We start from the raw sequence: 218,599 nt of genomic DNA on the forward strand, positions 1-218,599 counted from the left end.
CATCACGAGAGCGGAACCACCGGAGGAATAATCCGATGGTTCACAGCGTCCTCGCTGTGTTTTTCAAAGGAACCTCGCCCCGGCTGATGCCGGAGACGGGGTATCAACATATCTGGCGTTGACTTTTGGCACGCTGTTGAGTTCTCAAGGAACGGACGCTTCCTTTGTACTCACCCGAGATTCCCTCTCGCGGCTTTCCTCCGGGCGCTTCCCTTCGGTCTTGCGTTTCCGACTCTATCAGATCTTTTCTCGACCCGATTTCCTCGGTGCTTTCAAGGTACTCGCTTCCGCGTTTCCCTTTCCGGCGCTTCCGACTTTATCAGAGACTCTGAGTCGGAATTCCCGCCCCGCTCCGGAGAGTGTCTCCGGCGCACGGAGTGGCCGGGTTCCCGGGGGAGCGAGCCGTAAACGTACTGGAGCGGGGCGCCCCGATGCAAATCGAGGCGCCCCGCTCCAAGTCCGCGCATACGAAGGGGTCGTACGCCGGTCAGACCTCCACGACCACTGGCAGGATCATCGGCCTGCGGCGGTAGGTGTCGGAGACCCACTTGCCCAGCGTGCGGCGGATCAGCTGCTGCAACTGGTGGGGCTCCACGACGCCGTCCTGGGCGGAGCGCTCCAGGACTTCGGTGATCTTCGGGAGGACGTCGACGAAGGCCGAGTCGTCGATGCCGGAGCCACGGGCCTGGACGTGCGGGCCACCCGTGATCTTGCCGGTGGACGAGTCCACGACGACGAAGACCGAGATGATGCCCTCCTCACCGAGGATCTTGCGGTCCTTCAGCGCGGGCTCGCCGACGTCGCCGACGGACAGGCCGTCGACGTAGACGTAGCCGGCCTGGACCTTGCCGGAGATCTTCGCCTTGCCCTCGACGAGGTCGACGGCGACGCCGTCCTCGGCGATCACGATGCGGTCGTGCGGGACGCCGGTGAGGGCGCCCAACTCGGCGTTCGCACGCAGGTGGCGCCATTCGCCGTGGACCGGCATCAGGTTGCGCGGCCTGCAGATGTTGTAGAAGTACAGGAGCTCGCCCGCCGACGCGTGGCCGGAGACGTGCACCTTGGCGTTGCCCTTGTGGACGACGTTGGCGCCCCAGCGGGTCAGGCCGTTGATCACGCGGTAGACCGCGTTCTCGTTGCCGGGGATCAGGGACGACGCCAGGATCACCGTGTCGCCGTCGACGATCCGGATCTGGTGGTCCCGGTTGGCCATGCGCGAGAGCGCGGCCATCGGTTCACCCTGCGATCCCGTGCAGACGAGGACCACCTCGCTGTCCGGGAGGTCGTCCAGCGTCTTGACGTCGACCACGAGGCCCGGCGGGACCCTCAGGTATCCGAGGTCCCTGGCGATGCCCATGTTGCGGACCATGGAGCGGCCGACGAAGGCGACCCTGCGGCCGTACTCGTGGGCGGCGTCCAGGATCTGCTGGATGCGGTGGACGTGGCTGGCGAAGCTCGCCACGATGATCCGCTTGCGGGCGGACCCGAAGACCTGGCGGAGGACGTTGGAGATGTCGCGCTCGGGCGGTACGAAGCCCGGGACCTCGGCGTTCGTCGAGTCCGAGAGGAGAAGGTCGATGCCCTCTTCGCTCAGGCGTGCGAACGCGTGCAGGTCCGTGAGGCGGCCGTCCAGCGGGAGCTGGTCCATCTTGAAGTCGCCGGTGTGCACGACCATGCCGGCGGGCGTGCGGATGGCGACCGCGAGCGCGTCCGGAATGGAGTGGTTGACCGCGACGAACTCGCAGTCGAAGGGGCCGACGCGCTCGCGGTGGCCCTCGGCGACCTCGAGCGTGTAGGGGCGGATGCGGTGTTCCTGGAGCTTGGCCTCGATCAGGGCGAGGGTCAGCTTGGAGCCGATCAGTGGAATGTCCGGCTTCTCGCGGAGCAGGAAGGGGACACCGCCGATGTGGTCCTCGTGGCCATGCGTGAGGACGATGCCCTCGATGTCGTCGAGGCGGTCCCGGATGGACGAGAAGTCCGGCAGGATCAGGTCGATTCCGGGCTGTTCCTCCTCGGGGAAGAGCACTCCGCAGTCGACGATCAGCAGGCGGCCGCCGTACTCGAAGACCGTCATGTTGCGGCCGATCTCGCCGAGGCCGCCGAGCGGGGTGACCCGCAGGCCGCCTTCGGGGAGCGGCGGGGGCGAGCCGAGTTCAGGATGCGGATGACTCAAAAGACTCTCCTCACCACACGCGCCACGTACCGGTGGGGCACGTGGCGCGCGTGACGTTCGTGCAGAAGCAGTTGTCGTTGTGGGGCGCGGGCACCGGTGGCCCGCCTATTCAGTTGTGAAGTCCCTACGCGCCCGTTCGGGGCGAAGTCTGTTGTCAGAGCTGTACCCCGCCGGCAGCAAGATCGATCTTGAGTTGCTCGATCTCCTGAGGCGTGAGCTCGACCATGGGCGGCCGCAGGGGGCCGCCGGGCAGTCCCTGGAGGGCCAGCGCGGCCTTGGTGGTCATGACGCCCTGCGTGCGGAACATGCCGGTGTAGACCGGGAGCAGCTTCTGGTGGATCTCCGTCGCCTTCTGGACGTCCCCGCTGGTGTACGCCTCGACCAGCTCGCGCAGCTCGGGGGTGACCACGTGGCCGACGACGGAGACGAAGCCGACGGCGCCCACGGAGAGCAGCGGCAGGTTGAGCATGTCGTCGCCGGAGTACCAGGCGAGGCCGGAGCGGGCGATGGCCCAGCTGGCGCGGCCGAGGTCGCCCTTGGCGTCCTTGTTGGCGACGATCCGCGGGTGCTCGGCGAGCCTGACCAGCGTCTCCGTGTTGATCGGGACGCCGCTGCGGCCGGGGATGTCGTAGAGCATGACTGGCAGCCCGGCGGCGTCGGCGACAGCGGCGAAGTGCCGGTACAGCCCCTCCTGCGGGGGCTTGTTGTAGTACGGCGTCACGACCAGCAGGCCGTGTGCGCCGGTGCGCTCCGCCGCGCGCGCCAGCTCGATGCTGTGGTGCGTGTCGTTCGTGCCGACGCCGGCGACGACGTGGGCGCGGTCGCCCACGGCCTCCAGGACGGCTCGTACGAGGTCCGCTTTCTCCGCGTCGCTGGTGGTCGGGGACTCGCCGGTGGTGCCGTTGATGATCAGGCCGTCGTTGCCTGCGTCCACCAGGTGCCTGGCGAGCCGCTGCGCGCCGTCGAGGTCAAGTGCGCCGTCCGCCGTGAAGGGCGTGACCATGGCGGTAAGGACCCGCCCGAAGGGGGTCTGCGGAGTGGAGGTCGGAGCCATGGGTTACACGCTACTCGTTGCTCAGGGCGCGGTCTTCCCTCGGGGGGCGGGAAAAGTCCGGACAAATATGGAGCCCGGCACTGCCTGCTCGGGGGTTCAAGCAGTGCCGGGTCCGTTTGATCAGGCTAGATGAACTTCTCTAAATGCCGCAATACGGACACTTCGCCTGACTGACCCGCACATCTGTGCTGCCTGGGAAACAGGCGTGCGTTACGGCGCCACCCGGCCGTTGGCATTGAAGGCGGCGTACGTGAGCGGCATGAGCCTGGCCCACTCCGCCTCCATCTTCTCGCCGACCATCTCGATCTCGCGCTGCGGGAAGGACGGGACCTGGGCGAGTTCGTGCTGGGTGCGCAGCCCGAGGAAGTGCATCAGCGAGCGGGCGTTGCACGTGGCGTACATCGAGGAGAACAGGCCGACCGGGAGCACCGCGCGGGCCACCTCACGGGCGACGCCTGCGGCGAGCATCTCCTGGTAGGCCTCGTAGGCCTGGCGGTACGAGTCCTCCATGACGCGGCCGACCAGCTCCTGCTGGGCCCGGGTGCCCTCGACGAAGCGGTACTTGCCGGGGCGGCCCTCCTGGACCAGCTTGCGGGACTCGTCGGGGACGTAGAAGACCGGCTGGAGCTCGCGGTACCGGCCCGACTCCTCGTTGTAGGACCAGCCCACGCGGTGGCGCATGAACTCGCGGAAGACGAAGATCGGGGCGCTGATGAGGAAGGTCATCGAGTTGTGCTCGAAGGGGCTGCCGTGCCGGTCCCGCATCAGGTAGTTGATGAGGCCCTTGGAGCGCTCGGGGTCCTTGCTCAGTTCGTCCAGGGACTGCTCACCGCGGGTCGAGACGCGGGCGGCGAAGAGCACGTCGGCGTCCGCGGCGGTGTGCTTCACCAGCTCGACGGTGACATCGCTACGGAAGCTCGGCTTGACGTCCGGAGCGTCCTGGGCTGCGTCGGCGGGGGTGTCGGTCACGGCTTGGAGGGTCCCTTCCATCACTTCTCTGGGGCGGCGCCCACTCTACGGCCCGGCACCGACATCGGGGCGTTCGGTGCCGGGCCGCGACATCTTCGGTGACCTCGGCGAAAGTTCCGCCAATCCGGCATAACCGGGCACCTTTTGCGGCACCCGCTCGTCTGTGTTGGTGACAGCGATTCGTTCGAGTCCAGAGAGGAGCAGGACCCCCGATGTTCCGTCGGCGCGAGCCCGTACCCTTCGCCTTCCTCGCCGAAGCAGAGCGGTTCCGCAGCAATGTCACTCCCCCGCCCCGCGAGCGTGCCTCCCTCGGGGAGATGGCCGGGCGCTGGCTGATGGGGCTCACCATCGTGGCCGGGCTCGCCGGCTCCCTGATCATCGGGACCCCGGCGCTGGAGCAGGACCACTTGTCCACGCCGACGCAGCAGTCCCAGGCGGCCGACGGCCGCTGAGCGTGCTCCTGACTCGGACGGACCCCCGAGGGTGGTGAGGGGCGGCACGGGTCGATAGCCTCACCGGGCACAGCCCATGCATGGATGAGTGAGGACCCAGCCGTGCCCCTGCCCTTTCTGACGGCCGACAGCGACTTCGACACAGCGGACGATGCCGCGCTGCCGTTCGACGACCGCGACCGCTGGCGGCGGCCCTACCGCCCCGGCCCCTGGCGGGTGGGCATGGCCGCGGTCTGGCTGCTGCTCGCCTCGTACGTGCTGTTCGCGGCCGTGATCATCGCCCTGACCGACTCGCTGTCGGCCTCCGCCGTGGTCTTCGGCCTCGCCCTGGTGGTCATCGCCATCGCCCTGCGGCTGCTGCGCATGGGCGTGTGGGTGAGCGCGCACGGCCTGCGGCAGGTGCGCCTGCTGCACACCCGGACGATGCCGTGGGACCGGGTCGCGGCGGTGCGGACGGTGCAGCAGCCTGTGCGCTGGCTGGGGCTGCCGCGCACGGTGCAGGGTCAGGCGCTGGTCCTCGTACGCAAGGGCCGCTCGGCGGACGACGCGCCGTACCTGCTGACCACGCACAACGCCGACTTCCTGGCACGTTCGGGGGCGTTCGACCGGGCGGCGGACGCCGTGGAGGCGTGGGCCGCGGAGTACCGGCAGGGCTGAGCACCCTCCCCCGGTCAGCGCCGGGCGTCAGGCCTGGACGGGCCTGCCGTCGTGGAGGGCGATGGCTCGCTGCATCGCCTTGCGGGCCCGTGGGGTGTCGCGGGCGTCCTGATAGGCGACGGCCAGGCGGAACCAGGTGCGCCAGTCGTCCGGCGCCGCTTCCGTCTCGGCCTTGCGCCGGGTGAAGACCTCGTCGGCCGAGTCACGGTCGATACGGCCGCTGGGCAGCCGCTTGAGCTCGTCGACCGGCAGGCCGCCCTCGGCGTCGAGTTCGGCGGCGAGCCGGTTGGCCCGGCGGACGAACTGGGTGTTCTTCCACAGGAACCACAGGCCGATGACCGGCAGGATCAGCACGGCCACACCGAAGGTGACGGCGAGGAGCGTGCCGGTCTTGATGAGCAGCACGCCACGGCTGCCGACCAGGACGAAGTAGAAGACCAGGACGGCGGCCGTGACGAGGTAGGAGAGCTTCGCGCGCATGAGGGTCCGGTTCAGTCCAGGTCCAGGAAGTGTTCCAGGCCGAAGGTGAGCCCTGGGGTGCTCACCACGCGGCGGGCGCCCAGCAGGATGCCCGGCATGAAGCTGCTGTGGTGCAGCGAGTCGTGTCGCACGGTGAGGGTCTCGCCCTCACCGCCGAGCAGCACCTCCTGGTGCGCGAGCAGACCGCGCAGGCGCACCGCGTGCACGGGCACGCCGTCCACGTCGGCACCGCGCGCCCCCTCCAGGGCCGTGACCGTGGCGTCCGGCGCGGGCGCCGAGCCCGCCTTGGCGCGGGCCTCGGCGATGAGCTGGGCGGTGCGGGTCGCGGTGCCGCTGGGGGCGTCGGCCTTGCCCGGGTGGTGCAGCTCGACGACCTCGACGGACTCGAAGTACGGCGCGGCGATCTGCGCGAACTTCATCGTGAGGACGGCTCCGATGGAGAAGTTGGGTGCGATCAGCACGCCCGTCTCCGGGGACTGGTCCAGCCAGCCGCGCAGCTGCGCGAGGCGCTCGTCGGTCCAGCCCGTGGTGCCGACCACGGCGTGGATGCCGTGCCGTACGCAGAAGTCGAGGTTGCCCATCACCGAGGCGGGGGTGGTGAGTTCGACGGCTACCTGGGCGCCGGTCTCGGCCAGTGTCTCCAGCTTGTCACCACGGGAGAGGGCGGCGACCAGCTCCATGTCCTCCGCGGCCTCGATGGCCCGTACCGCCTCGGAACCGATGCGGCCCTTGGCGCCGAGTACCGCCACGCGCAGCTTGCTCATGTTCATGCTTCCTTACCGACTTACCGATGACGGGTACGGGGTCAGGCGACGGCGTCGTGCAGACGCGCTGCCTGCTTTTCCTTCAGCGGGCCGATGACCGAGAGCGAGGGCCGCTGTCCGAGGATGTCGCGCGCGACGGCGCGGACCTCGTCCGGGGTCACCGCCGCTATCCGCGCCAGCATGTCGTCGACGGACATCTGCTCGCCCCAGCACAGCTCGCTCTTGCCGATACGGTTCATCAGTGCGCCGGTGTCTTCCAGGCCGAGCACCGTGGAGCCGCGGAGCTGGCCGACGGCGCGCTCGATCTCGTCGTCGGCCAGGCCGTGCCCGGCGACGCGGTCGAGTTCGTCGCGGCAGATCTTCAGCACGTCGTGCACCTGCGACGGCCGGCAACCGGCGTACACGCCGAAGAGGCCGCAGTCGGCGAAGCCGGAGGTGTACGAGTAGACGCTGTAGGCGAGGCCGCGCTTCTCCCGTACCTCCTGGAAGAGCCGTGACGACATCCCGCCGCCGAGGGCGGTGTTCAGCACGCCGAGGGCCCAGCGGCGGTCGTCGGTGCGGGCCAGACCCGGCATGCCCAGCACAAGGTGAGCCTGCTCGGTCTTGCGGCCGATCAGCTCCACGCGGCCGGTGGCGCGGATGGCGCGGCGGCCGTCACGCGGGGCGATGGGCTGGGCGGCGGGGTCCTTGAGGGCGCCGGCCTTCTCGAAGGCCGCGCGGACCAGTCGTACGACCTTGTTGTGGTCGACGTTGCCGGCGCAGGCGACCACGAGGTGGGTCGGGTCGTAGTGCTTCTTGTAGAACCGGCGGATGCGGTCGGCGGTGAGGGCGTTGACCGTGTCGACCGTGCCGAGTACCGGGCGGCCGAGCGCGTTGTCGCCGAACATCGTGTGCGCGAACAGGTCGTGCACGCAGTCGCTCGGGTCGTCCTCGGTCATCGCGATCTCTTCGAGGATCGCGCCGCGCTCGACGTTGACGTCCTCTTCGAGGATGAGCGAGCCGGTCAGCATGTCGCAGACGACGTCGATGGCGAGCGGCAGGTCGGCGTCGAGCACCCGTGCGTAGTAGCAGGTGTACTCCTTCGCCGTGAACGCGTTCATCTCGCCGCCGACCGCGTCGAGCGCGGAGGAGATGTCCAGGGCACTTCTGCGCTGCGTGCCCTTGAAGAGCAGATGCTCCAGGTAGTGCGTGGCGCCGTTCAGGGCGGGCGTCTCGTCACGGGAGCCGACGTGCGCCCAGATGCCGAAGGTGGCCGAGCGCACGGAGGGCAGGGTCTCGGTGACGATGCGCAGGCCACCGGGCAGGGTGGTCTTGCGTACGGTGCCGATGCCGGCCGTGCCCGGGATGAGGGTTTGGGTACGGGCGACGGCCCGCGCCTCCGAGGAGGGGCGGGCCGTCACCTTGGAGCCACGGGACGTCACTGGTCGGCGTCGTCCTTCTTGTCGGCGTCGGAGCCTTCCTCGCCCTCGATGACCGGGATGAGGGAGAGCTTGCCGCGGGAGTCGATCTCGGCGATCTCGACCTGGACCTTGTGGCCCACGCCGAGCACGTCCTCGACGTTCTCCACGCGCTTGCCGCCGGCCAGCTTGCGGATCTGCGAGATGTGCAGCAGGCCGTCCTTGCCGGGCAGCAGGGAGACGAACGCGCCGAAGGTGGTCGTCTTCACGACGGTGCCCAGGTAGCGCTCGCCGACCTCGGGCATCGTCGGGTTGGCGATGCCGTTGATCGTGGCGCGGGCGGCCTCGGCGGACGGGCCGTCGGCGGCACCGATGTAGATCGTGCCGTCGTCCTCGATGGTGATCTCGGCGCCCGTGTCCTCCTGGATCTGGTTGATCATCTTGCCCTTGGGGCCGATGACCTCACCGATCTTGTCGACCGGGATCTTCACGGTGATGATCCGCGGCGCGTTCGGGGACATCTCGTCGGGCCGGTCGATGGCCTCCATCATCACGTCGAGGATGTGGAGACGCGCGTCCCGGGCCTGCTTCAGGGCGGCGGCGAGCACGGAGGCCGGGATGCCGTCCAGCTTGGTGTCGAGCTGGAGGGCGGTCACGAACTCCTTGGTGCCGGCGACCTTGAAGTCCATGTCGCCGAAGGCGTCCTCCGCACCGAGGATGTCGGTGAGGGTGACGTAGTGCGTCTCGCCCTCGATCTCCTGGGAGATCAGGCCCATCGCGATACCGGCGACCGGGGCCTTCAGCGGCACACCGGCGTTCAGCAGCGACATGGTGGAGGCGCAGACCGAGCCCATGGACGTCGAGCCGTTGGAGCCGAGGGCCTCGGACACCTGACGGATCGCGTACGGGAACTCCTCGCGCGTGGGCAGCACCGGCACCAGGGCACGCTCGGCGAGGGCGCCGTGACCGATCTCGCGGCGCTTCGGGGAACCGACGCGGCCGGTCTCACCGGTGGAGTACGGCGGGAAGTTGTAGTTGTGCATGTAGCGCTTGCGGGTCACCGGGGAAAGGGTGTCCAGCTGCTGCTCCATGCGGAGCATGTTCAGGGTGGTGACGCCCAGGATCTGGGTCTCGCCACGCTCGAACAGCGCGGAGCCGTGGACCCGCGGGATGGCCTCGACCTCGGCGGCGAGCGTACGGATGTCCGTCACGCCACGGCCGTCGATGCGCTTCTTCTCCTTGATGACGCGCTCACGGACCAGGGACTTGGTCAGCGAGCGGTACGCGGCGGAGATCTCCTTCTCGCGGCCCTCGAACTCCGGCAGGAGCTTCTCGGCGGCGAGGGTCTTCACACGGTCCAGCTCGGACTCGCGCTCCTGCTTGCCGGCGATGGTGAGCGCCTGGGCGAGCTCGGGCCTGACGGCGGCGGTGAGCGCCTCCAGGACGTCGTCCTGGTAGTCCAGGAAGATCGGGAACTCACCGGTCGGCTTGGCGGCCTTGGCGGCGAGGTCCGACTGTGCCTTGCACAGGACCTTGATGAAGGGCTTCGCGGCGTCCAGACCGGCGGCGACGACCTCCTCGGTCGGCGCCTCGGAGCCGCCCTCGACCAGCTTGATGGTCTTATCGGTGGCCTCGGCCTCGACCATCATGATCGCGACGTCGCCGTCCTCCAGGACGCGGCCCGCGACGACCATGTCGAAGACGGCGTCCTCGAGCTCGGTGTGCGTCGGGAAGGCCACCCACTGGCCGCGGATCAGCGCGACGCGGACGCCGCCGATCGGGCCGGAGAAGGGCAGACCGGCCAGCTGCGTGGACGCGGAGGCGGCGTTGATCGCCACGACGTCGTACAGGTGGTCGGGGTTGAGCGCCATGATCGTGGCGACCACCTGGATCTCGTTGCGCAGGCCCTTCTTGAAGGACGGGCGCAGCGGGCGGTCGATGAGGCGGCAGGTGAGGATCGCGTCCTCGCTGGGCCGGCCCTCACGGCGGAAGAAACTGCCGGGGATCTTGCCGGCGGCGTACATCCGCTCCTCGACGTCCACCGTGAGCGGGAAGAAGTCGAGCTGGTCCTTGGGCTGCTTGGAGGCGGTGGTGGCCGACAGCACCATCGTGTCGTCGTCCAGGTACGCCACGGCGGAACCGGCGGCCTGCTTGGCCAGGCGGCCCGTCTCGAAGCGGATGGTGCGGGTGCCGAAGGCGCCGTTGTCGATCACGGCTTCGGCGTAGTGGGTCTCGTTCTCCACTAGCGATTTCTCCTCGTCTTCGTCCCTCTCGCCCGTGTTGACGGGGGGACGGTGGCGGAGAAGCGCTCCGTCTGGTGCGGGCCGGTCTTCGATCGAAGCACCCGGGTCTCTTTCCCCCGGGGGCCACTACCGAGGACCGGCGGCGGCGAGGTGCGCTCCTCCTCGTTCGTCTTGTGATCCCGCCTACCCCGATGGCCGGGCGGGATCACGCGGTGTCGTGCGTACTGCGTCTTGCTTACTGCGTCTTGCTTACTGCGTCTTGCTTACTGCGTCTTGCTTACTGCGTTGTGCTACCACACTACAAAGGGGTGGTGACACTCCGCACGTACAGCAAAGGGAGCGGCCCCCTCGAAGTGGGAACCGCTCCCTCCACGGCGTCCTACTTGGCGCCCGCCGCACCGCGGCGGATGCCGAGGCGGTCGACCAGCGCACGGAAGCGCTGGATGTCCTTCTTGGCGAGGTACTGCAGCAGCCGGCGGCGCTGACCGACCAGGATCAGCAGACCACGGCGGGAGTGGTGGTCGTGCTTGTGGGTCTTGAGGTGCTCCGTCAGGTCGGAGATCCGACGGGACAGCAGAGCGACCTGGACCTCGGGGGAGCCGGTGTCACCCTCCTTGGTACCGAACTCGGAGATGATCTGCTTCTTCACTGCGGCGTCGAGCGACACTCGTACTCCTCATAGTCTGTGATGGCCACCGAGTGCCCCCGGTCTGCGTCTCGGGGGAGCTTCCATGACTCGGAAGGCGGGGATCCGCTGGGCGCGGCCTCCAGGGCCTGGGGCTCCGGGGGCGCGTACACATACGGCCGTCAGCCAGGGTACCAGCAGGTGGGGACCGCTCCGCCCACGGTCTTCGAAGCACCCCGCCGGCGGCCTGGCGGCCACTAGGGTGAGCGGTCGGATCGTCATCGGTACGTGCACGTCGGGAAGGGGTCGCTGCTCAATGGCGGAGACGGAAGCGGAGATGAAGGCGCGCAAGGAGCGCGAGCGGGACGAGCTGTACGCGCTCGACATCTCGGGCGTCGAGTGGCACAGCGCGCCGGGCACCGAGGAGCACGAGGAGCGGGTCGAGATCGCCTACCTGCCGGACGGCGCCGTGGCCATGCGGTCGTCGCTCGACCCCGGGACCGTGCTGCGGTACACGGAGGCGGAGTGGCGGGCGTTCGTGCTGGGGGCGCGGGACGGGGAGTTCGATCTGGAGGCGGCGCCGGGGGGCGGGGAGCAGTAGGCGGGTTCCTGTGCGGCGGCCCGTACATCGGCCGCCGCGTCGCCTGGGTCACGGGCTCTTGCGCGCGTTGCTCTCGATGCCGAGGGCGAGGTAGATCCAGGCCTTCCCGGTGGTGGGGCCGTCGACCCTCTTGACCCCGAAGAAGAGGCGCCCGTTCTGGACGACGATGTGGTTGTGCTCCGTCGTCGCCATCAGACGGGCCTCGTACGGGAGCTCGAAGTAGAAGTAGGGCGTCTCCTTGCCGGTCCTGGCGTCGAGACTCACGAGCGCGTTGGGTGCGATGTGATCGTCGGTCTCGCGCAGGGCGAGCAGCCGGTCGCCGCTCATCCGCAACGGGTAGAGCAGCGATCCGGGACCCGAGTCGAACTTCGTCGTGGTCCGGCCGGTCGCCAGGTCGAAACCGATCACCCAGTTGGAGTTGGCCGTCTCGCCCGATTCCTTGCTGCGCAGGAAGACCTGATCGTCACCGACGGCGATGGTCGGGCAGTCGTCGACGACCAGATAGTCGTCGAACGCGCACTCTCCCCGATACGTGCCGCCCTGGAGGCGGATCGTGGCGCGGCTGTTTCCCTTGTCGTCGAGGGAGAGCAACTCGGAGATCCCGATCTCCCCGGCCTCGACGGCGAGGACGGGCGGGTCCGCGGAGGGAATGGCCAGTCCCCCGATGCCCTTGGCGGCGGAGTAGGTCCACAGGACCTCACCCGTCCGCGGATCGACTTTGCGTGCCTTGTAGGTGGTGCGCCCCTCGGGCAGGCTCGCGTGATCGCCCCAGCACTGCTGACGGACGAGCAGTGCGCGACCGCCGGCCGCGCCCATGTCCTGGCAGGCACCGGTGGAGGTCGTGCGCCAGCGGCGCTCACCGGTGTCCATGGCGTACGCGTCGGTGCCACCGCCCCAGGTCACCACGACCGCGCCCTGGGCGAGGGTCACGCTCGGGGTGGCCTGGTACTGGCCGCTGTCGGGCTGCTCGGGATGGTCGCCGGAGGCGGAGACGGAGAAGTCGCTCTCCCAGACCTTGCGGCCGTCGTCGAGGTCGAAGAACGCCACGCGGTCGCAGAACGCGTCCTCTTGTTCGCTCTCCCGGAAGAGAACTGCCGTGCGGTTCTCGACTGTGACGTGGCGGGTGTAGCCGCAAATCGGACCGTCGAGGGGGAGCTTCCACTTCTCGTCGCCGGGTGCGGTGTCCGTGCCTATGGCCAGGCCGACGAGAGTCTTGTTGATGCCCTTGGCGAGGATCTTGTCGGTGGCCCACATGCCCGGCATCTCGTAGTGCTCACCGGGGCTCATGTCGTCCACGGAGAAGCGGAACGCCATCTTGCCGACGGTGCTCGCGGGCCGCTTCTCCACGGTCTCGCGGACATCGAGGCGGCTCTGTCCCGTGGCCTCCGCCCCGGTCCCTGAGCCACCGCTGTCGCCGCCCCAGAGAAGCCAGCCGCCGGTACCGAGGGCCACGACGAGTACGACGGCCAGCGGCCACACCAGCAGCTTCCGGCGGCGCTCGGCGCGGGCGGCCTGCGCGGATCTCGCGGACTGCGTGTATACGGACGGTGGCGGACCGAAACTCAACGCTCGGGGTTCCTTTCAGTGCCGTGTGGATGGCTCGTCGCCTGCTTGTCCTGCGGCGATCAGCTCGTCATCGCCCGGGCAGCCGCGTACACGTCGAAGACGGCCAGCGCCAACGGCACCAGGGTCAGCAGGACGAAGCCCTCGGCGATCTCCGTGAAGCGGCCCCAGAAGGGGGTGACGCCGCTCCGCGATGCGGTCAGGCCGATCGCGGTGACGATGGCGGCGACCGCCGCGATCGCCGCGACGAGCCAGATCGTGCGGATGTCGAGGTCGGTGCGGTCACCCGTGAGGGCGTCGCGGACCGCCGGCAGAGGCGGGTTGAGCGCCAGGCCGATGCCGAGCAGTACGAGGGATCCGAGGCCGGCGGCCAGGAGGGGGGCGACCTGGGCGGTGTACCGGAAGAGCTGGGCACGCATCAGCAGGGCGACGCCCACGGCGAGCGCGAGCAGCTGGGCCCAGACGCCGTCGGAGAAGCCGAGGACGGCGCAGGAGCCGACCGCGATCAGCGCGCAGCCGCCGACGAGGCCGACCAGGAGTTCGTGGCCGCGGCGGGCCTGGGCGGTGATCCGCTCGACGTCGACCGGCTCCTGGGGGGCCGCATCGGTGCCGTAAGCGCTGCGCGGCATGGAGGCCTGGGCGTCGAAGCCGATCGGGATCCGGGCGAAGCGCACGGACAGGCCGGGCAGGAAGGCCAGGGCGCCCACCGCGACGGGGGCGCTCAGAGCGGCGACCTCCGTAGGGGTCCAGTGCGCGAGGATTCCCGCGAGCACGGCGGCCAGGGTCACACCGGAAGCGACGGCACACGCGACGAACGCGCCGTCCCCGCCCGGCGAGCACAGGGTGAGCAACACCGCGGCGAGCAGCACCGCCGCGCAGGCCAGGAGGAACTGGAGCTTGCCGATGCCCAGTCCGTCGGCGAGCGGCAGGAGCCCGGAGCCCGCCGCCCCGATGTTCGGCAGTGCGCCGAGGCCCAGGGCGACGGCGGTGGACCGGTCGTCGTACACACGAGCCCGTACACAGGCGAGGGCGACCAGGAGGACGCCGGCGACGGCGGCGAGGACTCCGGGCAGCCCGTGCATGTCGTGGCGCGGGTCGCCCGACCAGGCCACGAAGGCGAGCAGGGCAGGCAGGACTGCGCCGCCGACGAGGCCCGCGGCGCGGGTCAGGTCCGCGCCCCACAGGGTGTGCTCGCGGGTCACGGCCGCGGCGACCGCCTCGGACACGTCGTCGTAGACGGCGGGGGGCAGCGAGTCGGAGAAGGGTCGCAGCGACAGGAGTTCGCCGTCGAGAATGTGCTGCGCGGCGAACGAGCGCGAGCCGTCGAGGACCCTGCCGTCCCGGCGTACGAGGTGGTAGCCGACCGGCGCGCCCTCGGCGGGGCGCTGGCGGGAGAGCCTGAGGATCTCGGGGTAGAGGTCGACGACCGGTACGTCGTCGGGCAGGGCCACATCGATCCTGCTGTCGGGCGCGACGATGGTGACCCGGCAGAAGCCGAGCCCGTTTCCGGGCGCGGCTCCTGCCCCCGGTCCTCCCGCGGTGGTTGCCCCGGAGGCCGTCATGCTCACCTGCTGCTCCCCCCTGAGTGATGGTTCCGAGCCGGCGGCGTGAAGAACGTGCGCCGGTTCGCGCGCCGCGCGACCAGCAGGTCCGGCCGGGCGGCCGAACGGCCGCCGTCGGGCACCGAACCGCGCGGAATGTCCGGTCTCCCGGGACCCGCGCCGCATGTGCTCACGCGAACATCCGGCACCTTACCGCCCTCTCGTCGCCGCAGAAGTCAGTAGGATCACGCGGCGGCCTGCGTCCGCCTGACACGGGGTGGCGGACGGTACTTACCGGGGCCGGCAAGGGAATTGGTGAGCAGTGAGCCACATCGTCGTCAAGCGCCCTCCTCGGTCGCTGCCGTCCGAGGTGCCCACGGGCGAGATCGCCGTGCAGCCTCCGCCCGAGCTGCCACGGGGGTATCAGGAGAGCGTGCTGCTGCAACTGCTGCCGACGCTCGGCATGGGCGGATCGGTGGTCTTCTTCTTCACGAGCGGGCAGCCGTTCATGAGGATCATGGGCATCGTCATGATCGCCTCGACCATCGCCATGTCCATCGCGATGGTGGTCCGCTTCCGCCGGGGTACCCAGGGGCAGTTGGCCGACCTGCGCCGCGACTACCTGGGCTACCTGGCCCAGATCCGCGGCACCACGCTCGCCACCGCACGGGCGCAGCGGGACGCGCAGTACTACCTCCATCCCTCCCCCGAACAGTTGTGGGCGCTGGTCGCCGAGGGCAGCCGAGTGTGGGAACGACGGCCGGGCGACGAGGACTTCGCCCAGGTACGCATCGGGCTCGGCCCCCAGGCGCTCGCCACCGCGCTCATCGCCCCGGAGACCGGGCCCGCCGAGCAGCTGGAGCCACTGACGGCGGGTGCCCTGCGGCGCTTCCTCGCCGCCCACAGCACCCTGGACGACCTTCCGATGGCCGTCTCCCTGCGTGCCTTCTACCACATGACGATCAGCGGCGAGCCGCAGTCGGTACGGTCCTCCGCCCGGGCCCTGGCCGGTTCGCTGGCCGCCCTGCACTCCCCCGAGGACCTGGTCGTCGTCGTCGCCACGGGCCGGGACGAGCTCGCGCACTGGGAGTGGGCCAAGTGGCTCCCGCACGTCCAGGCGCCGGACGCCGTGGACGGCGCGGGCAGCCGTCGACTCATCGGCACCGACGCGCGGGAACTGGAGAACCTGATCGCGTCCCGGCTCAGCGGCCGCCCCCGCTTCCATCCGAACGCCACGCACCTGCCGGACGAGCCCCACATCCTCGTAGTCCTCGACGGCGTTTCGCTGCCGCCGGACTCGCTTCTCGCCAACCCCGAGGGTCTGCAGGGAGTTTCGGTCCTCGAAGTGGCCCCCGGCGAGCCTGCCGGATCCGGTGGCCAACTCTCCATCGTGGTGGGGCCGGGCACGCTGCGTCTGGAGTCGGTCCACGGTGCCGTCTACGAGGGGAAACCCGATGTCCTGTCGTACGAGTCCGCGGAAGTCCTCGCGCGCCAACTGGCCCCGCTGCGGATGGCGTCCGGCGGTGACGACGACGAACCACTGCTGGCCAACCTGGAGTTCACCGATCTGCTGAACCTCGGCGACGCGGCGTCCGTCGACACCCGGGTCACCTGGCGGCAGCGTTCGCTCGCCGAGCGGCTGCGGGTGCCGATCGGCGTCGGCGAGGACGGCCGCCCCGTGATGCTCGACCTCAAGGAGGCGGCACAGGAGGGAATGGGCCCGCACGGCCTGTGCGTCGGCGCGACCGGCTCCGGCAAGTCCGAACTGCTCCGCACACTGGTACTGGGCCTTGCGGTCACCCACTCCTCAAAGACGCTGAACTTCGTCCTCGCGGACTTCAAGGGCGGCGCCACCTTCGCCGGAATGGCGCAGATGCCGCACGTCGCGGCCGTGATCACCAACCTCGCGGACGACCTGACCCTGGTCGACCGCATGGGTGACTCCATCCGCGGCGAGCTCAACCGCCGGCAGGAGATGCTGCGGGACGCGGGTAACTACGCCAACATCCACGACTACGAGAAGGCCCGGGCGGCTGGCGCGGCCCTGCAGCCCCTCCCCTCCCTGGTGCTGGTGATCGACGAGTTCAGCGAACTGCTGACGGCGAAGCCGGACTTCATCGAAATGTTCGTGCAGATCGGCCGTATCGGGCGCTCACTCGGCGTGCACCTGTTGCTGGCGTCGCAGCGCCTGGAGGAGGGCCGGCTGCGCGGGCTGGAGACGTACCTGTCGTACCGCATCGGTCTGCGCACCTTCTCGGCTGCGGAGTCGCGCGCGGCGCTGGGCGTGCCGGACGCGTACCAACTGCCGAACGTGCCGGGTTCCGGCTTCCTGAAGTTCGGCACGGACGAAATGGTGCGATTCAAAGCCGCGTACGTCTCCGGGGTCTACCGGTCGGGCGGGCAGCCGGCGTCGCCGGCCGGCGGTCCGCTGCCGGTGGACCGGCGGCCGGTGCTGTTCACGGCGGCGGAGGTGCCGGTGCGGTACGCGCAGGTGCCCCAGCAGAGGTCCGGCGGAGACGAGCCGGAGGTCGACGAGGCGCTCGCGGACACGGTGCTCGACGTGATCGTGCGGCGGCTGGAGGCGCAGGGTCCGGCGGCCCACCAGGTGTGGCTGCCGCCGCTGGACAGCCCGCCCTCGCTCGACGCACTCCTGCCCGGGCTCACCGCGGTGCCCGACCGGGGCCTCACCCAGCCGGGCTACGAGGGCGCGGGCCGCCTCGTCGTGCCGGTCGCCCTGGTGGACAAACCGTACGAGCAGCGCCGCGACGCTCTCCGGGTGGACTTCTCCGGCGCGGCCGGCCACATGCAGATCCTCGGCGGCCCGCAGTCCGGCAAGTCGACCCTGCTGCGTGCGCTGATCTGCTCCTTCGCCCTCACCCACACGCCCTACGAGGTCCAGTTCTACGGCCTCGACTTCGGCGGTGGCGGCATGGCGGCGGTGGCCGGTCTGCCGCACGTCGGCGGGGTGGCCTCGCGGCTCGATCCGGAGCGGGTGCGGCGCACGGTGGCCGAGGTGTACGGCGTGCTGACCCGCCGCGAGGAGTACTTCCGCTCGGCCGGGATCTCGTCGATGGCGGACTTCCGGACCCGCCGCGCCCGGGGCGAGATCTCGGTCACGGACCAGCCGTGGGGAGATGTCTTCCTGGTCGTCGACGGCTGGGGCAACTTCAAGTCGGACTACGAGGCGCTGGAACCGATCGTCCTGGAGATGGCGGCGCGTGGCCTCGGCTACGGCGTCCACGTCGTCCTGACGGCGTCGCGGTCGATGGAGGTCCGGGCGAACCTCAAGGACCACCTGATGAACCGCCTCGAACTGCGGCTCGGTGACACGATGGACTCCGAGCTGGACCGCAAGGTGGCCGCCAACGTGCCGGTGGGCGTACCCGGCCGCGGTCAGTCACCGCAGAAGATGCACTTCATGGCGGCGGTGCCGCGCATCGACGGACTCACTTCGGACACGGACCTCGCCGACGCCACGCAGGCGCTCGCCGCCGAGGTCTCCCGGCACTGGCAGGCGACGCCCGCTCCCGAAGTACGTCTCCTCCCGCGCGAGTTCCCGGCCACCGGGCTACCTCCGGGCAACCGCCTCCCGAAGCGCGGCATCGCCTTCGCCCTGGACGAGGACAATCTCGAGCCCGTCTTCGTCGACTTCGAGCAGGACCCGTTCTTCCTCGTCTTCGGCGAGAGCGAGTCGGGCAAGTCGAACCTGCTGCGGCTGCTGATCAAGCAGCTGACGGAACGCTACTCGGGCGACGAGTGCAAGCTGTTCGTGGTGGACAACCGGCGCTCGCTGCTGAGCGTGACTCCGGACTCGCACCTTGCCGAGTACATTCCCATGTCCAACGCCATGGACCACCACATGGCGGCCCTGGCCGACCTGATGAAACGCCGATCGCCCTCGGGCGACGTGACCGCACGGCAGTTGCGGGACCGGAGCTGGTGGCAGGGGCCGACGGTGTACGTCGTCGTCGACGACTACGACCTGGTGTCGACGTCGAGCGGAAACCCGCTGTCCGGACTGACGGAACTGCTGCCCTTCGCCCGCGACGTCGGTGTCCGCTTCATCATCGCCCGCTCGACGGCCGGCGCGGGGCGCGCCTCGTACGAGGCGTTCATGCAGCGGATCAAGGAGCTGGGGGCGCAGGGGGTGGTGCTGGCGGGCGACCCGAGCGAAGGCGACCTGCTGGGCGGGGTGCGGCCGCGGCCGATGCCTGCGGGGCGGGGGGTCTTCGTGTCGCGGCGGCGGGGGAAGCCGTTGGTGCAGGTGGGGCTGGTGGCGGAGACGGGTAGTGAAGGAGCGTGAACGAACATGCGGGTTAGGGTGCTTCGGCGTCCCCAACGATGAACTGCTTTACTGCTTTGTCCCGTTTGTGGAATCGACACGGGGATACGGGGAGGAGACCACGCATGGCGTGGGAAGAGTGGGAACAACTCAAGAGCGCGGCGGAGCAGCATTCCGCACAGATGCAACTGAACCAGGTACCGGTCGAACCGGGCGGCAGTGGCTCAGGCACGCTCGTGTCGAACAAACCGGCCTGGTCCAAAGCCGGTCAGGACGTCGACTCACTCCGTGATGACGTGAGCAGGGCCATGAGGAAGCTGGCAGAGGGCCAGAAGGGCGTCGGCAACGACGTCGGCTGTCTGACCGCGGGCGCTCAGACAGCCGTCTACGAATCATGGGAGCGCTATATCAAAAGCGTCAGCGGTCGCTGCAGCAAGATCTCTGCGCTTCTGGAGAAAGTGGGGAGTGACCAACTGAAGACCGACGAGGCTATCGAAGCCGAGATCGCCAGTCTCGCGGTTGCGTACGCGGACACTCCGGCCGTCGGCGGCCAAGCAACGGGGCGGTGACGAGACGTCATGGACCTCGCCACGCTGAAAGCGCTCAGGCCGACCGAGTATTCGGAAGCCGCGGACGGGTACCGCAGAACCTCTGACATGGCGTGCGCGGCCAAGGACCGCTTGGAGAACCAGATTGTCGTGGCCATGAGAATCTCCCTGAAGGGCGAGTCCGCAAGCGCCGCGGTCAAGCAACTGGGCGAATTGGCCCACAACTTCCACTACATGCAAGTCGAATGTGGCCTCGTGAGTTCGGCTTTGGAAGCCTTTTCCTACGAGATCGGAGCGGCAAAGAGCAAGCTGGACGCCGCCCTTGAAGGCGCGAGAACCGCAAAACTTACCGCAAACGCCGATGGTTCGATCACCTATCCGCCTGGAGGACAGAAGGGCGAGGACGGCAAGATCCCCCTGGGCGGTACCGTGAGCGGCTTCACCGATGCCACGGCCTCCGCCGTGGGTCGTCAGGCGGCAATTTTCGACCCCAATCCCCATCACCGGCTCGCGCAGACCTATGCGGACCAGATCGCCGTAGCTCTCAAGGAGGCCACAGAGGCCGACGAGAAGTGGGCGCCGAAGCTGCGTGCGCTGAAAGCTGACGACGACCTCACCGTCTCCGATAAGGATTGGGCCGACGCTTCCTTTGACACCAGCGGTGTACGTGACGCGGGCGAGAAGTACCTTGACTCACTCCCCCAGCCTCCCAAGGACGGTAGCCCTGAGCGCAACGCCACGTGGTGGAAGGGATTGTCCGCGGAGGAGCAGGCCGCTTGGATCTCCATGCAGCCGGCTGCAGTGGGCGCGCTCGACGGGCTGCCCGCACCCGTCCGGGACGAGGCCAATCGCATTGTGCTGGACGAGGCGCGGGGCAGGATGCAGATGGAGCTCAACTCCATCCCAAAGCCGCCGCTCAATGAGTGGACCTGGATTTCTGCCGGGGGCTACCCGTCCAAGGTTCACAGCGATGAGTGGATGCAGTGGCACAGCAAGTACGGCGACCAGTACGACCAGCTCACTCGCTCCCTCAAAGGGGTGCAGGCCATCCAGTCCCGCTTCGATGCGACGGGCACTAACGGACTCCCCGAGCCATACCTGTTGGGATTCAGCACCGAGGGTGACGGCCGCGCGATCATCGCCAACGGCAACCCGGACACCGCGGCTCATCGGGCGGTCTATGTGCCGGGTACGACGGCGGATCTGGACAGTATCGAAGGCGACATCAACCGGATGGTCAATGTATGGCACAGGGCCACTGAAGAGGCAGACGGAAAGCCTGTTTCCACTATCACCTGGCTGGGCTACGAAGCGCCGGACAAGGTCGCCACAGATGCCCCGTTCGAGCACTACGCCTACGACGGCGCACCAGCATTCCGGAATTTCATGGACGGAATCGAGGCATCACATTCAGGCACCGCCCCGTCGCACACGACCGTGATCGCGCATTCTTACGGAACCACCCTCGTGGGCGCCGCCGCAGAAACAGGGCATCTCCAGGCCGATGAAGTCATCTTCGCCGGCAGTCCCGGGGTCAAGGTCTCCCATGCGGAGGAGATGGATGTCCCCGAGGGACATGTGTGGAACGAAGAGGCCGAAGGGGACGTCGTGCCGGACCTTGGCCGATGGGGTCACGGGGGAGACGGTTTCATCATCCCTAGTGACCACGAATTCGGCGCCAACCAGATGACGACCGATACCGAAGGGCACAGCGATTACTGGAAAGGAGGCACCACGAGCTTGAGGAATCAGGCCCTAGTCATCGTCGGAAAGGGTGATGACGTGACGCTGGAGCCACCGCCTGACCCGTGGGCGCATGTGAAGTAGGCCAACACACATTTCCGGTTCGACAATCGTAAGGCTCTTGGCGTGAAGTCCAAACTGAGCGCGCTCTTGCTCGCCGCACCTCTTGCTCTCACTACGATCACGGGATGCAATTTGTCTGACGACACTTCCGATGAAATCCCATCCGCCGGCACGAGCACCTCGCGAGATGCCTCCGACGCGACGGAAAGGGTGTCCAGCGAGATCTACGAACTGATTGGCGTCAAGGGAAAGGCGTCCGACAGTCGCCCGACAGTCATGGACTGCCCAAAAAGGGACAGCAAGGAATACTTCCGCATCCTTCACTCCTGGAGTTTCTATCCCGCCGCGGCAAGCGACCTTGCAGTGGCCATGGAGCGACTCAAGACGGAACTGCCGAAAAATGGGTGGGAGATCGTCGAGTATGGGCCGGACACCAGCAAGAACCGGAATATCGCGTTGACCGCAGACAACGACAGGAACAAGGCTGGCGTTCACATCGTTCAGATGTCGAAGAACGATCCTCCGAAGCTGAGCCTGGATGTCGTATCGGGTTGCTACAAGGTCCCAGGTGGCGAGGAAGTCGAACGCTTCTGAGAGCCGTTCTCAAACTGACGCAATACGGCACCGGGGTGGGCGCCTCCCGTGCGCACCCACCCCGGCGCTGTGAAATTCCCTGCTGCTACATGAAGTAGCTCGCGCCCTTCAGGTCGCCGCCGCGGTAGTCGCCGCCGGCGCTGTGCACGCGCTGCGAGATCTGTACCAGCGCCGTGTGGATGCCTTGGGTGTGCTCGGCCCACTCCTTGGACTTCTTCTGGAACTCGTCGAACGCGTCACCTCCCCAGCCCGCCGAGACGTCGAGCACTGCCTTCCTCAGGGCCTCGAGGTCTTCCTCGAGCTTCTTGGCCTGGTTACCAAGCTCGGTGGCGAGCGCGTCCATGGTGCCGTAGGTGACGGCAAGTTCGTCGTAATGCGCTCCGGACATGATTCCCTCGTTTCTGTGACGCTGTCAGCCGGGCTGCGAGACCCGGGCGATCGGGCGGGCTGAGTGCCGACTGCGGTTCGTCAGTAGCTGTTGAATGCCGATGTCTTGCCGCCGAGGTCCTCGACCGAGATCTTGCGCATGTCCGCCTCGATCTGGTCTTCGAGGTTGCGCTTGTCGGTCTTGTTCATATGAATGCCCTCGAGGAAGTCGTCGAGCATCTTGCCGATCGCGACCATGTGGCCGTTGATCTCGGTCTGCTTCACGTTGAACGCGTGGGCTCCCTGGCCCCTCCATGCCTTCTCGATCATGTCGATCGTTCCCTGCAACTTCGCCAGCGACTGCCGGATGTTGTCGTAGCGATCGATGACCTCCGTCTGAAGCCGCTGAACGTCGCCTTCATTTAGCTTGCGGTCGACCATGTCGGCACTCCGTTTCGTTAGAGTTGGTGCTCGTTGCTGTGTGCGCTTGCCTGCGGCTGGTGCCCCCCCCGCCTGGAGTCGTCAGGCTCTGCGTCGCGACCGTGCCATGGCGTATGCGCCGCCCCCGATGACCAGAACAGCTCCTGCCGCCCCCAGCGCGACCCACATGCTGTCGGACGACTCCGAGCTTGATCCTGCCGCCGACGTCTCGCCGCCGGGGGTGCGGTCAGGGGCCTGGGCCGAGGCGGCCTCGGAGGGAGAAGCAGGGCTGTTTTCGGTGATACCCGTCACGTTCTCCTTGGCGAGCGGGTCGGTGCCGGCGGGGCCTGGGTCGAAGTCGGCGTTCTCCAGCACCTTGCGGGGGCGGATCAGGCCGTATCCGAGGTAGGTGCTCGGGTCGTCTCTGGCCCAGTCACGTCCGGCGGTGTCGATCAGGCTGGCGAGCACCTGGTATGCCGTCCAGTCGGGGTGGGCGGACCAGATGAGGGCGGCGGAGGCGGAGGCGATGGCGGTTGCCTGGCTGGTGCCTCTTCTTGTGCAGTACGAGCGGAACGTCGCGTCACACCATGCCGGCACATTGAGTCCGGGGGCAGCCAGGTCAACGTAGTTTCCGCGCTCCGAAAACACCCCGGCCGTACCCTCTTCATCTGAGGCTGCGACGCCGACGACATACGGATATGCGGCCGGATATCCGACGAGGTTCTTGGTCTCTCCGTCGTTGCCGACACCAGCAAACATCAGTTTCCCTTTAGATTGGGCATACTTGATAGCTGCGGCCTCCGCCGGATAATCCGTAGGGGCACCGAAGGACATGTTGATGATCTTGGCGTCACTGTCCGCAGCAGCCCTGATCGCCTGTGCGGTGTTCGGTGCCTTCTTCGCTGCGGCCTCGTCCTTCAGATCAGGGAATGCGAGTCGGTAGGGTACAACCTTCGCCTCAGGGGCCAGGCCTTTAAGACCGCCACCAGAACCAGTACCAACGATCAGTTCGGCCATGCTCGTCCCGTGGCCGTTGTAATCCTCAGTCGCCTTGTAGCCAACGCCCTCCGGCACCTCCGCGGCGAGCACCTGACCCTTCAGTGAGGGGGTATCAGGGTTGACGCCTGAGTCGATGACGGCGACCTTGACCCCCTTGCCCGTACTCACCTTCCACATCTCGTCGGCCTTCATCGCGGACAGGTACCACTGATGGGCTTGTGCGTCCGCGGCCGTCGCACTAGGAGCCAGGCCTGCGGACAGGATGGCCAAGGTGCCAAGCGCTGAACAGAGGGCAACAGTTCGTCTCCGATGCCGTCTGGTGAAAGTCGCGCTTCGCCCGCTGCGCCGGCTGATCCCTGTGCCCATCTGTCCTCGCTCTTTCCGGTCAGTCGGTCGACGACGCCCCGTCGCGCCGCTCATCACGGCGCGTCCGCGTATCGCCGGACCGCTCGTCGGTCTTTAGGCCACGGGTTGCAGCGTTGATGCCGGGTGGGTGCCCGCTGCCCCTGGCTGCGAGGGCTGGTTCCGTCGGCGCTCCGACAACGCCGCTGGCGCTGCCCACAGAGCGGCGAGGGATCTCCTCCGCGCCCGCCGACGAGTTCCGCGCCCCGATCACTCCACGCTGCCCAGGCCGCTCGCCCGTGCCCCGCGAGGCAGGTGCGCTCTGACGGCCGACGACCGTGCCCCGCGGCTCACTGGAGCCGGTGGCGCCCCGGCTGGTACCGGTGACGGACCTACCTCCGACGACGCCATCCGAGTCACGGCTGACGACGGAGCGGCCCGTGCCGGTTCGCCCAGGATTTGTGACGCCCGTTCCGGTGGCAGGACCGCGCGGGACGCCGACTGCCTGACCGACCGCCGAGCTGACGGGCCTGGGCACCCCGCCGATGATTCCCCGCCCAATGGGGACGCCAGTCCCACGACTGCCTGCCGGCCCTGGCGTGGCGGCACGTCCCACCGGTGCCATAGGGCCGGTTGATGTACGTCCTGCCGGGGTTCCGGTCGGCGTGCCACCGGCTCGCCCCGGCGCCTGGCCAGTCCTGGGGGCGGGCCCACCACCGAAGTTTGAGGTGCGTCCGGCCGGACCTCGCGAAACTGGAGTTGTTGCAACGAAAGTCACCGGAGCCGGTGTTCCCACAGCGGTTACGTGGGGGCCTGTCGTCGGAGGCGATGCGACGGGCGTCGGCTTCAGGGTGTCCTGTGGAGGCAGGGTAACGACGCTGTCGATCTCCGTACCGACGTGCCGTGGCCCGACAGAGTCGTCCAAGCCGTATTGGGACGACCGCTGATCCTGCCCGCGACGGCCCACAACCGCTGGGTCCGCAAGTTCACGGACCGCACCGGAGTCACTAGCGGCTGCGAGAGTCCCTTGCCCTGAACGAGCCTCAATCGGAGTTCCTGGGTCTTCGATGATCGGTGCTGGCGTCGGCACCCCCACATCCGGCATCTTCGGAAACACCGGCTCCTCGGCCTTCTGCATCATCCCGCCCGACACCGTGTAGAACGACGCCAGCCGATACATCTGGTTGATGGCTTCCTGGCGGTGCTTCTCCGCCTGTACCGCCGCCATGTATGCGTCGTTGCTCTCGACCCGCTTGGCCTCGGGAATGTCCTCGACGGTCTTGGGGTCCGTGCGGGTGTCGCGCGGGGGCATGGACCTGCGTACGGAGGCGAGGCCCGAGCTGGCCGCGAAGACCTGGGTGCCCACCACGTCGGCGTAGATGGCCAGTTGGCGAGCCGTGGTGGCCAGGTCGTTGCCCCATTTGTGGACCGCGCTACGGGCTTCGCCCTCCCAGTCGACGTCGCCCAGGTTCAGGCCGAGTTCCTCGGCCGCCGCGTTGATGGCGTTCCGTGCGTTGATGATGGCGTCGCCCGCGGCGTCCAGCAGTTCGGGGTTCGCGGACTCGACGATGTCGATCATCTTGTTGAGGCCGTAGCCCTCGAAGCTGGTCCTGCCGAAGTGGAAACCCTTGACGGGCCCCAGGGGGCTGAGGTTGACCACGTCGGTCATACTCATGACCGCGTCGAGGCTGCCGTTCTGCTGGGCGGCCTCCTGGTGTTCCGCCTCGTGGAGGTTCGGCTGCGTTTTGTCCCTATCGCCGCTCATCAGTACCCCGCGTCCGTGCGCTCGGCGTCGTTCTTACGCTTGATCTGCTCGTGCAGCATCTCGTCGCGCTGCTGGTTGACCTCGGCCCGGATCTCGTGGAACCGATAGCGGGCCTCCTCCTCGAGATTGTCGAAGGTCACGTCCACGCCGTGCACAGCGATCATCATCGCCTCCAGTTGGAGGCCGAGCGACTTGGACAGGGACGAGATACGCTCGTGAACGCGCTCGTATTCCAGGTGGAGCGCCTTCGCTTCCGGGAAGTCACCCATGCCGAAAGCGCCTTGTGACAGGCTGTGAGCCGCTACCTTCGACGGGCCGCCCGCCGAGTCCTCGAAGTCCCGGAGCAGGTCGTCCACGCGTTGCTTGAACTTCGACAATGCCATCAGGCCACGCCGAACGTCGGCGGCCCCGCCCAAGTCTGCAGGAAGCACGAAGCCTTCCCTCCCCGTTTTGTTTCGTTGCCCGTCCTGAGCAGCCGGCGCCTCTCAAGTGTTCATGACCGCAACCTGAACCACTCTAGTGACTATCACTGACAGCCCCAACTGCCATTTGCGGCAACCCTGGTGCGGCTGATGTGAGCTTCACCGGTGCTTCGCGACAAGCCGTCACTCCCACCGAGCCGACCGGCGACGAGCCGAGCCAGCCGCTGGGTGCGTACGGTGCCTGCGGGCCGACCTCCATGCCCAACTCGGCGACGGCCAGGGCACAGTTTGACTCCTCCGGGTGCAGGGCGAGCAGCTCGTGGATTTCGCCGACGAGGCGGGCCACGAGGTGGGGGTCGGTGGTCGTGCGGTAGTCGTCGACGGCCGCGTCACGGTCGTCGAACTCGTCCGGCATGTCCTGGGAGAACCAAGCCGGCGAGGAACTGACCGAGCTCAGGAAGGCGGGTGTGCCACTCCCAGCGGGTGACAGGCGTGGCCGACGGCGGGCCTCGCCTTCTCGTCCGCCCCCGGTCATTCCGCCCCCACAACCCGCCGCGCCCGCCGTCGCGCGTCCCGGATCGCCACCGCCGTGCCGCCGAGGCCCGCGGCCAGGACCGCCGCGGCCACGGCCACGTACGTGGCGAGGCGGGCGTTGCGTTCGTCGGGGGTCTCGCCGAGCTGGAACTTCGCGGGTGTGGGGGCCTCGGCCCGGGTCAGGCCCTCCCGCGGCCTGGGGGACTCGATCGGGTGATCGTCCTCCGTGAGCGCGCGGACGGGGTCCACCACACCCCAGCCGACCAGACGGTCGTGGCCGGCGATCGTGCGTTCGGCGGTCTGCTCGATCTGGGCGACGATCTGCTGGGCGGTCCAGTCCGGGTGCTTCGACCTGACCAGCGCCACCACACCCGCGACGTACGGCGCCGCGAAGCTCGTACCGCTGTCGGAGCAGTGGCCGCCCTTGGGCACGGTCGAGATCATGTCGACACCGGGGGCCGCCACGTCGACGAAGTCGCCGGACTGGGAGAAGGAGGCGCGTTCGTTGTTGCGGTCGGAAGCGGCGACCGCGAGGACGCCGGCATAGGACGCCGGGTAGGTCCTCTTGACGTTGCCGCCGACGCCGTCGTTACCGGCCGAGGCGACGACGACGATGTCCCGGTCGATGGCCTCGTTGATCGCCCGTTCCAGGTCGGGATCGGGCTTCGCCGCGTCCGAGGTGTCCTGGGAGATGTTGATGACCCCGGCCTTGGCCTCGATCGCGTGCCGGATCGCGGTGGCCAGGGTCCCGGTGTCGCCGTGGCCCTCCGCGTCGTTCTGCTGGATCGGGATGATCGTCGCGTCAGGCGCCAGGCCGACGAAGCCGGTGCCGGTCGCGGGGCGGGCCGCGATGATGCCGGCGACCTTGGTGCCGTGGCCGACGGCGTCCGAAGTGCCGTTCTCCTTGCCCCGTTCGATCGGGTCGCCGTTCTCGTCCTTCAGGTTCTTCGGCAGGACGTTGATGCCGGCTTTCGCGTCGACCGCGTCCCTGAGCTGCGGGTTCGTCACGTCCACGCCCGTGTCGACGACGGCCACCCGCACGCCCTCGCCGGTGGACCGGCTCCACAGTTCGTCCAGCAGGACCCGTTGCAGGGACCACGGGCGGCCCGGGTACTGGCCGTTGGGGAATTCACACTGGTCCGAGTACGGCAGCTTCTCCGCGGCCACCGCCGGGGGCGCGAGGCCCGTGGTCGCCGTGAGCAGGGTGGCGGCGGCCGCCACCAGCGTCGTACGCAGCACCGTCGTCCTCCTCGTCACGAGCCCTGCGGCTGACGTGCCGCGGCCGTCGACAGCCGCGGTCCGGTGGGGAGGAACTTGGACCATGCGGCGGGAACGGGAGCCGGGTCGACGTCCTTGTAGCCCAACAGGGTCTGGGCCTGCATCGCCTCCCGCTGTTGCTGCTGACGCTGCTCGGCGGTCATACCGATGCGGGCGTCGTCCGTGGCGCTGTCCCCGTTGGACTGCAGGACGTAGCGCAGGCCTGTGTCAGTGACCAGGAACACGGGGCCGGTCTTCGTCGCCTCGCCCTGGAACTGACGGTAGAGCTGGCCGGAGCCCGGCGTGACGTAGGCACTGGAAGCGCCTACGGGGAGTTTCTGCGGGAAGTCCGTGCCCGCCCAGGTGCTCAGGGTGGTGGCGCCGGTGCCTGCGTGCACCCCGCGCAGGACGTTGCAGATGGTGCTGCGGCTCCCCTCCTCCGACGCCTCGTTGACGGGGGTGGGGTCTCCGGTCGGCCAGCGGCGTTCGGTGCCGAACGGCTTGCCCGGCACGATGTCGCCGGGGCTCACGGCCTGGGCCTGGCCTGCCTGGTCCAGCGCGACCAGCTCCGCGCTGAACAGCAGGAGCTGGGCAACGAACGCGGAGACAGGGGCGACTCGGCCGGGCAGCACCACGTAGTACTGGGGCGCGTTGTTGTCCATGGCCCTCAGGACCATGCCGACCTTGTTGGTCGCCTCGTCCAGCTGGCCCGGGGCGTCGGCAGCCGCACCCGGCTGTCCGGTGATGCCCGGGAAGGTGATCGGGTCGCCCTGGTGCAGGGTCGCGAGCCACTGCGCGGACACCCGCTGGGGCTGCCGGTCCGAGCCGACCACCGCGCGCAGCAGCAGTTCGTCCGCCTTGTCGACGGGGTACGCCGTCCCACCCGCGTCGATGACGTAGTGCTTGCCGTCCGGGGCGGAGACGTACAGCAGTTGGCCACCACGGAGCCTGCCCTTGCCGTCGGTCGCCGCCATGTCGCGGGATGACAGGACCAGTGCGGCCTTCTGCACGGAGCCGCCGCCGGCGCCCGGCCGCTCGCAGACCACCCAGCGCTTCGCGGTGCCGGCTTCCTCCGCCGAGGGCAACCGGTCCGGGGCGTAGGGGATGCCGATGGTGGCGCCGTGCGGGATCTTGCCGCTGTCGAGAACGGACTCGGCGACGGTGACGACGTCGCCCTGCCCGGCCTCCAGGAGCAGCTTCGCGGAGGCCATGTTGAGGACCGGGTGGAGCTGGGCCTGGCCGTCGGTCCTCAGCACGACGTAGCGAGTGGTCGACTTGCTGGCAACGATCACCTTGGCGTTCGGCTCGTCCCAGCCCTTCGGTGCCGTCGGCTTGAACATGCCCCACGCCCCGAAGACCGCCATGACGATCACCCCGACGATGACGCCGGGCAGGACCGCGCGCAGCGGTCGCGGCGCTCTCTCCTCCGAACCGTCGGGCGACGACTGCAGGAAGGCCGCGAGCATGCGGCGCTTCGCGAAGGTGTAGGCATTGAGCTGGTCCCGCCGAGATGCCATCTGTGCCTGCCTCTCCCCGTGATTCGCTGTAGCCGTCCGGCGGATGGCACGCTTCCCCGCCTGCGTTGTCGGACCGGCCCCCTACTATGCCTGGTATCTCGGGGGACCTGAGGAGACGGGTAGTGTGTCCGGGCCTTCGCGGGCCTTGGACAGTGCACAATTGCCGGCGAGTTGTGAGCAAATCGGGGGGATGGAGTGATGGCTGCCGGAACACGTGAACGGTCCCGTGGCCGATCGCGACCGGAGGGCTCCGCGGCGCCTCGGCAGGCGTCGGCGCAGCGTCCTGCCACGCCGGGGGCGCTTCATCTCAGATCGCGTGCGATGCAGACCGGGTCATTCCGGTTGCAGCGCGTGGTCATGCTGGAGGTCGCCGCCGCCGCGCTGCTCGTCGGATGGGTTGTCGGTCCGGTGGCCCTGGTGGTCGCGGCTGTGATCGCCCTCTGCTTGGTGCTGGTCTCCTTCGTACGCCGCCGGGGCCGGTCCCTGCCCGAATGGCTCGCCACGGCACAGGCGTTGCGGGCACGGCAGCGTCGTGCCGCGAGCACTCCGGTGCCCCCGGGCACGGAGCCGGGCCTAGCGCCCGCGTTGGAGTGCGACCCAAGTCTGCGGACCTACACGTTCACCGGACGTGATCGTCCCCCCGTCGGCATCATCGGTGACGGCACGTTCGTCACCGCCGTCCTGCAGGTCGAGGCCGACGCCACCGCGCTGCGCGCCGACCGGAACAGGCACCCCCTGCCGCTGAGTCTCGTCCACGGCGCCCTGGACGTGGACGGGATCCGGCTGGAGTCGGCGCAGGTCGTGCTGCACACCCAGCCGGCACCCGCGCTCCATCTGCCACGGCAGTCCGTTGCCGTCGCCAACTACGCGCCGCTCCAGGAGCGGACGGGCGCGCCTGCCGTGCGCCTCACCTGGATCGCGCTCAAACTCGATCCGGAGCTGTGCCCGGAGGCCGTGGCGGCTCGCGGTGGTGGCCTGGTGGGCGCACAGAAGTGCGTCGTGCGTTGCGCCGATCACCTCGCGAGCCGGTTGACCGGAGCCGGCTTCCGAGCCGCCCTCCTCGACGAGGAGGAGTTGATCGCCGCCGTCGCCACTTCGGCCTGCGCCAATCCGCTGGTGACGGCGGAGGCCGGCCGCACGGAGGCACGGGAGCGGCGGACCGAGGAGTCGGGCCGGAGCTGGCGCTGCGACAATCGCAGGCACACCACGTACTGGATCCGCCGATGGCCCTCGCTGGGTGGCCATCGAGCGCCCTCTCTGCCACAGGTCATCGCCCTGATCACGGCTGTACCCGCGCTCGCGACCACCTTCAGCCTCACCCTGTCGCGCGGGGAGAAACACGAGGTGTCCATGTGCGGGCATCTGCGGGTGACAGGGCGCAGTGACAACGAACTCGTCGCCGCGCGGCGGGCGTTGCAGGCGGCGGCGCGCCACACGGGCACCGGGCTGGCCCGCCTCGACCGGGAACAGGTACCCGGCATGCTTGCGACTATGCCCCTGGGAGGTGCCCGGTGATGGCCACGACCACGCGAGCGGGACACCCGGCCGGCCGCGGTGAGGATCTGACCACCACTTCCCAGCGGGCCCGGGACCTGCTGCGCAGGGGCTTCGGCCTGATCGGCCCTCGGCACGCGCGGCACTCCGTGTCCGCGAGCCAGTTGGAGGCGCTCACGCTGCCCATCGGCGACGACGGTGTCGTCATCGGTGTGGACGCGGAGAACCGGGCCGCGGTGCTCGGTGTCAACCGCCCGACGGCGTACGACGTCGTTCTCATCGGCGGTCTGTGGACCGCGCAGGTCATCGCCCTCAGAGCGGCAGCGACCGGTGCGCGCGTCGCCGTGGAGACCGGGCGCCCGCAGGCCTGGATGCAGATGGTGCATGCCATGGGCGGCGGTCAGAACGGCCTGGCCGTGTACGAAGTCGGTCGGGTACCCCCACAGGGCAGCTCGGCGGGGACGCCCGTGCTGGTGGTGCGGGACTGCGGGATGCGCCCGCCGCGCGGCCGGGTCGTCTCGGGGCCCTGGCAGTCGGTGCTGACCGTGCTGCCGTATCTCAGCCCCGTGGCTCCCCGGCTGGTACGGCAGGCGCGGCTCGTCGGGGTGCAGCGCGTCTCCCCGGACGAGGCGGCGGAGCTCGGCCGCACCATGGCACTACTGCGAACAGATGTGGACGCTCTGCCCACCCTGCCCGACGGCCTCACGCTCTGGTGCACCGACCGTGACCGGCAGTATGTGATGACGCAGCCGACCGACGCCGAAATCGGGTTGCTGGGTTCGCCGCGAAGGATGGACTGAATCAGCCATCGCCTGAGGCGAATTGCACTTTCAGCGGAATTTGCCCCGTTCTCCCCTTGTTCCAACCTCCGCTATAGGGCGGTTTGTTCACTGGAGGGGGCGACTCGCAGGCTGCCTGCGGGCCGAACGTGACACCGCGGACCGACCGTGATGGAGTGGACGGGCCTGCCGATGTGGGCGGCGTGGTGATTAGGCTGGTACCGGGCGCGACGCCAGTACCCACGGACCAGGTGCCGCCCCCGAGGGGGAGAGCCCGTGGATCGGACGACCTCGATTCGACCAAGCCCTACAGGTATTGGCCGCCCCCGCACGGCATGAGGGTGCTCGACCACACCAGGAGGAATTGTGAGCAGCGATCGGGACGGGATCCGCGGGGGCTGGGCGACGCCCGGCGATGATCAGCCCGACGCGGAGGCTGCCGTCGAGATGACGGGCGAGTTCACCATCGACTACGCGCCGCCTGCCTGGTACACGCAGAGCGCGTCCGGGGACTCGGGGAACTCGGGTGAATCGAGGTCCGATTCGTCCCAAGACTCCGGTTCCGGGCACTCCGGCGCTGCGGCCTCTCCGACCCCTCCGGCTCCCGTACCCGTCCCCCCGACCCCTCCGGCTCCCGTACCCGTCCCCCCGACCCCTCCGGCTCCGGCCCCCGCGCCCGCGCCCGCGCCCGCGCCCGCCGCAACCTCCACCCCTGCGTCGCCGCCGACCCCGGAGTCCGGGTCCGGGCCGACTCCGCCCGCGCACACCGCTGCGCCGGCGCCCTTTGTGCCGCCCCCGCCCGTGCCGATGCCTGGCGTGCCGTTCGCGCCGCCTCCGCCTGCTCCCGCGCCGGGAGTCGCGTTTCCGCCCGCCGCGCCGTCGGCCGGGGAGCACGGTGGGGTACCCAAGTTGCCTGAGGGGAGTGGGTTCGAGCCGCATCCGCCGGTCGCCCCCGTCCCGGACGCGGCGCCGGCGCCTCACGTGCCTCAGATCCATCAACCCCCGCAGGCGCCTCAGGCCCCTGAGCCCGCTCCTGCCCCGCAGGCACACGAGGAGGCCGAGGCCGGGAACGGGGACCTGGAGAGCGGTGCCACCATGCGCTTCTCGGCGGCCTCCCTGAAGCAGGAGATCGCTGACCGCGAGGCCGCCGTAGAGGCTGAGACGAAGGCCGGGACCGACGGCGAGGCCGACGCCGAGCCCGACGCCGATGCCGAGTCTCGTGAGCCGTCCGAAGGCGGCTCCCCGGGGGCGCCGGAGGACGCCGGTGTCGTCGAGGACACCGACGGTGGCACGCCGGCCGACGACAGCGACGCCGACGCGCCCACCGACGCAGCCGAGCCCAAGCTCGCCGACGGCACCGACGACGACGCTCCCGCCACCCCCGAGTCAGGCGAGGCCGTCGAGCCCACCGACGCCGACGCGACGACCCCGCAGGGCGACGCCGCCCAGGACAACGCCGCAGCCGCGCCGGCGGCACCCGACGCGCCCTCGGCCTGGACTCCCCCGCCCGCCCCGAACAGTGGCGTGCCACCCCTGCCGCCCACGTACCAGCCGGCGGCCCCGGCCCCCGCCGCCCAGTGGCCGGCACAGCCGCAGGCCCAGCCTCAGCAGCCGTACCCCAGCGCGCCCACGCCACCGTCGGAGCCGCAGCCCACGGCTGCCCAGGGCCGGCCGCCCCTGCCTCCGCAGCAGCCGCCCGTTCCGCCTCAGCAGCACCCCGCCTGGCCGCCGACCCATGCACCGGCTCCGCAGGGCCCCGACGTCCCACAGCAGCCCACACCCGAGTCCCAGGCCGAACCGGGCTACGGCTTCCCCCACCCGGGCACCCCCAACGCCCAGCAGGGCTACGGCTTCCCCCACCCCGGCACCCCCAACGCCCAGCAGGGCTACGGCTTCCCCCACCCCGGCACCCCCAACGCCCAGCAGGGCCACGGCTTCCCCCACCCCGGCACCCCCAACGCCCAGCAGGGCTACGGCTTCCCCAACCCGAGCGCACCCAACCCGCAGCAGGGCTACGGCTTCCCCCAGCCCCCGGCGCAGCATCAGGGGTCCGCCCAACCCGGTGTGCCCCAGCCCGGCGTGCCCGCGCAACCGGCGCAGCCCAACACCCCGCACCCTCAGCAGCCCCCCGCGGACGCCGCGCAGGGCCAGGCCCAAGTCCCGCACCAAGGCCACGGCCTGCCCCAGCCCCAGGCCCCGGCGCAGCAGCACCCACAAGCGCCTCACGTTCCCCAGCAACACCCGCAGCACCCGCACCAGCCGCAGCCTCAGCCTCCGGCCCCACCCACCGACCCCCGCCTCGGCACCGCCTGGCCGCAGCCGCTCCAGCACGACCAGCGTCAGCCCACCAACCCCGGTGCGGCGCCGCTCGGTTACACCGCGGCTGTCGAGCTGTCCTCCGACCGGCTGCTCAACAACAAGAGGCAGAAGGCGAAGAGCGGGCGTCCGGCCGCCGCCGTGTCGCGGTTCAAGCTGGGCGCCAAGAAGGAGGAGGCGGAGCGGCAGCAGAAGCTGCAGCTGATCCGGACGCCGGTGCTGTCCTGCTACCGCATCGCCGTGATCAGCCTCAAGGGCGGCGTCGGCAAGACCACGACCACCACCGCCCTCGGCTCGACCCTCGCCATCGAGCGTCAGGACAAGATCCTCGCGATCGACGCCAACCCGGACGCCGGCACGCTCGGCCGGCGGGTGCGCCGGGAGACCGGGGCCACCATCCGTGACCTCGTCCAGGCGATCCCGTACCTCAACTCGTACATGGACATCCGGCGGTTCACCTCGCAGGCCCCCTCCGGGCTGGAGATCATCGCCAACGACGTCGACCCGGCCGTCTCGACCACCTTCAACGACGAGGACTACCGGCGCGCGATCGACGTGCTCGGCAAGCAGTACCCGGTCATCCTCACCGACTCGGGAACCGGCCTGCTCTACAGCGCCATGCGCGGTGTGCTCGACCTCGCCGACCAGCTCATCATCATCTCGACGCCGTCCGTGGACGGTGCGAGCAGCGCCAGTACGACGCTGGACTGGCTGTCCGCGCACGGCTACGCCGACCTGGTCTCACGCTCGATCACCGTCATCTCGGGTGTGCGCGAGACCGGAAAGATGATCAAGGTCGAGGACATCGTGTCCCACTTCGAGACGCGGTGCCGGGGCGTCATCGTCGTCCCGTTCGACGAGCATCTCGCCGCCGGCGCCGAGGTCGACCTCGACATGATGCGTCCCAAGGTGCGGGAGGCGTACTTCAACCTCGCGGCGATGGTCGCCGAGGACTTCGTACGTCACCAGCAGATGCACGGCCTGTGGACCAGCGACGGCAACCCGCCCCCGGTCGCCGCCCCGCCGATGCCGGGCCAGCACTACCCCGCTCAGCCGATGCCCGGCCAGCCGGCACCGGAACACCCGATGCCCGGCCAGCCCATGCCCGGTCAGTACGCCGCCCCCGACCAGCCGTATCCGCCCCAGCCGGGCCACCCGGCGTACCCGGGCCACCCGACGCAGCCCGGCCAGCCCGCTCCCCCGCACCAGCAGGCCCAGCACCCCCAGCACCCCCAGCACCCCCAGCACCCGGGTTACGGTTACCCGCAGCCCGGCCGGCCCGAGGGGCCGCCCTCCCAGCAGTGACGGACGGCTGCCACGAGACGGAGAGACGATGAAAGGCGGCCGGTGCACACAAGCACCGGCCGCCCTTCATGGCGTCACGACAAGGGCGCCGTCTACGACCCCGAACCCTCCGCCGCCGCGATCAGCTCCCGGCACTGCTTCACGTCCTCCGCCATCCGCTCCAGCAGAGCCTCAAGCGTGTCGAACTTCGCCTGCCCGCGCACGAACGCCAGGAAGTCGACGGCGACATGCAGCCCGTAGAGATCCAGCCCCACGCGGTCGATGGCGTACGCCTCGACCGTGCGCTCGGTTCCGTCGAACTGTGGGTTGGTGCCCACGGAGATCGCGGCCGGCATGGCCTCGCCCGCCGCCTCAAGCCACCCGGCGTACACCCCGTCGGCGGGGATCGCGGTGTGCGGCAGCGTCTCGACGTTGGCCGTGGGGAAGCCCAGTTCGCGGCCGCGCTGAGCGCCCCTTACGACGACGCCCTCGACGCGGTGCGGGCGGCCGAGGATCTCCGCGGCGCCCGCCACGTCCCCTGCCGCGACCAGCCTGCGCGTCAGCGTCGACGAGAACGGCTCGCCGCCGCCCGCATCGCCCGACACGAACAGGTCGATCACCTCGACATCGAAGTCGTAGACCTTGCCCTGTTCGGCCAGGAACTCCACGTTTCCGGCGGCGCGGTGGCCGAAGCGGAAGTTGGGGCCCTCGACGACCGCCTTGGCGTGCAGCTTGTCGACCAGGACCTTGACCACGAAGTCGGCGGGCGACAGCTTCGAGAACTCCGCCGTGAAGGGCAGGATCAGCAGCGCGTCCACGCCGAGGCCGGCCATCAGCTCGGCGCGCCGGTGGTGCGGGGCGAGCAGCGGCGGGTGGCTGCCGGGGCGGACGACCTCGCTGGGGTGCGGGTCGAAGGTGACGACGACGGCCGGGATGCCCAGCTCGCGGGCGCGTTCCACGGCGTGCCGGATGATCAGCTGGTGCCCGCGGTGGACACCGTCGTAGGAGCCGATGGTGACGACGCTGCGCCCCCAGTCCTCGGGGATGTCCTCCAAGCCACGCCAGCGCTGCACTGTGACCGCTCCTCGAACCCGTGTCCGTCTATGCCTCTTACGCAGGTCTAAGGGTGCCATGCCGAAGGGGTCCGGCCCGCACCGGCATGGGGGCTGTGACCTGACGCACGTGCTCCTCGGCATACCGGAAGCCTTACGCCGGCCAGACTCTCGATCATCCGACGGGTGCTGGGGCCGACCACCGCGGCCCACTCCTGTGGAGCGTCGTTCAGCCAGTACGCGACGCGGGCGGCGAAGCCGGGAAGCTCGCGGCCGAGGTCGAGGAGCGCGCGGTCGAAGCGGGTGGCTCCCGCCGGAGTGCGGACGAGGAGCATGCCCGTGCGATGGACCAGGGCACGCAGTCCGTCCCCACCGTGCCGGGCGGCGGCACGCAGCAGGGCTTCCAGGACGGGCGGGGCCTCCTCGTGGACGAGGAGGAAGTCGCACAGCTCGCGGCGCAGGGCGCGGGAGACGGTGGCACCCGGTGCGCCGAGAACGCCGGCGAGCGCCACCCTCAGCTGCTCGGGCCCCCCGTCCAGCAAGCCTGCGACCAGGGCGAACAGCACGTCCTTGGCATCACGGCACCGGTCGGCGCGCCCGACATCCGCACCGCGGCACCGGTCTGCGCGCTCGACATCGACACCGCGACACCCGTCGCCGCCGCCCCACCCGCCGCCGCCGCGGCCACCACTCCCCCGGTCCTCCCGCCCATCCCACTGGTCCCACTCGTCCCGCTCGTCCCGCTCGTCCCGCCCGGAACCGACCACGCCCCGCCCCTCCGAGCACCCGCAACCAGCGTCCAGCCGCCCATCGACGTACGCGGCCACCGGCGCCGCCCAGCCCACCCGCAGCGCCACGGCCTCCCGGACCACCTCGGCGACTCTCCGCGCCGTCACCGGACGCCGCGCCCCGCCGACCGCGAACAGCGCATCGGCGAGAGCGGACAGCGCCTCCCCCGTGTCCCCCTGCCGCAGCCGGGCCCGGAAGGCGCCGAGTACCGGCTCCGGGTGGGTCGCCAGGGCGGTCACCAGCGCGCTCGCCGGCAGCTGCGGATCGCCCGCCGCGAAGTGCTCGACGGCCCGGGGCAGATACCTGGCCCGGGTGTGCGGATCGCGTACGAGAAGGGCGAGCGCCCCGCCGTGCAGCGCGACGTCGGCGGGGCGTGCCAGCAGGGTGAGCGCGGCGTAGCGCAGCAGCTCGCGGTCGGTCTCGTCCCGTGTGTGCGGCGCGGCGCGCAGCCCGTACACCATGGCAGAGCCCCGCCACCGCGACCGCTCGTCGTACGCCCACCGTTCCACGGCCCGGCACACGGCGGAGGGCTCCTCCTCCGCGAGTACGCCGAGCAGTTCGTCGCCCCGTCGGTGCGCGCTGCCGGCCAGCGCCTCCATGAGGTCGTCCGGCGCCCGGTGCCGGTGCGTGTGCAGCAGCGCCTGCGCGGCCGTCGCCACGGTCGCGTGCGGCGCCGCCGGGAGCGCCCGTTCGTCGTCGAACCAGCGGGTGAGGTGCCGCTGCACGGCCTTCGGGTCGGCGGCGAGCAACTGTGCGGCGGCGTCGAGGTACCGGTCCCCGCCGACCGGTCCGGTGTCGGCGAGGACCAGGCGGCGCAGCAGGTCGAGGCGCTCGGCGCCGGCAAGGGCCGGCTCCCTCCAGAAGGCGGGCCCGAACTCCGCCGGAACGGCCCGTCCCTGCCGCCGCCAGTCGACGATCGTCTCGGCGAGCAGCCGCAACACCCGCAGATACGGCGTGGCGTCCGGCACCCGGCGCAGCGTCTCGCCGAGCAGCCGTGCCGCCCACCAGGAGCGCGGGTCGTCGTCCAGGGCGTGGAGCAGCTCCTCCAGGCGAACGGAGAGCCGGTGTGCGCCGTGCTGCCGCGCGAGCAGCAACAGCGCCTCGACGACCGGGCCGATGCGATGGTGCGGGACGGGGTCCGGGTGCTCGGCGTCCGAGGCGGGGTGGTGAACCAGCGCACGCAGTGCCTCGTCCAGATCGAGGTGGGTGCCCTGGATCCAGTCGGCGAATTCCTCGTGGGCGAAGCGGTAGCCGGTACCGGCGGGGACGAGAAGGCCCTCGGTCAGGACCGCGGACGCCCAGCCGGTGCCGCCGCCGAGCCGGGCCGGGGCCGGGCCCCACGGAAAGAGCTCCTCGAACGCGCCGCGGGCGAGCTCGCCCTGTCCGGACCCCAGACTGCGCCGGGCGGCCTCGTGCACCTGTCCGGCGACCCTTGCCGCCAGCCGCCGTACGGCGCTGCCGTGCAGGCCGTTCCCGGCGGCGAGCCGCAGGGCCGTGCGCAGGCACATCAGGTCCAGGTGGGCGGCGAGGACGTCGTGCCGGTCCAGCGGTCCGGTCCACAGGGCGTCCGGGACGGCGTCCAGGACCTCGGCGAGGAGCCGGAGGGTGAGCGGATGACGGGCGTCGGGGCCGGCGAGGGCTCCTTCGGGGAGGCCGTGGCGGACACGGGCGCGTCGGGCCTCGCCCTCGTCGAGGCCGCCCAGGGGGACGCAGGGCGGCAGACCGGCGGGACCGGCGCCGGGGTGCAGGCATTCCTCGGGGAATTCGGCCCCCGCCCGCTCCCAGTACTCCGCACGGCACGCCACGACCAGACGCACCCCCTCCTCCCGCAGCCACCGCACGGTCCCCTCCGTCCATGCGGGCAGAGCGCGGGCCGCCTCGGGTGGCATCTCCTCCGGAGAGTCGAGCAGCAGGAGCAGCGGGCGGCCCGCGGCCCGGGCGACGGCGGCGAGGCGTTCCGGGCCGGTGTCACCGAGAGGCGCGCGGCCGCTCCCGCCGGGAAGGGCCACGGCGCCGAACCCCTCGGGGCAGCCACCGCCGGTCCCCACCCCGTCATGCCGGGCCACCCCCACCAGACGTCCGGACCACTCGCCTTCGACCACCGCCCCTCCTGGAACTACCCCGCCCCCAGCCACCACCCCTCCCGGAACAACCCCGCCCCCAGCCACCACCACACCCCGCGCCGCCCGGCTCAGCACGCGCCGTACCGCGTCCGCCACCGACTCGTCCCCGTCCCGCAGATCGGCTCCCCGCAGCCGTACCGTCGGTGCCGGGCGCGCACCCCGGCCGCGCCGGGCGGCGAGCGCCGCGAGTTCCGTCGTACGACCGCTGCCCGGCGCCCCGACGAGCGCGAGGACGAGGGCCTGCCCGTCGGCGAAGGCCGCGAACTCCCGGATGACGGCGGCCCGTTCGACGGGTTCGACAGGTTCGCCGGTCTGCTCGCGCAGGGAGACGAGCCCCTCCTGCCCGGCGGGCGCCGCAGCCGCAGTCGCCGCCGTCAGTTCGAGCACGCCGCCGAGATTGAGATCGGCTCCGTAGGCGGGCACCGCCGCCGCGTTGGCGGCGAGCACGGCGGCCAGCGGGCCGCTCTCGGCCGGCCGCAGCGGCACGGCGAAGCCGCAGTCGCGGTGACCGGTGTGCAGCGCGGTCCCGAGCAGGGCGACGACGGCACCGGTGGCGGCGTCGACGACCGGACCCCCGGCCGCCCCACCGCCCAGCCGCAGCGCGTCCCGCCCGGCCGTGCCGATCGCCAGTTCCAGTACGTCGTCGAGCTGACGGAAGCGGTCCGTGGCCGTGTACGTCACCCCCGACACCGCTCCCAGCACCCGCGCCTCACGCCAGCCGCCCGCGGCGATCCGCACATACGTGCCGGTCGCGACCCGGTCCCGCACAGTGATCGGCAGGGGCCGCACGCCGAGCCCCTCGGCGTGCACGAGGGCCAGGTTCCGCTCCGGCAGGGGGGTGACCGCCCCGGCGGGCACCACACAGCTGCGGGTTCCCGCGCACAGCACCAGACGGCTCAGTCCGTCGACGGCCTCGTGGCTGGTCAGGACGGTGCCGTGATGGTCGGCGACGAAGCCGGTGCCGCGCGGGCGCCCGGCGAGGTCGTGGATGCGGACGAGGCCGCCGTCGCCGGGGCCGGGGCCGGGCGCGCCCTCCTGCGGTGCGGTCCTCCGGTCCGGTACCGCCATGGTCGAACCTCCCCGCCGTACCGCCGTACCTCTGTGCTCCGAGGTCGACGGTAGGGGCGAGATGATCAGGGAAACAGCACGCCAGGCGAACGCGCCCCCCTGCACACCCCTGGTTCACTCCGAGCGCCCGCCTGGGCGGGTGAACGGACCGGGGTCGCTGGATACACCCTAGGGGTGGGGGAACCGATGGGGGGACCGTGGAGCGGCGGGAGTGCAGGACCCCGTGACCGCCGCTCCACGGGCAGACGAAGGTGAGCCGTCAGCCGAAGACGGCGAGGCTCTTGGCCTTGCCCCGCTGCGCCTCCACGAGTGCGAGGAAGCGGCCCTCGGGATCGAACACGGCCACCGGCCCGGCCCCCGCGTACTCGTCGGGCATGTCGAGGCGTACGCCGTTCAGAAGCAGCCGGGCCCGTCTGCCGTCCACGTCCCAGCGCCGGAACGCGGCGGTCGCCGCCTCGGCGATCGGCATCACCGTCAGCTCCTTTTGGAGCTGGTCCAGGGTGCGGGCCGAGTCGAGCTTGTACGGGCCGACGCGCGTGCGGCGCAACGCGGTGAGGTGCCCGCCGACGCCCAGGTCGCCGCCCAGGTCACGGGCGAGGGCACGGATGTAGGTGCCGGAGGAGCACACCACCGAGACGACCAGGTCGAGCACGGGGGTGCCGTCCTCTGCGACGGCCTCCCGGACGTCGTACACGCCGAACGACGAGACGGTGACGGGCCTGGCCGGGATGTCGAAGTCCTCGCCCTCCCGGGCCCGCTTGTACGAGCGCACCCCGTCGATCTTGATGGCGCTGACCTTGGACGGCACCTGCATGATGTCACCGGTCAGCTTGGCCACCCCCGCGTCGACGGCTTCCCGGGTGACCTCCGAGGCGTCCACCGACCCCGTGATCTCGCCCTCGGCGTCGTCCGTGACGGTGGTCTGGCCCAGGCGGATCGTGCCCAGGTACTCCTTCTCGGTCAGCGCGAGGTGCCCGAGGAGCTTGGTCGCCCGCTCGACGCCGAGGACGAGGACGCCCGTCGCCATCGGGTCGAGGGTGCCGGCGTGGCCGACGCGGCGCGTCCTGGCGATGCCCCGCATCTTGGCGACCACGTCGTGCGAAGTGAAGCCCGACGGCTTGTCGACGATGACAAGGCCGTCGGGCGTGGAGTGCTTCTGGGTCATGCGCTGGCGTCGTCCTCGTCCTCACCCGGCTTCTTGTACGGGTCGGCGTCACCGGCGTAGGCGGCGCCCGCCGACGCCTCGCGCACCTTCTCGTCGGACTGGCGGGCCTTGTCGAGGAGGTCCTCGATGGTCCTGGCGGTGTCCGGGAGCGCGTCGGCCACGAAGGTGAGCGTCGGCGTGAACTTCACGCCGGCCGCCTTGCCGACCTCGGAGCGCAGGATGCCCTTGGCGCTCTCCAGACCGGCGGCCGCGGCCGTCCGCTCCTCCTCGTCCCCGTACACGGTGTAGAAGACGGTCGCCTCCCGCAGATCGCCCGTCACCCGGGTGTCCGTGATGGTGACGTGCGAGCCGAGCCGCGGGTCCTTGATCCCGCGCTGCAGCTTCTGGGCCACCACCTCTCGGATGAGGTCCGCCAGCCTCTTGGCGCGCGCGTTGTCGGCCACTGGTCCGTCTCCCGTTCTTTCCTGATCTACGTTCTCTGGTCAGTCGTCGTCGCCGTGGAAGCGGCGTCTCACCGACAGCAGTTCCACCTCGGGGCGCCCGGCGACCAGGCGCTCGCACCGGTCGAGCACGTCGCTGATGTGCCCGGCGTCGCCGGACACCACCGCAAGCCCGATCCGGGCCCTGCGATGGAGGTCCATGTGGTCCACCTCGGCCGCGCTCACCGCGTACTTCCGCTGGAGTTCCGCGACGATCGGGCGGACGACGGAGCGCTTCTCCTTCAGCGACCGTACGTCGCCGAGGAGGAGGTCGAAGGACAGCGTCCCCACATACATGTGTGCAACCGGTTCACCCGCCGGTCCGGGATCGACGGCCCCGCCGGCTGGAACGGGCGGGGACATCAAGAACGGTACCGCGCCCTTGCCGGGGGCTCGACCGGGTTTTGCCCGGGGTTGCCGGGCAGCGGCGACCCCGTGGCAAACACGGTGGCCGACGGGCACAAGACCCGTCGGCCACCGTCAGCCACCGGCTGTCACACCCGCGGCTTCTCGCGCATCTCGTACGTCGCGATGACGTCGTCGACCTTGATGTCGTTGAAGTTGCCGAGGTTGATACCGCCCTCGAACCCTTCGCGGATCTCGGTGACGTCGTCCTTGAAGCGACGCAGACCCTCGATGTTGAGGCTCTCCGCGACCACCTTGCCGTCGCGGATGAGGCGTGCCTTGGTGTTGCGGCGCACCTCGCCGGAGCGGATGAGCACACCCGCGATGTTGCCCAGCTTGGACGACTTGAAGACCTCGCGGATCTCCGCCGTGCCGAGCTCGACCTCTTCGAACTCCGGCTTCAGCATGCCCTTCAGGGCCGCCTCGATCTCCTCGATCGCCTGGTAGATGACCGAGTAGTAGCGGACGTCCACACCCTCGCGCTCGGCCATCTGCGCCGCGCGGCCGGCCGCACGGACGTTGAAGCCGATCACGATGGCGTCCGAGCCCATCGCCAGGTCGATGTCGGACTCCGTGACCGCACCGACGCCGCGGTGCAGGACCCGGATGTCGACCTCTTCGCCGACGTCGAGCTGGAGCAGCGAGGACTCCAGGGCCTCGACGGAGCCAGAAGCGTCACCCTTGATGATCAGGTTGAGCTGCTGGACCTCGCCGGCCTTGAGCACCTTGTCCAGGTCCTCCAGGGAGACCCTGCGGGTGCGCTTGGCGAAGGCCGCGTTGCGCTCGCGCGCCGCGCGCTTCTCGGCGATCTGACGGGCCGTACGGTCCTCGTCGACGACCAGGAAGTTGTCGCCGGCGCCCGGGACGTTGGTCAGGCCCAGGACCTGGACCGGCGTCGACGGACCCGCCTCGGCGACGTTGTTGCCGTTGTCGTCGAGCATGGCGCGCACCCGGCCGTAGGCGTCGCCCACGACCATCGTGTCGCCGACCCGCAGCGTGCCTCGCTGGACGAGGACCGTCGACACGGCACCACGGCCGCGGTCGAGACGGGACTCGATCGAGATGCCCTGCGCGTCCTGGGCCGGGTTGGCCCGCAGGTCGAGCGAGGCGTCGGCCGTGAGGATCACGGCCTCCAGCAGCGAGTCGATGTGCAGACCCTGCTTGGCGGAGATGTCGACGAACATGGTGTCGCCGCCGTACTCCTCGGCCACCAGGCCGTACTCGGTCAGCTGACCGCGCACCTTGGTCGGGTCGGCACCCTCGACGTCGATCTTGTTCACCGCGACCACGATCGGCACGTCGGCCGCCTTGGCGTGGTTGAGCGCCTCGACCGTCTGCGGCATGACGCCGTCGTTGGCCGCGACGACCAGGATCGCGATGTCCGTCGACTTCGCACCGCGGGCACGCATGGCGGTGAACGCCTCGTGACCCGGGGTGTCGATGAAGGTGATCTTGCGCTCTTCGTCGTTGACCTCGGTCGCGACCTGGTAGGCACCGATGTGCTGGGTGATGCCACCGGCCTCGCCCGCGATGACGTTCGTCTTGCGGATGGCGTCGAGCAGGCGGGTCTTACCGTGGTCGACGTGACCCATGACGGTCACGACCGGCGGACGGACGACCAGGTCCTCCTCGGAGCCCTCGTCCTCGCCGAACTCGATGTCGAAGGACTCGAGCAGCTCGCGGTCCTCCTCCTCGGGGCTGACGATCTGAACCGTGTAGTTCATCTCGCCGGCCAGGAGCTCCAGCGTCTCGTCGGAGACGGACTGGGTCGCGGTGACCATCTCGCCGAGGTTCATCATGACCGCGACGAGCGACGCCGGGTTGGCGTTGATCTTCTCCGCGAAGTCGGTGAGTGACGCACCGCGCGACAGGCGAATGGACTCGCCGTTGCCGCGAGGCAGCATCACACCGCCGACCGACGGGGCCTGCATGGCCTCGTACTCCTGGCGCCGCTGCCGCTTCGACTTGCGGCCACGGCGCGCGGGACCGCCGGGACGGCCGAAGGCGCCCTGCGTGCCACCACGGCCACCGGGACCACCGGGACGACCGCCGAAGCCGGGACGGCCACCGCCGCCACCGAAGCCACCGCCGCCACCACCGGGGCCGCCGCCACCGGGACGACCGGCGAAACCGCCGCCGCCGCCCGGACGGCCGCCACCGCCGCCGCCACCGGGACGACCGGCGAAACCGCCGCCGCCACCGGGACGACCGCCACCGCCGCCACCGGGACGACCGGCACCGGCCGGGCCGCGACCGCCGCCGGGACCCGGGCGCGGGCCGGCAGCGGGACGCTGCGGCATCATGCCGGGGTTCGGACGGGGCCCCGCGGGACCGCCGCCGGGACGCGGGGCACCGCCCTGCGGACGAGGCATCGAGCCGGGGCTCGGACGGGAGCCCGGAGCCTGCGGACGCGGACCGCCGCCCTGGCCACCAGGACCCTGCGGACGGGGACCGGCACCGGGGCCACCGGGGCCACCACCGGGACGCTGACCCTGCGGACGGGGCGCCTGCGGGCGCGCCATGCCGGTGGAGCCACCGGAGGTGAAGGGGTTGTTACCCGGACGGGGACCGGCCGGACGGGCGCCGGGACGCGGCGCGGAGGCGCCGGGACGCGGGCCCTGACCACCGGGGCGCTGGCCCTGACGGTCCTGGCCACCCGGACGGGCGCCACCGGGCTTGGGGACACCGGGACGGGCGCCGCCCGGCTTGGGGCCGGACGCGGCGGCCGGGGCCGGGGCCGCCGGCGGAGCGGTGAACTCCGGAGCGGCCGGGGCCGGACGCGGCGCGGGCTTGGGGCCCGGCGTCGGACGCGGACCGGAGGACGGCGCGGGCGCCGGGGCCGCGGGAGCCGCGGGCTGCTGGGCAGCGGCGGGCTTGGGGGCGGCCGGCTTGGGGGCAGCCGGACGTGCCGCCTGCGCCGGTGAGGGCGCGCCGGGCTTGGGGGCGGCCTTCCGGGGGGCGGGCTTCGCGGCGGACCTGCCGTTGCCGCTGCCCTGCTGGAAGGCGTCAGTCAGTTTGCGTACTACGGGCGCCTCGATCGTCGAGGACGCCGATCGGACGAATTCACCGAGTTCCTGGAGCTTGGCCATGACGACCTTGCTCTCGACACCGAACTCCTTGGCGAGTTCGTAGACCCGGACCTTAGCCACTTCGCTCCTTTGAGGTCCGGGTTGCGGCCGGACCGTCGCTAGTTCATGGGCGTACTCATCGCGTACTCATCGAGTGCTCATCGCAATCTCGACCTGCTTTCGACTCGCGAGGTACCAGGCCGCACGGGGGGTTCCGTACGGCAAGCTTTCCTACCGTGTTGCCTGCTCGGCCACTGTCGTCCGCTCGACGTACCGGCGCAACGCCTTTGTGTCGAGCGCTCCCGGGGCGCGCAACGCCCGCGTGAACGCCCGGCGACGTATCGCCTGGTCGAGACAGACCAAGGCGGGGTGTACATAGGCACCCCGGCCGGGCAGCGTACCGCGAGGATCGGGGACGCATGCGTCCTTGATCGCCACGATGCGCAGCAGCTCGGTCTTGGCCGCTCGCTCCCGGCACCCGACACAGGTGCGTTCCGGGCATGCGCGGGCACGCGTCCGGCCAGACACTGCTAAGTCTACCTCCCCGTAGCGACCTCACCCCTTCGGGGCAGAGATCGAACAGTTGCAGCACGTGGAACTGTCGTGATCCAACCCACTCGGGGCCGAGATCTATTCCCCCGGCTGTTCGGTGTCCGGACGGATGTCGATCCGCCAGCCGGTGAGCCGGGCCGCAAGCCGGGCATTCTGCCCTTCCTTGCCGATCGCCAGGGACAGCTGGTAGTCCGGGACCGTCACGCGCGCGGAGCGCGCCGTCAGGTCGACGACCTCGACCTTGGACACCCGGGCGGGGGACAACGCGTTCGCCACCATCTCGGCCGGGTCGTCCGACCAGTCGACAATGTCGATCTTCTCACCGTTGAGCTCGGCCATCACGTTGCGCACCCGCCCGCCCATCGGGCCGATGCAGGCGCCCTTGCCGTTCAGGCCCGAACGGGTGGACCGGACGGCGATCTTGGTGCGGTGGCCGGCCTCGCGGGCGATGGCGGCGATCTCGACGGACCCGTCGGCGATCTCCGGCACCTCCAGCGCGAAGAGTTTCTTCACCAGATTGGGATGCGTACGGGACAGGGTCACCGACGGACCCCGGACGCCCTTGGCCACCCGTACGACGTACGACCGCAGCCGCATCCCGTGCGGATAGGTCTCGCCGGGCACCTGCTCCTGCACCGGCAGGATGGCCTCCAGCTTGCCGATGTCGACCAGCACGTTCTTCGGGTCGCGGCCCTGCTGCACCACGCCGGTGACGATGTCGCCCTCGCGGCCGGCGTACTCGCCGAGCGTGGCGTCGTCCTCGGCGTCGCGCAGCCGCTGCAGGATGACCTGCTTGGCGGTGGTCGCCGCGATCCGGCCGAAACCGGACGGGGTGTCGTCGAACTCGCGGGGCTCCTGGCCCTCTTCGAGGTCCTCGGGGTCCTCCTTCGCCCACACGGTCACGTGTCCGGTCTCCCGGTCGAGCTCCACGCGCGCGTGCCGGCGGCTTCCCTCGGTGCGGTGGTAGGCGATGAGGAGGGCCGCCTCGATCGCCTCGACCAGCAGGTCGAAGGAGATCTCCTTCTCCCGGACCAAGCCCCGCAGGGCGCTCATGTCGATGTCCACGGCTACGCCTCCTCTTCCTTCTTGTCCTTGCGGCTGAACTCGACCTGGACGCGCGCCCTGGCGATGTCACCGAAGGCGAGCCTGCGCGCGGTGGGCTTGCGCCCCTTGACGCCCGGCACCTCCAGCTCGACACCCTCGTCGTCGACGGTGAGGATCCTGGCGACCAGCTCGCCGCCCTCCGCCAGCTGGAAGCCGACCAGCCGGCCCGTGGCGCGCACGTAGTGGCGGTGCTGAGTGAGGAGGCGTTCCGCGCCCGGGGTTCCCACCTCAAGGGTGTATTCGCCCTCGCCCATCGCGTCCGTCTCGTCGAGCTTCGCCGAGAGCGCACGGCTCACATCGGCGATCTGGTCGAGATCCGCCCCGGTGTCGGAGTCGACGACGACACGCAGCACTCTCTTGCGTCCGACCGAGTCCACCGCGATCTCTTCGAGATCCAGACCCTGGGAGGTGACGAGCGGTTCGAGCAGTTCTCGCAGCCTCTCGCTGTGGGTGGTGCTCATCCGGGTGACTCCTCGGCCGCGTGTGCTGTTGTGGGAAGGTCGCGTGTCTGGTGAAAGGGTATCCGGTCCCGGACGGTGATGCCGTCCACCTGGGTCTGTGCGGTGCCGATGAGTGGACTCGGACACGTGCGCGGGTACCGTGATCACGGGCGAGCCGCCCGGTCCCTTCGTACGAGCCTTCGAGGACGTCAGCCGTGCCGTATTCCCTGCCGCCGCGCATGCCCTCGGGGCCGCGCAGAAGGACCCTGCTCGCCTCCGCCGCGGGCACCGCCCTGCTCACCGGCTGCTCCGGGGGCGCCGAAGGCTCGGGCACCACGGGCGGCAGCCCGTCGGCCGCCGCCCGGGCACGCGCGCGTGCGGCCCGGGACAGCGACGGGCTCGTCGCGCGGTACGACGCCGTGATCGCCGCCCATCCCGGCCTCGCGGAGCGGCTGCGGCCGCTGCGGGACGCGGCGGTGCGGCATGCGGAGGCGTTCGGGGACGTCGCGTCCACCTCCCGGGCTCCGGCCTCCCCCACCCCGGCGGCAACCGGCCCGGGCTCCCGGAACGTCTCCTCGACCGTCCCGGACACCGAGCGGGCCGCCCTCGCCGAGCTGGCCGCCGACGAGCGGGCGCTCGCGGACCGGCGGGCCGAGGCGCTGCTCGGCGTGCCGGGCGAGCTGGCGCGGCTGCTGGCGTCGGTCGCGGCGGCCGGGGCGGCGCACGCGTATCTGCTCACGAAGGGTGAGGGCAAGGCATGAGCGAGGCGAAGGACGGGGAGCTGCGGGCCCTGCAGGCGGCGCTGGCGGCCGAGCACGCCGCCGTGTACGGATACGGCGTGGTCGGCGGGCGGATCGGCGAGGAGCGGCGCACCGAGGCACGGGCCGCGTACGACGCCCATCGCGCCCGGCGGGACACCCTGGCGCGCCAGGTGCGCGCGCTGGGCGCCGAGCCGGTGGCCGCGGCCGCCGGGTACGCGCTGCCGTTCGAGGTGACCGACCGGGAGACGGCCGTACGGCTCGCCGCCGAGCTGGAGGAGCGCCTGGCCGGTGTCTACTCCGACCTGGTGCGGGCGGGCGGCGACAGGCTGCGGGGCACGGCCGCGGCCGCGCTGCGGGAAGCGGCGGTGCGGGCGGTGCGCTGGCACGGCCGGAGCGTAGCCTTCCCTGGGCTCGCCGAGCGGGCCGGTGCCGCCTCGGCGCCGGCGGCACCGACGGCGTGACGCGTACCGGAAGGGGACATCTCGCGTATGGCTTTCGAACCGCCGCAGCGGCTGGTCAGGGCGCTCGGTGAGACGGCGGCATCCGGTGACGACTGGCTGGAGAAGCTGCCCGAGACGGCGCGACAGGCCGTTGCTCTACGCGAGTTGACCGTGGAACGGGTGCAGGTGCCGGGCGGCCGGAGCAGCCTGGTGCTGCTGGTGCGGCGGGCGGACGGCACCCCCGCGGTGCTGAAGCTGGCCCCGCCGCGGGCCCGTCCCGGGAGCGAGCGGGCCGCGCTGGCGCACTGGGGCGGTCTCGGCGCCGTACAGCTGCTCGAACCGGCCGGTGAGGGCGGTGCGCTGCTGCTGGAGCGGCTGCATCCGGAGGTGTCGGTGCGGTCGCTGCCCGAGGCGAAGGCCCTGCTGGAGGCGGCGGGGACGCTGCGGAAGCTGTGGGTGGAGCCTCCTGCGGGGCACCCCTTCGAGACAGTGGCCGGGCGCACCGGGCGGCAGGCGGAGGCGATGCGGGCGGGCGCCGGCGCGGACCTCGTGCCGCTGGTGGACGCGGCGCTCGCGGCGCGCGAGGAACTGCTGGCGGCGCCCCCCGAGCACCGGTTGCTGCACGGCACGTTCCGGCAGAGCAAGGTGCTCTCCGGGGGCCGGATGCCCTGGCTGGCGGTCGGCCCGGACCCGGTGGTCGGCGAGTGCGCCTTCGATCTGGCGCGGCTCGTCCGGGACCGGGTGGAGGACCTGATCGCCACACCGTCGGGCGCCTCGACCACCCGACGGCGGGTGAAGCGCCTCGCCGAGTCCCTCGACGTGGACCAGGAGCGGCTGCGCGGCTGGACGCTGTTCCGGGCGGTGGAGTCGGGCGTCCGGGCCCGCCGGGTGGGCCGTGCCCAGGACTCGGAGCTGCTGCTGGAGTTCGCGGGCTGGCTCTGAACGGGGCGAGCCCGCTCGCCCCGGACACGAGGTCGGCCCGGGCGAACCCCTCAGAGCAGCCCCCGGAGTCCGCGAGCCCGCCGTGAACCGGGGCAAGCCCTTCGCGGCTCGCCCCGGATACAGGATCAGGCGGTCAGGCGGGCGATCGCCTCCTCGACCGGGAGTTCCTCGCGCTCGCCCGTCCTGCGGTCCTTGAGCTCGACCACGCCCTCGCCCGCGCGCCGCCCGGCCACCAGGATCTGCGGTACGCCGATCAGTTCGGCGTCGGTGAACTTCACGCCCGGCGACACCCCCGCGCGGTCGTCCACCAGGACGCGGACGCCGGCCGCCGCCAGCTTCCCGGCGACGTCCAGGGCCAGTTCGGTCTGCAGGGCCTTGCCCGCGGCGACGACGTGCACGTCCGCCGGGGCGACCTCCTTGGGCCAGCACAGGCCCTTGTCGTCGGCCGTCTGCTCGGCGAGGGCGGCGACCGCGCGGGAGACGCCGACGCCGTAGGAGCCCATGGTCACGCGGACCGGCTTGCCGTTCTGGCCGAGGACGTCGAGCTTCAGCGCGTCCGCGTACTTGCGGCCCAACTGGAAGATGTGGCCGATCTCGATGGCACGGTCGAGCTTGAGGCCGGTGCCGCACTTCGGGCAGGGGTCGCCCTCCTGCACCACCACGACGTCGACGTACTCGTCGACCTCGAAGTCACGGCCCGCGACGACGTTCTTCGCGTGCATGCCCTCCTTGTTGGCACCCGTGATCCAGGAGGTGCCGGGGGCCACGCGCGGGTCGGCGACGTACGTCACCTTCTCGCCCAGGCCCTGCGGGCCGACGTAGCCGCGGACCAGGTCCGGGCGCTGCGCGAAGTCCGCCTCGGTGACCATCTCGACGGCCGCCGGGGCGAAGTGCGCCTCGACCTTGTCCAGGTCGACCTCGCGGTCGCCGGGGACACCGACCGCGACGATCTCGCCGGCCACCTTCACGAGGAGGTTCTTCAGGGTCGCGGAGGCCGGGACGCCGAGGGAGGCGGCGAGGGTCTCGATGGTGGGGGTGTCGGGGGTCGGGATCTCCTCGGCGGCCGGGACGCCGGTGGCGTCCACCGGCTTCAGCTCGTAGGTGATCGCCTCGGTGTTGGCCGCGAAGTCGCCGTTCGGGCAGTCCGCGAAGGTGTCCTCACCGGCCTCGGCCGGGGCGAGGAACTCCTCCGACTTGGAGCCGCCCATGGCGCCGGCGGTCGCGGCGCAGATGCGGTAGTCCAGGCCGAGGCGCGTGAAGATCTTCTGGTAGGCCTGCCGGTGCAGCGCGTACGACTCGGCGAGGCCCTCGTCGGCGAGGTCGAAGGAGTAGGAGTCCTTCATCAGGAACTCACGGCCGCGCAGGATGCCCGCGCGCGGACGGGCCTCGTCCCGGAACTTGCTCTGGATCTGGTAGAGGATCACCGGCAGGTCCTTGTAGGAGGACGCCTGGTCCTTCACCAGCAGGGTGAAGATCTCCTCGTGGGTGGGGCCGAGCAGGTAGTCGCCGCCCTTGCGGTCCTTCAGCCGGAACAGCTCCTGGCCGTACTCGTCCCAGCGGCCGGTCGCGTCGTACGGCTCGCGCGGCAGCAGCGCGGGCAGGAGCACCTCCTGGGCGCCGATGGCGTCCATCTCCTCGCGGACGATCCGCTCCACGTTGGCGAGGACCTTCTTGCCCAGCGGCAGCCAGGACCACACGCCGGCGGCGGTGCGGCGGACGTAGCCGGCGCGGACGAGCAGCTTGTGGCTGAGGACCTCGGCGTCCGCCGGGTCGTCGCGCAGAGTCTTCGCCATCAACTGGGACATGCGCTGGACCGATGCGTTCGCCATGGTTCTCGTACTCCTGCTGCGTAAGGGTGGTGTCAAGGAGGTTAGCCGGGCGGTACGGGACGGTGGAAATCGGTTATCGGCGCAGCGGCAGCGGGGCGCCCATCACGGCGTAGGGCATGGGGGCGCTGGGGAAGTGCACCCGGCGGGCGAGGTCCTGGTAGCCGAGGGAGCGGTAGAGGCCGCGGGCGGGGCTGTCGGTGTCGATCGCCGAGAGGATGGAGCGGGGCTCGGTCGCCGTGTCGGTGATCTCGGTGATGAGCGTCCGGCCGATGCCACGGTTCTGGTGGCTCGGGTGGACGTGCAGCTCGGTGATCACGAACGAGTCGTCGAGCCAGTCGTCGTGGCTCTGGGCGCGGAGGTAGGGCTCCACGACGGTGGACCACCAGTGGCCGCGGTCGTTCGGCATGCCGTAGACGAAGCCCACGAGGCGGCCCTCCTCGGTGGCACCGAGGGCGCGGGCGCCGGGGTAGGTCATGTGGCGCAGGACGATCTGGCGGCGGACGGCGACTTCGTCGGGGCCCAGGCCGAAGGCCGCGGCTTGGACTGCGAGGGCTTCGTCAATGTGGGCGGGGAGATCCAGGGGGCCGATGACGAGGTCCATGGCGGGGAGCTTACAGGGGGGTTTCGGTGGTCCGCGGGGTGCGGGCGGTCGCCGGCCGGTCCCGCACACGCGGCGGGACGGCCGTCGACAGACCGCGCCGCCAACGGCGTTGCCCCGGGTGCCCGCCGGGCGCGCATCCCTAGAACAGCACGCTCATGAAGGCACCGACCTCCTGGAAGCCGACCCTGTGGTACGTCCGCCTCGCCGCCGTGTTGTAGTCGTTGACGTACAGGCTGACCACGGGGGCGACGTCCGCGAGGGCGTAGCGGAGCACCGCCGCCATACCGGGCGCCGCCAGGCCCTTGCCCCGGTATTCGGGTGCCACCCAGACGCCCTGGATCTGGCAGGCACGGTCGGTCGCCGCGCCGATCTCCGCCTTGAAGACGACCTTGCCGTTCTCGTCGAGGCGGGCGAAGGAGCGGCCGTAGCCGACGAGTTCGGCGACGCGGGCCTGGTAGAGCAGGCCGCCGTCGCCGGCCAGCGGGGAGACGCCGACCTCCTCGGTGAACATCGCCACGCACGCCGGCATGATCGTCTCTATCTCGTCCTTGCGGATGCGGCGGACGTAGGGGTCCGGGGCGATGTCGGCGGGCATGCGGTCGGTGACCATGAGGGGCTGGTGGGCGCGGACCTCGCGGGCCGGGCCCCACTGCGGCTCCAGAAGGCGCCAGAGCGCGGCCGTGGGTTCGGCGGGGCCGACCACGGAGGAGCAGCGGCGGCCCGCCCGGCGGGCGCGGTCGGCGAAGGCGCGGATGGCGCGAGGGGTGGCGCAGATGGGCACGAGGTTGGCGCCCGCGTAGCAGAGGGACGTGAGCATCCCGTCCTCGTACCAGCCCCACATCTCGCCGCCGAGCCGCCACGGGTCGAGGCCTGCGACCTGGACCCGGGAGGTCACGAAGGCGTTGGCCACCGGCTCCCGGTCGAGGACGGAGAGCGCGGCGTCCAGGTCGCTCGGTTCGAGGACCCGGGAGGTGGTCTGGGTCAACACGGGCGGGGCCTCACGGGGTGGGGTCTGCTGATCTCCGCACTGTACCTGCGGAAGCTGAGCCGTGCCGCCCCGCGTCCGGTACCGCTCGATGCGAGGTGTGCGCCCGCCGGACCGGGTGGTTCGCGTGGCCGGGCGGGCGCGGGTCTCGTGCGACTGGTCGCGGTCCCCGCGCCCCTGTGCGGTGTCGTCAGCCCGCCACCGAGACGGACGGCTCGCCCGAGGTCACGCCGTCCGCCTCCATCTGTTCGGCCAGCTTCATGGCCTCTTCGATGAGGGTCTCGACGATCTTGGACTCGGGGACGGTCTTGATGACCTCGCCCTTGACGAAGATCTGCCCCTTGCCGTTGCCGGAGGCGACGCCGAGGTCGGCCTCGCGGGCCTCACCGGGACCGTTCACCACACAGCCCATGACCGCCACGCGCAGCGGGACCTCCATGCCGGTCAGACCGGCGGTGACCTCCTCGGCCAGCTTGTACACGTCCACCTGGGCACGGCCGCAGGACGGGCAGGAGACGATCTCCAGACCGCGCTGCTTGAGGTTCAGCGACTCCAGGATCTGGATGCCGACCTTGACCTCCTCGGCGGGCGGAGCCGACAGCGAGACCCGGATCGTGTCGCCGATGCCCTCGCTCAGCAGCGCGCCGAAGGCCACGGCCGACTTGATCGTGCCCTGGAAGGCCGGACCGGCCTCCGTGACGCCCAGGTGCAGCGGGTAGTCGCACTGCGCGGCCAGCTGACGGTAGGCCTCGATCATCACGACCGGGTCGTTGTGCTTGACGGAGATCTTGATGTCCCGGAAGTCGTGCTCCTCGAACAGCGACGCCTCCCACAGCGCCGACTCCACCAGCGCCTCCGGCGTCGCCTTGCCGTACTTCTGCAGCAGCCGCCGGTCCAGGGAGCCGGCGTTCACCCCGATACGGATCGGCGTGCCGTGCTCCTTGGCGGCCTTGGCGATCTCCCTGACCTTGTCGTCGAACTGCTTGATGTTGCCCGGGTTGACCCGCACCGCCGCGCAGCCCGCCTCGATCGCCGCGAACACGTACTTCGGCTGGAAGTGGATGTCCGCGATCACCGGGATCTGCGACTTGCGCGCGATGGTCGCGAGCGCGTCCGCGTCGTCCTGCGTCGGGCAGGCCACCCGCACGATCTGGCAGCCGGACGCCGTCAGCTCCGCGATCTGCTGGAGCGTGGCACCGATGTCCGAGGTACGCGTCGTCGTCATGGACTGGACGGAGACCGGGGCGTCCCCGCCGACGGGCACCGTGCCGACCTGGATCTGCCGGCTCTTGCGGCGCTCGGCGAGCTTGGTCGGAACGGACGGCATGCCGAGAGAAATCGCAGTCATCTGCTGTGCAACCCCAAGTCGTGGATCAAGATCCGGTCCCGTCAGCAGCGGGCTCCAGGCTTCGAGATTACGGCACGGGTTCGCGCCTGAGCACATCCCGCCCGGGTAAACCCACTCGATGGTGGGCGGCCCGGCACCCAACGTGCCGGGCCACCGCCAACTCCGTATGACTAGGAGATTCTCACCGGGTTAACCACGTCGGCGATGAGCACCAGGATCGTGAAGCAGATGAAGATCCCGGCCACCACGTAGGCCACGGGCATCAGCTTCGCCACGTCGAACGGACCCGGGTCCGGGCGGCGCAGCACCCTCGCCAGGTTCCGCCGCAGCGACTCCCACAGCGCGCCCGCGATGTGGCCGCCGTCGAGCGGGAGCAGCGGGAGCATGTTGAACAGGAACAGGGAGAGGTTGAAACCGGCCACCAGCATCAGGGCCATGGCCAGCTGCTGGGTGGGCGGGATGTCGAGGGTGAAGATCTCGCCGCCGACACGGGCCGCGCCGACCACGCCCATAGGGGAGTCCGGTTCGCGTTCGGCGCCGTCGAAGGCTGCGTTCCACAGGGCCGGGATCTTGCCGGGCAGGGCGGCGAGGGAGTCGACGGCCTCGTCGATCCGGTCGCCCATCCACACCAGGGACTCGTCGAAGTCCTGGCGTACGACGCCGGTGGCGGCGCTGAAGCCGAGGAATCCGGCGCTGACGTACTCGCCCTGGACGATCTGGCCCGCGGAGTCCTTCTTGGCGACCTGGTTGGTGGCGATCGTCGCGTTGAGGGTCACTTCCTCGCCCTTGCGTTCGACGACGACCGGCACCTCCTTGCCGGGGTTGGCGCGGATCAGGTCGGACAGTTCGTTCCACTCGTCGGTCCGGACCCCGTTGAAGGCGACGATCTTGTCACCCGCCTTCAGGCCGGCCGCGGCGGCCGGGGAGGGCTGGTCCGCCGAGGTGCACTTGTCGCGGTTCTCGCTCTGCGCGATCACGCACTGGGAGACCGAGCTGACGGTGGTGGTCTGCTGCGAGATGCCGAAGCCCATCAGCACGATGAGGAACAGGGCGACCGCCATGACGAGGTTCATGAACGGGCCCGCGAACATCACGACGACCCGCTTCCACGGCTTGCGCGTGTAGAACATGCGGGACTCGTCGCCGGGCCGCAGTTCCTCGAAGGCGGCCGAGCGGGCGTCCTCGATCATGCCGCGCCAGGGCGAGGTGGAGCGGGCCTCCGTCCGGCCGTCGGCGCCGGGCGGGAACATGCCGATCATGCGGATGTATCCGCCGAACGGGATGGCCTTCACTCCGTACTCGGTCTCGCCCTTGGTGCGGGAGAAGAGCGTCGGCCCGAAGCCGACCATGTACTGCGGCACGCGGATGCCGAAGAGCTTGGCCGTGGACAGATGCCCCAGCTCGTGCCACGCGATCGAGATCAGCAGGCCGACCGCGAACACGACTATGCCGAGGATCATCATCAAGGTCGTCATGCACGCGCCTCCGCGGTGGCTGCCTGCGCCGTGTTTCCGGTCTGTGCCGTCAGTTCACGGGCCCGGGCGCGCGCCCAGGTCTCCGCTTCGAGGACGTCCGGCACGGTGAGCGAGGTTCCCGTGCCGGGGGTGCCGTGCTCGTCGACGACCCGGGTGACGGTCTCCATGATCCCGTTGAACGGCAGCGCGCCTCGCAGGAAGGCGTCCACGCACTCCTCGTTGGCGGCATTGAACACCGCCGGGGCGGTGCCCGCGAGCTCGCCGACGTGCCGGGCGAGGCCGACCGACGGGAAGGCGTCGGTGTCGAGCGGGAAGAACTCCCAGGTCGACGCCAGGCCCCAGTCGAAGGCGGGCGCCGCGTCGGGGACACGCTCGGGCCAGCCGAGGCCCAGGGCGATGGGCCCGCGCATGTCGGGGGGCGTCGCCTGGGCAATCGTGGATCCGTCAGTGAACTCGACCATCGAGTGGACATACGACTGCGGGTGCACGACCACCTCAATGCGTGCGAAGGGAATGTCGTACAGCAGGTGTGCCTCGATGACTTCCAGGCCCTTGTTGACAAGGGTCGCGGAGTTGATCGTGATCACCGGCCCCATCGCCCAGGTGGGGTGGGCGAGGGCGTCCTCGACCGTGACGTCCGCCAGCTCCGCCCTGGTCCGGCCGCGGAACGGGCCGCCGGACGCGGTGACGACGAGCTTGCGCACGTCCGCGCGCGTGCCCGCGGCGATCGCCTGGAACAGCGCCGCGTGCTCGGAGTCGACCGGGATGATCTGACCGGGCTTGGCGAGCTCCTTGACCAGCGGGCCGCCCACGATGAGCGACTCCTTGTTGGCGAGCGCGAGGGTGCGGCCCGCCTCCAGGGCGGCGAGGGTCGGGGCGAGGCCGATGGAGCCGGTGATGCCGTTGAGGACGGTGTGGCAGTCGGAGGCCGCGATCTGCGTGGCCGCGTCCGGCCCGGACAGGATCTCGGGGAGCGGCTCCCCTGCCCCGTACTGTGCGGTCAGCGCCTCCCGCAGCGCCGGTACGACGTCCTCGCGGGCCACCGCGACGGTCCGCACCCGGAGCCGGTGGGCCTGCTCCGCCAGCAGGCTCACCCGGCCTCCGTTGGCGGACAGGGCGGTGACCCGGAAGCGGTCCGGGTTGCGCAGGACGAGGTCGATGGCCTGCGTGCCGATGGACCCGGTGGAGCCGAGGATCACGACGTCCTTCGGGCCGTCACCCGTCACCGGGTCGAAGACGAGGTGCGGGTCTGCGAGAGGGGCTGGGCTTTCGCTCATGCCCCCATGTTGCCGTAACAGGTGTCCGGCCGGAGCAGGGTGTCCCTCACGCGGGTGCCGGACGGTCGCGGAGGGGTCCGTTCCCGGCCGGGCGGATCCCGTTTCCGCATGCGTGAAGTCGGCGTGAAGACCGTGTGGGGACCCAAGCGCCGCGCCGGGCGCGGGTGCGGTGCCGACCCGCACCCGGCGCGCGCCGCCGGGCCCTCACCTGATGGGCCGGTGCACGTTCTCCTTCCGGCTCGGGCCCGGGGTCGCGTCCGCGATCCACGGTCCGTCGCCCGAGGGGTCGACGATCCCCTGCTCCAGCCACTCGTAGCCGCCGGCCAGGACGTTGTTGACCACCTTGCGGTCCAGGTCGTCGGTGTTGGTCCACAGCCGGCCGAAGAGTTCGTCGACGCGGATCCGGGACTGGCGGCAGAAGGCGTCGGCGAGCTGGTAGGCCTCGCGGCCGTGTTCGCCCCGGCCGCGCAGGAGTTCGGCGCGGACACAGGCCGCGCTCATCGCGAACAGTTCGGCGCCGATGTCCACGATCCGGCCCAGGAAGCCCTGCTTGGTCTCCATCCGGCCCTGCCAGCGCGACATGGCGTAGAAGGTCGACCGGGCCAGCTTGCGGGAGGTGCGCTCGACGTAGCGCAGATGCGGCGAGAGGTCGATGCCGTGCTTGAACTCCCCGTACGACGCCGGGAGCTGGCCGGCGCCGGCCACCAGCCTCGGCAGCCACTTGGCGTAGAAGACGCCGGCCTGAGCGCCCGCCTTCGCCTTGTCCTGGAGGGACTTGTCCGGGTCGATGAGGTCACCGGCGACCGACAGGTGGGCGTCGACAGCCTCACGGGCGATCAGCAGATGCATGATCTCGGTCGAGCCCTCGAAGATGCGGTTGATCCGCAGGTCCCGCAGGATCTGCTCGGCGGGCACCGCGCGTTCCCCGCGCGCCCGCAGCGACTCGGCGGTCTCGAAGCCTCGGCCGCCGCGGATCTGGACCAGTTCGTCGGCCATCACGCAGGCCATCTCGGAGCCGTAGAGCTTGGCGAGTGCCGCCTCGATGCGGATGTCGTTGCGGTCCTCGTCGGCCATCTGGGACGACAAATCCACGACGGCCTCCAGCGCGAAGGTGGTGGCCGCGATGAACGCGATCTTCGAGCCGACCGCCTCGTGCAGCGCCACCGGCCTGCCCCACTGCTCGCGGGCGGCCGACCACTCCCGGGCGATCTTCAGGCACCACTTGCCGGCGCCGACGCACATCGCGGGAAGTGACAGCCGGCCCGTGTTCAGGGTGGTCAGCGCGATCTTCAGGCCCGCGCCCTCGGGGCCGATCCGGTTGGCGGCCGGGACGCGGACCTGGTGGAAGCGCGTGACGCCGTTCTCCAGGCCGCGCAGGCCCATGAAGGCGTTGCGGTTCTCGACGGTGATGCCCTCCGAGGCGGCCTCCACGACGAACGCGGTGATGCCGCCCTTGTGGCCCTCGGACTTCGGCACGCGGGCCATCACGACCAGCAGGTCGGCGACGACACCGTTGGTCGTCCAGAGCTTGACGCCGTCGAGGACGTAGTCGTCGCCGTCCGGGACCGCGGTGGTGGCCAGCCGCGCCGGGTCGGAGCCGACGTCCGGTTCGGTCAGCAGGAAGGCGGAGATGTCGGTGCGGGCGCAGCGCGGCAGGAAGGTGTCCTTCTGCTCCTGGGTGCCGAAGATCTTCAGTGGCTGCGGGACGCCGATCGACTGATGCGCGCTCAGCAGCGCGCCGACGGCCGGGCTGGCCGATCCGACCAGGGCGAGGGCCTTGTTGTAGTACACCTGCGTCAGGCCCAGGCCGCCGTACTTCGTGTCGATCTTCATGCCGAGGGCGCCGAGCTCCTTGAGCCCGTCGATCACGTCGTCGGGGATTTGCGCGTCCCGCTCGATGGTGGCGGAGTCGATCTTCGTCTCGCAGAAGTCGCGGAGCTTGGTGAGGAACTCCTCGCCGCGCTGGGCGTCCTCGTCCGGGGGGAGCGGGTGGGGGTGGATGAGGTCGAGGCGGAAGCGCCCGAGGAAGAGTTCCTTGGCGAAGCTGGGCTTGCGCCAATCCTGTTCCCGGGCCGCCTCGGCCACCTGGCGGGCCTCACGTTCGGTGACGGTGGGACGGTGGGTGGGAGCTGCGGACATGAGGCTCACCTCGCCGTGAAGAGGGATCAAGGTCCGTTTTGGTTACCGACGGGTGCTACCCGTTCGTATCTACCCGATCCCGGGCCCGGCCACCACCCCGCGCGCAGCCGTTCGTCCCGATGTCGACGGAGTACGGCCGGGTGCCGAGGCGCTCCCGCCCTGGTGGATCCCGCTCGGGGAGGCGTCCGGGCCGGCCGCCTGCGTGCTTGGGCCGGTCGGGTGTCCGTGATCGCTACGTCCCCGGCCTCGATCCCCGCTTCGCCATCGCCCAGGACGTCGCGCTGGACGCACCTCACGCCGGCCCGCACCGCCCGCACCGCCCGCACCGCCCGCACCGCCCGCACGACAACGGCCGGGACCCCCGCACAGTGGGCTCCGGCCGTTGGGTCCGGTGGGTCAGAGGGCCAGGCCGGTGAGGACCAGGACACGCTCGTAGGTGTAGTCGTCCATCGCGTAACGGACGCCCTCGCGGCCCACGCCGGACTGCTTGACGCCGCCGTAGGGCATCTGGTCGGCTCGGTAGGAGGGCACGTCGCCGATGACGACGCCGCCGACCTCGAGGGCGCGGTGGGCGCGGAAGGCGGCCTGGAGGTCGTGGGTGAAGACGCCCGCCTGGAGGCCGTACTTGGAGTCGTTGACGGCGGCGAAGGCCTCGGACTCGCCGTCCACCCTCTGCACCGTCAGGACCGGCCCGAAGACCTCCTCGCAGGCGATCGTGGCGTCGGCCGGCACCTCGGTGAGGACGGTCGGCGCGTAGGAGGCGCCGTCCCGCGTGCCGCCGGCGAGCAGCTTGGCGCCGGCCCCGACCGCCTCGTCGACCCAGGACTCGACGCGCCGGGCGGCGTCCTCGCTGACCAGCGGGCCGACATCCGTCCTGGCGTCGGAGGGGTCGCCGGTGACCTGGGCCTCGACGGCGGCGACGATGCGCGGGAGGAGACGGTCGTACACCGACGCGTCCGCGATCACGCGCTGCACCGAGATGCAGGACTGGCCGCCCTGGTAGTTGGAGAAGGTGGCGATGCGGTTCGCGGCCCAGTCCAGGTCCTCGTCGCAGGCGTAGTCGGCGAGGACGACGGCCGCGCCGTTGCCGCCCAGCTCCAGGGTGCAGTGCTTGCGCGGGACCGAGTCCATGATCGCGTAGCCGACCTTCTCGGAACCGGTGAAGGAGATGACCGGCAGGCGCTCGTCCTGGACGAGGGCGGGCATGGCCTCGTTGGGCACCGGGAGGATGCTCCAGGAACCGGCCGGCAGGTCGGTCTCGGCGAGCAGGTCACCGATGACCAGGCCGGAGAGCGGAGTCGCCGGCGCCGGCTTGAGGATGATCGGGGCACCGGCGGCGATGGCCGGGGCGACCTTGTGGGCGCACAGGTTCAGCGGGAAGTTGAACGGGGCGATGCCGAGGACGACGCCCTTCGGGAAGCGCCGGGTCAGGGCGAGGCGGCCCTGGCCGCCGGCCTCGGTGTCGAGGCGCTGGGCGTCTGCGCCGTTGAAGCGGCGGGCTTCCTCGGCGGCGAACCGGAACACGGAGACGGCGCGGCCGACCTCGCCGCGCGCCCACTTGACCGGCTTGCCGTTCTCGGCGGAGATCAGCTCGGCGATCTCCTCGGTGCGCTCGGCCAGCCGCTTGCTGACGTGGTCGAGGGCGGCGGCGCGGACGTGCGCCGGGGTGGCGGCGAACTCGTCCCGGACGGCGTGTGCGGCGGCCACGGCCTGTTCGACCTGCGCGTCGGTGGGCACGCTGACCTTGCCGACGAGCCGGCCGTCCCACGGGGAGGTGACGTCGAAGCTGTCCTGGCCGGTGGCCTGGCGGCCGGCGAGCCAGAAGGCGTGGGTGGCGGTCATAGAGTCCCGGCCCTTCCGCGTTGAGGTGTGCTTGGAGTTCGGCGTTCCACCTCAACGGTAGGTGTGGGGGGCAAGGGGCGCGGTTGTCCGATCCGTAGCAGTCAAGGGCGGGGGTACGCCGGTTTGGACTGCCGTCACGCGTGCCCCCGCTCCGGCGGCGCGGCAGGGCTACTCCGCCGACGTCGCCTTCAGCGCCAGCCAGAGCTCCATCCGGACATCCGGATCGTCCAGCGACCGGCCGAGGATCTCCTCCACGCGCCGCATCCGGTAGCGCAGTGTGTGCCGGTGGACACCGAGGTCGGCGGCCGCCGCGTCCCACTGGCCGTGCCGGGACAGCCAGGCCCGCAGGGAGGCGACCAGATCGCCGCGCCCGGTGGCGTCGTGCTCGTGCAGCGCGCGCAGCAGGCCGTCCGCGAAGGCCCGGACCGCGTCGTCGGCGAGGAGCGGCAGGACCGACCCGGCTGCCAGCTGCTCGTGCTCGACCAGCACCCGGCCCCGGCGCCGGGCCACCGACAGCGCCTGCTCGGCCTGTTTGTAGGCGGCCGCCGCCGCGATCGGGCCGGCCGGTGCCGAGAGGCCGACCACCAAATCGTCCTCCTCCCCGGCCGACGGCTCCTGGCCCGCCCGTGCCGCCTCCAGGACGGCCGCGTACTGCACGCACGCCGCGACCGCCGCGCCCCCGTCGGCCGCCAGCACCACCAGCCGCTCCCCGTCGCCCTCGGGAACGGCCAGCACCGACTCCCCGGACCGGGCGGTTGCCGCCTCCACGGCCTCGGCGATGCCGGCGTGCCCCGAGGCGCACTCGGCCAGGACGATCCGGTAGGGGGCGTCGAGGAGGCCGCCGTACAGGTCACCGGCGACGGCGCGGGCGTGGTCGGGCTGACCGGCGAGCAGCATGCGCAGCACGGCCGCGCCGATCCGCTGCTCGGCGGCCCGGAGAGAGCGGGAGCGTTCGGTGGTCAGGGTGAGCAGGGCGATGGCCGAGTGGAGGGCGTAGCGCCCGGCGGTGCCGAGCGCCGCGGCCGTGCCGACGGCGAGTGCCGCGCGCGGGCGCCGTCCTGTGCCGATGGTGTGCAGCTCGACGCGGTCCTCGTGCTCGGGCCCGCCGACGACCGAGCTGGCCGGCGCGGGCCGCTCCCGCAGCCGCTCCACGTCCGCCGTGAGCCGCGCCGCCCGGCGGCCGGCCCACTCCGGCGCGGCGGCGGCGACGGCGCCCGAGGCGTCGTACAGCGCCGCCCACCCGTCGACCTGGGCGGCGAGTGCGGCGAGAAGCCCCTCGGGGCCCTCGCTCAGCGCCTGCTTGGTCAGCTCCCGCTGCGCCGCGAATCCTGCCGTCACCGCCCGGTACTGGTCGGCGGCGATGGCGGCCGACACGGCCTTGGTGATGGCGAGGAACGGGGTGCGGCGGGGGACCTCCAGCAGGGGCAGGCCCTCCTCGTCGGCGGCGTCGACGAGCGCTTCGGGGATCTCGTCGTAGTTCACCCCGACCGCGAAGCCCAGTCCGACGACGCCCGCCCCGGCCAGCCGCTTCACGTAGCGCCGCATGGCGTCCGGATCCTCCGCGTCCAGCTTGAGCGCGGTGATCAGCAGCAGTTCGCCGCCCTCCATGTACGGCACCGGGTCGGCGAGCTCGCTGACGTGCGCCCAGCGCACGGGCACATCGAGGCGGTCCCCGCCCGCCCGCACGGTGAGTTTGAGCGCGGAGTGGTGGACGAGGGAGGCGAGCGTGGGGGGCATGAGGCCTTCAGGTCGGGGGCGCTACGGGTCTACGGAGATCGGCTGATCGTTGTGATCTTTTGGCCGCCGCGTATGAACGACCTGTGTCGATTCTGCCTTACCGTACGGGCCCGGCATCCCGGATTCCTCAGTCGCGCAGGTCCACCAGCAGCGGAGGGGCGTGCTCGCCCTTGACGTTCGTGAGCGACAGCACGGCGTGCCCCGGCGGCACCGCGTGCGCCAGTTCGGAGGCGGACCAGCGCTCCCGCTCGACCTGCCGCACGGTGACCGCCCTCGCGGTGGGCGCCTTCCCGGTGATCACCCGGCGCAGCACGTGCGCGGCCTTGCCCGCCGGGGTCTCCGCGATGATCTGCCGGTCGGTGACGTCCCGTGTCTCGGTCCACTCCTTGCCCCACACCTCGGCGAAGTCCTGGCCGTCCCACGGGGTGAGCCCGGACAGCGCGACCCGGCATCCGGTGGTGCCGAGCAGGGGGCCACGCAGCGGGCGCGGTACGTCGTCCAGGGTGCGCAGTGTCAGTACGGCCCCGGCGTGCGCCGAGCGCAGCCGCTGGATGCCGCGCACGGCCTCCGGCGTCACCACGCCCGTCGCGTCGTCCAGGACCAGGCAGGCGAACAGCGACCGGTCCTCCCGTACCGCCACGCTCGCCGTGAACTGGGCGAGGACCAGCCGCGCCAGGATCCGGGAGGCGTCCGCGTGCCCGCGTTCGGGCAGGTCGATACGGACCCGCACGGGGTGGTCGAGCGCCTTGAGGGAGAACGGCCGGGACTGTCCGGAGGTGTCGAAGAACCCGGCGAAGGCGGGGCGGTCCAGCAGCGCGACCCGGTCGGCGAGCACCGCGGCCACGTCGCCCGGGTGGCCCATCTGGCGCTCGCGGGCGTCGAGTTCACGCAGCAGGGAGTCCTGCCCGGCGCCCTGCAGCGCCGTACGCAGCTCGCTCATCGGGCCGGGCGCGCCGTCGAGGAGCCGGCGCAGTTCGGGTACGGAGGGGAAGCGGCCGTGGACGGCGCGGAAGGGTCCGAGGAGCTGGCCCAGCACGGTGGTGGAGCGCCGGCTGTCGCTGCCCGGGTGCGGGTCGGCGAGGTCTCCGGCGAGCGCCTCGGCCAGTACGGCCGCGGCCTCGTCGGGGTCGGTGGTGCCGCCGTACAGGTCGAGGTCGTGGACGGAGTCCGGGTTTCCGACGCGTACGACGACGTCGTAGGCGCCGGCCGGGCCGAGCCCGGCGCCCGCCGCGCCGACAACGACGACGGCGGCCCGTCCCGCGAGCGCCTGCAGGCACAGCGACTCGGCGAGCGGACGGACGACGGTGCCGGTCTTGCCGGAGCCCGCCGGGCCGACGGCCAGCAGTGAGGTGCCGAGCAGGTCGGGGCCGAGGGCGAGGCCGCTACCGCGGTAGGCGTAGGGGTTGCGGGGGTCGTCGGCCGTGGTGCCGAGCCTGACCTGGCCGGTGACCAGGTCGTGGCGGGCGAGCCGGGCGGGCAGATCGCGTTCCCCGGACGGGTGCAGGCAGGCGGCGGCGCCGTCCCTGACCACGGCCGAGGTGAAGGTGGCCAGGGTGTGCCGGCCGCTGCGGACGCCCTGCCAGGCGCGTGCGATGCGGGCGTGGTCCACGTCCCGCATCAGACCGGAGCGCGCGTCGGCGGCGAGCCGGTCGGCGGCGTCGGCCGCGCCTGCGGCACGCAGGGCGGGCCATGCCGCGGGGTCCTGCTCCGCCACCGGCCGGCGCACCTGCTCCGGGGCGGCGCCCCGGCGCCAGGCGGGCGGCCCGTAGCGGCGCCAGATCTCGCCCCAGCGCCCGAGCCGGCCGACGCCGATCATGATGATCAGCGCGATGACGACGTAGTAGGCGTACACGGCCACGACGGCGCCGAAGCTGTGCGGCTCGGCCCAGGAGTCGGGGATCATGGCGTACAGCGGGAGCAGCCACCAGCCGCCGAGGTAGCCGTTCCACAGCAGCGACCAGATCAGCCATCCCACCAGGAAGGCGATCAGCGCCCCGCTGATCAGCTGGCGGCCGGGGACGACCTCCGGTTCCTCGTCGGGCCGCGGCCGGTGGCCGAAGCGCCACACGCCGGGTGCCGCCTCCGGCCGGGGGGTGCGCAGCCAGGCGAGGAAGGCGGAGCCGTCCGGCCGTGGTGGCGCCGAGGGCCTCGGCGGTACGGCGGGGGGTTCCGGCGGCCCGGCCGGCCGCGGCACCGGGTTCGCCTGTGCGCGCCGCGCGTCCTGCGTCCCGTCGCTGTCCATCGCCCTTGCCCCCTGACCAGCCGCTCCGTCCACCATCAGCGAGCCAATCTAACGCCCTCGCAAGGGCAGTTCGGCGATCGCGCGCCGGGGTGGTGCCGACGCGTTCTCCCCTCGCCATGTCCACCACGGACAAGCCGCTCCCGCGACACCGCCCACATGGAGCATGCCCCCACCCCATTCCCGGCTCTAGCCTGCGAAGAAACAAGGCAAGCGTCCGAAATCCCCACCCGGAACATCCGGCTCGTCCGGAAGTGGCCGGTTTGCAAGATCATCAGGGAGCCCTCATGACCGCAATCCCGCAGGAGCGCCGCGTCGTCACCGCCATCCCCGGCCCGAAGTCGCAGGAGCTGCAGGCCCGCCGTACCGCCGTGGTCGCCCAGGGCGTCGGCTCCGTGCTGCCGGTGTTCACCGCCCGCGCGGGCGGCGGGATCATCGAGGACGTCGACGGCAACCGCCTGATCGACTTCGGTTCCGGTATCGCCGTGACCTCGGTCGGCGCCTCCGCCGAGGCTGTCGTGCGCCGCGCGAGCGCCCAGCTCGCCGACTTCACGCACACCTGTTTCATGGTCACGCCGTACGAGGGCTACGTCGAGGTCGCCGAGGCCCTGGCCGAGCTGACCCCGGGTGACCACGCCAAGAAGACCGCGCTGTTCAACTCCGGCGCCGAGGCCGTCGAGAACGCCGTCAAGATCGCCCGCGCGCACACCAAGCGCCAGGCCGTCGTCGTCTTCGACCACGGCTACCACGGCCGCACCAACCTCACGATGGCGCTGACCGCGAAGAACATGCCGTACAAGCACGGCTTCGGCCCGTTCGCGCCCGAGGTCTACCGGGTGCCGGTGGCCTACGGCTACCGCTGGCCGACCGGTCCGCAGAACGCCGGTCCGGAGGCGGCCGAGCAGGCCATCGACCAGATCAGCAAGCAGGTCGGTGCCGAGAACGTCGCCGCGATCATCATCGAGCCGGTGCTGGGCGAGGGCGGCTTCATCGAGCCGGCCAAGGGCTTCCTGCCGGAGATCGTGAAGTTCGCGAACGACAACGGCATCGTCTTCGTCGCCGACGAGATCCAGTCCGGCTTCTGCCGCACCGGCCAGTGGTTCGCCTGCGAGGACGAGGGCATCGTCCCCGACCTGATCACGACCGCCAAGGGCATCGCGGGCGGACTGCCGCTGGCCGCCGTCACCGGCCGCGCCGAGATCATGGACGCCGCGCACGCCGGCGGCCTGGGCGGCACCTACGGCGGCAACCCGGTCGCCTGCGCCGGCGCGCTGGGCGCCATCGAGACGATGAAGGAGCTGGACCTCAACGCCAGGGCGAAGAACATCGAGGCGGTCATGAAGAGCCGCCTCACCGCCATGGCCGAGAAGTTCGACATCATCGGCGACATCCGGGGCCGCGGCGCCATGATCGCCATCGAGCTGGTCAAGGACCGCGGCACCAAGGAGCCGAACCCCGAGGCCGCCGCCGCGCTCGCCAAGGCCTGCCATGCCGAGGGCCTGCTGGTCCTGACCTGTGGCACCTACGGCAACGTGCTGCGCTTCCTGCCGCCGCTGGTCATCGGCGAGGACCTGCTGAGCGAGGGCCTCGACATCATCGAGCAGGCCTTCGCGCGCATCTGAGCGCGGGACTGTTCCTCCTCGAGCCCGCGGCAGGGCGTGTGAAGAACGTGTGCGAGGTGGATGGCGGGTCGGGAATCCGTCTGTCGCACCCGTCGGCCCTGCCGTAGGTTCTTCTCAGTTGAGAGATACACCCCCACCCGCGGGGAACCGCGGGTGGCAGGGCGAGGCCTCCCCAGCTTCGACCTGGTCGTGCCCTCGCGCACACCCCCGGAGCCCTCGGTTCCGGATCTCCTCACCGATCGGACGGTCGCCCGCCCCAAACCCCCCGGGGCGTGCGACGTTCCGGTCCGGACGGCCGCCTGGGAGCGGTACGCCCCTGAAGGGCCGGCGCACATCCCCCCCTGCGCCGGCCCTTCCGCGCGTCCGGCACATCAGTGGTCCAGACCTGTGGTCACCACCGCGGCGCCACCTGCGAAGCTGGTCCCCGTGTTTCCTCTGCTGCTCGCCCTGCCCGCCCTCCTCTTCCTGCTGATCACCTGGCAGGTCGTCACCGACGGCCCGCTGGTGCGGCTGGACGAGCGGCTCAGCGGCGCGCTCGTCCGGCCGGACCGGCTCTGCGAACTCCTCGCCGATCTGGGCAACGTCCAGGTGGCCGTCCCCGTGCTCCTCCTGGTCGCCGGATACACCGCCGGGCGTGCCCGGGAGACGGGGGCGGCACGGTGGTGGCTGCCGGGCACGGCCGCCGTCGCCCTGATGACGCTGGTGCCCGCGCTCGTCGTCCCCCTCAAGGAGCTGACCGACCGGCCCGGTACGCCGGTGGTCCCGCCGGCCACCGGCTACTACCCCTCCGGCCACACCGCCACCGCCGCGATCGCCTACGGCTGCGCGGTCCTGCTTCTCCTCCCCCGGATGAACGGCTCCTGTGTGCGCCGGGCACTGCTCGCCGTCTGTCTCGCCCTCAACCTCGGTGTCGGCTACGGACTGGTCCGCCGCGGCTACCACTGGCCACTGGACGTCGTGGCCAGTTGGTGCCTGAGCGCGGTGCTGCTGGCGTGCTACGTGCGCCTACTCAGCCGAAGTAGCCGTCGAACGTCCGCTGGAACTCCCAGTCCGAGAACCGGTCCCAGTTGATCGACCACGTCATCAGGCCGCGCAGGGCGGGCCAGGTGCCGTGGGTGGCGTACCCCCCGCAACTGGTCCGCTTCGTGAGGCAGTCGAGGGCCTTGACGACCTCGGCCGGCGGGACGTGACCGTTTCCCGCGTGGGTGGACGCCGGCATGCCGATCGCGACCTGGTCCGGGCGCAGCGGCGGGAAGACGTTGTTCTGGTCGCCGGCGACGGGGAAGCCGGTGAGCAGCATGTCGGTCATGGCGATGTGGAAGTCGGCGCCGCCCATGGAGTGGTACTGCTCGCCGACTCCCCGGCGTCGTTGACCGCCGCGACCTGGAAGGCGTACGCCGTCGAGGGGGACAGTCCGGTGACGGTGGCCGACGTCCCGGTCACCGTTTGGACCTTCGCTCCGTCGCGGTACACGGCGTATCCGGTGGCGCCCGGCACCGCCGACCAGGACAGGGAGACGCTGGAGGAGGTGACCGAGCCGGTCCTCAGGCCGGTCGGCGGGGCGGGCGGCTGCCCGGTGTCGACGGCCGGTCCGACGAGCGTGATGTCGTCGGCGTGGTAGGCGCCGGTGCCGTACCAGCCGTGCGTGTAGATCGTGACGCGGGTGGTGGCCGGGCCGGTGCGGAAGGTGGTGGTCAGCCGCTGCCAGTCGGGGGCGGACGGGGTCCAGGTGGAGACGTCGGTGGTGCCGGTGCCGGAGGCACCCAGGTAGACGTAGGAGCCGCGGACGTGGCCGCTGAGCGTGTAGGCGGAGTCGGGCTTCACGGTCACCGTCTGCGCGCACCGGGCGTTGTCGCCGCCCGCCGGGGTCGCCTTCAGCGCGGAGGTGCCGCTGCGCACGGGTGAGCCGACCGTCGTACCGGAGGAGCACGTCCAGGCGTCGAGGCCGGACTCGAAGCCGCCGTTGCGCGCGAGGTCCGCGTCGGCCGCGCGGGCGGCCGACGAGAGCGCCGTGACGCCGGACAGCGTCACCGCCGCGGCGGCGAGCAGGGCGAGAGGTCTGAAGCGGTCCGCAAGTGCCTCCAGGCAGGGGGGAATTGGAGGGGTGGAGCGCCCACAACTTGGTCCAGACCAATGGTCTTGTCAAGTGTTCCGGCCGGCCGGTCCCCCCTGTTCCGTCGCCAGGCCTGCCGCGGCCTCGTGCATCGCAAGTTCCAGCAGGGCCGGGTCCGTCAGGGTGCCCGAGCCGTCCGGCGGGAACAGCCAGCGCACCCCGCCGGTCGCACGGCCCGGGTACGGGACGACGATCCAGGAGCCGGCGCCGGCGGTGCGGATGCCCGTGCCGAGCCACCGGGACGCCGTGCCGGGCGGCACGAGGAAGCCCATCCTGGCGTCGCCGAAGCCGGCCAGCACCGGGCCGGGCCGGCCGAGGATGCGGGTGAGGACGTCGAGCGTGGCACAGCCGAGCTCGCCCGGCAGGATCAGCACGTCCCAGGCCCGGCCGGCGGGCAGCAGCGCGACCCCCAGGGGGTTGCGCTCCCATTCCCAGCGGCAGGCCTCGGGATCGGGTGCGACGGAGGCCAGCCACTCCACCGCCGTCTTCGCCCCTGTCATGAGAGACCTCCCTCTCTCCGCGTCGACGCTTCTCGCGTCACCGGAGAGAGGGAGGTCCGGTCCGGGCATTACGCGGGTTGCGGCACCCGGATCGGGTGAACCGGGTCACGGGAGGAAGCGGACGGCACCCTTCAGCTGTCGAAGCCGAGCCCCAGCCGGTCCATGGCGCGCAGCCACAGGTTGCGCCGCCCGCCCTGGGCGTCCGCCCGGGCCAGCGACCACTTGGTCAGGGCGATACCGGTCCACGCGAACGGCTCCGGCGGGAACGGCAGCGGCTTCCTGCCCACCATCTCCAGCTCGGTGCGCTCGGTCCGCTCCCCCGCCAGCAGGTCCAGCATCACGTCGGCCCCGAAGCGGGTCGCGCCCACGCCGAGGCCCGTGTAGCCCGCCGCGTAGGCGACCTTGCCGCCGTGCGCGGTGCCGAAGAAGGCCGAGAAGCGTGAGCAGGTGTCGATGGCGCCGCCCCACGCGTGCGTGAAGCGAATCCCCTCCAACTGCGGGAAGCAGGTGAAGAAGTGACCGGCCAGCTTGGCGTAGGTCTCCGGTCGGTCGTCGTACTCGGCGCGCACTCGGCCGCCGTAGGGGTAGATCGCGTCGTAGCCGCCCCACAGGATGCGGTTGTCGGCGGACAGCCTGAAGTAGTGGAACTGGTTGGCGCTGTCCCCGAGGCCCTGCCGGTTCTTCCAGCCGATCGCCCCGAGCTGCTCGGCGGTGAGCGGCTCGGTCATGAGGGCGTAGTCGTAGACCGGGACGGTGTACGGGCGGACGCGCCTGACCAGGCTCGGGAAGATGTTGGTGCCGAGTGCGACCTTGCGGGCGCGGACCTGGCCGTAGGGGGTGCGCACGGCCATCCCGGCGCCGTACGGCTTCAGCGTGAGGGCGGGGGTGTTCTCGAAGACGCGCACGCCGAGGTCGAGGCAGGCGCGTTTGAGGCCCCAGGCCAGTGCCGCGGGATTGAGCATGGCGACGCCGCGGCGGTCCCACAGGCCCGCCCGGAACGTCGGTGAGTCCACCTGGGCCCGTACCGCCTCCGCGTCCAGGAACTCCACGCCCTCGGCGAGGCCCTGGCGCTCCATCTCCTCGTACCAGCCGCGCAGTTCCCGCGCCTGGTACGGCTCGGTGGCGACGTCGATCTCGCCGGTGCGCTCGAAGTCGCAGTCGATGGCGTACCGGGCGACCGCGTCCTCGATGCCGTCGAGGTTGCGCAAGCCCAGCTCCTGGAGCTGGTGGATCTCGCCGGGCCAGCGGGTCAGGCCGTTGGGCAGGCCGTGGGTGAGGGAGGCGGCACAGAAGCCGCCGTTGCGGCCGGAGGCGGCCCAGCCCACCTCGCGGCCCTCCAGCAGGACGACATCCCGCCCGGGATCGCGCTCCTTGGCGTTCAGCGCGGTCCACAGTCCGCTGTAACCGCCGCCGACGACCAGCAGGTCGCAGGTCTCGGCGCCGGTCAGCGCGGGCTCGGGGTGGGGCCTGCCGGGGTCGTCCAGCCAGTACGCGACCGGCTGGGCTTCGGAAAGGGACTTCGTCCAGTTGTCGTTGCCACGGCTCATGGCGCTTGGGGCCATGATTTCAACTCCCTACGAGTGCATTACGCCTTCTGGCGCTTCCGGCGGCTGCCGACGGCCATCGAGGCCAGTACGAACAGTACGGCGATCACGAACATGGCCGTACCGATGACATTGATCTGAACGGGCGTTCCGCGCTGCGCCGAGCCCCAGACGAACATGGGGAACGTGACGGTCGAACCCGCGTTGAAATTGGTGATGATGAAGTCGTCGAAGGAGAGCGCGAAGGCGAGCAGCGCGCCCGCCGCGATTCCGGGGGCGGCGATCGGCAGGGTCACGCGCACGAAGGTCTGGAACGGACCGGCGTACAGATCGCGCGCCGCCTCCTCCAGCTTCGGGTCCATCGACATCACGCGCGCCTTCACGGCCGTCACGACGAAGCTGAGGCAGAACATGATGTGCGCGATCAGGACCGTCCAGAAGCCCAGCTGGACGCCCATGTTGAGGAAGAGCGTCAGCAGCGAGGCCGCCATCACCACCTCGGGCATGGCCATGGGCAGGAAGATCAGCGAGTTGATGGCTCCCCGCGCGCGGAACCGGTACCGGACGAGGGCGAAGGCGATCATCGCGCCCAGCAGCGTGGCGCCGAGGGTCGCCCACAGCGCGATCTGGAGGCTGAGGGAGAGCGAGCCGCACAGGTCGGCGACCCCGCACGGGTCCCGCCAGGCGGCGGTGGAGAATTCCTGCCACTCGTAGTTGAAACGGCCCTTCGGCTTGTTGAAGGAGAAGACCGTCACGACGACGTTCGGCAGCAGCAGGAATCCGAGCGTGAACAGTCCCGCGAGGACGACGAGATGGCGCTTGAGCCAGTTGACGAAGGCCATTTAAACCAGATCCTCCGTGCCGGACTTGCGGATGTAGAGCGTCACCATGACGAGAATCGCGAACATCAGGATGAAGGAAAGGGCGGCGGCCGTCGGATAGTCCAGAATCCGCAGGAACTGCGACTGGATGACGTTGCCGATCATGCGGGTGTCGGTGGAGCCGAGCAGATCGGCGTTCACGTAGTCACCGGCGGCCGGGATGAAGGTCAGCAGCGTTCCGGAGACGACACCCGGCATCGACAGCGGGAAGGTCACCTTCCGGAAGGTCGTGAACGGCTTCGCGTACAGGTCGTTCGCCGCCTCGTGCAGCCGGCTGTCGATGCGCTCCAGCGAGGTGTAGAGCGGCAGGATCATGAACGGCAGGAAGTTGTAGGTCAGACCGCAGACCACCGCCAGCGGAGTGGCCAGCACACGGTCCCCGGCGGTCATGCCGAGCCAGCTGGTGACGTCCAGGATGTGCAGGGCGTCCAGGGCGCCGACGACCGGGCTGCCGTCCGCGAGGATGGTCTTCCAGGCGAGCGTGCGGATCAGGAAGCTGGTGAAGAACGGCGCGATCACCAGGATCATGATCAGGTTGCGCCAGCGGCCGGCGCGGAACGCGATCAGATATGCCAGCGGATAGCCCAGCAGCAGACACAGGACCGTGGCGGAACCGGCGTACAGCACCGAGCGCAGGAACTGCGGCCAGTACTCGCTCAGGGCGTTCCAGTAGGTGGCGAAGTGCCAGGTGACCTCGTAGCCCTCCTCCAGGGAGCCCGTCTGCACGGAGGTGGAGGCCTGGTAGACCATCGGCAGCGCGAAGAAGACGACCAGCCACAGGATGCCGGGCAGCAGCAGCCAGTACGGCGTGAGTCTGCCGCGCCTGCGCGCCGGCTTCTTCTCCGGTGCGGGCGCGAGGGGCGGTGGCGCCTCGGTGAGCGTCGACATCAGGCGGCCTCCTCCTCGATGCCCGCGTCGATGTCCTGCGTGGCGTCCAGGCCGAAGGTGTGCGCCGGGCTCCAGTGCAGGACGACCTCGGCGCCGGGGATGAGGCGGCCGTCGCGCTCGACGTTCTGCACGTAGACGGCGAGCTCGGGACAGACGGGGCTGTCGATGACGTACTGCGTGGAGACGCCGATGAAACTGGCGTCGGCGATCGTGCCGGTGATCCGGTTGCGGCCCTCCGGGATCTCTCCGGCGTCGTCCGCGTGGACGAGGGAGATCTTCTCGGGCCGTACGCCGACCAGCACCTTGCCGCCGGTCGCCGTGGCCGCGGTACACCGCCCCGCGGGAAGCGTGAGCTTGCCGCCGCCCGCCTTGAGGACGATGTCGTCGCCCGACCTGGTGTCGACCTCGGCCTCGATCAGGTTGGAGGTGCCGAGGAAGTTGGCGACGAAGGTGGTGCGCGGGTTCTCGTACAGGTCGGCGGGGGCGCCGAGTTGCTCGACCCTGCCCGCGTTCATCACGGCGACGCGGTCGGCCATCGTCATGGCCTCCTCCTGGTCGTGCGTGACGTGGACGAAGGTGATGCCGACCTCGGTCTGGATGCGCTTGAGCTCCAGCTGCATCTGGCGGCGCAGCTTGAGGTCGAGGGCGCCGAGCGGCTCGTCGAGGAGCAGCACCCTGGGGTGGTTGATCAGGGCGCGGGCGACGGCTACGCGCTGCTGCTGGCCGCCGGAGAGCTGGTGCGGCTTCTTGCGGGCCTGCTCGCCCAGCTGGACCAGGTCGAGCATCTCCTCGACCTGCTTCTTCACCGACTTGATGCCGCGCCGGCGCAGGCCGAAGGCGACGTTCTCGAAGATGTCGAGGTGCGGGAAGAGGGCGTAGGACTGGAACACCGTGTTCACCGGCCGCTTGTACGGCGGCAGCGCGGTCACGTCCTGGTCGCCGAGGAAGACCGTGCCGCGCGTCGGCTCCTCAAGTCCCGCGATCATCCGCAGGGTTGTGGTCTTGCCGCAGCCCGAGGCGCCCAGCAGGGCGAAGAAGGAGCCCTGCGGGATTGTCAGGTCCAGCGGGTGCACGGCGGTGAAGGAGCCGTAGGTCTTGCTGATTCCGGAGAGGCGGACGTCGCCGCTGCTGTCCTTCGTCGTCATCGTCGTCGTCACGCCCCTGTGAGCTTCGCGAACTTCTCTTCGTAGGCCGTCTCTTCCTTCGAGCTCAGGGAGCGGAAGGCGTGAGACCTGGCGGCCATTTCCTTGTCGGGAATGATCAGCGGGTTGTTTGCCGCGGACTCGTCGATCTTGGCGAGTTCCGCCTTCACGCCGTCGACCGGGCACACGTAGTTGATGTACGCGGCGAGCTGCGCGGCCGGCCCGGGCTCGTAGTAGAAGTCGATGAGCCGCTCGGCGTTGGTCTTGTGGCGGGCCTTGTTGGGCACCAGGAGGTTGTCCGTCGACGTCATGTAACCGCTGTCGGGGATGATGAAGTCGACGTCCGGGCTGTCCGCCTTGAGCTGGACGACGTCCCCGGCCCAGGCGAGGCAGGCCGCGAAGTCGCCCTTGGAGAGGTCCGAGGTGTAGTCGTTGCCGGTGAACCGGCGGATCTGGCCCTTGTCGACGGCCTTCTGCAGACGGGCGATCGCCGCGTCGAAGTCGTCGTCGCCGAACCTGCCCGGGTCCTTGCCCATGTCCAGCAGCGTCATGCCGACGCTGTCGCGCATCTCGGACAGGAAACCTACGCGGCCCTTGAGCCTGGGGTTGTCGAGCAGGTCGGAGACGGAGGTCACCTCGACCCCGTCCAGCGCCTTCTTGTTGTAGGCGATGACGGTGGAGATACCGGTCCAGGGATACGAGTAGGCCCGTCCCGGGTCCCAGTCGGGGCTGCGGAACTGCTGGGAGAGGTTGGCGTACGCGGTGGGCAGGTTGGACGCGTCCAGCTTCTGGACCCAGCCGAAGCGGATGAGGCGCGCGGCGAGCCAGTCGGTCACGCAGATCAGGTCGCGGCCGGTGTCCTGGCCGGCCGCGAGCTGCGGCTTGATCTTGCCGAAGAACTCGACGTTGTCGTTGATGTCCTCGGTGTACTTGACGATGATGCCGGTGCGCTTCTCGAACTCCTCGAGAGTGGGGTGTCTCTTGCCGCTCTCGTCGACGTCCATGTACTCGGTCCAGTTGGAGAAGCTGAGGGTCTTCTCCTTCGCCGAGTGGTCCTCGGACGACACCCCGGAGTTCTGCGCGGCGGGCGGGATGCCGCAGGCGCTCAGCGCTCCCAGGCCGCCGACGGTGAGCGCGCCGCCGGTTGAGGCGCGCAGCAGCGAACGGCGGGTGAGGGAGGCCCTGCCGCTCCGGAGGCTGCGCCGCATCGCGGCCGCCTGGGCCGCGGACGGGCGGTCGGGCTCGTACTGCTCCATGCGCGTGGTGCCCTTTCGGGATGGGCGGCCGCGGTTCGGGCGGCCTGTCGTGGTTATCGGTCCCCGAAGATCGTGCGGTGCCAGTCCTTGCGAACGACCGCCGTATTATCGAACATAACGTGCTTGAGCTGCGTGTACTCATCGAACGAGTACGTGGACATGTCCTTGCCGAAGCCGGACTGCTTGTATCCGCCGTGCGGCATCTCGCTGATGATCGGGATGTGGTCGTTCACCCACACGCACCCCGCCTTGATCTCGCGGGTGGCGCGGTTCGCACGGTAGACGTCACGGCTCCAGGCGGATGCCGCGAGGCCGTAGGGGGTGTCGTTGGCGAGCCGGATGCCGTCGTCGTCGGTGTCGAAGGGCAGGACGACGAGGACCGGACCGAAGATCTCGGACTGGACGATCTCGCTGCCCTGCGGTGCGTCCGCGACGAGCGTGGGCCGGTAGTACGCGCCCTCCTTGAGCTCGCCCTGCGGCGCCTCGCCACCGGTGACCACGCGCGCGTAGGCACGGGCCCGGTCGACGAAACCTGCGACACGGTCCCGCTGGACGTGCGAGATCAGCGGTCCGAGATCGGTGCCGGCGGCGAAGGGGTCGCCGAGCCGGACGCTCTCCATGAGGGCGGCGGTCCGCTCCACGAACGCCTCGTACAGAGGGCGCTGCACGTACGCGCGCGTGGCGGCCGTGCAGTCCTGGCCGGTGTTGATCAGCGCGCCCGCGACCGCGCCGTTGGCGGCGGCCTCCAGGTCGGCGTCGTCGAACACGACGAAGGGCGCCTTGCCGCCCAGCTCCAGGTGGAGGCGCTTGACGGTGGCGGTGGCGATCTCGGCGACGCGCTTGCCCACGGCGGTGGAGCCGGTGAAGGAGGTCATGACCACGTCCGGGTGGCCCACGAGGTGCTCGCCCGCCTCCCGGCCGGTGCCGGTCACGATGTTGATGACGCCGTCCGGGATCCCGGCCTCGGTCGCGGCCTGCGCGAACAGCAGCGAGGTCAGCGGGGTCAGTTCAGCGGGCTTCAGGACGATGGTGTTGCCCGCGGCGACGGCCGGGAGGACCTTCCACGCGGCCATCTGGAGGGGGTAGTTCCACGGCGCGATCGAGCCGACGACTCCGACGGGCTCGCGACGGACGTACGAGGTGTGGTCGCCGGAGTACTCGCCGGCCGACTGTCCCTGCAGGTGCCGGGCGGCGCCCGCGAAGAAGGCGGTGTTGTCGATCGTGCCCGGCACGTCGAACTCGCGGGTCAGCTTCAGCGGCTTGCCGCACTGCAGGGACTCGGCGCGGGCGAAGTCCTCGGCGCGTTCGGCGAGTACGGCGGCGAAACGGTGGAGCGCGTCGGAACGCTCGCCGGGGGTGGCACCGGCCCAGGCCGGGAAGGCCTCGCGGGCGGCGGCCACGGCCGCGTCCACGTCGTGAGGGCCTGCCAGTTCGTAGGTGAGGACCTCCTCGCCGGTGGCCGGGTCGACGACCGCGTGCGTACGGCCCGAGGTGCCCTTCGTCAGACGGCCCGCGATGTACTGGGCCCCCTCGGCGAAACGGTCCTGGGCGGGGAATCGTTCCGGGGTGCTCTTTCCCGGGTTGTGCATGTCGCTCTCCTCCGCCGTCGCCCCGCTGTCCCTCGGGGCGGGTGGCGTAGCTCCAGCTCGATTTGAGTGCCGATCCTGACAGAGGGGTGGTCGTCCAACAAGTGATTCCGTTGTTGCCTTTTGGTTAAGCGACGGAATCTGTCGACCAGGTGTCGAGTCGGCAGTACAAAGGAGGGACGGAGTGTCAGTGGTGCCTGCCAGACTCCCATGCATGGAAGAGATCGGGGGAGTGATCGCCTCCCGGGAGGCGCTGGTCAGAGCGGTCCGCGCGGGCGCTCACCTCAAGTATCTGCACTTCTGGGGACACCGGCCCCGTCCGGACGGACGGCTCGGTGCGAGCTGTCTGAGCCAGTGGTGGCCCTCGCCGTTCACCGTGGACGGAGTGGAGTACGCGACGGCGGAGCACTGGATGATGGCCCGCAAGGCGCGCCTCTTCGCGGACGCGGAGGGGGAGCGGCGCGTCCTGGCGTCCGGGCATCCCGCCGAGGCGAAGAAGGCGGGGCGGCTGGTGCGCGGCTTCGACGGCGCCGTGTGGGAGCGCGAGCGCTTCAGGATCGTGGCCGAGGGCAGCTTCCACAAGTTCGCCGCCGACGCCGGCCTGCGGGAGTTCCTGCTGGGCACCGGGGGGCGGGTCCTGGTCGAGGCGAGCCCCGTGGACCCCGTGTGGGGCATCGGCCTGCCCGCGAACGACGAGGCCGCGCGCGATCCGCAGCGGTGGCGGGGCCTGAATCTCCTGGGGTTCGCGCTGATGGAGACACGGGAGAGGCTGCGGGCGGGGGGTGATTAGGCAGCGGGCGCTCACGGGGACCGGCGGGGGCGGCGGTTCGTGGGACGGCGGGAGGCGCCGGTACAGGGGGCAGGAGTCATGCCGGGCCCGGCGGCAGGGAGCCCTGAGTCCGGGGCCACGAAGAAGGTGAAGAAGGTAACGGGACGGCGAGGGCGGTGATCCACGGGCGTTCGGTCGAGGAGCGCTTCCGGCCGCAGGCCCCGACCCACGTGCGAGCGCCCGCCCCACAGCCGGGATGCAGCTTCGCGCGCGGCCCGAGGACCTCCACCTGAACGACGCCCGCGCGGGTGCCCGGCTGGGGACGCCGGCACGCGGGCTTCCGGCTGGCTGGTGCGGGCGCCGGCCTGGTGTCCGGCTGGGGCGCCTGGGCTCCGGCGGCGGGCTCCGACGCCCCGAGCCGGGCCCCCCGAGCCGGGGCCGCCCCGTCCCGGCCCGGTGCCTGGCCTGCCGGCGCCGCCGGCAGGCTACGTCCCCAGGATCACCACCAGGCCGAGCGCGACGCCGAGGACCACGCCCGCGATGCCGCAGATGATGCCTGCCAGCGCCTGGCCTGGGTTGGTGGCCTCGCCGCGGCCGGCCTTGGCGCGGCCGATGCCGCCGAAGATCACGGCGAGGATGCCCAGCAGGATCGCCACCGGCCAGAGGCAGAAGACCGCGACCGCGACGATGCCGACGACCATGGCGGCGGTGCCCAGCCCGTTGCTGGGCTCGGCCGGGCCGCCCGGCCAGCCGTAGTGACCGGGGGCACCGTGGGTGGGGTGGCCGCCGTAGACCGGCTGCTGGGGCGCCGGGTAGCCGTAGCCGGATGCCGGGTAGCCGTACGGGACCTGGCCGGGGCCGTGAGGAGCGATCGGCGGGGGCGGGACGTCCTGGGGGCCCGCCGCCGGCGCCGCGAAGGGGTTGCCCACCGCGGGGTTCGGCGGCGGGTAGGACGCGGGCGCGCCGGGGCCGGGCTGCGCGGCCGGCGCCGCCCACGGCGGGGAGGCGTCGGCCGCCGGGAAGGACGTGACCGTCTGCTGGTCGTGCACGGAAGGAGGAACCGGGGTGCCGGGACCCGTCGGCGTCGCCACGGTGTCGCCGGGCCCCACGGGGGTACGGCCCTCCGGCGGCGCCCAGGGGTCGGGCTCGGGGCCGCGAGGATCGGCGGCGGCCCCCTTGTCCAGCGGAACCCGGGCCGGAGCGTCCTGACCGACCTCGGGAATCGCGCCCGCGTCCTGCGAGACGTCGGGAGCCGCGTCCTCGGGCCACTGCGGCGGCGTCCAAGCGCCACCGGCGACAGGCGCACCACCGGGCGCGGCAGCCCCAGGCGTCACACCACCCGCGGCTCCCGTGCGGTCGGCACCGGGCTCGGCGTTGTTCTCCGGCGCGGCCGGCGGCTGCGCGTCGTCGGTCATGCGCGGGATCCCCTCTGTCGTACGTTCCGTCATGCTACGGCCCGGGCGTGACCACCCGGGGGCCGCCCTCCCCGGTCGACGAAGCCCCTTCCGCTCGCCCAGGCGCCCCGGCCTACGATGATCCCGCATCACCGATCAGCCGATCACCCGCGTCCCGCCGCCGCGCGCGGCCCGGACGCCGTTCCGGGGAGGAACCTTGACCGACCACACCACCGCGCCCGTGCCCGCCGGTCCGACCGAGTCCGCCGTCGCCGGCGCCCGCGACCGGCACGCCTTCATCGCCGGACTGCCCAAGGCCGAACTGCACGTGCACCACGTCGGCTCCGCCTCCCCCCGGATCGTCGCCGAACTCGCCTCCCGCCACCCCGACTCCAAGGTGCCCACCGACCCCGAGGCCCTGGTCGACTACTTCACCTTCACGGACTTCGCCCACTTCATCGAGGTGTACCTGTCCGTCGTCGACCTGATCCGCACCCCGGAGGACGTCCGGCTGCTCACCTACGAGGTGGCCCGGGACATGGCCCGCCAGCAGGTGCGCTACGCCGAGCTGACCGTCACCCCCTTCTCCTCCACCCGGCGCGGGATCGACGAGAGGGGGTTCATGGACGCGATAGAGGACGCCCGCAAGGCGGCCGAGGCGGAGTTCGGGACCGTACTGCGCTGGTGCTTCGACATCCCCGGCGAGGCGGGTCTGGAGGCGGCCGAGGAGACCGCACGGCTGGCCACCGACGACCGGGTGCGCCCCGAGGGGCTCGTGTCCTTCGGGCTCGGCGGGCCCGAGATCGGCGTGCCGCGCCCGCAGTTCAAGCCGTACTTCGACCGGGCCATCGCCGCCGGACTGCGCTCCGTGCCGCACGCCGGCGAGACGACGGGACCCGAGACGGTGTGGGACGCGCTGACCCATCTGCGTGCCGAGCGCATCGGGCACGGCACCAGTTCCGCACAGGACCCGAAGCTGCTGGCGCACCTCGCCGAGCACCGGATCGCCCTGGAGGTGTGCCCGACCTCCAACATCGCCACCCGCGCCGTCCGCACCCTCGACGAGCACCCGATCAAGGAGTTCACGCGGGCCGGCGTCCTGGTCACGATCAACTCCGACGACCCGCCGATGTTCGGCACCGACCTCAACCGCGAGTACGCCGTCGCCGCCCGGCTCCTCGACCTCGACGAGCGGGGTCTTGCGGACCTCGCGAAGAACGCGGTGGAGGCGTCGTTCCTCGACGCGGCCGGCAAGGGCCGTATCAGGGACGAGATCGACGCCTACACCTCGTCCTGGCTCGCGGGCTGACCCCGCCTCCACCATGGCCCCCATGCCGGACGTGACCGCCGTGGCCCACCGCGGCGCGCCGTACCGCTTCCGCGAGAACACGATCGACTCGCTCCGCTCCGCGCTCCGGCTGGGCGCGGACGCGGTGGAGGTCGACGTACGGCTGACCCGGGACGGCGTGCCCGTCCTGCTGCACGACCAGACGCTGAGACGGTTGTGGGAGCACGACCGGCCGCTGCTGTCGCTGTCGGCGGACGAGGTGCGGGAGCTCACCGCGGGCCGGGTGCCGACGCTCGCGGAGGCGCTCGCGGCGACCGGCGGGCACCGGGTGATGCTCGACCTGCCGGGCACGCCCGGCGTCCGGGCGGCCCGCCGGGTCGTGGACGTCGTGCGGGAATGCGGGGCGGCGGACCGCGTGTACTACTGCGCGGGCGCCACGGCGATGCTCGCGGTGCGGGCCGCCGACCCGGCAGCCGAGATCGCCCTCACCTGGACGACGCTGGCCCCGCCGCGGCCCGCCCTGCTGGACGCGGTGCGCCCGCGCTGGCTCAACTACCGCTTCGGCCTGGTGAGCCGCGCCCTGTCCGCCCGCGTCCACAAGGACGGCTACCTGCTGTCCGTGTGGACCCCCGACACCCGCCGCGCCATGCGCCGCCTGCTCGCCCTGGGCGTCGACTCGATCACCACCAACCGCGTCGACACGCTGTGCGCCCTCCGCGAGGCAGCCCCACCCCGCACCGGCTAGCCGGCTCCCCCTGGTCACCCTTCTCAGCAGGAGCCCCTACGCGCCCCCTCTCCCGCACAACCGTCCCCCGCCGCCTCCGGCACGCTCGTCCTCGCCACCGCCCCCTGGACGGCTCCGTGTCGGCCGCGCCGGTGCGGCCGTCCGGCCCGGTCGGCGCCCTCGCCCAGGCGCCGGTCGAGGGCGAGGCGCAATGCCCGTCCGCCTCTCCTGGGCGCCGGTCACCGGCGAAGCACGATGCCCGTCCCTCCCCCGCACGCCGCCACCCGTGGCGGTGAACTCACAGCCCCACGATGCCGTTCCACCGCCGCGCGAACTCCACCCGCTCGTCCGGCGCGATGTCCCGCGCGGTCGCGAGGCGTCGTCGCATCGCGGTGTCCGGGAAGATCAGGGGGTCCTCGGCCAGGGCGGCGGTCTCCTCGTCCTTGGCGGATGCCAGGACGTCCTGGGCGGCCGGGACGGGGCAGACGTAGTTGACCCAGGCCGCGAGCTCGGCCGCGACCTCGGGCTCGTAGTAGTAGTCGACGAGCCGCTCGGCGTTGGTCTTGTGGGCGGCGAGGTTGGGGATCATCAGCGATTCCGACCACAGCTCGGCGCCCTCCTCGGGGACGACGAACTCGATGTCCGGATCGTCCGCCTGGAGCTGGATCACATCGCCTGAATAGGCCTGACAGGCCAGCACGTCGCCGCTGGAGAGGTCCTTGATGTAGTCATTGCCGGTGAAGCGGCGGATGTGCCCGTCCCTGACCCGCTTGTGGACGTGGTCGCACATCCTGTGGAAGTCGTCCGCCGTCCACCGTGTGATGTCGACGCCGTCGCCCTGCATCAGCAGCGCGAACGCCTCGTCCAGCCCGGACAGCAGCGTGACCCGGCCCTTGAGGTCGCCGGCCCACAGGTCGGAGACATGGCGGATCTCCCGGCCGAGCACCCGGCGGTTGTACGCGATACCGGTGATGCCGGACTGCCACGGCACGGTGAACTTGCGGCCGGGGTCGAAGGCCGGTGAGCGCAGCAGCGGGTCGAGGTACCGGGTGACGTGGGACTGCCGGGCGCGGTCCATCTCCTGCACCCAGCCCAGCCGTACGAACCGCGCGCACATCCAGTCACTGATGACGATCAGATCGCGGTCGGTCGGCTGGTGGTTCATCAGCGAGGGGCTGATCTTGCCGAAGAACTCGTCGTTGTCGTTGATCTCCTCGACGTAGTCCACGGCGATGCCGGAGCGCCGCTCGAAGGCGTCCAGCGTGGGGCGCTTCCTGCCGGAGTCGTCGGTGTCGATGTACAGCGGCCAGTTGGCCCACGTCAGCCTTCTGTCCTGAGCCGAGCGGTCGGCGGCGGCCCGCTCGCCGGCTGCCACGTGGGCGGCCGGCACCCCGCACCCGGCGAGCGCGCCCGCCGCGGCGGTCCCGCCGAGGGCGAGCAGCAGGGAGCGACGGGAAAGCAGCGGTGGATTCGCAGGTGGGAGGGCCATGACTTCCAGCATGCCGCGCGTGCCGCGGGCCGGACAATGGACGCTGCGTCGAGCCCCTCCGCGCAGCGCGGACACCTTGTCGATCACCCCGGGACACCCGCGCACCCGCGCTGTACCTCCCGTACGGGACACACCCCGCCGCACACACCCGACCGGGCCAACTCTCGCCGGGCCATCCCCATCGGGCCAACCCCCGCCGGGCCAACCCCACCGGACAACCCCAGCCCGGCCAACCCCACCGGACAACCCCACCCCACCGGGCCATCCCCGCCGGACGCACCACGGCCCCGGACGGTCCGTCCTCCGTCCGGGGCCGAGCTCTGGGACACCACGCGCGGGCAACGCCTTCCGGCACGGCCCCCGCGCGGAGCGCTACGCGTCCAGCGACGTCATCACGTGCTTGATCCGCGTGTAGTCGTCGAAGCCGTACGCCGACAGGTCCTTGCCGTAGCCGGACTTCTTGAAGCCGCCGTGCGGCATCTCGGCGACCAGCGGGATGTGGGTGTTGATCCACACACAGCCGAAGTCGAGCTTCTTGGACATGCGCATCGCGCGGCCGTGGTCCTTGGTCCAGACGGACGAGGCGAGGGCGTACTCGACGCCGTTGGCGTACTCGACGGCCTGGTCCTCGTCACGGAAGGACTGGACGGTGATGACCGGGCCGAAGACCTCGTTCTGCACGATCTCGTCGTCCTGATTCAGGCCCGAGACGACGGTCGGGGCGTAGAAGTAGCCCTTGTCGCCGACCTGGTGACCGCCGGCCTCGACCTTGGCGTGCGCGGGCAGCCGCTCGATGAAGCCGGTGACCTGCTTGAGCTGGTTGGGGTTGTTCAGCGGGCCGTACAGCACGTCCTCGTCGTCCGGCTCGCCGGTCTTGGTCTCGGCGGCTGCCTTGGCGAGGGCCTCGACGAACTCGTCGTGGATCGCCTCGTGGACCAGCACGCGGGTGGCCGCCGTGCAGTCCTGCCCGGCGTTGAAGAAGCCCGCGACGGAGATGTCCTCGACGGCCTTGGCGATGTCGGTGTCCTCGAAGACGACGACCGGCGCCTTGCCGCCCAGCTCCAGGTGGACCCGCTTGACGTCCTTGGCGGCGGATTCGGCCACCGACATGCCGGCGCGCACCGAGCCGGTGATGGAGGCCATGGCCGGGGTCGGGTGCTCGACCATCATGCGGCCGGTGTCGCGGTCACCGCAGATGACGTTGAAGACGCCCTTGGGAAGGATCTCCCCGAGGATCTCCGCGATCAGGACGGTGGAGGCGGGGGTGGTGTCCGACGGCTTCAGCACCACGGTGTTGCCCGCCGCGATCGCCGGCGCGAACTTCCACACGGCCATCATCATCGGGTAGTTCCACGGCGCGACCTGGGCGCAGACGCCGACCGGCTCGCGGCGGACGATCGAGGTGAGCCCGTCCATGTACTCGCCGGCGGAGCGGCCTTCCAGCATGCGGGCCGCGCCCGCGAAGAAGCGGATCTGGTCGACCATGGGAGGGATCTCCTCGGAGCGGGTCAGCCCGGTGGGCTTGCCCGTGTTCTCCACCTCGGCCGCGATCAGCTCCTCGGCACGCGACTCGAACGCGTCCGCGATCTTCAGAAGGGCCTTCTGCCGCTCCGCCGGGGTCGTGTCCCGCCACGACGGGAACGCGGCCTCCGCGGCGGCCATCGCGGCGTCGACGTCGGCCTGCCCGGACAGCGGCGCGGTGGCGTACGCCTCGCCGGTCGCGGGGTTCACCACCTCGGTGGTCCGTCCGTCGGCGGCGTCCCGGAACTCTCCGTCGATGTAGTTGCGCAGACGACGCAGCTCGGTGCTCACTGCCGGCCCTCCAAGTTCGGGTGTCCAATCACTGAGACACCCACCCTAATCGCTAGTCCCACGGTTTCAACACCCCCTGGCGCGCCAGATCTGCGATATCCGCAAGATTCGAACGCATAGACAACGAATTTCATCGCTGCGGCCTTGCGGAACTGTCGAGACGTCGTGCACAGTGTGGCCGTGGCCAGTCGAAGCGCAGACCAGAGGAACTCGCGGGACCTCCGCGAGCCCTTCCGTGAGTCCTCCCGCGAGTCCAGGAACGGCAGCCCTCAGCTGGACGCCGTCTCCCTCGCGATCATCGAGCAGCTCCAGGAGGACGGCCGGCGGCCGTACGCCGCGATCGGCAAGGCCGTCGGCCTGTCCGAGGCGGCCGTGCGCCAGCGCGTCCAGAAATTGCTCGACCAGGGCGTGATGCAGATCGTCGCCGTCACGGACCCGCTCACCGTGGGCTTCCGCAGGCAGGCGATGGTCGGGATCAACGTCGAGGGCGACACGGAGTCCGTGGCCGACGCGCTGACCGGCATGCCGGAAGTCGAGTACGTGGTGATGACCGCGGGCTCGTTCGACATCCTCGCCGAAATCGTCTGCGAGGACGACGACCAGCTGCTGGACGTCATCAACAAACGCATCCGGGCCCTGCCCGGCGTTCGCTCCACCGAGAGCTTCGTCTACCTCAAGCTCAAGAAGCAGACCTACATGTGGGGAACCCGATAACCGTGAGTACCAAGGACCTCAGCAAATCCGCGTACGACCACCTGTGGATGCACTTCACCCGGATGTCCTCGTACGAGAACTCTCCCGTTCCGACGATCGTGCGCGGTGAGGGCACCTACATCTACGACGACAAGGGCAGGCGCTACCTCGACGGTCTGGCGGGTCTGTTCGTGGTCCAGGCCGGTCACGGCCGCGTCGAGCTCGCCGAGACCGCCTTCAAGCAGGCCCAGGAGCTGGCGTTCTTCCCGGTCTGGTCCTACGCCCACCCCAAGGCCGTCGAGCTGGCCGAGCGCCTCGCCGACTACGCGCCGGGCGACCTGAACAAGGTCTTCTTCACCACCGGCGGCGGCGAGGCCGTCGAGACCGCCTGGAAGCTCGCCAAGCAGTACTGGAAGCTCCAGGGCCGGCCGACCAAGTACAAGGTCATCTCGCGTGCGGTCGCCTACCACGGCACCCCGCAGGGCGCCCTGTCCATCACCGGCCTGCCCGCCCTGAAGGCCCCCTTCGAGCCGCTCGTCCCGGGCGCGCACAAGGTCCCGAACACCAACATCTACCGCGCCCCGGTCCACGGCGACGACCCCGAGGCCTTCGGCCGCTGGGCCGCCGACCAGATCGAGCAGCAGATCCTCTTCGAGGGCCCGGAGACGGTCGCCGCCGTCTTCCTGGAGCCGGTGCAGAACGCCGGCGGCTGCTTCCCGCCGCCGCCCGGCTACTTCCAGCGGGTGCGCGAGATCTGCGACCAGTACGACGTGCTGCTCGTCTCGGACGAGGTCATCTGCGCCTTCGGCCGCCTCGGCACGATCTTCGCCTGCGACAAGTTCGGCTACGTACCGGACATGATCACCTGCGCCAAGGGCATGACCTCGGGCTACTCCCCGATCGGCGCGTGCATCATCTCCGACCGTCTCGCCGAGCCCTTCTACAAGGGCGACAACACGTTCCTGCACGGCTACACCTTCGGCGGTCACCCGGTCTCCGCGGCCGTCGGCCTCGCCAACCTCGAGCTGTTCGAGCGCGAGAACCTCACCCAGCACGTGCTCGACAACGAGGGCGCCTTCCTGCAGACCCTGCGGAAGCTGCACGACCTGCCGATCGTCGGCGACGTCCGCGGCAACGGCTTCTTCTACGGCATCGAGCTGGTGAAGGACAAGGCGACCAAGGAGTCCTTCAACGACGAGGAGACCGAGCGCGTCCTGTACGGCTTCCTCTCCAAGGCCCTGTTCGACAACGGCCTGTACTGCCGTGCCGACGACCGCGGCGACCCGGTCGTCCAGCTCGCCCCGCCGCTGATCTCCGACCAGGCAACCTTCGACGAGATCGAGCAGATCCTGCGGGCCACGCTGACGGAGGCGTGGACGAAGCTCTGATCGGCCGACGTGATGATCTTCCTTCGGGAAGATCGGGATGATCGGCCACGGCCCCGGCGCCGTCCGTTCGAGTGAGAACGGCGGCCCGGGGCCGTGTGCTGTCCGGGAGCCCGGTGGCCGCTGCCTAGCGTGCCCAGTGACCGATCGGCCCAGCCTTCGTTCCCCCGCACGAGGGACCTGGCAGGCACATACGGATCCGAACTGAGGTGTACGCCCATGGTGGCTCCGCCGGACAACGACGTCCTCTGGGCACGCGCCCTGCACTTCCAGCACCGCGACGGCTCCCCCGCGCTCAGCGGTGTCTCGCTGGGCGTCCGGGAGGCGGAGATCCTCGCCGTCACCGGCCCGCGCGGCAGCGGCAAGAGCACGCTGCTGGCCTGTCTGTCGGGCCTGCTGCGCCCCCGGGACGGCGAGGTCTGGTTCAACAGCGTCCCCGTGCACACCATGGGCCCCGTCGCCCGGGAACGGCTGCGCCGCGACCGGTTCGGCTGGATCGACCCCGCCCCCGTCCTCGTACCGGAGCTGAACGTCTGGGAGAACGCCGCGCTGCCGCTGATGCTGCGCGGCACCAGCCGGCGCCGCGCCAAGACGGTCGCCCGGGAGTGGCTGGACCGGCTCGACGTCGGCGACTACGCCCGCAAACGCCCGCACCAGCTGCGTCAGGCGGAGCGGCAGCGGGTGTGCATCGCCCGCGCGCTGGCCCCCGCGCCGACGGTCCTGTTCGCCGACGAGCCCACCGCCCCGCTGCACCACGCCGACCGCGGGCACGTGCTGCGCACCCTCACCACGGCGGCCCGCTCGCACGGGATCACGGTGGTGCTGGCCACCCACGACCCGACGACCGCGGCCCTCGCCGACCGCACGGTCTCCCTCCTGGACGGGCGGTGCGTCACCACCGTGCACCTGCCGCCGGTCTCCGAGTCGGAAGGCCGGGCCGCGTGCTCGCTCTCCGCCTGACCCGCAGCGCCCACCCGGCCGTCCAGCTGCGCCGCCTGCTCGTCGCGGCGGCCTCGGCCGGCACGGGCCTCCTTCTGCTGTGCACCCTCGGTTACGCGCTGGGCCACCCGGACGACCCTCCCGCCGCCGCGCTCCGCCTCGCCTGGTGTTCGGTCCCGCTGGCCGCCACGGTCCAGTTCGCCGTCGCCGTCGCCCGCACCGACCCCGGTACCCGCCCCCGTCCCGGCCTGTCGGCGATCGGGCTGGGCCCGGCCCGCCTGATGACCATCTCGGCCACCACGACGGCCCTGTCCACGGCCCTCGGCTCGATGCTGGCCCTGCTCCTCTTCCTCCACCTGCGCGGCACCATCACGGGGATGCCCTTCGACGGAGCGGGAGCCCAGTTCCTGGCCGCGGACCGGCCTCTGCCGGTGCCGGGCGCCCTGACCCTGCTCGCCCTGGTCCCGGCCGCCGCGTCGCTGGCGGTGGCCCTGGTGCTGCGCCCGCGCGAGGCGCGGCCCGCGGGGCCGGGCGGCGCGCGGAAGGCGTTCGGCCGCTTCGGGGCGTACGGGACCGGGGCGATGCGGGAGACGTTCGGCGCGTACGGGCGTTTCGGCGCACATCTGCGCCGGGCCGCGGGCCACGAGCAGCAGCGCACGGCCCCCGCACCGGCGGACGCCGCCCCACAGGCCCCCGCCGAGCAGCGTCTCCGCGCGGCCGGTGCTCCCGTGCCGCGCAGCGGCGACGCCCCACAGGCTCCGGACGACCCGGCCGGCACCCTGGCCTGGCCGCCCGGCACCTCCGCCTCGCCGGGCAGGCGGCCCAACCCCACCGCGGCCCTCCCGTGGGGTGTCTCCACCCTCGCCGCAGGCCTCGCCGTGGAGGCCTACGCCGGTCATGCCACGGCCACGACCGACATGCCCGGCGGCCTGACCAGCGGGCCCGTGGGCGTCCTGCTCGGCTGGCTCCTCACCGCCGTCGGGCTCGCCCTGGCCGGGCCCGGACTCACCCACGTCTGCGGCCACCTCCTGCAGAGCGTCCGGCCCGGCGCCCTGCGCCTGCTCGCCGGCCGGGTCCTGATGGAGGAGTCCTGGCGTATCGGCCGTCCTCTGGGCATCGTCTGCGCGGTCGCGTCCGCCGCGTACGCCATGGCCGCCCTGCAGAAGCCCGACGGCCCGACCTTCGGTCCCCTCACCACCCTCGGAGCGCTCCTCGTCGCCGGGTGCACCCTCGCCACCCTGCTCACCGCCGCCGTGGAGGCCAAGCACGCCCGCGCCGACACCACCGCCGCCCTGCTCCGCCTCGGCGCCCCCACGACCATGCTGCGCGCCGCAGCCGGCCTCCGCGCCGCCGCCCTGGTCGCCGTGTTCACCCCGCTGACCCTGGCGGTCGCCGCGCTCGCCGCGCAGCCGTTGACCCGCTGAGACGGCGGCCGGGACGCCGCTGAAAACCCGTCCGAGAAAAATCACCGGCCGGCGATGAGTTCCGCGGCGGCCCCGGGTCTATCCCACCGAACGGCACGACACCGATGGGAGAGACCACAGATGTACCAGCAGATGATCTTCGTGAACCTGCCCGTGAACGACCTCGACGCCTCGAAGAAGTTCTTCACACGGCTCGGCTACTCGATCAACGCCCAGTTCAGCGACGACTCCACCGCGTCGGTCGTGATCAGCGACACGATCGTGGCCATGCTGCTCACCCGGCAGAAGTACGCGGAGTTCACGAAGAAGGAGATCGTGGACGCGACGAAGTCCAGCCAGGTGCTGCTGTGCCTGAGCGCGGAGAGCCGCGAGAAGGTCGACGAGCTGGTGGACAACGCGATCGCGGCCGGCGGCTCAGCCTCCGGGGAGCCCCAGGACCACGGCTTCATGTACGGGCGTGGCTTCGACGACCTGGACGGCCACACCTGGGAGGTCGTGTGGATGGACCCGGCGGTCATCGAGGGCTGAGCCACACGCGCCCCTAGCATGGGCGGGTGCACTCCCCACCACCCGCCCACGCCGGCCACACCGCCTCGCACGACCGTGAGATCGAATCCCTGGCCGCGTTCGACGGGGTCGTCGCCACCCAGGGCACGCTCGCCCGATTCCGCGTCCAGGCCGTCGATCTGACTGCCCGTACGGACGCCCTGCTCCGCGTCGAGGTCACCGGCGCCGTCTTCCTCGGCTGCCCCATGGCCGGCACCGCGGCCACCGGATAGCCGCCGCCGGCGCCATGGTCTTCCCGCCGGTACCGGACCTGCCCTTCGACCCCTACCGCGGCTTCGTCTCCACCCCTGACGAGCTGTTCGAGGGCCTGGCGCAGGGATACGAGGGGACACCGGACGCCCTGTCCTACGCCTGGTCCCAGCAGACGACGGCCGACGGCGACGTGCCGGGCGCCGCCGGCACCGTGCAGGAGATATTCGACAACGCGACCCCGAACTACTACGAGTCCCGCGGCGAGCCCGCCCCCATGGTCCTGGTGAACCGCGAGCGGACGGAGCGGCTCCCGGCCAGGCCGCTGCTGCGGGCGCTGGCCCGAAAGCGGTCGATGGAGGCGCGCGTCGCCCTGGTCGACCGGATCGAGGAGGCACCGGAGGCGTTGAAACGCCTGGGTGGTTAACAAGAGGGCAAAGCCAACGGCTGGGACCGGCCGACGGATTGACACTACTCGTCGCGCGCCAATAGACCTATGAGCCTCGTGGGGGCGGTGGGACCGGCCGGCGCCGGCGCCTCATCTCCCCCTCAACCCCCCGCAATTCGCGCATCCCATGAAGGACAAACGTGTCCATACATCACCGTAACGCACGCCTTTCCGTGCGCATCCTCGGTGTCACCGCCGCTTCCGCCGTGCTCGCGCTCGGCGCGGCGGGCAACGCGCTCGCCCGCGACATCAGTGAGTTCTCCGCCGCGGCGGAGTGCGAGGGCACCAAGGGTGTCATCACGGTCACCGACAAGGACCCCTCCGGGACCCCGGCCATCGTGTCGGTCTACCTGGAGAACAAGGGCGCCGACGAGCGCCTCGTCGGCTCCCGGAAGGTCAAGGGCTCGCGCGCGGGCGTCAAGATCACCTTCGCCGAGGACTGGAAGCCGAACGCGGAATACCGCGTCCGCGTCAGGGCCGGCAGCCAGGTCGACGAGGACATCGAGCCGAACCTGGTCGCCCCGGCCACGGCCTGCACCACCGAGGACACCTCGACGCCGGCCCCGGCCCCGTCAAAGACGGCGCCCGAGCCGTCGGGTGCGCCCTCGACCCCGGCCGAGTCCGGCACGCCCGCCCCGACGCCCTCCGAGGACGGCAGCAACCCGCCCGCGGACGCCCCGAGCAGCGCCCCCTCCCCCGCCGTCGGCGACTCCAACCTCGCCGAGACCGGCGCCGAATCCAGCACCGGCTTGATCGCCGGCATCGCGGCGGCCCTGGTCGTCCTTGGAGGCGGTGCCGTGTTCCTCGGCATGCGCCGCCGTGGGGCCGACCGCGACCGCTGACCCCTCGCGCACGACGCGCACGACGGTGGCCCGTCCCCCTTCACCAGGGGCGGGCCGTCCGCCGTCGCACCGGGCCGGTCCCTCAGCCGAACGTCGCCCGCTCGAGCCAGAACTCCAGCAGCTCCCGCTCCCCGAGTACCTCCACCTCCGCACTGTCCAGCGGCAGCCGCCGGTAGAAGGCCAGCAGCACCGAGGTGAGCGGCCCGCGCAGCACCACCGTGGCCTTCTCGTGGCCGCGCCGCCAGACCAGCACCTCCTCGGTCAGCTCGACGAGCCACTCGGCCTGGAGCTCCGGCCCCGTGTCGGTCGCGTGCAGATGGATGCTTCTCCCCGGCCCGCGCAGTTCCCGCGCCGAGTCGTGCGGCATCGTCCGCTGCACGAACTCCACGATCTGAAGCCATTCGTCGATCGCGTCGGCGGCCACGTCGGGCGCGACCTCGTAGGGCAGGCCGGCGGCCAGTGCGGCGTCGGCCCGATGGACGGTGATCTCGTGGGTCATCCGGCGGGCCCAGAACCCGGCGTCGGGCTCCCCTGCCCACCCCCACACGGGGGCGTCCGGGCCCGCCTTGCGGAGCGTGTCCACGGCCATCTCGCCGCTCTCCGCCAGCCAGGCCTCCAGCGCGGCCGCGTCCCCGTACGCCGCGGGTCCCTCGGCGCCCGGCACCTGGTCCTCCGGGATCTCCACCTCGGAGCGGGTGCGCACGAGCAGCTCCACCCAGCGCAGGGCCTGGCCCATGTGCCGGACGAGCTGCTCCAGGGTCCAGTCGGGGCAGGTCGGTACGGTGGCCGCAAGATCGGCCCCGGAGGTCACGACGGACCGCAACAGGCCCACCTGATGGGCGACTTCGTCGCAGTACCGGTCATGTGCGAGTCGCGTCATGCCCGCACCTTACGATCATCCGGAGCGCCGAGCACCACGATTTCCGCCGCGTCGAACTCGACGCCCACGATCTCCCCCACCCCGGGTGCGTCCCGCAGCGCGCACGCCGCCTCCAACCGCGGCGCCCCGTCCACCGGTTGCAGATGTACGGCGACATGGGTGCCCTTGAACGTCCGCGCGGCCACCTTGCACCGCAGCCCGGCTTCCGGGGCGGCCAGGAGCACACCGGCCGGCCGTACGAGCACCGTCCGTGCCCCCTGTTCCGCGCCCTCGGGCACCGGCAGCTTCCCCCACGCCGTGTCCGCGGCCTGCGCGCTCACCGTCGCGCCGGCCACGTTGCCGAAGCCCAGGAAGCGCGCCACGAACGCGTCCGCGGGCCGCTGCCAGACCTGAAGCGGCGTACCGGACTGGGCGATCCGCCCGTCCCGCATGACCACCACACGGTCGGCCAGCGCGAAGGCCTCACCCTGGTCGTGCGTCACCGCGAGCACGGTCGTCCCCAACCGGCCGAACAGCTCCCGCAGTTCCACGACGAGCCGTTCGCGCAGCGAGCGGTCCAGCTGTCCGAGCGGCTCGTCCAGCATCAGCAGCCGGGGCCGCGGCGCCAGCGCCCGGGCGAGTGCCACCCGCTGCTGCTCCCCGCCGGACAGGGCGGCCACCGCGCGGGGTGCGGCACCGGGCAGCCCGACCAGCTCCAGCAACTCCCGTACACGTTCCCGCTGCTGTGCCTTCGGTGCCCCGCGCATCCGGAGCCCGAAGGCCACGTTGCCGCCCACGTCCCGCTGCGGGAAGAGCTGATGGTCCTGGAACATCAGCCCGACGCCGCGTCGGTGCGCGGGCACGCCGGCCTGGTCGCGTCCGTCGAGCAGGACCCGCCCGGAGTCGAGGGGCTGCAGCCCCGCCACGGCCCGCAGCAGCGTCGACTTGCCGCTTCCGCTGGGGCCCAGCACGCACACCACCTCGTGCTCGGCGACCTCCAGGCCGACACCGTCGAGGACGGGCCGCCCACCGAACCGTACGGTCGCCTCCTCCAGGCCGAGCAGCATCAGAACTCCCCCGTCCGGTCGGTCCGCAGCCGCTCCAGCACCAGCAGCGCCACCGCGCACACCACCATCAGAATCGTCGAAAGGGCCATCGCCTGCCCGTAGTTGAGATCGCCGGGCCGCGCCAGCAGCCGCGCCACGGCGACCGGCAGCGTCGGGTTGTCAGGGCGCGCGATGAACACGGTCGCCCCGAACTCCCCCAGTGACACGGCGAAGGCGAACCCGGCCGCGATCAGCAGCGCCCGCCGCACCATCGGCAGGTCCACCTCGCGCCAGGCACGCCACGGCGACGCCCCGAGCACCGCCGCCGCCTCACGCAGCCGTAGGTCCACCGCCCGCAGCACCGGCAGCATGGTCCGCACGACGAAGGGCACCCCGACCAGCGCCTGCGCGAGGGGTACCAGAATCCACGAGGCGCGCAGATCCAGCGGCGGCTCGTCGAGGGCGATCAGGAACCCGAAACCGACCGTCACCGCGGACACGCCCAGCGGCAGCATCAGCAGCGCGTCGAAACCGCGCACGAACCGCCCCGCGTCCCGCCGGGTCAGCGCCACCGCAGCGAGCCCGCCGACCAGTACGGCGATCGCGGTGGCGGCCACGGCGTACGACAGCGAGTTGCCGATCGCGTCGATCGGCGGGACCAGGAAGGTGCCGCCGTCCTCGCTGGTCAGCGCCCGGTAATAGCCGAACCCGGGGGCGTCGAGCGAGCGCTGCACCAGCACGGCCAGCGGCAGCAGGAGCAGCAGGGCGACCACGGCGAGGACACCGGCCAGCAGCGCCCACTGCCCGGCACCGCGCGGACGGCGCGCGGTCACGGACGCGTCCACCAGCCGCAGCGCGGACTCCCGCCGCCGTACGGTCCAGGCGTGCACGGCGAGCACCGCGCCCACCGCGGCGAACTGGACCAGCGTCAGCACGGCGGCGGTGGCGAGGTCGAAGACCTCCGTGGTCTGCCGGTAGATCTCCACTTCGAGGGTGGAGAAGGTGGGTCCGCCGAGGATCTGCACCACGGCGAAGGAGGTGAAGGTGAACAGGAAGACCATCAGGGCGGCGGCGGCCACGGCCGGCCCCAGCGCGGGCAGGGTGACGCTCCGCCAGGCGCTCAGACGTGACGCCCCGAGCATCCGCGCGGCCTCCTCCTGACGTGGGTCGAGTTGCGCCCAGAGCCCGCCGACCGTGCGTACGACGACCGCGTAGTTGAAAAAGACGTGCGCGAGCAGGATCGCCCACACCGTGGTGTCCAGCCGTACGCCCCAGAGGTCGTCCAGCAGCCCGCCGCGCCCGACCAGCGCCAGGAACGCCGTGCCGACCACGACGGTCGGCAGCACGAACGGCACGGTCACGACCGCCCGCAGCACCTGCTTGCCGGGGAAGTCGAAGCGGGCGAACACATACGCGCCGGGCAGCGCGATCAGCAGCGTCAGCGCGGTCGAGGCGAGCGCCTGCCAGGTGGTGAACCACAGGACGTGCCGGATGCCGGACTGGGCGAGGACGTCGGCGATCCGCCCGAACTGCCAGCTCCCGTCGGCCTTCAGCCCACGGCCGACGATCGCGGCGACGGGATAGGCGAAGAAGACGGCGAAGAACGCGACGGGCAGGGCGAGAAGCCCGAGCCGCGCCGCGTTCCCGCGGGCCCTGGCGGCTACTTGAGTACGAGCGACGTCCACGACTTGACCCACTCGTCACGGTTTTCGGCGATCTTCGCCGGGTCCAGGGTCCCGGGGTCCTCGGCCTGCGGGCCGTACTTCACGAACTCCGCGGGCACCTGGGCCCCCTCGCGCACCGGGTAGACGAACATGTTCAGCGGCATGTCGTCCTGGAACTGCTTGGTGAGCATGAAGTCGAGCAGCGCCTTGCCGCCCTCGGGGTTCTTCGCGTTGTTCAGCAGCCCGGCGTACTCGACCTGCCGGAAGCAGGTGCCCATGGCCACGCCGGTGGGCGCGGTCTTGGGCTTCGGATCGGCGAAGACGACCTCGGCGGGGGGCGAGGAGGCGTACGACACGACCAGCGGCCGGTCGCCGCCCGCCTTCCTGCCGCTGGCGGAACCGGAGAACTCCTCGTTGTAGGCCTGCTCCCAGCCGTCCACGACCTTCACACCGTTGGCCTTGAGCTTCTTCCAGTAGTCCTCCCAGCCTCCCCCGCTCTCGGCTCCGCTGGAGCGGGAGGTGCCCCCATCGCCGTACTTCGCGGCCGTGCCGAGCAGGAAGCCGAGGCCGGGTGAGGAGGTGGCGGCGTTCTCGGTGACGAGGAGATTCTTGTACGCCGGGTCGGCCAGGTCGTCGAGGGTCTTCGGCGGGTCCAGCTTGCGCTCGCCGAACCAGGCCTTGTCGTAGTTGACGCAGATGTCGCCGGTGTCGACGGGGGTGACGCGGTGCTGCTCCTGGTCGGCCCGGTACTCCGGCTTGACCAGGTCGGCGTCCTTCGCCTCGTACGGCTGGAAGAGGCCGTTGTCGAGCGCGCGGGACAGCAGGGTGTTGTCGACGCCGAAGAGGACGTCGCCCTGCGGGTTGTCCTTGGTCAGGACGGCCTTGTTGACGGCCTGGCCGGCGTCGCCGTCCTTGAGGACCTTGATGTGGTAGCCGGACTGCTTCTCGAAGGCGGCGATCACGCTCTTGGACACGGCCCACGAGTCGTGGCTGACGAGGGTGACCGTCTTGGAGTCCGAGCCTTCACCGCCGGATCCCGAGGCCCCGCACGCGGACAGCGTGACCATGCCCAGCCCGACGACGACGGCTGTGAACTTCCTGGTGTTGCTCACTGATTTCCTCCTGGGTGACCAGGAAGAGACGCGGCCCTGCCCGGGACCTGGAACGGGTTCCCGGGCAGGGCGCAACAGCTCGAGTGACGACCGATCTCCCTACCCAGAATGACCTGGGCGAGGTTCAGAGGGTCTGCGGCCCACCCAAGATATGGCTGCCGCACTCTCAGCGCTGTGGCGCTCCCCTGCCGGAATATGAAGATGTGTACGGCGTCAGACTACCGCTCGGTGGCCGCGAGCTGACCACACGCCCCGTCGATCTCCTGACCACGGGTGTCCCGGATCGTGACCGGTACACCATGGGCGGCGATGGCCTCCACGAACGCCTTCTCGTCCTCGGGCCGGGACGCGGTCCACTTGGAGCCCGGGGTCGGGTTCAGCGGGATGAGGTTGACGTGCACGGGCTTGCCCTTGAGCAGCCGGCCGAGCCGGTCACCGCGCCAGGCCTGGTCGTTGATGTCCCGGATCAACGCGTACTCGATGGACAGCCGCCGCCCGGACCTCTGGACGTAGTCGAACCCGGCGTCGAGCACCTCGCGCACCTTCCAGCGCGTGTTCACGGGCACGAGGGTGTCGCGCAGCTCGTCGTCCGGGGCGTGCAGCGAGATCGCCAGCCGGCACTTGAAGCCCTCGTCGGCGAAGCGGTGGATCGCCGGCACCAGTCCGACGGTCGAGACGGTGATCCCGCGCTGCGACAGCCCGAGCCCGTCCGGCTCGGGGTCGGTGAGCGCGCGGATGGCACCGACGACGCGCTTGTAGTTGGCCAGGGGCTCGCCCATGCCCATGAAGACGATGTTCGACAGCCGCGAGGGCCCGCCGGGCACCTCGCCGTCGCGCAGCGCCCGCATGCCGTCCACGATCTGGTGGACGATCTCGGCGGTGGACAGGTTGCGGTCGAGCCCGGCCTGCCCGGTGGCGCAGAACGGGCAGTTCATCCCGCAGCCCGCCTGCGAGCTGATGCACATGGTCACCCGGTCCGGGTAGCGCATCAGCACCGACTCCACGAGCGTCCCGTCGAACAGCCGCCACAGCGTCTTACGGGTGGTGCCCTCGTCCGTCGACAGATGCCGCACGACGGTCATCAGCTCGGGCAGCAACGCCTCCCGCAGCCTCCCCCGCGACCCGGCCGGGATGTCGGTCCACTGCTCCGGATCGTGCGCGTACCGCGCGAAGTAGTGCTGCGAGAGCTGCTTGGCACGGAACGGCTTCTCACCGATCTCGGCAACAGCGTCCTTGCGCTCCGCAGGCGTGAGATCGGCAAGATGCCGCGGCGGCTTCTTGGCTCCGCGGGGGGCGACGAATGTGAGTTCTCCGGGCTTAGGCATGGCTGTACCAGTGTCGCAGATCCACTTGGGTGACCTGCGGCTGCCGCCGGCTACGACGGTCGTCGGCAGCTGTCACCGGTCGTCGCCGAGCGCCCTCGGACGCCCGGTGTCGGCCCGGCAGACGGGGCCGCGCATCCTGACCGCTGCACCTTGCCCGCCGCTCCACGGCTGCAGCAGCCGCCCGGAAGGACCTCCACCTGGGTTGTGCGGCCCGCCGGTCGTCGTCCGGTGCGGGTGACCGACCGCCGTGCGGTCGACGCGGGAGAGCGTCAAGGGCGTGCCGAGTACGAGTCAGGGCCCGAAGACCTGGGAAAGGTGAGCGGTCAGCCGCTCCACCGACGCCGGGGTGACCCGCGCGCCGAGGTGACCGTCGGGGCGGACGAGGAGGGCGGTGGGGCCTTCGGCCCGGTAGCCGCCGCGGAACTCGCCCCGGCTGTCCCACAGCACCGGCAGCCCGGCCCGGCCGGCGTCCACCCCGGCGGCGAGCACCGCGTACACCGCCACCTGGTCGTGACTCGCCGTACGCGTCTTGGCTGCCAGGTCCGCGAAGGTGTCCGCCTGCCCGTCCTCGTCCGCGTAGAGCAGCAGGACGTGATCACGCTCGCGGAGTACGTCGTACAGGCGCATCGGGTAGGCGGCGACGCTGTCGGTGAGGCCGCCGCAGTCGGGTGCCCGGTCACCGGCATCGGGGCCGGTGAGGCCCGGGGTCCGGGGTCCTACGACAGGGCTGTCCGGGTAGGCGACCAGCAGCTGTGCCTCCCGCATCATGATCGTGGCGGGGTCGTCGGGGTCGTCGGGGTCGGCCTGGATGCCTTCCCGGGCGTGCCGGACCGTGCGGCCCACGACCTCCTCGCCGATCGGCCGCCGTTCGGCGTCGTAGCTGTCGAGCAGCCGAGGGTGGGCCGTTCCCCGCACGGCGAGGGCCAGCTTCCAGGCCAGGTTGCAGGCGTCCTGGATGCCGGTGTTCATGCCCTGCGCGCCGGTTGGCGGGTGGATGTGCGCGGCGTCGCCCGCGAGGAACACCCTGCCGTCGCCGTAGCGGTCCGCCAGGCGGTGACTGATGCGGAAGATCGAGGACCAGCGCATGGCCGAGGCGGTGGTCGGCTGCGGGGAGAGCCGGTCGAGCACGGCCTGGATGTGTTCCAGTGCCGGCCGGCGGCCGCCTTCCAGTCCGTGCGTCACGTCGCCGGGCGTGTCCGTGCCGTGGCCGAGCCCCTGCGTGGCCTCGCCGAGCCCGTTCGTGGCCTTGTCGGCCCCGGGTTCGCGCCGGAGGTGTCCCGCTCGGGTCGACAGTTCGGGTGGGACCAGCATGGACATGCGGTAGCGGGAGCGCCCGGGCAGCGGGATGCAGACGAGCAGGTCGTCGAGGGCGCCGTCGCCGTAGTGCATGGCCCTTACGCCGTAGCCCTGGGGCAGGTCCCAGTCCACCTCGACGTCCGCGAGCATGTACTCCTCCGGGAACGCGCCGCCGCCGAAACCGATCCCGAGGACCTTGCGGACGGTGCTGTGCGCGCCGTCGCACCCGACGAGGAAACGGGACCGGATCTCGCGCTCCTCCCCGTCGCCGGTGGAGAGCCGGCTCGTGACCCCGTCCCCGTCCTGCGTGAACGACCGCAGCTCGGTGCCCCGCTCGATCCGCGTTCCGAAGCGTGCCAGATACTCCTCGAGGATGCGCTCGGTCTCGTACTGCGGCAGTGCGGCGAACCGGTACGGGACCTCCGCCGGAAGTTCGAGGTCGATCCGGCCCTGCTCCTCACCGTTGACGTACAGCAGCTGCCCCCGCATGAGCACGGCGGTGTCGAGGGCCGCGCGCACCAGGCCCATGCGGTCCCACAGCTCCAGCGTCCGCGGCTGGATCCCCACGGCCTTGGCGTACGGCAGCCGCTTCGCGAGCCGGTCGACGATGCGGCAGCGGATGCGGTGCCGGCGCAGTTCGGCGGCCGCGGTCAGGCCCACCGGGCCGGCCCCCACGATCAGTACGTCGGTGTCCATCCCGCACCTCCCGTGACTTCAGCCTCGCAGCGCGGCTCCCGCACCGCAGCTCGGGCACGGCGGCACGGAAAGAGCCCCCGCCCATGGGAAGGGCAGGGGCTCCTCAGCACAGACGACCGCTCAGCTGGATCCCACGAACAGCACCAGCAGCAGCCACACCACCGGAGCGGTGGGCAGCAGCGAGTCCAGCCGGTCCATGATCCCGCCGTGCCCCGGCAGCAGCGTGCCCATGTCCTTGATGCCGAGGTCGCGCTTGATCATCGACTCGCCGAGGTCGCCCAGAGTGGCGCTGGCGGCGACCGCGAGGCCCAGGAGCAGGCCCTGCCACCACGTGCCGTCGTCGATGAGGAACTGCATGCACAGCGCACCGGCGGCCATGGCGAAGCTGACCGCTCCCAGCAGGCCCTCGCGGGTCTTGCCGGGGCTGATGCGCGGGGCGAGCTTGTGCCGCCCGAACCGCCATCCGACGGCGTACGCGCCGGTGTCGCTGACCACGGTGAGCAGCAGGAACATGAACACCCGCTGCGGCCCGTCCTGCGCGGTCAGCATCATCGCGACGAACGTCGCGAGGAACGGGACGTAGAAGGCGGCGAAGACGCCGGCCGTGACGTCCCGCAGGTAGTCCTGCGGTGGTTCCGTCATCCGCCAGACCAGGACCGCCAGCGCGGTGAGCGCCATCGCCACCCACGCGCCCTCGGGTCCCCGCACATACCCGGCGACGACCATCCCGGCGCCGCCGACCGCCAGCGGCACCAGCGGCGCGTGAATGCCCTTGCGCTCCTCCAGCCGCTTGGTCAGCTCCCACAGGCCCACCACGACGGCCACCGCCACGACCCCGACGAACACCGCCTTGACGATGAACAGGGACGTGATGATCACCGCGCCGAGTCCGGCCCCGACCCCTATCGCCGCGCCCAGATCACGGCCCGCACTCTTCTTCTGCGGTGCGGCTGCCGGCTGCGGGGCGTCGTGCATGGGCTCCGGATTCTGCGGCACCGCGCCGTAGGGCGGCGCCGACGGGCTCTCGTCGCGGAACAAGGAGCCGCCCAGCCGAGCGGCCCCCCGGTCGTCATCCTGGCTTCCGCCGTGAGCGGATACGTCGGGCACGATGGGCATGGGGCGAGTCTGCTGCGCGTCCAGCGCATCGTACGTGGGACCCGCCGGGGCGGCCCCCTGGACAGGCCCCCGGTCGGACGGCCCCCAGTACCCGGCGCGGGGCGGCGCCCCCCAGGGAGAGTCGTTCATCAGACCTCGAGCAGCTCGGCTTCCTTGTGCTTGAGCAGCTCGTCCACCTGGGCGACGTACTTCGCCGTGGTGTCGTCGAGCTCCTTCTCCGCACGACGGCCCTCGTCCTCGCCGACCTCGCCGTCCTTGATGAGCTTGTCGATGGCGTCCTTGGCCTTGCGGCGGACGGAGCGGATGGACACCTTGGCGTCCTCGCCCTTGCCCTTGGCGACCTTGATGTACTCGCGCCGGCGCTCCTCGGTCAGCTCGGGGAACACCACCCGGATGATGTTGCCGTCGTTGCTCGGGTTGACGCCCAGGTCGGAGTCGCGGATCGCCTGCTCGATGTTGCGCAGCGCGCTCTTGTCGAACGGGGTGACGACCGCCATGCGCGGCTCCGGCACGGAGAACGAAGCCAGCTGGTTGATCGGCGTCGGCGCGCCGTAGTAGTCGGCCACGATCTTGTTGAACATCGCGGGGTGCGCACGGCCGGTGCGGATCGCGGCGAAGTCCTCCTTGGCGACCACGACGGCCTTCTCCATCTTCTCCTCGGCTTCGAGGAGGGTCTCTTCGATCACCACTTGCTCCTGCGTGTCTTGAGTAGGCCCGGCTGCGGTTCCTTGGCGGCGGCGGCCGGCTGCGTCGCGTCTTCTTCCTGCACGGTTCCCGACCGGCGGGACATTGTCCATCCCCCGGCCAGGGTCCGTCCCGCCCGTCCCCCGGACAGATGGCGCTCCGGTGGAGGACGTGGCTGAAACCGGGTCAGCCCCGGCTGCCCTGGTCACCCACCAGCGTGCCGATCTTCTCACCCTTGACGGCGCGGGCGATATTGCCCTCCTTCAGCAGCTCGAAGACCACGATCGGCAGCTTGTTGTCGCGGCACAACGTGATGGCGGTGGCGTCGGCCACCTTCAGGTCGCGGGTGATGACCTCGCCGTAGCCGAGCGAGTCGAACTTGACCGCGTCCGGGTTGGTCTTCGGGTCGGAGTCGTAGACCCCGTCCACACCGTTCTTGCCCATCAGCAGGGCCTCGGCGTCGATCTCCAGGGCGCGCTGGGCGGCGGTGGTGTCGGTGGAGAAGTACGGCATGCCCATACCGGCGCCGAAGATGACCACGCGGCCCTTCTCGAGGTGCCGTACGGCGCGCAGCGGGATGTACGGCTCGGCGACCTGCCCCATGGTGATGGCGGTCTGCACCCGGCACTGGATGCCCTCCTTCTCCAGGAAGTCCTGGAGGGCGAGGCAGTTCATCACGGTGCCGAGCATGCCCATGTAGTCCGAGCGGGCGCGGTCCATGCCGCGCTGCTGGAGCTCCGCTCCGCGGAAGAAGTTGCCGCCGCCGATCACGACCGCGATCTGCGCGCCGTCACGGACGACGGCCGCGATCTCACGCGCCATGGCGTGCACCACGTCCGGGTCGACGCCCAGGCCCCCGCCGCCGGAGAAGGCCTCTCCGGACAGCTTCAGCAGAAACCGGCCGCGTACTTTGCCGTCGTCGCTCTTCTGGGCCTTGGTGGTCATGGGGTTCTCGCCTCTTTTACGGGTTGCACATACGAAGAAGGCCATTGCCGGTGGTGGGTTTCTCTCCCCTACGCGGCAATGGCCTCCTCGTCAGATCTGCTGTCGTCCGTCGCGGGCGCCGGCGCGCCGGCCGATACCGACGACGTGGACGACTGCGGTCGACCCTAGCGGCAATCCGCCCCGGGCCGCGCGTCGATCGCGGTAGGGACTCAGATGCCGACCTTGATGCGCGTGAAGCGCTTCAGGGTGACACCGGCCTCGTCCAGGACCTTCTGGACCGACTTCTTGTTGTCGAGCGCGTACGGCTGGCCGAGCAGCGTGGCGTCCTTGAAGAAGCCGTTCACCCGACCCTCGACGATCTTGGAGATCGCGGCCTCGGGCTTGCCCTCGGCGCGGGTGGTCTCCTCGGCGATCCGGCGCTCGGTCTCGACGACCTCGGCCGGGACGTCCTCCTTGGAGAGGTACTTCGGCGCGAACGCGGCGATGTGCTGGGCGATGCCCTTGGCGACCTCGGCGTTCGGCTTGTCGAGCTCGACGAGGACACCGATCTGCGGCGGCAGGTCGGGCATCGTGCGGTGCATGTACGCGGTCACGAAGCCGTCGGAGAACTGCGCGAAGCGGTCCAGGACGATCTTCTCGCCGAGGTTGGCGTTGGCCTCGTCCACGTACGCCTGGACGGTCTTGCCGGGCTCGATCTCGGAGGCGAGCAGGGCCTCGAGGTCGGCCGGGGAGGTCTTGGCGACGTGCTCGGCGATGGCACGGGCGGCGGCCTGGAACTTCTCGCCCTTGGCGACGAAGTCCGTCTCGCACTTCAGCTCGACCAGGACGCCGGAGGAGTTGTCGTCGGCGATGATGGAGACCACGGCGCCGTTCTCGGCGGAGCGGCCTTCACGCTTGGCGACGCCCTTCTGCCCCTTGATGCGCAGCGCCTCGACGGCCTTCTCGACGCTGCCGTCGGCCTCGTCCAGCGCCTTCTTGCAGTCCATCATGCCGGCGCCGGTGAGCTCGCGGAGCTTCTTGACGTCGGCGGCGGTGTAGTTCGCCATGAGTCTGTGAATCTTTCTCGAAGTCTGGAAGATCGAAGATCTACGGGATTCCACGTCTGCGGGTTCTACGGTCTACATGTAGATGCAGACCCTCGACGCACCCGTGACCTACGGGTGAACGGCGGGAGCGGACTGCGTGTCACCGCTCCCGCCGTCAGCACCGACGGGTCAGGCCTGCTCGGCGTCCGCGGCCGGCGCCTCGGGGGCGGCCTCCGCGGCCGGCGCCTCGGGGGCGGCCTCGGCGGCCGGCGCCTCGGGGGCGGCCTCGGCGGCCGGCGCCGCTTCCTCGGAGTCGGCCTTCTTCTCACCCTCGAGCAGGTCGCGCTCCCACTCGGCGAGCGGCTCACCCTCGGCCTTCTCGCCCTTGCCCTCACCGGCACCGCCGGAGCGGGCGATCAGGCCCTCGGCGACGGCGTCGGCGATCACACGGGTGAGCAGGGTGACGGAGCGGATCGCGTCGTCGTTGCCCGGGATCTTGTAGTCGACCTCGTCCGGATCACAGTTGGTGTCGAGGATGGCGACGACCGGGATGTTCAGCTTCCGGGCCTCGCCGACCGCGATGTGCTCCTTCTTGGTGTCCACGATCCAGACGGCGCTGGGCACCTTCTGCATCTCGCGGATACCGCCGAGGGTCTTCTCCAGCTTGGCCTTCTCGCGGGAGAGGACCAGCAGCTCCTTCTTGGTCAGACCGGAGGACGCGACGTCCTCGAAGTCGATCTGCTCAAGCTCCTTCAGGCGCTGCAGACGCTTGTAGACGGTCGAGAAGTTGGTGAGCATGCCGCCCAGCCAGCGCTGGTTGACGAAGGGCATGCCGACGCGGGTGGCCTGCTCGGCGATGGCCTCCTGCGCCTGCTTCTTCGTGCCGACGAACATGACCGTGCCGCCGTGGGCGACGGTCTCCTTGACGAACTCGTAGGCGCGGTCGATGTACGACAGCGACTGGAGCAGGTCGATGATGTAGATGCCGTTGCGCTCGGTGAAGATGAAGCGCTTCATCTTCGGGTTCCAGCGACGGGTCTGGTGACCGAAGTGGACGCCGCTTTCCAGCAGCTCCCGCATCGTGACGACGGCCATGGCCGTTCTCCTTGTGTTTCTCGGTTGTGCCGCGAGGGCCGGACTGCTCCCGCGCCTGACGCCCGCATGCGCCGTGCCACAAGGGACCGAGGGGCGCTGATACGGACCGTTTCCGGCCCTGGTATCGGGGCGTGCGAAGTCGACCCGGTGACCCGGATCGCCACCAGAAGTGTACGGGACCGCCGACCCCGCGGGTGACGCCGCTGTCCACAACCCGTGGGTACTCCACAGGCCAGGGCCCGGACGGTGGCCGATACGGCACGGTTCCCGTCATGCGAGCGAAGCGATGCGCACGAGCGACCTGGGCGCTGCTACTGGCCCTCACCGCGGCCGCACCGGCCGACGCGGCCGACCCGCCGCCGGCGGCCCCTGCCGGACCCGAGGCCCCTGGCCTGGGGCCGCAGGACTCGGTTCCGGCGATCGGCCGCACCTGGCCGGTGGGCGTCCGCCCGCCGGTCGTCCGCGGCTGGCAACCGCCGGCGACGCCCTACGGCAGCGGCCACCGAGGCGTGGATCTTCCGGCCACACCCGGAACACCCGTTCGAGCCGTCGCACCGGGCCGGGTCTCGTACGCGGGCCGCGTGGCCGGAAAGGGCGTGGTCTCGGTGGAGCTCACGGGAACCGGGGACCCACCCCTGCGTACGACCTATCAGCCGGTCCTCGCCACGGTACGCAAGGGTGACGAGGTCGCCGCCGGACAGGTCGTCGGCACGGCGGAACCCTCCGGCTCCCACTGCTCCATGCCCTGCCTCCACTGGGGCCTGCGGAAGGGGGACGCATACCTGGACCCCCTGTCGCTGCTGCCGTCGTGGCTGATGCGGAGGGGACCGTCACGCCTGCTGCCGGTGCTGGGGGTACCGCTCCCGCCGTAGCCGGGCCCACGGATACCGCGCGACCGGCCGCCCCGACCACGCGCGCCCTCATGCCCGCCCCGATCCGGACACCGCAGCCCACTCAGCAGCCGGCATTCGTGCGACCAGGGCAGCGCAGGGCGCGTTCGAGGTCCTCCCACCAGCAGGCGCCGGGCCTCGCAGCCCAGGGCAGGCGCCTCGGCGCGGCGGCGTGACCGGCAGGTCGACGCCGACCGGCGTTCCCTCCGGCCCGCACGAGCACCGGAGTCCCGCGAGCCCCGACACCCCCAAGCGGCACGCGCCGGTACGCACGCCGGGCCCGGACCAGCCCACCCCGGCGCCATGGAAACTCAGCCCCGCACACCCCCACGCACCATCGACACCGCGGCCTCGGCCACGACCGACGGGTCCTCCACTCCCAGCTCGATCCGCCGCACGGCCGAGTCGACGACCCCCTGGACCAGCATCGCCGCCAGCCGGGGCTCCGCGTGCCCCATCTCGCGCAGTGCCTCCACGATCATCGCCACGAGCCCCCCGTGCGCCGCGCGGATCTTCTCGCGTGCCCCCGCGTCCAGCTCACTGGCGGAGATGGCCACGACGGCACGGTGCCGCCGGTCTCCCACCAGCGCGAGCTGCGCTCGCACATAGGCCTCGACCTGGGCCTCGGCGCCGTCCACCGCGGCCATCGCCGCCTCGACCTCCGCCGCCCAGGCCGGGAAGTCGACCTCGCACAGTTCCTCGACCACAGCGGCCCGGGACCGGAAGTACTCGTACACGGACGACCGTGCGAGCCCCGTCCGCTCGGCGAGGGCCGGGAAGGTCAGCGCCTCCGTCCCGCCCTCGGACAGCAGGGAACGAGCCGCGTCCAGCAGGGCGGCTCGCTGCATCGACCGGTGCTCGGCCACGGAGGCCGCTCGAATCCTTGGCACGTCGTCCACTTTACGGACGCGCCACCCGGGACGGGAGTGCAGCACACCACACCGCCCGCATCGGGCCAGGTCAGCGCCCGAAGCCGGCCAGCTTCGCGCGCAGCTGGAGCACGGACTTGGTGTGGATCTGGCTCACCCGGCTCTCGGTGACGCCGAGCACGTTGCCGATCTCGGCGAGCGTCAGGCCCTCGTAGTAGTACAGCGTGACCACGGTCTTCTCCCGCTCGGGGAGCGTGTTGATCGCCCGCGCCAGGAACCGCCGCAGCTCCCGGTCCTCGGCCACCTCCACCGGATTGTCCGCGGCGGTGTCCTCCAGCGTGTCCATCAGGCTCAGCCGGTCGCCGCCCTCGCCCCCGACGTGCAGCAGCTCCTCCAGCGCCACGACGTTGGCCAGCGACAGCTGGCTGAATACCGCGTGCAGTTCATCCACCGGGATGCCCAGCTCGGCGGCCACCTCCCCCTCGCTCGGCGTCCGCCGCAGCCGCGCCTCCAGCGTCGCGTACGCCCGCTCCACGTTCCGCGCCTTCTGCCGCACCGATCTCGGGATCCAGTCCAGCGCCCGCAGCTCGTCGATCATCGCGCCTCTGATCCGCGTGATCGCGTACGTCTCGAACTTGATCTCCCGGTCGATGTCGAACTTCTCGATCGCGTCGATCAGCCCGAACACCCCGGACGACACGAAGTCCGCCTGCTCGACATTGGGCGGCAGCCCCACGCTCACCCGTCCGGCCACGTATTTCACCAGCGGCGAGTAGTGCAGAATCAGCTGCTCCCGCAGCCGCTCGTCCCCCGTCTCCTTGTACGACCGCCAGAGCTCGTCGAGGGTCGAGGGAGCGGGCGGCCGATCGCTGCCACCGTCGCGGGCGGCTGGGGGGATCGCCGCCCGGTCGGACCCGGAGGTGTGCTGGGGCATTCGTCGCCTTGTGCCGTTCTGCCGTGAAGGGTGGTACGTGGGTGAGCTGTCGCTCTGGTGTCGAGTTGCCGGACTGTGTCTGGATCCTCGTGAGCGTAGCGTGACTGAAGAGTCGCGGTACGCGAAGGGCGGGGCGGGCGCCGTGCGCAGAAACGTTCCCCGGGGCGCTCCACCGGGGCATGACGGTAGCTCTCAGTGACCATCACGAGCTGCCCAACTGCCGCATTTCCCAAGGGCATCGAGATTCCCCCGGACGGCCGAACACGCTCGGTCAACATACGTCCCGCCTACCGCGAAGGGAGATCATCGCCTGGCGTGTCAACTTCCAGCCGTCGCCGTGTCGTTCGACGTAGCCGAGTGCTCTGAGTTCGTACAGCCTCGCGATCGCGTCGTCCGCCGTCGTCGGTACCCCTCTGGCGATGGCCTCCACCGTGGCCTCCCCGTGTCCGGGCAGTGTGGCCAGGACGTTCCGGGCGGCGGGTGGCAGCAGGTCGCGCGGGAGCACCGGCCCGCGCCGGGCGGGCGCCAGCTCCCCCATGTCCCCGATCAGCTCCACGACCTCGGCCGCGTCGGTGACCAGCGTCGCCTCCCCGCGCAGCAGCTCGTGCACCCCCGCCGACTGCGCGCTGGTGGCCGGGCCGGGCACGCCCATGGTGTGCCGGCCCAGCCGCTGCGCCGCCCGCGCGGTGACCAGCGAACCGCTGCGGAGGGCGGCCTCGACGACCACGGTCCCCCTGGTCAGCGCGGCGATCACGCGGTTGCGCACGATGAAGCGGCTGGGCGTCGGATGGTCCCCCGGCGGCAGCTCTCCCACCAGCAGCCCCTGCTCGGCGATCCTGCCGAGCAGCCGGGCGTGCCCGGGGGGATAGGGCCGGTCGACGCCGCAGGCCAGCACGGCGACGGTGGCACCCCCGGCGCCGAGGGCACCCCGGTGGGCGGCGCCGTCGACACCGTAGGCGCCGCCGGAGACGACCACCCAGCCGCGTTCGGCGAGGCCGGCCGCGAGCGTGACGGCCATGTGGGCGCCGTACTCGGTGCAGGCCCGGGCGCCCACGACGGCGACCGACCGGAGCGCCCACATCCGCAGGCCGGCCGGCCCCCGCACCCAGAGCCCCAGCGGCCGGCCGTCCCCGAGGTCATCGAGCTGACCGGGCCATTCGGCCTCCCCCGGGCACACGAACCGCACGCCGGCCGCCCGGGCCACTTCGAGATCCCGCTCCGGCTCGGCCCGTCCGGCCCGCGTCCGCAGCCCGTCCCAGCGCCTGGCGCTCACCCCCGTCAAGGGCGCCCCCGCACCACGCAGCCGCCGGACCACCTCACCGACCCCCAGCTCCCGCACCCACCGTCCGGCGACCTCGTCCCCGGGCTCCAGCACACGGGTGAGGAAGACCCGCCCGAGCATCTCGTCGTCCGGAGCGCCGGCGCCGGTCATGTCAGCGCTCCGATGGCCATCGGCACACCGCGCGGAACGCCGGTGCGCAGCTGGAGGGCCAGGGCCACGTCCACCGCGCCGGGCCGGTCGTGCCCCACGAGGTCGGCCACGGTCCAGGCGACGCGCAGGACGCGGTCCAGACCGCGAGCCGTGAGCACGCCCCGCTCGAGACTGCGCTCGGCCTCGTCCATCGCGCCGATCTCGGCGTACCAACGGCTGCGCAGCTCCCGGCCGGGCACCTCGCTGTTCGTGCGCCACGGGGTGCCCGCGAGGCGGACGGCCGCCCGCTCCCGGGCCGCGCGCACCCGTTCGGCGACCGCGGCGGTGGACTCGCCGCGGGCCCCCCGGTCGGCGAGCTCGGCCCGCGTGACGCGGTCGACCTCGACGCGGAGGTCGACCCGGTCCAGCAGCGGCCCCGACAGCCGGGCCTGGTAGCGGCGGATCGCGGAGGGCGGGCACTCGCACAGGTCGTCGCGCCGGGAGAAGCGCCCGCACGGGCACGGGTTGGCGGCGAGGACCATCAGGAAGTGGGCCGGAAAGCGCACCACCCCCGCACTGCGGGCGATCACGACATGCCCCGCCTCCAGGGGCTGCCGCAGGGCGTCGAGGGCCTGTCCGCTGAACTCCGGCGCCTCGTCGAGGAACAGCACCCCGCGATGGGACAGCGACACGGCGCCGGGCCGTGCGACGCCCGCGCCGCCGCCGACGAGCGCCTGCATGGTGGCCGAGTGGTGCGGAGCGCAGTAGGGGGCGACGCCGATCAGCGGCTTGCCGGGCGGCAGCAGCCCGGCCACCGAGTGCACCGCCGTGACCTCCAGCGACTCCTCCCGGGTGAGCCGGGGCATGATCCCCGGCAGCCGCTCGGCGAGCATCGTCTTCCCGGCGCCCGGCGGACCCTCGAGGAACAGGTGGTGTCCCCCGGCCGCGGCGACCTCCACCGCCGTACGCGCCGAGGTCTGGCCCACGACGTCGGCGAGGTCGTGCCCGTGGTCGTGCCGGGCGGCTCCGGCGCCCAGCATGCCGGTGGCCGAACCGGTGCCGGGAACGCGCAGGCCTGCGAGCAGCGGATCCGGGCGGCCGTGTGCGTCGGGCTCCTCGTCCGGCACGGGTTCGTCCGCCAGGACGGCGATCAGCTGGCGCAGGCTGCGGACGCCCAGCACGGACACCCCCGGGACCAGTGACGCCTCGGCGGCCGCGCACTCGGGTACGACCACCTGCTCGTAGCCCGCGTCCGCCGCCGCCAGCACGGCCGGCAGGATGCCGCGCACCGGCCGCACCCGTCCGTCCAGGCCGAGTTCCCCGATCATCACGATGTCGGCGAGCACGCCAGGGTCGATCCGCTCGCTCGCGCCCAGCACCGCACAGGCGACGGCCAGGTCGAACCCGCTGCCGGCCTTCGGCACGGACGCGGGGCTGAGCCCGACCGTGAGCTTCTTCTGCGGCCACTCGGCGCCGGAATTGACCACCGCCGCCCGCACCCGGTCCCGGCTCTCGATGAGGCTCTTGTCCGGCAGCCCCACGAGCGTGAACGCGGCGACGCCCGGTTCCAGGTCTGCCTGGACCTCCACCACCACGCCCTCGACGCCGGCCAGGGCGACGGAGCACGTACGCGCGAAGCCCATCTCAGGCCACCCCTCGCGCGTGTTCGACCACGGGTGCGCCGCGGTCGGGCAGGACGACGCCGATCAGGTCGATGCGGACGCCTCCCGGTGGTGCCCCGCCATGGACGTGGAGCCACTGCTCGGCGAGGCCGCGCAGCCGCTCGGCCTTCTCCCGCCGGACCGCTGCCATGGGGTGCTGGAAGCGGCCGGCCCTGCGCGTCTTCACCTCGCAGACCACCAGGACGTCCCCGTCCCGCGCCAGGATGTCGATCTCACCGGTCCTGCCGCAGCGCCAGTTGCGCTCCAGGACGGTCATACCGGCCGCCACCAGGCGTCGGGCCGCCAGTTCCTCGCCGTACCTGCCGAGTGCGTCTCGTGCGTTCATGTCGGCACCTCCTTGGGCGCCAACGGTCACGCATGCCGCACCACTGAGTGGATCTTGGTGGGCTACTCAGCGGTTGTGGACAACTTCGTCACTCACACGGGCGACACGAGGCAGGCGGGCCTGGCCGCTCATCACCCGCCCGGCAGTTCGAGGTCGCTCTTGTTCAGCTCCTCGATGTTCACGTCCTTGAAGGTGAGGACACGTACCTGCTTCACGAAACGGGCCGGCCGGTACATGTCCCAGACCCAGGCGTCCGCCATGGACACCTCGAAAAACACCTCACCCTGGACCGAGTGCACCTGCATCTCGTAGTCGTTGGTCAGGTAGAAGCGCCGCTCGGTCTCGATCACGTATTTGAACAGACCGACGACATCGCGGTACTCCCGGTAGAGCTTGAGCTCCATCTCGGTCTCGTACTTTTCGAGGTCCTCGGCGCTCATGGCATGTTCCCCTTCAGCCGTGCGATCCCACCATTGTGCGCCAGCCCCGGGAGCCTCTAGACGATTTCCGTGTCAAGGTTCTCCGGCCCGGCGGGGGGACCCTCGTCGAGCAGCCTGCGCAGCAGCTCGGCGAGTCTGGTCGGATACACCGTCTCATGAGCCCGGGTCAGTTCCTCACAGGTCCACCACCGGGCTCCCACGACACTGCGCCGCTCCAGCTCGGTGAGGGCGACCGCCTCCGTCGCCGTCTGGGTGGTGCGGGCCAGGTAGTACCACTCGTCCTGGTCCCAGCGCCGCCCGGCGAACGGGAACGAGCACAGCCGCCGCCACAGCACCGGACCGAGCTGGACCTGCGTGATTCCGGTCTCCTCCGCGAGTTCCCGCAGAGCGGCCTCCTCACGGGTCTCCTCGCCCTCCAGTCCGCCGCCCGGCGTGAACCACCAGTCGTCCGCCGGATCGTCCGGTTCGTGGCCGTGCAGCAGCAGGATCCGGTCGTCGGGGTCGAGCAGCACGACCCGGGCCACCTTGCGCGCGCGGGCGCCGTCGAGCTCGTACCCCTCGGTCGCCTCAGCGGGCACCGGCGGGCTCCGTCCTGGAGCGGGACCCCAGACGCTTGGCGACCGGCCCGTACGCCGCGCCACCGAGCACCAGCACGGCTCCCGCCACGATCATGGCGGTGATCGTCCGCAGCGGCCCTGGCGAGGACAGGCTGCCGACGGCCTCGAAGCCGGTGGGGCGCGGCAGCATGCCGTTCGTCGGCCAGACGACGGCGTCCACCCGGGCGGAGACGTCGTCGCGCGCCACGGTGCCCCTCGCGGCGTCCGTGAGGTGGGCGGTCGAATCCAGGGAGCCGTGCCGCTCGTCGCCGAGCAGGAAGATCCGCCCGTCGGGCACCGTCACAGAGAATTTCATGTCCACGGCCCGCTCCTGCCCGGAGGAGATATACGGTTCCTCGATCGCCTTGTCGTTCACGGTCAGCTTGCCGTCCCGGCAGCAGGAGACCCGGTCCCCGCCGACGGCCACCACCCGCTTGATCAACGGCGCGTCGCCCCAGGTCGCGTCCTTGAACACGACGACGTCACCACGGCGGACCTCCGCGCCGTCGACACGCTGCGCGAGCACCCGGTCACCCGGGTCGATGGTCGGCGTCATGGAGGAGGTGGGCACCGTGTACGGCAGATAGGTCACCGCTCCCCAGCCGAAGCCGCCCAGGAACAGCACGAGGCCCAGCGCGACTGCCAGCCCGGACAACCGCTGTCCGATCCTGCCGCCCGCCGGGCCTCTGCTCGTTCCCCCGCTGTGCGGGGCCGTACGTGCCGCGCTCTCGCCACCCATGGATCCGCACCCTACCCGGCGGTTCCGGACCCGGTCAGCCCTCGTCCCGCCCTGCACGGCGACTCCACGAGGACCTCACGGAGGCCGTCCCCCGGGGCGAAGCACGGAAGGCGGGGGCGGGATCAGGCCGCCGGCCTGCGGCGGCGCCACAGGGCCACCGGCACGACACCGGCGAGCGCCAGCGCGTTCGGGGCGGTGGTGAGGGCCGCTGCGGCGGACGACCGGTCGTTCAGGCCGGGCTGGTCGAAGGTGTCCGGAACCGGCAGGGTGCCCCAGCGGTTGATCGGCCAGGCCTTCACGATGGCGCGCCCGACGACCTCGTCGACCGGGACCATGCCCTGGTGGGCGTCGCCCTGGTTGTAGCGCGAGTCCCGGGAGTTCTGCCGGTGGTCGCCCATGACCCAGATGAAGCCCTCGGGGACCTTCACCTTGAACTGGCCGCCCTGGTCGTCCTGGCTGCACGGTGTGTTGCCCGGGTAGACGTACGGCTCGTCCAGCGGCTTGCCGTTGACCTTCAGCGGCCCGGTGCCGTTGCACTCGACGGTGTCGCCGCCGACGCCGACGACGCGCTTGATCAGGTCCTTCTCCTCGGCGGACGGCATCAGGCCGATCCAGCTGAGGAACGTCTGCAGGGCGTTCGGATCCGTGGTCGGCTCACCCGCGAGCCAGTTGTCCGGGTCGTGGAAGACGACGACCTCGCCGCGCTCGGGCTCGGAGCCGAACCACGGGGTCAGCTTGTCGACCAGGACCCGGTCGCCCTCCTGCAGGGTGTTCTGCATCGAGTCGGAGGGGATCGAGAACGCCTGTACCAGGAACGTCTTGATCAGCAGCGCCAGCACCAGCGCGATACCGATCAGGATCGGCAGCTCCTTCCAGAAGGAGCGGTGCTTCTGCTGAGGGGCGGTGCCTCCCGGGCCCTGGTCCCCGGTCTGGCTCTGTTCGTCCGTCACCGTGCCGTCCTCGGCCTTCCGGCCATCATTGCCGGAGTTCACGGCGCGGTCCGCGGCTTGGGGGCCCGCTTCCACGGGGCGTCCGCGGTGCTCCTCGCCGTCGTGTCCGGACCGTGCGCCGACCGCCACATCCCCCACGCCAACTCCTCACTCTGTGCCGCCGCCTGCCCCACACACGGCGCAGGCCCACCACTCCCATAACGAGCGGGAGTTCCGCAGGGGTCGGGAGGTGGGTCGTTCCGTTCGGATCGTCGGAGGCAACCCTATGCGACGGCTGGGGAGCCGCGGTCGACCCGGCTGCCGAGTCGGACACGGAAGCGTAGGTTTCCGGTTCCTTCAGCGTGGTCCAGTGGCCCAGCGGCCAGGCGATGACTACGGCCCGGCCGACCACCTCGTCCTCGGAGACGGTGCCGCCGTAGTCGGTGTCCTGGTGGGAGCGGGAGTCCGCGGAGTTGGAGCGGTGGTCGCCCATCACCCACAGCCGGCCCTGCGGCACGGTGATGTCGAAGGGCGTCGCGGACGGCTCGTTGCCCGGGTACAGGTAGTCCTCGTTCAGGGGAACACCGTTGACCGTGACCCGCCCCTGGGTGTCGCAGCACTGCACGCGGTCACCGCCGATGCCGACGACCCGCTTGATCAGGTCCTTCTCGTCCTCGGACGGCAGCAGGCCGATGAAGGTGAGTCCCTCCTTGACCTGCTTGACGACGACAGGGTCGTCCTTCCTCTGCGTGGGCTGCTCGTCCTGGAGCCAGCCGCCGGGGTCCTTGAAGACCACGACGTCGCCGCGTTGCGGCTCGGTGCCGAACCACGGGGTGAGCTTGTCCACCAGGACCCTGTCGCCGATCTGGATCGTCTGCTCCATGGAGCCCGACGGGATCACGAACGCCTGGACCAGGAACGTCTTCAGCACGAGGGCTATCAGCACGGCGACGCCGACGAGCAGCGGTATCTCCTTGATGGCCGACCGGCGCCGGCGCCGCTTGACCTTCCGCTGGAGCTTGCGCCGCTCGGCGCGGCTGCGCCCGCCACCGGCCGGGGCGCCGGCGCGCCGGGTGCCGGTCGGCAGCAGGTTCTCGGTGGGGCTGACGGGCGCGCCGCGAGGCTTGCCGCGGTTACCCATGTCCACCGTCCGCCGCGGGCACGCGCGCGTAGGCGCCGGTCCGGTCCAGGTGGGTGGCATGGCCGAGGGGCCAGACGATCCAGTCGGCCCGCCCGATCACGTGCCCGACCGGGATCATTCCGCCGCCCGGTGAGCCGAGGTGGTCGCGGGAGTCGCTGGAGGCGCTGCGGTGGTCGCCGAGGACGAACACGGTGCCGTCGGGCACGACGACGTCGAAGGGCACCGTGGAGGCGATGTCGCCGGGGTACAGGAACGTCGACTCGTCGACGGACCGGCCGTTCACCTGGAGCCTCCCTTCCTTGTCGCAGCAGACCACGCGGTCTCCGCCCACACCGGCGACGCGTTTGACGTAGTCGGCGTTCCCGAAGTACCCGGTGCCGTCGAACACGACAACCTCGCCCCGTCGCGGCTGAGCACCGAAACGGTACGCCAACTTATTTACGAGGACGCGGTCGCCGATCCTCAATTCCCGCTCCATGGATCCACTGGGGATCCGGAACGGCTGTACCACGAAGGTGTTGAGCAGCAGCGCGAACACCAGGCAGACCAGTACGGACAGGGTGATCCGCCCGCCCGGGACCCACTCGGCGACCCGCGCCACCAACGCGGAACGCGACCGGTCCTCCGGCCCCCGTGTGTCCGAGGTCTCCTCGGATCGGGAAGGGCGGGAGGAGCGGTCGCGCTCCGTCGGCTGTGCTTCGGTGTCCATCGGGGCCAGATGCTATCCGGACCCTCCAGGAACTCCGGGAGGCGCTCAGTTCTCGCGCTTCTCCTTGATCTTCGCCGCCTTGCCGCGCAGGTCGCGCAGGTAGTACAGCTTGGCGCGGCGGACGTCACCCTTGGTGACGAGCTCGATCTTCTCCACGATCGGGGTGTGCACCGGGAAGGTGCGCTCGACGCCGACGGAGAAGGAGACCTTGCGGACCGTGAAGGTCTCGCGCACGCCGGCACCCTGGCGGCGGATCACCACGCCCTTGAACTGCTGCACACGGGAGCGGTTGCCCTCGATGACGCGTACGTGCACGTTGACGGTGTCACCCGGGCGGAAGGCGGGGACGTCGCTGCGCAGCGACGCGGAGTCGACGGTGTCGAGCAGGTGAGACATTTCGTCTGCTTTCCTCGCTGATGCCACAGGTCATCAACGGAAACTAGGTTCTGGTTCGAGAGCCGTGCGGGTCGGGGCGGGCGTCGTGTCCCCCTGTGGCAGGGGCGCACGCCGGACGGGCGCACAACAGCGGCCTATTCTTCCACGCCCCCGGTCCTGCGCCAAAATCGTCCGTACGGCTCCCCCGCGGGGTCCGGTGCCCAGCCCAGCATGGAGAGCATCTCGCGGTCCTTCTTGTCGAAGGCCTTGGGGTCGCAACTCGCGATCAGGTCCGGCCGGTTGGCCGTCGTGCGCCGCAGTGCCTCGTCGCGGCGCCAGCGGGCGATCTTGCCGTGGTGCCCGCTGAGGAGCACGTCCGGGATTCCGCGGTCCCGCCACTCGGGCGGCTTGGTGTAGACGGGCCCCTCCAGGAGGCCTGCCATGGCGCCGGGCGCGAAGGAGTCGTCCCGGTGCGACTCGGCGTTGCCGAGGACGCCGGGCAGCAGCCGCGCCACGGCCTCCGTGACGACCAGTACGGCCGCCTCGCCGCCGGCCAGGACGTAGTCGCCGATGGACACCTCGTACACCGGCATCCGGGTGGCGTACTCGTCGACGACCCGCCGGTCGATGCCCTCGTACCGGGCCGGGGTGAAGATGAGCCAGGGGCGCTCGGAGAGCTCGACGGCGAGTGCCTGCGTGAAGGGGCGGCCGCTGGGCGTGGGGACGATCAGGGCCGGGCCGTGCGAGCCCGTCTCGTACCCGTCGGCGAGAACGGAGTCGAGGGCGTCGCCCCAGGGCCCGGTCTTCATGACCATGCCGGGTCCGCCACCGTACGGCGTGTCGTCGACCGTGTGGTGACGGTCGTAGGTCCAGGTGCGCAGATCGTGCACGTGCACCTTCAGCTGTCCACGCGCGCGTGCCTTGCCGACCAGGGAGACGTTCAGCGGGTCGAGGTACTCGGGGAAGATCGTGACGACGTCGAGCCGCATCAGGACTCGTCCCTGGACGAGGCGATCTCCGCGCGGTCGTCGATGAGGCCGGGCGGCGGGTCGACGACGGCCCGCTGCTCCTCGATGTCGATCTCGGTGACGATCTCCGCGACGAACGGGATCATGACCTCGCTGCCGTCCGGGCGCTCCACGATGAAGAGGTCCTGCGAGGGCAGGTGCGAGATCTCGGTGATCCGGCCGACCTCCACCCCGTCCGTCGTCACGACGTCGAGGTCCATCAGCTGGTGGTCGTAGTACTCGTCCTCGCCCTCGGGGAGTTCCTCCGGGTCGATCTCGGCGATCAGGAGGGTGTTGCGCAGGGCCTCGGCGGCGGAGCGGTCGCCCACGCCCTCGAATCGCAGCAGCAGACGGCCGCTGTGCACGCGGCCCGTCTCGATGGTCAGCGGCCCGGTGGAGGCCGGGTCGGTGGCCAGTACGGCGCCGGGCGCGAGCCTGAGTTCCGGCTCGTCGGTACGTACTTCGACGGTGACCTCGCCCTTGATGCCGTGGGCACGGCCGATCCGTGCGACTACCAGCTGCACTGTGCTTGTTCTCCTGTCGTACGACTACGGGCCGGGGACGGCCCGATGGCCCTCCCCGGCCCGAGCCGGTGCTGCGCTGCCTGTGTCAGCGGACGTGGTCCACGTCGACGAGGTCGACACGGACACCGCGGCCGCCGATGGCGCCCACGACGGTGCGCAGGGCGCGTGCGGTGCGGCCGTTGCGGCCGATCACCTTTCCGAGGTCGTCGGGGTGCACCCGGACCTCCAGCACACGCCCGCGACGCAGGTTGCGCGAGGCGACCTGCACATCGTCAGGGTTGTCGACGATGCCCTTCACGAGGTGCTCGAGAGCCTCCTCGAGCATGCTCAGGCCTCGGTGGACTCAGCCGCGGACTCGGCCGGGGCCTCGTCCTTCTTGTCGGCCTTCTTCTTCTGGGTGATGGCCTCACCCTTGCCCTCGTCGTCACCGCCGAGAGCCTCGAAGGACGGGCGCGCGGCCTTGGGCTCGGCGACGAGCAGCGGCGCCGGGGCGGGCTCGCCCTTGAACTTCTGCCAGTCGCCGGTCTTCTTCAGAATGGCGAGGACGGGCTCGGTCGGCTGGGCGCCGACACGGAGCCAGTACGCCACGCGCTCGGCGTCGACCTCGATCACCGACGGGTTGTACGTCGGGTGGTACTTGCCGATCTCCTCGATCGCACGGCCGTCACGGCGGGTGCGGGAGTCGGCGACGACGATGCGGTAGTGAGGCGAACGGATCTTGCCCAGACGCTTCAGCTTGATCTTGACTGCCACGGGAGTGGGTTCTCCTGGATTTGACGTGGTTGGGCACGGCGAGAAAGGCCGCGTGGGGTTGCGGTACCCGAGTGCCCGACGGACGCGTCAGCCGGAGGAGAGAGGGGTCCTGTGCGGCTGTCGAGTACAGCTGACCATTCTGCCACACGCCGCCGGGCGCTTCAGACCCAGGGTGCGCCAGGGCACACCACAGCGGCACCCGGCGTTCCCACGACAGACGCCGGGTGCGTGACCCCGCGGCACCACGGCCTGTCCGCCAGACGTCGCGGGGCAGGGGGGAAGGTGCCGGCAGGCCCTAGGGGCGGTGCCGCACGGCTGCCACGAACAGCCGTGCGCTCACCTTGCCCCCGCGCCCACCACTTCCGGGATCCGGAACGGCTTGCCGCAGCCGCCGCACATGATCGGCGCCTGGGCCAGAACGGACGGGACGACCCGTACGTTGCGGCCGCAGTCGCACACCGCCTTGACCCGGACGCCGCCGCCGGAGGAGCCATGGCGGGCGGCCGGGCCGCGGAAGCTGCGGCTGGTGTCGGTGGTGGTGGCGGCGGTGTGGGCCTTCAGGGCGCGCTGGAGGCGCTCGATCGTCGGGCGGTACCTCCGCTTCGCCTCGGGGTTGAGCGTGACCAGCGAGAAGCCGCTGCTGGGATGCGGCTCCTCGGGGTGGTCAAGGCCCAGCTCCTCGGCGATCGCGAGGAATCTGCGGTTGTGGTATCGGCCGGCGCGGGAGGTGTCGCGGATTCCGCGCGCGGCGGCGATGCCGTGGACTGCCTCGTGAAGCAGCCGCTCGAAGGAGAGCTCGTGTCCGCAGGCGGACGACGACTCCCCGATCAGGGACTCGGGCGCGGCAAGGTCCGGCAGCTCGGGGTGGTACCGCTGAATGTCGGCCCACGCCTGCGCCAGCTCTGCGGCGAGAACAGGTGGTGTCGTGCTCACGTAATGAGAACGAGCCTGAACCCCGCTGTGTTCCTATTCCGGGGCATCCCAAATAATTTGCACGTACCCGTCAGTTGCCGCTGATGCGTCCTGAGGAGGGCGGGTGCGCTGATCTGCGGAGAAGCCGCACACCTCACTACAAGGTGGTACGTAGCCTGACGTACGGCCCGGCGCGTAGAGCGCCACCGCCGCGACGGGGTACACGGGTCCGCCGGTGCGCAAGAGGCGTTTCGGCCGCCTCGCGTCCTGACCCGGCCCGCGCGCGGTACGACCGCGACCCTACCCGGTGCGCCCCCCGGGTTCGCCACCGCCCCGTCCTTCCGCGACGGGACCGTGACCGGGCGGCGACCGGCACTGTCGACCTTGGCCGGAACCCGGCCACCGCCCCGGCCCGCGACCCACGGTCATCGCCCACGGCACGATCGCGCCACTCCTCGGTCACCCGGACGGAGCAATTCCGTCGTGAGGAGGGACAGCAGCATTGCCGGAATGTGAATTCTCGCCACTCACGAGGGCACCTCACAAGCGGGCCGCCGAGACCCCTGGACGCGGTCGCGGGCTCGGAGTTACCTGGCATACAGGGGGAGGCTGGGCGTACGCGACGGGGGCGACTAAGAACGGGTACAGCGGCAACTCGCAGCGGATTGGGGCGCTTTCGATGACACCTACGCTCGTGCGGCAGCACCTGCCTCACGCGGGATCCGCACCCCACGTGGACCTGTGTGCACGCGCGCGTGACTGGTCGGAGATCCAGGAGCGGATGCTCGTACCGCTCTACGAGGCCGTCTACGAGCGACTGGACGTGGGCCCCGGCACCCGGCTGCTGGGCCTCGGCTGCGGTTCGGGACTCGCCCTGCTGCTGGCGGCCGCCCGGGGCGCCGCCGTCACCGGTGTCGAGTCCTCCTCGCCCGAGAGACTGGCCCTGGCACGCGAGCGCCTGCTGCCGTCGACGGCGGAGGCACCCCGCACGCGCGCGCGTGCGGAGGATGCCCGGCTCGTCGAGGGCTCCCCGGCGGACGCCGGCCCCGAGGAGGACGACGCGCAGTCCACGGCGTACACGCTCGTCACCGCCTTCGAGCCCATCGGATGCCTCGCGGGTGACGCGGAGGGCCTCGGTGAGCTGCTCGCCGCGGCGACCCCGCTCGCCGCACGGGGCGCTCCGGTGGCGCTGGCCGGCTGGGGACCACCGGAGCGCTGCGCCACCTCCTCGGTGCTGCGGGTGGCGACCAAGCTGGCGGATCCGCCGCGGGGCGGCGGCAGCTGGCGCCCGGCGCTCCGCGACGACCTGGAGGAGGTCGCCCAGCGGGCCGGGCTCAGGCCGGACGGCTCGGGCCGGGTCGCCTGCCCGTTCGGGTACGCCGACGTGGACAGCGCGACCCGCGGCCTGCTGTCTACCGGGCTGTTCGACGCGGCTCTCGCGGCGACCGATCAGGAGCAGGTCGGCAAGGAGCTGGCCGAGGCACTGCACCAGCACCGGCGGCCGGACGGCACGGTGTGGATGCCGAACGTGTTCCGCTACCTGATCGCCCGCGTCCCCTGAGCCGCGTCGGGTGCGCGGGCGGAGGCGCCTAGAACCGCGTCGGCGGCACGGGCGGCGGGGCGGGGTTTCCAGGACCTCCGTTCGGATGACACCGCGGACGCACGGTCACCGGCACCGCTCACCACCATCGGCACCACCCACCACCATCGGCACCACCCACCACCGCCAGCCCCACCCACCACCATCGGCACCACCCACCACCATCGGCACCCGGAGGCCCCGATCACACCGCGGACGCGGGGTCTCAGCACCGCTCAGCACCCCTCAGCACCCGCTCGCTCACCACCCGCTCACCACCCGCTCACCACCGGCTCACCACCCGTTCAGCAGCGCTCAGCACCACTCACCGCCGTAGGGCCCCCGCTGCTGCCCGATCCGAACGACCGGCCCTTAGGCCACCGTGTCGTCCTTCTCCAGCCGGGTGATCCCCGCGATCCGGTAGGCCTCCGCCTCCTCCAGCGTCTCCCGCTCCAGCAGCGCCTCCGTCAGCGCGTCCAGCCGGTGGCGGTGGTCGCGCAGCTTGCGGCAGGCCTCTTCGTAGCAGTCGTCGACGATCCGGCGCATCTCGGAGTCGATCACGTCGAGGGTCTGCGGTGCGGCGGAGAGCCCGTACGCCTGCTGTGCGTCGCTGGGCAGGGCGGACAGCCGGCCGACGCGCTCGCTCATCCCCCACCGGGCCACCATCCCGCGCGCGATGCTCGTGACCTGTTCGAGGTCGCTCTCCGCGCCCGTGGTGACGACGCCGTAGACGACCTCCTCCGCCGCCATGCCGCCGAGGGCGCCGATGATGCGGCCGCGCAGGTACTGCTCGGAGTGCGCGTACCGCTCGACCTCCGGGGTCGACATGGTCACGCCCAGGGCCCGGCCGCGCGGCACGATGGTGATCTTGCGGACGGGGTCGGCGCCGGGCTGGAGCATGCCGAGGAGGGCGTGCCCGCTCTCGTGGCAGGCGGTGCGGCGGCGGTCCTCCTCGGGCATCACCAGAGTGCGTTCGGCCCCCAGCTGGACCTTCTCCAGTGCCTCGGACAGGTCCGCGGCCGTCACCTGGTCCTGCTTGCGCTTGACCGCGAGCAGCGCACCCTCGTTGGCGAGGTTGGCCAGATCCGCACCTGTCATGCCCGGTGTCGTGCGGGCCAGCCGGGCCAGGTCCACGTCGTCGGCGAGGGGGATCTCGCGGGTGTGGATCCGCAGGATCGCCTCACGTCCGGCGCGATCCGGCGGGGCGACGTTGACCACCCGGTCGAACCGGCCGGGCCGGGTGAGTGCGGGGTCCAGGATGTCGGCCCGGTTCGTGGCCGCTATGACGACCACGCCCTCCGAGCCGGAGAAGCCGTCCATCTCCGTCAGGATCTGGTTCAGGGTCTGCTCGCGTTCGTCGTGACCGCTCACCGACGCACCGGCGCCGCGCACCCGTCCGATGGTGTCGATCTCGTCGATGAAGATGATCGACGGGGCCACCTTGCGGGCCTCGGCGAACAGCTCCCGGACACGGGAGGCACCGACGCCGACGATCATCTCGATGAACTCGGACGCGGAGGCGGAGAAGAACGGCACGCCCGCCTCACCGGCCACGGCGCGCGCCAGCAGGGTCTTTCCGGTGCCGGGCGAGCCCGCGAGCAGCACGCCGCGCGGCATTTTCGCGCCCATGCTGCGGTAGGCGTCGGGGTGTTCCAGGAAGTCGACGACGTCGTCCAGCTCGCCCTTGACCTCGTCGATCCCGGCGACGTCGGCGAAGGTCGTACGGTGCCTGCCGGGCAGCAGCTCGACCGGCTTGGGCGGGGGCTTGCGTCCGAACATGCCGCCCATGCCGCCGCCCCGGCCTGAACCGAACCGCCGGACGATGAAGATCCACACGGCGACGATGACCACGATCGGCGCCAGTGAGATGAGCAGGTTGGTGAGGGGGCTGCGCTGCACCACGACCGGCTGCGCGGTCACCGTGACGTTGCGGCTGTTCAGCTCCTGCCACAGGTCGTCCTCGGCGAAAGCGGGCCGCTGGGTCATGAACTTGGTGTAGTCGCCGCCGCCCTCGGGGTTGTCCCTGGCGCTCTTGAGCTCGCCCTGGATGGTGTCGCCCTTGGAGTAGATCCGCGAGACGTTGCCGGCGTCGACCTGGCGGCTGAACTCGGTGTACGAGATCGTCGGCTCGCTGCCACCGCCCAGGTAGTTCAGCCCCACGTAGGCCAGCAGGAACACGATCACGGCGGTGAGGAGCAGGCCCCACCACCCGCCGCGTATCCGGCGGCCGTCGGGCCGCTTGGGCGGCTCGTCCGGGGTGCCTTCGGTGCGCCACGGCTGGTCAGCCTTGCGTGGTGGCGCGGCATTGCTCATATCTGGACGTTACGGCAGACGGCGGGCTACGGCATGCGCAGCGGGCGCCCCTTGCGGCGAACGGGCGCCCTCTGCGGAGTACGGAACGGGCTCAGCCCATGAACTTCTTGAACTCGTCGGGGAGTTCGAAGTCCTGCGCGCCCTGCTGCGGGACCCCGAAGGCGTTGCCGCCCTGGGCGGCGGCCGCGCGACGGGCGGCGGCCTCCTGCTCCTGCTGCTTGCGCTTCATCGGGTTCCCCGAGCGCTGCTTGCCCTTGGTCTTCTTCTGCTGCTTCTTCGCCCGGCCGGGGCCGCCGCCCATGCCCGGCATCCCCGGCATGCCGGGCATGCCGCCGCCCTGGGCCATCCGGGACATCACCTTGCGGGCCTCGAAGAACCGCTCGACCAGGTTCTTCACGGCGCTGACGTCGACACCGGAACCGCGGGCGATACGGGCCCGGCGCGAGCCGTTGATGATCGTCGGGTCCTGGCGCTCGCCCGGGGTCATCGACTTGATGATGGCGGCCGTGCGGTCGACGTCGCGCTCGTCGAGGTTCTGGATCTGGTCCTTGATCTGGCCCATACCGGGCAGCATGCCGAGCAGCTTGGAGATGCTGCCCATCTTCCTGACCTGCTCCATCTGGGCCAGGAAGTCGTCCAGGGTGAAGTCCTGGCCCTTCTTGGACGCCAGCTTGGAGGCCATCTTCTCGGCCTCTTCCTGGCTGAACGTCTTCTCCGCCTGCTCGATCAGGGTGAGCAGGTCACCCATGTCGAGGATGCGGGAGGCCATCCGGTCGGGATGGAAGGCGTCGAAGTCGTCGAGCTTCTCGCCGTTGGAGGCGAACATGATCGGCTTGCCGGTGATCTGCCGGATCGACAGCGCCGCACCACCGCGGGCGTCACCGTCGAGCTTGGAGAGCACCACGCCGTCGAAGCCGACGCCGTCGCGGAAGGCCTCGGCGGTGTTGACCGCGTCCTGACCGATCATCGCGTCGACGACGAACAGGATCTCGTCCGGCGAGACCGCGTCCCGGATGTCCGCGGCCTGCTGCATCATCTCCTGGTCGATGCCCAGGCGGCCGGCGGTGTCCACGATCACGATGTCGTGGACCTTGGACTTCGCGAAGTCGATGGAGTCCCTGGCGACCTTGACCGGGTCACCGACGCCGTTGCCCGGCTCCGGCGCGTAGACGGCCACGCCCGCGCGCTCGGCGACGACGCTCAGCTGGTTCACGGCGTTCGGGCGCTGGAGGTCGGCGGCGACCAGCAGCGGCGAGTGGCCCTGCTCCTCGAGCCACCGGCCGAGCTTGCCGGCGAGGGTGGTCTTACCGGCACCCTGCAGACCCGCCAGCATGATCACGGTGGGCGGCTGCTTGGCGAAGCGCAGCCGCCGGGTCTCGCCGCCGAGGATCGTGACGAGCTCCTCGTTCACGATCTTCAGGACCTGCTGGGCCGGGTTCAGCGCCTTGGAGACCTCGGCGCCGAGCGCGCGCTCCTTGACGTTCTTGATGAAGCTCCGGACGACCGGCAGCGCCACGTCCGCTTCGAGGAGCGCGATCCGGATCTCGCGAGCCGTGGCGTCGATGTCCGCTTCACTGAGTCGCCCCTTGCCCCTGAGGGACTTGAAGGTGGCTGAGAGGCGGTCGGAAAGGGTATCGAACACGGCGGCGTCGGTCCTCGGCAGTAGGCGACAGTGTGGGTCGCCCTCCAGGGTATCTGGCCCGCCAGGGGAATCGTCCTCGTCCACCGCATCAATGAGGACCGGGGCCAGGCGGTCACCCCCGCAGGGTCTCCTCCAGCTTCCGTGCCACCGCCACCGCCTCCTCGCCCGGCAGGGGCGTGCCCTGGGGGCCTGTGACATAGAACGCGTCGACCGCGTTCGCGCCCAGCGTCGACACATGGGCACTGCGCACCCGCACTCCGGCGTCCTCCAGGGCACGCCCGATACGGAAGAGCAGTCCCGGGGCGTCCTGGGCGCGCACCTCGATCACCGTGGCGAGGCGGGACCCGGCCGAGGCGACCGTCACGCGCGGCGGCGGGGCGACGACGCCCCGGCGGCGCGGGTACGCGGCGTCGCGCTCGGCCAGGCGGCCGGCGATGTCGAGGGTTCCGTCCAGGGCCCGCACCAGGTCCGCACGCAGCCGGGCGGCCTGCGGCAGCGAGCCGTACTCGGCGGCGACCCGCCAGTCCAGCAGCAGTACCGAGCCCTCGACGCCGTCCGGCAGCCGAAGGGCCCGCAGCTCGGCGGTGCGCACGGTCAGACGGTGCATCGCGAGGACACCGGAGACCGCGGGCAGCACCCCGGGCTGGTCCGGTACGGCGACGAGGAGTTCCACACCGAGCGGCTCCGGCCCGTCGGACGCCTCGTCCGTGGGCGCCTCGGTCTGCGCCCGCAGCGCCAGCACGGGGCTGCCCGTGGCGACCGCCTCGATGGCCAGCCGCTCCTGCTCGGTGGTGGGCGCGGCGGCCTCCGGGTCGGCCGGGACGTCTCCGGCGAGCACGGCCGAGACCCGCTTCACCAGGTCGGCGACGAGCGAACCGCGCCAGGACGACCAGGCGGCCGGCCCGGTGGCCAGCGCGTCGGCCTCGGTGAGCGCGTGCAGCAGCTCCAGCGTGCCCTGCGAGCCGACCGCCTCGGCTACGGAGCGCACGGTGGCGGGGTCGTCGAGGTCACGCCGGGTGGCGGTCTCGACGAGCAGCAGGTGATGGCGTACGAGCGTGGCGAGGACGGCCACGTCCGCGCGGTCGAAGCCGATCCGGCCCGCCACGTCGCGGGCGATGGTCTCGCCCGCCACGGAGTGGTCGCCGGGCCAGCCCTTGCCGATGTCGTGCAGCAGCGCGGCGACCAGCAGCAGGTCGGGGCGGTGGACACGGCGGGTGAACTCGGAGGCGCGGACGGCGGTCTCGATGAGGTGCCGGTCGACGGTCCAGAGGTGCACGGCGTTGCGCTGCGGCCGGCAGCGCACCCGCTCCCAGTCGGGGATGAGCCGGGTGATCAGGCCTTCGGCCTCCAGGGCCTCCCAGACCTCCACGGTCGGGCGCCCGGAGCCGAGCAGCGTCACCAGCTGCTCGCGCGCCTCGGCGGGCCAGGGCGTGGGCAGCGGGCGCGCACCGGCAGCCATGCGTCGTACGGCGTGCAGGGAGAGCGGCAGTCCGGCCTGCGCGGCGGCGGCCGCGGCGCGCAACGGGAGCACGGGGTCGCGGTCGGGACGGGCGGCGCGGGCGAGCACCACCTCGCCGTCCTGCTCCACCACGCCCTCGGCCAGCGGCGACCGCTCGGTGACCTGCTTCCCCCCGCCCAGCATGGAACGCAGCCGGGGCCGCACGGCCCGCGACCTCAGTACGCGCCCCACTTCACGCCATGTGACATCGCTGGCGTACGAGACGAGCCGCGCCGCCTCGTACACCTGCCGCAGCAGGGTGTCCGCGTCGAGCAGCCCCAGCTCGGCCGCGACCTGGTCCTGTTCCTGCAGGGCGAGCCGGTCGGTGGCGCGGCCGGTGGCGAGATGCAGGGCGTCCCGGACGTCGAGCAGCCGGCGCCGGGCGTCGTCGAGGCCCTCGCGCGGGGCGTCGGCCAGCCATGAGGCGGCGACGGCGCGCAGGGCGGTGGCGTCCCGCAGGCCACCGCGGGACTCCTTGAGGTCGGGCTCCAGCAGGTACTGCAGCTCGCCCTGCCGTTCGGCGCGTTCGGCGCAGAGCTCCTGGAGCGCGGGGAGGCGCTTGGGGGCCTGGTTGCGCCAGTCGGCGAGGATCGCCGTCCGCAGGCCGGCGGTCAGGCCGAGGTCGCCCGCGATGTGGCGGGCGTCCAGCAGGCCGAGCTGGACCTTGAGGTCGTCCCCGGCCGCCTTGCGGGCCTCGGCCGGGGTGCGCACGGAGTGGTCGAGGGCCAGGCCCAGGTCCCAGACCGGGTACCAGAGGCGGTCGGCGAGGGCGGCGATCCCCGAGGGGTCGCCGCCGTCATGCAGCAGCAGGAGGTCCAGGTCGCTGCGCGGGGACAGCTCACCGCGGCCGTAACCGCCGACGGCCACGAGCGACACCCCGCGCAGTCCTTCGGCTCCCGCCGCGAACAGCCCTGTCAGCCAGTCGTCGGTGAGCTCGGCCAGGGCCGCACGGCGCGGCGGCCCGGACCGCGCCCCCTGAGTGAGGAGGCGCAGCCGGGCCGCCGCGTAGCCGCTGGGTCCCGACTCCTCCACGTCCGCATGTACGTCCGTACCCGTCACCCAGCGACTCCTGTTCTTCCGCGTGTCAGAGCGCGTCCGGGCCGCGCTCGCCGGTGCGGACCCGTACTGCGGTCTCGACCGGCACCGACCAGACCTTGCCGTCACCGATCTTGCCGGTGCGGGCCGCCTTCACCAGGACGTCGATGAGCTGCTCCGCGTCGTCGTCCTCGGCCAGCACCTCGATACGGATCTTGGGGACCAGGTCGACGGTGTACTCGGCACCCCGGTAGACCTCGGTGTGGCCCCGCTGCCGACCGTAGCCGCTCGCCTCGGTGACGGTCAGGCCGTGTACGCCGAACGCCTGGAGGGCTTCCTTGATCTCGTCGAGCCGGTGCGGCTTGACGACCGCGGTGATGAGCTTCATGCGTCCACCTTCTTGCTGGCAGTGTCGGCGACCGGGGCGGGGGCGGAGGCGGCGATGCGGGCGCCACCGCCGGCACCGCTGAAGTCGTATGCGGTCTCGGCGTGCTCGGCCTGGTCGATACCGGCCACCTCGTCGTCCTCGGAGACCCGCATGCCGATCGTCTTGTCGATCAGGAAGGCGAGGATCGCGGAGACGACCAGAGAGTAGGCGAGGACCGCGAAGACACCGGCACACTGCTTCCAGAACTGCTCCAGGCCACCGCCGTAGAACAGGCCCTCGACCTCGGACTGTCCCTTGCCGCTGGCGAAGAAGCCGATCAGCAGGGAGCCGGCGACACCGCCGACCAGGTGGACGCCGACGACGTCCAGGGAGTCGTCGTAGCCGAACCTGTACTTCAGGCCGACGGCCATGGCGCACAGCAGACCGGCGATGGCGCCGACCGCGATCGCGCCGAGCGGGTCGACCGCGCCTCCGGCCGGGGTGATGGCGACCAGACCGGCGACCGCGCCGGAGGCGGCGCCCAGCGTGGTGAAGGCGCCGTGCCGCAGCTTCTCGTAGATCAGCCAGGCCAGCATGGCGGCGGCGGTGGCGATCTGGGTGTTGACGAACATCAGCGCGCCGACGCCGTCGTCGTTGCCGAGCCAGGAGCCGGCGTTGAAGCCGAACCAGCCGAACCACAGCAGGCCGGCACCCAGCATCACCAGCGGCAGGCTGTGCGGGCGCATCGGGTCCCTCTTGAAGCCGATCCGCTTGCCGATGACCAGGATGACGCCGAGCGCCGCGGCACCGGCGTTGATGTGCACCGCCGTACCGCCGGCGAAGTCGATCACGCCCAGCTCGAAGGCCCAGCCGCCCGCACCCCAGACCCAGTGGGCGACGGGGAAGTAGACGACCGTGGCCCACAGGGTGATGAACAGCGCCCACGCCGTGAACTTGACGCGGTCCGCGAGGGCGCCGCTGATCAGGGCGGGCGTGATGATCGCGAACATCAGCTGGAAGACGGCGAAGACGTAGACCGGGATGGTGTAGCCGTCCCACAGGTCGCCGATGCCGATCCCCGTGAAGCCGACGTAGTCGGAGCTCCAGCCGATGATGCTGCCGGAATCCGTGCCGAACGCCATGGAGAAGCCGTACAGCACCCACAGGATGGTGACGATTCCCAGGCTGATGAAGCTCATCATCAGCATGTTGAGGGTGCTTTTGACGCGGACCATGCCTCCGTAGAAGAAGGCCAGGCCCGGGGTCATGAGCATCACCAGGGCGGAACAGATGAGCATGAAGCCTGTGTTGGCGGACGACAGCGTGGGTGCGTCCGCCGCAAGCGTGATGGCTGGAGCCATCGGCGTCTCCTCGTCGTTGGATACGGCCCCGTGCGGGCGAAGCCTTGAGCGGGCATGAGGGGTGGGCCGGTTATGCGCCACGACATTGGCGCAGTGCCGTTTCGGTCGAGGCCCCTCGTTGTTTCGCCGTGGTGACGAAGGCGCCGGGCGTGTTACGCGTCGATGAACTGCCAGCTACCGGGCCGCGCGATCGTTATCGTGGCGCAACCTTCCCCGGTGCTTTTCCCGCGGGGAGAGGAGGGGGAAAGAACCGGCCGCGGCGGCCTTCCGATGACCTGGCATGGGGGAGCCGAGTCGGGCAGTTCGGGAGGGCCGGCCGCGGCCGGGGTCAGGGGTTTCGGCGCTGTGCTCAGACCGCCTCGGCGGTCTCCGGAAGCTCGATCGCGAGCTTGCCGGTGAGGTCCACGACCTCGGCGACATCGCCGAAATCACGGGCCGCGGTGTCGACGGTCTTTCGGATACGAGTGTTGACGCGCTCGGAACGGACGTTCTTGGCCACCGTCATCGCCTGGCCGGCGAAGGCGGCGCTCTGCTCGGGCTCCCGCTGGAGCAGGTGCACGGAGGCCATGCCGATGAGATTGAGCGCGTACGACCGCTGGTGCTCGGTGTCCTGCGCGAACAGCTCCACGGCCCGCCGCATCAGCGGCTCGGCCATGGAGGCGTAGGCAGGGCTGCGGCCGGCGACGTAGGCGAGGTCCCGGAAGGAGTGGCTGTTCTCGGCGAACAGCTCGGCCTCGGAGAAGAAGCGGATCCAGTCCGGATCCGGCTCGTCCCAGTCCTCGGCGTCGGCGAAGGTGTCCTCGGCCATCCGCACGGCCCGCTTGCACTTGCCGGGCTGGCCCATGTTGGCGTACGCGCGGGCCTCCATCGCATACAGCATCGCCTGGGTGCGCGGGCTCGCGCAGTCCCTGCTGCCGTACTGCGCCAGGTGGATCAGCTCCAGCGCGTCGTCGGGCCGCCCCAGGTGGATCATCTGACGGCTCATACTGGACAGGACGTACGAGCCGAGGGGGCGGTCGCCGGCCTCCTTGGCGGCGTGCAGCGCGAGCACGAAGTACTTCTGCGCGGTGGGCTGAAGCCCCACGTCGTACGACATCCAGCCGGCCAGCTCGGCCAGTTCGGCGGCGACCTTGAACAACTTGCGGGTGGTGGCCTCGGGCTGGGGCTCCTGGAGCAGGTCGGTGACCTCGTGCAGCTGGCCGACGACCGCCTTGCGGCGCAGACCTCCGCCGCACTGCGCGTCCCACTGCCGGAACATCACCGTGGTGGACTCCAGCAGGTCCAGCTCGGGCCTGGACAGCCGCCCCCGCGACCGGGTGGAGGGCACCGAGGACGGCTCAGGACGCGGGGAGGGCGGCGCGGGGACGAGCCAGCGCTGCATGGGCTCGATCAGGGCCGGGCCGGCGGACAGGGCCAGCGAGGTGCCGAGGAAGCCCCGGCGGGCGAGCATCAGGTCGCTGCGCGAGAACTCGCCGAGCAGCGCCACCGTCTGAGGGCCCGTCCAGGGCAGGTCCACACCGTGGGCGGAGGGCGACTGGCGGGCGGTGCGCAGACCGAGGTCCTCGATGGAGACGACACAGCCGAACCGCTCGGAGAACAGCTCCGACAGGATCCTGGGGATCGGCTCGCGCGGGTTCTCCCCGTCCAGCCAGCGGCGGACGCGTGAGGTGTCGGTGGAGATGTGGTTGGCGCCCAACTGGCGTGCCCTGCGGTTCACCTGGCGCGCGAGCTCGCCCTTCGACCAGCCGCTGCGCACGAACCACGAGCCCAACAGCTCGTTCGGGCGCTTCTCAGCGTTCGTCCCGTCTCCGCCGTTGCCGCCCACTGGAACGCCCCCAACCCTCGGATCACCTGCCACCAACTGCGCCAAGCCCTATCAGAATGCCCGTCAGTCCGGGCGCCCGTCCGGCAGTTCCCAGTCTTCGGACGAGGAACCCGCTTGCCTCCGGCATACCCGCCGGTGCATGTGCCCCCGGTTGCCGTGCACACACGGTAATCCTACGATCACCCGCCCGGCCACGGCGATCGCGGAAACGCCACCATTCGCCACCCCTTCGAATGAACTACCGCTCACCTCCGCGCGATTCACTTGACATAGGCCGGACGGAAGTGGGCGGACGGGTGCACGCAGAGGCGCGCACCCAAGAACACACCACCCGGTGTGCTTCCGGAAGCCGTCTGGACCGCGCGGCAACGGGAAGTCGAAAACGGAGAGTCACGTTCTGGTTCCTTCTCGTAACCACCGGTGCGTCGGACCCGTTGGAGGGGGCATGGGCTTCACGATCGGCAGCAGCCGGAGCATGCGCGACATCCGGTCCGGATCGCGCCGCCGCGGCCGCACGTCGGAGTGCACCGCCGTGGCCGAGTACACCGGGCTCTGGGGCTGGGACGTCGTCCCGGGCGCGCGGGCCGCCGCGGACGCCTGCTCCTGCGGGCGCGGCGACTGCCGGAAGCCGGGCGCGCATCCGCTGCACTTCGCGCCGGAGGTGCCGGCCGGGGCGACGCTCGACGAGGTGGCCGACGCCTGGGCGGAGTTCCCGGGCGCGGCGGTGATGCTGCCGGTCGGGCGGGCGTTCGACGTGATCGAGGTTGCCGAGCCCGCGGGGCGGCGCGCCCTGGTCCGGCTCGAACGCATGGGCCTCCCCCTCGGCCCGGTCACCGCCACCCCCGACGGCCGCGCCCACTTCCTCGTCGCCCCCGGCTCCGCGCCGGAGCTGCCCGCGCTGCTGTACCGCATGGGATGGGACGACCCGCATCTCGACCTGCGCGGCCTCGGCCCCGGTACGCACATCACGGCCCCGCCCTCCGACCGCGGCGGCCTCGGCCCGGTGCGCTGGCTGCGCCCGCCCGACCTGGACTCGGCACGGAAGCCGCCGGCGGCCCGGTTGCTCCTCGGGACGCTGGCCTACGTGGCACACCGGTCCCGGGCGTAGCCGCGGACGGCGGTCCGGCGGACAGCCGTCGTACGGCAGGCAGCCCTCGCACCCGCCGGCCGCGCACGGCACCCCGGCGACGGCGGCGCCCCCTGAGCGACGCCGGACGGACAGCCCCCGTGCACGACGTAGCGCCCGCCCCCGGTGACAGCTCGGGACGGGCGCTTCCTGGTGTACGGATGTCCGGGGGTGCTCACTCTCCGATAAGCGCATCCACGAACGCCTCCGGCTCGAACGGCGCCAGATCGTCGGCGCCCTCGCCGAGACCGATCAGCTTGACCGGGACCCCGAGCTCACGCTGCACGGCGACGACGATGCCGCCCTTGGCGGTGCCGTCCAGCTTGGTGAGGACGATGCCGGTGATGTCGACGACCTCGGCGAAGACCCGGGCCTGGACGAGGCCGTTCTGGCCGGTGGTGGCGTCGAGGACGAGCAGCACCTCGTCCAGCGGCGCGTGCTTCTCGACGACGCGCTTGACCTTGCCGAGCTCGTCCATGAGGCCGGTCTTCGTGTGCAGCCGTCCGGCGGTGTCGATGAGCACCACGTCGGCGCCCATCTCCTTGCCCTCCTTGACTGCGTCGAACGCGACGGAGGCGGGGTCGCCGCCCTCCGGACCGCGCACGGTGTACGCGCCGACCCGCTCGCCCCAGGTCTGGAGCTGGTCCGCGGCAGCGGCACGGAAGGTGTCGGCGGCGCCCAGCACGACGCTGCGGCCGTCGGCCACCAGGACGCGGGCGAGCTTGCCGGTGGTGGTGGTCTTGCCGGTGCCGTTGACGCCGACGACCATCACGATGCCGGGCTTGGTGGTCTCGGGCTCGGTCTTCACGACCCGGTCGAGGTCGGTGCCGACCAGGGTGAGCAGTTCCTCGCGCAGCAGGCCGCGCAGCTCCGCGGGGGTGCGGGTGCCGAGCACCTTCACCCGGTCGCGCAGCCGTTCGACCAGCTCCTGGGTGGGCTGCACACCGACGTCGGCGGTGAGCAGGGTGTCCTCGATCTCCTCCCAGGTCTCCTCGTCGAGGTGCTCGCGCGACAGCAGCGTGAGCAACCCCTTGCCGAGGGCGTTCTGGGAGCGGGACAGACGGGTGCGGAGGCGGACGAGCCGCCCCGCGGTGGGCTCCGGGATCTCGATCTCGGTCGGGGGGAGCTCGACGACGGGCGGCTCCTCGACGGCGACCGGGGCCGAGCCGTCCGGGAGGTCCACCTCCTCTATCGTGCGGCGCGGCTCGTCCCGCGGCGTCTCGGCCTCGTCGCCGACGTGCGGCTCGGCCGGAGGTGCGGTGATGTCGGGCGTCGTGGGCGGCGGCGGGGGCAGCGGCTTCCTGCGTCGGCTGCCGATGACGAGCCCGCCGATCGCGCCGATCACGACCACGGCGATGACTACAGCAAGGATGACGATTTCCATAACCCGTCCAGTATCAGCCATGGGGCTCCCCCGGCCCAGTTTGTGCGTTCCTCCACATGCCCGATGACCCCGGTGGCCGTGCCGGGCTCCCCTCCCTGGCGACCTGACGCCTCGTCAGCTACCGTCCCTCCTCCACACCCGCCCCGGCGAAGGGGGTCCCCATGCCCGTCTCGGTCGTCCGTTTCAACCTCGTCGAACCCGGCGCCACCCCCGCCTCCCTGCACGCCCGCTACCGGACGGCCCTGGAGATGGCCGCGTACGCCGACGGCCAGGGCATCGCCACCGTGCAGACGGAGGAGCACCACGGGGTGCCGGACAACTGGCTGCCCTCGCCGTTCACGTTCGCCGGGGCGGTGCTCGGGGCCACCCGCCGGCTCGCGGTGACCGTCTCGGCGGTCATCGGGCCGCTGCACGACCCGCTGCGGCTGGCCGAGGACATCGCCGTACTGGACCTGCTGAGCGGGGGGCGGCTGGTGACAGTCGCCGGGATCGGCTACCGGCCGCAGGAGTACGAGCTGTTCGGCGTGGACTGGGCGCGGCGCGGGCGGTTGCAGGACGAGCTGCTGGAGACGGTACTGAGGGCCTGGACCGGAGAGGAGTTCACCTACCGGGGGCGGACGGTGCGGGTCACGCCGCGCCCGTACTCCGACCCGCATCCGCTGCTCCTGGTCGGCGGCTCCTCCCGGGCCGCGGCCCGCCGGGCCGCCCGCCTCGGCCTGCCCTTCTTCCCCAGCGCGCACCTGCCCGAGCTGGAGGCGTACTACAAGGAGCGCCTGGTGGAGTACGGCACGGAGGGCTGGACCATGATGCCCGCTGCCGAGACCCCGCTGCTGCACCTCGCCGAGGATCCGGACCGGACGTGGGCGCGGTACGGCGGGCACTTCCTGCACGAGGCGCGTACGTACGCCTCCTGGCAGTCGGCCGGCATCCGCTCAGCCGTGCGGTCGGCGGCCAAGACGGTGGAGGAGCTGCGCGCCGAGGGCATCTACCGGGTGCTCACGCCGGACGAGTGCCTGGCGCAGGGCCTCGGCAACCTCGTGCTGCATCCGCTGGCCGGCGGGATGCCGCTGGAGGAGGGCTGGCGCAGCCTGCGGCTGTTCTGCGAGAACGTGCTGCCCCGGCTCGGTGACTGAGCCGGGGCGGCACGTCTCTGACGAGACGAGGAGAAGGGCAGCGGGGACTTGGCCCGTCTCCTCGGGATCGAGGGGCCTCGGGGCGAGGCTCAGCCCATCTCCTCCAGTGACTTGCCCTTCGTCTCCTTCACGAACTTCAGGACGAACGGGATGGAGAACGCCGCGCAGACCGTGTAGATCACGTAGGTCGCGGAGAGGTTCCATTCGGCCAGCGACGGGAAGCTCGCGGTGATGGCCCAGTTGGCGATCCACTGCGCGGCGGCGGCCACGCCGAGGGCGGCGGCGCGGATCCGGTTGGGGAACATCTCACCGAGCATGACCCAGACGACCACACCCCACGACAGGGCGAAGAAGAGGACGAACACGTGGGCGGCGATCAGCGCGACCCAGCCCTGGGTCTCGGGGAGCCGGCCGTCGACGAGGTCGAAGGAGAACGCCCAGGCCTCCAGCGCGAGGCCGATCACCATGCCGACGGAGCCGATGATCGCGAGCGGCCGGCGGCCGATGCGGTCGACGAAGATCATCGCGATGACGGTGCCGACGATGTTGATGATCGACGTGGTGAAGGAGTAGAAGAAGGAGTCCGCCGGGTCCACCCCGACCGACTGCCACAGCGTCGAGGAGTAGTAGAACGCGACGTTGATGCCGACGAACTGCTGGAAGACCGACAGGCCGATACCGATCCAGACGATCGGCTTGAAGAAGAAGCTGCCGCCGAGCAGGTCCCTGAAGGACGACTTGTGCTCGCTCTTCATCGCCTGCTCGATCTCGGCGACGCGGCCGTCGAGGTCGGTCTCGCGGCCCTCGACCTCGGCGAGGATCGCGCGGGCGCGCTCGCGCTTGCCGACGGAGAGCAGGTAGCGCGGGGACTCGGGGATGGCGAAGGAGAGCAGGCCGTACAGGACGGCCGGGACGACCATGACGCCGAGCATCAGCTGCCAGGCCTCCAGACCCAGCAGCTCACCGCGCTGGTCTCCGTCGGCGGCGTTCAGGATGCCCCAGTTGACCAGCTGCGAGACGGCGATGCCGACCACGATCGCGGCCTGCTGGAAGGAGCCGAGGCGGCCGCGGTACGCCGGCGGGGCGACCTCGGCGATGTAGGCCGGGCCGATCACGGAGGCCATACCGATGGCGAAGCCGCCGACGACACGCCAGAAGGCGAGGTCGTACAGCGAGAAGGGCAACGCGGAGCCGACGGCGCTCACGGTGAACAGCACCGCGGCGATCTGCATGCACCGGATGCGGCCGATACGGTCGGCGATCCGGCCCGCCGTCGCGGCGCCGACGGCACAGCCGATCAGCGCGACGGCGATGACCTGCGCCAGCGCCGCTGAGCCGATGTCGTAGCGGTCCCGGATGGCCTCGACGGCGCCATTGATCACGGAGCTGTCGTAGCCGAAGAGGAAGCCCCCCATCGCGGCGGCCGCCGCGATGAAGATGACGTGCCCGAGGTGTTCGGGCTGAGCCGTCCTGACTCCTGACGGGGGTGCCTGCGGTGTGCTCGTCACGTGTACTCCTAGGGCCACCGGCGACGCTGCCGGAGTGGGGGTAGCCCTCGCAGGTGGCGAAACCTGAAGGTAAAAACAACTTTGCAGAGACTATGCGTTCAAGTTTCGAAGTCAATAGGGTGATGTGAAGAATCTACACCGCAGGAGTGCAGGAGTTGCATTCAGAACTTGAACGATCGCGGCAGTGAGCAGGTCGGGACCGGGGTGGGACGGTCCGGCGCTCAGCGCAGCCGCTGGCTGATGACCTTCGACACACCGTCGCCCTGCATGGAGACTCCGTACAGCGCGTCGGCGACCTCCATCGTCCGCTTCTGGTGCGTGATGACGATGAGCTGCGAGGCCTCCTGGAGTTCCTGCATGATCCGGATCAGCCGCTGCAGGTTGGTGTCGTCCAGCGCGGCCTCGACCTCGTCCATCACGTAGAACGGGCTCGGCCGGGCCTTGAAGATCGACACGAGCAGCGCCACGGCGGTCAGCGACCGCTCGCCGCCGGAGAGCAGGCTGAGCCGCTTGACCTTCTTGCCCGGGGGGCGGGCCTCCACGTCGACGCCGGTGGTGAGCATGTTGTCGGGATCGGTCAGCACCAGCCGCCCCTCACCGCCCGGGAAGAGCCTGCTGAAGACGCCCTCGAACTCCCGGGCGGTGTCCCAGTACGCCTCGGTGAACACCTGCTCGACCCGCTGGTCGACCTCCTTGACCACCTGGAGCAGATCGGCGCGGGTCTTCTTCAGGTCCTCCAGCTGCTCGCTGAGGAACTTGTGGCGTTCCTCCAGCGCCGCGAACTCCTCCAGGGCCAGCGGGTTGACCTTGCCGAGCTGCTGGTAGGCCCGCTCCGCCGACTTCAGCCGCTTCTCCTGTTCGGCCCGCACGAAGGGTTTCGGCTGGTTGCGCGGGTGCTCGGGATCCTCCGGCAGCTCCTCCCCCTCGGCGGGCGGGGAGGGCGGTACGAGCTGACGCGGGCCGTACTCCGCGATCAGCCCCGCCGGTTCGACGCCCAGCTCCTCCAGCGCCTTGCTCTCCAGCTGCTCGATCCGCAGCCGCTTCTCGGCGCCGAGCACCTCACCGCGGTGCACCGAGTCGGTGAGCTTGTCGAGCTCGGCCTTCAGGTCACGGCCCTCGGTGCGGGCGGCGGCGAGTTCCCGCTCACGCAGCGCCTTGGCGGCCTCGGCGGCGGCGCGCTCCTCCTCGGCACGGCCGACGGACACCTCGACGTGGGCGAGCAGCCGGCGGGCGCCCGAGGCGACGGCTTCCGCGACGGCCGCCTCGTGCCGGAGGCGCGCCTTCCGCTGCTCGGCACGCGCGCGTGCCTCGCGTTCGGCGCGGGCTGCCCGGTCGAGCGAGTCTGCGCGTCCGGCCAGCCCCTTGACCCGCTCCTCATGGGTACGGACCTGGAGGCGGGCCTCCATCTCGGTCTGGCGGGCGTTGGCACCGTCGGCGGCGAGCCGGTCCCGAACGGAGGTGTCCGGCTCCTCCTCGATCGGCATCTCCTCGGCGACGGCGAGCCGTTCGGCGAGCTCCTCCACGTCCGTCAGGGCCTTGTCGAGTGCCTCCTGCGCCCGCGCGGCCGCGGCCACACTCCGCTCGGCCTCCCCGGCGGCGGCCCTGGCCTGCCCGGCGAGCCGTCCGAGCTGCTGCGCCACCGACGACTTCTCCCGGTCGGCGGCCCGCCGCCGCTCCCCCAGCTCCTCGACGAGCGAGGCGCACTCCTTGCGCCGCTCACCGGCCGCCCGCTGTACCTCGGCGAGCTCCTCGCACCGCACGGCGAGCTCGTCGAGCTCGTCGGCGGCCTCGTCCACGGAGGCCTGCACCTCCAGCAGGCTCGGCGCACCGGCGGAACCGCCCTGCGCGAAGTGCGCGCCGAGCAGGTCCCCTTCGGCGGTGACGGCGATGAGGTGCGGATGCGCGTAGACCAGGTCCTCGGCGTCCTCCAGGGTGTCGACCACGACGATGTCGCGCAGCAGGCGCTGCACGGCGGGCATCAGGTCCGACGGGCCCCGGACGAAGTGCGCCGCGTAAGAGGCCTGTGCGCGAAGCGGTGCGTCTGCGGGCGCGCCGTGGCAGGTCGCGCAGTTCCCGGCGCCCCCGGGGGGAGCCTCCGCGCCGGCCAGCAGCAGCGCGGCCCGGCCGGCGTCCTGCTTCCGCAGCAGCCGGATCGCCTCCGCCGCGGCGGACGGTGACGTGACGGCGACCGCGTCCGCCGCCGCCCCGAAAGCCGCCGCCAGCGGCACCTCGTGGCCCGGCGTCACCGTCAGCAGTCCGGCCGCCGGGCCCAGCAGTCCGCCCAGCGCGTCCTTCGCACCGAGCAGCGCCCCCGTCCCGTCCTTACGGCGCAGGCCCAGCGCCAGCGCCTCGTGGCGGGCCTGGGTCGCGGCGCGCTTGCGCTCCGCCGCGGTGACCGCGTCACGGGCGGCGCTGAAGGCCGCCTCCGCCTCGCCCAGCTGCCGCTTGGCCACCTCGTGCCGTTCGGCGAGTTCGGCGTCGTCGGCGTCGAGGCCGTCGACCTCGGCCTGGAGCGCCTCGTACTCCCCCTGCGCGGCGACCGCGCGCTCCTGCGCCTCGTCGCGGGCGGCGGCGAGGCGGTCGATCTCGGCCTGGGCGGAGGCAGCGCGTGAACGGGCCGCGCCGACCTGGCCGTTCAGCCGGGCCAGCCCCTCACGGCGGTCGGCGATGGCGCGCGCGGCGTCCTTCAGGCGGCGTTCCTCACACGCCAGCTCGCGCTCCAGCTCGGCGCGGTGGGCGACCGTGTCGTCGAGGGCGCGCTGGGCGGCCTCCAGGGCCGCCTCCAGCTCGGCCTCCTGTTCACGGATGCGGTGGGCCTCGCGCTCCATGTCCTCGGGGTCACGGCCACGCCGCTCCTCGGGCGGGGCGGAGGTCGCGCTCTTCACGCGCGCCTCGGCCAGGGAGATGGTGCCGCGCACCCGTTCGGCGAGCTGGGAGAGCTCGTACCAGGTCTGCTGCGCCCGCTGCAGACGCGGGGTGAGGCGGCGGACCTCGTCCTCCAGGAGCGCCTCCCGCTGGAGCGCCCTGCGCAGTTCCTGCTCGGCGGCCTCCTTGCGCTCCTTCAGCGCGGCCTCGTCGGCGACCTCGGCCTGGAGCGCCTCGCGCAGCCGCACGAGGTCGTCGGCGAGCAGCCGCAGCCGGGCGTCGCGCAGATCGGCCTGGATGACGGCGGCGCGGCGGGCGACGGCGGCCTGCCGGCCCAGTGGCTTCAGCTGGCGCCGCAGCTCGTCGGTCAGGTCCTGCACCCGCGCGAGGTTGGCCTGCATCGCGTCCAGCTTCCGCAGCGCCTTCTCCTTGCGCTTGCGGTGCTTCAGAACGCCCGCGGCCTCCTCGATGAAGGCGCGGCGGCCCATGGGGTCTGCGTGCAGCACGGAGTCGAGCTGGCCCTGGCCGACGATAACGTGCATCTCGCGGCCGATGCCGGAGTCGGAGAGCAGTTCCTGGATGTCGAGCAGCCGGCAGGTGTCGCCGTTGATCTGGTACTCGCTGCCACCGTTGCGGAACATGATCCGCGTGATGGTGACCTCGGCGTACTCGATGGGCAGCGCCCCGTCGGAGTTGTCGATGGTCAGCGACACCTCGGCCCGGCCGAGCGGGGGACGCCCGGTGGTGCCGGCGAAGATGACGTCCTCCATCTTGCCGCCGCGCAGCGACTTCGCACCCTGCTCACCCATGACCCAGCTGAGCGCGTCCACGACGTTGGACTTGCCCGAGCCGTTCGGTCCGACGACACACGTGATGCCCGGCTCGAACCGGAGCGTGGTCGCCGAGGCGAACGACTTGAACCCTCGGAGGGTCAGGGCCTTGAGGTGCACGCCGCCGGACTCTACCCGCCGGGCTGGTCTCACTCCATGAACCCGCGGTTTCGCCCCTGAACGCTCAGGGCACACCAAACGTTGAAGACGCTGAAAGGATGCGCTGGACAAGAACGCGCCCGGGGGCAAGAAAGAAGGGACGCCGGAGGCGTCCCTTGCAACTTCTGACAACTTAGCGGTTGATACAGGCCGCCCAACCACTGCGTGTCGTCGTGCGATGCAGTGATCAGGTGAGCGCAGGCTCCGCCTGGTGTGCGTCGACGCTCTCCATGATCCTGTCGTGGTGAGAAGCGGCAGCCGTCAGCGCCTCGTTCTCGGCCTGGATCCGTACCAGCTCGGATTCCAGGTCCTGCACGCGCTGCTGGAGCCGTCGCATCTCGGCGAGGAGTCGAGGGTCGGAGCCGCCGACGTAACCGAGAAGCGCCTTTGCCATGATGGATGGTCCTCCACACTGAGTGACCGACCGATGCGGTGTGGGTCGTGAGGGATTCGCACCCGCGGCCGCTTGGCACTGTGGAGTTGTGCTGCCGTTCATACATGCCAAACAGCTGAGGTGCGCGGGGCTTTCAGCGTCTCACCAAAAAGTTTGACGGTCAACACGATCACGCCCTGTATTGGGGGGCGACCCGCTGGTGCACGGCCGGACACGGCGGCGCGGCGACTTCCGCGAGGCCCTCAGGGCGTGGCGATCATCCTTGCGTGTGCAGCCTGCCAAGGCAAGCGGTTCTCGGCAATCACCTGCTCGTTTCCGCTCAGGACGGCCACCGCCGGCGCGTCCGGAACCCGCCGCGAGCGCCCGCGCCCACATGAGGTCAGCGGATGGCGAAGCCGTCGTAGCCGCCGCGCGGTGTGTCCCAGATCTCGGTGACGCCGTCCACATGCCCGGGCGTGTCGTCGCCTTGGAGCCAGTCCAGGAGCCCCTGGCAGCCCTGCCGCGGGCCCTCGGCGACCACCTGCACGCGCCCGTCGGCCAAATTGAGAGCAAAACCACTCAGGCCGCCGATCTCCAGGGCCTTGGCCCGCGTGAACCAGCGGAAACCCACACCCTGGACGCGTCCTCGCACCCAGGCGACAAGTCGCACATCCTCACTCATGGCTGCAACCTAACCGGCCAATGTCACTCGGGACACTTCCTCCCCCGGCACCATGCGGTACCGTCCAGCCCCAATGAATCTCATATGAAACTCACTCGATCGAGTGGGTTTGGTTGACCGATGAGGCGAGTCGACCGCGAGGACGAGGAAGGCCATCACATGGGACGCCACCGACGCTCCGCCGCCGGCCGCGCCGCCACGGGCCGCACCGCGGGGGACGACGAGACGCACGGCTCCGCCGTGGGGGGCCACGACCCGCGGCACTCGCAGGCGGGCAACCCCGCACGGGGCATCGCACCGTATCTGAACCCCGAGGCGTACGCCGAGACGGTCTCGAAGAGCGAGGCCTACCTCTTCGCCCCCGACGACCCGGCCGGTGCCGCCGGCGCCCCGGGCGACGACACCGCGGCCTTCCCGACCGCGGACGGGTACGGCTACGGCGGCTACGGCCCCGCCGGCGGACCCCGGCCCGGCGGCCGCTCGCACCGCCGCAGGAAGAAGGGGATGACGCCCGTCCGCACCGGCCTGCTGGGTGTCTCGGCGGCGGTCGCCATCGGAACGGTCGCGGTCGCCACCGGCGTCCTTCCCGGCGGTGACTCCTACACGCTCGGCGGGGGCGGCGCCGAGAAGGTGCAGGCGGGTGACACGCCGACCACCACCGAGTCCCCGCAGGGCGGCACGTCCGGCACCGCCGAGGCAGGCCGCGGCACCGGCAGCCCGTCGGCCGGCCGCGGCACCGAGCGCGGCACGGCTCCGTCACCGTCGCCCTCGACCTCGTCGGCCAAGCCCACCACCAAGGCCCCGGCGGCGCCCGAAACCCCCTCCAGGAAGCCGTCGGCCACCCCGTCGCCGAAGGACCCGGCGCCCAGGCCGACCCCGTCGCGCACCCCCTCGAAGGTGCCGGCGCAGCAGACCACCCCGCCGGTGACGATCTCCCCGGAGACCGCCGCCGAGGCCGAGGTGCTCAAGCTCGTGAACGACGAGCGCGCCCAGGCCGGCTGCAGCCCGCTCGCCGCGAGCAGCGCCCTCGCGGGCCTCGCCGGGGACTACAGCGAGGCCATGGCCGAGCAGGGCTTCTTCGACCACACCGACCCCAGCGGCAGGACACCGTGGGACCGCGCGGAGGCGGCCGGCATAAGCAACCTCGCCGCCGAGAACATAGCCCGGGGCCAGGCGGACGCGGCGGCCGTCATGGAAGCCTGGATGAACAGCCCCGGCCACCGCGCCAACATACTGAACTGCGACTTCAGGACACTCGGCGTCGGTGTGCACTACGGGTCGGGCGGCCCCTGGTGGACGCAGAACTTCGGATACTGAACAAGCAACACCGCTCACCTCCGGTCGGCGCACCCCATCCCTCAGCGCTGTGCGCGCGTACGCTTCAGGGGTGAGCGGCGAGCGGGCACCGGAGCGGGATCTCCCCTACGACGTGTTCTCCAGGGCCTGCCCTTCCCGGGGCACGCTGGAGCATGTGACGGGGCGCTGGGGTGCGCTCACCCTCGGCGCGCTGCACGAGGGGTCGCTGCGGTTCAACGAGTTGCGGCGCCGGGTCGACGGGGTGAGCGAGAAGATGCTCTCGCAGACCCTGCAGGCGCTGGAGCGCGACGGCCTGGTGCATCGCGAGGCCCGGCCGACGAACCCGCCCCGCGTCGACTACGAGCTGACGCCCCTCGGGCGGGAGGTCGCCGAGCGGCTGCTGGCGCTCATCCGTCACCTGGAGGGACGGATGGCCGACGTGCTCGGCGCCCGGGCGCGCTACGACGAGATGCGTGGCGGTCGCTGACAGTTCGGGCAGTAGTAGCTGGACCGGTTCATCCACGGACGCCGGCGCATGGCCGTGCCGCACCTCCGGCACGGCAGCCCCTCGCGTCCGTACGCGTCCAGTGAGCGGTCGAAGTAGCCCGACTCGCCGTTGACGTTGACGTAGAGGCTGTCGAAACTCGTGCCGCCCACGGACAGCGCCGCGTTCAGCACGTCCCTGATGTGGCCGAGGAGTTCGGACGTGCGGGGGCGGGTGAAGGTGGAGGTCGGGCGGTCGTAGTGGAGGCGGGAGCGCCAAAGGGCCTCGTCCGCGTAGATGTTGCCGACGCCACTGATCAACGACTGGTCCAGCAGCGCGCGTTTGACGGTGCTGCGCTTGCGGCGCAGCGCCTGGTGGAACGCCTCGTCGTCGAATCGCGGGTCCAGCGGGTCGCGGGCGATGTGCGCGATGACGTCGGGCAGGCCGTCGGGGGTGGTGTCGTGCAACGACAGGCCGCCGAAGGTGCGCTGGTCGACGAAGCGCAGTTCGGTGCCGAGGTCGTCGGCGAACCGGAAACGGATGCGCAAGTGCTTCTCGTCGGGCGCGGCGTGCGGCTGGACCAGGAGCTGGCCGCTCATGCCGAGGTGCGCCAGGATCGCCTGTCCGGTGTCCTCCAGCGGCAGCCACAGGTACTTGCCGCGCCGGCTCGGGATGCCGACGCGGTGGCCCTTCAGGCGGTGGGCGAAGTCGTCGGCGCCGGCGAGGTGACGCCGTACGGCACGCGGGTGCAGGACCTCGACCCCGGTGACGGTCCGGTGGGCGACCCACTGCTGAAGGCCGCGCCGGACGACCTCCACCTCGGGCAGCTCGGGCATCGCGTCTCCCCCGTCCCATCCGTCGTGACGAGCCGAGCGCCCGCCCCGGGGCTGGGGCGGGCGCTCGGGTGTGCTCTTCGTTTCCGCGGGCGCGGTGTCGCGGCAGCGGGTCAGCCCGACGCCGAGGGGGCGTCCGTGCTGCCGCCGTCCACGGCGGCCGGGGCCTCGGTGGCCCGGCCGGCCGCTGCCGCCCTGGTGCTCTCCACGGCCGTCGCCTCGCCGTGCGAGGCACCGTCGAGCGGGACCGCGTCGACGGCCGGTCCGGCACCGGCGGCCGCGGCGGCCTTGGCACGCTCGTCCGCCGCCGCGCGGATGGACCGCCAGGCGGATTCGGCGGCCTGCTGCTCCGCCTCCTTCTTGCTGCGGCCGGTGCCGGTGCCGTACGAGACGCCTCCGACGCGGGCGGCAGCAGTGAAGGTCTTCTCGTGGTCGGGGCCGGTCTCCGTGACCAGGTACTCGGGGACACCGAGCCCCTCGGTCGCGGTGAGCTCCTGGAGCGATGTCTTCCAGTCCAGGCCGGCTCCGAGGTTGGAGGACTTCTCGATCAGCGGGTCGAACAGGCGGTGCACCAGCTCCGCCGCCGAGTCCAGGCCCTGGTCGAGATAGACCGCGCCGATCACCGCTTCGAGGGTGTCGGCGAGGATGGATGCCTTGTCCCGGCCGCCCGTGCCCTCTTCACCGCGGCCGAGCCGGATGAAGGCGCCGAGGTCGAGCGTCCGCCCCACGTCCGCCAGCGCACGCGAGTTGACCACCGCGGCCCGCAGCTTGGCCAGCTGGCCCTCGGGCAGGTCGGGGTGGGTGCGGTACAGCGTGTCGGTGACGACGAGGCCGAGCACGGAGTCCCCGAGGAACTCCAGGCGCTCGTTCGTCGGCAGACCGCCGTTCTCGTACGCGTAGGAACGGTGGGTCAGCGCTCGCACCAGAAGGGCGGACTCGACCTTGTAGCCGAGCCGCCCTTCCAGAAGCGTGTGGGACGAGGCCTGGTTGTCCGGTCCACCCCCGCTCGCGCGGGAAGCCTGCTTCTTCGGTGTGGACACAGTGCCTCTCACCAGCCGCTCAGACCTCGAGGACCTGGCGCTTGTTGTAGGTGCCGCAAGACGGGCACGCGATGTGCTGCTGCTTGGGCTCGTGGCAGCGCTCGCACGCAACCAGGGTGGGGACCGCAGCCTTCCACTGCGACCGGCGGTGGCGCGTGTTGCTGCGCGACATCTTCCGCTTCGGAACAGCCACGGCTACTTCTCCTGCTTCTCGTCGGCGTGCGCTGATGGAAGCGCGCCGCCACTCATCTCGTCCTTCTCGCCGTCTTCGAGTGAACCGGCGAGTCCCTGCAAAGCCGCCCAACGGATGTCGACGGCGTCGTGGTGGTGGTCCGGGTCGTCCGCGAGCCGCGCTCCGCATTCGGAGCACAGACCCGGGCAGTCCTCCCGGCACACCGGCTGCATCGGCAGTGCGAGCACCACCGCATCGCGCAGCAGAGGCTCAAGGTCGAACATGCCGTCCTCGAGGAAGAGCCTGTCCTCGTCGTCCGCGGCGTCGTCGCCGGGTTCCGTGATCGCACGGCCCCGGTCGTCGGCGTCAGGGTACGAGAACATCTCCTGGAATTCCGCTTCGAGCTCCTGCCCGACCGGCTCCAGACACCTTACGCACTCCCCCTCGGCCCGTGCACGGGCGGTGCCTGTGACGAGCACACCCTCCATGACGGACTCCAGACGGAGGTCGAGCTCCACCGGCGCGCCTTCCGGCACTCCGATGACGTCCTTCAGACCGAGGTCCTTCGGGGCGTCGACCGTGCGGGTCAGGCGCTGCAGCGCACCAGGACGCCGACCCAGCTCGTGCGTGTCGAACACGAGAGGGTTGCGGTGGTCGAGGCGGGCGTTCAGGGCCATTCCTGCTTTCGATCTTGTGAGCTCGGGGACGCCACCCTTCGGTGTTCCCGGGCAGCGCTGATCACGGACGTACGCGCGACCGAAGAGCCAGGATACTGGACCTTTCGCCGACGGCCCAATCGGAGGCGTCAGCCGTTGCCGCGACCCTGTTCGTAGGCCCGCAACTGCTCCGCGCTGATCATGCTCGTGTCGAAGAGGCTGGTCTCGTCGAGCGCCTGGGGCTGCTGCTGATAGCCGTGGTGCCCCTGGGCCTGGTGCGGATCGTAGGCGGGCTGCTGCGGGTACGCGGCATACGGATCGGCCTGCTGGTAGCCGTACGGGTCCTGCTGGGCGTACTGCTGCTGGTACCCGTACGGATCCTGCTGCGGCTGCGGCTCAGGCTGCTGATAGGCGTAGGCGTCCTGGGTGGCGTACTGCTGCTGGGACGGAATCGCCGGGGGCTGGACGGGCTCGGCCGGGGTGTCGGTCATCGCGGCGAGGTCGGCGAGGTAGTCGGCGTCGCTGCTGTGCTGGACGGTGGTGGTGTCCAGGGAGCCGAGGTCGTCGGTGGCGGTCCGGCCGTGCAGCTTCTGCCGGCCGCGGCCGACCGCCTCCAGGGTCTTGGCGAGTACCGCCTCGAAGGCGCCGAGCTTGACGTCGACGTACTCGTCGGCTGTGCGGCGCAGGGTCTCCGGGTCGTGGCTGCGCTCGGGGGCGTCCTCGTCCTCGTAGCCCTGCTCGTCGAGGCCGGGGCCGGTGCCGAGCAGCTTCTCGCGGCCTCGGCCCACGGAGCCGAGGGTCTTGGTGAGCACGACCTCGAAGTTGGCGAGCTTGGAGTCGACGTAGTCGTCCGCCTCGGCGCGGATCTCCTCGGCCTCCTTGCGGGCCTCGGCCAGGATCCGGTCGGCCTCGGCCTGGGAGCGGCGGGCGACCTCGGTGTCGGAGATCAGCGAGCCGCGCTCGGCGTGCGCGCCCTGGATGATCCGCTCGGCCTCCTGGCGGGCCTGCTCGACCATCTGCTCGCGGCCGCCGATCAGCTCCCGGGCCTGGGCCAGCGAGTCGGGCAGGGCCGCGCGTACCTCTTCCAGCAGGGCGAGCAGGTCGGCGCGGTTGACCACGCACGAGGCCGACATGGGCATGCCTCGGGCGGTGGAGACCGCCGCCACGATCTCGTCGAGCTTCATCTGTACGTCCACCGGATGCTCGCCACTCTCTACAGCTGTGTTTGGAGACGGACGGGACGACTGTACGGCCATGGGGTGCCCGCGGGACACAGGGTGACGGGGTGTCAGCCGGGGCCCGTGCGGTCAGTCCTTCTTCAGGCGCTCGGTGAGGCGGCCCAGGACCTGCGGCGGCACCAGGTGGGAGACGTCGCCACCCCAGGCCGCGACCTCCTTGACCAGGGAGGACGACAGGAAGCTGTAGGTGGGGTTGGTGGGCACGAAGAGGGTCTCCACGCCCGAGAGTCCGTTGTTCATCTGGGCCATCTGCAACTCGTAGTCGAAGTCGCTGACCGCGCGCAGACCCTTGACGATGGCGGGGATGTCCCGTTGCTTGCAGAAGTCCACGAGGAGGCCGTGGAATGCCTCGACGCGCACGTTGCCGTACTCGGCGGTGACCTCGCGGATCAGTTCGATCCGCTCGTCGATCTCGAAGAGGCCCTTCTTGGACTGGTTGATCATCACCGCGACGTAGACCTCGTCATAGAGGCGGGAGGCGCGGGCAATGATGTCCAGGTGTCCGTTGGTGATCGGGTCGAACGACCCGGGACAGACGGCTCGGCGCACTTGAGATCCCTCGCTCTCAGGTCCGGTCATGGTGCGTCTTCGCACGTGGAGGCGGCGCGACCGTACCAAAACGTTCCCTCGCCGTACCGACGGGTCCTCAGTGCCTCGAAGCCCTGCGGCCACCCGAATTCACCGCCTCTGGTGCTGCGCTCCACGGTGACGAGGGCTTCTTCGGCGAGCCACCCCTCCGTACGGAGTGTGAGCAGAATCTCGCGAAGATCGTGATCCGTGACCGCGTACGGCGGGTCGAGGAACACGAGGTCGTACGGCTCACCCGGCGGTGAGGTTCGGATGATCTGCTCCGCTTTGCCCGACCTGACCTCGGCGCCGGGCAGCCCGAGGTTGTGCACGTTCTCCCGGATGATGCGGGCCGCCCGGGCGTCGGCCTCGACCAGCAGGGTGTGGCCGGCGCCCCGTGAGAGGGCCTCCAGTCCGACGGCGCCGGAGCCGGCGTAGAGGTCGAGCACGCGTTCGCCGTCCAGGGGGCCGCCCAGCAGGGACTGCCAGGTGGAGAAGAGTCCCTCGCGGGCGCGGTCGGAGGTGGGGCGCGTGCCGGTCCCTGGCGGGACAGCCAGGCGGCGTCCACCGGCTGCGCCGGCGATCACGCGGGTCATCTTGGGTCCTTGGGGTGGGGTCTCTTACGCGTTCAGTCTGGCAGGCGGGGGAAGGCGGTGCGTTCCCCCGCTGGCGTCCGTGGCTCCGTCAGCGCCGCCCGCGCGGCACCTCGCGCCCCGGGGGACGCCGGCCCCGGGGGCGGAGACATCGATCACCCCTTCACCCCTTCACCCCTTCACCCCTTTTCCAGGTACTGCTCCCTCTCCTCGTCCAGGAGGGCGTCCAGTGCCGTGCGCAGGCCCGGCAGGGCGGTGAGGTCGGGGTCCTCGGCGACCAGGGCGGCAGCCTCCTCGCGGGCCTCGGCGATGATCTCCTCGTCCTCGATGACGGCGAGCACCCGCAGGCTGGTGCGGGCACCGGACTGGGCCTGGCCGAGGACGTCTCCCTCGCGCCGCTGTTCGAGGTCGATGCGGGAGAGTTCGAAGCCGTCGAGCGTGGCGGCCACCGCGTTCAGCCGCTGCCGGGCGGCGCTCGCCTCCGGCATCTCGCTGACCAGCAGGCACAGTCCGGGCGCCGAGCCACGGCCGACACGGCCGCGCAGCTGATGGAGCTGCGAGACACCGAAGCGGTCGGCGTCCATGATCACCATCACGGTGGCGTTCGGCACGTTCACCCCGACCTCGATGACGGTGGTGGCGACGAGGACGTCCGTCTCGCCGGCGGCGAAGCGGCGCATCACGGCGTCCTTGTCGTCGGGCTGCATCCTGCCGTGCAGCACCTCGACCCGCAGCCCCTCCAGCGGGCCGACCGCGAGCTGTTCGGCCATGTCGAGGACGGCGAGCGGGGGGCGCTTGCCGTCCTCGTCCTCGGCCGACTTCTTCTTCGCGGCACTCGTGTCGTCCTCCTCGTCGCCGATGCGCGGGCAGACGACGTAGGCCTGATGGCCCTGGGAGACCTCCTCGCGCACCCGCTCCCAGGTCCGGGCCAGGAAGTGCGGCTTGTCGGCGGCGGGGACGACATGGCTGGCGATCGGGGAGCGGCCGGCCGGCAACTGGTCCAGGACCGAGGTCTCCAGGTCGCCGAAGACCGTCATGGCGACCGTGCGCGGGATGGGCGTGGCGGTCATGACCAGCAGGTGCGGCGGCTGCTTGCCCTTGCCGCGCAGGGAGTCGCGCTGCTCGACGCCGAAGCGGTGCTGCTCGTCGACGACGACCAGGCCGAGGTCGAGGAACTGCACCCGGTCCTCGATCAGCGCGTGCGTGCCGATCACGATCCCGGCCTCCCCGGTGGCCAGGTCGAGCAATGCCTGGCGGCGGGCGGCGGTGCCCATCGAGCCGGTCAGCAGCACCACCTTGGTGGCGTGCTCGGCGCCGCCGAGCATCCCTCCCTCGGCGAGCTCACCCATCATCTCCACGACCGAGCGGTGGTGCTGCTGGGCGAGCACCTCGGTGGGCGCGAGCATGGCGGCCTGCCCGCCCGCGTCGACGACGGCGAGCATGGCGCGCAGGGCCACCATCGTCTTCCCCGATCCGACTTCGCCCTGCAGCAGCCGGTGCATCGGGTGGTCGGTGGCCAGGTCGTCGAAGATCTCCCGGGAGACCTTCCGCTGGCCGTCGGTGAGCGTGAACGGCAACCGGTCGTCGAAAGCCGCGAGGAGACCGTCCGGGGCCGGCCTGCGGGGCACCGCCGGGAGCTGGGAGTCGGCGTGCCGGCGGCGGGCCAGGGCGACCTGGAGGACGAAGGCCTCGTCCCACTTCAGGCGGTCACGGGCGGCGCCGATGTCCGCCTTGGTGTGCGGGCGGTGGATCTTCAGCAGGGCCTCGGGGAGGGAGTCCAGGCCACGGCCCTCGCGGAGGGCGTCCGGGAGGGGGTCGACGGCCTCCTGGGCGCTGGGCAGAACGGTCTGGACGGCCTTGCCGATCTTCCAGGACTCCAGCTTGGCCGTCGCCGGGTAGATCGGGATGAGGGCACCCGCCCAGGTGTCGATCGCCTCCTCGGCGTCCCCCTTCAGCAACTCGTAGGCCGGGTGCGCCAGTTGCAGCCGCCGGTTGAAGACGGAGACCTTCCCGGCGAACATCGCGCGGGTGCCCGGCAGCAGCTCCTTGTGGGGTTTGTGCACTCCGGCGCCGAAGAACACCAGTTGGAGCCGGCCGCTGCCGTCGGTGATCGTCACTTCCAGGCGCTGGCCCTTGCCGCGGGGCGCCTTGGCCGAGGCGAAGCTGTGCAGGCGGGCGTCGGCGACCTGGGCGACCACCGTGACGTGCTCGTCCATGGGGAGGTCGGCCAGGTGCGTGAGCTGGCCCCGCTCCTCGTATCTGCGCGGATAGTGGTGCAGGAGGTCGCCGACGGTGTGCAGGCCGAGATGCTCGGCCATCACCTTCGCGGTGGCGGGGCCGAGCACCTTCTTCAGTGGTTCGTCCAGTGCGGGCACGAGATCCATTGCACACCACGGCACTGACATCGGCGCGGACGCCCTGGCGGCGGATCCGTATACGTCTTGGGAAACCCCTGGTCAGACGGCTCGCTCCGGCCCTAGGATGACGCGCTCCGGCCATCCTTTCCGCGGTCACCGCCTCACCGGGACCGCCCGACCCCGCGCCGAGGCACTCCCCACCGGCGCTGTGACGATGGACTCCCAGACCTCACAGGCCTCTCAGGCCTCCCCTTCACCTCATACGTTCCAGGTCGATCTGCGTGGCCTGGTGGACCTGCTCTCCCATCACCTCTACTCCAGTCCCAAGGTCTACCTGCGCGAACTGCTCCAGAACGCGGTCGACGCCATCACCGCCCGCCGGGCCGAAGAGCCCCGGGCACCGGCGCGGGTGCGGCTGTACGCCGACGCGGGCACCCTGCGGGTGGAGGACACCGGCGTCGGGCTCACCGAGTCCGACGTGCACAGTCTGCTGGCGACCATCGGGCGCAGCTCCAAGCGGGCCGACGGCATCCAGGAGGTCCGCGCCGAGTTCCTCGGGCAGTTCGGCATCGGGCTGCTCGCCTGTTTCGTGGTGGCCGCGCGGATCCGGGTCGTCAGCCGCAGCGCCCGTACGCCGGATGCCCGGCCCGTGGAGTGGACGGCGACGGACGACGGCTCGTACACCGTGCGGACGCTGGCGGACAGCGCCCGGCCCGAGCCGGGCACCACCGTGTACCTGGAGGCGCGGGCGGGCGCCGGCGAGTGGCTCACCGGGGAGCGGGTGCTCGCGCTGGCGCGGGACTTCGGCTCGCTGCTGCCGTACGACGTGCGGGTGGGTGACGAGGAGGTCACCGACCTGCCCGCGCCGTGGGACCGGCCCTACCCCTCCCCCGCCACCCGGCGGGTGGCCCTGGCCCGGCACTGTCACGACCTGTTCGGCTTCCTCCCGCTGGACTCGATCGAGCTGAACGTGCCGCTCGCGGGGATCCGCGGGGTGGCGTACGTGCTGCCCGCCGCGGTCAGCCCGGCGCAGCGCGCGCGGCACCGGGTGCATCTGAAGGGCATGCTGCTCACCGAGCGGGCCGAACAACTGCTGCCCGACTGGGCGTTCTTCGTGCGTTGCGTGCTCGACGCCGACAGCCTGCGGCCCACGGCCTCGCGTGAGTCGCTGTACGAGGACGAGACACTGGCCGCCGTACGGGACGCCCTGGGCGAAAGGATTCGGTCCTGGCTGACCGGCCTCGCCGCCGGTGATCCGGAACGGCTCGCGGCGTTCCTGTCGGTGCACCACCTGGGAGTGAAGTCCCTGGCACGGCACGACACGGAGATGCTCCGCACGATGCTGCCGTGGCTGCCGTTCGAGACGACGGACGGCCAGTTGTCCCTGGAGGAGTTCGCGCTGCGCCACCCGGTGGTGCACTTCACGCGCACGGTCGAGGAGTACCGGCAGGTCGCCCCGATCGCCTCCGCGCAGGGCGTCGGCGTCGTCAACGGCGGCTACACCTACGACAGCGAACTCGTCCAGGCGCTGCCGTCGGTGCGGCCGGGCACGGTCGTCGCCGAGCTGGACGCGGACACCGTGACCGCCCACCTGGACGCCGTCGACCCGGCCGAGGAGCTGGCCCTGTCGGGCTTCCTGGCGGCGGCGCGGGCCAGGCTGGACCCGCTGGGCTGTGACGTGGTCCTGCGGGCCTTCCACCCGCTGTCCGTGCCCGCGCTGCACCTGGACGACCGGGCGGCCCGGCACGAGCAGGCCCGCGCGTCCGCCGAGGAGGCGGCCGACGACCTGTGGGCGGGCATCCTGGGCTCGCTGCGCGGCAGTGCCCCCCGCGCGCGTCTGGTGCTCAACCACCTCAACCCGCTGATCCGGCGGATCAGTTCCGTGCCCGATCCGGAGCTCGTCGGCACCGCCGCGGAGTCGCTGTACGGCCAGGCCCTGCTGATGGCCCAGCGTCCGCTGCGGCCCGCCGACTCCGCGCTGCTCAACCGGGCGTTCATCGGCCTCCTGGAATGGGCCACCCACAGCGACACCGACTCCCCGGGGGAGGGTCACCGATGACTGAGATCACCGACTTCGACGCGCTGCGCCGGGCGATGGCGGAGAACTCCGGGCAGCCCGAGGGACCCGCCCGCAACGCGCGCGCGGAGCAGCTGCTCGCCCAGGCCGAGAAGCTGAACGTCCCGCTCGCCGTGATCGAGGCGCTCGGGCACCAGCTGAAGGTCTACAACTACAGCTCCGAGAAGGACAAGATGTTCGTCCCCTTCGCGCGTCTGCTGCGCATGTGGGACGAGCACCCCGGGGAGTTCGACGAGTACGAGACCCATTCGCTGCACTGGGTCTTCAAATGGATGTCGGCCGGGATGCTCGACCAGCCGCACGTGCCGCTGGCCGCCGTCGAGAAGTGGCTCGGCGAGATGGAGCACCGCTACCGCCTCGCCGGGCACTCCGAACGAGCGGTGCGCAGCGCCGAGTTCAGCGTGGCCGCGCACATCGGGGACCTGGAACGCGCGGAGCGGGCGTACGCGGCGTGGCTGGCGGCCGACCGGGACGGCATGGCCGACTGCCACGCGTGCGAGCTGCACGGGCAGGGCTCGTGGCAGGTGGAGCGCGGACGGGACGCCGAGGCCCTTCGGCTGTGGACACCCGTCCTGGACGGCGAGTTCGCCTGCGCCCACGAGCCGCACTCGGTACTGGCGTCGTCCCTGACGCCCCTGTTGCGGCTGGGCCGCCTCGACGAGGCACGCGCCCACCACCTGCGGGGCTTTTGGCTCGTGCGGGCCATGGAGAGCATGCGCGGCGCGTACGCGGACCACGTCGAGTTCTGCGCGCTCAGCGGCAACGAGGCGCGCGCCCTCGAGCTGCTGGCCGAGCGCCCGGCGTACTTCACGGACACCGGCCATCCGCGCAGCCGGCTGGACTTCATGAGCGTGGCGGCCCTGCTCATGGACCGGCTGACCGAGCTGGGCCTGGGCGAGCGCCAGGTGCCGGGTCCGGCGGGCCGGACATGGACGGCACGCGAACTGGCCGCCCACGCGCGCGAGGAGGCCCTCGCCCTAGCGGCGCGGTTCGACCTGCGCAACGGCACGGCGCACGTCGGCGAGCGGGCACGCGCGCGCATGGAGCAGCGTCCGCTGGTGGACCGGCTGGCCCTGGGGGTGCGCTCGGACCGGCTGGGCCGCCCCACCCGCCCCGCCGCCCCGGCGCCGGTGACGCCCACGTCCGCGGCCACCGGGGAGCAGCCGGACCTGGCCGCGCTGCTGGCCGAGGCGCGGCAGCTGTCGGACTCCCTGCGGCCGAACGCCGTGGAGGCCTGGGCGGCCGTCGCGGTGGCCGCCCGGGCCGCCGATCTGGACGCCCGCGACCGGGCGGAGATCGCCGACCACGAGGCGATGGACCTGGGCTCCGGGGGCGCCGAGCTCTTCGAACGCGCCGCCGAGCTGTACGCCGAGGCGGGCGACCCCGGCGAGGCCCTGGCGGCACGCGCGCGTGCGGCGTACGTCCGGGCGCTCGCCGGTCACGTCGACGAGGCCGTCGAGGCGGTCGCCGGGCCCTACGACGAGGTCCTCGCCCTCTACGCCGAGGACGGCACAGGCGTGGGGCAGACCGCGTCCGTCCTGATGGGCCGGGCACGGATCCTGATGCGGCGGGTCCACGAGGCCGACGACCGCGCAGCGGACGGCGCCTCGCGGGCCACCGTGGCGGCGGAGGCCGAGGCGGCCGTACGGGAGGTGCTGGCGCTCGTCGAAGGCCACACCGGGGACGACGTCCGGCTGGCCTCACGGGCGGCCGAGGGCCGGGCCATGCTCGGCGAGCTGGCGGTGCACCACGGGGACGTCGAGAAGGCCGCCGGGCTGTTCGCGCGGGCCGCGACGGCATACGTGGACGCGGGACTGCCGTGGTTCGCGGTGGAGTACGAGGCCCGGCTGGCCGGCCTCGCCCAGCATCTCGGGGACACCACGGAGGCCGAGCGGGCGCTGAGGGCGGCCCTGGAGCACGGCGGACCCCATCTGGAAGCCACCGGACGGGCCCAGCTGCATCTCCAGCTGGCCGAGGTCCTGGGCGGCCGGGGGCAGTCCGAGGAGGCCGCGGAGCATGCCCTGGACGCGGCCCACTGGGCCGACGAGGCGGGTGAGGGGCCGACCTTCGGCGTCTGGGCGCGGCATCTGCTCGGCGGGTTCCTGCTGCGGCAGGGGCGGTGGGCCGAGGCCGCGGAGGTGCTGGAGTCGGCGCTGCCCGAGCTGAGCGCCGAGACACACGGCGACGGCGCGATCGTCCAGACGAAGTGGTGGCTCGGCGACTGTCTCAGCGAACTCGGCGAGCACCGGGCGTCCGCCGAACGCCGGCTGCAGGCCGCCGAGATCGCCCGGCACTGGCCCGAGCAGCACGACCACGCCACCCTGGCCCACCTCGCCGCCGAATCCCTCGGGCACGCCGGGATGCCGGCCGAGGCGGAGCAGGCCTACGCGCGCGCGGGCGAGCTGTGGCGCTCCCTGGGCAACGTCCACGGCCTCGTCCGCTCCCTGCGCGCCCGCGCGTGGCTCGCGCTGCGCACCGACGACGGCGCGCAGGCCGCGCGTGAGCTGATGGCGGCCGCCGTCCAGGAGTGCGCCGGCGCCCTGAGCACCGCGGCCGACGAGGAGTCACGCCACCGTCTCACCGCCGAACTCGGCGACACCCACCGACAGTTCGGCGACCTGCTCGCCCGCTCGTCGGCCGAGGACGCCGAGGACGGCTCGATCCGTGCGGCGTTCGAGGAGGCCCTGACGGAGGTGGAGGAGGCCATCTCCGTGTTCGCCTCGCTCGGCGCCGACGCCCGGCACGCCCGCACCGGCGCGGAACTCGCCGCGGGCTGGCTGGCGGCGGACCTGGGCCGCTGCGCCGAGGCGGCGGCCCGCGCGCGTGCGGTGCTTGAGGCGTACGCCGACGCCGCCGAGGACGACGAGGGAGCGGGGGAGCGGCAGGCCGAGGCGGAGCAGATGCTGCGGGTCGTGCGGGAGGGAGGGGAGCAGGAGGGCTGCTGAGGGCGCGGGCCTACTCCACCCCGATCAACAGCAACGCCCCCTGCCGCCCACCCCGGTACACCACCGTGTCGACGGCGAGATAGGCCTCCCGCACCCGGGCCTGGAGGTGCTCGGCGACGGCCTGCGGGGCCTCGTCCCCGAGCACCAGGGTCACGAGCTCACCGCCGGCCGCGAGCATCCGGTCCAGCACGGTCCCGGCGACGCTCGTGACGTCCGTCCCGATCATGGCCACGTCCCCGTCGATGAGACCGAGGACGTCACCGGCCTGGCAGATGCCGGCCATGGTCCAGGCCTGCCGTTCCGCGACGGCGACCTCGCCGTACCGGGTCGCGCCCGCCGCCGAGGTCATGGACACGACGTCCTCGTCGAAGCGGCGCTCCGGCTCGTGCACCGCGAGCGCCGCGATGCCCTGGACCGCGGAGCGCGTGGGGATCATGGAGACGCGGATCCCCTCCGCGCGGACCTGTTCGGCCGCCGCGGCGGCGGTGTGGCGCAGTTCGGGATCGTTGGGCAGCAGCACGACCTCGCGCGCGTGCGCCCGCCGCATCGCCTCGGCGAGTTCCCCGCTCGCGGGCGGCTCCCCGGGACGCGCCAGCACGGTGGTGGCGCCCGCCTCGGCGTACAGCCCGGCCAGCCCCTCCCCCGGTACGACGGCCACCACGGCTCGCTGGACGCGCTCCCGGGGGAGCCCTTCGCCTCGTACCGTGTGCACGTCGCCGGCGCCGAAGTGCGTGATCCTGATCCGGTACGGCCGACCGGCCTCGACGCCCGCCTCCACCGCGGCGCCCGCGTCGTCGACGTGCACGTGGACGTTCCACAGCCCGTCGCCGCCGACCACGACGAGCGAGTCGCCGAGGGCGTCGAGCCGCTCCTTCAGGCGCGCCACGGCGAGATCTCCGGCCTCCAGGAGGTAGATCACCTCGTGCGCCGGACCGCCCGGCCCGGCGCACTCCGTCCCGCTCCCGGTGTCCTGGTCGCCGTCGGGCGTCCGCACGCGCGTGTGCCTCGCGCCGGCCGCCACCGCGACCGCACCCGGCACCTCCCCCGTGAGGGTCTCCACCAGCGCCGCCAGCACCGCGACCAGTCCCCGCCCGCCGGCGTCCACCACCCCCGCGCGCTCCAGGACGGCCAGTTGCCCAGGGGTCGCGGCCAGTGCCACCCGCGCCCCTTCGTAGGCGGCTCGGGCGACCTTCCCGCAGTCGCCCTCCGCTCCCCCGGCCGCGTCGGCTGCGGCCGAGGCGACCGACAGGACCGTGCCCTCCACGGGGTGCGCCACCGCCTGGCGGGCGGCGTCGGCCGCGCGGCGCAGCGCGAGCCGCAGCCTCTCCCCGTCGGTGTGGGCGTCGTCACTGCCGGCGGCGAGCACCTGCGCCATGCCACGCAGCAGTTGCGCGACGATCGTCCCGGAGTTGCCCCGCGCGCCGATCAGCGCCCCGTGGGCCATCGCCTGCGCGGCTTCGGCCAGCGAGGGCCGCCCGGGGTTCGGGGCGTCGACCTCGTGGGCGGCGAAGACCGCCTCGATCGCGGCCACCGCCGATTCGACGGTCAGGTAGAGATTGGTGCCGGTGTCCCCGTCCGCGACCGGGTAGACGTTGATCGCGTCGATCTCCTCACGCGCGCGTCCGAGCGCCTCCAGCGCGAGCCCGCACCAGGTGCGCACCGCGAGAGCATCGAGGAATGTCTGCGGCACCTGCGCCTCCTAGGACCTGCCCGGCCGATCATGTCGCAGACGCGGAGTCTGACTGCGGGACGTGGGACGCAGCGTAGCCCCGGGGCCCGTGACCACCGGAAGAGGGCGGGGCAGGCCCCTGAGCAGTCATGGTAATTTCGTTGAACGGGCGCAGCCGTTGTATGCTGCTCCGGTTGCCCGATCCTGATCGGGCCATTCCCCTGGCAGCGCCACTCAGATCTCGGACGGCTCGCGAGAGCCCAAGATTTCGGTTCCGGCATGCCGGGATCAACCGTAAGTGCATCTGAAGTCTTTGGAGTGACCCGTGGCTGCCAACTGCGACGTCTGCGGCAAGGGGCCGGGCTTCGGCAACAACATCTCGCACTCGCACCGCCGTACGTCCCGCCGCTGGAACCCGAACATCCAGCGTGTGCGTACCGTGGTGGGCGGGACGCCGAAGCGCGTGAACGCTTGCACCTCGTGCATCAAGGCCGGCAAGGTCTCGCGCTGACGCACAGCTAAGCGCGCGGCCACTGCTGGTTCGCTGCATCAGCCGGTCCACCTCAGGTGGGCCGGCTTTTTGCGGTGCGCTCGCTCCTCGTCCTCGCTGTGGCCGCCCTTGCCGGGTGGACCCGGGTGAGCCCGGGCCCCGTTCTCGGGGTGGGCCAGGCCCCGGGAGTCAGCGCCGCAAGCGCCAGCCGTGATCCACGGGCCCGATCCCGCCGCCGAGCGCGAACCCGGCCGCGATCGCCCCGGTGACGTACTCCTTCGCCGCCCGTACCGCCTCCGGCACGGCGAGCCCCCGCGCCAGCCCCGAGGCGATCGCGGAGGCCAGCGTGCAGCCCGTGCCGTGCGTGTGCCGGTTGTCGAGGCGGGGGGCGCGCAGCCAGTGCTCCTCGGAGCCGTCGGTGAGCAGGTCCACCGCCTCGCCCTCCAGATGACCGCCCTTGATCACGACCCACCGCGGCCCGTACCCCAGCACGGCCGCCGCCGCCTCGCGCATCTGGTCCTCGGACTCGACCCGCACCCCGGTCAGTTGCGTGACCTCGTCGAGGTTGGGCGTGACCACGGTCGCGGCCGGCAGCAGTTGCGTCCGCACCGACTCCAGCGCGGAGGCCGCCAGCAGCGAGTCACCGTGCTTGGAGACCCCCACCGGGTCGACGACGGCCGGCGCGTCCGTCCCGGCGATCAACTCGGCCACCGCCTCGACCAGTTCCGCCGAGGCCAGCATGCCGGTCTTCACGGCCTGTACGCCGATGTCGTCGACGACACTGCGGTACTGGGCCCGCACCGCCTCCACGGGCAGTTCCCAGGCGCCCTGCACACCGAGGCTGTTCTGCGCGGTCACGGCCGTGATCACGCTCATGCCGTGCACTCCGAGCGCGAGCATCGTCTTCAGGTCGGCCTGGACGCCGGCGCCTCCGCCGGAGTCGGAGCCGGCGACGGTGAGCACTGCGGGCGGCGCGCTCATGACTCGATCCCTCCGAAGTGGTCCCAGCCGCCCTGGGAGGTCCACGGTGCCCCGTCGACGGTCACCTGGGGCAGCGCCGAGGGGTTGAGCACCTCGCCGATCACCTTCCAGCGGGCGGGCAGCTTCACGTCCGGCGGGAAGGTCGCCACGATCGCGTGGTCCTCTCCCCCGGTCAGCACCCACTGGAGCGGGTCGACCCCGACCGCCTGCCCGATGTCGTGCATCTGCGAGGGGATGTCGACCGCGCCGGACCGGACGTCGATGCGGACCTTGCTCGCCTCCGCGATGTGCCCGAGGTCGGCGATCAGCCCGTCGCTGACGTCGCACATCGCCGTCGCGCCCAGCCCGGCCGCCGCCGGACCGGCGTGATACGGCGGCTCCGGGCGCCGGTGTGCCTCGACGAAGGCGCGCGGCGAGCGGAAGCCGCGGGAGAGCACCGCGTGTCCGGCCGCCGACCAGCCGAGCCAGCCGGTCACGGCGACGAGGTCGCCGGGCTGCGCGCCGGCCCGCGTGACGGGCTCCTGGTTGCGCAGATCGCCGAGCGCGGTGATCGACACCGTGATGGTGTCCCCGCGGACGACGTCGCCGCCGACCACGGACGCGCCCGCGACCTGGCACTCGTCGCGCAGTCCGTCCATCAGCTCGGTCGGCCAGGTGACCGGGAGTTCGGCCGGCACGACGAGGCCGAGCAGCAGCGCGGTCGGAACGGCGCCCATGGCGGCGATGTCCGCGAGGTTCTGCGCCGCCGCCTTGCGCCCCACGTCGTACGCCGTGGACCAGTCCCTGCGGAAGTGCCGTCCCTCCAGCAGGATGTCGGTGCTGGCCACGACCCGTCGGTCGGGCGCGGCGACCACCGCGGCGTCGTCCCCCGGCCCGACCCGCACCGCCGGGGTGGTGGTGAGGCGGGAGGTGAGCTCCCTGATGAGCCCGAACTCCCCGAGCTCACCAACAGTCCCCTTCATTTCCCTTACGCCCCTTCTGTCCCTCTGTGTGCCCGGTCGCGGGTCATCAGTGTCCTCGATACGGTCGTAGTGTCCGCCGCCCGGCCCCCCTTGGCGGGCGGTCCGGCCCACCCGGCCGTCCCCGTCGGCCGTGCCTGCACCCCGCCACGCGTCCCCCACTCCCCGCAGGTCTCCCCGCCGGGAGCGGCAACGCGATACCGTGGCGTTCCTTTTCCCCACATGATCCTCGTGGCCGCCCTGGAGGTTCCGTGGTACAGGCGTACATCCTGATCCAGACGGAGGTCGGCAAGGCGTCGACCGTCGCCGAGACGATCAGCAAGATCCCTGGGGTGATCCAGGCCGAGGACGTGACAGGACCGTACGACGTCATCGTGCGCGCCCAGGCCGACACCGTCGACGACCTGGGCCGCATGGTGGTCGCCAAGGTCCAGCAAGTGGACGGCATCACCCGCACCCTGACCTGCCCGGTCGTCCATCTGTAGTCCCCGTCTACCCTTGGCCGGTGAAGATTTCCCGTCACCGGCTCATCGGTCTGCCCGCTTCCGCGCTGCTGATCACCGCCGTGGGCTGCTCCTCAGCAGACGACAGCGCCGATGTCGCGGTTCCCAGTACCTCTCCGGCGGTGACGAAGCTGTGCCAGAACCTGGACAGCGAACTGCCCCGCACGGTGGACGGTCTGAGCCGGAACGACCCCGAGCCCCGGTCCGTGCTCACGGCGGGCTGGGGAAGCCCGGTGATCATACTGCGCTGCGGGGTGGCCCGGCCGTCGAAGATGGTGGACCCGAAGGTGGCCGAGGGCCGGGATCCGGACGCCGTGGCCGGCGGTGTGAACGGCGTCGACTGGTTGCAGGAGGAGCGCGACGGGGGCTACCTGTTCACCAGCGCGAACCGCAGGGCGTATGTCGAGGTGCGGGTGCCCGAGGGGCAGGACAGCGCGGGTGTGCTGATCGATCTGGCTCCGGCGGTGAAGTCGGCGATTCCTGAGGGGATCGCCGACTAGTCGCCGTCTCCCCGAGCCCTTCTGTGCCGGCTCGGGGGCCGCCCGCGGTCGCTCGGGTGCGTTCGGGGTCGTTCGCGCGGTTGCCCGCGCCCCTGGGAGGCCCCGGGGGCCTCTACCTGAGCCCCGTCGAGCGGTTCAGGGCTGCCTGGATCAGGCGGTCCACCAGCTCCGCGTAGGTCACGCCGCTCGCCTGCCACATCTGCGGGTACATCGAGATCGGCGTGAAGCCGGGCATCGTGTTGATCTCGTTGATCACGAACTCGCCCGCCTCGGTGAGGAAGAAGTCCGCGCGGACCAGGCCCTCGCAGGACGCGGCCTCGAAGGCCTCCACGGCAAGGCGCCGCACCTCGGCGGTCTGCTCGTCGGTGAGGGGGGCGGGGACGATGCCGGGGGTCGAGTCGATGTACTTCGCCTCGAAGTCGTAGTACGCGTGCGCGTCCGGCGGCGGGATCTCCGCGGGGACGGATGCCCGGGGACCGTCCTCGAACTCCAGGACGCCGCACTCGATCTCGCGGCCGCGCAGCGCGGCCTCCACGATGATCTTCGGGTCGTGGCGCTGGGCCTCGGCGATCGCCTCGTCGAGGCCCTCGAAGGACTCGACCTTGGTGATGCCGATCGACGAGCCCGCGCGCGCGGGCTTCACGAACAGCGGCCAGCCGTGCTCCCCGGCGAACTCGGCGATCCGCCGCCTCGCCCCGGACCGGTCCCGCTGCCACTCGCGCGGCCGTACGACCAGGTACGGGCCCACCGCCAGTCCGAACGAGGTGAACACCCGCTTCATGTACTCCTTGTCCTGGCCGACGGCCGAGGCGAGCACACCGGCGCCCACGTACGGGACGCCGGAGAGTTCCAGCAGGCCCTGGAGAGTGCCGTCCTCGCCGTAGGGGCCGTGCAGCACCGGGAAGACGACGTCGACCTCGCCGAGCGCCTTCGGCACGGAACCCGGCTCGCTGTAGACGACTTCGCGGCTGCCCGGGTCGACGGAGAGCACGACACCGCCCTCGCCCGAGTCGGCGAGTTCGTCGACGGTGGGCGTACGGCGATCGGCGATCGTCATCCGCTCCGGCTCGTCGGCGGTGAGCGCCCACCGGCCGTCCCGGGTGATGCCGATCGGCAGGACCTCGTACTTGGTCCGGTCGACGGCACGCAGTACGGCGCCGGCGGTGACCACGGAGATCCCGTGTTCGGAGCTGCGCCCACCGAACACGACGGCCACACGCGGCTTGCGAGACGGCTGCTCGGGGCTCTGGGGGAGGTTCTCGGTGCTCATATCGCGATGAGAGTACCCGGTGGTAGGGGCCGGAGACAGCGTCCGTGGGGCCGCGTCGCTCAGCGTCGCTCGGCCTTCGCGCTGCGCGACATCAGCTCCTTCAGGGCGACCACCGGAGGCTTGCCCTCGTGCACGATGCCGACCACCGTCTCGGTGATGGGCATGTCGACGCCGTGCCGTCGCGCCAGATCCAGCACCGACTCGCAGGACTTGACGCCCTCGGCGGTCTGCCGGGTGACCGCGATGGTCTCCTCCAGGGTCATGCCCTTGCCGAGGTTGGTGCCGAAGGTGTGGTTGCGCGAGAGCGGCGAGGAGCAGGTGGCCACGAGGTCGCCGAGGCCCGCGAGTCCGGAGAAGGTCAGCGGGTCCGCGCCCATCGCCAGGCCCAGCCGGGTCGTCTCCGCGAGGCCGCGGGTGATGAGCGAGCCCTTGGCGTTGTCGCCGAGCCCCATGCCGTCCGCGATGCCGACGGCGAGCCCGATGACGTTCTTGACCGCGCCGCCGAGTTCGCAGCCGGCGACGTCGGTGTTGGTGTACGGGCGGAAGTACGGCGTGTGGCAGGCGGCCTGGAGCCGCTGGGCGACCGCCTCGTCGGTGCACGCGACCACGGAGGCGGCCGGCATCCGGGCGGCGATCTCGCGCGCGAGGTTCGGCCCCGTGACGACCGCGACCCGCTCCGCAGGGACCTTGGCGACGTCCGTGATCACCTCGCTCATCCGCATGGCGGAGCCCAGTTCGACGCCCTTCATCAGCGAGACCAGGACCGTGCCGGGGGCGAGCAGCGGCGCCCACGCGGCGAGGTTGCCGCGCAGCGTCTGCGAGGGGACGGACAGCACCGTGAAGTCGGCTCCGGCGGCCGCCTCGGCGGCGTCGGTGGTGGCACGCAGGCTCGCGGGGAGTTCGAAGCCCGGGAGGTAGTCGGGGTTGGTCCGGCCGGAGTTGATGGCCTCGGCCACCTCCGCCCGGCGCGCCCAGAGGGTGACCTCGCACCCCGCGTCGGCGAGCACCATGGCGAAGGCGGTGCCCCACGAACCGGCGGCGAAGACCGCCGCCTTGACCGGCTTGCTCACTTGCCCTGCCCCTCTTCGCCACCGGTCTGCCCGGCCGCCTCCACACCCGCCTGACCAGCCGCTTCCCGATCGGCTACGCCGGCAGCCCCACGGATCGGCTGTACACCCTCGTCGCCGCCCGCCACGGTGGCGGCCGCCCGGCCGAACTTCTGGGCCTGCGTCCGGCGCCGCTGCTCGATGCGTTCGCGCTTCGGGTCGTACGGCGACCCGGGTGCCCGCTCGCCGCGAATCTCCTCCAGCTGACCGGTGATCGCGGCCATGATGACCTCGGTGGCCTCCTTGAGGACTTCCGCGGTCATGTCCTTGCCGTAGAAGCGGGAGAGGTCCACCGGGGGCCCGGCCAGCACGTGGTGGGTCTTGCGCGGGAGGAGGTCGGGCTTCTTGGCGTACGGCGGCAGCAGTTCGTTGGCGCCCCACTGGGCGACCGGGATGACCGGGCACTTGGTCTTCAGCGCGACGCGCGCGGCACCGGTCTTGCCGGTCATGGGCCAGCCGTCCGGGTCGCGGGTGATGGTGCCCTCGGGGTAGAAGGCGACGCATTCGCCGCGCTCCACGGCGTTGATCGCGGCCCGGAAGGCGCTGAGCGCGTCCGTGCTCTCCCGGTAGACGGGGATCTGCCCGGTGCCGCGCATCGCGGCGCCGACGAATCCCTTCTTGAAAAGCCCGCTCTTCGCCAGGAATCGCGGAACACGTCCGGTGTTGTACTGAAAGTGCGCGTACGCGAAGGGGTCGACGTGCGAATTGTGGTTCACCACGGTGATAAAGCCGCCCTCGGCCGGAATGTGCTCCATTCCGCGCCAGTCCCGCTTGAGCAGAACCACCAGCGGCGGTTTACAGATCACCGCGGCGAAGCGGTACCAGAAGCCGATTCTGCGGCGGGGCACACGGACACCTTCCTTCTGAGGCCTCGGGGGCCGCACAAGTGTCGCCCCAGGCCGTCGGTCTGTCGAGAACACCGTACGCCCCGAGTCCGCGCCCACCGGGTGGGCCGGGTGACAATGACCGCGACAAGAGAGGGACGAACGCGCGTGCTGTGGACCCTGGTGGTACCTGTGAAGCCCCTGGCGCGGGCCAAGAGCAGGCTCTCGGACGCCGCCGCCGACGCGCTGCGCCCGGGTCTCGCCCTCGCCTTCGCGCAGGACACGGTGGCCGCGGCGCTGGCCAGCCCGGCGGTGCGGGATGTGGCAGTCGTCACGGACGACGAGGTGGCAGGCCGGGAGCTGGCGGCGCTGGGCGCGCGGATCGTCCCGGACGAGCCGGGCGGCGGTCTGAACGCGGCGCTGGCGCACGGGGCGGCGGCCGTACGGGCCCGGCGCCCGAAATGCCCGGTCGCGGCCCTCAACGCCGATCTCCCGGCCCTGCGGCCGGCGGAATTGGCACGGGTCCTGGACGCGGCCGCGGAATTCCCCCGCGCATTTCTCCCGGATGCGGCGGCGATCGGTACGACCCTGCTGGCGGCGGCGCCGGGCCGGGAATTGCTCCCGGCATTCGGCACGGATTCGCGGGCCCGCCATCGCGGCGGCGGCGCGGTGGAACTCCGCCTCAGGGGCGTGGATTCCGTACGCCAGGACGTCGACACCGCCGTCGACCTGCGCACGGCACTGGCGCTCGGGGTGGGGCCGCGGACGGCGGCGGCGACCGCGCGGCTGCTGATTTCCGGGCAGTAGGCTGCCGTCATGCACGCCACCGCCTACACGTACGACGCCGAGACGCGCAGCGGGCAGGTCCTGCTCGACGACGGCACCGTGGTGCCCTTCGACGCGGCCGCGTTCGACGCGGGCGGGCTGCGGCTGCTGCGCCCCGGGCAGCGGGTGCGGATCGAGGTGACGGGCCCCAAGGAGCGCCCGAAGATCACGCTGGTGACGCTGCAGACCCTCTGACCTGCCCCTGAACACGCCGCGGGCCGGGCTCCTCGACGGAGTCCGGCCCGGCGCGTGAGTACCCCTGCGCCCTCGTCTACTTGCGGGCGGTGGCCTTCTTGGCGGTGGTCTTGCGTGCCGAGGTCTTCTTGGCGGGGGCCTTCTTGGCCGTCGCCTTCTTCGCCGGGGCCTTCTTGGCCGTCGCCTTCTTGGCGGTGGTCTTCTTCGCGGCGGTGGTCTTGGCGGTCGCCGTGGTCTTCTTGGCGGTCGTCTTCTTCGCCGTGGTCTTCTTCGCGGCGGCCGTCGTCTTCTTGGCCGTCGTCTTCTTGGCCGTGGTGGCCTTCTTCGCGGCCGCCTTGGTGGTCTTCTTGGCCGCGGCCTTCTTGACCGTGGCCGCGGCACCGCCGGTCAGGCTGCCCTTGGGCGCCTTCTTGACGGACACCTCACCACCGCGCGGGAGCTTCTTCGAGCCGCTCACCAGGTCCTTGAAGCCCTGACCGGCGCGGAATCGCGGCACGGAGGTCTTCTTGACCCGAACCCGCTCGCCCGTCTGGGGGTTGCGGGCGTAGCGAGCCGGACGGTCGACCTTCTCGAACGAGCCGAAGCCGGTGACCGACACCCGCTCACCTGCGACGACGGCGCGGACGATGGCGTCCAGTACATGGTCGACAGCATCGGCGGCCTGCTGACGGCCGCCCATCTTGTCGGCAATCGCTTCTACGAGCTGCGCCTTGTTCACGTCTTCCCCTTCGGAGACATCGCCAGAACGAAAGTGTTCAAGCTTTTCGCACGTTAGGCAGATATATACCGCAAATCAAACACGAAACGGGCTAATCACCCTTGTGCCGCAACCGACTCGGCTGCTCCTGACGTGATTCAGCCTTCCTCTTCGGGGAATCGCCCCGCGTCGAGGTCGGCGGTGAACCGCTCCAGACGCTTTGTCGCATCGGCGAGGTCGTGCTTGGCCGCGGCCGTGATGACCAGCAGCTTCCGGGTCAGCGCCATCCGTACGCCCTCCGGGACTTGCAGTGCGCGCACCCTTGCGTGCGCTTCCTTGAGTTGGTCCGCGACCGCCGTATAGAGCTCGAGTTGGCCGTCGTGTTCCATGCACAGATTGTGCCATCTGGGGCGAGTTGTCGCCTGCCCGGGGGGCAACTGGCGCCGCCAACGCCCCCTCGGCACGCGGCCGAAGCCGCTTTGTCAAGGCTCGCGTACCCCAACAACAACCGTCATAACGTAGGAAGTTGAAAGAACGGACGGTGCCGGGTGCGGCCATCCGGGTGTGAAAAAAGGCTGTACCCCCGATCGGGCCGATCGGGGGTACAGCCAGGTGTGGGGTGGCCGAAAGTCGACCGCCGCGAGGGCCGAAGGTTCAGACCTTCAGGGTGCGCGGCTTGTAGGCGGGCCGCCCCGCCTCGTACGTGGCGATGTCGTCCTCGTTCCGCAGCGTGATGGAGATGTCGTCCAGCCCGTTCAGCAGCCGCCAGCGGGAGTTCTCGTCCAGCTCGAAGGAGGCGGTGACGCCCTCCGCCCGCACCTCGCGCGCGACCAGGTCGACGGTCACCTCGGCCTGCGGCTCGCGCTCGGTGAGCTCCCACAGCGCGTCCACGACCTTCTGCTCCAGCACCACCGTGAGCAGGCCGTTCTTCAGCGAGTTGCCGCGGAAGATGTCGGCGAAGCGGGAGGAGATCACGGCCTTGAGGCCGTAGTTCTGCAGCGCCCAGACGGCGTGCTCACGGGAGGATCCGGTGCCGAAGTCGGGGCCGGCGACCAGCACGGTCGCGCCCTGCCGCTCGGGCCGGTTGAGCACGAACTCGGGGTCCTTGCGCCAGGCCTCGAACAGCCCGTCCTCGAACCCGTCCCGGGTCACCTTCTTGAGCCAGTGGGCGGGGATGATCTGGTCGGTGTCGACGTTGCTGCGGCGCAGCGGGACGGCCCGGCCGGTGTGCGTGGTGAATGCTTCCATGATCCTCAGACTCCAGCGGGCGTACGGGTCTCGGCGTGGGACAGGTCGGCCGGGGAGGCGAGGTGCCCCAGGACCGCCGTCGCGGCGGCGACCTGCGGCGACACCAGATGCGTACGGCCACCCTTGCCCTGCCTGCCCTCGAAGTTGCGGTTGGAGGTGGACGCGGAGCGCTCACCGGGAGCCAGCTGGTCCGGGTTCATGCCCAGGCACATGGAGCAGCCCGCGTGCCGCCATTCGGCGCCGGCCTCCTTGAAGACGACGTCCAGACCCTCGGAGACGGCCTGCAGGCCCACCCGCGCGGAGCCCGGCACGACCAGCATCCGTACGCCGTCGGCGACTTTGCGGCCCCGCAGCAGGTCCGCGGCGGCGCGCAGGTCCTCGATGCGGCCGTTGGTGCAGGAGCCTACGAAGACGGTGTCCACCCTGATGGACCGCAGCGGCTGTCCGGCCTCCAACCCCATGTATTCCAGGGCCTTTTCGGCGGCGAAGCGCTCCGAAGCGTCTTCGTACGAAGCAGGGTCGGGGACGGACGCCGAAAGCGGCGCGCCCTGGCCGGGGTTGGTGCCCCAGGTGACGAACGGCGACAGCGCGGCGGCGTCGATGACGACCTCGGCGTCGAACTCGGCGTCGTCGTCCGTCCTCAGCGTCTTCCAGTACGCGACGGCGGCGTCCCAGTCCTCGCCCTCGGGGGCGTGCGGACGGCCCTGGAGATAGGCGAACGTGGTCTCGTCGGGGGCGATCATGCCCGCCCGGGCGCCGGCCTCGATCGACATGTTGCAGATGGTCATCCGGGCCTCCATCGAGAGCTTCTCGATGGCCGAGCCGCGGTACTCCAGGACGTAGCCCTGGCCGCCGCCGGTGCCGATCCGGGCGATGATCGCCAGGATCAGGTCCTTGGCCGTGACGCCCTCGGGCAGCTCACCGTCGACCGTGATCGCCATGGTCCTCGGGCGGGCCATGGGCAGCGTCTGGGTGGCCAGCACGTGCTCGACCTGCGAGGTGCCGATGCCGAACGCCAGCGCGCCGAAGGCGCCGTGCGTGGAGGTGTGCGAGTCGCCGCAGACCACCGTGGTGCCGGGCTGGGTCAGGCCCAGCTGGGGGCCCACGACGTGGACGACGCCCTGCTCGACGTCGCCGAGCGGGTGCAGGCGCACGCCGAAGTCGGCGCAGTTCTTGCGCAGCGTCTCCAGCTGGGCGCGGGAGACGGGGTCGGCGATGGGCTTGTCGATGTCGAGGGTGGGGGTGTTGTGGTCCTCGGTCGCGATGGTCAGGTCGAGACGGCGCACCGTACGGCCGCCCTTGCGAAGGCCGTCGAAGGCCTGCGGGCTGGTCACCTCGTGCAGCAGGTGCAGATCGATGTAGAGGAGGTCGGGCTCGCCCTCGGCGCGCCGGACGACATGGTCGTCCCAGACCTTCTCCGCGAGTGTCCTACCCATCGCTTTCCCTCCGGCCTGCACATAAGGTGTGCCGACCCAACTAGAGATCTTGAGGAGCGGCAATCGGCGCACCGGATTTCCGGGCGTCGGCCGCCAGGCCCTTTTCATGCACCGGGCCGCTGTGACTTCGTGACATCAAGGGTGGCGCGTTCCACCGAAAATTGAACTTGCGTTTCACAGAGTGAGACGCGAGTATCGTTGCATGGACAACAGTAGCGGCGTCGGCGTTCTGGACAAGGCGGCACTCGTCCTGAGCGCTCTGGAGTCCGGTCCGGCCACCCTCGCGGGTCTGGTCACGGCCACCGGACTGGCACGACCCACGGCCCACCGCCTGGCCGTGGCTCTGGAACACCACCGCATGGTGGCGCGGGACATGCAGGGCAGGTTCATTCTCGGCCCGCGCCTGGCCGAGCTGGCCGCGGCCGCCGGCGAGGACCGCCTCCTGGCCACCGCCGGGCCGGTGCTCACCCACCTCCGTGACGTCACGGGCGAGAGCGCGCAGCTCTACCGCCGCCAGGGCGACATGCGCATCTGCGTCGCCGCCGCGGAACGCCTGTCCGGACTGCGGGACACCGTCCCGGTCGGCTCGACGCTCACGATGAAGGCGGGCTCCTCGGCCCAGATCCTCATGGCCTGGGAGGAGCCGGAGCGCCTGCACCGCGGCCTGCAGGGAGCCCGCTTCACGGCGACGGCGCTGTCCGGCGTACGGCGCCGGGGCTGGGCCCAGTCCATCGGCGAGCGGGAGCCGGGCGTCGCGTCCGTCTCCGCGCCCGTGCGCGGCCCCTCGAACCGCGTGGTGGCCGCCGTCTCGGTCTCCGGCCCGATCGAGCGCCTGAGCCGCCACCCCGGCCGGATGCACGCCCAGGCGGTCATCGACGCCGCGTCCCGCCTCTCCGAGGCGCTGCGCCGCACCGGCTGACCCCCGCCACACGCGGCCCATGGGGGCCGCGTGGCGCACCGGAGCGCACGAAGACGCCCCGGGGGCCGGCCTCGACGCCGCGGCAAGGCCCCCGGGGCGCACGGTGCATCCGTGCCTCCATCGATCTTCCGGCGCCGCTCAGACCGCCCGGAGCCGCTCCGCCGCCCGCTCGCCGCGTCGCCCGACCGGCACCACCCCGGTGGCCCGCCCAAGCCCGAAGGCGGGCATGTTCACGTACACCGACTCGTAGCCGCCGGCCGGCACGGCGTACGTCTCGTGCCAGAAGCCGACCTTGTCCTTCCCCTCGCGGATCCGCCGGTTGAACGCCGCCCAGGCGGGCCGGTGCTCCTTGTCCGCGGCCGAGGCGTACGCGAAGAGCTTCTCGGTCGACTCCCAGTACTGCACCACGTACAGCACCCGTGGCCCCAGCAGCGTCTGCGCGCCGAGCATCCCCCGCTCCCGCTCCCGCGACAGCTCCCGCAGCATGCGTGGCATGGCCCGCACCACCGGCAGCCAACTGCGCACCGCCACAAGGCTGTTGAAGCGCATTCCGATCAGGAACACCACGACGTCCCCGTGCGCGTCCGCGGTCGTGCGCCCCGCGATCGGCTTGTCACCCATGACGAAACCCACCTTCCCCCCACAGTCGGTCCTTGTGGAGCAACGATTGGATAGTGCCGCTATCCATGATTGGATAGTGACACTCTCCAACGTGGGACGCAAGGGGAACGAGCAAGGGAGTCGCACGGCCATGAGGCTGTCGGAGCTGAGCAGGCAGAGCGGCGTCGCCACCGCCACCGTGAAGTTCTATCTGCGCGAGGGACTGCTGCCGCCCGGCCGCCGGATCACCGCCACCCAGGCCGAGTACGGCGAGGAGCACCTGCGCCGACTGCGTCTGGTACGGGCACTGATCCAGGTCGGCGGGGTCTCCGTGGCCTCCGCCCGTGAGGTCCTCACCGCACTGGACAACGACCTGCTGGATCACAACGAGCGCCTGGGCACCGCCGTCTGGGCCCTGCCCCACGGCAGGCCCGCCGACGCCGGCGACCCCGCGACCGGAACGGCCCGGCAGCGCGCCGACCGCCTCCTCGAACTGCTCGGCTGGGGTTACGGTCCCGCCGACGACGTGAGACCCCCCGCGTACGGGATGCTGGTCAACGCCATCGCCACGCTGGAGCGGCTCGGATATCCCTGCGCCGTCGAGGACTTGGAGCCGTACGCCCACGCCATGGGACGGCTCGCCGTCCACGATCTGGATCTGGTGGAGCGCTACGGGGGGACGGCGGACGAGCAGGTGGAGGCGGCGGTGGCGCTCACGGTGCTGTACGAACCGGTGCTGCTCGCGCTGCGCAGGCTGGCGGAGGCGGAGGAGTCACGCCGCAGGTTCGGCACGCAGTGATCACACATCGAGGGGCCCCACCGCGGTGGGGCCCCTCGATCGCGTACCCCCGACCGGATTCGAACCGGCGCTACCGCCTTGAGAGGGCGGCGTGCTAGGCCGCTACACAACGGGGGCGTGGACACTGCGTTTCCGCAGGTCCGAGCTGGTCTACCTGGACTCGAACCAAGACTAACTGAACCAGAATCAGTCGTGCTGCCAATTACACCATAGACCAATGTGGTTTAGACCAGTGAGTACCCCCGACCGGATTCGAACCGGCGCTACCGCCTTGAGAGGGCGGCGTGCTAGGCCGCTACACAACGGGGGCCCTAGCGATCCTGCATCAAGGTCGGTGGGAGCTACCCGAGCCGTCCTCGCGGGAAGGATCTGTACCCCCGACCGGATTCGAACCGGCGCTACCGCCTTGAGAGGGCGGCGTGCTAGGCCGCTACACAACGGGGGCTTTGCAGATGAGCTCTGCGAGCTGGCCTACCTGGACTCGAACCAAGACTAACTGAACCAGAATCAGTCGTGCTGCCAATTACACCATAGGCCACTGGAACGCAAGCCCCTGAAGGGGATCTTGTTCTAGTACGCTCCCCCGGATTCCGGCCTTTCGGCCCGCTCCCCGGCGGCGCAGGAAGAACATTACCTGAAGGTGGACGGGGCTCCAAAACGAGTATCAGCGCCGAGGATCGCGGGGAGTTCGGCGAGCGAGGCGATCCGGTGCGGGCCGGCGGGGACGCCGTCCCAGGTGTACGCGCCGCTGCGATCGATCCACACGGACACCAGTCCGGCGTCGGCGGCACCGCGCCAGTCGATCTCCGGGTGATCGCCGACGTACGCGACGAGGTGCGGCGGGAGGTCCAGTGCCTCGCACACCGCGAGGAAGGCGCCGGCCTCCGGCTTGGAGACGCCGATCTCGGCGGCGCACAGGATGGCCTCGAAGCGGTCGTGGACGCCGAGCACGCGCAGCTTGCGGTCCTGGACGTGCAGGCTGGAGTTGGACAGCACCGCGTGCCGGTGGCTGGCGGCGAGGCTGTCCAGGACGGGCAGCACGTCCGGGAAGAGCGCCCAGGCGGCCTCGTAGTGGCCGAGATACCGCTCGAACCAGGCCTCCGCCTCGGCGTCGGTCAGCTCCCGGCCGAGGAACACGCGCACCCGGTCCCGCCGCTGCTCCTCGAAGGACACCTCACCGGCCGCGAACCGCGCCCACTGGCTGTCGGTGACCGCCCGCCACTGCGCGAGGGCCTGCTCGGCGCTCCCGTACGCGTCGAGCAGGCCCTCGGCCGCCAGATGCGCGTGCATGCCCGCGCGATCCGCGGTCGTGTAGTCGAACAGGGTGTCGTCGACGTCCCAGACCACGGCCCGAATGCTCATGGTGCGACGGTAACCCGGCGGCCACGGGTGGCGGGCGGGTACGGCGAAAGGGCGGCATCCGCTGCCGGATACCGCCCTGCGTGTGTGCGCGCTACGCCGCCAGCCTCGCCAGTGCCGCGTCGACGCGGGCCAGGGTCCTGTCCTTGCCCAGGATCTCCAGGGACTCGAAGAGCGGCAGGCCGACCGTGCGGCCGGTGACGGCGACACGGACCGGGGCCTGCGCCTTGCCGAGCTTGAGCCCGTGGGCCTCGCCCGCCTCCAGGACGGCCGTCTTCAGGGACTCGGGGCTGTTCCAGTCGGCCGCCTCGAGCTTCTCGCGGGCGGTGCGCAGCAGGGCGTCGGAGCCCTCCTTCATGGCCTTGGTCCAGCTGGCCTCGTCGAAGACCGGCTCCGCCAGGAACAGGAAGTCGACGTTGTCGGTGATCTCGGACATGACCTTCAGACGGGTCTGCGCGTGCGGCGCGACCGCCTGCCACCTGACCTCGTCGAAGGCCTCCGGGGCCCAGGGCGCGAACGGGGCCTGCAGCCAGGGGCGACAGCGCTCCGTGAAGTCCTTCACGTCCAGCAGGCGGATGTGGTCGCCGTTGATCGCCTCGCACTTCTTGAGGTCGAAGCGGGCCGGGTTGGGGTTCACGTCGGCCACGTCGAAGGCCGCGACCATCTCGTCCATCGTGAAGATGTCCTGGTCGGCCGAGAGCGACCAGCCCAGGAGGGAGAGGTAGTTGAGCAGGCCCTCCGGGAGGAAGCCACGCTCGCGGTAGAGGTTGAGCGACGACTGCGGGTCACGCTTGGAGAGCTTCTTGTTGCCCTCGCCCATCACGTACGGCAGGTGGCCGAACTGCGGGGTCCGCTTGGCGAGGCCCAGCTCGGTCAGCGCCTTGTACAGGGCGATCTGGCGGGGCGTGGAGGAGAGCAGGTCCTCGCCGCGCAGGACGTGGGTGATCTCCATCAGAGCGTCGTCGACCGGGTTGACCAGCGTGTAGAGGGGGGCGCCGTTGGCGCGGACGATGCCGTAGTCCGGGACGTTCTCCGGGGTGAACGTCAGCTCGCCGCGGACCAGGTCCGTGAAGGTGATCGTCTCGTCGGGCATGCGGAAGCGGACGATCGGCGCACGGCCCTGGGCCTTGTACTCCCCGACCTGCGCGGCGGTCAGCTCGCGGCAGTGGCCGTCGTAGCCGGAGGGCCTGCCGGCGGCGCGGGCGGCCTCGCGGCGGGTGTCCAGCTCCTCCTGGGAGCAGTAGCAGCGGTAGGCGTGGCCGGCGTCCAGCAGCCTGGCCGCGACGTCCTTGTACACGTCCATGCGCTGCGACTGGCGGTACGGCGCGTGCGGGCCGCCGATCTCGGGGCCCTCGTCCCAGTCGAAGCCGAGCCAGCGCATCGCGTCGAGCAGCTGCTCGTAGGACTCCTCGGAGTCGCGGGCCGCGTCGGTGTCCTCGATGCGGAAGACCAGGGTGCCGCCGTGGTGCCGGGCGAACGCCCAGTTGAACAGGGCGGTGCGGACCAGGCCCACGTGCGGGTTACCGGTGGGCGAGGGGCAGAAACGGACGCGTGGGGGTACCCCCTGTCCGAGCGGAGCCGAGGACTTGGGGGAGGGGGAGCCGGGTGCGCTAGCCACGCTTGACAACCTTGTTGGTGAGAGTGCCGATGCCTTCGATGCTGACGGAGACCTCGTCGCCGACAGCGAGGGGGCCGACCCCCGCGGGGGTGCCCGTGAGGATCACGTCGCCGGGGAGCAGCGTCATGGCCTCGGAGATGTTGACGATCAGATCCTCGATCGGGTGGATCATCTCGCTGGTGCGGCCGAGCTGGCGTTGCTGTCCGTTGACGGTCAGCTGGATGGTCAGGTCGGCGGGGTCCAGGTCGGTCTCCACCCAGGGGCCGAGGGGGCAGGCGGTGTCGAAGCCCTTGGCACGGGCCCACTGCTTCTCGCGCCGCTGGACGTCACGGGCGGTGACGTCGTTGGCGCAGGTGTAGCCGAGGATGACGTCCTTGACGCGCTCGCGCGGGACTTCGCGGCACAGGCGGCCGATGACGACGGCCAGCTCCGCCTCGTGGTGGAGTTCCTCGGAGAAGGAGGGGTACTGGATCTCGTCGCCGGAGCCGATCACCGAGGTGGACGGCTTGAAGAAGGCGAATGGCGCGTCGGGCACCTCGTTGCCCAGCTCACGCGCGTGCTCCGCGTAGTTGCGGCCGAAGGCCACGACCTTGTTGGGCAGGACCGGCGGCAGCAGCCGTACCTTGCTCAGCGGCACCTTGGTGCCGGAGAGCTCGAAGTCCGCGAACGGGATGCCCTTGATGATGTCGAGGACGAGCTCGTCCGGCTTGCCGCCCTCGACCGCGCCGAAGGCGACGTTCCCGTCGATGGAGAACCTGGCGATGCGCACGGGATCCTTGCGCCCCTTACCTGAACTGGCTGGAGTCTGACGCTCCAGGCTAACGCGGCAAAGGTCAGGCGCCCCGCGCAGCGACGTGCGGGGGCGCCCGATGGCGTGGGCGGGGCTACTCGCCGGCGACGGCGGCGGCCGGTGCGACCATCAGGACCGTGCGCCGGGGGTTCGCGGTCCGGGCCGGGAGGTCGACGGAGTGCTCCGGGAGGTCCAGGGGCGCCAGGTCGTCGGCGTCCTCGAGGTGCGCCAGAGTGGTGCGCCGCGGGTTGGCCGTCATGCGGAACATCGTCGTCGTCTTCACGGTTGTACTGAACCCTGTCGTGTACGGGGCGCGGGAGGCGCCGGTTGGCGGAACGTTGCCTCTTGTAAAGCGTCAGGCTAAACATCCGATTCCCCGCCGACGGCGGGAAGCCCCCCGAGCTCCGTGTGAGTTTCCTCACGAACACGCGCTCAATTCGGTCAATTCCGGCTGGCATCTCATGCCCACGAAACGGACATTGGGCCCCTGAAGCGCGCATTCCGCTCCTGATCATGGCGACTGGGACACCTGGCGGACTCCGGCGACTCGCTCGGGTATGTCCGCTATAAGGCGGAGCCCCTTCTACATGTCGTGACGTCACCCTCACGTGGTGTCACGGAGGTCACAGCCTGACCAACTGGCCTTGTTGGAGATCCTGCACTGTGCTGGAATTCCACGGACCGCCGCAGGATCGAGCCGGCGCGCAGGGGGCGCGAATCAGCGTCGCTCCTGACGGGTGAGCGGCGAGATAGGGGGAGTCCAGCGCCGGTCACTCACGACCACCCGGGTGCGTATTCAGGGCGCTCCCGACGACGCCGACACCGTCCTTCCGTTCACGCGGAGGGGCGCCTGGTCCAGAGGTTGCGACGCTAGTGCAGGGACGTTTCAAGAGGGATGGCAGTGCTTCGGCGGAGCCGGAGCCGCATGGCGGGACCGACCGCGGTTCCTCGCCCCAGCACGCCCAGGGCCCGGCCCCGTCCGGTGACGGCGGTCCGCGCTCCGGGCGACCCGGCGCGTCCACGGCCTCCGGGCGCCCCGGCGCCCCGGCGTCCACGGGCTCCACGGGCTCCGCGGCCTCCGCTCCGGCGGTGAGGCCGCCGCAGGGCGCGACGGGTCCAGGGCCGCGAATAGCGCTGCGCAACTGGCGCATCTCGACCCGACTGGTGGCTCTGCTCACGCTCCCGGTGGTCGCGGCCACCTCGCTCGGCGCGCTGCGCATCAGCCAGTCCATGGACGACATCGAGCAGCTCGACAACATGAAGCTGCTCACCGAGATGACCAAGCAGGCCACCGAGCTGGCCGCCGCGCTCCAGGAGGAGCGCGACCAGTCCGCCGGCCCGCTGGCGCACGGCTCGACCGCCAGCGCGATCACGGTCAAGGGGTTCCAGGACAAGACGGACCGGGCGCTGGACAACTTCCTCGCCGCGTCCGAGGAGGTCGACTCCGCCAGCAAGGAGGGCAACCTCCAGGGCGTGCGCGACAGCCTCGTCGGTCTGGCCCGCGACCTGAACAGCCTCAACGAGATCCGCAACAACGCCTACGAGGCCGAGGACAACTCCACGCAGACCGTGGAGGCCTACCACCGCCTCATCACACACCTGCTGGACCTCTCGCAGGACATGGCCGAGGCGACCAGCAACCCGGAGATGATCCAGCGCACCCGCGCCCTGTCCGCGTTCTCCTCCGCCAAGGAGTACGCGTCGATCCAGCGCGCGGTCCTGGCGGCGGCCCTGCCCGCCAACAACAAGACCTTCGGTGACCTCTCCGAGAACGACCGGCTGTACGCCGAGTCGGCGCTGGAGAGCCAGGTCTCCGAGCTGCGCAGCTTCTCCAGCATCTACGGCGACGGTGCCGAGGAGCTGCTCAAGCCCATCGACCAGGGCAACGCGACCATCGAGGCCACCGACAAGTACGCCAGCCGCGCGCTGAGCCGGGAGAACGGTCTGGCCGGCCTGGAGAAGCGGTCGTACCGGGACTGGCTGGACGACAGCTCCACCAAGATCCAGCAGATGAAGAACATCGAGCGCACGCTGCTGGAGGACATGGAGCAGAAGGCGCGCGAGCTGCGCAGCGAGTCGGAGCGCGAAGCGATCATCTCCGGTGTGCTGGTCCTGATCGTGCTCGGCGTCTCGCTGGTCGGCGCCTTCGTGGTGGCCCGCTCCATGATCCGCTCGCTGCGGCGCCTGGAGGACACCGCGACCAAGGTCGCCCAGGAGCGGCTGCCCGAGCTGGTCAAGCAGCTGTCCGAGGCCGACCCGCAGGACGTCGACACGTCCGTGGAGTCGGTCGGTGTGCACTCCCGCGACGAGATCGGCCGGGTGGCCACCGCCTTCGACGACGTGCACCGCGAAGCGGTCCGCCTCGCCGCCGAGCAGGCCCTGCTGCGGGGCAACGTCAACGCGATGTTCACCAACCTCTCGCGCCGCTCCCAGGGTCTGATCCAGCGCCAGCTGTCGCTGATCTCCGAGCTGGAGTCCCGCGAGGCGGACCCGGACCAGCTGGCCTCGCTGTTCAAGCTGGACCACCTCGCCACCCGTATGCGCCGCAACGGCGAGAACCTCCTCGTCCTCGCCGGTGAGGAGCCCGGCCGCCGCTGGACCCGTCCGGTCCCGCTGGTCGACGTGCTCCGCGCCGCCGCGTCCGAGGTGGAGCAGTACGAGCGCATCGAGCTGGCCTCGGTGCCGACCACCGAAGTGGCCGGCCGCGTCGTCAACGACCTCGTGCACCTGCTGGCCGAGCTGCTGGAGAACGCGACCTCGTTCTCCTCGCCGCAGACCAAGGTCAAGGTCACCGGTCACGCGCTGCCCGACGGCCGGGTGCTGATCGAGATCCACGACACCGGCATCGGCCTCTCCCCCGAGGACCTCGCCCAGATCAACGAGCGGCTCGCCTCGCCGCCCACCGTGGACGTCTCCGTCTCCCGCCGCATGGGTCTGTTCGTGGTCGGTCGCCTCTCGCAGCGCCACGGCATCCGCATCCAGCTGCGCCCGTCCGACTCGGGTGGTACGACCGCGCTGGTCATGCTGCCGGTCGACGTGGCCCAGGGCGGCCGCAAGCCGCAGGGCAAGCCCGGTCAGGGCGGCCCCGTCGGCACGGGCGGTCCGGCAGCGGCGCAGGCCGCCGCCGGTGCGGCCGCGGCTCGCCGTGGCAACGGCTCCTCGCTGGGCGCGGGTGCGCCGGGCGGCGGTGCTCTCGGCGCCGGCGCGTCCGGCGCGTCCGGCGGTGGCCGGCTCGGCGCCGGTCAGGGACCGCGGGCCGAACTGCCGGGCCGCGACCCGGGCGGGGCACACGGGCAGCAGCCTCCCCCGGCCCCGCAGCAGGGGCGGCCGGGCGCCGGTGCGGGCAACGCCCAGACGCCGGTTCCCGCGCAGGGCCAGGAGGCCCGCGGCCCCGTGGCGCCGCAGCGCGGCAGCGGGAAGGCCGGCGGCGAGCGCGGCCGGCGCGGCCGTCAGCCGCAGCTCCCGCCGCGTGGTGGAGCACGGGCCGAACTGCCGGGCGGCAACGAGCAGCAACGCCCGAGCTGGAGCGACGGCAACGCCCAGCCGCCGGTGCCGCGTGCCGCGCTGGACACCCCGCGCGGCCACGACGAGCAGCGGGACCCGTCCCAGACGGCCCCGATGCCGAGGATCGACGACCGCAACGGTCCGGGCGCGACCGCGGAGATCCCGGCGGTTCCCCGCAGGGAGGACCGTCAGAACCCCGCCGGCCCGGCCGACTTCCCGCACTCCGGCGCGAACGCCCCGCAGGGCGGTGGCCAGTTCGTCCGCCAGGACGTCTTCGGCGCCCCCGGCAACCCGAGCAACCCCTCCGGCACGGGCCAGTTCGCCGCACCGCAGCAGGCGTACGACAACGGCTCCACGGGTCAGTACCCCGCACCGCAGCAGCGGCAGGACAACGGCGCGAACGGCCAGTACGCGGCGCCGCAGGGCTACGACAACGCCTCCACGGGTCAGTTCCCGGCAGCGTCGGGCTACGACAACGGGGCTACCGGCCAGTACGGGTACGACGGCTCGTCCACCGGGCAGCACGCGCTGCCCGGCCACCAGAACCCCTCGGGCACCGGCCAGTTCGAGCGGCCGCAGGGTGACTTCGGTGGCCAGCGGCCGCCTGCCCCGCAGCGTCCGCAGCGGCCCGCCCGCCAGGAGCCGGAGGCGCTGCCGCCGGCCTCGGGTCCCGGTGACGGACGTACGCCGCTGTACGACACGCTGGAGACGAACTGGTTCCACGGCCAGGCAGGTCAGCCGGGCCAGCCGGCTCAGCAGGGTCAGGCGGGCCCGCAGGGCCGGCCCGGTCAGCAGTCCCAGCCGGGCCCGGCCCAGCGTCCGCAGGGCAACGGCCCGGCGCCGGCCCCGCAGGGCCCCTCGGCCCCCCAGCGTCCCGCCGCCGCATGGCGCAGCTCGCCGAACGACGACCTCGTCCGGCAGGCAGAGCGTGTGCGGCAGCCGGCCGCGGGCGGTGTCACCACCTCCGGCCTGCCGCGCCGGGTGCCCCGGGCGAACCTCGTCCCGGGCACGGCACAGCAGCAGCCGCACCAGAGCGGTCCGCAGGTCTCGCGCGCCCCACAGGACGTGCGTGGCCGGCTGACCAACCTCCGTCGGGGTATCGCACAGGGCCGTCAGGCCGGGTCCGGCCAGACGGGCAGTTTCCCGAGCCCCACTCACCAGCAGGAGCGTTAGTTGAGTCCGATGAGCCAGGCGGCACAGAACCTGAACTGGTTGATCACCAACTTCGTGGACAACACCCCCGGGGTGTCCCACACCGTCGTCGTGTCCGCCGACGGTCTCCTCCTGGCCATGTCGGAGGGATTTCCGCGCGACCGCGCCGACCAGCTCGCGGCGGTCGCGTCGGGACTCACCTCACTGACGGCCGGGGCGTCCCGGATCTTCGAGGGCGGCAACGTGGCGCAGACCGTCGTGGAGATGGAACGGGGATTTCTCTTCCTCATGTCCGTCTCGGACGGCTCGTCCCTCGCCGTTCTCGCGCACCCCGAGTGCGACATCGGCCTCGTCGGCTACGAGATGGCGCTGCTGGTGGACCGTGCGGGAGCGGTGCTCACGCCGGACCTCCGCGCCGAACTGCAAGGAAGTCTGCTCCACTAACGCCCCCGGATCCACCCGTCTCACCAAATCACCGTCCGGCCGACACAATCCCCCCACCGGCCCCCGTCAGACGGCACGACTGACCAACTTGCTGTCCCGCCCGGAGGATTCATGACCCCGCCCACCGCCTCTCATGATCCGTACACAGATCCGTACGGGGACGAGGGCGACCAGCCGCTGGTCCGTCCTTACGCGATGACCGGCGGCCGGACCCGGCCGCGCTATCAGCTCGCCCTCGAGGCGCTGATCAGCACCACGGCCGACCCGGCAGCGCTCATGGGGCTGCTCCCGGAGCACCAGCGCATCTGCCACCTGTGCCGTGAGGTGAAGTCGGTCGCCGAGGTCTCGGCGCTGCTCGCCATGCCGCTCGGGGTGGCCCGGATCCTCGTCGCCGACCTCGCCGAGGCCGGACTCGTCGCCGTCCACCAGCCGGGCGGCGACGAGAGCAACGGCGGTGCGCCCGACGTGACACTGCTCGAAAGGGTGCTCAGTGGCCTTCGCAAGCTCTGAACCGAGAGGTGCCACCACCTCCGCCAAGATCGTGGTGGCCGGTGGCTTCGGCGTGGGCAAGACCACGTTCGTCGGCGCCGTCTCGGAGATCAACCCGCTGCGCACGGAGGCCGTCATGACCTCCGCGAGCGCGGGCATCGACGACCTCACGCACACCGGGGACAAGACCACCACCACGGTGGCGATGGACTTCGGCCGCATCACGCTGGACCAGGACCTGATCCTGTACCTGTTCGGTACGCCCGGCCAGGACCGCTTCTGGTTCATGTGGGACGACCTGGTGCGCGGCGCCATCGGCGCGGTGGTGCTGGTGGACACCCGCCGGCTGGCGGACTGCTTCCCGGCGGTGGACTACTTCGAGAACAGCGGCCTGCCCTTCGTCGTCGCCCTCAACGGCTTCGACGGACACCAGCCCTACGCGCCGGAAGAGGTCCGCGAGGCGCTCCAGATCGGCCCGGACACGCCGATCATCACCACCGACGCCCGGCACCGGGCCGACGCCAAGTCCGCGCTGATCACGCTGGTGGAGCACGCGTTGATGGCGCGGCTGAAGTAGCACTCAAGTGATCGTCGCCGTACGGCAGTTGCCGTAGGCATCGTCATCATGGCGGCGGAGCCGGCTGTGGCCTTTGACACGGCCGGCTCCGGTGTTCATAACGTTTCGGCAGAGGAATCCAGGAGCACCGCCACGCGTCGCGGTCATGCGGTGTCGCTGCGCGCACGAATGCCCCGTCATTTGACGGGGCTCGCTCTTTTTGACCGTTTTATCTAGGCCTTACCTCCCCCGGAATCCGCGCTTTCCCATGTTTGGAAGAGCGCAGGTCGACGTGCTGGAATGCCTGAACTGCCCAAAGGTCAAAGACGTACTCAGTGGTCGATGGCGAACTGGGCCCTGAGACACTGCGGCACGACGAAGGTGCCCGCCGCCGAGAGGTTGTTGGTCGAGTGAGGCGAAGCAACAAAGGTCCCGAGCCGCCCGCCCGGGGCAACTTCACCCCGCCGCCGCGCGGAGCGGCGCCCGCCCCCGTTGTGCCCGGTTCGGAGCAGGTGGCGACGCCCGTTCCGAGCGGCGGCCGTTTCTCCCCGCGCAACTGGCGTGTGGCGACCCGGCTGAACGCGATCCTGCTCATCCCCGTACTGGTCGGCCTGGTCATGGGCGGTTTCCAGGTGAAGAGCTCGATCGACACCTGGCAGGAGGCCGAGGACGCGGAGAACACCGCGCGTCTGGTCCGGGCGTCCCTGACCTACGCGGACGCCCTCTACAACGAGCGTGACGTCACCGCGGCCCCGCTGCTGCTCGGCCGCGACCAGGCCACGGTCACGCAGGCCCGCAAGAAGACCGACGACGCGGCGGACGCCTTCGACGAGGCCACCCGGAGCATGCCGCAGAAGCCGGGCCTGGAGCGCCGGCTGAGCCTGCTCCGCGAGGCGGAGCCCAAGCTCCAGGCACTGCGCGAGGTCGCCTACACCTCGAAGCTCGACGGTGTGAAGACCGAGGAGGGCTACGTCGAGGTCGCCCACCCGCTGATGGAGTTCGCCAACGAGCTCGGCCTGGGCACCGGAAACGTCACCAGCTACGGCCGGACCGTCTACGCGATCTCCCTGACCAAGGCGGCGCTCTCGCTGGAGCGGTCCATCGGCACCCACCTGCTGGTCAAGCCGGGCCCGAAGGACTCCGACCTGGCCAAGCAGCGCGTGGCGCTCTCCTCGTACGCCTACCTCGAGGGCATCGCCGTCGAGGAGTACATCGGCGGTGGTACCGAGGCCGACGCGCAGAAGCTCGAGGACGCCAAGAAGCAGATCCAGGCGGACGGACAGCAGCAGGCCAAGGAGGCTCTGGCCAAGAACCCGGACTACAAGGCGCCGCCGTCCGACCCGACCGTGATGATCGGGGCCATGGCGGGTCTGACCACGACCGACGCCTCCGCGCGTGAGGCGCTCGCGCAGCAGGGCATCACCGCCGAGAACTGGTGGGCGGTCAACACCCTCAAGTACAACGCGTACCGGACGATCGAGTCGGACCTGGCCGACACCGCGGTGAACGAGGCCGCGAGCATCGCCGACGACGCCAGGCAGGACGCCTTCATCACCGGCGCCATCGTCGTGATCGCCCTGCTCGCCGCGTTCATCCTGGCCGGCATGGTGGCCCGCCAGATGAGCCGCTCCATGCGCCAGCTGCGCAACGCCGCCTTCGGCATCGCCGAACAGCGGCTGCCGATGCTGGTCGACCAGCTCTCGCGCACCGACCCCGGCCGCGTCGACACCCGGGTCTCGCCCATCCCGATCTCCTCCACGGACGAGATCGGCGAGGTCGCCCGGGCCTTCGACCAGGTCCACCGCGAGGCCGTCCGGCTCGCCGCCGAGCAGGCCCTGCTGCGGGGCAACATCAACGCGATCTTCACCAACCTCTCGCGCCGCAACCAGTCGCTGATCGAGGGCCAGCTGACCCTGATCACCGACCTGGAGAACAACGAGGCCGACCCGGACCAGCTGGAGAACCTCTTCCGGCTGGACCACCTGGCCACCCGTATGCGCCGCAACGGCGAGAACCTCCTGGTCCTCGCGGGCGAGGAGCCCGGCCGCCGCTGGGACCAGCCGGTCCCGCTGGTCGACGTGGTGCGCGCCGCCTCCTCCGAGGTGGAGCAGTACGAGCGCATCGAGATATCCGGCGTGCCCGAGGCCGAGATCCACGGCCGTGCCGTGACCGACCTCGTGCACCTGCTGGCCGAGCTGCTGGAGAACGCGACCACGTTCTCCTCCCCGCAGACCAAGGTCCGCGTCACCGCGACCCGGCTGCCCGACGGCCGTGTGATGATCGAGATCCACGACAAGGGCATCGGCCTGACCGCCGAGGACTTCGCGGACATCAACCACAAGCTGGCCAACCCGCCGACCGTGGACGCCGCGATCTCCCAGCGCATGGGCCTGTTCGTGGTCGGCCGGCTGTCCGACCGGCACGGCATCCGCGTCCAGCTGCGCCCCTCCGGCGAGCAGGCCGGCACCACCTCGCTGGTCATGCTCCCCGACGCCATCACCCACGGCGGTGGCGGCGAGCAGGCGCCGGAGCGCGAGGAGTTCACCGTCTCGCAGATCATCCCGGAGCAGCAGTTCCCGGGTGAGAGCTTCAGCCAGCCCATGCGCACGGCAGCCGAGCTCGGCTTCGACGACAGCCGCTACACCGAGGTCCCGGACGACCTCCGTGACCTGGACCCGGTGGGCCGCTCCCTGATGCGTGGGGGGCGCCGTGCGGCCCTGGAGGCCCAGACCCACGGCCAGCCCGGCCAGGAGCACGCCGAGACCCAGGCGTATGGTGACGGCGGCTTCGACGGCGGCCAGGGCTACGACAACGGCGGCCGGCCCTACGACAACGGCCAGAACCCCTACCCCGACCAGGCCCCGGCCTACGGTCAGCAGACGTCGTACCAGGAGCAGACGTCGTACGAGGAGCAGCAGCAGCCGTCGTACGAGGAGCAGTACTACGCGCCGAACGGGATGCCGCAGAGCGATGGTTTCCCGACCAACGGCGGCTATCCGGAACCGGGCTATGCGGAGCCGGTCCAGGAGAAGCACACGCCCGCCGGGTCCGGCTCCTCGGAGACCTTCTCGGCATTCGAAGAGCCGTCCTACCAGGGCGACTGGCAGCAGCGCGACGGCTACCGGAACGGCTACGGCGACCAGTACGCTCCCGAAACGGAATCCGCACAGGCCGCTGACGCGGGTGAGCGGGACCGCGTAGGCTTCGACCGTCAGGGGCCGGGCGGCACCGCTGCGCACGCGCTGACCGACGCCGGCCTTCCCCGCCGGGGGTCCACCGGTGGCGGCCAGGCGACCGGCCGGCCCGACCGGGAGGCGGCTTCCCCCTCGGCGGACGGCGACGCCGACGACAACTGGCGCTCGGCGAACGACGAGCGCTGGCAGCAGGCCTCGCAGCTGCGCAAGCCCAAGGCGGGCGGGGTCACGTCCTCCGGCCTGCCGCGGCGGGTGCCCAAGGCCAATCTGGTCGAGGGCACCGCGGAGTCGACCCCGCAGGGCGGCCCCCAGGTCTCCCGCGCTCCCGAGGACGTCCGGGGCAGGCTGAGCAACCTGCGCCGGGGAGTCCAGCGGGGACGCAGCGCAGGAAGTGAAACGAACGGCCAGGGCTTCGGTCCTGACAGCACCTACAACCAGGAGCGTTAGTGTGAGCCCGATGAGCCAGGCGGCGCAGAACCTGAACTGGTTGATCACCAACTTCGTGGACAACACCCCCGGGGTGTCCCACACGGTGGTGGTCTCCGCCGACGGACTCCTTCTGGCGATGTCCGAAGGCTTCCCCCGCGACCGCGCCGACCAGCTCGCGGCCGTCGCCTCAGGTCTGACCTCACTGACCGCCGGTGCCTCGCGCATCTTCGAGGGCGGCAGCGTGAACCAGACGGTTGTGGAGATGGAGCGAGGATTCCTCTTCATCATGTCCATTTCCGACGGATCGTCGCTCGCGGTCCTCGCCCACCCCGAAGCGGACATCGGCCTCATTGGGTACGAGATGGCGCTTCTGGTCGACCGTGCGGGTACGGTCCTGACTCCGGATCTTCGTGCGGAGCTCCAAGGAAGCCTTCTCAACTGAGAGACAGACGGTGCGATTTCGCGTCCCGTGGCCGTAAGGTTTCGGGACGCGGCTCCACAGCGATGGATGCCCGGCACAGTCGGAGGAGGAGAAAGTGGCAACACCCCCAAGCGGTTCATCTTCGGGCAACTGGTCGTACGGCCCTGGCCAGGGGCCGAACGACGGTTCCCAGAACCGGTACAACTTCCCCTCCTCACCGAGCCACCGGCAGCCGTACCAGCCGCAGGGCCCTGGCCCTTCGCCGTACGACCAGCCGAACGCACCGCGCATCCAGCCCGTGCAGCCGCAGCGCCGCACCCCTGAGCCGGCGCCCGCCGGGGCGTCGAACAATCCCCTGGTGCGCCCGTACGCCATGACCGGCGGCCGGACGCGCCCGCGCTACCAGCTCGCCATCGAGGCACTGGTGCACACCACCGCGCAGCCGCATCAGATGCAGGGCCAACTGCCCGAGCATCAGCGGATCTGCAACCTCTGCCGCGAGATCAAGTCGGTGGCGGAAATCTCCGCCCTCCTGACGATCCCTCTCGGCGTGGCCAGGATCCTCGTCGCCGACTTGGCGGAGGCGGGCCTGGTCGCCATCCATCAGCCCGGCGGCGACGAGAACGCCGGTGGCCAGCCAGACGTGACACTGCTCGAAAGGGTGCTCAGTGGACTTCGCAAGCTCTAGCGGCGGTCCTTCCCGCTCCACCACCTCCGCGAAGATCGTGGTGGCGGGCGGCTTCGGCGTGGGCAAGACCACGTTCGTCGGCGCCGTCTCGGAGATCAACCCGCTGCGCACGGAGGCCGTCATGACGTCTGCTTCGGCAGGCATCGACGACCTCACCCACACCGGGGACAAGACCACCACCACGGTCGCCATGGACTTCGGCCGCATCACGCTGGACCAGGACCTGATCCTGTACCTCTTCGGTACGCCCGGCCAGGACCGCTTCTGGTTCATGTGGGACGACCTGGTGCGCGGCGCCATCGGCGCGATCGTCCTCGTGGACACCCGCCGCCTCGCCGACTGCTTCCCCGCGGTCGACTACTTCGAGAACAGCGGCCTGCCCTTCGTCATCGCCCTCAACGGCTTCGACGGCCAGCAGCCGTACCAGCCCGACGAGGTGCGTGAGGCGCTCCAGATCGGCCCGGACACCCCGATCATCACCACGGACGCCCGCCACCGCGCGGACGCGAAGTCGGCGCTGATCACGCTGGTCGAACACGCCCTGATGGCCCGCCTCCGCTAGCCGTCCTCCCCGAGGGGCCCTCTCCCCCCGGAGGGGGCCTTTCGCGTTGCCCCGCTCCCCCGCCGGCCCGTCGGCAACACCGAGAGGGGCCCCTCCGTGCGTACGGAGGGGCCCCTCTCGGTGTCGGGGGACCGGTTCCCGGCGCTGTGGGAACCGGTCGGGCGGCGTGGGCTAGCCGTGCCAGCTGTGCGGGGCGCGGAAGCCGGGCTCGCGTTCCAGGCGGCGCCAGCCGGCCTTCGCGGGGCCGCCGTGCGCCGGGGCCGCCGTGGACGTGTGGGCCGCCGCGCGCGCCAGCAGGATGGCCGTGAGGGCGGCCACTTCCTCGGGCTCGGCGTGGCCCTTCTCGACGCGGATGTCAGGAGTGCTCATGGCAGTCAGTCTCCGTGGATGAGGTTTCCGCGAGGGTGCCGCGGAAAGGTCCGCTGGGTTACTGCGGGGGGTTGCCGTGCTTGCGCGACGGCAGGTCGGCGTGCTTGGTGTGCAGCATCGCCAGGGAGCGGACGAGGACCTCGCGGGTCTCGGCCGGGTCGATGACGTCGTCCACCAGCCCGCGCTCGGCCGCGTAGTACGGGTGCATGAGCTCGGACTTGTACTCCTTGACCATCTTCTGCCGCATGGCCTCGGGGTCCTCGGCGTCGGCGATCTGGCGGCGGAAGATGACGTTGGCGGCGCCTTCCGCGCCCATCACCGCGATCTCGTTCGTCGGCCAGGCGTAGGTGAGGTCGGCGCCGATGGACTGGCTGTCCATGACGATGTAGGCGCCCCCGTAGGCCTTGCGCAGGATCAGGGAGATGCGCGGGACGGTCGCGTTGCAGTACGCGTACAGCAGCTTCGCGCCGTGGCGGATGATTCCGCCGTGCTCCTGGTCGACACCGGGCAGGAACCCGGGGACGTCCAGGAAGGTGACGATCGGGATGTTGAAGGCGTCACACATCTGGACGAAGCGCGCGGCCTTCTCGCTGGCCTCGATGTCCAGGACACCCGCCAGCACCTGCGGCTGGTTGGCGATGATGCCGACGACCTGGCCGTCCAGCCGGGCCAGGGCGCAGATGATGTTGCGCGCCCAGCGCTCGTGGACCTCCAGGTACTCGCCGTCGTCGACGATCTCCTCGATGACCTTGGCCATGTCGTACGGCCGGTTGCCGTCCGCCGGGACGAGGTCCAGCAGGACGTCGGAGCGCCGGTCGGGGGCGTCGGAGGAGTCCACCCGCGGCGGGTTCTCCCGGTTGTTCTGCGGCAGCAGCGACAGGAGGTAGCGCACCTCGGCGATGCACGTCTCCTCGTCGTCGTACGCGAAGTGGCAGACACCCGAGGTCTCGGCGTGCACGTCGGCGCCGCCGAGGCCGTTCTGGGTGATCTCCTCGCCGGTCACGGCCTTGACCACGTCCGGGCCCGTGATGAACATCTGCGAGGTCTCGCGGACCATGAAGACGAAGTCGGTGAGGGCGGGCGAGTAGGCCGCGCCACCGGCACACGGGCCGAGCATCACGCTGATCTGCGGGATGACGCCGGACGCCTTGGTGTTGCGCTGGAAGATGCCGCCGTAGCCGGCCAGCGCGCTGACGCCCTCCTGGATGCGGGCGCCGGCGCCGTCGTTGAGCGACACCAGCGGGGCACCGGCCGCGATGGCCATGTCCATGATCTTGTGGATCTTCGTGGCGTGCGCCTCGCCGAGCGCGCCGCCGAAGACACGGAAGTCGTGGGCGTAGACGAAGACCGTGCGGCCCTCCACCGTGCCCCAACCGGTGATGACACCGTCGGTGTACGGCTTCTTGGTGTCCAGGCCGAAGCCCGTCGCCCGGTGCCGGCGCAGCTGCTCGACCTCTCGGAAGGAGTCCGGGTCGAGGAGCAGCTCGATGCGCTCGCGGGCGGTCAGCTTGCCCTTGGCGTGCTGCGCCTCGGTCGCCCTCTCGCTGGGGCCGGCCACCGCCTGCGCGCGGATCTCGTGCAGTTCGGCCACGCGCCCGCGCGCGTCCGTCGGCTCACCCATGGGTTCGCTCGTCGACTCACCCGTCGCCTCATCCAAAACGGTCATGTAGCGACCTTACGAAGAGGAGCAAGGAATGCGAGCCGTCGACTCCGTACAGTCTCCGGGGCGTTTTCCTGGTACCCCTGAACAGAACCGGTGCGGGATGCAGGCGTTCCGACTGCTCAGAGGGCTTCGGCGTTGTAGGGGTCGCACAAAGTCGTCAGCTGCGGGCCACACAGGATTCATGTCCCGCCGATGCCATCGGTGGAGTGACACGCGAGGTTATCCGACCCTCCACCGAAGAGGTTGAAAGTTGAATGGAATACGTCTACGGTCTCCCCCGTTGGCATCGTTGAACGTTCAACAGAACCGTCCCCAAGGAGAGCATCATGGGTATCTTCGGCAGTAGGAACTCCGCCGGCAAGACCAGGACCAGCGCCGTGAACCCCGAGCTGGCCGCCCTGACCGGCGACTACACGATCGACCCCGCGCACACCTCCATCGGCTTCGTCGCCCGGCACGCCATGGTGACGAACGTGAAGGGCAAGTTCCTCGACTTCACCGGCACGCTGAGCCTGGACGGCACCGACCCGTCGCGGTGCACCGCGGCCCTCGACGTCACGATGGAGAGCATCAGCACGGGCAACGAGGACCGGGACGGCCACCTGAAGAGCGCGGACTTCTTCGCCATCGAGCAGTTCCCGACGATGACGTTCCGGTCCACCAGGGCCGAGGCACTCGGCGGAAGCGACTACCGGATCACCGGTGACCTGTCGATCCTCGGCGTCACCAAGCCGATCACTATCGACCTGGAGTTCCACGGCTCCGCGAAGGACCCGTTCGGCAACGACCGGGTCGGCTTCGAGGGCAAGGCCGAGATCCTTCGCTCCGAGTGGGGCCTGACCTGGAACGCCGCGCTGGAGACGGGCGGTGTCCTGGTCTCCGACAAGATCAAGCTCAACTTCGACATCTCGGCGATCAAGAACGCCTGACGACGGTGGCACCGCCCCGCTGACGCCTTGTGAGCGCGCCCGCCCTTCACCCCCGGGAGAGGGCGGGCGCTCGTCGTACCGGCCCTCCGGCCGGGGCGGCGGGCGCATGACAAGCATCCTGTGGGATGCTGCGCCGATGACCTGGTTGCCGCGTGACTTCGTACATCCTGTGAGCGTCGGGATCCCCGACGGGGGCGGCCATCGCCTGCGGCCGATCGGCGGGGCCGACGCGCCGCTGGACTACCCCGCGGTGATGGGCTCGCGGGAGCGGTTGTGGTCGATCTACGGCAAGGCCTGGGGATGGCCGTCGGCCACGATGACGTACGAGGCAAATCAGGCCGACCTGGAGCGGCACGCCGCCGAGATCGACGCGCACGAGTCGTTCAACTACACCGTGGAGAACGCGGACGGGACCGCGCTGCGCGGATGCGTCTACGTCGACCCGCCGGAGAAGGCCGGGGCGGACGCCGAGATCTCGTGGTGGGTCGTGGACGGCGAGGTCGGCGGGCAGCTGGAGCGGGCGCTGGACGCGTTCGTGCCGCGGTGGATCGCCGAGGAGTGGCCGTTCGAGCGGCCCCGGTTCGTGGGGCGCGACCTGACCTGGGACGAATGGCTGGCGCTGCCCGGCCGTTGAGCGCGCCGGGCAGACGGCCGGCGTGCGGGAGGGCCGCCCCGTCCGCGGAGCGGGTTGGCCGGATTGTGGTGCTTGTGCGGAGGGTCACACCGTTCCCATAATCCAGCAGACAGGAATTGACATGCGCCTGACATTCCTGCCTCCCCAGACCCCCCACGGAAGGCGTCACGGTGAAGACTTTCCTCAAGGCCCTCAAGAGATGCGCGGTCGCCGGTGCGGCCGCGCTCGCGGTGCTCAGTCTCCAGCCCGTCTCGGCCGCGCAGGCGGCCCCCTCGCCGGTGGTCGGCGGCACCCGTGCCGCGCAGGGCGAGTTCCCGTTCATGGTCCGGCTGTCCATGGGCTGCGGTGGCGCGCTGTACACCCAGCAGATCGTGCTGACCGCCGCGCACTGTGTCGGCTCCACCGGCAACAACACCGGCATCACCGCGACCGCCGGAGTGGTGGACCTGCAGTCCACCAGCGGCCGCGTCCAGGTCCGCTCCACCAAGGTGTACCGGGCCCCCGGCTACAACGGCAACGGCAAGGACTGGGCCCTGATCAAGCTCGCCCAGCCGATCAACCTGCCGACCCTGAAGCTCGCCACCACCGCGCAGTACAACACCGGCACCTTCACCGTCGCCGGCTGGGGCGCGGCCCGCGAGGGCGGCGCCCAGCAGCGCTACCTGCTGAAGGCGAACGTGCCGTTCGTCAGTGACGCCACCTGCCGCTCGTACAGCGGCTACAGCGGGCTGATCCCGGGCGAGGAGATCTGCGCCGGGTACACGGCGGGCGGCGTCGACACCTGCCAGGGCGACTCGGGCGGCCCCATGTTCCGCCGTGACGCGGCCGGGGCCTGGGTCCAGGTCGGCATCACGAGCTGGGGCATAGGCTGCGCCCGCCCGAACGCCCCCGGCGTCTACACGGAGGTCTCGACCTTCGCCTCCGCGATCGCCTCGGCGGCGGCCACGCTCTAGGCCCCACCCAACCGTTTCGCGTCCCGCAGACGTACGGGCCCGGTGCCGCCTCGGCGCCGGGCCCGTCCCGTGTCCGCGTACCTGCCTCAGAAGCCGCCGCCGAAGTCCCCGCCCCCGCCGAAGTCGCCGCCCCCGAAGCCGCCGAAACCGCCGCTGAAGTCGTCCGGGTTGAAGTCCGCGCCGGAGACGTCACCGCCCTGGTACCCGCCGGCGCCGAAGTCGCCGTAGCCGGAGCCGTAGCCGGCGGCGTAGGACGGGGTTGCCATGGCGCTGCCGAGCAGGGTGCCGACGAGCAGGCCGGGGAGGATGCCGCCGCCGAAGTAGCCGCCGGCCCAGGGGCCGTAGGCCGGGCCCGCGTCCCAGTACGGGCGGCGGCCGGAGGCCGTGTCGACCTCGCGGATCATCGGGTCCAGGCCGTCGGACAGGCGGGCCTGGTCGGCCGCGCAGACCGGCACCTGGCGGGTCGCGCCGTCCACCGGTGTCCAGGTGACGTCGGCGACCGAGGGACCGTGGCGCGGGTCGAAGAAGCACGGCGGGCGGCGCTCGGGGAGCGGGTGTCCCTCACGGCGGGCGGCGAGCGTCGCCAGCGAGAAGCGGCCGTCCTCCAGGGACTGGGTGACCGCCCGGACGTCCTCGGGCCGCTGGGCCGCCGCCATGTGAGCCTTGGCCTTCTCGTAGGCGTCCAGCGCCTTCTCGTAGTCCGCGCGCATGGCGTCGTCGGCGCCGGGCTCGGCGGGGTGGAAGTCCAGGCGGTCCAGTTCCTCGCCGAAGGCGGTGATGTCCTCGTCGACCACCACCCGCAGCTTCTCCAGCGCCGCCCGCAGCTCCTCCTCCTGGCGGCGGCGGTTGCGGCGGACGAGCGCGTAGGCGCCCGTACCGCCGGCGGCGAGCACCGCACCGAGGGTGATCAGGCCGGTGGCGGAGACGCCGTCGCCGGTGTCCTCGCCCCAGCTGCTGGGCGCGGTCCCGCCGATGTTGCGCAGCGCGCCGTCGACGAAGTCGTTCAGCTGGGCCTTGACGTCACCCGCGCTCTGCACGGACGTCACCAGGTTGGACACGGCCGCGCGGCTCAGCACCCCGCTGTCGGCGCGGGCGTCGAACCGGTCGCCGAGCCGGATGCCGTACACGCCGGTCACCCCGGTCTCGGTGCGCAGGTTCTGGAAGAGGTTCTGCGTGGGGTAGCCGGCCGGAAGGACGGCGACGAACACGGGTTTGTCCGCGTCCCTGATCTTGTCGGCGAGTGCCTCGGCGTCCGACTCGGGCAGCAGGCCCGACGCGGCCGGGTCCACGTAGACCGGGCTCTCGCGCAGGGCCGCGGCGACCTTGGACAGGTCGGTGGCCGCGTGCGCGCCCGGCGCACCGGCCACCAGGACCGCCAGTACGGCGGCGACAGGCACGATCAGCAGGCGTACGAGCCTTTGTACGAACGCGGCCTTCATATGTTCGAAGCTACCTGAACTGGCACAGAAACGGACATCGGTCCCGGGAGGGAAATTCACTCCCGGGACCGACGCCCACCCTGGTGCGCCCCTGCACCGCCCTGTACGCACGCGACGGTCAGCTTCTCCACGGCCGCCCCGTGGCGGCCGGTCAGGCGGTGGATGGCCGGCGCCGGCCCGCTCGGCCGTCGCCGCGAGGCCGAGCGCCTTCGGGGTGGGCCCCAGGGGTGCGGGGGATGCGGATCGCACGAGGCGTCGCCGACGTTGATCGGCAACCGTGCTGGCGACTTGGGCCAGGTCGCGGCAGCTGCCCGGTGAAGGGCCGCCGTCCGTGGAGCACGTCCGCCACGCCGGCGCCCTCCGTGCCCGGGAGTCAGGAGGCGACCGGGGCGTCGAGCCCGCCGAGCCGGTCGCCAGGTCGCGGCAGGGCCTGGCACGGCGCCCGGGTCCCCCTTCGCGTACCCACGGAGCGGGGGCCCGCCCGCCGTGCTGCGGATAGGCTTCCCGCGCCCCATCGTGGAGATACGGGAAGCCGCCCGACCTGGAGTTCGAGATGACCACACCGCAGGATCTGCTGATCGTCGCCCTGAACATCCCCTCCGGTCGTGACGTGGGGCAGGGCGATCTGTCACTGGCTCTGGCCGGAGCGGAACTCATCGACCTCGTGGACGCCGGGGCGCTCACCCTGGACGACGACCGCCTCGTGCCCGGCGCCGAGCGCACCACCGGGGACCGCCTGCTGGACGAGGCCGGGGCGGCGCTGATCAGGCAGCCGCCGTACGAGACGGCCGAGGAATGGCTGTGGCGCCGTGGGCGAGGGCTGGCCGACGCCTACGTCGCCGTCCTGGAGGCGGAGGCACCGGCGGCGGAGGGGGGACGCCGGCACTGGCTGCGGCGGCGGAGCGAGGCGACTGCGGCGGTGGACTCGCCTTCCCGGCGCCACGCGAACGAGCGGTGGGCCGACCGGGAGCCCGTCCTGGTGGCCCTGGCGGCCGCGCTCGGCATCGGTCAGCCGTCGGAGACCGGCGCCCAGGACACCGCCGACGTCCCCGTCGCCGACACCGGCGACGGCCCCGTGGTGACGATCATGGCCGCCGTCAACGACGCCTTGACGGAACTGGAGGCGGTCCGGCAGCGCCGGCGCATCGAGGAGGACGCCTTCGACAACGTGTGGCGGGCCCCCTGACCGGCCGGCCCCAGGACCGCCGGACAGGTCCGGCGGGCCCGCTCGGGGACGGCGGCGGGGCCCCGCCGGGGCGGGCAGCCGCATCCGGAGGGGCCGCCGGGGGGGTTCGTGCCGCACGGCGGTCCAGCCCCGACGGCGGCACCCGTACCCCCGCTCCACACAGGGACCGGGCGCCGCGCCTCCCGGAGCACGGGGCCCGGTGTCGTGTCCCGCGCCCCTGCCCCGGCGGATCGGCCGTGACCGGTTGACCGGACGGGCCGGACGGGCCGGACGGATCCCGAAGTGGTCCGCGCGGGGCGGCAGCGGGCTGCGCCGCCCCGTCCGCACGGACGCCGGCTACGACGCCGGTTCCACGCCCGCGCGCAGCAGACCGTACGTGTACGCGTCCTCCAGGGCCTGCCAGGAGGCGGCGATGACGTTCTCCGCGACGCCCACCGTGGACCACTCGCCCGTGCCGTCGGAGGTGGCGATCAGGACGCGGGTCGTGGACTGGGTGCCGTGCTTGCCCTCCAGGATGCGGACCTTGTAGTCCACCAGCTCCAGCTTGGCGAGCTGCGGGTAGATCTTCTCCAGCGCGACCCGCAGCGCCCGGTCCAGGGCGTTGACCGGGCCGTTGCCCTCCGCGGTCGCGACGATGCGCTCGCTCTTGGCCCACAGCTTCACCGTGGCCTCGTTGGCGTGGCTGCCGTCGGGGCGGTCCTCGACGATCGCCCGCCAGGACTCGACCTCGAAGTACTTCAGCGGTTTGCCCTCGACCTCGCCCCGGAGCAGCAGCTCGAAGCTGGCGTCGGCGGCCTCGTACGTGTAGCCGCCCAGCTCACGCTCCTTGACCCGCTCCACGACGCGGCCGACCAGCTCGCGGTCGCCGCCCAGGTCGATGCCGAGCTCCTTGCCCTTGAGCTCGACGGAGGCGCGGCCGGCCATGTCGGACACCAGCATCCGCATCGTGTTGCCGACCTGCTCGGGGTCGATGTGCTGGTAGAGGTCGGGGTCGACCTTGATGGCGGAGGCGTGCAGGCCCGCCTTGTGCGCGAAGGCGGAGACGCCGACGTACGGCTGGTGGGTGGAGGGCGTCAGATTGACGACCTCGGCGATCGCGTGCGAGATGCGGGTCATCTCGCGCAGACGGCCCTCGGGGAGGACCTTCTTGCCGTACTTCAGTTCCAGGGCGGCGACCACGGGGAAGAGGTTGGCGTTGCCGACCCGTTCGCCGTAGCCGTTCGCCGTGCACTGGACGTGCGTCGCGCCCGCGTCGACCGCGGCGAGGGTGTTGGCGACCGCGCAGCCCGTGTCGTCCTGGGCGTGGATGCCGAGCCGGGCGCCGGTGTCGGCGAGGACCGTCGAGACGACGGCCTGGACCTGGGCGGGGAGCATGCCGCCGTTGGTGTCGCACAGGACCACGACGTCGGCGCCGGCCTCGGACGCGGCGCGGACGACGGCCTTGGCGTACTCGGGGTTGGCGCGGTAGCCGTCGAAGAAGTGCTCGCAGTCGACGAAGACGCGGCGGCCCTGGTCCTTCAGGTAGGACACCGTGTCGCGGACCATCTCCAGGTTCTCGTCCAGGCTGGTGCGCAGGGCGAGCTCGACATGCCGGTCGTGCGACTTGGCGACCAGGGTGATCACCGGGGCGCCGGCCGCCAGGAGCGCCTTGACCTGCGGGTCCTCGCTCGCCCTGACCCCGGGGCGGCGGGTGGCGCCGAAGGCGACCAGGCGGGCGTGGCGGAACCGGATCTCCTGCTGGGCGCGGGCGAAGAACTCCGTGTCCCGCGGGTTGGCGCCCGGCCAGCCGCCCTCGATGAAGCCCACGCCGAAGTCGTCCAGGTGCCGCGCGATGGCCAGCTTGTCCGCGACGGTGAGGTTGATGCCCTCCCGCTGCGCGCCGTCCCGCAGGGTGGTGTCGAAGACGTGGAACGAGTCGTCGAGCTCGCTGGTTTCCGTCATGGTCTGAAGGCTCCTGATGTATGGATCTCGGTCTGTACCGGAATGACCGGCTCCACCGTCCCCCATGATCCCTCGCGCCGAGCTCCCGGCTGATGGTGGGCCAGAAAAGCGAAAAACCTCTCGCGGGTGCGAGAGGTCTGCGCGCGGGTCGAGGACGACGGTGGCCGCCCGTACCTGGTCGTACGTGGCGGTCACTGCGGACCGGCGCGCCTGCTGCCAATAATCGTCGTGGCGAACGAGAGCACGGGGGCAGTCTGGCACAAGCCGCCCTTTGTCTCACCGCTGTCTCAGGATACGGGCAGGGGTTCCACGGTCACGCTCATCCGGCGTTCACCCCTCGCACGCCACCCGGTATGACCATGTTCCTGCCAATCCCGTGGAGTGGGGGCATGGGAGATCTGGGGCACCACCACGAGCACCTCGACGGACACCACGGACACCTCGACCGAGACCAAGGGCACGCCCACGGACACCACGAGCACCTCGACGGACACCACGGACACTTCGACGGACCCCACGGGCACGGCCCCGCACACCGACCCGCGCACGCCCCCGGGCGGCCGCCGTCCGCCACCAGCCGCCGGGCGCTGCTCGGCGCCGCCGGGGGTCTGCTCTTCCTCGCCGCGGCGCCGGGTACCGCGCAGGCAGCCACGACCCGCACCGCGCAGGACGGCCGGGCGGTCGCGGCGGCCACCCGCAGCGGCGCCGGCCGCGCCTCGCTGATCACGCAGGGCACCACGCTGGTCCACGCGGACCTGCACAACCACACCGCCATGTCGGACGGCGACGGCGACCCGGCGCTGGCGTTCGGCTCGATGCGGGAAGCCGGCCTGGACGTGGCCGCGCTCACCGACCACAGCGGTGTCTTCACCATCGGCGGACTCAGCTCCTCGGAGTGGCGGCGCACCGGCGAGCTGGCCGACGCCGCCGACGTGCCCGGCGTCTACACCGCCATCCGCGGCTTCGAGTGGACCCACGCGCTGCTCGGCCACGCCAACGTCTGGTTCTCCGACAGCTATGTCGACATGTCGGCAGCGCCGGGCATGAACGCGCTCTTCAACTGGCTGGACGACAAGGACGCGGTGGCGGGGTTCAACCACCCCGGCCGCGAGGAGCTGCGGTTCAACGAGTTCGGCCACAACGCGGCCGTGCACGACCGCATGGTCAGCCTGGAGATGTTCAACCGCACCGACGACTACCTCTTCGAGGGCTGGTCCTCCGGCAGGTCCTCGCCGCTGGTCGCCTGCCTGAACGCGGGCTGGCGCACCGGCCTGACCGGCGTGACCGACGAGCACGGCACCGACTGGGGGTTCCCCGAGGGCAAGGGGCGCAGTGGTCTGTGGGTCACCGAGAACACTCGCGCGGGCGTGCTGGAGGCCATGCGTGCCCGGCGCTTCTTCGCCACGCGCGTCTCCGGGCTGCGGCTGGACGCCACGGCGGCCGGGGTGCGGATGGGCGGCCTGCTGCCGTTCCCGGCGGGTGACGTGAACTTCCGCGTCGACCTCGACCGGGGTACCGCGTGGGCGGGCAGACCGCTCCACATCCAGGTGCTGCGGCCGGGCAGCCGGGCCCCGGAGGTCGTCGACGTCATCGAGACGGCCTCCGGCCGGATCACCGACTTCACCGTGCCGCTGAACTCCGCCGACGGCACCTGGGTGGTACTGCGCGTCTCCGACCCGGGCCGGGCCAACGCCTCGCCGGGTCCGGCCGGCCACCCGTGCAACGACTGGGGCGTGGCCTACAGCAGCCCCTGGTGGCTGAAGGGCTGACCCGCAGGGCGGGGCGTGGGCTGGGCCGCCGTAGGGCCTACGCCCCGTCGCCGCCCCGCATCAGGGCGTCGTCCAGGAACTCCCGGACATGGCCGAGGATCTGGGCCCGGTCGGTCCCGCGCAGCCCGATCGCCACATGGATGGAGAAGCCGTCGAGCAGCGCGCGCAGCCGGGCCGCGAAGCGGTCCGGGTCGACGGCGCGGAACTCGCCCCGCGACACCCCCTCCGCGACCAGCGCGACCAGGTCGCGGTGCCAGGCGCCCTCGATGGCGGCCTGCCGGGCGCGGGCGTCGTCGTCGGCGTTCTGCGAGCGGTTCCAGACCTCCAGCCAGAGCGTCCAGTGCGGGTCGCGGTGCCCGTCGGGCACGTACAGGTCGACGTAGGCGTCGAGCCGCTCCCGCGCGCCGCCGGCACGGCTGAGCAGCCGTCCGCGCTCGGCACCCAGCTGACCCTCGCTCCACTCCAGGGTCCGCAGCAGCAACTCGTCCTTGCTGCGGAAGTAGTACAGAAGATGGCCGCTGCTCATCCCCACCTCCCGCCCCAGCGCCGCCATGGTGAGCTTCTCCAGACCGCGCTCGGCGATCATCTCCATGGCGGCGGCGAGAACGTCCTCGCGGGGCGGTGCGTTCTTCCGCGCGCGAGCCGCACCGGCCATCCCTGACTCCTCTAGATCTTGGGCTCCTGCTGGGTGATGCAGTGGATGCCTCCACCCCCCGCGAAGATCGTACGGGCGTCCACCAGGGTCACCGTCCGCTCCGGGAACAGCCGGCGGAAGATGCCCGCGGCCGGTTCGTCGCGGGGGTCGCCGAAGGCGCACAGGACGACGCCGCCGTTGCAGAGGTAGTGGTAGATGTAGGAGTAGCCGGCCCAGTGGCCGTCGGCCTCCAGGACGGTCGGCGCGGGCACCTCGACGACCTCCAGGCTGCGGCCGCGGGCGTCGGTGGCGGACCTCAGGATGCCGATGACCTCCTTGGTGACCTCGTGGTCGGGGTGCGCGGGGTCGGGCTGGTGGTGGGCGACGACGACGCCGGGGCGGGCGAAGGCGGCGACGATGTCGACGTGGCCGAGGGTGCCGAAGCCGTGGGGCGGGTAGTCGCCGGTGAGGCCGCGGGGCAGCCAGACGGCCTTGCGGGTGCCGAGGTGGGCGTGGATCTCGGCCTCGACCTGCTCGCGTGTCCAGCCCGGGTTCCGCTCGGGGCCGAGCTGGACCGTCTCGGTCAGCAGGACCGTGCCCTCGCCGTCGACGTGGATCGCGCCGCCCTCGTTGACGAGCTTCGAGGCGTACGTCTTCGCGCCCGCGAGGTCCGAGACGTACGCGGCGATCTTGGCGTCGTGCTCCCAGCGGGCCCACTCCTGGGCGCCCCAGCCGTTGAACGTCCAGTCCACGGCGGCCAGTCCACCCTTGCCGTCGGTGAGGAAGGTGGGGCCGACGTCCCGCATCCAGGCGTCGTCCAGGTCGCGCTCGACGGTCTCGACGCCCGGCCCGAGGAAGGTCCGCGCCTCCGCCGACCGGCCGGGGCCGCACACGACGGTCACCGGTTCGAACCGCAGGACGGCGCGCGCCACCGACGCCCAGGCCATGCGGGACAGGAGCAGGTCGTCCGGGTCGTCGAAGGTGGGGTTCGGCCCCGGCCACGCCATCCAGGTGCGCTCGTGGGGGGTCCACTCGGCGGGCATGCGGAAGCCGTCGGCGGCGGGTGTGGTCATCTGGCGGGTCCTTAGAGGAAGTACAGACGGTTGAGGGAGACGGACTCGGCCGGTTCGGAGCGCAGCGGGTCGCCGTCGAGGGTGACCAGTCCGGTGCGCGGGTCGACGTCGACCTGTCCGGTACGGGAGTTCAGGCGCAGGTCGGCCGGGCCGATCCCGCGGGTGCCGCGCACGGCGACCCTGCGGCGCCGGGTCGGCATGGTGTCGTGCCCCTGGTCGAGCGCGGCCTGGGCGACGAACGCGACGGAGATCTCGGCGGGTGTGGCGCCGTGCGCGCCGAACTGCGGGCCCAGCACCAGGGGTTCGCAGGTGTCGGTGGCCGCGTTGGGGTCGCCGACGACGCCGTACGCCGGGAAGCCGGCCTTGAGCACGAGCTGCGGTTTGGCGCCGAAGTACTCCGGCCGCCACAGCACGATGTCCGCGAGCTTGCCGACCTCGATGGAGCCGACCTCGTGCGAAAGCCCGTGGGCGACGGCCGGGTTGATGGTCAGCTTGGCCATGTAGCGCAGCACGCGCTCGTTGTCGTGCTCGTCCGGCGCGCCGAACTCGGCCTTCATCTTCCCGGCCATGGCGAACGTACGGCGCACCGTCTCGCCCGCCCGCCCCATGCCCTGCGCGTCCGACGAGGTGATGCCGATGGCGCCCAGGTCGTGCAGCACGTCCTCGGCGCCCATGGTCCCGGCGCGGATGCGGTCGCGGGCCATGGCGGCGTCGCCCGGCAGGTCGGTCTTCAGGTCGTGGACGGAGACGATCATGCCGTAGTGCTCGGCGACCGCGTCCCGGCCGAAGGGCAGGGTGGGGTTGGTGGAGGAGCCGATGACGTTGGGGACGCCGGCCATCTTCAGCACGTTCGGGACGTGTCCGCCGCCGCAGCCCTCGATGTGGAAGGCGTGGATGGTGCGGCCCTCCAGGACACGGAGGGTGTCCTCCACCGACAGGCACTCGTTCAGGCCGTCGCTGTGCAGGGCGACCTGGACGTCGTGCTCCTCGGCGACGCGCAGCGCGGTGTCGAGGGCGCGGGTGTGGGCGCCCATGTCCTCGTGCACCTTGAATCCGCTCGCCCCGCCCTCGGCCAGCGCCTCCACCAGCGGGGCGGCGTGGGAGGACGAACCCCGGCCCAGGAAGCCGATGTTGACCGGCCAGGCGTCGAACGCGCCGAAGGCGTGCCGGAGCGCCCAGGGCGAGTTGACCCCGACGCCCCAGACCGGCCCGAACTCCTGGCCGATGATCGTGGTGACGCCGGACGCCAGCGAGGCCTCCATGATCCGCGGCGACAGCAGGTGGACGTGGGTGTCGACGGCCCCGGCGGTGGCGATCAGGCCCTCGCCGGACACGATCGAGGTGCCGGTGCCGACGACGACGTCGACCCCGTCGAGGGTGTCGGGGTTGCCGGCCCGCCCGATGGAGCAGATCCGGCCCTCGCGGATGCCTACGGACACCTTGCGGATCCCCTGCACCGCGTCGATCACGACGACGTTGCTGATGACGACGTCGCAGGTCTCGCGGACGGCGGCGGCCTTCAGGTGCAGTCCGTCGCGGGCGGTCTTGCCGAACCCGGCCAGGAACTCGTCGCCGTGGCGCTGGGAGTCGGACTCCACGCGGATCGTCAGGCCGCAGTCGCCGAGGCGGATCGCGGCCTGAGGCTACCGTGTGCTGCTCGCCCTCTCCCGCGTCCTCGCGATCGGCATGACCGGCCTGCTGGCGCTCGGGCTGATCGCCTACGCCCCGGACTTCACCACCGGCGCGCTCGCGGAGGCGGGCGGTCTCCTGCTCGGCGGCTTCTGGCCCACCTGGGTGCTGGCCACGGTGGCCGCCGGCCTGTCCGGCCCGATCGCGTTCATCACCCTGCTCGGCGACCACACCCGCTACCTCTCCCCGGCCCGCCACTCCTCCCGCCGGGTGCTGCGCGCGACCTGGCTGGGCCTGCTGCTCGGGCTGCTGGTCCCACAGCTCTTCGGCACCTTCACCGCGTACGCCGCCCGCGCCGCCCTCGACTACGCCGGGCCGCTGGTCACGGCCGCCCCGGCCTGGTACCTGATCCCGCTGTTGCTCGCCGCCTTCGCCGGTTCGGTCGGCAACGCGGGCCTGATGCTCTACTCGATGGGCCTCGACCTGGACGCCATCCTGCCGCGCGCCTCCCGCGCCCGGGCCACCTGCGCGGTCGCGGTGCTCGCCACCGCCTGTGTCTTCGCCGGCCACTACGCCTGGGAGGCACAGGCCGCGATGACGTCCTTCGTCCTGTTCCTGACGGCGATCGGCACGCCCTGGGCGGTGATCACCCTGATCGGCTTCGTCCGCTGCGGCGGCGTGTACGACGCGGAGGCGCTCCAGGTCCACAACCGCCGGGCGCGGGGCGGGGTCTACTGGTTCCGGTCCGGTCCGGCTGGAACGTGCCGGCAACCGTCTCCTGGGCACTGGGCGCGGGCGTGGGCGTGCTGGCGGTGTCGCTGCCGTCGTACCAGGGCCCGCTGCTGGCGCTGACCGGCGGGGTGGACTGCAGCTTCCTGCTGTCCGGGGCCGTGGGCGGCCTCGCCTACGTGCCGCTCCCGCAGCGCGCCCGGGCCGCGGAGGAGGGCAACTCCACCACGGCCCGGGCGACAGCCTGCCTCTAGGGCCTCGGGGCTGTGTGCGCTGTGCGGCTCTCGGGCATGGGCGGGCCGGCCGCCCGACCGCCCGCCGCCGGGCGGCCGCTCAGGCCAGCTGGTGCATCCAGCCGTGCGTGTCCTCGGCAGTGCCGCGCTGGATGTCGAGCAGGGCCCGGCGCAGGCGCAGCGTGACCTCGCCGGGCTCCCCGCCCGACTGCTGCCACTCGCCGGAGGCCCGCTTGACCGTGCCGACCGGCGTGATCACCGCCGCCGTGCCGCAGGCGAAGACCTCGGTGAGGGTGCCGTTCTCCGAGTCGCGCTGCCACTGGTCGACGGAGATCCGGCCCTCCTCGGCCTCGTAGCCGAGGTCGCGGGCGACGGCGAGGAGGCTGTCGCGGGTGACGCCCTCCAGGATCGAGCCGGTGAGGGTGGGCGTGACGATCCTGTTGCCGTACACGAAGTACAGGTTCATGCCACCCAGTTCCTCGACCCACTTGTGCTCGACGGCGTCGAGGTAGCAGACCTGGTCGCAGCCCCTGGTCGCGGCCTCGGCCTGGGCCAGCAGGGAGGCCGCGTAGTTGCCGCCGGTCTTGGCGTCGCCCATGCCGCCGGGGACGGCGCGCACGCGGTCCTCGGAGACCCAGATGGAGACCGGCCTGACGCCGCCCGGGAAGTAGGCGCCGGCCGGGGAGGCGATGACCAGGAAGAGGTACTCGTTGGCGGGCTTCACACCGAGCCCGACCTCGGTGCCGATCATGAAGGGGCGCAGGTAGAGGGACTCCTCGCCGCCGTGCGCCGGGACCCACGCCTGGTCCTGGCGGACCAGCGCGTGACAGGCCTCGATGAACGTCTCGACCGGCAGCTCGGGCATCGCGAGCCGGCGAGCGGAGCGCTGGAAGCGCAGGGCGTTCTGGTCGGGGCGGAAGGTGGCGACCGAGCCGTCGGGGCGGCGGTAGGCCTTCAGGCCCTCGAAGATCTCCTGCGCGTAGTGCAGGACGTTCGTCGCCGGGTCGAGGGAGATCGGCGCGTACGGGACGAGCTGTCCGTCGTGCCAGCCGCGGCCGTCGGTCCACTTGATCGTGACCATGTGGTCGGTGAAGTGGCGGCCGAAGCCGGGGCTGGCGAGGATCGCCTCGCGCTCCGCGTCGGAGAGCGGGTTGGCGGAGGGCTTGAGCTCGATCGTGGGCGTCGTCATCAGTGGTTTGTCCTTCACCGTTGGTAGTGACGGGCCGCGCTCACGCCCGTACTGCCAGTGGCCAGTGCTAGGACGTCCGAGCATTCCCTCATTCCGCGGCTCCGCGTCCGATTATCGCGCGCGGGTGGCCGTGGACGAAAAACGGCGTGAATGCGGCCCAGGGTTGATGGTCGCACCCGGCGGGGACAGTGAAAAGCCGCCGGGTGCGGATTGCGACCCGGCGGCTTCGAAGTCTGCAGTCGCGCTGCAGCGTTGTTCCGAGTGGCCCGGGGGTCGTCCCCCACGCCCTCAGGGCAGTGGGGAGGGTCAGCCGGCTACCCGTACCGCGAGCGCGTCGCCGATCTCGGAGGTGCTGCGGGACGGCTTGCCGACGCGCTGCGCGAGGTCGGCGGCGACCGCCTCCTCGATCCGGGCCGCCTCGGCCTCCAGGCCGAGGTGACGCAGCAGCAGCGCGACGGAGAGGACCGTGGCGGTGGGGTCGGCCTTGCCCTGGCCGGCGATGTCGGGCGCGGAACCGTGCACGGGCTCGAACATCGACGGGAACTCGCCGGAGGGGTTGATGTTCCCGCTGGCGGCGACGCCGATGCCGCCGGAGACGGCCGCGGCGAGGTCGGTGATGATGTCGCCGAAGAGGTTGTCGGTGACGATGACGTCGAACCGCTCGGGCTGGGTGACCAGGTAGATGGTCGCCGCGTCGACGTGCATGTACTCCGTGGTGACCTCGGGGTACTCCTCGGCCACCTTGTGGAAGACGTTGGTCCACAGGTGACCCGCGAAGGTCAGCACGTTGTTCTTGTGGATCAGCGCGAGCTTCTTGCGGGGACGGGCCTGGGCGCGGGCGAAGGCGTCCCGGACGACGCGCTCGACACCGTAGGCCGTGTTGACGGACACCTCGGTGGCGACCTCGTGCGGGGTGCCCTTGCGGATGGTGCCGCCGTTGCCGGTGTACGGGCCCTCGGTGCCCTCACGGACGACCACGAAGTCGATCTGCGGCTCACCGGCGAGCGGGGTGGCGACGCCGGGCAGCAGCTTCGACGGGCGCAGGTTGACGTGGTGGTCGAGGGCGAAACGGAGCTTGAGCAGGAAGCCGCGCTCCAGGACGCCGGAGGGGACGCTCGGGTCGCCGATGGCGCCCAGCAGGATGGCGTCGTGCCGCTTCAGGGCGTCGAGGTCGGCGTCGGTGAGGGTCTCACCGGTGGCGTGGTAGCGCCGGGCGCCGAAGTCGTACTCCTTGGTCTCCAGCTTCACATCCTGCGGGAGCGCGGCGGAGAGGACCTTCAGGCCTTCGGCCACGACCTCCTGGCCGATGCCGTCACCGGGGATCACTGCGAGATCGATGCTGCGAGACATGCGGGCACCCTACTCCTCGTCCCATGGGATGACACGGCATGTCCGCGATACGGACGGGGCGCGGCTGCGGGTCCGGGCGCCGGCGGCGGCGGGCGCGTCGACCACTTCGAGGTGCGGCGCGGGCGGCACTTGTCCGCGCCGCACCTCGCCGGGTGCGGCTCCCGGACGGTCGGGCGGCCGGCCTCAGTGGCCGGTCTCGCCGCCGTTGTCCCGGCGGTCGAGGGCGCGCTGGAGAGCGGCCGCGGCGTTCTTGCGGTCGGAGTCGCTCGTACGGGCGACGTGACGGACTCGGCGGCGGGAGGTCGTCTCGGCCATGGGAAATCGACTCCTTCGAATGCGTGGAGTACGGCAGGGGTTTCGAGACGCCGGGTGGGGCGGGGAGCGGTGCCGCAGGGGTTGCCTGCACGGGGCCCGGCTCACGACCGCCATTCGCTGGATCGAGCGAGACGTTCGGCTCCTACAAAACTAGGCGAGGACGGAGCGTCTGTCTGCACAATTACTTGGGCTTCCTACTATCTGAGACGGCCGACTACGCCACACGGCACCGACCTGCGCGTTCCGTCAAAGGACGTCGCCGTCCCGCCAGTCGAGGACGAGTTCGCCCCCGGCCGCGGCGGACGCGGGCCAGACGTACGTGGAGCCCTCCTCCTCGGGCAGCCGGACCACCCCGTCCGGTCCGAGCGCGCAGACCCGCCCGCCCCACACCTGCCAGCCCCGGGCCTCGTACAGCCGGGCTCCGTCGTCGCTGGCGGAGAGGGCACCCAGCGCGTAGGCGCGGCCGATGATTTCCTCCAGGGCCGCCATCACCCGGCCTCCGAGTCCGGTGCGCCGCACGTCCTGGCGTACGGCCACCGCCTCGACGTATCCGACCCGCAGCCACCGCTGCCCGTGGCGTACCCGCCGCATGACGACCGCCCCGTGCGCGGCCAGCCCGCGCACGTCGTGGACGAGGGCGTGCATGCCGCCCAGCGTGTGATCCCAGTCGGTGTCGTCGAAGTCGCCGTCGAAGGCATCGTGCAGAAAGTCCCGGAGGGCGCTCAGCTCGGCGGCGGCGAGGCCGGAGGTGTGGACGGTGCGGGTGGTCATGGGGCCAGTATCGCGGGGGCAATTCGGTGGCTGCCCCGCCGGGCCCTCGCCACCCTGGCGCGATGCCCCGACTCCGCACCGGACGCCTGCTGCTCCGCGAGTGCGGGAGTCCGCCCTCGCGCCCTGGGCCGCGCTCGACGCCGACCCGGAGGTCCGCCGCCATCTGCCCGGCATGCCCACCCGGGAGCAGTGCGACGCGGCCGTGGCCCGCTTCCAGGCCGGGCCGGACGCACCCGGGCCAGGGTGCCTCCCGGGGGAAGGAGGCGCCCTGGCCCGGTGGGGGCTCGACCGGTGGTCAGCCCATGTGGGGGTAGGTGTAGTCGGTCGGCGGGACCAGCGTCTCCTTGATGGCGCGGGTCAGGGTCCAGCGCATCAGGTTCTGCGGGGCGCCGGCCTTGTCGTTGGTGCCGGAGGCGCGGCCGCCGCCGAAGGGCTGCTGGCCGACGACGGCGCCGGTCGACTTGTCGTTGATGTAGAAGTTGCCGGCCGCGTAGCGCAGCTTGTTCGCGGTGTACGCCGCGGCGGCACGGTCGCCGGCGATCACCGAGCCCGTCAGCGCGTAGTCCGACACCGACTCCATCTGCGTCAGCATCTCGTCGTACTTCTCGGGCGAGCTGTCGTCGTAGACGTGCACGGCGAGGATCGGGCCGAAGTACTCGGTGGTGAAGACCTCGTTCTCCGGGTCGGTGCACTCGATGACCGTCGGGCGGACGAAGTAGCCGACCGAGTCGTCGTAGGAGCCGCCCGCGACGACGGTGCAGCTCGGGTCGGCCTTGGCCCGGTCGATCGCGGCCTTGTTCTTGGCGAAGGCACGCTCGTCGATCACGGCGCCGATGAAGTTCGACAGGTCGGTGACGTCACCCATGGTGAGGTAGTCGACCTCGGCGGCGAACTCCTCCTTGAAGCCGTCGTTCCAGAGGGACGCCGGGATGTACGCACGGGAGGTGGCGGAGCACTTCTGGCCCTGGTACTCGAAGGCACCGCGGGTCAGGGCCGTCTTGAGGACGGCGCGGTCGGCGCTCGGGTGGGCGACCAGGAAGTCCTTGCCGCCGGTCTCGCCGACCAGGCGCGGGTAGGTGCGGTACTTCTCGATGTTGTTGCCGACCGTCTTCCACAGGTACTGGAAGGTCTTGGTCGAGCCGGTGAAGTGGATGCCGGCGAGGTCGCGGTGCTCCAGGGCGACCTTGGAGACCTCGATGCCGTCACCGGTGACGAGGTTGATGACGCCCTTGGGCAGACCGGCCTCCTCCAGCAGCCGCATCAGCAGCACGGCGGCGTGGGTCTGCGTCGGGCTCGGCTTCCACACGACCACGTTGCCCATGAGGGCGGGCGCGGTCGGAAGGTTGCCCGCGATGGCCGTGAAGTTGAACGGCGTGATCGCGTAGACGAAGCCCTCCAGGGGGCGGTGGTCCAGGCGGTTCCAGACACCCGGGGAGTTGGCCGGGGGCTGCTCGGCCAGCAGCCGGCGGGCGTAGGCGACGTTGAAGCGCCAGAAGTCGACCAGCTCGCAGGGGGTGTCGATCTCCGCCTGCTGGGCGGTCTTGGACTGGCCCAGCATGGTGGAGGCGGCCAGCGTCTCGCGCCACGGGCCGGCCAGCAGCTCTGCGGCGCGCAGGATGATCGCCGCGCGGTCGTCGAAGGACAGCGCGCGCCAGGCCGGCGCGGCGGCGAGGGCGGCGTCGACGGCGTCCTGCGCGTCCTGCTGGGTGGCGTTGCGGTAGGTGCCGAGCACTGCCTTGTGGTTGTGCGGCTGCACGACCTGGAACTCCTCGCCGCCGCCCATCCGCCGCTCACCGCCGATGGTGCAGGTCAGGTCGATGGGGTTCTCGGCCAGCTCCTTGAGCTTGACCTCCAGGCGGGCGCGCTCGGGCGAGCCGGGGGCGTAGCCGTGCACCGGCTCGTTGACGGGGGTGGGGACCTGGGTCACAGCGTCCATGTGTTCCGTAACTCCTTGAATCGAGCGGGTGTTTCGGGATCAGCCCTTGGTGACCATGGAACGGAGGAAGAACCGCAGGTTGGCGGGCTTCTCCGCGAGCCGGCGCATGAAGTAGCCGTACCAGTCGGTGCCGTACGCGGTGTAGACGCGCATGCGGTGACCTTCGGCGGCGAGCCGGAGGTGCTCCTCGCTCCGGATGCCGTAAAGCATCTGGAACTCGTACTCGTCCAGTTTGCGCCCGGCGCGGTGCGCGAGCTCCTGGGCGATGGAGATCAGGCGCGGGTCGTGGGACCCGATCATCGGGTACCCCTCGCCCTCCATCAGGGTGCGCAGGACACGCACGTACGCCTTGTCGATCTCGTGCTTCTGCTGGTAGGCGACCTCGGCGGGCTCCTTGTACGCCCCCTTCACCAGCCGCACCCGGCTGCCGTCCGCGGCGAGGCGGCGGGCGTCGGCCTCGGTACGGAAGAGGTAGGCCTGGATGACGCAGCCGGTCTGCGGGAAGTCCTTCCGCAGCTCCTCGTGGATGGCGAACATCGAGTCGAGGGTGGTGTGGTCCTCCGCGTCCAGCGTCACCGTCGTGCCGATCCCGGCGGCGGCCTCGACGACGGGGCGGACGTTGGCGAGCGCCAGCTCGTGGCCGCCGTCGAGCGCCTGGCCGAACATCGACAGCTTCACGGACATCTCGACCCGCTCGCCGAGCTCCAGCGGCTTGAGGCGGTCGATCAGCTCCAGATAGGCCTCCCGGGCCGCGGCGGCCTGCTCACGGGTGGTGATGTCCTCGCCGACGACGTCCATCGTCAGCTCCAGGCCCCGGCCCGTGAGCCCCTCGATGACCGGGACGATGTCGTCCACGCGCTCACCCGGGATGAAACGGTCGACGACCTGTTTCGTCCCCGGTGCCGCCGTCATCAGGCGTCGCATCCGGTCGCTGCGCGACGCGGCGAGAATCACGGGACCCAGCACGGGGCACCTCCAGAGACACAACCAACACAAGGCCGGCACCCGACGTTCCGGGGACGGCACGGAGAACCACCGTGAAAACTAGGGATCCCTCCGATCGTCGGCCATCGACAGCTGTCACGCATCCGTGCCGCGGATCTCAGACAGATGTATGAAGGCCCTCGGGAAATGGGAGAGAATGCCCGGGTGACGGCCGATTACCGGAACGACTACCAGGAGCTGGTCGACGAGATCTCCGAGCTCCTGGGCGCCCCCGCGACGCTGGAGAACCGAGACTTCGAGCTGATCGCCTTCGGCGCGTACGACAGCGAGGGCGACCTCGATCCGTCCGCCCTGGACCCGGTCCGCACCCGCTCGATCCTGACCCGCCGCTCCACGGCAGCCGTCCGCGCCTGGTTCGAGGGCTTCGGCATCACCCGGGCGACCGGCCCGGTACGCATCCCGCGCACCCCCGAGGCCGGGGTCCACCGGGGCCGCATCTGTCTTCCGGTACGCCACCGGGGGGTCGTCCTCGGCTACGTCTGGCTGCTCGACGACGAGCCCGGCCCCACGGACGCCCAGCTGACCGCGGCCATGGAGGTGACCGGCCGGATCGGCGCGCTGCTCGCCGACGAGGCGCAGGCGGGCGCCGACCTCACCCGCGAGTTCCGGGCGGTGCTGACGGCCGAGCGCGGCTGGCAGCGCGACATGGCGGTGGCCGCCCTGCGCACCGCACTCGGCACGCGCGGGGAGGGCCCGCACGCGGTGGTGTGCGTCGCGCCCTGGCCGTCCGCCGACCCCGAGGACGCCCCGTCGGCCCGGGCGGTGCCGCACACGACGGCGCTGTGCACGATCCCCTGGGGCACGACTGCCCAGAGCCTCGCGGCACTGGTCCGCCTGCGCTCGGCGGACGTGCGCACCCCGGTGCTGGCGGCGGCGAACCGGCTGCTGAGGGAGGGCGCCCGGGCCGGCGTGGGCGACCCGCTGACCGGCCTCGCCGACCTGGGCGCGGCCTGGCAGGAGGCGACGGCCGCGGCCCGCGCGGCCCTGGCCGAACCGCGTCTCGGGCCGGTCGCCGAGTGGTCCCGCATCGGCCCGTACCGCCTGCTGACCGCCCTCCCCCCGGAGACGGCCCACGACCCCGTCATCGCCCCGCTGCTCTCCCGCGCCCACCACGAGCTCGCCCGCACGGCCGAGGTCTACCTGGACCGCGCGGGCCAGGCCGCCCGGACCGCCGCCGAACTCGGCATCCACCGGCAGACGCTGTACTACCGGCTGTCCCGGGTGGAACAGCTGACGGGGCTCGACCTGGACGACGGGGAGGACCGCCTGCTGCTGCACATGGCGCTGAAGGGGGCGCGGCTGTGAGAGACGCGGTGACGGGAAGCGGTGCCGGCCGGACCGTGCCCGCCGCACGGTGACGGGAAGCGGCGGCGACGGGGCGTGCCGTTCCCGCTCTCCGGCATCTTCGTGGTCCGCGACAGCATGGAGACCGGCTGTCGCTCCGAGTCGCTCCCGGGCCCGCTCGGCGCGCTGCCGGGTCAGCCTGTTCATCGGCGTCGTACCGGTTCGTGCCGCCGCCGCAGCGCTCAGCCGCGGGCGGCCCGCACGGACGGCGACGGCTCCGGCACCGGGCGCGGCGGCGGCGACGCTGCACCCGGTGCGGAACGGGCAAAGCGCCGGACGGACTGAACGACTCAGCCCGCCCGGCGTTCGAGGACCAGGCCCGTTCAGGGCGGAAGCGGGGGCCTGGGGGCGTCAGCCCCAGGGACGGCAACCTCAGACGAGGTTCACCGCGCGGGCGGACGTCGCCCCGATCTCCGAGGCGACCTCGGTGAGCACTGCCGTGGGCACCGCGTCGTCGACGGTCAGCACGGCCAACGCCTCGCCGCCCACCGCCGCGCGAGCGACCTGCATCCCTGCGATGTTGATCCCGGCCTCGCCGATGATCCGGCCCACCGTGCCGACGACACCCGGACGGTCCTCGTACCGCAGGACGACCATGTGGTCGGCCAGCGCGAGGTCCACGTCGTAGTCGCCGACCGCGACGATCTTCTGGAGGTGCTTGGGACCGGCGAGCGTGCCGGACACCGCGACCTCCTCGCCGTCGCCGAGCGTGCCGCGCACGGTCACGACGTTGCGGTGGTCGGGCGACTCCGAGCTGGTCGTCAGACGCACCTCGACGCCACGCTCCTGGGCGAACAGCGGGGCGTTGACGTAGGACACCGTCTCGTCGACGACGTCCTCGAAGACACCCTTCAGCGCGGACAGCTCCAGCACCTTCACATCGTGCTGGGTGATCTCGCCGTACACCTCGACGTCGAGGCGGACGGCGACCTCACCGGCGAGCGCGGTGAAGATCCGGCCCAGGCGCTCGGCGAGCGGCAGGCCCGGCTTGACGTCCTCGGCGATCACGCCGCCCTGGACGTTCACCGCGTCCGGCACCAGTTCACCGGCGAGGGCGAGCCGGACGGACCGGGCGACGGCGATACCGGCCTTCTCCTGCGCCTCGTCGGTGGAGGCACCGAGGTGCGGGGTGGAGACGACCTGGTCGAACTCGAACAGCGGCGAGTCGGTGCAGGGCTCCTTGGCGTACACGTCGAGGCCGGCGCCCGCGACGCGGCCCTCCTTCAGCGCCGAGTACAGCGCCTCCTCGTCGACGATCCCGCCGCGCGCGGCATTGACGATCCGCACGCTGGGCTTGACCTTGCGCAGCGCCTCCGCGCCGATCAGGCCGAGCGTCTCGGGGGTCTTGGGCAGATGGACGGTGATGAAGTCGGAGACCTCGAGCAACTCGTCCAGCGACAGCACCTTGACGCCCATCTGCGCGGCCCGGGCGGGCTGCACGTACGGGTCGTAGGCGACGACCTTCATGCCGAACGCGGACATCCGCTGCGCGACCAGGGCGCCGATCCGGCCGAGGCCCACGACGCCGAGGGTCTTCTCGGCCAGCTCGACGCCGGTGTACCTGCTGCGCTTCCATTCGCCGTTCTTCAGCGCGGCGTTGGCCTGCGGGATGTTGCGGGCGGTCGCGAGGATCAGACCGCAGGCCAGCTCGGCGGCGGTCACGATGTTCGAGGTGGGGGCGTTGACGACCATCACGCCGGCCTTGGTGGCGGCGGAGACGTCGACGTTGTCCAGGCCGACGCCGGCGCGTGCGACGACCTTGAGCCTGTTCGCCGCGGCCACGGCCTCCGCGTCCACCTTGGTCGCGGAGCGGATCAGAATCGCGTCGACGTCGGCGATGGCGGGGAGCAGTTCGGCTCGGTCCGCTCCGTTGCAGTGCCGGATCTCGAAGTCCGGGCCGAGCGCGTCCACGGTGGCGGGCGACAGCTCTTCAGCGATGAGTACGACAGGTTTCGAGCTCACGTGAGTCCTCACATGTGCGATGCGGACGGCCGTCCCGACGGCCGCAGGCGGAGGAGGGGCTAGCCGCGTGGAAGACGCACGACGCTGTGGGCCTGACGCGTATACGTACGGCAGTCTAGTGGCGCTTCCTGGCTCGTCCTGCGCCTCTGCGGAAGGATCACTCGTCCGTGGCTGGACGAGGTGGACAACGGGGCCGGAGTGGTCGCTCCGGCCCCGCGGCCGTGAGGCTCAGGCCTCCTCGTCGACCCAGGACATCAGCTTGCGCAGCTCCTTGCCCGTGGTCTCCAGCAGGTGCTCGGAGTCCTGCTGCTTGTACTCGTTGTACTTCTTCAGACCGCCGTGGTACTCGTCCATCCAGGCCTGCGCGAAGGAGCCGTCCTGGATCTCGGCCAGGACCTTCTTCATCTCCGCCTTGGTGGCGTCGGTGATGATCCGCGGGCCGGTCACGTAGTCGCCCCACTCGGCGGTCTCGGAGATCGACCAGCGCATCTTCTCCAGGCCGCCCTCGTACATGAGGTCGACGATCAGCTTCAGCTCGTGCAGGCACTCGAAGTACGCGATCTCCGGCTGGTAGCCGGCCTCGGTCAGCGTCTCGAAACCGGCCTTGACCAGGGCGGCCGTACCACCGCAGAGGACGGCCTGCTCACCGAACAGGTCGGTCTCGGTCTCCTCGGTGAACGTCGTCCTGATGACTCCGGCGCGGGTGCCGCCGATGCCCTTGGCGTACGACAGGGCCAGCGCGAAGGCGCCCGAGGTCGCGTCCTGCTCGACGGCCGCGATGCAGGGAACGCCGCGGCCCTCCTCGTACTGACGGCGCACCAGGTGGCCCGGGCCCTTGGGTGCGACCATGCAGACGTCGACGCCGGCCGGGGGCTTGATGAAGCCGAAGCGGATGTTGAAGCCGTGCCCGAAGAACAGCGCGTCGCCGTCCTTCAGGTGCGGGGCGATCGACTCCTCGTAGACCTGGGCCTGGATGGGGTCCGGGACGAGGATCATGATGACGTCGGCCTCGGCGGCGGCCTCCGCCGGGGTGACCACGCGCAGGCCCTGCTCCTCGGCCTTGACCTTGGACTTGGAGCCCTCGTGCAGACCGACGCGGACGTCGACACCCGAGTCACGCAGCGACAGGGCGTGCGCGTGGCCCTGGCTGCCGTAACCGATGACCGCGACCTTGCGGCCCTGGATGATGGACAGGTCGGCGTCGGCGTCGTAGAACAGCTCGGCCACTTTGGGTCTCTCCTTGGAGTGCAGATGGTGCGTCCCACCGTATGACGGTGGAGGGAAGGGAAGGTTCGGGGTCTCGCCATACGGGCGGCCCGTGTCGGGCGGGCCGCCCGTCTCACATCGTCACGCCGATCGGTCCAGCGCGCGAAGCGAACGGTCCGTGATCGAACGCGCTCCACGGCCGATCGCGATCGTGCCGGACTGGACCAGTTCCTTGATGCCGTACGGCTCCAGCATCTTGAGCATGGCGGACAGCTTGTCGCTGCTGCCGGTGGCCTCGATGGTGACCGCCTCCGGCGAGACGTCGACGGTCTTGGCACGGAACAGCTGGACGATCTCGACGATCTGGGAGCGCGTCTCGTTGTCGGCGCGCACCTTCACCAGGACGAGTTCGCGCTGCACGGCCTGAGCCGGCTCCAGCTCGACAATCTTCAGCACGTTGACCAGCTTGTTGAGCTGCTTGGTCACCTGCTCCAGCGGCAGGTCCTCCACGTTGACCACGATCGTGATGCGGGAGATGTCGGGGTGCTCGGTGACACCCACCGCGAGCGAGTCGATGTTGAAGCCGCGGCGGGAGAACAGGGCGGCGATCCGGGCCAGGATGCCCGGCGTGTTCTCCACCAGGACCGAGAGCGTGTGCTTGGACATGTTCTTGACTCAGCTCTCTCTTCAGTCGTCTTCGCTGTCGCCGAAGTCGGGGCGGACGTCCCGGGCGGCCATGATCTCGTCGTTGGAGGTGCCGGCGGCGACCATCGGCCACACCATCGCGTCCTCGTGGACGATGAAGTCGACGACGACCGGGCGGTCGTTGATCGAGTTCGCCTCCTCGATGACCTTGTCGAGGTCGGCGGGGTCCTCGCAGCGGATGGCGTAGCAGCCCATCGCCTCCGACAGCTTGACGAAGTCGGGGACGCGGGTGCCCCGCGCCTCCGGGTTGACGTCGTCGGGGCCGGAGTGCAGCACCGTGTTGGAGTACCGCTGGTTGTAGAAGAGGGTCTGCCACTGGCGGACCATCCCGAGGGCGCCGTTGTTGATGACGGCGACCTTGATCGGGATGTTGTTCAGAGCACAGGTGGTGAGCTCCTGATTGGTCATCTGGAAGCAGCCGTCGCCGTCGATCGCCCAGACGGCCTGGCCGGGGGCGCCGGCCTTGGCACCCATCGCGGCCGGGACCGCGTACCCCATCGTCCCGGCGCCGCCGGAGTTCAGCCAGGTGGCGGGCTTCTCGTACTGGATGAAGTGCGCGGCCCACATCTGGTGCTGGCCGACGCCGGCCGCGAAGATCGTGCCCTCGGGGGCGAGTTGGCCGATCCGCTCGATGACCTGCTGCGGCGAGAGGGAGCCGTCCTCGGGCTGGTCGTAGCCGAGGGGGTAGGTGTCGCGCCAGCGGCTGAGGTCCTTCCACCAGGCCGCGTAGTCGCCCCGGTTGCCGTCGCTGTGCTCCTTCTGCACGGCCTGGATCAGGTCGGCGATGACCTCGCGCGCGTCACCGACGATCGGCACGTCGGCATCCCGGTTCTTGCCGATCTCGGCCGGGTCGATGTCGGCGTGCACGATCTTGGCGAGCGGGGCGAAGCTGTCCAGCTTGCCGGTGACCCGGTCGTCGAAGCGGGCGCCGAGCGCGACGATCAGGTCGGCCTTCTGCAGGGCGGTGACGGCGGAGACCGCGCCGTGCATGCCGGGCATGCCCACGTGCAGCGGGTGGCTGTCGGGGAACGCGCCGAGCGCCATCAGGGTGGTGGTGACGGGCGCGCCGGTGAGCTCGGCGAGGACCTTCAGCTCCGCGGTGGCCCTGGCCTTGATCACACCGCCGCCGACGTACAGCACCGGCCGCTTGGCCGAGGTGATCAGCTTGGCGGCCTCGCGGATCTGCTTGGCGTGCGGCTTGGTCACCGGGCGGTAGCCGGGCAGGTCCATGGTGGGCGGCCAGGAGAAGGTGGTCTTCGCCTGGAGGGCGTCCTTGGCGATGTCGACCAGGACCGGGCCCGGGCGGCCGGTGGAGGCGATGTGGAACGCCTGCGCGATCACCCGGGGGATGTCCTCGGCCTTGGTGACCAGGAAGTTGTGCTTGGTGATCGGCATGGTGATGCCGACGATGTCCGCCTCCTGGAAGGCGTCCGTGCCGATCGCCTTGGAGGCGACCTGGCCGGTGATCGCGACCAGCGGCACCGAGTCCATGTGGGCGTCGGCGATCGGTGTGACCAGGTTGGTCGCGCCGGGGCCCGAGGTCGCCATGCAGACGCCGACCCGGCCGGTGGCCTGCGCGTAGCCGGTGGCCGCGTGACCGGCGCCCTGCTCGTGCCGCACCAGCACGTGCCGGACCTTGCCGGAGTCCATGAGCGGGTCGTACGCCGGAAGGATCGCGCCGCCGGGAATGCCGAATACCGTGTCGGCGCCGACCTCCTCGAGAGAGCGGATGAGGGACTGCGCGCCCGTGACGTGCTCGGGGGCGGACTGTCCTCCGGATCGGGGCCGCGGCTGCGGGTGATGGGCCCCGGTGGCCTGCTCGGTCATCGGCATTCTCTTCTCGATGCTGAGGGTTTTTGCGAGGTTTGTACGGTGTACGACTGCGGTTCGGCAGGTGCCTGTGCAACAAAAAACCCCTCGTGCCGTGGGGCAAGCGAGGGGAGCGCGCCGGTGTGGTCGCTGGGTGTTCCGGATCGTCTTCCGGTGGATCCCAGCTCAGCCGACGCGCTGTCCAAGTACGAGAATTCGGGTGCGCATGGCACAGACCCTCCCCCGGCGCACACCCGGTGTCAAGTGGGTGGGACGGGAGTCTCATCATGTGAGCGCAATGGAGTGGCGAGGGGTGTGCCGACGGGAGTGGTCACGGGTGCCCCAGCTCTGAAGACGGTGGCCACGCCGCCCGGGTACCCGCCCGCGGCACCGCTCGCGAAGGCGGGTTCGGCCGACCCGTTCGGCACCGGGCAACGGCCGGAGGACAGTGCCCGGCGCAGCCGGTACTCGTCCAGGGGCCCGGAGAAGGCCATGCCCTGCCCGTGCGTGCAGCCCATGGCGCGCAGGGCGACGACCTGCTCCGGCAGATCCACACCGTCCGCCACGGACTGCAGGCCGAGATCTCCGGCGATCCGCAGCAGCCCGCCGGTGATCTTGTGCAGCCGCGCGGACTCGACGACGCCCTCGACCAGCCCCCGGTCGAGCTTCAGCACGTCCAGCGGCAGCCGACGCAGCGCCGTGACGGCCGGGCAGCCGCTGCCGAAGCCGTCCAGCGCGATGCGGACGCCGAGCCGCCTGAGGGTGCCGAGGCGCCGTTCCAGGTCGTCCAGGCAGACCTTGGCATCGATGTCGGACAGTTCGACGACCAGGGCCCCGGACGGCAGCCCGTGCCGGGTCAGCAGCGCCTCGACGGAGCCGAGGGGCAGCGACCGGTCCAGCAGCTGGCGGGCGGTCATCCGGACCCCCACCGGTACGGCGTGGCCCGTCGCGGCGCGCTCGGCGGCCTGCTCCACGGCCTCGTCCAGCACCCAGCGGCCCAGCTCGGCCGCCCTGCCGCTGTCCTCGGCCACGCGCAGGAACTCGGCGGGCGTGAACAGCACCCCTTGCGACGACCGCCACCGCGGCTGCGCCGTGACCGACGTGATCCGGCCGTCCTCCAGGCGCACCACCGGCTGGTGCAGCAGCCTGAACTCGCCGTCGTGCAACGCGGCCCGCAGCCGGGTGGCCAGCTCGGCCTTGCGTACGACGTCCTGCTGCATCTGCGGCTTGTACAGCTCGACGCGGCCCTTGCCCGCCGACTTCGCGCGGTACATCGCGAGGTCGGCGTTGCGCAGCAGCTCGCCCGCGCCGAGGCCCGGTTCGGCGAAGGCGACGCCGATGGACGCGGCGACACGGACATCGTTGCCGTCGATGGCGTAGGGCTGCGACAGCGTCACCCTGAGGCGGTCGGCGAGCTCCAGGATGTGCCGTTCGCGGGCGGTCCGGTCCCGGGCACCGTCGCCGACGATCAGTGCCGCGAACTCGTCGCCGCCCAGCCGGGACGCGGTGTCGCCCTTGCGGACCGCGTCCTGGAGTCTGCGCGCGGCCTGGACGAGCAGCTCGTCCCCGGCCTGGTGCCCGATGGTGTCGTTGACCGCCTTGAACCCGTCCAGATCGATGAAGAGCACCGCCGTACCACGCAGGGCGGCACCGCGGTCGGTGCTGCGGCGGCCGGACAGCGCCTGCTGGACCCGCTTGGTGAACAGCGCGCGGTTGGGCAGGTCGGTCAGCGGGTCGTGCTCGGCGTTGTGCTGCAGCTGCGCCTGCAGCCGGACCCTTTCGGTCACGTCACGGCTGTTGAAGATCAGGCCGCCGTGGTGCCGGTTGACCGTCGACTCGACGTTCAGCCAGCCTCCTCCGCTCCCGGCTTCTCCCGGGCGGGAGGTGCCGCCGTCGCCGGACCGGAAACGGCACTCGATGCGCGTGGTGGGTTCCTCCAGGGGGCTGGCGGCGAGGAAGCGGCGCACCTCGTGCACCACGCAGCCCAGGTCCTCCGGGTGGATGAGCTCGGCCAGCTCTGTCCCGACCAGTTCCTCGGCAGGGCGTCCGTAGACCCCGGCGGCGGCCGGGGAGACGTACCGGAGGATGCCGTTGGGTGCGGCGATCATGATGACGTCGCTGGAGCCCTGCACCAGGGAGCGGAAGTGGTTCTCCTTCTGCGCCAGTTCCTGCGTGAGTGTGATGTTGTCGAGCAGCATGATCCCCTGGCGCACCACCAGCGCGAGCACGACCGTGCCGCCGGTGAGCAGCACCACGCGGTCGACACTGCGGCCGTTGAGCACGTTGTAGAGGATCCCCAGTGTGCAGACGGCCGCGGCGAGGTACGGCGTGAGGGCGGCCAGCGAGCCGGTGAGCGGCCGGGTGGCCGCGTACCGGCCGTGCTCGCCCTGCCCGGCGGGTGTGCGCGGGTGGGTGCTCCCACGCTGCCCGGGCACGGGCTCGTGCTCCACGCGCGCAGGCGGTTCCTCACCGGGCTGCCCGGGGCGCGCGGTGGCCCAGGGGGCGTACGCCAGGAGCAGGGAGCCGGCGAACCAGCCCGCGTCGAGCAGCTGGCCCGAGCTGTAGTTGTCGTGCAGCAGCGGTGAGGTGAACAAGGCGTCGCACATCACCGTCAGGGCGAGCGCGCCGATCGCGGTGTTCACCGCGGAGCGGTTGGCGCTCGAGCGCCGGAAGTGCAGGGCGAGAACCATGCTGACCAGCGCGATGTCGAGCAGCGGGTACGCCAGCGACAGCGCGGTGTGCGCCACGCCGGGGCCGCCGCCCTTGGCCGCCTGGGCGAGCGCGAGGCTCCACGACAGCGTGACCAGCGAACCGCCGATCAGCCAGGCGTCCAGGCCGAGGCAGACCCAGCCCGCCTTCGTCACCGGCCGCTTGGCGAGGACCAGCAGGCCGACGATCGCCGGCGGCGCGAAGCACAGGAAGAACAGGTCCGCGTAGCTGGGGCTGGGCACGGGCTGTCCCAGGACGACCTCGTACCATCCCCACACCCCGTTGCCCAGGGCGGCCATCGCCGAGGAGAGGGCGAACAGCAGCCACGCGGAGCGGAACCGGACGCGCCTGCCGTGCGCGTACACGAAGCACGACACGGCGGCCGCGGCGGCCGCGGCGCTGAGTCCGAAGTCGCCCATGACGAGGGCGAGATGGTGCGAGCCCCAGCCGACCGCGGAGCCGACGGCGTAGCCCGCGCACAGCAGGGCCAGGACGAGTTGCTGGTACATGCCCGACCCGCCGCGGGAGGCCGGCGGCCGGGGCAGCAGGGCCCGCAGCACGGGCGGCCGCCGCAGCGCGTGGTCGAAGGTGGTCGTGGGCGAGGGCGAGTTCACCGGGACCTCCCGCTCCGTACCACTCCCCGGTCCCGAGGGTCCCGGGGCGCGCATTGCGCCTGCTTCCTGCGGCTGTTGTGCCTGCGGTGGCTGTGGTGGCCGCCGTGACTGGCGTGGAGGCCTCGTCGTCGCGTGGCCGTGCGCCAGGGCCGCCGTCGGCGGCTCCGCCTCGTCGGATCGTTCGTCCATAGGCCGTGCATCGCCCGTCGCCCCCCTCGCGTCTGAAATGTCCATCCCCGGCGCCGAACGGTCGCGGCGCAGCCCCTGTCGGGACGATACACCAGTCTCGTCACTCAGGGACATAGCTTCTCTACGCTCCGTGACCACCTGCGGGAATGCGGAACGGACCGCGTCCGGACGACTGCGGAGGGTGCCCGGACGAGGTCACACGCCACCCACGGCGACCGCCCTACGCGCCCTTCGCTCCCGTCGTAAGGATCACGTTGCGCAACGGCTCCTGGTTCACGAAACGGTGCAACTGGTCCACGAGCAACCGCTTGGCGCGCGGCAGGAACGCGGACGTGGGGCCCCCGACATGCGGGCTGATCAGCAGGCCGGGCGCCTGCCACAAGGGATGTCCGGACGGCAGCGGCTCCGGATCGGTGACGTCGAGCGCCGCGGTGATCCGGCCGCTCTCCAGCTCCGTGAGCAGCGCCTTGCTGTCCACGACCGGCCCGCGGGCGACGTTCACGAGCAGCGCGCCGTCCTTCATCCGCGCCAGGAACTCGGCATCCACCAGCCCACGGGTGGTTTCGGTCAGCGGCGTGGAGAGGATCACGACGTCCGCATCGGGAAGCAGTGCGGGCAGATCGGTGAGCGGTTGCACGGGACCGCGCGCCGTGGTGCGCCCTGAGCGCGCGACGCGCGCCACCCGCGCGAGTTCAAAGGGCGTGAGCCGGTCCTCGATGGCCTCGCCGATCGAGCCGTATCCGACGATCAGCACGTTCTTGTCGGCGAGCGCCGGCCGGAAACCGCTGAGCCACTCGCCCCTGTCCTGCGCCCGCACGAAGTCCGCAATCCCGCGCAACGACGCGAGGATCAGGGTGAGCGTGAGTTCCGCGGTGCTCGCCTCGTGCACCCCGCGCGCGTTGCACAGGCGCACCCCCGGCGGCAGATGTCCCAGCCCCGGCTCGACATGATCGATCCCGGCGGAGAGCGTCTGCACGACCTGCACGGAGGTCATCCGGGCCAGCGGCCGCACGCCGACCCCGGAGGGCTTCATGTAGGGGACGACGTAGAAGGAGCAGTCGGCGGGGTCCGCGGGGAACGTTTCTCCACCGTCCCAGAAGCGATACGTCAGCCCGTCCGGAAGCCCCTCGACGTCCTTGGGCGGGATGGGCAGCCACACGTCAGCAGTCATGGTCACGAGGCTAATTGAGGTGCGCGGAGCGGCGGAGGTTAGGTTGGGGGGCCAGGAGAGGGAGGGTTACGGGCAGGTGGAGCGCAGGACGATCGGCGCGGCGGCGCTCGCGGTGGGGGCCGTCGGACTCGGATGCATGCCGATGAGCTGGGCGTACACCACGTCACGGCAGCGGGGCGACGAGTCGCTGAGGGCCGTGCACCAGGCGCTCGACCTGGGCTCGACCCTGCTGGACACGGCCGACATGTACGGCCCGTTCACCAACGAACTGCTGGTGGGGCGGGCGCTGAAGGAGCGGCGCGCCGATGCCTTCGTGTCGACCAAGGTCGGGCTGCTGGTGGGCGAGCAGCACATCGTGGCCAACGGCCGTCCCGGTTATGTGAAGCGTGCCTGCGACGCCTCCCTGCGGCGGCTGCAGACCGACGTGATCGACCTCTACCAGCTTCACCGGGCGGACCCCGAGATCCCCGTCGAGGAGACGTGGGGCGCGATGGCGGACCTCGTACGGGCCGGAAAGGTGCGGGCGCTTGGGCTGTGCGCCGTGGGTGCGCGCGGCGGCCGCCGGTCCGGGACGCGGCTGCACGACACGACGCTCCGGCAGTTGCAGCGGGTTCAGCAGGTCTTTCCGGTGAGCGCGGTCGAGGCGGAGCTGTCGGTGTGGTCGCCGGAGGCGCTGGAGACGCTGCTGCCGTGGTGCGAGGCGCGCGGCATCGGCTTCCTGGCCGCGATGCCGCTCGGCAACGGCTTCCTGACCGGCACGCTCACGCCGGGCGAGGGCTTCGAGCCGGACGACATGCGCGCCCGGCACCCGCGCTTCACGGCCGAGATGATGGCGTCGAACCAGCCGATAGTGGCGGGCCTGCGCCGCGTCGCCGCCCGCCACGGCGAGGACGTCACCCCGGCCCAGGTGGCCCTGGCCTGGGTGCTGGCCCAGGGACGGCACGTGGTGCCGGTGCCGGGCACCAAACGGGAGCGGTGGGTGACGGAGAACGCCGGGGCGGAACGGGTGCGCCTGACGGCGGAGGATCTGGCGGAGCTCTCGGGGCTCCCAGGGGCGCAGGGGTCCTGGGACTGACCGCGGGCCCCCGGAGCGCAGGGGTCCAACCGACCGCGGCCCCCCGGAACGCAGGAGTCCTGGAACCGACCGCGGCCCCCCGGAACGCAGGAGTCCTGGAACCGACCGCGGCCCCCCGGAACGCAGGAGTCCTGGAACCGACCGCGGCCCCCCGGAACGCAGGAGTCCTGGAACCGACCGCGGCCCCCCGGAACGCAGGAGTCCT

At 71.3% G+C, this 218,599-nt stretch carries 180 protein-coding genes, 5 tRNA genes, 6 pseudogenes and 1 riboswitch; of the genes and pseudogenes, 56 read left to right on the forward strand and 135 right to left on the reverse strand.

Annotated features, from left to right (window positions below; genetic code table 11):
• Positions 1–487: 487 nt before the first annotated feature.
• The 3 genes from ACGF8A_RS08805 to thyX all read right to left on the reverse strand — a co-directional run bounded on the left by ACGF8A_RS08805 (position 488) and on the right by thyX (position 4,196).
• Positions 488–2,173 (reverse strand): ribonuclease J, encoded by a 1,686-nt coding sequence (locus tag ACGF8A_RS08805; protein WP_393105735.1) that lies wholly within the window; start codon positions 2,171–2,173, stop codon positions 488–490.
• 154 nt (positions 2,174–2,327) lie between these two features.
• A complete protein-coding gene (gene dapA / locus ACGF8A_RS08810; RefSeq protein WP_393105737.1) occupies positions 2,328–3,227 on the reverse strand; it encodes a 4-hydroxy-tetrahydrodipicolinate synthase in 900 nt (299 codons plus the stop codon).
• Positions 3,228–3,437: 210 nt separating this feature from the next.
• Positions 3,438–4,196, reverse strand: coding sequence for an FAD-dependent thymidylate synthase (gene thyX / locus ACGF8A_RS08815; protein WP_393105739.1), 759 nt, complete (start codon positions 4,194–4,196; stop codon positions 3,438–3,440).
• A 212-nt stretch (positions 4,197–4,408) separates the two neighbouring features.
• Here thyX and ACGF8A_RS08820 point away from each other — a divergent pair, with 212 nt between their 5' ends.
• Both ACGF8A_RS08820 and ACGF8A_RS08825 read left to right on the forward strand, forming a co-directional pair.
• The gene (locus ACGF8A_RS08820; RefSeq protein WP_393105741.1) at positions 4,409–4,648 is read left to right on the forward strand and encodes a hypothetical protein; all 240 of its coding nucleotides are present in this window, start codon (positions 4,409–4,411) and stop codon (positions 4,646–4,648) included.
• Between the two features lie 102 nt (positions 4,649–4,750).
• Entirely contained in the window at positions 4,751–5,305 is a 555-nt protein-coding gene (locus tag ACGF8A_RS08825; RefSeq protein WP_393106232.1) for a hypothetical protein, read from the forward strand.
• 27 nt (positions 5,306–5,332) lie between these two features.
• Here the strand turns inward: ACGF8A_RS08825 and ACGF8A_RS08830 are convergent, their stop codons facing one another.
• The 5 genes from ACGF8A_RS08830 to rpsO form a co-directional block, all read right to left on the reverse strand.
• Positions 5,333–5,785: a hypothetical protein gene (locus ACGF8A_RS08830; protein ID WP_393105743.1), complete on the reverse strand. Its 453-nt coding sequence runs from the start codon at positions 5,783–5,785 to the stop codon at positions 5,333–5,335.
• Between the two features lie 11 nt (positions 5,786–5,796).
• Complete coding sequence (gene dapB, locus ACGF8A_RS08835; protein WP_393105745.1) at positions 5,797–6,549, reverse strand: 4-hydroxy-tetrahydrodipicolinate reductase; 753 nt, start codon at positions 6,547–6,549, stop codon at positions 5,797–5,799.
• A 41-nt stretch (positions 6,550–6,590) separates the two neighbouring features.
• Positions 6,591–7,970, reverse strand: coding sequence for a M16 family metallopeptidase (locus ACGF8A_RS08840; protein ID WP_393105747.1), 1,380 nt, complete (start codon positions 7,968–7,970; stop codon positions 6,591–6,593).
• On the reverse strand, positions 7,967–10,189 hold the full coding sequence (locus tag ACGF8A_RS08845) for a polyribonucleotide nucleotidyltransferase (protein ID WP_393105749.1): 2,223 nt from the start codon (positions 10,187–10,189) through the stop codon (positions 7,967–7,969). The genes ACGF8A_RS08840 and ACGF8A_RS08845 overlap by 4 nt, the downstream gene beginning before the upstream one ends.
• Positions 10,190–10,568: 379 nt before the next feature.
• The gene (gene rpsO / locus ACGF8A_RS08850) at positions 10,569–10,856 is read right to left on the reverse strand and encodes a 30S ribosomal protein S15 (protein WP_004924725.1); all 288 of its coding nucleotides are present in this window, start codon (positions 10,854–10,856) and stop codon (positions 10,569–10,571) included.
• Positions 10,857–11,130: 274 nt separating this feature from the next.
• Here rpsO and ACGF8A_RS08855 point away from each other — a divergent pair, with 274 nt between their 5' ends.
• Positions 11,131–11,415, forward strand: coding sequence for a DUF397 domain-containing protein (locus ACGF8A_RS08855; protein WP_393105751.1), 285 nt, complete (start codon positions 11,131–11,133; stop codon positions 11,413–11,415).
• A gap of 48 nt (positions 11,416–11,463) precedes the next feature.
• Here the strand turns inward: ACGF8A_RS08855 and ACGF8A_RS08860 are convergent, their stop codons facing one another.
• Both ACGF8A_RS08860 and eccD read right to left on the reverse strand, forming a co-directional pair.
• Positions 11,464–12,981, reverse strand: coding sequence for a PQQ-binding-like beta-propeller repeat protein (locus tag ACGF8A_RS08860; protein ID WP_393105753.1), 1,518 nt, complete (start codon positions 12,979–12,981; stop codon positions 11,464–11,466).
• Positions 12,982–13,040: 59 nt separating this feature from the next.
• On the reverse strand, positions 13,041–14,546 hold the full coding sequence (gene eccD / locus ACGF8A_RS08865) for a type VII secretion integral membrane protein EccD (RefSeq protein WP_393105755.1): 1,506 nt from the start codon (positions 14,544–14,546) through the stop codon (positions 13,041–13,043).
• A 295-nt stretch (positions 14,547–14,841) separates the two neighbouring features.
• Here eccD and eccCa point away from each other — a divergent pair, with 295 nt between their 5' ends.
• From eccCa to ACGF8A_RS08885, 4 genes are all read left to right on the forward strand, one after another.
• Positions 14,842–18,822 (forward strand): type VII secretion protein EccCa, encoded by a 3,981-nt coding sequence (gene eccCa, locus ACGF8A_RS08870; protein WP_393105757.1) that lies wholly within the window; start codon positions 14,842–14,844, stop codon positions 18,820–18,822.
• Positions 18,823–18,926: 104 nt separating this feature from the next.
• Complete coding sequence (locus tag ACGF8A_RS08875; protein WP_393105759.1) at positions 18,927–19,370, forward strand: hypothetical protein; 444 nt, start codon at positions 18,927–18,929, stop codon at positions 19,368–19,370.
• Between the two features lie 9 nt (positions 19,371–19,379).
• A complete protein-coding gene (locus tag ACGF8A_RS08880; protein ID WP_393105761.1) occupies positions 19,380–21,176 on the forward strand; it encodes an alpha/beta hydrolase in 1,797 nt (598 codons plus the stop codon).
• A 42-nt stretch (positions 21,177–21,218) separates the two neighbouring features.
• A complete protein-coding gene (locus ACGF8A_RS08885) occupies positions 21,219–21,749 on the forward strand; it encodes a hypothetical protein (RefSeq protein WP_393105763.1) in 531 nt (176 codons plus the stop codon).
• 85 nt (positions 21,750–21,834) lie between these two features.
• On the opposite strand, the gene ACGF8A_RS08890 is transcribed toward ACGF8A_RS08885, so the two are convergent.
• From ACGF8A_RS08890 to eccB, 8 genes and pseudogenes are all read right to left on the reverse strand, one after another.
• Entirely contained in the window at positions 21,835–22,137 is a 303-nt protein-coding gene (locus ACGF8A_RS08890; protein ID WP_393105765.1) for a WXG100 family type VII secretion target, read from the reverse strand.
• Between the two features lie 80 nt (positions 22,138–22,217).
• Positions 22,218–22,556: a WXG100 family type VII secretion target gene (locus ACGF8A_RS08895; RefSeq protein ID WP_393105767.1), complete on the reverse strand. Its 339-nt coding sequence runs from the start codon at positions 22,554–22,556 to the stop codon at positions 22,218–22,220.
• 81 nt (positions 22,557–22,637) lie between these two features.
• Positions 22,638–23,726 carry a S8 family serine peptidase gene (locus tag ACGF8A_RS08900; protein WP_393105769.1) on the reverse strand — a complete coding sequence of 363 codons (1,089 nt, stop codon included), beginning with the start codon at positions 23,724–23,726 and terminating at the stop codon, positions 22,638–22,640.
• A 193-nt stretch (positions 23,727–23,919) separates the two neighbouring features.
• On the reverse strand, positions 23,920–25,641 hold the full coding sequence (locus ACGF8A_RS08905) for a hypothetical protein (RefSeq protein ID WP_393105771.1): 1,722 nt from the start codon (positions 25,639–25,641) through the stop codon (positions 23,920–23,922).
• Positions 25,641–26,072: a hypothetical protein gene (locus ACGF8A_RS08910; protein WP_393105773.1), complete on the reverse strand. Its 432-nt coding sequence runs from the start codon at positions 26,070–26,072 to the stop codon at positions 25,641–25,643. Before ACGF8A_RS08910 ends, ACGF8A_RS08905 begins: the two co-directional genes overlap by 1 nt.
• 85 nt (positions 26,073–26,157) lie before the next feature.
• A pseudogene (locus ACGF8A_RS08915) lies at positions 26,158–26,569 on the reverse strand (contact-dependent growth inhibition system immunity protein); the annotation flags it as partial.
• Between the two features lie 25 nt (positions 26,570–26,594).
• Positions 26,595–27,833 (reverse strand): type VII secretion-associated serine protease mycosin, encoded by a 1,239-nt coding sequence (gene mycP, locus ACGF8A_RS08920; RefSeq protein WP_393106234.1) that lies wholly within the window; start codon positions 27,831–27,833, stop codon positions 26,595–26,597.
• Between the two features lie 17 nt (positions 27,834–27,850).
• Complete coding sequence (gene eccB, locus ACGF8A_RS08925) at positions 27,851–29,371, reverse strand: type VII secretion protein EccB (RefSeq protein WP_393105775.1); 1,521 nt, start codon at positions 29,369–29,371, stop codon at positions 27,851–27,853.
• Between the two features lie 198 nt (positions 29,372–29,569).
• On the opposite strand from eccB, the gene eccE reads away from it, so the two are divergent.
• The 3 genes from eccE to ACGF8A_RS08940 all read left to right on the forward strand — a co-directional run bounded on the left by eccE (position 29,570) and on the right by ACGF8A_RS08940 (position 35,265).
• Entirely contained in the window at positions 29,570–30,886 is a 1,317-nt protein-coding gene (gene eccE / locus ACGF8A_RS08930) for a type VII secretion protein EccE (RefSeq protein ID WP_393105778.1), read from the forward strand.
• Positions 30,886–31,665, forward strand: coding sequence for a hypothetical protein (locus tag ACGF8A_RS08935; RefSeq protein WP_393105780.1), 780 nt, complete (start codon positions 30,886–30,888; stop codon positions 31,663–31,665). The genes eccE and ACGF8A_RS08935 overlap by 1 nt, the downstream gene beginning before the upstream one ends.
• 345 nt (positions 31,666–32,010) lie before the next feature.
• On the forward strand, positions 32,011–35,265 hold the full coding sequence (locus tag ACGF8A_RS08940) for an SCO5717 family growth-regulating ATPase (RefSeq protein ID WP_393105782.1): 3,255 nt from the start codon (positions 32,011–32,013) through the stop codon (positions 35,263–35,265).
• A 92-nt stretch (positions 35,266–35,357) separates the two neighbouring features.
• On the opposite strand, the gene ACGF8A_RS08945 is transcribed toward ACGF8A_RS08940, so the two are convergent.
• From ACGF8A_RS08945 to rimP, 9 genes are all read right to left on the reverse strand, one after another.
• The gene (locus ACGF8A_RS08945; RefSeq protein WP_393105784.1) at positions 35,358–36,317 is read right to left on the reverse strand and encodes a bifunctional riboflavin kinase/FAD synthetase; all 960 of its coding nucleotides are present in this window, start codon (positions 36,315–36,317) and stop codon (positions 35,358–35,360) included.
• 47 nt (positions 36,318–36,364) lie between these two features.
• Complete coding sequence (locus ACGF8A_RS08950; RefSeq protein WP_393105786.1) at positions 36,365–40,276, reverse strand: trypsin-like peptidase domain-containing protein; 3,912 nt, start codon at positions 40,274–40,276, stop codon at positions 36,365–36,367.
• Positions 40,277–40,535: 259 nt separating this feature from the next.
• Positions 40,536–41,441 carry a tRNA pseudouridine(55) synthase TruB gene (truB, locus tag ACGF8A_RS08955; protein WP_393105788.1) on the reverse strand — a complete coding sequence of 302 codons (906 nt, stop codon included), beginning with the start codon at positions 41,439–41,441 and terminating at the stop codon, positions 40,536–40,538.
• Positions 41,438–41,884, reverse strand: coding sequence for a 30S ribosome-binding factor RbfA (gene rbfA, locus ACGF8A_RS08960; protein ID WP_393105790.1), 447 nt, complete (start codon positions 41,882–41,884; stop codon positions 41,438–41,440). The genes truB and rbfA overlap by 4 nt, the downstream gene beginning before the upstream one ends.
• A gap of 39 nt (positions 41,885–41,923) precedes the next feature.
• Positions 41,924–42,217 (reverse strand): DUF503 domain-containing protein, encoded by a 294-nt coding sequence (locus ACGF8A_RS08965; protein ID WP_393105792.1) that lies wholly within the window; start codon positions 42,215–42,217, stop codon positions 41,924–41,926.
• A 197-nt stretch (positions 42,218–42,414) separates the two neighbouring features.
• The gene (gene infB, locus ACGF8A_RS08970; RefSeq protein WP_393105795.1) at positions 42,415–45,474 is read right to left on the reverse strand and encodes a translation initiation factor IF-2; all 3,060 of its coding nucleotides are present in this window, start codon (positions 45,472–45,474) and stop codon (positions 42,415–42,417) included.
• Between the two features lie 150 nt (positions 45,475–45,624).
• Positions 45,625–45,921 (reverse strand): YlxR family protein, encoded by a 297-nt coding sequence (locus tag ACGF8A_RS08975; RefSeq protein ID WP_393105797.1) that lies wholly within the window; start codon positions 45,919–45,921, stop codon positions 45,625–45,627.
• 102 nt (positions 45,922–46,023) lie between these two features.
• A complete protein-coding gene (gene nusA, locus ACGF8A_RS08980) occupies positions 46,024–47,010 on the reverse strand; it encodes a transcription termination factor NusA (RefSeq protein ID WP_393105799.1) in 987 nt (328 codons plus the stop codon).
• 2 nt (positions 47,011–47,012) lie between these two features.
• Entirely contained in the window at positions 47,013–47,510 is a 498-nt protein-coding gene (rimP, locus tag ACGF8A_RS08985; protein WP_393105801.1) for a ribosome maturation factor RimP, read from the reverse strand.
• A gap of 194 nt (positions 47,511–47,704) precedes the next feature.
• Between rimP and ACGF8A_RS08990 the strand changes: the two genes are divergently transcribed.
• The 3 genes from ACGF8A_RS08990 to ACGF8A_RS09000 are packed head-to-tail and all read left to right on the forward strand — an operon-like array spanning position 47,705 to position 49,632.
• Positions 47,705–48,250 (forward strand): hypothetical protein, encoded by a 546-nt coding sequence (locus ACGF8A_RS08990; RefSeq protein ID WP_393105803.1) that lies wholly within the window; start codon positions 47,705–47,707, stop codon positions 48,248–48,250.
• On the forward strand, positions 48,247–48,711 hold the full coding sequence (locus tag ACGF8A_RS08995) for a ferritin-like domain-containing protein (RefSeq protein WP_393105805.1): 465 nt from the start codon (positions 48,247–48,249) through the stop codon (positions 48,709–48,711). The genes ACGF8A_RS08990 and ACGF8A_RS08995 overlap by 4 nt, the downstream gene beginning before the upstream one ends.
• A 27-nt stretch (positions 48,712–48,738) precedes the next feature.
• Positions 48,739–49,632 (forward strand): aminoglycoside phosphotransferase family protein, encoded by an 894-nt coding sequence (locus tag ACGF8A_RS09000; protein ID WP_393105807.1) that lies wholly within the window; start codon positions 48,739–48,741, stop codon positions 49,630–49,632.
• Between the two features lie 125 nt (positions 49,633–49,757).
• Here the strand turns inward: ACGF8A_RS09000 and ACGF8A_RS09005 are convergent, their stop codons facing one another.
• The 10 genes from ACGF8A_RS09005 to ACGF8A_RS09050 all read right to left on the reverse strand — a co-directional run bounded on the left by ACGF8A_RS09005 (position 49,758) and on the right by ACGF8A_RS09050 (position 65,107).
• Positions 49,758–51,461 (reverse strand): proline--tRNA ligase, encoded by a 1,704-nt coding sequence (locus ACGF8A_RS09005; RefSeq protein ID WP_393105809.1) that lies wholly within the window; start codon positions 51,459–51,461, stop codon positions 49,758–49,760.
• A gap of 73 nt (positions 51,462–51,534) precedes the next feature.
• The gene (locus ACGF8A_RS09010) at positions 51,535–52,062 is read right to left on the reverse strand and encodes a GNAT family N-acetyltransferase (RefSeq protein WP_393105811.1); all 528 of its coding nucleotides are present in this window, start codon (positions 52,060–52,062) and stop codon (positions 51,535–51,537) included.
• 139 nt (positions 52,063–52,201) lie between these two features.
• Positions 52,202–53,050: a GNAT family N-acetyltransferase gene (locus ACGF8A_RS09015; protein WP_393105813.1), complete on the reverse strand. Its 849-nt coding sequence runs from the start codon at positions 53,048–53,050 to the stop codon at positions 52,202–52,204.
• Positions 53,051–53,237: 187 nt separating this feature from the next.
• Positions 53,238–54,395: a flavodoxin-dependent (E)-4-hydroxy-3-methylbut-2-enyl-diphosphate synthase gene (ispG, locus tag ACGF8A_RS09020; protein ID WP_393105815.1), complete on the reverse strand. Its 1,158-nt coding sequence runs from the start codon at positions 54,393–54,395 to the stop codon at positions 53,238–53,240.
• A gap of 170 nt (positions 54,396–54,565) precedes the next feature.
• Positions 54,566–55,858: a M50 family metallopeptidase gene (locus ACGF8A_RS09025; protein ID WP_393106236.1), complete on the reverse strand. Its 1,293-nt coding sequence runs from the start codon at positions 55,856–55,858 to the stop codon at positions 54,566–54,568.
• Positions 55,859–55,866: 8 nt separating this feature from the next.
• On the reverse strand, positions 55,867–57,147 hold the full coding sequence (gene dxr / locus ACGF8A_RS09030; RefSeq protein WP_393105817.1) for a 1-deoxy-D-xylulose-5-phosphate reductoisomerase: 1,281 nt from the start codon (positions 57,145–57,147) through the stop codon (positions 55,867–55,869).
• A gap of 204 nt (positions 57,148–57,351) precedes the next feature.
• Positions 57,352–59,286 carry an acyl-CoA dehydrogenase family protein gene (locus tag ACGF8A_RS09035; protein ID WP_393105819.1) on the reverse strand — a complete coding sequence of 645 codons (1,935 nt, stop codon included), beginning with the start codon at positions 59,284–59,286 and terminating at the stop codon, positions 57,352–57,354.
• A 396-nt stretch (positions 59,287–59,682) separates the two neighbouring features.
• Positions 59,683–61,128 (reverse strand): aldehyde dehydrogenase family protein, encoded by a 1,446-nt coding sequence (locus ACGF8A_RS09040; protein WP_393105821.1) that lies wholly within the window; start codon positions 61,126–61,128, stop codon positions 59,683–59,685.
• A gap of 168 nt (positions 61,129–61,296) precedes the next feature.
• On the reverse strand, positions 61,297–62,865 hold the full coding sequence (locus ACGF8A_RS09045; RefSeq protein WP_393105823.1) for a PucR family transcriptional regulator: 1,569 nt from the start codon (positions 62,863–62,865) through the stop codon (positions 61,297–61,299).
• Between the two features lie 127 nt (positions 62,866–62,992).
• The gene (locus ACGF8A_RS09050) at positions 62,993–65,107 is read right to left on the reverse strand and encodes an ATP-binding protein (protein ID WP_393105825.1); all 2,115 of its coding nucleotides are present in this window, start codon (positions 65,105–65,107) and stop codon (positions 62,993–62,995) included.
• Positions 65,108–65,391: 284 nt separating this feature from the next.
• Here ACGF8A_RS09050 and gabT point away from each other — a divergent pair, with 284 nt between their 5' ends.
• Both gabT and ACGF8A_RS09060 read left to right on the forward strand, forming a co-directional pair.
• On the forward strand, positions 65,392–66,726 hold the full coding sequence (gene gabT / locus ACGF8A_RS09055; RefSeq protein WP_393105827.1) for a 4-aminobutyrate--2-oxoglutarate transaminase: 1,335 nt from the start codon (positions 65,392–65,394) through the stop codon (positions 66,724–66,726).
• A gap of 435 nt (positions 66,727–67,161) precedes the next feature.
• Positions 67,162–67,797, forward strand: a complete 636-nt coding sequence (locus ACGF8A_RS09060; protein WP_393106238.1) for a phosphatase PAP2 family protein — start codon at positions 67,162–67,164, stop codon at positions 67,795–67,797.
• Here the strand turns inward: ACGF8A_RS09060 and ACGF8A_RS09065 are convergent.
• From ACGF8A_RS09065 to ACGF8A_RS09100, 8 genes and pseudogenes are all read right to left on the reverse strand, one after another.
• Positions 67,736–68,811: pseudogene (locus ACGF8A_RS09065) on the reverse strand (carbohydrate binding domain-containing protein). The gene ACGF8A_RS09060 and the pseudogene ACGF8A_RS09065 sit on opposite strands and share 62 nt — an antisense overlap.
• A 57-nt stretch (positions 68,812–68,868) precedes the next feature.
• Entirely contained in the window at positions 68,869–69,339 is a 471-nt protein-coding gene (locus ACGF8A_RS09070; protein ID WP_393105829.1) for a hypothetical protein, read from the reverse strand.
• Positions 69,340–69,470: 131 nt separating this feature from the next.
• The gene (locus tag ACGF8A_RS09075) at positions 69,471–70,901 is read right to left on the reverse strand and encodes an NAD(P)/FAD-dependent oxidoreductase (protein WP_393105831.1); all 1,431 of its coding nucleotides are present in this window, start codon (positions 70,899–70,901) and stop codon (positions 69,471–69,473) included.
• A gap of 23 nt (positions 70,902–70,924) precedes the next feature.
• Positions 70,925–71,725 (reverse strand): ABC transporter permease, encoded by an 801-nt coding sequence (locus tag ACGF8A_RS09080; RefSeq protein ID WP_393105833.1) that lies wholly within the window; start codon positions 71,723–71,725, stop codon positions 70,925–70,927.
• Positions 71,726–72,652 (reverse strand): ABC transporter permease, encoded by a 927-nt coding sequence (locus tag ACGF8A_RS09085; protein ID WP_393105836.1) that lies wholly within the window; start codon positions 72,650–72,652, stop codon positions 71,726–71,728.
• The gene (locus tag ACGF8A_RS09090) at positions 72,652–73,797 is read right to left on the reverse strand and encodes an ABC transporter ATP-binding protein (RefSeq protein ID WP_393106240.1); all 1,146 of its coding nucleotides are present in this window, start codon (positions 73,795–73,797) and stop codon (positions 72,652–72,654) included. Before ACGF8A_RS09090 ends, ACGF8A_RS09085 begins: the two co-directional genes overlap by 1 nt.
• Before the next feature lie 8 nt (positions 73,798–73,805).
• A complete protein-coding gene (locus ACGF8A_RS09095; protein ID WP_393105839.1) occupies positions 73,806–75,050 on the reverse strand; it encodes a PotD/PotF family extracellular solute-binding protein in 1,245 nt (414 codons plus the stop codon).
• Between the two features lie 53 nt (positions 75,051–75,103).
• Positions 75,104–76,639, reverse strand: a complete 1,536-nt coding sequence (locus tag ACGF8A_RS09100; RefSeq protein WP_393105841.1) for a gamma-aminobutyraldehyde dehydrogenase — start codon at positions 76,637–76,639, stop codon at positions 75,104–75,106.
• Between the two features lie 211 nt (positions 76,640–76,850).
• Here ACGF8A_RS09100 and ACGF8A_RS09105 point away from each other — a divergent pair, with 211 nt between their 5' ends.
• Positions 76,851–77,426 (forward strand): NADAR family protein, encoded by a 576-nt coding sequence (locus ACGF8A_RS09105; RefSeq protein ID WP_393105844.1) that lies wholly within the window; start codon positions 76,851–76,853, stop codon positions 77,424–77,426.
• Positions 77,427–77,890: 464 nt separating this feature from the next.
• Here ACGF8A_RS09105 and ACGF8A_RS09110 read toward each other — a convergent pair whose 3' ends face one another.
• The gene (locus tag ACGF8A_RS09110) at positions 77,891–78,820 is read right to left on the reverse strand and encodes a DUF4190 domain-containing protein (protein WP_393105846.1); all 930 of its coding nucleotides are present in this window, start codon (positions 78,818–78,820) and stop codon (positions 77,891–77,893) included.
• A gap of 47 nt (positions 78,821–78,867) precedes the next feature.
• On the opposite strand from ACGF8A_RS09110, the pseudogene ACGF8A_RS09115 reads away from it, so the two are divergent.
• Positions 78,868–80,108, forward strand: a pseudogene (locus ACGF8A_RS09115) (adenosine deaminase).
• Between the two features lie 22 nt (positions 80,109–80,130).
• Positions 80,131–80,832 (forward strand): glycerophosphodiester phosphodiesterase, encoded by a 702-nt coding sequence (locus tag ACGF8A_RS09120; protein WP_393105848.1) that lies wholly within the window; start codon positions 80,131–80,133, stop codon positions 80,830–80,832.
• A gap of 277 nt (positions 80,833–81,109) precedes the next feature.
• Here ACGF8A_RS09120 and ACGF8A_RS09125 read toward each other — a convergent pair whose 3' ends face one another.
• Both ACGF8A_RS09125 and ACGF8A_RS09130 read right to left on the reverse strand, forming a co-directional pair.
• Entirely contained in the window at positions 81,110–82,300 is a 1,191-nt protein-coding gene (locus ACGF8A_RS09125) for a spermidine/putrescine ABC transporter substrate-binding protein (protein WP_393105850.1), read from the reverse strand.
• 372 nt (positions 82,301–82,672) lie between these two features.
• Positions 82,673–84,112: a gamma-aminobutyraldehyde dehydrogenase gene (locus ACGF8A_RS09130; RefSeq protein ID WP_393105852.1), complete on the reverse strand. Its 1,440-nt coding sequence runs from the start codon at positions 84,110–84,112 to the stop codon at positions 82,673–82,675.
• 165 nt (positions 84,113–84,277) lie between these two features.
• Between ACGF8A_RS09130 and ACGF8A_RS09135 the strand changes: the two genes are divergently transcribed.
• The 7 genes and pseudogenes from ACGF8A_RS09135 (at position 84,278) to ACGF8A_RS09165 (ending at position 90,599) form a co-directional block, all read left to right on the forward strand.
• Entirely contained in the window at positions 84,278–84,826 is a 549-nt protein-coding gene (locus ACGF8A_RS09135; protein WP_393105855.1) for an Lrp/AsnC family transcriptional regulator, read from the forward strand.
• A gap of 2 nt (positions 84,827–84,828) precedes the next feature.
• Entirely contained in the window at positions 84,829–86,193 is a 1,365-nt protein-coding gene (locus ACGF8A_RS09140) for an aspartate aminotransferase family protein (RefSeq protein WP_393105857.1), read from the forward strand.
• Positions 86,194–86,409: 216 nt separating this feature from the next.
• Entirely contained in the window at positions 86,410–87,150 is a 741-nt protein-coding gene (locus ACGF8A_RS09145) for an ABC transporter ATP-binding protein (RefSeq protein WP_393105859.1), read from the forward strand.
• On the forward strand, positions 87,132–88,553 hold the full coding sequence (locus ACGF8A_RS09150; protein ID WP_393105861.1) for a hypothetical protein: 1,422 nt from the start codon (positions 87,132–87,134) through the stop codon (positions 88,551–88,553). The genes ACGF8A_RS09145 and ACGF8A_RS09150 overlap by 19 nt, the downstream gene beginning before the upstream one ends.
• Before the next feature lie 120 nt (positions 88,554–88,673).
• On the forward strand, positions 88,674–89,081 hold the full coding sequence (locus ACGF8A_RS09155) for a VOC family protein (protein WP_393105863.1): 408 nt from the start codon (positions 88,674–88,676) through the stop codon (positions 89,079–89,081).
• Positions 89,082–89,107: 26 nt separating this feature from the next.
• A pseudogene (locus ACGF8A_RS09160) lies at positions 89,108–89,736 on the forward strand (hypothetical protein).
• A gap of 161 nt (positions 89,737–89,897) precedes the next feature.
• Entirely contained in the window at positions 89,898–90,599 is a 702-nt protein-coding gene (locus ACGF8A_RS09165) for an LAETG motif-containing sortase-dependent surface protein (RefSeq protein ID WP_393105865.1), read from the forward strand.
• Between the two features lie 82 nt (positions 90,600–90,681).
• On the opposite strand, the gene ACGF8A_RS09170 is transcribed toward ACGF8A_RS09165, so the two are convergent.
• From ACGF8A_RS09170 to rpsB, 11 genes are all read right to left on the reverse strand, one after another.
• Entirely contained in the window at positions 90,682–91,479 is a 798-nt protein-coding gene (locus ACGF8A_RS09170) for a maleylpyruvate isomerase family mycothiol-dependent enzyme (RefSeq protein WP_393105867.1), read from the reverse strand.
• Positions 91,476–92,525 carry an ABC transporter ATP-binding protein gene (locus tag ACGF8A_RS09175; RefSeq protein WP_393105869.1) on the reverse strand — a complete coding sequence of 350 codons (1,050 nt, stop codon included), beginning with the start codon at positions 92,523–92,525 and terminating at the stop codon, positions 91,476–91,478. The genes ACGF8A_RS09170 and ACGF8A_RS09175 overlap by 4 nt, the downstream gene beginning before the upstream one ends.
• The gene (locus ACGF8A_RS09180) at positions 92,525–94,189 is read right to left on the reverse strand and encodes an ABC transporter permease (RefSeq protein WP_393105871.1); all 1,665 of its coding nucleotides are present in this window, start codon (positions 94,187–94,189) and stop codon (positions 92,525–92,527) included. The genes ACGF8A_RS09175 and ACGF8A_RS09180 overlap by 1 nt, the downstream gene beginning before the upstream one ends.
• Positions 94,165–95,235 (reverse strand): thiamine ABC transporter substrate binding subunit, encoded by a 1,071-nt coding sequence (locus ACGF8A_RS09185; RefSeq protein WP_393106242.1) that lies wholly within the window; start codon positions 95,233–95,235, stop codon positions 94,165–94,167. Before ACGF8A_RS09185 ends, ACGF8A_RS09180 begins: the two co-directional genes overlap by 25 nt.
• 123 nt (positions 95,236–95,358) lie before the next feature.
• Positions 95,359–95,477: riboswitch (TPP riboswitch) on the reverse strand.
• A gap of 21 nt (positions 95,478–95,498) precedes the next feature.
• On the reverse strand, positions 95,499–96,605 hold the full coding sequence (rlmN, locus tag ACGF8A_RS09190; RefSeq protein WP_393105873.1) for a 23S rRNA (adenine(2503)-C(2))-methyltransferase RlmN: 1,107 nt from the start codon (positions 96,603–96,605) through the stop codon (positions 95,499–95,501).
• Positions 96,606–96,896: 291 nt separating this feature from the next.
• Positions 96,897–98,597, reverse strand: a complete 1,701-nt coding sequence (locus tag ACGF8A_RS09195) for an FAD-dependent monooxygenase (RefSeq protein ID WP_393105875.1) — start codon at positions 98,595–98,597, stop codon at positions 96,897–96,899.
• A 120-nt stretch (positions 98,598–98,717) separates the two neighbouring features.
• The gene (locus tag ACGF8A_RS09200) at positions 98,718–99,842 is read right to left on the reverse strand and encodes a phosphatidate cytidylyltransferase (RefSeq protein WP_393105877.1); all 1,125 of its coding nucleotides are present in this window, start codon (positions 99,840–99,842) and stop codon (positions 98,718–98,720) included.
• Positions 99,842–100,399 (reverse strand): ribosome recycling factor, encoded by a 558-nt coding sequence (gene frr / locus ACGF8A_RS09205; protein WP_014675285.1) that lies wholly within the window; start codon positions 100,397–100,399, stop codon positions 99,842–99,844. Before frr ends, ACGF8A_RS09200 begins: the two co-directional genes overlap by 1 nt.
• A gap of 184 nt (positions 100,400–100,583) precedes the next feature.
• Positions 100,584–101,342, reverse strand: a complete 759-nt coding sequence (pyrH, locus tag ACGF8A_RS09210; protein ID WP_393105880.1) for a UMP kinase — start codon at positions 101,340–101,342, stop codon at positions 100,584–100,586.
• A gap of 209 nt (positions 101,343–101,551) precedes the next feature.
• The gene (gene tsf / locus ACGF8A_RS09215; protein WP_393105882.1) at positions 101,552–102,388 is read right to left on the reverse strand and encodes a translation elongation factor Ts; all 837 of its coding nucleotides are present in this window, start codon (positions 102,386–102,388) and stop codon (positions 101,552–101,554) included.
• Positions 102,389–102,556: 168 nt separating this feature from the next.
• The gene (gene rpsB / locus ACGF8A_RS09220; protein ID WP_393105884.1) at positions 102,557–103,462 is read right to left on the reverse strand and encodes a 30S ribosomal protein S2; all 906 of its coding nucleotides are present in this window, start codon (positions 103,460–103,462) and stop codon (positions 102,557–102,559) included.
• A 272-nt stretch (positions 103,463–103,734) separates the two neighbouring features.
• Between rpsB and ACGF8A_RS09225 the strand changes: the two genes are divergently transcribed.
• Entirely contained in the window at positions 103,735–104,334 is a 600-nt protein-coding gene (locus tag ACGF8A_RS09225; protein ID WP_393105886.1) for a murein hydrolase activator EnvC family protein, read from the forward strand.
• A gap of 329 nt (positions 104,335–104,663) precedes the next feature.
• On the opposite strand, the gene ACGF8A_RS09230 is transcribed toward ACGF8A_RS09225, so the two are convergent.
• The 17 genes from ACGF8A_RS09230 to ACGF8A_RS09310 form a co-directional block, all read right to left on the reverse strand.
• A complete protein-coding gene (locus ACGF8A_RS09230) occupies positions 104,664–105,218 on the reverse strand; it encodes a TetR/AcrR family transcriptional regulator (protein WP_393106244.1) in 555 nt (184 codons plus the stop codon).
• Positions 105,219–105,312: 94 nt separating this feature from the next.
• Complete coding sequence (gene whiG / locus ACGF8A_RS09235) at positions 105,313–106,155, reverse strand: RNA polymerase sigma factor WhiG (protein WP_189700809.1); 843 nt, start codon at positions 106,153–106,155, stop codon at positions 105,313–105,315.
• Between the two features lie 271 nt (positions 106,156–106,426).
• Positions 106,427–107,587: a DNA-processing protein DprA gene (gene dprA / locus ACGF8A_RS09240; RefSeq protein WP_393105888.1), complete on the reverse strand. Its 1,161-nt coding sequence runs from the start codon at positions 107,585–107,587 to the stop codon at positions 106,427–106,429.
• Positions 107,584–109,209: a YifB family Mg chelatase-like AAA ATPase gene (locus ACGF8A_RS09245; protein WP_393105890.1), complete on the reverse strand. Its 1,626-nt coding sequence runs from the start codon at positions 109,207–109,209 to the stop codon at positions 107,584–107,586. Before ACGF8A_RS09245 ends, dprA begins: the two co-directional genes overlap by 4 nt.
• Position 109,210: 1 nt before the next feature.
• Positions 109,211–109,573, reverse strand: coding sequence for a YraN family protein (locus ACGF8A_RS09250; protein WP_393105892.1), 363 nt, complete (start codon positions 109,571–109,573; stop codon positions 109,211–109,213).
• Positions 109,574–109,704: 131 nt separating this feature from the next.
• A complete protein-coding gene (locus ACGF8A_RS09255; protein WP_003965949.1) occupies positions 109,705–110,013 on the reverse strand; it encodes a DUF2469 domain-containing protein in 309 nt (102 codons plus the stop codon).
• Between the two features lie 56 nt (positions 110,014–110,069).
• Positions 110,070–110,591, reverse strand: a complete 522-nt coding sequence (locus ACGF8A_RS09260) for an NUDIX hydrolase (protein ID WP_393105894.1) — start codon at positions 110,589–110,591, stop codon at positions 110,070–110,072.
• Positions 110,581–111,348, reverse strand: a complete 768-nt coding sequence (gene lepB / locus ACGF8A_RS09265) for a signal peptidase I (protein WP_393105896.1) — start codon at positions 111,346–111,348, stop codon at positions 110,581–110,583. Before lepB (ACGF8A_RS09265) ends, ACGF8A_RS09260 begins: the two co-directional genes overlap by 11 nt.
• Positions 111,349–111,470: 122 nt before the next feature.
• Complete coding sequence (lepB, locus tag ACGF8A_RS09270; RefSeq protein ID WP_393105898.1) at positions 111,471–112,436, reverse strand: signal peptidase I; 966 nt, start codon at positions 112,434–112,436, stop codon at positions 111,471–111,473.
• Positions 112,324–113,418 (reverse strand): signal peptidase I, encoded by a 1,095-nt coding sequence (gene lepB, locus ACGF8A_RS09275; RefSeq protein ID WP_393105900.1) that lies wholly within the window; start codon positions 113,416–113,418, stop codon positions 112,324–112,326. Before lepB (ACGF8A_RS09275) ends, lepB (ACGF8A_RS09270) begins: the two co-directional genes overlap by 113 nt.
• Complete coding sequence (gene lepB, locus ACGF8A_RS09280; RefSeq protein ID WP_393105902.1) at positions 113,411–114,127, reverse strand: signal peptidase I; 717 nt, start codon at positions 114,125–114,127, stop codon at positions 113,411–113,413. Before lepB (ACGF8A_RS09280) ends, lepB (ACGF8A_RS09275) begins: the two co-directional genes overlap by 8 nt.
• A gap of 45 nt (positions 114,128–114,172) precedes the next feature.
• Positions 114,173–114,523: a 50S ribosomal protein L19 gene (rplS, locus tag ACGF8A_RS09285; RefSeq protein ID WP_393105904.1), complete on the reverse strand. Its 351-nt coding sequence runs from the start codon at positions 114,521–114,523 to the stop codon at positions 114,173–114,175.
• A gap of 134 nt (positions 114,524–114,657) precedes the next feature.
• Positions 114,658–115,491 carry a tRNA (guanosine(37)-N1)-methyltransferase TrmD gene (gene trmD / locus ACGF8A_RS09290; RefSeq protein ID WP_393105906.1) on the reverse strand — a complete coding sequence of 278 codons (834 nt, stop codon included), beginning with the start codon at positions 115,489–115,491 and terminating at the stop codon, positions 114,658–114,660.
• A complete protein-coding gene (rimM, locus tag ACGF8A_RS09295) occupies positions 115,491–116,033 on the reverse strand; it encodes a ribosome maturation factor RimM (RefSeq protein WP_393105909.1) in 543 nt (180 codons plus the stop codon). Before rimM ends, trmD begins: the two co-directional genes overlap by 1 nt.
• A gap of 85 nt (positions 116,034–116,118) precedes the next feature.
• Positions 116,119–116,358: an RNA-binding protein gene (locus tag ACGF8A_RS09300; protein WP_003973401.1), complete on the reverse strand. Its 240-nt coding sequence runs from the start codon at positions 116,356–116,358 to the stop codon at positions 116,119–116,121.
• A 2-nt stretch (positions 116,359–116,360) separates the two neighbouring features.
• The gene (gene rpsP / locus ACGF8A_RS09305) at positions 116,361–116,786 is read right to left on the reverse strand and encodes a 30S ribosomal protein S16 (protein WP_393105911.1); all 426 of its coding nucleotides are present in this window, start codon (positions 116,784–116,786) and stop codon (positions 116,361–116,363) included.
• 336 nt (positions 116,787–117,122) lie between these two features.
• Positions 117,123–117,719, reverse strand: a complete 597-nt coding sequence (locus ACGF8A_RS09310) for a hypothetical protein (RefSeq protein WP_365458061.1) — start codon at positions 117,717–117,719, stop codon at positions 117,123–117,125.
• Between the two features lie 658 nt (positions 117,720–118,377).
• Between ACGF8A_RS09310 and ACGF8A_RS09315 the strand changes: the two genes are divergently transcribed.
• Complete coding sequence (locus ACGF8A_RS09315) at positions 118,378–119,259, forward strand: SAM-dependent methyltransferase (RefSeq protein WP_393105914.1); 882 nt, start codon at positions 118,378–118,380, stop codon at positions 119,257–119,259.
• A gap of 390 nt (positions 119,260–119,649) precedes the next feature.
• Here ACGF8A_RS09315 and ftsH read toward each other — a convergent pair whose 3' ends face one another.
• The 6 genes from ftsH to ACGF8A_RS09345 all read right to left on the reverse strand — a co-directional run bounded on the left by ftsH (position 119,650) and on the right by ACGF8A_RS09345 (position 129,318).
• Positions 119,650–121,590, reverse strand: a complete 1,941-nt coding sequence (gene ftsH / locus ACGF8A_RS09320; protein WP_393105916.1) for an ATP-dependent zinc metalloprotease FtsH — start codon at positions 121,588–121,590, stop codon at positions 119,650–119,652.
• A gap of 91 nt (positions 121,591–121,681) precedes the next feature.
• Positions 121,682–123,232, reverse strand: a complete 1,551-nt coding sequence (gene ffh, locus ACGF8A_RS09325; protein WP_393105918.1) for a signal recognition particle protein — start codon at positions 123,230–123,232, stop codon at positions 121,682–121,684.
• A gap of 112 nt (positions 123,233–123,344) precedes the next feature.
• The gene (locus ACGF8A_RS09330) at positions 123,345–125,789 is read right to left on the reverse strand and encodes a [protein-PII] uridylyltransferase (protein ID WP_393105920.1); all 2,445 of its coding nucleotides are present in this window, start codon (positions 125,787–125,789) and stop codon (positions 123,345–123,347) included.
• Between the two features lie 25 nt (positions 125,790–125,814).
• Positions 125,815–126,153: a P-II family nitrogen regulator gene (locus tag ACGF8A_RS09335; RefSeq protein ID WP_393105922.1), complete on the reverse strand. Its 339-nt coding sequence runs from the start codon at positions 126,151–126,153 to the stop codon at positions 125,815–125,817.
• Positions 126,150–127,493 carry an ammonium transporter gene (locus ACGF8A_RS09340; protein ID WP_393105924.1) on the reverse strand — a complete coding sequence of 448 codons (1,344 nt, stop codon included), beginning with the start codon at positions 127,491–127,493 and terminating at the stop codon, positions 126,150–126,152. Before ACGF8A_RS09340 ends, ACGF8A_RS09335 begins: the two co-directional genes overlap by 4 nt.
• A 349-nt stretch (positions 127,494–127,842) precedes the next feature.
• Positions 127,843–129,318 (reverse strand): hypothetical protein, encoded by a 1,476-nt coding sequence (locus ACGF8A_RS09345; protein ID WP_393105926.1) that lies wholly within the window; start codon positions 129,316–129,318, stop codon positions 127,843–127,845.
• Positions 129,319–129,763: 445 nt separating this feature from the next.
• On the opposite strand from ACGF8A_RS09345, the gene ACGF8A_RS09350 reads away from it, so the two are divergent.
• Positions 129,764–130,426 (forward strand): bifunctional DNA primase/polymerase, encoded by a 663-nt coding sequence (locus ACGF8A_RS09350; protein ID WP_393105928.1) that lies wholly within the window; start codon positions 129,764–129,766, stop codon positions 130,424–130,426.
• A gap of 193 nt (positions 130,427–130,619) precedes the next feature.
• Here ACGF8A_RS09350 and ftsY read toward each other — a convergent pair whose 3' ends face one another.
• Positions 130,620–131,828, reverse strand: coding sequence for a signal recognition particle-docking protein FtsY (ftsY, locus tag ACGF8A_RS09355; RefSeq protein ID WP_393105930.1), 1,209 nt, complete (start codon positions 131,826–131,828; stop codon positions 130,620–130,622).
• A 161-nt stretch (positions 131,829–131,989) separates the two neighbouring features.
• On the opposite strand from ftsY, the gene ACGF8A_RS09360 reads away from it, so the two are divergent.
• Positions 131,990–132,961: an LLM class flavin-dependent oxidoreductase gene (locus ACGF8A_RS09360; protein WP_393105932.1), complete on the forward strand. Its 972-nt coding sequence runs from the start codon at positions 131,990–131,992 to the stop codon at positions 132,959–132,961.
• An 89-nt stretch (positions 132,962–133,050) separates the two neighbouring features.
• Here ACGF8A_RS09360 and ACGF8A_RS09365 read toward each other — a convergent pair whose 3' ends face one another.
• The 4 genes from ACGF8A_RS09365 to ACGF8A_RS09380 all read right to left on the reverse strand — a co-directional run bounded on the left by ACGF8A_RS09365 (position 133,051) and on the right by ACGF8A_RS09380 (position 139,378).
• Positions 133,051–134,469 carry a sugar porter family MFS transporter gene (locus tag ACGF8A_RS09365; RefSeq protein ID WP_393105934.1) on the reverse strand — a complete coding sequence of 473 codons (1,419 nt, stop codon included), beginning with the start codon at positions 134,467–134,469 and terminating at the stop codon, positions 133,051–133,053.
• 221 nt (positions 134,470–134,690) lie between these two features.
• Positions 134,691–138,284, reverse strand: coding sequence for a chromosome segregation protein SMC (gene smc, locus ACGF8A_RS09370; RefSeq protein WP_393105936.1), 3,594 nt, complete (start codon positions 138,282–138,284; stop codon positions 134,691–134,693).
• Positions 138,285–138,510: 226 nt separating this feature from the next.
• On the reverse strand, positions 138,511–138,717 hold the full coding sequence (locus ACGF8A_RS09375) for a hypothetical protein (RefSeq protein WP_189700833.1): 207 nt from the start codon (positions 138,715–138,717) through the stop codon (positions 138,511–138,513).
• Between the two features lie 379 nt (positions 138,718–139,096).
• Positions 139,097–139,378, reverse strand: a complete 282-nt coding sequence (locus ACGF8A_RS09380) for an acylphosphatase (protein ID WP_393105939.1) — start codon at positions 139,376–139,378, stop codon at positions 139,097–139,099.
• A gap of 159 nt (positions 139,379–139,537) precedes the next feature.
• On the opposite strand from ACGF8A_RS09380, the gene ACGF8A_RS09385 reads away from it, so the two are divergent.
• Together ACGF8A_RS09385 and ACGF8A_RS09390 are read left to right on the forward strand one after the other, a co-directional pair.
• Positions 139,538–140,695: a CAP domain-containing protein gene (locus tag ACGF8A_RS09385; RefSeq protein WP_393105941.1), complete on the forward strand. Its 1,158-nt coding sequence runs from the start codon at positions 139,538–139,540 to the stop codon at positions 140,693–140,695.
• A 70-nt stretch (positions 140,696–140,765) separates the two neighbouring features.
• On the forward strand, positions 140,766–141,161 hold the full coding sequence (locus ACGF8A_RS09390) for a winged helix-turn-helix transcriptional regulator (protein ID WP_393105943.1): 396 nt from the start codon (positions 140,766–140,768) through the stop codon (positions 141,159–141,161).
• Here ACGF8A_RS09390 and mutM read toward each other — a convergent pair.
• The 8 genes from mutM to recG all read right to left on the reverse strand — a co-directional run bounded on the left by mutM (position 141,134) and on the right by recG (position 148,641).
• Positions 141,134–141,994, reverse strand: a complete 861-nt coding sequence (gene mutM, locus ACGF8A_RS09395; protein WP_393105945.1) for a bifunctional DNA-formamidopyrimidine glycosylase/DNA-(apurinic or apyrimidinic site) lyase — start codon at positions 141,992–141,994, stop codon at positions 141,134–141,136. The two genes, ACGF8A_RS09390 and mutM, sit on opposite strands and share 28 nt — an antisense overlap.
• 110 nt (positions 141,995–142,104) lie before the next feature.
• Positions 142,105–143,043, reverse strand: coding sequence for a ribonuclease III (gene rnc, locus ACGF8A_RS09400; protein WP_393105947.1), 939 nt, complete (start codon positions 143,041–143,043; stop codon positions 142,105–142,107).
• Positions 143,044–143,050: 7 nt separating this feature from the next.
• Positions 143,051–143,224: a 50S ribosomal protein L32 gene (gene rpmF / locus ACGF8A_RS09405; RefSeq protein WP_003951102.1), complete on the reverse strand. Its 174-nt coding sequence runs from the start codon at positions 143,222–143,224 to the stop codon at positions 143,051–143,053.
• A 2-nt stretch (positions 143,225–143,226) separates the two neighbouring features.
• The gene (locus ACGF8A_RS09410; protein ID WP_393105949.1) at positions 143,227–143,880 is read right to left on the reverse strand and encodes a YceD family protein; all 654 of its coding nucleotides are present in this window, start codon (positions 143,878–143,880) and stop codon (positions 143,227–143,229) included.
• Between the two features lie 128 nt (positions 143,881–144,008).
• Positions 144,009–145,055 (reverse strand): ATP synthase F0 subunit B, encoded by a 1,047-nt coding sequence (locus tag ACGF8A_RS09415; RefSeq protein WP_393105951.1) that lies wholly within the window; start codon positions 145,053–145,055, stop codon positions 144,009–144,011.
• Positions 145,056–145,166: 111 nt separating this feature from the next.
• Positions 145,167–145,646: a pantetheine-phosphate adenylyltransferase gene (coaD, locus tag ACGF8A_RS09420; RefSeq protein WP_393105953.1), complete on the reverse strand. Its 480-nt coding sequence runs from the start codon at positions 145,644–145,646 to the stop codon at positions 145,167–145,169.
• 26 nt (positions 145,647–145,672) lie between these two features.
• Positions 145,673–146,260 (reverse strand): 16S rRNA (guanine(966)-N(2))-methyltransferase RsmD, encoded by a 588-nt coding sequence (gene rsmD / locus ACGF8A_RS09425; protein WP_393105955.1) that lies wholly within the window; start codon positions 146,258–146,260, stop codon positions 145,673–145,675.
• 176 nt (positions 146,261–146,436) lie between these two features.
• A complete protein-coding gene (recG, locus tag ACGF8A_RS09430; RefSeq protein ID WP_393105957.1) occupies positions 146,437–148,641 on the reverse strand; it encodes an ATP-dependent DNA helicase RecG in 2,205 nt (734 codons plus the stop codon).
• A gap of 187 nt (positions 148,642–148,828) precedes the next feature.
• Here recG and ACGF8A_RS09435 point away from each other — a divergent pair, with 187 nt between their 5' ends.
• Both ACGF8A_RS09435 and ACGF8A_RS09440 read left to right on the forward strand, forming a co-directional pair.
• A complete protein-coding gene (locus ACGF8A_RS09435; RefSeq protein WP_393105959.1) occupies positions 148,829–150,673 on the forward strand; it encodes an HSP90 family protein in 1,845 nt (614 codons plus the stop codon).
• Positions 150,670–153,636 carry a tetratricopeptide repeat protein gene (locus ACGF8A_RS09440; RefSeq protein ID WP_393105961.1) on the forward strand — a complete coding sequence of 989 codons (2,967 nt, stop codon included), beginning with the start codon at positions 150,670–150,672 and terminating at the stop codon, positions 153,634–153,636. The genes ACGF8A_RS09435 and ACGF8A_RS09440 overlap by 4 nt, the downstream gene beginning before the upstream one ends.
• Positions 153,637–153,646: 10 nt before the next feature.
• Here the strand turns inward: ACGF8A_RS09440 and ACGF8A_RS09445 are convergent, their stop codons facing one another.
• Positions 153,647–155,326, reverse strand: coding sequence for a DAK2 domain-containing protein (locus ACGF8A_RS09445; protein WP_393105963.1), 1,680 nt, complete (start codon positions 155,324–155,326; stop codon positions 153,647–153,649).
• Positions 155,327–155,630: 304 nt separating this feature from the next.
• Between ACGF8A_RS09445 and rpmB the strand changes: the two genes are divergently transcribed.
• A complete protein-coding gene (gene rpmB / locus ACGF8A_RS09450; protein ID WP_003993230.1) occupies positions 155,631–155,816 on the forward strand; it encodes a 50S ribosomal protein L28 in 186 nt (61 codons plus the stop codon).
• A gap of 168 nt (positions 155,817–155,984) precedes the next feature.
• Here rpmB and thiD read toward each other — a convergent pair whose 3' ends face one another.
• Positions 155,985–156,776, reverse strand: a complete 792-nt coding sequence (gene thiD, locus ACGF8A_RS09455) for a bifunctional hydroxymethylpyrimidine kinase/phosphomethylpyrimidine kinase (protein ID WP_393105965.1) — start codon at positions 156,774–156,776, stop codon at positions 155,985–155,987.
• Entirely contained in the window at positions 156,773–157,738 is a 966-nt protein-coding gene (locus ACGF8A_RS09460; protein ID WP_393105967.1) for a thiamine-phosphate kinase, read from the reverse strand. The genes thiD and ACGF8A_RS09460 overlap by 4 nt, the downstream gene beginning before the upstream one ends.
• Positions 157,739–157,986: 248 nt before the next feature.
• On the opposite strand from ACGF8A_RS09460, the gene ACGF8A_RS09465 reads away from it, so the two are divergent.
• Together ACGF8A_RS09465 and ACGF8A_RS09470 are read left to right on the forward strand one after the other, a co-directional pair.
• A complete protein-coding gene (locus ACGF8A_RS09465) occupies positions 157,987–158,220 on the forward strand; it encodes an Lrp/AsnC family transcriptional regulator (RefSeq protein WP_003997603.1) in 234 nt (77 codons plus the stop codon).
• A gap of 20 nt (positions 158,221–158,240) precedes the next feature.
• Positions 158,241–158,738: a DUF3515 family protein gene (locus tag ACGF8A_RS09470; RefSeq protein ID WP_393105969.1), complete on the forward strand. Its 498-nt coding sequence runs from the start codon at positions 158,241–158,243 to the stop codon at positions 158,736–158,738.
• A 112-nt stretch (positions 158,739–158,850) separates the two neighbouring features.
• Here ACGF8A_RS09470 and ACGF8A_RS09475 read toward each other — a convergent pair whose 3' ends face one another.
• Genes ACGF8A_RS09475 through ACGF8A_RS09485 form a run of 3 tightly spaced genes read right to left on the reverse strand, consistent with a single transcriptional unit; the run spans position 158,851 to position 161,962 of the window.
• On the reverse strand, positions 158,851–160,008 hold the full coding sequence (locus tag ACGF8A_RS09475; protein ID WP_393105971.1) for a D-alanine--D-alanine ligase family protein: 1,158 nt from the start codon (positions 160,006–160,008) through the stop codon (positions 158,851–158,853).
• Between the two features lie 59 nt (positions 160,009–160,067).
• Complete coding sequence (locus ACGF8A_RS09480) at positions 160,068–161,078, reverse strand: NAD(P)H-dependent glycerol-3-phosphate dehydrogenase (protein WP_393105973.1); 1,011 nt, start codon at positions 161,076–161,078, stop codon at positions 160,068–160,070.
• Positions 161,075–161,962, reverse strand: coding sequence for a lysophospholipid acyltransferase family protein (locus tag ACGF8A_RS09485; protein WP_393105975.1), 888 nt, complete (start codon positions 161,960–161,962; stop codon positions 161,075–161,077). Before ACGF8A_RS09485 ends, ACGF8A_RS09480 begins: the two co-directional genes overlap by 4 nt.
• Positions 161,963–162,106: 144 nt before the next feature.
• On the opposite strand from ACGF8A_RS09485, the gene cofC reads away from it, so the two are divergent.
• A complete protein-coding gene (gene cofC, locus ACGF8A_RS09490) occupies positions 162,107–162,745 on the forward strand; it encodes a 2-phospho-L-lactate guanylyltransferase (RefSeq protein WP_393105977.1) in 639 nt (212 codons plus the stop codon).
• A 9-nt stretch (positions 162,746–162,754) separates the two neighbouring features.
• A complete protein-coding gene (locus ACGF8A_RS09495) occupies positions 162,755–162,958 on the forward strand; it encodes a hypothetical protein (protein ID WP_393105979.1) in 204 nt (67 codons plus the stop codon).
• A gap of 76 nt (positions 162,959–163,034) precedes the next feature.
• On the opposite strand, the gene ACGF8A_RS09500 is transcribed toward ACGF8A_RS09495, so the two are convergent.
• From ACGF8A_RS09500 to leuC, 4 genes are all read right to left on the reverse strand, one after another.
• Entirely contained in the window at positions 163,035–163,676 is a 642-nt protein-coding gene (locus tag ACGF8A_RS09500) for an HU family DNA-binding protein (RefSeq protein WP_393105981.1), read from the reverse strand.
• Positions 163,677–163,813: 137 nt separating this feature from the next.
• Entirely contained in the window at positions 163,814–164,044 is a 231-nt protein-coding gene (locus ACGF8A_RS09505) for a hypothetical protein (RefSeq protein ID WP_393105983.1), read from the reverse strand.
• 265 nt (positions 164,045–164,309) lie between these two features.
• Positions 164,310–164,903 carry a 3-isopropylmalate dehydratase small subunit gene (gene leuD, locus ACGF8A_RS09510; RefSeq protein WP_393105985.1) on the reverse strand — a complete coding sequence of 198 codons (594 nt, stop codon included), beginning with the start codon at positions 164,901–164,903 and terminating at the stop codon, positions 164,310–164,312.
• A gap of 5 nt (positions 164,904–164,908) precedes the next feature.
• Complete coding sequence (leuC, locus tag ACGF8A_RS09515; protein WP_393105987.1) at positions 164,909–166,339, reverse strand: 3-isopropylmalate dehydratase large subunit; 1,431 nt, start codon at positions 166,337–166,339, stop codon at positions 164,909–164,911.
• Positions 166,340–166,541: 202 nt separating this feature from the next.
• Here leuC and ndgR point away from each other — a divergent pair, with 202 nt between their 5' ends.
• On the forward strand, positions 166,542–167,258 hold the full coding sequence (gene ndgR, locus ACGF8A_RS09520) for an IclR family transcriptional regulator NdgR (protein WP_393105989.1): 717 nt from the start codon (positions 166,542–166,544) through the stop codon (positions 167,256–167,258).
• Positions 167,259–167,396: 138 nt separating this feature from the next.
• Here ndgR and ACGF8A_RS09525 read toward each other — a convergent pair whose 3' ends face one another.
• Entirely contained in the window at positions 167,397–167,879 is a 483-nt protein-coding gene (locus ACGF8A_RS09525) for a DUF4188 domain-containing protein (RefSeq protein WP_393105991.1), read from the reverse strand.
• 130 nt (positions 167,880–168,009) lie between these two features.
• On the opposite strand from ACGF8A_RS09525, the gene ACGF8A_RS09530 reads away from it, so the two are divergent.
• Positions 168,010–168,657: a MerR family transcriptional regulator gene (locus ACGF8A_RS09530; RefSeq protein WP_393105993.1), complete on the forward strand. Its 648-nt coding sequence runs from the start codon at positions 168,010–168,012 to the stop codon at positions 168,655–168,657.
• Positions 168,658–168,701: 44 nt separating this feature from the next.
• Here the strand turns inward: ACGF8A_RS09530 and ACGF8A_RS09535 are convergent.
• From ACGF8A_RS09535 to ACGF8A_RS09575, 9 genes are all read right to left on the reverse strand, one after another.
• Positions 168,702–168,774, reverse strand: a tRNA-Glu gene (locus ACGF8A_RS09535).
• 28 nt (positions 168,775–168,802) lie between these two features.
• Positions 168,803–168,874 (reverse strand) — tRNA-Gln (locus ACGF8A_RS09540).
• A 20-nt stretch (positions 168,875–168,894) separates the two neighbouring features.
• Positions 168,895–168,967 (reverse strand) — tRNA-Glu (locus tag ACGF8A_RS09545).
• 62 nt (positions 168,968–169,029) lie between these two features.
• Positions 169,030–169,102, reverse strand: a tRNA-Glu gene (locus ACGF8A_RS09550).
• Between the two features lie 21 nt (positions 169,103–169,123).
• A tRNA-Gln gene (locus ACGF8A_RS09555) sits at positions 169,124–169,195 on the reverse strand.
• A 92-nt stretch (positions 169,196–169,287) separates the two neighbouring features.
• A complete protein-coding gene (locus tag ACGF8A_RS09560; RefSeq protein ID WP_393105995.1) occupies positions 169,288–170,019 on the reverse strand; it encodes an HAD family hydrolase in 732 nt (243 codons plus the stop codon).
• Positions 170,020–170,110: 91 nt separating this feature from the next.
• Positions 170,111–171,634, reverse strand: a complete 1,524-nt coding sequence (gene gltX, locus ACGF8A_RS09565) for a glutamate--tRNA ligase (protein ID WP_393105997.1) — start codon at positions 171,632–171,634, stop codon at positions 170,111–170,113.
• Complete coding sequence (locus ACGF8A_RS09570; protein ID WP_393105999.1) at positions 171,627–172,403, reverse strand: fumarylacetoacetate hydrolase family protein; 777 nt, start codon at positions 172,401–172,403, stop codon at positions 171,627–171,629. Before ACGF8A_RS09570 ends, gltX begins: the two co-directional genes overlap by 8 nt.
• A 115-nt stretch (positions 172,404–172,518) precedes the next feature.
• Positions 172,519–172,707: a hypothetical protein gene (locus ACGF8A_RS09575; protein WP_393106001.1), complete on the reverse strand. Its 189-nt coding sequence runs from the start codon at positions 172,705–172,707 to the stop codon at positions 172,519–172,521.
• Positions 172,708–173,297: 590 nt separating this feature from the next.
• Between ACGF8A_RS09575 and ACGF8A_RS09580 the strand changes: the two genes are divergently transcribed.
• From ACGF8A_RS09580 to ACGF8A_RS09615, 8 genes are all read left to right on the forward strand, one after another.
• The gene (locus tag ACGF8A_RS09580) at positions 173,298–177,101 is read left to right on the forward strand and encodes a nitrate- and nitrite sensing domain-containing protein (protein ID WP_393106003.1); all 3,804 of its coding nucleotides are present in this window, start codon (positions 173,298–173,300) and stop codon (positions 177,099–177,101) included.
• A 9-nt stretch (positions 177,102–177,110) separates the two neighbouring features.
• Positions 177,111–177,524, forward strand: a complete 414-nt coding sequence (locus ACGF8A_RS09585; RefSeq protein WP_003973453.1) for a roadblock/LC7 domain-containing protein — start codon at positions 177,111–177,113, stop codon at positions 177,522–177,524.
• Positions 177,525–177,635: 111 nt separating this feature from the next.
• Entirely contained in the window at positions 177,636–178,034 is a 399-nt protein-coding gene (locus ACGF8A_RS09590) for a DUF742 domain-containing protein (RefSeq protein WP_385378991.1), read from the forward strand.
• Positions 178,015–178,590, forward strand: coding sequence for an ATP/GTP-binding protein (locus ACGF8A_RS09595; RefSeq protein ID WP_189700870.1), 576 nt, complete (start codon positions 178,015–178,017; stop codon positions 178,588–178,590). Before ACGF8A_RS09590 ends, ACGF8A_RS09595 begins: the two co-directional genes overlap by 20 nt.
• Before the next feature lie 389 nt (positions 178,591–178,979).
• Positions 178,980–182,210 (forward strand): nitrate- and nitrite sensing domain-containing protein, encoded by a 3,231-nt coding sequence (locus ACGF8A_RS09600; protein WP_393106006.1) that lies wholly within the window; start codon positions 178,980–178,982, stop codon positions 182,208–182,210.
• Between the two features lie 10 nt (positions 182,211–182,220).
• Positions 182,221–182,634 (forward strand): roadblock/LC7 domain-containing protein, encoded by a 414-nt coding sequence (locus ACGF8A_RS09605; RefSeq protein ID WP_004983065.1) that lies wholly within the window; start codon positions 182,221–182,223, stop codon positions 182,632–182,634.
• 94 nt (positions 182,635–182,728) lie between these two features.
• Entirely contained in the window at positions 182,729–183,301 is a 573-nt protein-coding gene (locus tag ACGF8A_RS09610) for a DUF742 domain-containing protein (protein WP_393106008.1), read from the forward strand.
• Positions 183,282–183,863: an ATP/GTP-binding protein gene (locus ACGF8A_RS09615; protein WP_030216560.1), complete on the forward strand. Its 582-nt coding sequence runs from the start codon at positions 183,282–183,284 to the stop codon at positions 183,861–183,863. Before ACGF8A_RS09610 ends, ACGF8A_RS09615 begins: the two co-directional genes overlap by 20 nt.
• Positions 183,864–184,034: 171 nt before the next feature.
• Here ACGF8A_RS09615 and ACGF8A_RS09620 read toward each other — a convergent pair whose 3' ends face one another.
• Both ACGF8A_RS09620 and ACGF8A_RS09625 read right to left on the reverse strand, forming a co-directional pair.
• Complete coding sequence (locus ACGF8A_RS09620) at positions 184,035–184,232, reverse strand: acyl-CoA carboxylase subunit epsilon (RefSeq protein ID WP_393106011.1); 198 nt, start codon at positions 184,230–184,232, stop codon at positions 184,035–184,037.
• Positions 184,233–184,290: 58 nt separating this feature from the next.
• Positions 184,291–185,898, reverse strand: a complete 1,608-nt coding sequence (locus ACGF8A_RS09625) for an acyl-CoA carboxylase subunit beta (RefSeq protein WP_393106013.1) — start codon at positions 185,896–185,898, stop codon at positions 184,291–184,293.
• Positions 185,899–186,221: 323 nt separating this feature from the next.
• Between ACGF8A_RS09625 and ACGF8A_RS09630 the strand changes: the two genes are divergently transcribed.
• The 3 genes from ACGF8A_RS09630 (at position 186,222) to ACGF8A_RS09640 (ending at position 188,411) form a co-directional block, all read left to right on the forward strand.
• Positions 186,222–186,824, forward strand: coding sequence for a YceI family protein (locus ACGF8A_RS09630; protein ID WP_393106015.1), 603 nt, complete (start codon positions 186,222–186,224; stop codon positions 186,822–186,824).
• 136 nt (positions 186,825–186,960) lie between these two features.
• Positions 186,961–187,458, forward strand: coding sequence for an N-acetyltransferase (locus ACGF8A_RS09635; protein ID WP_393106017.1), 498 nt, complete (start codon positions 186,961–186,963; stop codon positions 187,456–187,458).
• Positions 187,459–187,628: 170 nt separating this feature from the next.
• The gene (locus tag ACGF8A_RS09640; protein WP_393106019.1) at positions 187,629–188,411 is read left to right on the forward strand and encodes a serine protease; all 783 of its coding nucleotides are present in this window, start codon (positions 187,629–187,631) and stop codon (positions 188,409–188,411) included.
• Positions 188,412–188,497: 86 nt separating this feature from the next.
• Here ACGF8A_RS09640 and ACGF8A_RS09645 read toward each other — a convergent pair whose 3' ends face one another.
• Both ACGF8A_RS09645 and ACGF8A_RS09650 read right to left on the reverse strand, forming a co-directional pair.
• The gene (locus tag ACGF8A_RS09645) at positions 188,498–189,850 is read right to left on the reverse strand and encodes a hypothetical protein (protein ID WP_393106021.1); all 1,353 of its coding nucleotides are present in this window, start codon (positions 189,848–189,850) and stop codon (positions 188,498–188,500) included.
• A gap of 218 nt (positions 189,851–190,068) precedes the next feature.
• Positions 190,069–190,265, reverse strand: a pseudogene (locus tag ACGF8A_RS09650) (glycoside hydrolase family 3 C-terminal domain-containing protein); the annotation flags it as partial.
• Between the two features lie 138 nt (positions 190,266–190,403).
• On the opposite strand from ACGF8A_RS09650, the gene ACGF8A_RS09655 reads away from it, so the two are divergent.
• Positions 190,404–191,036, forward strand: coding sequence for a GPP34 family phosphoprotein (locus ACGF8A_RS09655; protein ID WP_393106023.1), 633 nt, complete (start codon positions 190,404–190,406; stop codon positions 191,034–191,036).
• Positions 191,037–191,372: 336 nt separating this feature from the next.
• On the opposite strand, the gene cimA is transcribed toward ACGF8A_RS09655, so the two are convergent.
• Positions 191,373–192,977, reverse strand: coding sequence for a citramalate synthase (gene cimA, locus ACGF8A_RS09660; protein WP_393106025.1), 1,605 nt, complete (start codon positions 192,975–192,977; stop codon positions 191,373–191,375).
• Between the two features lie 389 nt (positions 192,978–193,366).
• Between cimA and ACGF8A_RS09665 the strand changes: the two genes are divergently transcribed.
• Positions 193,367–194,746, forward strand: a complete 1,380-nt coding sequence (locus tag ACGF8A_RS09665) for a CehA/McbA family metallohydrolase (protein ID WP_393106027.1) — start codon at positions 193,367–193,369, stop codon at positions 194,744–194,746.
• A 37-nt stretch (positions 194,747–194,783) separates the two neighbouring features.
• Here ACGF8A_RS09665 and ACGF8A_RS09670 read toward each other — a convergent pair whose 3' ends face one another.
• Genes ACGF8A_RS09670 through ACGF8A_RS09680 form a run of 3 tightly spaced genes read right to left on the reverse strand, consistent with a single transcriptional unit; the run spans position 194,784 to position 198,084 of the window.
• Positions 194,784–195,401 carry a TetR/AcrR family transcriptional regulator gene (locus ACGF8A_RS09670; protein ID WP_393106029.1) on the reverse strand — a complete coding sequence of 206 codons (618 nt, stop codon included), beginning with the start codon at positions 195,399–195,401 and terminating at the stop codon, positions 194,784–194,786.
• Between the two features lie 11 nt (positions 195,402–195,412).
• Positions 195,413–196,453, reverse strand: a complete 1,041-nt coding sequence (locus ACGF8A_RS09675) for an agmatine/peptidylarginine deiminase (protein WP_393106031.1) — start codon at positions 196,451–196,453, stop codon at positions 195,413–195,415.
• A gap of 11 nt (positions 196,454–196,464) precedes the next feature.
• On the reverse strand, positions 196,465–198,084 hold the full coding sequence (locus ACGF8A_RS09680; protein ID WP_393106246.1) for an urease subunit alpha: 1,620 nt from the start codon (positions 198,082–198,084) through the stop codon (positions 196,465–196,467).
• Positions 198,085–198,094: 10 nt separating this feature from the next.
• Between ACGF8A_RS09680 and ACGF8A_RS09685 the strand changes: the two are divergent.
• A pseudogene (locus ACGF8A_RS09685) lies at positions 198,095–199,065 on the forward strand (cytosine permease); the annotation flags it as partial.
• A 79-nt stretch (positions 199,066–199,144) separates the two neighbouring features.
• On the opposite strand, the gene ACGF8A_RS09690 reads toward ACGF8A_RS09685, so the two are convergent.
• The 6 genes from ACGF8A_RS09690 to ACGF8A_RS09715 form a co-directional block, all read right to left on the reverse strand.
• Entirely contained in the window at positions 199,145–200,233 is a 1,089-nt protein-coding gene (locus ACGF8A_RS09690) for a branched-chain amino acid aminotransferase (protein ID WP_393106033.1), read from the reverse strand.
• 306 nt (positions 200,234–200,539) lie between these two features.
• The gene (locus ACGF8A_RS09695) at positions 200,540–201,583 is read right to left on the reverse strand and encodes a 3-isopropylmalate dehydrogenase (RefSeq protein ID WP_393106035.1); all 1,044 of its coding nucleotides are present in this window, start codon (positions 201,581–201,583) and stop codon (positions 200,540–200,542) included.
• Positions 201,584–201,766: 183 nt separating this feature from the next.
• Positions 201,767–201,898: a hypothetical protein gene (locus tag ACGF8A_RS09700; RefSeq protein WP_393106037.1), complete on the reverse strand. Its 132-nt coding sequence runs from the start codon at positions 201,896–201,898 to the stop codon at positions 201,767–201,769.
• A gap of 246 nt (positions 201,899–202,144) precedes the next feature.
• Positions 202,145–202,669, reverse strand: coding sequence for a GNAT family N-acetyltransferase (locus ACGF8A_RS09705; RefSeq protein WP_393106039.1), 525 nt, complete (start codon positions 202,667–202,669; stop codon positions 202,145–202,147).
• Positions 202,670–202,964: 295 nt separating this feature from the next.
• Positions 202,965–204,605, reverse strand: a complete 1,641-nt coding sequence (pruA, locus tag ACGF8A_RS09710; protein ID WP_393106042.1) for an L-glutamate gamma-semialdehyde dehydrogenase — start codon at positions 204,603–204,605, stop codon at positions 202,965–202,967.
• A 39-nt stretch (positions 204,606–204,644) separates the two neighbouring features.
• Positions 204,645–205,571 carry a proline dehydrogenase family protein gene (locus tag ACGF8A_RS09715; RefSeq protein WP_393106044.1) on the reverse strand — a complete coding sequence of 309 codons (927 nt, stop codon included), beginning with the start codon at positions 205,569–205,571 and terminating at the stop codon, positions 204,645–204,647.
• Positions 205,572–205,715: 144 nt separating this feature from the next.
• On the opposite strand from ACGF8A_RS09715, the gene ACGF8A_RS09720 reads away from it, so the two are divergent.
• A complete protein-coding gene (locus ACGF8A_RS09720) occupies positions 205,716–206,915 on the forward strand; it encodes a PucR family transcriptional regulator (protein WP_393106046.1) in 1,200 nt (399 codons plus the stop codon).
• A 411-nt stretch (positions 206,916–207,326) separates the two neighbouring features.
• Here ACGF8A_RS09720 and serA read toward each other — a convergent pair whose 3' ends face one another.
• From serA to ACGF8A_RS09750, 6 genes are all read right to left on the reverse strand, one after another.
• Positions 207,327–208,916: a phosphoglycerate dehydrogenase gene (gene serA, locus ACGF8A_RS09725; RefSeq protein WP_393106048.1), complete on the reverse strand. Its 1,590-nt coding sequence runs from the start codon at positions 208,914–208,916 to the stop codon at positions 207,327–207,329.
• 228 nt (positions 208,917–209,144) lie between these two features.
• Positions 209,145–210,143 carry a ketol-acid reductoisomerase gene (gene ilvC / locus ACGF8A_RS09730; protein WP_393106050.1) on the reverse strand — a complete coding sequence of 333 codons (999 nt, stop codon included), beginning with the start codon at positions 210,141–210,143 and terminating at the stop codon, positions 209,145–209,147.
• Between the two features lie 120 nt (positions 210,144–210,263).
• Positions 210,264–210,788, reverse strand: a complete 525-nt coding sequence (gene ilvN / locus ACGF8A_RS09735; protein ID WP_059128941.1) for an acetolactate synthase small subunit — start codon at positions 210,786–210,788, stop codon at positions 210,264–210,266.
• 21 nt (positions 210,789–210,809) lie between these two features.
• Entirely contained in the window at positions 210,810–212,660 is a 1,851-nt protein-coding gene (locus ACGF8A_RS09740; protein ID WP_393106053.1) for an acetolactate synthase large subunit, read from the reverse strand.
• 236 nt (positions 212,661–212,896) lie between these two features.
• Positions 212,897–215,959 carry an EAL domain-containing protein gene (locus ACGF8A_RS09745; protein WP_393106055.1) on the reverse strand — a complete coding sequence of 1,021 codons (3,063 nt, stop codon included), beginning with the start codon at positions 215,957–215,959 and terminating at the stop codon, positions 212,897–212,899.
• Between the two features lie 409 nt (positions 215,960–216,368).
• The gene (locus ACGF8A_RS09750; protein ID WP_393106057.1) at positions 216,369–217,319 is read right to left on the reverse strand and encodes a 2-hydroxyacid dehydrogenase; all 951 of its coding nucleotides are present in this window, start codon (positions 217,317–217,319) and stop codon (positions 216,369–216,371) included.
• Positions 217,320–217,395: 76 nt separating this feature from the next.
• Here ACGF8A_RS09750 and ACGF8A_RS09755 point away from each other — a divergent pair, with 76 nt between their 5' ends.
• Entirely contained in the window at positions 217,396–218,394 is a 999-nt protein-coding gene (locus ACGF8A_RS09755; RefSeq protein WP_393106059.1) for an aldo/keto reductase, read from the forward strand.
• Positions 218,395–218,599 lie beyond the last annotated feature (205 nt).

Origin of the sequence: Streptomyces sp. NPDC047706 (genome assembly GCF_043204795.1) — a bacterium.
Taxonomy (GTDB): Bacteria; Actinomycetota; Actinomycetes; order Streptomycetales; family Streptomycetaceae; genus Streptomyces.

Excerpts from the sequence above, each read along its gene's own strand:
- mutM (WP_393105945.1), bottom strand. The coding sequence starts at position 141,994 with ATGCCCGAGCTGCCCGAGGTGGAGGTCGTCCGGCGCGGCCTTCAGCAG.
- ACGF8A_RS08890 (WP_393105765.1), bottom strand. The coding sequence starts at position 22,137 with ATGTCCGGAGCGCATTACGACGAACTTGCCGTCACCTACGGCACCATG.
- dapA (WP_393105737.1), bottom strand. The coding sequence starts at position 3,227 with ATGGCTCCGACCTCCACTCCGCAGACCCCCTTCGGGCGGGTCCTTACC.
- dxr (WP_393105817.1), bottom strand. The coding sequence starts at position 57,147 with ATGAGCGAAAGCCCAGCCCCTCTCGCAGACCCGCACCTCGTCTTCGAC.
- rsmD (WP_393105955.1), bottom strand. The coding sequence starts at position 146,260 with ATGACCCGCGTGATCGCCGGCGCAGCCGGTGGACGCCGCCTGGCTGTC.
- ilvN (WP_059128941.1), bottom strand. The coding sequence starts at position 210,788 with ATGTCCAAGCACACGCTCTCGGTCCTGGTGGAGAACACGCCGGGCATC.
- ACGF8A_RS09125 (WP_393105850.1), bottom strand. The coding sequence starts at position 82,300 with ATGGCCCTCCCACCTGCGAATCCACCGCTGCTTTCCCGTCGCTCCCTG.
- rimP (WP_393105801.1), bottom strand. The coding sequence starts at position 47,510 with ATGAGCACCACCCACAGCGAGAGGCTGCGAGAACTGCTCGAACCGCTC.
- ACGF8A_RS09460 (WP_393105967.1), bottom strand. The coding sequence starts at position 157,738 with ATGAAGGGGACTGTTGGTGAGCTCGGGGAGTTCGGGCTCATCAGGGAG.
- ACGF8A_RS09070 (WP_393105829.1), bottom strand. The coding sequence starts at position 69,339 with ATGACAGGGGCGAAGACGGCGGTGGAGTGGCTGGCCTCCGTCGCACCC.
- ACGF8A_RS09110 (WP_393105846.1), bottom strand. The coding sequence starts at position 78,820 with ATGACCGACGACGCGCAGCCGCCGGCCGCGCCGGAGAACAACGCCGAG.
- ACGF8A_RS09050 (WP_393105825.1), bottom strand. The coding sequence starts at position 65,107 with ATGGACAGCGACGGGACGCAGGACGCGCGGCGCGCACAGGCGAACCCG.
- ACGF8A_RS09360 (WP_393105932.1), top strand. The coding sequence starts at position 131,990 with ATGCCCGTCTCGGTCGTCCGTTTCAACCTCGTCGAACCCGGCGCCACC.
- ACGF8A_RS09740 (WP_393106053.1), bottom strand. The coding sequence starts at position 212,660 with ATGCCGATGACCGAGCAGGCCACCGGGGCCCATCACCCGCAGCCGCGG.
- ACGF8A_RS09185 (WP_393106242.1), bottom strand. The coding sequence starts at position 95,235 with ATGGTCACGCTGTCCGCGTGCGGGGCCTCGGGATCCGGCGGTGAAGGC.
- ACGF8A_RS09095 (WP_393105839.1), bottom strand. The coding sequence starts at position 75,050 with ATGGAGCAGTACGAGCCCGACCGCCCGTCCGCGGCCCAGGCGGCCGCG.
- ACGF8A_RS09700 (WP_393106037.1), bottom strand. The coding sequence starts at position 201,898 with ATGGCCGAGACGACCTCCCGCCGCCGAGTCCGTCACGTCGCCCGTACG.
- eccB (WP_393105775.1), bottom strand. The coding sequence starts at position 29,371 with ATGGCATCTCGGCGGGACCAGCTCAATGCCTACACCTTCGCGAAGCGC.
- ACGF8A_RS09145 (WP_393105859.1), top strand. The coding sequence starts at position 86,410 with ATGGTGGCTCCGCCGGACAACGACGTCCTCTGGGCACGCGCCCTGCAC.
- ACGF8A_RS09585 (WP_003973453.1), top strand. The coding sequence starts at position 177,111 with ATGAGCCAGGCGGCACAGAACCTGAACTGGTTGATCACCAACTTCGTG.
- ACGF8A_RS09005 (WP_393105809.1), bottom strand. The coding sequence starts at position 51,461 with ATGGCGAACGCATCGGTCCAGCGCATGTCCCAGTTGATGGCGAAGACT.
- ACGF8A_RS09315 (WP_393105914.1), top strand. The coding sequence starts at position 118,378 with ATGACACCTACGCTCGTGCGGCAGCACCTGCCTCACGCGGGATCCGCA.
- lepB (WP_393105896.1), bottom strand. The coding sequence starts at position 111,348 with ATGGGTGGCGAGAGCGCGGCACGTACGGCCCCGCACAGCGGGGGAACG.
- ACGF8A_RS09300 (WP_003973401.1), bottom strand. The coding sequence starts at position 116,358 with ATGCTCGAGGAGGCTCTCGAGCACCTCGTGAAGGGCATCGTCGACAAC.
- ACGF8A_RS09175 (WP_393105869.1), bottom strand. The coding sequence starts at position 92,525 with ATGCTGCTCGGCCTGGAGGAGGCGACCGTACGGTTCGGTGGGCGGCCC.
- ACGF8A_RS09085 (WP_393105836.1), bottom strand. The coding sequence starts at position 72,652 with ATGTCGACGCTCACCGAGGCGCCACCGCCCCTCGCGCCCGCACCGGAG.
- ACGF8A_RS09530 (WP_393105993.1), top strand. The coding sequence starts at position 168,010 with ATGAGGCTGTCGGAGCTGAGCAGGCAGAGCGGCGTCGCCACCGCCACC.
- ACGF8A_RS08935 (WP_393105780.1), top strand. The coding sequence starts at position 30,886 with ATGGCCACGACCACGCGAGCGGGACACCCGGCCGGCCGCGGTGAGGAT.
- ftsY (WP_393105930.1), bottom strand. The coding sequence starts at position 131,828 with ATGGAAATCGTCATCCTTGCTGTAGTCATCGCCGTGGTCGTGATCGGC.
- ACGF8A_RS09380 (WP_393105939.1), bottom strand. The coding sequence starts at position 139,378 with ATGAGTGAGGATGTGCGACTTGTCGCCTGGGTGCGAGGACGCGTCCAG.
- ACGF8A_RS09440 (WP_393105961.1), top strand. The coding sequence starts at position 150,670 with ATGACTGAGATCACCGACTTCGACGCGCTGCGCCGGGCGATGGCGGAG.
- ACGF8A_RS09620 (WP_393106011.1), bottom strand. The coding sequence starts at position 184,232 with ATGAGCACTCCTGACATCCGCGTCGAGAAGGGCCACGCCGAGCCCGAG.
- leuC (WP_393105987.1), bottom strand. The coding sequence starts at position 166,339 with ATGGGTAGGACACTCGCGGAGAAGGTCTGGGACGACCATGTCGTCCGG.
- ACGF8A_RS09040 (WP_393105821.1), bottom strand. The coding sequence starts at position 61,128 with ATGACCGCCACCCACGCCTTCTGGCTCGCCGGCCGCCAGGCCACCGGC.
- ACGF8A_RS09675 (WP_393106031.1), bottom strand. The coding sequence starts at position 196,453 with ATGACCACACCCGCCGCCGACGGCTTCCGCATGCCCGCCGAGTGGACC.
- trmD (WP_393105906.1), bottom strand. The coding sequence starts at position 115,491 with ATGCGGCTCGACGTCGTCACGATCTTCCCCGAGTACCTCGACCCGCTG.
- recG (WP_393105957.1), bottom strand. The coding sequence starts at position 148,641 with ATGGATCTCGTGCCCGCACTGGACGAACCACTGAAGAAGGTGCTCGGC.
- ACGF8A_RS09250 (WP_393105892.1), bottom strand. The coding sequence starts at position 109,573 with ATGAACGCACGAGACGCACTCGGCAGGTACGGCGAGGAACTGGCGGCC.
- ACGF8A_RS09120 (WP_393105848.1), top strand. The coding sequence starts at position 80,131 with ATGCCGGACGTGACCGCCGTGGCCCACCGCGGCGCGCCGTACCGCTTC.
- ACGF8A_RS09335 (WP_393105922.1), bottom strand. The coding sequence starts at position 126,153 with ATGAAGCTCATCACCGCGGTCGTCAAGCCGCACCGGCTCGACGAGATC.
- ACGF8A_RS08855 (WP_393105751.1), top strand. The coding sequence starts at position 11,131 with ATGGCGGAGACGGAAGCGGAGATGAAGGCGCGCAAGGAGCGCGAGCGG.
- ACGF8A_RS09200 (WP_393105877.1), bottom strand. The coding sequence starts at position 99,842 with ATGAACGACTCTCCCTGGGGGGCGCCGCCCCGCGCCGGGTACTGGGGG.
- ftsH (WP_393105916.1), bottom strand. The coding sequence starts at position 121,590 with ATGAGCAATGCCGCGCCACCACGCAAGGCTGACCAGCCGTGGCGCACC.
- ACGF8A_RS09705 (WP_393106039.1), bottom strand. The coding sequence starts at position 202,669 with ATGACCACCCGCACCGTCCACACCTCCGGCCTCGCCGCCGCCGAGCTG.
- ACGF8A_RS08820 (WP_393105741.1), top strand. The coding sequence starts at position 4,409 with ATGTTCCGTCGGCGCGAGCCCGTACCCTTCGCCTTCCTCGCCGAAGCA.
- ACGF8A_RS09385 (WP_393105941.1), top strand. The coding sequence starts at position 139,538 with ATGGGACGCCACCGACGCTCCGCCGCCGGCCGCGCCGCCACGGGCCGC.
- ACGF8A_RS09035 (WP_393105819.1), bottom strand. The coding sequence starts at position 59,286 with ATGTCCGCAGCTCCCACCCACCGTCCCACCGTCACCGAACGTGAGGCC.
- rplS (WP_393105904.1), bottom strand. The coding sequence starts at position 114,523 with ATGTCTCACCTGCTCGACACCGTCGACTCCGCGTCGCTGCGCAGCGAC.
- ACGF8A_RS09475 (WP_393105971.1), bottom strand. The coding sequence starts at position 160,008 with ATGAGCACCGAGAACCTCCCCCAGAGCCCCGAGCAGCCGTCTCGCAAG.
- whiG (WP_189700809.1), bottom strand. The coding sequence starts at position 106,155 with ATGCCCCAGCACACCTCCGGGTCCGACCGGGCGGCGATCCCCCCAGCC.
- ACGF8A_RS09170 (WP_393105867.1), bottom strand. The coding sequence starts at position 91,479 with ATGACGCGACTCGCACATGACCGGTACTGCGACGAAGTCGCCCATCAG.
- ACGF8A_RS09750 (WP_393106057.1), bottom strand. The coding sequence starts at position 217,319 with ATGACTGCTGACGTGTGGCTGCCCATCCCGCCCAAGGACGTCGAGGGG.
- ACGF8A_RS09225 (WP_393105886.1), top strand. The coding sequence starts at position 103,735 with ATGCGAGCGAAGCGATGCGCACGAGCGACCTGGGCGCTGCTACTGGCC.
- tsf (WP_393105882.1), bottom strand. The coding sequence starts at position 102,388 with ATGGCGAACTACACCGCCGCCGACGTCAAGAAGCTCCGCGAGCTCACC.
- ACGF8A_RS09720 (WP_393106046.1), top strand. The coding sequence starts at position 205,716 with ATGTATGAAGGCCCTCGGGAAATGGGAGAGAATGCCCGGGTGACGGCC.
- ACGF8A_RS09080 (WP_393105833.1), bottom strand. The coding sequence starts at position 71,725 with ATGGCCTTCGTCAACTGGCTCAAGCGCCATCTCGTCGTCCTCGCGGGA.
- dprA (WP_393105888.1), bottom strand. The coding sequence starts at position 107,587 with ATGACCGGCGCCGGCGCTCCGGACGACGAGATGCTCGGGCGGGTCTTC.
- ACGF8A_RS09255 (WP_003965949.1), bottom strand. The coding sequence starts at position 110,013 with ATGAGCGCCGAGGACCTCGAAAAGTACGAGACCGAGATGGAGCTCAAG.
- ACGF8A_RS08905 (WP_393105771.1), bottom strand. The coding sequence starts at position 25,641 with ATGAGCGGCGATAGGGACAAAACGCAGCCGAACCTCCACGAGGCGGAA.
- ACGF8A_RS09340 (WP_393105924.1), bottom strand. The coding sequence starts at position 127,493 with ATGGCTCCAGCCATCACGCTTGCGGCGGACGCACCCACGCTGTCGTCC.
- dapB (WP_393105745.1), bottom strand. The coding sequence starts at position 6,549 with ATGAGCAAGCTGCGCGTGGCGGTACTCGGCGCCAAGGGCCGCATCGGT.
- rpsB (WP_393105884.1), bottom strand. The coding sequence starts at position 103,462 with ATGGCCGTCGTCACGATGCGGGAGCTGCTGGAAAGCGGCGTCCACTTC.
- ACGF8A_RS09655 (WP_393106023.1), top strand. The coding sequence starts at position 190,404 with ATGACCACACCGCAGGATCTGCTGATCGTCGCCCTGAACATCCCCTCC.
- eccE (WP_393105778.1), top strand. The coding sequence starts at position 29,570 with ATGGCTGCCGGAACACGTGAACGGTCCCGTGGCCGATCGCGACCGGAG.
- ACGF8A_RS09375 (WP_189700833.1), bottom strand. The coding sequence starts at position 138,717 with ATGGCAAAGGCGCTTCTCGGTTACGTCGGCGGCTCCGACCCTCGACTC.
- ACGF8A_RS09630 (WP_393106015.1), top strand. The coding sequence starts at position 186,222 with ATGGGTATCTTCGGCAGTAGGAACTCCGCCGGCAAGACCAGGACCAGC.
- ACGF8A_RS09410 (WP_393105949.1), bottom strand. The coding sequence starts at position 143,880 with ATGGCCCTGAACGCCCGCCTCGACCACCGCAACCCTCTCGTGTTCGAC.
- ispG (WP_393105815.1), bottom strand. The coding sequence starts at position 54,395 with ATGACTGCGATTTCTCTCGGCATGCCGTCCGTTCCGACCAAGCTCGCC.
- ACGF8A_RS09525 (WP_393105991.1), bottom strand. The coding sequence starts at position 167,879 with ATGGGTGACAAGCCGATCGCGGGGCGCACGACCGCGGACGCGCACGGG.
- ACGF8A_RS09695 (WP_393106035.1), bottom strand. The coding sequence starts at position 201,583 with ATGTCTCGCAGCATCGATCTCGCAGTGATCCCCGGTGACGGCATCGGC.
- ACGF8A_RS09100 (WP_393105841.1), bottom strand. The coding sequence starts at position 76,639 with ATGCACAACCCGGGAAAGAGCACCCCGGAACGATTCCCCGCCCAGGAC.
- ACGF8A_RS09690 (WP_393106033.1), bottom strand. The coding sequence starts at position 200,233 with ATGACGACGCCCACGATCGAGCTCAAGCCCTCCGCCAACCCGCTCTCC.
- ACGF8A_RS08875 (WP_393105759.1), top strand. The coding sequence starts at position 18,927 with ATGGCGTGGGAAGAGTGGGAACAACTCAAGAGCGCGGCGGAGCAGCAT.
- ACGF8A_RS09560 (WP_393105995.1), bottom strand. The coding sequence starts at position 170,019 with ATGAGCATTCGGGCCGTGGTCTGGGACGTCGACGACACCCTGTTCGAC.
- ACGF8A_RS09495 (WP_393105979.1), top strand. The coding sequence starts at position 162,755 with ATGCACGCCACCGCCTACACGTACGACGCCGAGACGCGCAGCGGGCAG.
- ACGF8A_RS08995 (WP_393105805.1), top strand. The coding sequence starts at position 48,247 with ATGAGCGAGGCGAAGGACGGGGAGCTGCGGGCCCTGCAGGCGGCGCTG.
- ACGF8A_RS08830 (WP_393105743.1), bottom strand. The coding sequence starts at position 5,785 with ATGCGCGCGAAGCTCTCCTACCTCGTCACGGCCGCCGTCCTGGTCTTC.
- thiD (WP_393105965.1), bottom strand. The coding sequence starts at position 156,776 with ATGAGCGCGCCGCCCGCAGTGCTCACCGTCGCCGGCTCCGACTCCGGC.
- ACGF8A_RS09105 (WP_393105844.1), top strand. The coding sequence starts at position 76,851 with ATGGAAGAGATCGGGGGAGTGATCGCCTCCCGGGAGGCGCTGGTCAGA.
- truB (WP_393105788.1), bottom strand. The coding sequence starts at position 41,441 with ATGACCCAGAAGCACTCCACGCCCGACGGCCTTGTCATCGTCGACAAG.
- ACGF8A_RS08900 (WP_393105769.1), bottom strand. The coding sequence starts at position 23,726 with ATGAAGGCCGACGAGATGTGGAAGGTGAGTACGGGCAAGGGGGTCAAG.
- ACGF8A_RS09195 (WP_393105875.1), bottom strand. The coding sequence starts at position 98,597 with ATGGACACCGACGTACTGATCGTGGGGGCCGGCCCGGTGGGCCTGACC.
- ACGF8A_RS09435 (WP_393105959.1), top strand. The coding sequence starts at position 148,829 with ATGGACTCCCAGACCTCACAGGCCTCTCAGGCCTCCCCTTCACCTCAT.
- ACGF8A_RS08965 (WP_393105792.1), bottom strand. The coding sequence starts at position 42,217 with ATGTATGTGGGGACGCTGTCCTTCGACCTCCTCCTCGGCGACGTACGG.
- ACGF8A_RS09625 (WP_393106013.1), bottom strand. The coding sequence starts at position 185,898 with ATGACCGTTTTGGATGAGGCGACGGGTGAGTCGACGAGCGAACCCATG.
- rlmN (WP_393105873.1), bottom strand. The coding sequence starts at position 96,605 with ATGCCTAAGCCCGGAGAACTCACATTCGTCGCCCCCCGCGGAGCCAAG.
- ACGF8A_RS09000 (WP_393105807.1), top strand. The coding sequence starts at position 48,739 with ATGGCTTTCGAACCGCCGCAGCGGCTGGTCAGGGCGCTCGGTGAGACG.
- ACGF8A_RS09670 (WP_393106029.1), bottom strand. The coding sequence starts at position 195,401 with ATGGCCGGTGCGGCTCGCGCGCGGAAGAACGCACCGCCCCGCGAGGAC.
- ACGF8A_RS09350 (WP_393105928.1), top strand. The coding sequence starts at position 129,764 with ATGGGCTTCACGATCGGCAGCAGCCGGAGCATGCGCGACATCCGGTCC.
- lepB (WP_393105900.1), bottom strand. The coding sequence starts at position 113,418 with ATGGGTAACCGCGGCAAGCCTCGCGGCGCGCCCGTCAGCCCCACCGAG.
- ACGF8A_RS08895 (WP_393105767.1), bottom strand. The coding sequence starts at position 22,556 with ATGGTCGACCGCAAGCTAAATGAAGGCGACGTTCAGCGGCTTCAGACG.
- gabT (WP_393105827.1), top strand. The coding sequence starts at position 65,392 with ATGACCGCAATCCCGCAGGAGCGCCGCGTCGTCACCGCCATCCCCGGC.
- ACGF8A_RS09155 (WP_393105863.1), top strand. The coding sequence starts at position 88,674 with ATGTACCAGCAGATGATCTTCGTGAACCTGCCCGTGAACGACCTCGAC.
- ACGF8A_RS09665 (WP_393106027.1), top strand. The coding sequence starts at position 193,367 with ATGGGAGATCTGGGGCACCACCACGAGCACCTCGACGGACACCACGGA.
- pyrH (WP_393105880.1), bottom strand. The coding sequence starts at position 101,342 with ATGACCACCAAGGCCCAGAAGAGCGACGACGGCAAAGTACGCGGCCGG.
- ACGF8A_RS09010 (WP_393105811.1), bottom strand. The coding sequence starts at position 52,062 with ATGGACCTCGTCATCGGCCCCCTGGATCTCCCCGCCCACATTGACGAA.
- ACGF8A_RS09245 (WP_393105890.1), bottom strand. The coding sequence starts at position 109,209 with ATGGGCTTCGCGCGTACGTGCTCCGTCGCCCTGGCCGGCGTCGAGGGC.
- ACGF8A_RS09645 (WP_393106021.1), bottom strand. The coding sequence starts at position 189,850 with ATGAAGGCCGCGTTCGTACAAAGGCTCGTACGCCTGCTGATCGTGCCT.
- ACGF8A_RS09590 (WP_385378991.1), top strand. The coding sequence starts at position 177,636 with ATGACCCCGCCCACCGCCTCTCATGATCCGTACACAGATCCGTACGGG.
- ACGF8A_RS09075 (WP_393105831.1), bottom strand. The coding sequence starts at position 70,901 with ATGGCCCCAAGCGCCATGAGCCGTGGCAACGACAACTGGACGAAGTCC.
- ACGF8A_RS08880 (WP_393105761.1), top strand. The coding sequence starts at position 19,380 with ATGGACCTCGCCACGCTGAAAGCGCTCAGGCCGACCGAGTATTCGGAA.
- ACGF8A_RS09025 (WP_393106236.1), bottom strand. The coding sequence starts at position 55,858 with ATGATGATCCTCGGCATAGTCGTGTTCGCGGTCGGCCTGCTGATCTCG.
- lepB (WP_393105902.1), bottom strand. The coding sequence starts at position 114,127 with ATGGACACCGAAGCACAGCCGACGGAGCGCGACCGCTCCTCCCGCCCT.
- ACGF8A_RS09505 (WP_393105983.1), bottom strand. The coding sequence starts at position 164,044 with ATGGAACACGACGGCCAACTCGAGCTCTATACGGCGGTCGCGGACCAA.
- ACGF8A_RS09605 (WP_004983065.1), top strand. The coding sequence starts at position 182,221 with ATGAGCCAGGCGGCGCAGAACCTGAACTGGTTGATCACCAACTTCGTG.
- pruA (WP_393106042.1), bottom strand. The coding sequence starts at position 204,605 with ATGGACGCTGTGACCCAGGTCCCCACCCCCGTCAACGAGCCGGTGCAC.
- leuD (WP_393105985.1), bottom strand. The coding sequence starts at position 164,903 with ATGGAAGCATTCACCACGCACACCGGCCGGGCCGTCCCGCTGCGCCGC.
- ACGF8A_RS09635 (WP_393106017.1), top strand. The coding sequence starts at position 186,961 with ATGACCTGGTTGCCGCGTGACTTCGTACATCCTGTGAGCGTCGGGATC.
- cimA (WP_393106025.1), bottom strand. The coding sequence starts at position 192,977 with ATGACGGAAACCAGCGAGCTCGACGACTCGTTCCACGTCTTCGACACC.
- ndgR (WP_393105989.1), top strand. The coding sequence starts at position 166,542 with ATGGACAACAGTAGCGGCGTCGGCGTTCTGGACAAGGCGGCACTCGTC.
- ACGF8A_RS09090 (WP_393106240.1), bottom strand. The coding sequence starts at position 73,797 with ATGACGACGAAGGACAGCAGCGGCGACGTCCGCCTCTCCGGAATCAGC.
- ACGF8A_RS08950 (WP_393105786.1), bottom strand. The coding sequence starts at position 40,276 with ATGGCGGTACCGGACCGGAGGACCGCACCGCAGGAGGGCGCGCCCGGC.
- ACGF8A_RS09045 (WP_393105823.1), bottom strand. The coding sequence starts at position 62,865 with ATGCCCCCCACGCTCGCCTCCCTCGTCCACCACTCCGCGCTCAAACTC.